We start from the raw sequence: 199,380 nt of genomic DNA, 5'->3' as shown, positions 1-199,380 counted from the left end.
ACACTTTAGCCATGGCTCCACCGATGATGCGAATGACATATTGCATAACACCCATGTGGTAAAGTACTGCAATTAGTGCCGAGAAGAACACCACCAATGGCAGAACATTCAAAGCAAATACGAATCCAATACCTTCGACAGAGAAATTAACTAAACTCCCGAATAAGAAATGTATGCCAGCTTTACCGCTATCGAGGACAGCATGAACACCATGTGACATACTTTCTAGAACAGTCCGTCCCAAAGGCACGTACAGTACCAATGCACCGATTCCTAGTTGTAGTAGGAATGCAGTACCGACTGTACGTAAATTAATTGCCTGCCTATTGACAGATGTCGCATAACCTATGCCGATTAGGGTTGCGATCCCTAAAAAACCGATTGCAAACATAACGCCCCCTCTACTTAAAAGTGCTTAGTCATAAATGACTTAATTAACTGGATAAAGTCGGCTTCTGCTAGTTTTGCACACTTCAAGGTTTGATCGTGCGAGAGCTCTACATCACCAAGGCCTTCAGCCATATTTGTAATGGCACAAACTGAAAGAACCGGCAGACCACAGTGTGCCGCAGAAATAACCTCAGGAACAACCGACATACCAACAACATCACCACCGATAATTTGCATCATTCTGATTTCAGCAGCCGTTTCGAAGTTAGGACCGGTATATGAAACAAACACACCTTGATTAATGTGAATATTATTTGTTTCCGCGACCTCTAACAGTTCACTGCGTAGTGATTTGTCATAAGCGTTTGCAAGACTAAAGAATCGTGGACCATACTCTTCATCATTGGCGCCAGTCATTGGAGACTCAGGCATAGTGTTAATGTGATCATGGAAAACAACCAACGAACCAACATCAATGCGCTCTGGGCGAAGAGACCCAGCGGCGTTTGTCACCAATAAGAACTCACATCCGAGCTTTTTAAAAGTTCTTACTGGGGTTGTCATCACTTTCATCGACTGATGCTCGTAATAGTGCCCTCTGCCTTTCATGCAGACGACATCAACGCCGTTCATTGAACCAAGAACCAACTCTCCAGAGTGACCTTCAACGGTGCTGACTGGGAATCCATCTAGTTCTTCATATGAGATAGTAACCTTGTCAGCCAACTCATCTGCGATCACACCTAGGCCAGAGCCAAGAATGAAGGCCGCTTTTGGCTTAAAACCAGGTTTTTTTTCCAGAATGGTTTGCAACGCGTTTACAACAGGATCGTATGTCATTTGTTTACCCATATTTAGTGTGTAATATAATTTGTTCGTCAGTAGATTACCGAAATGTAGCCATCGGATGATTGGGAAAAACATAGACATCATCCTTTTTTTAAGGATAATCAGGAGCATTAGCGGATGGTAAAACAAGCACATATGGTACTTTTTGTGACCACTCACTTAAAAGTAGCCATTGACAACTTATTTATTACATGTCGTAAGTAGCTTTAAAATGAGATCTCGTACAAATACGCGCTGGATTTTTAATTGCTGTTTTATTTACTTTTGTCCAAAAACCTTCGCTTCGTCACAAAAGGAGTTAATTGGTGATAAAAGATGATGCCATTTTAATGGAACGTGTCACTTTGAAAATGTTGCGCTATTTCGTCGCTGTTGCAGAAACAGGGCATTTTGCTAAGGCCGCAGAGCGTCTGAATATAACGACATCGCCATTAAGTGTGCAAATTAAAGAATTAGAATCCATCCTTGATGTTGAATTACTTATTCGAAACTCACGAAATGTACATCTAACTGCATCTGGTGTAGCACTTCATAAAGAGTGTGAACAAATATTCAAGGCGCTTGATCGCTCTCTAGCGAAGGTGAAAAGAATAGATCGCAGTCAAAATAATACACTGAGGATTGGATTGGTAAGCTCTGCATTTTGGGCAGGATTTACTGGTATGCTCTCGAGCTTTAGACACCTTTATCCTAACTATTTAGTTGAGATTATTGAATTGTGTCCAGAGTCTCAGAAAACTCAATTAATTGAAAAAAATATCGATATTGGCGTTTGTCGCTTTCCTGATGCACTGAACATACACCCAATGAGATCTCTGCGAGTGACAAGTGAAGACTTTATTGTTGCTGTCTCTGACCGTCATCCCCTTAAAGATAGGAAAGTCATATCAATCGCTGAACTTAGCGATTATTCCTTTAGCTTTCTTGCAAGGCGAAATTCAGCATCTGCTGATATAATTATTAATGCGTGTGAGCATGCTGGGTTTATACCATCCATTGATAACGAATTCATCGAACCAAACACCTTAATGGCATACGTCGCAAGCTTTCAAACGATAACCATAATTCCGTCAAGTTTTCGTAACCACCGGTGGAACAACATTCGCTTCATTAAATTAAAAGAAAGGCTACCAGCTAGCTTGTGTCTGGTTTACGACCATCGCTCAGCTTCACCTATAACCAAATCGTTTATCGATATGTGTAATGAATCAGAAAAAAATTGGCTTTGACTTCACATACTCGTGTAAAAAACGGTCGCTCTACCTTTGCAGACTCCGAGAGTTATGTATTAAAGCCAAACTGATCTGCACCTGCAAAACAAGACACTTCACTAAGCGACTTTCCCATACTAAAAGTTATTCGTATTTTCCTAATTTAAGTAATTAGTCTAAGAAGGTTTTGTCCAGCTCCGTGTCAGCTACTCATCCTGGCTCATGTGATCACCAAGCGATTCTGTCGTATCGTAACTACCAAGGAAATGTGACGGGAGTCACCCCCTTCACGCTAAACTGTACAGAGAAAGCGAAAGAAAGTTTCTTACAACAATTAAAGCCGCATAGACAGCCAATCACAAAATTATCAGCTTATGGTTGATTTTACGAAACCATACACTGAAATAAAAACAACCATACCTTGAAAAGCTGAAAAAGCGTACGATGCTTAAGTAAGTTTACTACAGGTATGGTTTTTTTATGGGTAAACGGGCTAACGTAGGGGTAAGCAGAGTAAATATGGCCTGACAGCGTCAGGCCTTTTCGGGTGCAGTGTTTACTCGCTATTTTTGCTCAGTCATTGCACGTGCGACGGCTTCTGCGACACGGATACCATCGATCCCTGCCGAGAGAATTCCCCCTGCATAACCCGCTCCCTCACCAGCCGGGTATAAACCTGAGGTATTAATGCTCTGACAATCTTTACCTCGTTTGATACAGATAGGCGAAGACGTACGAGTTTCAACCCCCGTCAACATACCATCAGGTTTCGAGAAACCTTTGATTTTCTTCTCGAACGCAGGAATTGCTTCACGGATTGCTTCAGTAACATACTCTGGCACCACTTTACTAAGGTCGGCAAGCGTCACGCCAGGTGTATAAGATGGCTGAACGTCACCAATTTCTTTAGTTGATTTTCCTGCCAAGAAGTCACCAATAAGCTGAGCGGGTGCATGGTAGTTTTCGCCACCTTCTTTAAATGCCAACGCTTCTAGTTTACGTTGCAACTCAATGCCTGCTAATGGATGACCTGGGTAGTCCTTTTCTGGAGAGATCCCAACCACAATGGCACTGTTAGCATTGCGTTCATGGCGAGAGTATTGGCTCATCCCGTTTGTTACCACGCGTCCCTCTTCAGATGTGGCCGCAACCACGGTTCCGCCTGGGCACATACAGAAACTATAAACGCTGCGTCCATTTTTACAGTGATGAACCAGCTTGTAGTCAGCCGCGCCCAGTAAAGGGTGCCCGGCGTTATCACCAAAACGAGAGCGGTCGATAGCACTCTGTTCATGCTCAATACGAAAGCCCACCGAGAACGGTTTCGCTTCCATAAAGACGCCTTGTTCATAAAGCGAACTAAACGTATCACGTGCACTATGGCCAACCGCCAAGATCACATGCTGACTTTTCAGGTACTCACCCGTTGATAGATGTAGCCCTTGAACCTGATTATCAACAAGATCGAGTTTATCCACACGCGTACTAAAGCGGATTTCACCACCCAGCTCGATAATTTTTGCGCGCATCTTCTCAATCATGCCGACCAGCTTGAAAGTGCCGATATGTGGCTTACTCACATATTGAATCTCTTCTGGCGCACCCGCTTCAACAAACTCATTAATGACTTTGCGACCATAATGGTTAGGATCTTTGATCTGAGTATAGAGTTTTCCATCTGAGAAAGTGCCTGCTCCACCTTCACCAAATTGCACATTTGACTCGGTATTTAACGGCTGTTTACGCCAAAAACCAAACGTATCTTTTGTACGCTCACGCACAGCTTTACCACGTTCAAGCACAATCGGTTTAAAGCCCATCTGCGCTAAGATAAGTGCCGAGAACAATCCGCAAGGACCAAAACCGATAACAACCGGTCGCTCCTCTAGCTCTTCTGGTGCCTGCGCGACAAACTTATAGCTCATGTCAGGCGTTTCTTTTACTCGGTGATCGTCAGAAAATTTTTCAAGCAGCTGAGCTTGATTGTCTACTTCGACATCAAGTGTGTAGATGAGCTGAATATTTTTGTTGTTACGGGCATCATAACCACGCTTAAACATAGTAAAGGACAACAGTTGCGCTTTTTTTATTTTGAGTTTTTCCAAAATGGCTTGTTCGAGCGCAAGCTCATCATGATCAAGGGGCAGTTTGATGTCAGTTAAACGTAGCATAGTTAAATTTCTCTTTGTATATGCCGGACGGCCTTTCCGTCAGGGCAGGATAAGATCGAAATACGAAATTATGGGCGGGATTTTACACGATATCACTCACAAAGAAACTTGTGTTTTGAGGGTTATTCTCTAAAATTACGCCACACTCGATGAATGAAGATATAGCGTTTAAATGACTTTTGTAGTGACCGAGAACTGCATCAAATGCAAGTACTCAGACTGTGTGGCGGTTTGCCCAGTCGATGCCTTTTTTGAAGGTCCTAACTTTTTAGTAATCGATCCAGATATTTGCATTGATTGCTCATTATGTGCACCTGAATGTGCAGCCAATGCCATTTGTCAGGATACAGAAATTCCACCTGATCAGATTGAGTTTATCGAGCTCAACGCGGAACTCTGTAAGGTTTGGCCTAATATTGTTGAAGTTATACCACCACCTGAGGATGCGGATGAGTGGAATGGCGTAGAAAACAAACGTCCACTGCTGGAAAGATAAAAGCTTTAAAATTAAAAGCATAGACAGTTAAATAAGATTTCTCCCCTCGGCACATTTATCCTAAGTACCCATTCCAAGGTACTCATTCTAAGGTAAAAAGTGCAAAAGGGGAGTTAATTTATTCGCCCTAACCTTTGAATCCTTTACCTACCACATAGACCTCTCGAGAGCGCGGGCGTGAAGCTGCAGGCTTACGGATAATCACTTTATTAAAGGAAGTTCGAACATCTTTAACATACTCTTCGTACCCAACGCCTTGGAAAACCTTAGCACAAAAGTTACCACCCGGTTTTAGGACATTACGCGCCATATCTAAAGCCAACTCGACGAGATACATTGAACTGTATTGGTCGGTTGTTTTTACGCCACTCAGGTTGGGCGCCATATCCGAGATAACCGCATCAACCCCTTTGCCATCAATGGTTTGCAAAATACGCTCATAAACAGCTTCATCAGTAAAATCGCCCTGAATAAAGGTAACGCCCACAATGCCATCCATAGGTAGAATATCAGAGGCGATCACTTTGCCGTTATCCCCAACGATTGGCGCGACAATCTGTGACCAACCGCCCGGTGCCGAACCTAGATCCAACGCGATATCACCCGGCTTGATCAACTGATCTTTGTCATTAATTTCAATCAGCTTATAGCTCGCTCGTGATCGATAACCATCGGCTTGAGCTTTTTTTACATAAGGATCGTTAACGTGTTCATCGAGCCATTTCTGACTGGTTTTTGAACGTGCCATAGGTTGTTCGCCATGTTGGTAAAATATAGAGAGCGTTATTGTAATCATGTCCCGTTGTTTTGCAAATATCTCCTGACTTGCAGTGGTGACATTTTGCCAAACAAAAGAGTACAATCGCTGGCGAAAACTTAGTGGGCACAATATATGAAACTGGACCATTTATGAAACTAGATAATGCAAAGAAGCTGCATCAAAAAAAATATCGTGAGGAGTTTGGTCACTATTTAGTTGAAGGGGAGCACTTGATCCTCGAGCTAGATAAAGCAGCACTGTCTCAGCCCTATCTAAAAAACACGATTTTGTATGTGACGGATGAGTATCAAGAATGGGCACAGCAACTCAATCACACATACACCATCACTGCTATTAGTAAAAAACAGATGGCTGGACTAAGTGATACTAAAACGCCACAAGGTATTATTGCCTGCGTCCCTCTACCGACTCAAACAGAGAGAGCGCCTCTGCAAGACGGTGAACGCTGTATCTACTTACATGAAGTACAAGATCCCGGCAATCTGGGCACTATTTTGCGCAGCCTAGCGTGGTTTGGTCAGTTTCGCTTATTATTAAGTCGTAACAGCGTCGATCCCTATAATCCCAAAGTAGTGCGCTCAAGCATGGGGGCTATTTTTCACTTGCCTATCGAACAAGGCGTTGAGCTTACTGAGTTAAATCAGCGCTTTGAGCGTTTTGCTTATCTTGATATGCAGGGTGACAAGGTTAACACGCCCCAATTTGCCGACTATGATTGTTACCTATTTGGTAACGAAGCGCGTGGCGTACCAAAGCAAGCCTTAGCTGATTGTAACGCTCAGCCTTTTACTATCACAGGTAGCGGGAAGATTGATTCATTAAACTTAGCCAGCGCCGTTAACATCTGCGTTTATCAGCTGTCCATATAAAAGCATCATTATAACTTTAAAGATGGACAGATGGTTGTAAGTTAATTTCACGCTATAAGCGCTGAGATTAAAAAAATACTGAATAGCAGAATTTACATGTTTAAAGCTATGTTGGCTTCTCCCCGCACTCACATTAAGAGCCTCCAAAAGGAGGCCAAATTGAATATTCCACCACAATCTCGAATTTGAAGTACATCAGTGATAATAAATCTCAAATATTGTATTGACCTTACCCCAAGGGGAACCTATAAACTGACATAATAAATAGAAAGGGACACCCGCAATGACGCATAGCCTAAAGACAATATGGATAGCAGTATTCAGCATTATTGCTATGCTGTCATCCGGCTACGTGTCTAGTTCTCCAGCCATGAGTGTAAAAATGATGCATCATGCTATGGAGTCAACAGGGTCATCAGCGATCGTTAATCCACAACATATCACTGTTGAAGAGAATAGTGGTCCTTTATACGCCACCACGCCTGCCCACTCTCAGCACCATACGGGTTCCCATTGCGAGCCACAGCAAGAAATAACGCAACATCAGCAAACTGAAAATGATGCGACGACACGCCTACACTGTGGCGAGACAGAAAGTGACATTCACTCCTGTTGCTTATCTGTATGCTCCAGTGTCTTTTATCCTATTCAACATACTAAACCTTTTACTGAATTAGCTTACTCTCTCGCGTTACGTCAACGTCAAACGATTGGCGACACCATCGCGCGTGTACAAAATATCCTTCGTCCTCCCTCCGCTTAGTTCTATCTCTCACACTTTTTAGCTCCAGACTTTCTGACGTTTCAGCCAGTTTGGAAATACTCTACGCGTTTTTAACGCCTATTGTGGATACACATTGTGATTATAGAACCAAAAACGTTTGTGCTAGCTGTTAGTGCTGGTTGTTCTGTCGTATCTATTCTTTCTTACGGGTCCGAGATAGTAACCATCTCCTCTGCGCAACAAGTTAGGGCAACACAGCAACTCAACCTGCTCATTGAAGCAGCTCTATCGCGAGATAGCAGCCGTAAACAATATTTTGCCCAATCCCAAGCAATGCTTGAAAACGGGATTGCGAGTGCAACTCTAATGGATCCCAAACTAAAAATTGGTGTCGGTGGACTGCCTGTCGATAGTTTTAGGTTCGACGAAGATCCCATGACCAACCTCTCTATTGGTCTTATGCAACAATTTGAGCGTGGTGATTCCCGCAAGCTTAATCAACAAAAGTCGACTCAGCAAGCTGAGGGATTAACCGCCCAAATCCAGCTTCGCGAGCGCGAAATAGCCAACCAAATGACGCAACTCTGGCTAGAGCTGGGTTACCAACAGCAGGCAGAGCGTCTGATTGAAGAAAACCAGCGTTTAATGGATGCCATGGTCAGCTATATCCAAACAGACTACTCGATTGGTAATAGTGAAGCCCAAGATCTACTTGCTGCACAATTACAGGTAAATATATTAGAAGATAAACGGTTAGCAAATCGGCAAACACAAGATCGCCTTATCGCGCAGCTATCTGAATGGTTGGGGAATGATTGGGTGCATGACGCACAGTCAATACAAGCCAGCAACCAGCTAACTTGGCATCACCTTGAGCGTGTACTTAGGGAAAGCAAAGCAGATAATCTGTTTTTTAATCATCTAAATCAACATCCTATGGCTCTAATGGCTGATATCAACATCTCGGTCAATCAGACTCAAGTTGAAATCGCACAGCAAGCTTATACGCCACAATTTGGCATAGAAGTAATGTACGGCTATCGCCAAGCCAACAATATGCGCGGAGAGCCGGCCTCCGATCTACTCAGTGCTTATCTGACGATGGACATCCCCCTGTTTACCACCAACAGGCAAGACCGATCTCTTTCCGCTGCACAATATAACGTTGGCGCGGCAAAGTATCAAAAAGATGCCTTGCTTGCGCAATTGCATGCCCAAGTCAATAAACTCATCGCAGATCGTACCGCCCTAGCAGAGCGAATTGAACGTTATCAGTCGAGTCTGCTGCCGCAAACCAACGCCCGTATTGAGGCCGTTGAGCGGGGATACCAAAATAATGAAGCACAATTCAATGATTTAATTACAGCGAGCACTGATAAATTGGCACTCCAACTTGAGTTACAACGCCTCCAAACCGATTGGAATTTGACGAATAGCCAGCTTGCCGCGCTGCTCAATGGTTTCGAATATCAAGTTATCCCTTTGCACAATAATAATTAAGGAACAGAGTCATGAGTACATTTAAAGTGGCAAGTTTTGCACTTGTTGTTGGCATAGGAGTCGGTGTTGGGGCTAACCATATATTCTCAACACCAATCAATGCCTTGTTATCCCATGGTGAGCACAGCCTACCAACAAAGACGGACACAAGCGGAGACAAGGAGCCACTTTATTGGGTCGCTCCCATGGATCCCAATTACCAACGAGATAAGCCAGGCAAATCACCCATGGGAATGGATCTTATCCCTGTTTATGCCGATGAACTTGAGGGGAGCAACAATAAGCCAGGCACCGTTAAAATTGACTCAGCGGTAGAAAACAACCTAGGTGTAAAAACTGACGTCGTCACCTTAGAGCCCCTATTACCGCGCATTGATACTGTTGGCTACATTAGCTTTGATGAGAGCCAACTTTGGCAGACCAATGTTCGCGTATCTGGCTGGGTGGAAACGTTAAATATCAATGCGATCGGCGAAAAAGTTAACAAAGGTGATATTTTATTTACACTCTATTCTCCTGAGTTAATTAAAGCTCAAGAGGAGCTGATCAATGCCTATAAAACCAATCGCACTGCGATGATAAAAGGGGCTACCGAGCGACTACTAACGCTTGGTGTCGACAAAGAACAGATCAATGCCATTACACGACGCGGAAAGGCGACGCAATCGATCGAAATAAAAGCACCAGAAAGTGGTGTTATCGCGAGTCTTAATATCCGAGAAGGTGGCTACCTATCGCCTGCTCAAACAGCAATAAGTGCAGGGTCGCTACGCAACATATGGGTCGACGCCGAAGTATTTGAACGACAAGCCCATTGGATAACACCAGAAAGTAAGGCAACGATGACCTTAGACACTCTGCCAGATCAACATTGGCAAGGAGATGTCGACTACATCTACCCCGTTCTGGATCCTAAAACACGCACGCTGCGGGTTCGCCTAAAATTTGCAAATCCAGAAGGTGTGCTTAAGCCAAATATGTTTGCCAATATAGCTCTAACACCACAAAGCATGACAGAGGTTCTGACGATTCCACGCTCTGCCGTGATTCGCTCTAACGACATGACACGCGTCGTTTTGGCAGAAGGGAATGGGAAATACCGCTCAGCTCGCATCAACGTTGGACGAGAGGCCGGAGACAAAATAGAGGTCCTTCAAGGGCTAGAACTGGGCGACCGCATCGTCACCTCTGCGCATTTCTTACTCGATTCAGAATCAAGTTTATCTGCTGACTTGTCACGTATTAACGGCGTACAGCAACCCGCGGAAACCGCATGGGCGAGTGGGGACATCATTAAGGTAATACAAGATAAGCGCGTATTAACCATTAACCATCAACCTGTTCCTGAATGGGGTTGGCCTGGCATGGTGATGGACTTCTCTGTTGCAGACAATATTGATATAGAACCGCTAACACAGGGAGTCAAACTCGAATTTGAAATGCGCAAAACTGAATCAGGACAATATGAAATAACCGATTACAACGAGAGTGAACAACCCGTCGAGATTGCTCGCTGGGTAACAGGCAATATCTCAACATTATTGGCAGATTTTGGCATGATCACGCTCAATCACCAACCTGTTGCGGAATGGGGTTGGACTAGCGGTGTCATGAACTTTTCTGTTGAAGAGACGGTTAATCTTGCCGATTTTGCAGAAGGTCAAAACGTCCGCTTTCTAATCGAGAAACAAGGCGCTGACTACCTACTCAAGGCACTAGAGCTTAATGAGGAGGCCTTATGATCGGAGCTATTATTCGCTGGTCAATTCAGAATAGATTACTGGTGTTAATTGCAGCACTTGCACTGACTTTCACCGGTCTGTTTAGTGTCAAGAACACTCCTATCGATGCGATTCCAGATCTCTCTGATGTCCAAGTTATCATAAAAACAAGTTATCCCGGCCAAGCGCCTCAGGTTGTCGAAGATCAGGTGACCTACCCTTTAACAACAGCAATGTTGGCGGTGCCCGGCGCTGAAACGGTTCGTGGGTTTTCGTTTTTTGGCGATTCTTATGTATACATAATATTTGATGACAGTACAGATATGTACTGGGCTCGTAGCCGCGTTCAAGAGTACATGAATCAAGTCTCACTACCAGCTGCTGCAAAACCCGAACTTGGCCCAGATGCCACTGGTGTGGGCTGGATACTTAGCTATGTGCTGCAAGACAAAACGGGCCAGCATGATCTGAGTGAGCTACGCAGTCTACAAGATTGGTTTTTAAAATATGAGTTGCAAACCGTAAACGGAGTGTCCGAAGTAGCCACCGTCGGTGGCATGGTGCGCCAATATCAGGTTCAAATTGATCCAAATAAACTCCGTGCCTATGACTTAACGCTGGCACAAGTTAATCAAGCTATAAAACTTGGTAATCAAGAAGTTGGCGCCTCCGTTATCGAAGTAGCTGAAGCTGAACATATGGTGCGCACCACTGGCTATTTAACCTCAGCGGAAGATATTGCAGCCTTGCCTTTAAAGCTATCAGACAATGGGGCCCCTTTAATGTTGGGAGACATCGCTGATATCTTTTTGGGCCCGCAAATGCGACGCGGCATTTCTGAGTTCAATGGTGAAGGCGAAGCCGTTGGCGGTGTGATAGTCATGCGCTTTGGCGAAAATGCCCGTGATGTCATTACAAACGTTAAAGCAAAAATAACGGAGCTTGAAAACGCATTACCTGAAGGCGTTGAGCTCGTGATTACTTACGACCGTTCGGGCTTAATTGATGCTGCGGTTGATAACCTTAATCGCACCTTGATCAAGGAGTTTGTGGTAGTCATCTTAGTTTGTGCGCTATTTCTATTTCATCTTCGCTCATCATTGGTGATATTACTCAGTCTTCCACTCGGCATACTGAGTGCCTTTATTGTGATGCAATGGCAAGGCATCAACGCCAATATTATGTCACTGGGCGGTATTGGTATCGCGATTGGTGCAATGGTTGATGGCGCCATCGTAATGATAGAAAACCTCCATAAGCACATTGAACGTGATGGCAATTCTGGCAAAGATCGCTGGGAGTTGGTGGCAACGGCTGCAGAAGAGGTCGGCACACCGCTGTTCTTCTCTCTTATGATTATCACCCTAAGCTTCGTACCTGTGTTTGCTCTCGAAGGTCAGGAAGGCAAAATGTTTGCACCACTGGCATTCACTAAATCCTATGCAATGGCCGCTTCTGCCGGACTGGCTGTCACACTGGTTCCCGTATTAATGGGGTATTTTGTCCGTGGCCGCATAGTCTCTGAACAAAAAAATCCTATTACACGCGTACTGATCAACACGTACAGACCACTATTGCAACTCAGCTTACGTTTTCCTAAAGCGATGATACTTGTCTCTCTAGTGCTGCTGGCCTCGGCATGGTATCCGTTTAGCAAAATGGGCAGCGAATTTATGCCACCGCTCGATGAAGGCGATCTGATGTATATGCCCACAACCTACCCGGGGATCTCCATCGGCAAAGCGCGTGAGCTATTGCAGCAGACCAACAAGTTGATCAAAACAGTACCGGAAGTAGACACGGTTTGGGGCAAGGTTGGGCGAGCCGAAACCGCCACTGATCCAGCGCCATTAACCATGATCGAAACCTTCATTCAATTGAAACCACAACAAGAGTGGCGCCCAGGCGTCACCACGGAGAGTTTACGCAGTGAGTTAGACAAATTAGTGAACTTTCCTGGGCTAAGCAATGCGTGGGTAATGCCGATTAAAACCCGTATCGACATGCTTTCGACAGGGATAAAAACCCCGGTCGGAATTAAAGTCTCTGGGCCAGATTTAAAAGTAATCGAAGAAATTGGACGCACATTAGAAGATGTTGTAATTCAGGTTCCTGGCGCGATATCTGTCTACGCAGAACGTGTGGCCGGGGGGCGATATATCACCATTGATATCGACCGACATCGCGCCTCACGCTATGGCCTGTCAATTCAAGATATTCAACAAGTTACCAGCGCTGCAATTGGAGGAATGAAAGTTGCTGAAACTGTAGAGGGGTTAGAACGCTATCCTATCAATGTTCGTTACCCACAGCACTATCGCGACTCGGCTTATGCTTTAGAGAACTTACCACTCGTCACACCATTAGGGGCGCACATCACTTTGGCAGACGTTGCAACTGTCCGGTATGAGGATGGTCCTCCAATGATAAAAACTGAAAATGCACGCCCCAACGGATGGATCTTTGTTGATATAGAAGGGCGCGACCTTGGCAGTTTTGTCGCTGAAGCTCGCCAGCGCGTCACCAATGAGGTCAACCTCCCGACAGGCTATGCCATCAACTGGTCTGGGCAATACGAATATATGCAACGTGCCATGGAGAAACTGAAGGTTGTCGTCCCTGTAACACTCGGCATTATCTTTATCCTACTTTATATGAGCTTTCGTCGTTTGGGTGAAGTTGCCATTATTGTAGGTACATTGCCACTTGCACTCGTTGGTGGGTTATGGTTGATGTATGCGCTTGATTATAACCTATCGATTGCAGTTGGTGTCGGGTTCATTGCGCTCGCAGGTGTGGCAGTGGAGACCGCTATCATTATGTTGGTCTATTTAAATCAGGCATGGCAACACCGTGTTGATGAGCGACAGCAACAAGGGCTGTCACTAACAGACCAAGATCTTGAACAAGCGATATTGGAAGGCGCAGGACAGCGTATTCGTCCAGTGATGATGACTGACCTTACTGTCGTTATCGGCCTCATTCCGATAATGATAAGCACTGGCACCGGTTCTGAAGTGATGCAGCGCATTGCCGCCCCTATGCTAGGAGGCTCAATCTCATCGGCCTTATTAACTCTGCTGGTTTTACCTTCAATCTATAAGATATGGAAAACCTACTCATTTCGACTACAACATACTCAAAGCACAGTAACTCAGGTGAGTTCAAACTAAAGGAATTACTCAATGAACAAGATCAATAAAGCCTTAGTAATGGCAGCACTCATTAGCACATTTAATGCCGCAGCGATGACAGCTGAAGCGTTTTCAAAACTCACACCACAGCAAGCGCTAGAGCAATCCCATCAGTGGCACCGCACGGGAGAGGCCAGCGTGAAAGTGCTTCCGCAGAGCCTAGAGGCGACGCTGCCTTCTGGTGAGCAAGTTTCAATGCCGCTGGGCGATCAATTCTTACTCTCCATTGCACCTTTTGTCCACCAGACTCATGCTTGCACTTACCATGTTCCGACTGGATGTCAGGGAGAAATGGTGGAAGAAACCATGCATCTAACCATTAAAGATGCTATTTCCGGCGAAATACTCAAAGACGAACAAGTTACTACACAAAAAGATGGCTTTCTTGATGTTTGGGTGCCACGCGGCGGCGAATATCAATTTGATATCCGTCAAGGAGGTTTAACAGCATCGGAAATTCTCAGTAGTGAGGGTAACAGCCGCACCTGCATTACAACCATGCAATTAACTGCACTGTAGTAATAGAACAGTAATTCAAAGATAGGCAGCCCCTATAAACATTAAGCATCAATTTGATTGATATAAAACGAGAGAATTAATATGAAAAAATCACTATTTGCTATCCTGCTAATCACCATTACCGCAGGCGCGTTCGCAGCGATGGATCACTCCCAAATGGATCACTCAAAAATGGACCATGGTAATATGATGAATATGGAGGGCATGTCTGACGTTGGAATGCCCGCAATGGGCGCTAAGCCAGATAAGGTCATCCATGTACTGTTAAATGATGATATGAGCATCACCTTCAAAGATGACGTAACAATCGAGCCTAATGATGTGGTCCAGTTTGTGGTAATGAATGCAGGTAAAATAGACCATGAGTTCACCATTGGCTCAACAGAAGAGCAGATAGCTCATCGAGAAATGATGAAAGAAATGCATCATCACAACCACGATTTTAATAACTCTGTTTCCGTTGCGCCAGGAAAAGCTCAGCAGTTATTGTGGCATTTCCATGGTGATAACAATGTAGAGTTTGCTTGCAATATCTTAGGTCATGCCGAAGCAGGGATGATAAAACGTATTTCGTTGTAACAAATGTGCCAAAGCCTGATTAACTCAGGCTTTGGTTTGGTTACGCCTGTCATCGCGTTTATTGCAATTCTAACCTTAACTACTGTGCAAAATATATTAACCACATTAAGCAGCAGATAAAGAAGTCCATTATTATCGTTGCTCTTTTCAGCGGCGGCTTGATATTATTGTTTGACATTGGCAGGTTTAGAGCCACCGTACACTGCAAAGTTGTAGTACTTCCAAATCACATCAATATTCACAAAACCTAAATCCTTCAACCAATCAATCTGGCTCATTAGCTTTGCAGGGCTATCCTCTTCACGATATTTAGGTAACCACTTATTATCTATCTCGTCAGAAGAAACAGACTGCAGCATGAAAGATTTCCATTTGCTGAGATAGGTCGATTGCAGTGTATCGGATGAGGCTAATACAACATCAGCATTGAGAAAAATACCGCTTGGAAGAAGAGCATCATAGATCTTTTGATAGAAGTGAATTTTATCGTTGTCGCTGACAATATGGTGCAGCGCCAGCGATGATACAACCACGTCGTAACGATCTTGAAATTGAAATGTATCGAAATTCCCAACTTCATAGCGAATACCATCAAAAGCCTGAAGCTTCAACTTAGACATTTCTATCATTTTCTCGGCTAAATCTAAGCACTTGATCTTCGCATTGGGGAAAGCCTCTTTGACCTTCAGTGAAATGGTGCCAGTACCGCACCCAAGATCAATTACGTTAATGGGTTTTGAACGGTCAAATGGGATAGAAGAAATCATGCTATCGATCATTTCTAAGTAGTGAGGGATCAGTTTTAAAATTATCTCATCGAATTCTTGGGCTTCTTCCTCAAAATGTGCCTTTACAGTATCCATACCTAATTTCCTGTGCGTATTACCTATAATCTCGAGACGTTGCCTTATTGAACGAAGCCGTTGTACGGCAGAGTAAAGTGTCAGATGAAAGTGCTGGTTGAATGCCCTGTTCGCTTACTTGCCCGTCACTAAACGAGTTAGTCTGCGAGCTATCAAAAATATAATCATCAATGTCAGTACGATAAAATAAACCATCGTTGATACACTCTTAGCTAATGTAAAGGTGCTACTGGTAGTAACTAAACTCTCTGAGAGAGTGGGATAATCTCGAATCATCAACCAGATAAAAATGTTTTCAACATAATCAAGTACACACACAAATATTGGGATAACGGTTATATACCGCCAAATGCGATGACTGAGCCTACCAACAATGATTAACCATTGGAACAAAGAAAAATAGCAAAGTGCGAACAAAATTGGATAAAAGATATCCAGAGTCAATTGTAGAGAAACATAGACTTCACGCCCTTCTTCACCAAGCGCCGTTAACAAAGCCATAGCGTCTTGATAGCTATAACCCAATGGGGACATATCAAATATCGGTATTCCGCCCGAATGCTGCATAAGCATTGGAATGCTATATATAACCATGATGAGATACACAGTATTAGCTGCAACAAACAGCGCCAATACTAACTTCCCTGTGATTCGAGGTTGAATCCCTTTAGACATTGTATATCCTTATAAAGCCCTCAATTCTTGTTGTAACACCATCACTCGAAGATTTACAAAGACATAAATAGAATTAAGCCAACGAAACCTATTCGCTACAACTTCCTGTATGAGCAAAACTTATCAGCCTAACGCTACAAGGTAAACGGCCTGCGAGTATCGATGCCTATTCTCGTGCTATCCGTCGGAGAAATCAGTTCTTTAATTGCAGTGCTGATACATATTTAACTCGTTCGATAATATCCATACGTTTCCTATTAACCTAGCAGCCTATTAGGCTGCCCACTGTTTTATGCCATGCTGCTAGTAAATTGATTTGTCACTGGCGCATCAGGCTTTTCAATACAAGCATGTCAATGTATCTCACATGACTCGACCAACGGGCGGGAGTGCAATAAAAAGCGGCATAAACGAGTTGCTATCGTTTATGCCGCTTTACGCTTCGTCTTAATCTTGGGTATTGCGCTGTACGCGAATGATTACAAGAAGTTACTATCCGTCATGCTTTTTGCAAAGCAGTCGATGTTAGCGAGCGTTACCTCAGATATATTGTGCAACGCCTCTTGGGTTAAGAAGGCCTGATGACCCGTAAACAGTACATTGTGACAGGCTGACAGGCGGCGGAACACATCATCGACAATCACATCGTTTGACTTGTCTTGGAAGAACAGCTGTTTTTCGCTTTCATACACATCCAAGCCCAATGAGCCAATCCGACCTTGTTTTAACGCTTCAATCGCTGCCGCAGAATCGAGGAGTTCACCACGGCTGGTATTGATGATCATCACACCATCCTTCATCTTGGCAAATGCCACCTGATTAAGTAGATGATAATTCTCTTTCGTCATCGGGCAATGGAGCGAGATGATGTCAGATTGGCTAATTAAGGTATCAAGTGAGCAATACTCACCGCCAAGTTCGGTTGCAACCTTGCTTGGGTATGGGTCATAACACAGCACCCTCATGCCAAGTCCTCTTAGAATGCGCAGTGTCGCGAGCCCTATCTTTCCCGTTCCAATAATACCGGCAGTCCGGCCATGGAAATTAAAACCGACTAAGCCTTCTAGGGAAAAGTTAGCATCGCGGGTACGTTGGTATGCCTTATGAAATCGGCGATTTAACGTCATCATCAGCCCAACAGCGTGCTCGGCAATGGCCTCAGGTGAATAAGCGGGGACGTGCGCTACAGCAATGCCATTTGCCTTTGCAGCGACAAGATCAACGTTATTAAATCCTGCGCATCGAAGGGCAACCATCTTCACTCCGAAAGAAGCGAGCTTTTCCAATGTTAGGCGAGAAAGATCATCATTAACAAAGGCACAGACTACCTCACATCCTTTTGCCATCTTTGCGGTTTTCTCTGTGAGCAGAAAATCATAAAAATGGTAATTAACCCTATGATCTCCTTTTGCCTGCTCAAAAGATTGTTGATCGTAAGACTTGGTACTAAAGAAGGCGATATTGATCACGATAGCGTTCTCATATAAATGAAAGACATTTACAGTCTACTCGAGAAAATTCACCTCGGCGCATTAAAACATGCGGACTTCGTTATGCTTGATCATGATAAAGAGGTATGGCGCTACATGTACACCACCTCTTCATTATTTAGTACCTGCTTAAGTGGGGATAAATATGAACTGCCCCGCAAAGTTACTAACTTCCCATAGTGTTAGAGCTTACTCCAACCCTTATAAATGATCATTCAAAACCTATATTCAGTTAGTAACAAGGGAATAATATGCAAACACGCAAACTTGGTAATTCAGCACTCAATATATCGGTATTAGGATTAGGCAGCTGGGCAATTGGTGGCGACATTGGCGATTGGGGCTGGGGTAAACAATCAACACCGCAATCTATTAAAGTCATTCACGCAGCACTGGAGCATGGGATCAATTGGATAGATACTGCACCAGCCTATGGGTTAGGGAATGCTGAACTTATCATCGCAAAGGCGCTAAAACAGACTCACCATAAACCCTACATATTTACCAAGTGTGGCTTTCGTTGGCGGGAGGGTGACTCTGAGCTTATCGCTCAACTTGATCGAAAGTCTATTCTTGAGGAAGTTGACAGTAGCCTCTCTCGACTTAGCGTTGAGTGCATTGATCTTTACCAAATTCATTCGCCGAATCCAGACAGTCAACTTGAAGAAGCCTGGCAAACCTTAAGCGAGCTGCAACAAGCAGGAAAAGTTCGCCATATTGGCGTCTCGAATTTCTCTAAGCAGCAGTTGCAACGAGTGCATACCATTGCCCCAGTGACATCCTTACAACCCCCTTACTCGCTGATTAATCGTCAAGTCGAAGAAGAGGTATTGCCATGGTGCCAACAGCAAAAGGTTGGAGTTATACACCACTCCAGCATGAGTCATGGGTTGTTAACAGGGAAATGGAGCCACCAGCGAATCAAGGAACTTGATCAACGCGATTGGCGTCACAAAAGCCATCAATTCCAAGACCCTCACTTTAGCAAGGTTCTGGCGCTAGTCGACAAATTAGCCTCGCTGGCACACGCCAAACAATGTAGCATCGCTCAGCTTTGTTTGGCATGGACGCTATCTCATCCTGCCACAACTGGCACCATCATTGGGGCGAGAGATACACTCCAGCTCGATGAGCTACTTCCAGCTGCCAACCTCTCGCTGTCCCAAGCAGATTTGGCCGTGATCAATGACTATTGCAACTGTTTATAGCTTCTAACAGCAGACCATTAGAGCAAATCAGAATAGTGGTCGATTTTCCAGTTAACGTGTTGTAGGCATTCATCAATCTCTGCACGTTTTCTTTCTAAACGCATTTTGTGTTCAGATAATATAGTTAGAAGAAACGCTGGCTGTTTATCCTCATTCTTCACCCGTTGAGCATACGCTTGGATGTCTTTTAGTGGCATGCCTGTCACCTTAAGGCATTGAATGAAATTCAACCAATGAACATCGTGCTCCCGATAATAACGATGGCCCGCATCATTTCTCGGTATGGGGTAAATCAGTCCCTGTTTCTCATAATAACGCAAAGTGTGTAGGCTTAACCCTGTCTTCTCAGATACTTGCTGAATTCTCACTAATCATCCTTTCTACATGAGCGATTGCTACAGACCTTGAACATATCAACAGATCTATAAAACAACACGTTCAAAAGCCAGAAATGCGAGGCAATAATACCTTTATTCTCACTCTCTCCATCTTTGAGTTAGTCGTGTGGCACTCAGGGAAGTTGCGGGGGTTATAGCGTGGATACACTGAAGATGACACTCATTACGTAATGAGTGTCATCTCATGGTGCCAATTACATTTGTGGGTAAAACACTTACGGCTGTTGGCGAGTCGCCGCAATCACAATTTCACGAATGCAAACGTTCTGTGGTTGCCCATAAGCAAACGCAATGCTGTTAGCGATATCGGTTGGTGCAATCACACCGCCCATGCCCTCTTTCCATTCGCCGTAACCCGCTTTAATCGAATCATCCGTGGTGTGGCTAAGCAGCTCTGTCTCAACGGCACCTGGGGCAATAGTAATTAAACGCACAGAATCATCGGCGACTTCTTCACGGATATTTTCAGTGATCGCATGCACCGCAAACTTGGTTCCACAATAGGCAGCATGATCAGGAAACGTTTTACGCCCCGCCACAGAGCTGATATTGACTACTGTGCCGCCTTTACGTTGGCGCATTTTCTGCAGTACCAAATGAATACCGTTAAGCAGACCCATAACGTTAACATCAAACATCGCTTTCCATTCAGCCGGGTTTTGCACATCAGCTTTCCCTAACAACATAACGCCCGCGTTGTTAATTAAGCAATCAACTGGGCCAAACTGCTGTTCTGCAGCATCAATGGCTTGCTTGAATGACGCTAAATCGGTCACATCAACTTTATAGCATAGTGTATTGGGTAAATTTAACGCTTCAAGACGCTCAATGCGGCGGGCTAACAACAACAATGGGTGACCTTCTGCACTCAAACGTTTTGCGGTTGCTTCACCAATGCCTGAACTTGCTCCAGTGATTACTACTAGTGGCTTCGTCATGTTCTATCTCCTCTCTTCAATTGCGGCTAAGTATAGTTGTGCTATACACTGCGATATATAAGTCTTATCGGAAATCACTGTTTAGTCACAATGAACAATATTGAATTCCTTGGCCTGCGGGCCTTGATCGCGGTCATCGAAGAAGGTAGCTTTACCGCTGCCGCTGAAAAACTGAGTGTTGGAAAATCGAATTTAAGCCAACAAGTCAGCCAGTTGGAAGAGCGCCTTGGGGTGCAGTTACTGCATCGCACCACAAGGAAATTGCGCCTTACTCAGGAAGGCGAACAATTTTTCCATCAAGCCAGGCCAGCTTGGCAACAACTGCAATTGTCATTTGAGCAAACCAAGCTGCACGCCGACGAACTGGCTGGGGTCATTCGCGTTAATACCGTTGGCGGGCTTTTAGGGGAGGAGATTATCGCCCCGCTACTCATTGCGTTTGAAGATGCTTACCCTCACGTTAAAGTAGAGTTCGACTTCAGTAGTCAAAAAGTCGACCTTCTCAATACTAATTATGACCTTGTGCTAAGAATGGGCAATTTGCCTGACTCAAGTCTCATTGCGCGAAAAGCCTTTTCATTGCGTACTGTGCTTGTTGCCTCGCCAACATACTTGAAAAGCACACCGTCGATTGTTCAGCCAAAAGATCTAGAACACCACCAGCTGATTGTCGGCTCAGTGAAAGAGTGGGAGCTAACGAACAATGAAGAGACAGTAAAAGTGCATGCACACCACGGTCGCACGATTGCCAATGGCCGAATAATGTACCAACTTGCCACCGCGCACCGTGGCATTGCACGTTTGTCCGAACTCTATGTGAAAAATGAGATCAAAAACCACACTCTGGAAGAAGTACTGCCAAACTGGAATCAAACATTGACCGACATCTACCTTGTCTGTCCTCCCGGAAAGTACCAATTAAAACGCATCAAAGCACTAATGGATTGGCTAGTTTTACACGGACAGCAAGCCATCGATGATCACTAACCACGTTAATGCTCAGACACCAAGTCGCAACCGGATAAGAACCGTGTCAGGCATTGATTCACCGTGTGAGACGACTCAAACTGTGGTGCATGCCCTGCCCCCTCGATAATACAAACACGGTTACTATCACCGAGTAGGTCAGATACATAGCTCACTTTTTCGACCGGGAATATTTGGTCATTTTCTCCCCATAACAACAAGGTGTTCACTTTTGCGTCTCCTAACGCCTTAAGATCGGCAGCAGGGTCATATTGTAAGAACGTTCTCGCGGAACGAATCAGCCCACGCGAAAAACCCTTGTAGCGCATCTGCACTTCATAGCGATGGGCAATATCAAAATGCTTATCCGGCTCAGCTAAATCATCCAGCAACTTTGATGCTAACCTTGGTATATAAAATGCCCGTGCGAGAAAAGTGCCGATAATCGGCCATTTTAAAGGCCCAATATTGATTGGAGCATGAAACGGGGCGATAAAACTGACACTGGCCACGCGGGAAGGGAAGTCATTGGCAAAAGCACTGGCAATCGCCCCTCCCATTGATAAACCAACGAGATGGATGGGTTGTTCAATTGCCAAGTAGTCGAGTAACTCTCTCAACTGCTGAATAAATGTCTCGCGGTTATAAGCGACATTAGGGCGAGCTGAAAAGCCGCGTCCGTAAATGTCATAGGTCAACACGCAATAGCCCGCCTTTGTTAACGCATCAACATTGCGCTCCCAAGCAAAAGAGGGAAACGAAAAACCATGAATTAAAACGACAACAGGCCGCTGCCTATCACCATACAATGAATAAAACACGTGCCCTGCACTGAGCAAGGCTAAATCGCCATGCTCGGTGTTAACCATTTCCGGACGTAACTCTTCTTCCTCCGAATTTAAATAACACAGTACGGCATACGCCATACCACACCCCACCATTACCACCACCGCCAATAGCACTAACATGCTCTGCGCCCCTTTCTGTTTTTTACAGAATAGTTAATATGGCGAAGGTCACGGTGAAGATCGCATCAATGCCTTATAAAGTATGCGCAACGTGTCATAAGTGTGACAACCTGAGCACCATCATCACAGTGTGCCTTTGCCCCGCAGCGCGTTATACTCGCCCTACCCTCATTAAACGTGATAATCCAATGACAGTATCTCCATTGCCCATAGAGCAACACTGCCGCCAATACCTCGTTGATAATATGCTTGAAGACGCAGCCCACGATATGGCGCATGTTGAGCGTGTTGTCTCAGCAGCCAGAAAGCTGGCACAGCAAGAAAGCGCCGATCTCTCTATCATTCTGCCTGCGGCTTGGCTTCATGACTGTATAAACTTACCCAAAAACCACCCAGATCGCGCGCGTGCGTCCACCTATTCCGCCGAACATGCCATCCATTTTCTCGATCAACATGGCTACACCGCTAAGCAATTATCTGAGATTCACCATGCCATTGCAGCCCACAGCTATAGTGCCGGTATTGCACCTCGCACCCTTGAAGCAAAAATTATCCAAGATGCTGACCGCTTAGACGCACTAGGCGCTATCGGCACTATTCGCTGCCTACAAGTTGGCCAACTGCTCGCACGCCCGCTTTATCACTCTGAGGATCCTTTTTGCCAAGGCCGTTTCCCAGATGATAACGCCTACACCCTAGACCATTTCTATACCAAACTGCTTAAATTGAGTCGCACCATGAATACTCAAGCTGGAAAGCTCGAAGCTGAACGCCGTAGTCAGTTTATGCTGCAATTTCTCACCCAATTAAGCCAAGAAATCTAATGCGCTAACTGAATGGGCATAACCGCAATAGGCACGATAGTGCCGCGGTATTATCTCTGACACGGTTCTGACCCCAGCCTTACATCGCACCCTCCCTGCCATGCTAATCTCCACGCAGATAATGAAATACACCGCTCCACGTAAGAGGCATCATGAACACAAAATCCATTCTGGCAGGGTTGTTACTCTTTTCTGCTAGCGCTACGGCATACTCGCCCTATACCGCCGGCAATCAAACCTACATCGGTTACGCACGCGGATACTATCAATTAGACGCAACACAACACAGCCATTCCACCATCCACGCCATTTCTGAGAAAGATTGGGGAAACAAATACTTTGCCGGCGTTAGGCTTGGAGATAATTTTGCAGTCGAAGGCTTTCATTACGATTTTGGCACCTTGCACGATGCGCGTCATCAAGCGGCGCGAACCAAAACATCTGGGGTAACCAGTATTATGCACATTCCTCTTGGCAATAACTTGTCAGTATTCGGTAAGTTGGGTGTTCATCAATGGGACATGCGTATCTCTTCCCGTCGTACCATTGAGAAAAGCGAGGGCGCAGATGTGCTATTTGGCGCTGGGGTTGCGATGCAATTAGGCGCGTTTGGTCTGCGTTTAGAGCATGAAAAGTTTGAATTTGATAAAAATGATATAGGGGTCACCTCTTTGGGTGCAGCGATCTATTTCTAACCCAGATCGAACCTCACCAATTTCTACCACCACAATGGGATACCCGTGCTACTGATCTGCTGCTATACTCGCAGCCAACAGATATAGAAGGTATCCCATGAAACTAAATCAAGAGCTGCAGCAACTGAACAACCGCCTAGATAAATCTCGCCGTCAACTCGCTATTGCTGAAGCAGCGCGTGATGCAGAGAAGCTATCGCAGCTAAAAAAAGAGATCGCCAATCTCACTCAACAAATCACGGCCAACAAGAAAAAGCACGTACAGGAACTTAGTACCCAAGCACAAAAAATCACAGCCATGCCTTTTCACCGTGCTGTGACCAAGCAAGAGCAAGCTGATATTGGTCAGCTTAAAAAGAAAGTAAAAGGGCTAGTGATTGTTCACCCAATGACCGCTTTAGGTAAAGAGATGGGCTGTACTGAAGTCACTGGATTTGCTTTCAAACCGTTTTAACTAAAACCTATCATAAAAAAGGCGAGATATTGTATCTACTACCTCGCCTTTTTGTATCTGCTCACGATGCTATATCTGAGGTTAACTTGCCATGTAAAAAAGATGGTTCAGGGGCTAAAAATGCAGCCTTAATGCAATTTGCTAACTCTCCCCTTAACCCTACTGACATATTAGAACCAAGCATAATGTAGCTCCACTGAATATCATTGTTGAAAAAATTAGGCTTCACCTCTTCAAATCTATCGCCGATAGGTGATGATGCTATAACATACTCAGGTAACATCGCCCAACCATCGTTCTCTACATGCGATAACAACATATCTTGGTTACTAATAACACATCTATCTGTAGAGAGACCAATCACTTTAAACATTTGAATTGCCAAATAACTTTCTAAGATATACTCTGTTTCATGCTTTAAATCTGCGAGTGTACAGCTTTTCATTTTTCCAAGTTTAGTTTCTTTACCTGCATAAATAGCCATCTTAAAAAAACCCAAATTAATAAAGTCGAGTCCTTTAGAGGGTATCGTTCCTTTTCCTGCCATCAAGGTTATTCCAAAGCTCGCTTCATCGGTGACAACAGAGCGATGCACTTCTTCTAATTCTCTATGAAACCAATTAATTTGAACATGCGGATATTTATTTTTCATCATCCGATGTGCTTTCATTAAAATAACTATCGGTATTGAACTATCGTAATAAACGTTAAATTGTCCTACTTCATCTTTATTTAAACTTGTACTGAAAAATTGCAAATGTTGAGCAGAAAAAAGAATGTGCTTGGCAAGCGCTAATATTTGTGTGCCATTCTCAGTGAGCTCAGACCCATGAGGGCCTCGCGAAAACAATGAAACATCGAGATCTATTTCTAGATTTTGAATGTGCTGATGTATTGTTGAGCGGTCTTTCTTTAATGATTTCGCAGCTTTGCTATAACTACCATGGACAGCCAAAGCATCAAATGCGATTAACTGCTCAAGACTAAATTGAGGATTATCTTTCATAAGTAAACTCAAACTACTTGCTCATCTATTTTCTATTCTATCAGTATACATCGCATGAATTTCATTGAGAATGATAAGGTGTTGGGCGTTTCCCAATGGAACTGATATTACACGCTGAAGAAGCTAATCTATAATCCGTCCCGAATCCCTACAATAGGTACATAATAAAATGTTTAAGAAAAAATTACTTTCTGCAACTGCTTTTGCAGTACTTTTCGGTGGCGTAGTGGCAGATTCTCACGCTTGCTCTCGAATTTCATGGGATACCGAGAAAGGGGTCTTTGTATCACGTACGTTTGACTGGATAGAAAGCTCTCACGCCGCACTAGAAAACTTCCCTAAAGGCTTCGAGTATACGCGCTCACTTCGTGCAGATGCTTTAGTTGAACAAGCCAAATATGCTGTAACGGCGATTACCAGCTACGGTGCGCTGGTTGGTGAAGGTGTAAACGAAGCTGGCCTGTCAGGTAATGTTCTGTTTTTCAATGAAATGGATATTAAAGATATCCAGTCGAGTGAATCTCTAGGTCATGCTAAATTGATGCAACACTTGCTATCACAATATGCAACGGTTGCCGATGCTATCAATGCCATGGAAAACATGGACATGATGACAGATGAAATTCCTGGTATGCCGACAACAATGACTGTTCATTTTAGTTTGCAAGATACAACGGGTGATGCTGCAATCATCCAATGGCAAGAAAAAGAGTTAAAGATATGGCATGGTCCTGAGCACAATATCTTAACCAACTCACCAGAGTACCAAGTACACCTTGCAAACTTAGCTGAATCTTCACAAGACTGGGGACCAATTGAAGAGCAAGACTCTGAAGTTGATCTAAAAACCAATGGTAACCTGCACTCTCAAGATCGTTTTATCAGCAACTCGTATTTCTATAACCATCTAAAAGAGCCAAGCAGCGTTGCAAACGGACTACTAAAACTAGAATCTGTTATTTATAAAGTGCCACATGACGCACCAAACCGTCCAATCAACGGTCAAATGACGGGTTATGGTACTGAATGGATGGTAACTCAGAATATTACTACCGGTGATGCTGTATTACGCTACACGTGGAACGATAGCTTCAATGTCATGACCTACAATGTGAAAGATATTCAAGCTTCAGGCGAACGTTTAAAGCTTGATGTCACTCAACCGGGTCTATTTGGTGATATCACCCATCTTATCCTGACTGAAGGCAAAATCTAATTTTATTAAATAACTGAGTTACCAGAATGCAGCGTTAAAGCGCCTTCATTCCTACCACTCATTTTAATGAACTCTTGAAGCCAAGCTAACGTTGTTAGGTTGGCTTTCTTTGCTTAAAATGAGATCGTTTACACTACTTCCATTAGCACTTTTATGGTTAAATGAGATGTGACACGAAATTGTCACGCTCATCGTTGCCAACGTTCTCGGCATCGGGTCAAATGAAGTCAATTAATAGCTAGCAAGGAACACCATGGCCACGATTAAAGATGTCGCTCGCGAAGCTAACGTATCCGTCGCGACCGTATCCCGTGTCATCAATAACTCTCCCAAAGCGAGCCAAGCGGCCGTGGCCTCTGTGAAAACCGCCATGAAAAAGCTAGGCTATCGCCCTAATGCTAATGCCAGAGCATTAGTTAGCCAATCGACAAATACCATGGGCGTGTTAGTTTCCGACGTGTCGGATCCCTTCTTTGGCTCGATGGTAAAAGCCATTGATGGTGTGGCACGTGAAAACAGTAAACACCTACTGATTGGCAATGGATATCATGACGAAAAAACAGAACGTGAGGTCATTGAGCTGCTCATCAACAATCGCTGCGAGTCACTGGTTATCCATTCAAAGGCTCTGAGTAACGAGGAGTTGGTAGCGTTTTCAAAAGAAGTCCCCGGCATGGTCTTTATCAATCGATTTATCCCTGAAATTGCCGACAGGTGTATTGCGCTCGATAATCATAAAGGAGCCTATCTCGCGACTGAATACCTGATTAAGCACGGTCATCAGCATATTGGCTTCCTTAGTTCCAATCAAGATATCGAAGACACCACGCAGCGGTTAGCAGGATATAAAGATGCTTTGCGTGCTTACAAACTGCCTGTATCAGACAGTTACATTGAAACCGGTACACCGGACGAGCAAGGAGGTGAAGCTGCGATGACTAACCTTCTCTCTAAGGGTCTTCCGCTCACCGCCGTTGCCGCATATAACGACTATATGGCAGCTGGAGCCTTAGCAGTATTAGAGGAAAATCAGTACGTTGTGCCAGAAACTATGTCATTGATTGGTTTTGATGATGGATTGATTGCCAAATACCTTCATCCAAAGCTCACTACGATCCGTTACCCTATCCAGATGATGGCAAAAAAAGCAGCACAATTATCTCTTCATCACGCAGGTTCAAGTAATACCAGCGTAGACACGCACCTATATAGCCCCACATTGGTTCGTCGTCAATCCGTTGCCGTCAGTGGCAAGGGTACATAACAATAATATCAGTCAGGCAACGCAGTCGTATTGCGTTACCTGTCTTTATCTCAGTATAAATTTAACGTCGAGCTATTCACTCACAATCAGTTGGTAAGTGGTTGTATATTGGTAGACTTGACCCGGCATTAGAATCACTCCCTCTTGCGGCCATTCAAGGTGATTGGGCGAGTCTGGCAGAAACTGCGTTTCTAGTGCAAAGCCGCTATAAGTACCGTACTTCCCACCGCACCGATTAGGGCAGCCCTTTAAATGATTGCCAGAATAGAACTGCATCGCAGGTTTGTCTGAAAAAACACGCATGGTCAATTTACTGTCCGGCGAAACAACTTCAGCAACCAGATTTTCATTGCGCGGCGCGAGATAATAGCTGTGATCATACCCGCCTAATTCCGTAAGCTCATCATTGAGGGCGATATGCTCTCCAATGCGCTTTGGCTGACGAAAATCAAAGTATGTGCCTTCTACATCACGTAAACCAGTAAAAGGGATCCCATCGGCACCAACAGGAAGATACTGATCTGCATAAATTGTTAGCCAGTGATCTAAACAGCCTTGCTTTCCATCCTGGCCCGCTAGGTCAAAATACGCGTGATTAGTTAAGTTAACCGGACATGGTTGATCAACTACAGCACAATATTGCAAATGCAGCGCATCGTCCTCATCCAAGGTAATGGTTAAATTTACCGAGAGTTGTCCCGGAAAACCCTGATCACCATGATCACTATGCAAAGAGAAACTCAGCCGGCTTTTAGTCAAAGACTCTAAATGCCAACGTCGTTTATCAAAGCCATCACACCCACCGTGCAGTGCATTTGCCCCATCATTTTGACCGATGTGATACTCGATTCCATCAATAGAAAAGCGCCCATTCGCAATACGATTTGCATAGCGACCAACGGTCGCACCAAGATATGCCGTCTGTGTTTGATAGTCTTTAAAGTTGGCGTTACCCAGCAGAACCTCACGCTCGTTACCATCGACCACCACCTTCCAACTTAACCAGGTCGCACCAATATCCATAAAGCGGGCACTGGTTCCTTTGCTATTTTCCAATCTAAACCCATTAACCGGACGACCATCAGCGGCGATTGGCTGTTCCGATTTATCTACATCTACAAGCGTAGTCACGGCGACTCCTTCATATCGAAATACGACTAAACAAATACACCACTAACAACATACCATCACCGCTCGATATGTAAACGTTACCAGTCACATAACGAACAGTTCCTACCACGATAGAGCGTGCTGAAATCTGTCGCATTTTCGAGCACACTGAAACGATCAATCATATAAAAGTCTGATTAGCGTCTACACTTTCAGCGCGAGGATTTATTACAGGAGAAGATGATGAAGAGCAACCTAATCCTAATCAGCATGTTGGCAGCCGCGCTGACTGCCTGCGATAGCAGTGAAAAATCGGCCGAAGGCATTCAGGGAGAAGAGCCCACTGTCATCGAGCAAGAACCAGTCTCTGAAACCAGTGCTGACATGATGGATGAAGTCAACGATACTGCCACTAGTGTCTCTGACACTCTCAGCGAAACAGTAGAAGGGGCAGTAAACGCAACCGGGGAGTTCGTTGATTCAGCAAAAGAAACAACCAGTAATGCGTTAGATAGCGTATCGGATACAATTGATAGTGCGACCACATCGCTCACCGATGCGTTAGATGGCACCAAAGCTGACATGGATGCATCTGCACAAGAGGCCTCTGACACCCTAGATGCGGGCGAAGAAGAGCTAAATAACACTGCTGATGAGATGGAGTCTGCTATCTCCGGACAGTAGTTCTACGTAAAACCCTCAATCAACTAACTGGCCTCGCCAAGCGTAAAACTGGCGAGGCTAGTTGGTATTATTCGACAGTGAATGATGCTTGACGTGACGTCGTCGCGTCTTCACCAATGTAAACCAGCATGTCTCCACGCCCTGCAAGCAGTTGTTTCGCATTACCAAAATATGTGCGCTTTTCTGGTGTTAGCGCAAAATCAACCTGCTGAGATTCACCTGGGGCTAAGGTAATTCGTGCAAAGTCTTTTAGTTCTCGTTCAGGACGAGAGGTCTGTGCGACACAGTGACGAAGATAGCACTGCACGACTTCCGTCGCTGTGACATTACCACTATTCGTCACTGTCACTGAGGCGACCTGTGTCTCTTGCTGCCCTAGCAGGGTCGAACTCAATGTAATATCTGAGTAGTTAAACGTACTGTAAGTTAAGCCATAACCGAACGGATAAAGGGGAGTCGCCGCTTGGTCTTTATATGGCATATATTCTTGGTAGGCGCGCATCTTACCAATCAACTTGCGACCATAGTAGATAGGCACTTGCCCAGTACTACGTGGCACTGACATAGGTAAGCGTCCACTTGGTGACACATCGCCTAACAATACACGTGCCACTGCAGTGCCTGTTTCCGTACCTGATTGCCATGCATACACGAGCGCATCGGCATACTGCTCAATCGCTGGCGAAGGCAGTGGTCGACCCGTACACTGAACAACAATTAACGGTTTACCCGTCTGTCCCAGCGCTGCAATCAACTGCTCTTGTCCTGCAGGTAGCGCCAACTCCGCGACATTTCTAGCTTCACCAGTACGGCGATGGCTTTCACCTACACACAAGATGACAACATCTGCCCGGTGCGCCTGTTCAACCATTTCATCAGCAAAAGCGGCTGATTCGGTAATCACATCAAGCTCCGGCGCCGCTGCAACAATGCCGTCATAAATGCTAGTTACATCTTTCGCTTTTCCGTCTAAACACCATGAGCCAAGATGCTGGCGTTGCGAATGAGCGTGAGGGCCCAATACAGCCACCTTTAGACCTTGTTTCGGCAATGGTAGGCACGACTGGTTATTTTTCAATAGCACCACGCACTGCTCGGCAAGCTCTGTGGCCTTGGCAACATGTTTCGGATCACGAAGAACGCGCTTATGCCACTCTTCATCAACATATGGGCGTTCAAACAGACCAGCCTTAAATTTAGCGGTCAGAACACGGCGCACTGCGTCATTTAATCGCTCTTCACTGATACGATCTTCATTCAATAAATTAGCCAGGTTGTCATCGTAAACCTCAAAGGTCATCGCCATATCAACGCCAGCATCGAGGCCTTGAGCTGCGGCATCAGCAGAATCAGCCGCCACACCAAAATAGGCCAAATCTGAAATCGATCCCCAATCACTGACGACCATACCATCAAAGCCCTGCTCTGTTTTGAGCCAGCCTTGAATCAACGCTTTGCTGCCAGTAACGGGTGTCCCCCCCAAATCATTAAAGCCCGACATTAATGTCGCAACGCCGGCATCAACAGCAGCTTTAAAAGGTGGAAGATAAACATTGTATAGGGTGTTATCGGTGATCTCTGTCGTATCGTAATCGCGTCCACCTTCAGCTGCACCATAACCAATAAAGTGCTTAGCGCAGGCCAGTAAAGAATCCGGTTGGCTCATATCATCGCCTTGAAAGCCACGCACAACAGCACCGGCAAACTGACTCGCCAAATAAGGGTCTTCACCGCTGCTTTCAATCACACGTCCCCATCGTGGGTCACGAACAATGTCGAGCATTGGTGCAAAGGTCCAGTGTATACCAAGAGAGGCTGCTTCTGTCGCAATATAACGATAGGCTTCTTCAACTAAGTCCGGGTTCCATGACGCGGCTTGAGCTAAAGGAATTGGTAACACCGTCCGTTGACCGTAAATTACATCTCTAGCAATAATTAATGGAATACCTAAACGACTCTCTTCTACCGCAACGCGCTGAATCTCATTCAACTGAACTGGACTAACGGTTTCGCCAGGCGCATTTCCCGCCCAAGCAGTATCAGCAAGAATACGAGAGCCAAAACGTCCCTGCCTGATTGCAGCATCGTGCTCATCTTTTCGATTGTCGTAGTCGCGCATTGGAGATTGACACAATTGACCGATTTTCTCGGCCAGTGTCATCTTTGACAGCAGATCATCAACGCGTGCAACAATGGGCAGATCTGGGTTTTGGTAATCAGGTAATAACATTCGGTATCCTTAATCATAAAACGCTTTGCCACCGTCTTCACGGTGGCAAAGTAAAGCAGGTTATGCGCTTGCTTTAGCAGCGCGGCGAGCTTTTAACTCTTGAGTAATCTTGTCAAAGAACTCTGGTGTAATGTAGTACCAGCGCATGGCAATAATTGAACAACCATGAGCAAAAGCTACGGTTAGGAACTTAAGCACCAAAATGGTGTTAAGCACATCATCGGGCTGAATTTCATTCGGCGTGTAATTCACGGATGCCAAAGCATAACCCGTTAACATACCCGCCATTGCACTACTGCATTTCGCCACAAAGGTCATAATAGCGGTTGTTAGTGCGTTAGCGTTGCTGCCTGTTTTATATTCACCGTATTCAACACAGTCTGGGATCAGCACCCAAGTCAGGTTACCCGCGAAAACATTACATGCCATCGAAGCGACCAATAGACTAAACATTACCCAAACTGGCAAGAAATCAGCGGTGAAATAACAGAAGACACAAATCAGCAAGCCAGCCCAGCTGCCACCAAGGAACATGCCTTTCTTCGAGAAGATACGTCCTAGTAACGGCAGTGAAGCCACCATAATGAATGGAATAAAGCTACCAACCCCTTTTAGCATCGGGAATAACGCTTCATTCATCATGTAATATTTGAAGAAATAGATCGCAATCGACGTCTCCATCGCAAAACCAAAGATATTGGTGGCGTGCGCTGTAACGAGTGCAACCAATGGTTTATTGTTTTTAACCGTTGAAACCACTTGCTTAGGCGTTATACGTTGCACTTCTACTAGGTTTGCGTTCTCTAGCGTGTCGCGCTTACGTGCACCATAAGCACAGATCCAGAAGTTCACTGTCACCAAGGCACCAAAAATAATACCCGTCACACGCCAACCTGCTAGACCACCACCAAACCAGTCAACCATCATCAATGGTAGCGCGGTGGCAACAAACGTCGCCAAAATACCTAAACCTTGCTTCATCGCAACAACGGTCGTGCGCTCATGATAGTTGGTTGTCATTACTGGCGTTAACGCGTGGTATGGTACGTTAATAACAGTTTGTGCTAGCGAATAGGTTATATAGGCGATATATGCAAAGATCACTTTCGACGTTGCCGACAACTCCGGCGCCCAGAATAGACCTGCAATCGTTAATCCCAGTACAGGAGCACCAAAAATAAGATAAGGACGATAACGGCCCATCTTAGTTCTTGTTGCGTCTGAAATCATGCCAAACAATGGGTCTGTAAAGGCATCAATAATACGCGTAACAAGGAAAATCTTACCAACCGTTAATGGTGAAATACCATATAAGTCAGTTAAGAAAAACATTAAGAACGTTCCAATGAAATGGAACATTAAGTTAGAACCCACTCCGCCCATACCATAAGCAAACAGTTCTTTTTTAGATAGTGTAGCAAGAAACTTGCTTTGTTTCTTTTCTGAATCCGGCACAGCAGGATCCGCTGCGGCATTAGCAACAGTCATCATTCACTCCATTAATTCACGTATTGTTTAACAGTCAAATATTATTCAACATACTGACACTGATTATTGTTGTTATTTAGTGCTGGCATCTACCAGCACTTTTAATTATTACTTCTTAAATAATTTCTGGATGGCGATTCTTAATTATTTCAATTTGATCACCGCGCCCAGTTTTTTCCAAGCGCTCAAAATAGGCATGTATATCCTCACATTTTGAATGGTGAGGACCTCCTTCTTGCATGACAACACGTAATGGATCTTCTGTATTTCCAAATGGTTGTGTCATCATCATCTGGTCATGCCATTTTAAATAGCGGTATGCCATGTCTTTAACCACATCTGGCAGCTCTTGTGTCAAATCATACTGCTGATGTGGGTCATTCTTCACATTAAATAGCAATTCTTCAGGGAACTGGTGCAGACCGTCATGATAAGTACGGATATAAATATAATCACCATGACGAACGCTACGCTGACAGACATGGGCACACTGACTAAGTACAAGCGACTCATGCCCCTCTTCCTGTCCATCAGTAATAGCAGATGCAAAGCTCTTGCCAGTCCATAACGGACGACGTTCCTTATTCATTAATTCAGCCAGTGTTGGGGCCCAGTCAATGTTATAGTGCAGTGCATTATTCTCGATACCGCTTTGCATACCCGGCCAACGAACAATGAATGGGATATTACAGGTAATATTATCTGCCGTTGCATGCTCACCAAAGAGGCCTAGCTCCCCTAAGTTCTCACCATGGTCAGAGCTAATAACGATAATCAAATCGTCCATTACGCCTTTTGCTTCCAAAGCCGCAAACACTTGGCCTAGATGCTGATCCATGTAACGAATACCGCAATCATAACCATCAATCATACGACGGAAGCCGTCCAGCCCTTTGATTTCGCCTGGCTGGCGTGGGTACTTATCAAAGGTTAAGTTATCCCACATATTGAAATCTTGTGCAGAGTGCGGGCCCGCTTTTTTCCAATACTCCGCCATCTTTTCTTCTGTCATCCATTGCGGTAATGGATCATCTTTAAATGGGTTACCAAACTCTTCTGGTGCACGATAAGGGGTATGTGCATCCCAATAATTGACATGCAGATACCAATTATCTTCTTCGCCATTGCGCTCAATCCAATCCAGTACCGTTGGTGTTACCTCTTCTGCTGATTCATGCCCTGAATTTTTGGTGTTATACATTTCAGTAAAACCAGCATAATAATGAAACAGTGAGTGTCTTTCTGGAAATGGGCTAACCAAGACAGTGCGCATATCATTTTCGCGGAACAGCTTAGTTAATGCGTTATGCTCGATGTAACTCTTAAACTTACGAGAGCGTCCTTGTGAACGGATATCACCCGCCGTACCACCATGACTCACTGCACCATTATGAATGCCTTGCATGCCTGTCATCATCGCCGTTCGTGACGGAGCACATGGCGCATCAGATGCATAATAATTATTAAAACGTACACCCTGAGCGGCAATTTTATCAATATTTGGCGAAGTATTTCGCTGATAACCATAACAACCTAGGTGGTCTGGACGTAGGGTATCAAGATCGAGGTAAAGTACGCGCATTAGTATTCCTTACGAATTGTTATTCAAACTTCATTCTTATATTTTGTAAATATTGAAGCTGATTGTTCTCACTCAAATTAATTGAAGGTGTCCAACATTCTGCAATCGCCAGCACACCTTTAAATAAACTTTTATCATGCACTGCAACTGCAGAGCGCCTAACACCATTCTCATTGAAATGAATATCAGCAAAACCATTGGAAACATTTAATGAATTAATTTTTTCTAATTCTACTTTCCAATCAGCGATAATACGGTTGCCGTGGTCGCCGTAGTACCAAGCCGTCTCGTTATCGATGACATCTCCATCAGCAAACGCACACCCAACGCGGTATACCGCGTCGATTTCGCCCTGCCAATTACGAATAAATCCTTCTTTCGCCCAAACTTTTCTTTCTAAAATAGGGCTGACTGTTGCTTGTAAAACCAATCCTTTTGCCGACAGCTCATACCATTCGACCGCATAACCACGCTGTTTGCTTAAGGCTGTCATTTCAACCCGTATACGCTCTTCAAATGAAGCGCCAGTACCATTAACAGGGTTTAATTGGAGCAATGACTCATAACGTTTATCACTGTGACGATAAATTATCTCCAATTGAGACAACGTTTCGAGTAAGCGTGATATGGTCGCTTTCGGAATCCCTGATAACTGGTACAACTGCTCTAGTGATAACGGTTCATCAGCAGTGCTTAGGCACTGTAATAACCAAAACCCTCTAGCACAGGCAGGTGCTGAATAATTTTCTGCGTTGTTGAATTTCATATTTAGAATATACCTTATTTGGCATTACACCGAAAGAAGCACGCATTTAATGTGTGATCGACCAAATATATTTTTTTTCACCACTCATTATTAACTACAAACAATTAACGCAACGATAACAGCATGTGATTAATTCGGATTTAAAATTAAAGTATTGAGGGTAATACCCGAACTAATAGAAATAAAAAAAGGCCAGCATTAAGCTGGCCTTTTATAAAATGTTCCATATATGGAATATTTAACTCTTAAGAATTTTCATCATTTCTGCTTTATATTGGTCAACGCCATTTTGGTCAAATGGGTTAACGCCAGCCATATAGCCACCAACAGAAACGCTCATCATAAAGAAGTACATAATTGCACCCATATGATACTCATCAAGCTTATCAATGGTGATTTCAAGGTTAGGAACACCACCTTCAGAGTGCGCAACCATACTCGCTTGCTTGATCGATGACTGAATGTGGTTAAGTGATGAGCCAACAAGGAAACCTAAGTTATCTAAATCTTCTTCTAGCGCAGGTACTGGTACATCCACTGGGTTATGCCCAATTGATAATACCGTTTCAAACATATTGCGACGTCCCTCTTGCACCCATTGACCTAAAGAGTGTAGATCTGTCGAATACAGTGCACTCGCAGGGAACAAACCTTTACCATCTTTGCCATCACTCTCACCAAATAGCTGTTTTAGCCACTCGGAGAAATACGCCATGTAAGGTTCGTAAGAGACAAACAGTTCAATCTCTTTCCCTTTTTGGGTCATGATGTTGCGTGTCATCGCGTACTTCAATGCAGGGTTAGACTCAGCGTCGTTCGATTCACAAACCGTCATCATCTCTTTAGCGCCATCAATCAGTGCATCGATATTAATGCCTGCTACTGCTAATGGAAGCAAACCTACTGGTGTGAAGACAGAGAATCGTCCTCCAACTTCATGAGGCAAGTGATACATTGGATAATCTTGCTCAGCCACGATATCTTTTAACGGGCCACGGAATTTATCTGTCGTTACAATGATACGTTCTTTGGCGCCTTCTTTGCCAAAGCGACGCTCCAATTCATTACGTAGAATACGGAACGTAACGGCAGTCTCCAGTGCCATTCCCTCTTTTGCAATCACGTTAATGCAGTAGTCTTTATCTGCAAGATGCTTTATTACTTCATCGAGGTAACGAGAACTTAAATTATGCGCAGTAAACAAGATCTCTGTTTTCTGCTCTTTTTTTAACGCAGGCTGCAGTGCTTCCATAATGGCTTTGTGACCCAAGTACGAGCCACCAATACCAATACAAACAAACGCATCAAACTTCTCTTGAATGCTCGCAGCACGCTGCTTAATGTCTTCCATTTCTTCACGGTCGATGGTTTCTGGTAGACGAACCCAACCGTGGAACTCATTCCCTACGCCTTCACCAGAAATCAACTGCTGATGCGCCAATTGGGCATAAGGAGCTAATTGTGTGAATTCGTGCTCTTTAACTGCTTTATTTAAGAAATCAGTATTAATAGTTAACATTATATTGCTCCGTAACTTGCTATATATACCGTGCATTGCGCAGAGTATAATTTCAAATGATGCTTTGCAGGTATGACGAATGTCTCACCTTTTGTATATGTTTTAGAATAATTATCTGCATTAACCTGTATCGACCCAGACATTACCAATGCGATACTTAAGTGTTGATGGTTATAGCTAGTCGCATTGACATCATCGCTCAGTGATAGACGACGTAAAGCGAAATCATGACTACCATTATGTAAATAGTTTTGGCAGGCTACCGTATCGCCTTCGGACTCAGGCACCAAAACTTTCGGTGTTACTTCTGCGTAATCAATAAGACGATGAACTTCATTAAGATCAACATGCAATTTAGTTGGGCCAATACGAACAACATTATCTGAGTTAGACATTAATTCTACGTTTTGACCCGACAAATACGCATGTGGAATACCCGCATCTTGATAAATGCCATGCCCTACAGGAACATGGACAATATTCATCATCATTAACGCAACAAGACCACGATCGTTCCCACTATCATGACCCAGTACTGACTGGCAGACCCAATATTCAGCGAGTGACTCATCAAGCTGCTTAGCTTGATAAGCCGCACGGTGCTTAGTCACCACTTCGACGATAATATCGTCTATCTCGCTCTGCGGCGCCGCCATCAAATGCTCAAAAGCAGTACGGATTCCAAAAAGTCGCAATAAATCACACGCGTCAACAAAACTGTCATAAGCCGTGAATCGCTCAATGATCTTCGCTTTAATAGCAAAGCCATGCGCAAGCCAAGATGGTGTTAAAGCCACCATCATTTCTGGTTTGTCATTACGATCTCGGTAAGTACGCTCTGGCGCATTACGTGAAATACCCAATTGATCTTGGCGTATAAACCCTTCTTCCGCCTGCAACTTAGTTGGATGCACTTGGATTGCCAGCATTTGATTCACATCCAATACCTTCATTAAAAAGGGTAGTGGATACTCACCTTGTCGCTCTGCCGGTGACTGCATCTGGGGGTGGTCTCTCAACCAATCCAACAGCGAATGGATTTCACCATCCACTTCAATCATCGACGGCTCATCTGGATGGGTGCCTAGCCACCATTCAGCAAAGCATTGCTTTTGCTGATTCTCGATGCCAATCAGAGTGGGGATATAACTCTCCCCTCCCCAAGCATAGTGACGAGGCTTACCAATAATTGGGTAAGTTCGGTTCATTCTTATAACCACATAGTTGAGATAAATGGAACGAAGGTAATTGCCAATAACGCAACCATCATCCCCAACACTAATGGGATGGCACCACGGAATACTTCTGGTACCGAGGTATCACTTAACTGGTTGGCAATAAACAGGTTGCCACCGAACGGTGGTGTAACAAAACCAATACCAAGGTTAATGATCATCATAATACCGAATTGATACACGCCCATACCGAACTGCGCCAGTAGCGGGTATAGCAATGGTGTTAAGATAATGATCGCGGCTAAAGTATCCATGAAACAACCAACGAATAACAAGAACAGGTTAATCATCAGTAGCGTCATGATCATGGTGCTAACGTTATCAGCCATCATGCCAGCAATAATGGCAGGCACATCTTGAGATGTTAGAACCTTGCCAAATGCCGTCGCAAAGGTCATTAGGAACATCGCCACTACAGTGATCATCGCAGCATTAGACAGTACTTTAAACGTATCTTTTATTTTCAGATCTTTATGGATGAACACACCCACAATGTACGAATAGAAACATGCTACAGCAGCAGATTCTGTTGGCGTGAAGATGCCTGAATAGATACCACCTAAAATAATAACCGGTGTAAGAATGGCCCAACGAGCATGTTTAAAAGCAGCAAGACGAGATTGGAGTGTGCCTTTTGCACGGTGCGCTCCCCAACCATTCAGCTTAGAAATGTACCAAGCCGGAATAGCCATACCCAATGCCAACAATAGCCCTGGAACAATACCCGCTAAGAACATATTTGATACAGACGTGGCGTACTGGGTCAATGAATAAATAATCATTGGGTTACTTGGCGGAATAATTATCGCAATAACGCCAGAACACGCAGCCACACCCGCGGCGAAGCCTGCATTGTAGCCTTGCTTTAACATCGCAGGAATCGTGATACTACCCACCGCTGCAACCGTTGCTGGTGCCGACCCTGACAAACCTCCAAAAATCACACTGGTCATAATGGTTACGATTGCTAGACCACCGTATAAATGACCAAAGAATTCATCGGCTAAATCAAGGATGCGTTGTGCAACGCCCCCTGTCGCCATAATCGTACCAGCCAACACAAACATTGGAATGGCTAAAAGCGGGAAGCTATCAATCGATTGGAATGTATCCAACGCCATTTCAAAAACTTCAAGCCCCAAAATTTTGTTATAAATGATCAAGATTAGACCAATGGCTATCGCGACAGGAACGCGAACCATTACCATTGATATAAAACCAAAGACCAATAAAAAAACCTGAAATGCCGTCATGGCTTAACCTTCCTCTTGTATCATCGAAGGAGTGTGAATCGTAGAGCGGTACTCAGCGACACAGGAAATTAACTTCTGGACGAGTCGAATGCACGTTAATCCAAATGCAAAAGGCAACATCGATAATTGAATCCAGTATTCAAAACCAAGCGCTTCTGTCTTTGAACCCAACATTTTGTGGAAGCCAGTTGCTTCTATCGCTGCATGTGTAAATAGAGCCGCAAACACCAAGAAAATAATGTTAGAAATAAGGTCTAAAACCAAAGTCTTTTTCGGCGATAAATCTTTAGGCCACAAGTCAATAATAATATGACGGTTTAGTTTAACGGCCCATGGCACACCAAGGAAGACAATAAATAGCATTAACATACGGGCAATTTCATCTGTAAATGCAGAAGGTGACATAAATACATATCGATTTAATACTTCGATATTTAATGAAATTGCAATATAACCAAGCATAATTGAACAAAAGAACTCTTCAAAATGCTGGTCAATTTTTTTAATAATGGTCAATAGCATAACTACCTCGACAAAAAGTCACCTGTGCTAAGCACAGATGACTTTATTGTGGACTTACTCCGCTGCTGCGGTTTTAATCAGCTCGATGAACGCTAGCTCATCCTTGTTAAGACCACGTGTTGCCAAAGGCTCTGCCGCCTCGATGGCTGCACGACGGAAAGAGTTTAACTCTTCTGCTGTTGGTTGAATAACTTCTGCACCGTTCTCACCAAACGCAGCAAACGCTAACTCAATCGCATCATAGTGTGCTTGTTTTGTTTGCATTACAGCGTCATCTGCTGCTTGTTGTAGGATTTCTTGTTGCTCAGCAGACAAACGATCCCAGTAACGCTTGTTAATAACAACGAACGTAGGGTGTGCTTGGAAGTTCAGGTTATTAAATACTTTCGCTACTTCATTCAAAGCAAATGCTTGTGCAGTAACTGGTGGAATCGCTAGGCCATCAACGATACCAGTCTGTAGAGAAGTATATACTTCTGAAATACCCATTGTTGTACCAGCAGCACCCCAGCTCTCTACAATGCCACGCTCAACTGGGTTAGGCGTTACACGGAATTTCATGCCCTTAACATCGTCAGCTGTGCGCACATTTTTGCCGTTAGATAGAATTCCACGGAACTCAAATGGTGTTGCGTACAGTAGACGTAGGTTTTTCTCACCTAGGAAGCCTTGTAGCTGGTCTGCGATTTCGCCTGATAGACGGCCGTCTTGATACAGCAGTTCAATACTCTGCTCTGGACCATTTAGTAGGAATGGAACATCAAACGCTTTAAATGCATCAACAACCGTACCTAAGTTTGCACCTGATGTTTGTGCCGCTTGAACTTGGCTACCAATCTGAGCTTTCTGAAGTAACTGTGTGTCGTTACCCAAAGCGCCACCAAAACTGGTCTGAACCGTAATTGCACCATCTGACAACTCTTGCGCACGCTCTTGGAATGCAATCATTGTTTGTGACATCGGCGTATCTGCCTGAGTCGTGTTTGCAATCGTTAGGTGCGTTGACTTAGCGAACGCTGATGCAGATGTCATTGCCATTGCAAATGCTGCTGCAAGTACAGGTAGAGACTTTTTCATAATATTGTTAGTCCTTTCACGTTATTCGATTTAACTGATTTTCTAATTTGAACAGGCCCTTTTTATTTTGGGCTTTTCTTTCTGGCTTCCGCTGTTATTTAAATTACCTATTTATTTAAGATATTTAAGAGATCTAGATCACAACTATATATAGTGTGATCTGTGTCACTCGAAAAGTGTGAGCCATGCCCATTTGTAAAAATACATTAACCTTTGATTTATATAGGTTTTCCATATTTATAGTGATGAAAGTCACCTTTTTGAATAATGAGGTATTGATCAAGTTATTGCTTTAAGAGGACAATATAGCCTCTGGTTTGAACACCTCTCTGGCTCCCTTAAAATATTTATGAAGGAGTTTAAATTGAAAATTCTATGCATCGGGAATGCTACGTGGGACCGTATTTTTAACGTGGCTGAAATCCCTTCTGAAGCAACAAAGTACTTTTCAACGTCCTACCATGAAATTGGTGGTGGTGTTGCTGCAACGGCTGCTGTAGCGATTGCAAAGCTAGGGTCTGATGTATCATTGCTAGCCCGTTTAGGCGACGACAATGTAGGCCGTACAATTACCGAAGACCTGAAAGATTGGGGCGTTGACACATCGCTATTGCAAGTTTTCGAAAACCGCAGCTCTAGTAATGCGGTCGTTAATGTCGACACGGCTGGTGAGCGACAAATCACCGTTCACCGCGACCCTCACCTGCCAACTAGTGCTGAGTGGATGACAGAATCTCTCTTAGACGATGTGGATTGTGTGCTTTGTGACTGCACATGGGGTGAAGGCGCTGAAAAACTGCTAAGCATGGCCAAAGCACGTGGTATTCCATCGGTAGTCGATGCTGACTTAGGCGGCGAAACGATGGTTAACTTATTAAAAGTGGGCGCACATGTCGCTTTTTCATACCCAGCTTTATGCCAACTGACCAACGAAACTGATGTAACAAAAGCACTCCAAGTTGCACAACAGCAAACTGAAGGAACGGTATACGTTACACGCGGCGAAGAAGGCTGTTACTGGCTTGAAAACAACGAGCTAAAACACGCTTCGGGTTATAGCGTTAATGTTGTCGATACAACAGGTGCTGGTGATGTATTCCATGGCGCATTGGCCTTCGCTGTTGCAAAAGGTAATTCAGGCGAAACAGCGGTGACGTTCGCGAATGCTGTTGCTGCACTGAAATGTACAAAACCGGGTGGTCGCGCAGGCATTCCATCATACGAACAAGTAATTGAATTTATTAAATCGCATTAAAACTAGGAAATAAAACTATGGCTCTTGTAACCCTAAAAGAAGTATTAGCACACGCAAAAGAAAATAATTACGCGGTTGGTAGTTTTAATGCTGTTGACTTTAACCTCCTACGTGGATTAATTGCGGCGGCAGAGCAAGAAAAGTCTCCAATTATTATTAATCTTGGCCAAGGTCAATTTCGATTAACACCACCAGAGCTACTTGCTCCTATTATGGTAAAAATGGCCAAAGAAGCATCTGTTCCTGTTGTCCTGCACCTTGACCACGGTAAAGATGTAGAGGCATGTATTCGCGCACTACGCTTGGGTTTCTCTTCAATAATGTATGATGGTTCTGCACTATCTTTCGAAGAAAACCTGAAAAACACGCAAGAAGTTATCCGTTTTGCTAAATATTACGGCGCATCTGTTGAAGCTGAAATTGGTAAAGTTGGCAATACTGAAACCGGTGATGAAGAAGTTGTACAGGCAGCCACTGAACAAACTGAAGATCAGCTAACTAAACCAGAAGAAGCAAAAGCATTTGCCGAGCAAGCAGACCTAGATGCCCTTGCTGTTGCATTCGGTACCGCTCACGGCCTATACCACGGTGAACCAAAACTTGATTTCGATCGCCTACGCGAAATCAACAACACCGTATCAACACCACTTGTTATGCATGGCGGTTCTGGCCTTGACGACAGTGTCTATCGTGATGCTATCGCTTGCGGTGTATGTAAAATCAACTACTTCACCAACATGTCTCACGATATCGGTAAGCAAGTTCAAGAAATGCTAAACAGCAAAGAAGAAGCTTACTATCACGACACTATCTTGTGTTCAATTGAAGCCACCAAAAACCACGCAGCACGTATCATGCGCGTATTTGGTAGCAGCAACCAAGCAAAGTAATCAATTACACACAAGTAAACTAATTTTTTAAGGGGCAACCATGAAAACAGTTCAATTTGAATATGGTCCAGGCTTTATGGCAGCACAGCTGCCTGAATCAGCAGATGTATTTATTCCAGGCGAAACCGTTAAAGATCCTGAAGCACTCGTCGACCCTATTGCTGCAACGCGTGAATCGATTCTTAACCCAATCGGCATGCCACCAATCAGCGAACAAGTAAAACAAGGCTCTAAAGTTGCAATTGTTTTTCCAGACCGTGTAAAAGGGGGTTGTCACGACACCGCACACCGTCGTATTTCAATTCCAATCATTTTGGAAGAGTGTCGTAAAGCTGGTGTTGAAAAGAAAGACATTACCCTAATCTGTAGTAATGGCCTACACCGTAAAAACACTGAGAAAGAGCTACGTGAAATTCTTGGTGATGAAGTATTTAACGCGTTCTTCTGGGAAGGCCAAATCGTTAACCACGACAGTGAAGACTGGGACAACCTTGTTGACCTAGGCCGCAATGAGCATGGCGACAAAGTCGTTATGAACAAAACGGTATTTGAAGCTGACCTTGCGGTTATGATCGGCCACACCTTAGGTAACCCATACGGCGGTTACTCTGGCGGCTACAAGCACTGTGCAACGGGCATCACTAACTGGGAATGTATTGCTTCACACCACATTCCACGTGTTATGCACCGTGAAGACTTCACGCCAGTATCAAGCAAGAGCTTGATGCGTCAGAAGTTCGACCAAATTGGTAAGCACATGGAAAAATGCATGGGTAAGAAATTCTTTACCTGTGACGCTGTACTGAATACCTTCTCTAAGCAACTGTCTGTTTACACTGGCGGATGTGAAGATATTCAACCGCTATGTTTCGCTGATGCCGACAAGCGTACCTATGCAAACTGGGCTGAGAAGAAGTACGACATTATGGTGTTCGGCATGCCTCAAAACTTCCACTATGGAAATGGCCATGGCACCAACCCAGTACTGATGATGCAAGCGATTGGTGCGCAAATTATTCGCCATAAGCGTGTTATGTCAGACAACTGTGTTGTTATCTGTTCTTCGCTATGTAACGGTTACTTCCACGACGAAGAGTTCCCGTCTTACCGTAAACTGTTTGAGCTATTCCAAACTGATTACTGTAACACCTTGGTTGATATTAATAAGCACATCGAATATATCGCTCGCGATGAAGAGATGATTAAACAGTATCGTTTCAACTATGGCTATCACCCATTCCACGGTTTCTCAATGACCTCGTGTGGTCACATTGCAGAAATGAACACCAAAGCCGTGTATATCGTTGGTGCTCAAGAGCCTGGACTGGCGCGTCAAATGGGCATGAAAACCCGTGCAACATTCGAAGAAGCACTGGCTGATGCTGTTCGTTACACCGGTGAAAACCCGAATATCCTTGCTTTACCGCAAGCCTTTACCCGTGCGGCAATGCACTTAGGTAGTAAAGAGTAATAAATACCTTTCCTGAGGTTTGCCACCGCTTCGGCGGTGGCCTTTTTCAACATCTGATGACAACGCGTGGGGCAAAAATGCATATTCATCTAGATCTAACTGGCGGTATTGCGGGCGACATGTTTTCTGCTGCAATGCTAGATGCACATCCGCACTTAGAACAACCCTTATTAGAGATGATCAACGCTCTAAATCTATCCAATAAAGTCGGCGTCACATTATCACATGGTGAAGACAAAGGACTGAATGGTAAACGATTTAATGTAGAGCTGCTTGACGATCATCACGGTCATCATCATGACCACGAACATCACCATGATCACGGACATCACCATGATCACGAACATCACCATGATCACGAACATCACCATGATCACGGACATCACCACCACAATAACTGGCAAGAGATTCGTCAGTTCATTACTGACAGTCCGTTAGAAGAGGCCGTTAAAGAGCATGCCATTGGTATCTTTTCTCTCTTAGCAGCAGCTGAAGCAAAAGTTCACAATATGGACATTGAAAATGTTCAATTCCATGAGGTTGGTGCTTGGGATTGTATTGTCGATATCATTTCAGCAGGTTGGCTTATCCATCATAGTCAAGCAAACTCATGGTCCGTTTCATCGCTACCTTGGGGAGGCGGTACAGTTAATTGTGCCCATGGCAATATCCCTGTTCCTGCCCCCGCGACATTAAACTTACTAGAGGGCTTCGAGTTTATCGATGATGGGGAAAAAGGCGAACGCATTACGCCAACAGGCGCTGCCATTTTAGCGTGGCTATCGCCTAGTCATTCCATCTCTATGGGTCGATTTAAATCCGTTGGCTATGGCTTTGGCACCAAAAAACTCGCCAAACGCGCTAACGTCGTTAGAGTGTGTGTACTAGAGAACTCACAGCCTTTTGTCCGCGAAAAAATTGCCATCTTACAGTGTGATATTGATGATATGAGCGGCGAAATGCTGGCATCCGCGCGTGAAAGTCTCCGCCAGCAACATGGCGTATTAGAGATCACCGAAAGCGTTGCCCACGGAAAGAAAAACCGCTTTATTAATACGTGGACCGTCCTGTGCCAACCCGCACATCTAGATAGCACTATTAACGCCATTTTGAACCAAACATCAACCTTAGGGGTTCGATTTTGGCATTCAGATCGCGTCAGCTTGCCGCGTTTACACCATCAAATCACCCTGAATAAAGACGTGTTTGATGTAAAAACCGTCACCCGACCTGACGGCAGCATTACCAGTAAGTTAGAAGCCGATCACTTACAAAGCAATGCACTGAATTACCAGCAACGTACCCAGTTAAAACGCGACATTGAACAACAAGCAGAGGTAGCTCACCATGAACATCACTAATACAATTCACGCCCTACAACATGTTCTGCGTGAACTAAAGAAGGTGACTGTGGCCGTCAGTGGTGGTGTCGACAGCATGACACTCGCGTATGTTGCACATATAACATTGGGCCAAGATGCCAAAATGGTTCATGCGACCTCCTCTGCAGTTCCGTCTGCAGATACACAGCGAATTCAAAACTACGCGCAAAAGCAAGGCTGGCAGTTAGAGCTCGTTCAAGCTGGTGAAATGGAAAAAACCGCTTACCGTGAAAATCCTGTCGATCGTTGTTATCACTGTAAATCTAGCCTTTACACGACCTTGAATTCATTGCAATTTGGTCAAGTGGTTTCTGGCACCAATTTAGATGATTTGAGCGACTATCGTCCGGGCCTTATCGCCGCCAAAGAAAATCAGATTCGTCACCCTTTTGTCGAAGCCAATATTGATAAAGAGACGATTCGAGCTATCGCAAGACACTACGGATTAGACGACATATCTGATCTGCCTGCATCACCTTGCTTGGCCAGTCGCGTTGAAACCGGAGTGTATATTCATCCACAGCAGTTAGATCTCATTAACCGAGTGGAAACCAATGTCCGCCAACAAATTTCAGCAGAAAATGTCCGTTGTCGCATACTTGCCCAACGACTCGTCCTGCAAATTGACGAAACAGAATTAAATTCTCTACACAAGTCGTTAATAGACAGTATTATCTCAGACACAAAAGCCATGGCAGAAGACGTAGGTTTGTCATTGCCAGTAGATATCGCGCCTTATCAACGAGGCAGCGCATTTGTGAGAGTAGCTTAATGACTGATATAACAATGGACTTCGAACGCCGCCAACGATGCGGCGTGGAAGAAGCGGTATTTTGTGAAGGCAAAAGTGCCACACAAATTGATACCATTATTGCAATGGCGAAAAAAGAAGATCGTCGCCTGTTGCTAACTCGATTAGATCAACAGAAGTTTGATCATTTGCTCGCCGATAATCAGCAGTGCTTAATGTACGATCCACTAGGACGTACGGCGGTATTAGGTGACATCAACATTGGCGATAGCGCACCTCTCGTGGCCATTGTTTCTGGTGGTGCATCAGATGCGGCAGTATGTCGAGAAGTTGAAACGACGCTCCACTATCATGGCATTAATTGCACTCGCTATGAAGATGTCGGTGTCGCTGCCTTATGGCGCTTAACGCAACGGTTAGATGAGATCAAACAAGCGAAAATCATCATCGCAGTTGCCGGAATGGAAGCGGCGCTTCCAACCGTACTATCTGGCATGATAGCTAACCCAATGATCGCAGTTCCGACATCAGTCGGTTACGGAGTAAGTGAAGGTGGACACCTAGCGCTTAACGCCTGTTTAGGAAGCTGTGCTGCCGGTTTAACCACGGTTAATATCGACAACGGTTTTGGTGCCGCTTGTGCCGCTATCAAATTAATTAATCAATTCTGTCCACAAGACAGAGTCACCGAGCCCCGCGCATAAGCCAGGCGCAAAGCACTTCGGTGCACTGGCTAGGGCCCCCTGTATTGGGGGCCCACCTTAAAATGATCAGTTTAATAACATTGCTGTATCCGTTACAATACAACCAACGTCACCCCACAACTTAAAAGAAGAATTTGTTTTGAATACAGTTATTTGCATTGGCAACGCTACATGGGACCAAACCTTTTCAGTCAGCGCTACGCAAATGGCAGCGACCAAATGCTATGCACAGGCTTTCAGTGTCAATGGTGGTGGCGTGGCAGCAACCGCCGCAGTGGCCATTGCAGATGCCGGTGAAAGTGTCGAATTTATTGGCCGCATTGGCCAAGATATGGTTGGCACTCAAATCACCAAAGAGCTTGAAGCTCATGGGGTTAATATTAGTCATTGTTTGTGTTATCCCCACGCACAGTCTTCTATCGCTACGATTATTCTTTCAGATGACCAATCGTTAAAAAACTACATTTATAACGATCCAAACATGCCTAAAGATACCTCGTCATTGTTTGATATCGATTTAACCCATGTCTCCGCTATCGTTGCAGATTTAACGTGGCCAGAAGGTGCTAAAGTCCTATTTGAACGCGCCAAACAACACGGTATTCCTTCATTTCTGCGCGTTAGCTTTTTTGACAATACCTTAATTGAATTATTTGAACTGGCTGACTGTTGCGTTTTCAATCACCCTTCTCTTCTGGCAATGACATCCGATATCAACCATCGCAAAGCGTTAACTAAGGCCACACGCCGTGTGGGAGGATCTGCGGTAGTGACGTTAGCGCAACGAGGCTGCGCATGGCTATATAACGATACATATGGCCAATTACCGACAGAAGAAATCAATATTGTTGATACCACTGGTGCTGGAGATATATTTATTGGCATTTTAGCCATGCTAATCGGCAAAGGTGTAGAGGTGGAAAAATCGCTAGCTACTGCAAATCACATTGCGACATTAAGCTGTGAGTTTATGGGCGCAAGACAGCTGAGCCAAAGCCCTCAAGCACAGGAAATACTTAAAGCAGCCCGTTAACAGACCTATGTATTATGAGTACTTATATTTCAATTCCAATAAATTAATATCGACAAAGCCAGTCATACCGCGCTTTAGCGCTTTCTACTCAATTTATCAATAATGGAATTGCCACGCGTCATATCAACTTTTCCTTAACATCAATTTTAGTTATGATAGTCTCATGCGAATTAAGATAATTTGATTTTAAGAGAGTTTATCATGAAGAGCTTTGTTGTCTTACTCAGTGCTATTTTATGGACAATTGGTCGCTACAAGACAATGCCAGCTCAGCAATGGAAATCACGCCACTGGTTGTATAAAGGCGCAGCATTAAGCTTTGCGATAATTCCGGCATTGCTGCTGGCACAATGGCCTGAATTTATTGCCAATATAGCGCGTCAGGGAAGAAATGCGGTTATCCTAGCCGAGATTAGTATGCACCTGTTCTTGATCGTTATCGCCATTCAAGGGTTAATTGGCATGGTGTTTATCCACATTGCACAAAAGAAGCCGTCGTAGTGGACTGAGTTGGCGCGTCACATATAGCCAATAACTATCTAGGTAGATAATTATCAAAGAAACACGTTTGGAAGCGTGCACTACCATCGGTCCATACAGATTTAAACTCTGCATAAGAGACATCTAATAGATGCCACGTTGTACCCAGATCTTTACTGTAATGAATAACGCGTTCATTCTCATCATACAGAGCAGTCTATGCGTTTTCCAAAGCGATACAGTACATATTAAGAGGGCCTTTTATCATTTCAACATCAAGCTTTGAATGACCATGATTGCAATTTAGCGCTAGAGCGAACCCATGAAGATAATCAACCAACAGGTCCAATGCACTTTTGGCAGTGACTGTGTCTAGGTTTAATGGCTCAATAACAACGTGAAACTTTTCAATAAATACTCCAGCAGGACTCTTAGCATTCATGCTGAGTAGCGTTTCCAATAAGCCGGAATGGTCGTTCAATAAAGAGACATAGCTGATACACAGTGTGTAGAGTTCTTGCCTCCAGTCTTCACGCATATTGGGTTCATAGATATCTTCAATCAGTGAGGTAACGATGGCTTCCAATAATTTATTTTTGTTCTCGAAGTAGTAGTAAATCGCCATCGCATCAGCATTTAGACAAGATGCTAACTTTCGAATACTAGGGACTTTCCCTTCCTCTTTCATCAATGCTTTAGCCGTAGCAATGATGATTTCAGCACTGAGTTGACTACCTGCCCCTTTTGGGCGGCCCCGTTTTTTCTCCTTGACAGACATTATCTCCCCTCGCTAGACTAATATTAATTTCTACAGTGTAGAATAATTATAATCGATGCTGAACTTAAAACCAAGGGAAGGACTATGGTGAGTTCGGTAAAACTCAACAAGAGATGAAAGTATGAAATGTTCTGTATATATCGCAACCAGTGTAGATGGTTTTATTGCCAGAGAAAATGGCAGCGTTGATTGGTTGGAAGCCGCAGGAAACACTGATGTCGATATGGGTGATCAGGCTGATATGGGCTTTGCAGAGTATATGGCATCTGTTGATTGCCTAATCATGGGCCGCAAATGCATGGAAATGATTTCAAGTATGAATCTAACGCCTGACCAATGGCCGTATGGTGATACACGCATCATTGTGCTAAGCAATACCGTTAAACAAGCGCCAGAAAATGTAAAAGATCACGTTGAGATGTACTCTGGCGATCTTCAAGCATTGGTGTCAAAACTCGATAGTGAAGGATATCGACATGCCTACATTGATGGCGGCGCGACGATCCAAGCGTTTATTAACCTTGAATTAATTGATGAAATAACCATTACCCGTGCACCAGTACTATTAGGTGAAGGTATTCCGCTTTTTGGTAAAACCATTAAAGACATCAAATTGGATCAAGCGCAAGCAACCGCTTTTGCTAACGACTTTGTTCAGGTGAAGTATAGCGTTAATTATCAATAGCAAACGTCGAATTCCTCCATCATAACCACTAACTGACTTAAGGAAATTTCCGATAATGAAAAACATTAATGTTATTAATGCAAGGCAAAACAACCTTTAGTCAGTAGATATTTGAATACCACGTAACCAATTATTTTTTACGGGGTGTTCCCCTGTTTCAGCAACTTTGTCAAATTAGAAAGTCATGAATAACTATTTACTCATGACGACTAAGTCACTCATGCTAATAATATCGGATTTAGACGTTCAACGTATTCATAAATGAGTGCCAATTAGACACTAAGATCCTGTTGCATTAACCCAAACACCGTGCTCTTTATGTGCCAAGAGTGTTCCAATAATATCTCTAAGCTCAATTCTACTGGTACAAAATGGAGCACAAGATGATGCTGATATTTTTGCACCTTTTAAGCCTCGCATAAAAACAGTTTCTAATCTTAATGTATTATTATTTTCGTTGATATATTTAATATTATATGTCGTCATACTTAATTTCTCGTTTATTTTAGTATTTTATAGTTAAAACCAAAAAATCCACTAAAAACAAGAGCATAATGACAGCATCTTTTTATGAGGTAAATCAGTTGATTATCTATTTTGTTGGGGGGGGTATAGAAGGCGGTAATCACCTCCTATAATATCATTTACTTAAGAAGTGGTAACATCCACAGCGTGAAGACCTTTCTTCCCTTGTTCTATATTGAAAGCGACTTTTTGACCTTCCATTAGCGTCTTGAAGCCTTCTGAAACAATAGCATTGAAGTGAACAAACACGTCAGCACCACCATTGTCTTGCGTCAAAAATCCGAAACCTTTAGCTTCGTTAAACCATTTTACAGAACCCGTTGTTTTATTAGACATAGATTGTCCCTTTTTAAAAATTTAAATTAGTTGCTAAAAATGCAACACGCTGAGACATTGAATTATTTAATGCATGATGAAGCTAAAGAAGGGAAACTCTGAGGATAACAACTAGCGAATTCTGAGGGCTTAACTTTAAGAACTTTATTTTCCATTTAATAACTCTGAACTACAGAGCGACGCCATCATCGCTCTTTATTGGTTTAATGTAAAGGATTGTTTTGTTTTTAACCAGATTAACTTTGTATTCGCGCAGAAAAATGACCGTGTAATATCGTTAAAATCGCTTTAAATGAGCACATTAGCGTACACTTTTGGCGAATGTGCTTTGCAGAATAGTTTGTTGATAATTCACTTCATGATGAATATACACTGGCCAAATGCATTGAATTGTCAGCAATTGACCTCGCTTTTCATCCAACGGCGTATGTGCATCTTAAAAATGGTTCTTCCCGCCTGTCCAAATAACCCAACACAATTTGACTACGTGGAATAGCAAAAGTATTTTTTATCTGCTCACGAACCGACTGGTGGCAAAGAGTAGACTTGCTAAGAGCGACCTTGTGAGGGAGCCTCATTAACATACAACCACGGCTTATAGTCAGAAAGCCTTCCCCCACCACGGCCTTCTTTAATCCGTTGAGTAATTTGCTTTTCAGTTAAAACGTACTTTTATTTTGCCATAACAAAAATCCGGTTAACTTTTAATCAGTTTAACCGATTTTAGAAAGCTTGGGGCGGAAAATACGATTTAGTATTGAGCAAGAGTTTGATCATCCAGTGACACCTGCCAAACCATCAAAGTCTTAGCTAATAATTGGACATTTCTTGTTACCGATTTCTAGAGATTAGGTAGTGAGGTATTACGAAAATGAACCTCTAAGGTTTCCCTTGAGGCTCATTGGTTGGTAACTTCAGTTGCGCTGAGTAGCGTAAGAGAAGGAAGCGCACGATAATGTCATGCGACAGTATAAATCACATAGCACTCAGTGAAAGGACCATTGAAGTGAATAACTGTTTTCATCGACGGAATATAATAATGTGTCGCAGATTAGAAGTTGTAAATCAAAGCCAACTCTACACGCGCAATATCTTTACTATTAGAACCGACAACATCATCCGTGAAGTCACTAGATAGCGCATAGTAAGTGTTCACTTCTGTTTTTAGGTTGCCAGTAATGTAATTATGGAACTGTAGGTAGAGCTGGGTGTACGCGTATTTTTCATCGGAATCTTCACCAAACAACACATCCTGGTTAAGGGTATAGATCGCATCATCCGTATTCGCACGCCACGTCGACATGAAACCAGTAATAATCGTCTGCTTAGGTGCGTATTCAATAACTGAGTAACCACCAACTTGCATTGCGTTACCGTAAGCGCCATCATGCGCAAAGCCTAGCGGATCACCTGTCCATAACGGGTTGAAGGTGTTAACTTTATCGCTGTCCGCATCTGAGCCAGACGCATAGTGTAGGTTCATGCCAACACGGTAGTTCCAATCCGATTTCCAGTTATAGTTCAAATCTGCGTACGCCATATAAGCGGAGATGTCTTTACCTGCATGGTCACCAAACTGGTACACACCATCAAGCATGTAACCGAATCCTTCACTAACAAAGTCGTGAGCGTGCAAACCTAATACTTGAATATCAACGTCACCGTCTGGCGCGTTAACAAAGCTTTCGTTAGTGAGTTGATTACTCATCACATAAGCCTGCATTGCTCCAAAATCAGTTCTCCAGTTGGCGAACACACCCGTTGATTTCTTACCGTTTGTTTTATCGTCCCAGTTACCACTAAAGCTGCCATCAGAATACAATGGGAACACTTCTTCACCGTAGTAAACATCAAAATTGATGCCAGACACACTGTATTTAGCAGTTGCAGCATTCCAACTTGATTGCACTGGGGTTGGTTCGCGGTTCATCATCTGCCATTCATTTAAGTAGATTTCTTGACGACCTAGACGTGTACTTAAATACTGATCACCATTATCAATCAATTTGAACTCAGTGAACAGTTGATGAAAGTCGGTCCCTGCGTCATCCACTGGGCCAGGTCTATCAAGGTTTGTGTAATTGGTGCGAATCTCACCAAACACGCGCATCCAGTCTTGGTAAGTGACATCGGCAGAAAAATGCATACGAGTACGTAACTCGTTCTTTTTACGGTTATCACCGTCGTACATATGATTCCAACGGTTATCTAGTGAGGCTTTAAGATTACCGCTCAATGAGACTTTCCAATCACCGCTTTCGTTGATGTCTAAACGCTTCAGTTTTTCAGAGAAACTTTTTTGGCTTTCATCTAGGTTATCCACATAGCTCCAATCTTCATTGGCTCGATCTCCCCAAAATACCATCGGACTACGATCTGGCCAGCCGGCAATCGTCTCAGTGTTGGTTGAGTTTTCATTAGCGTGTAGGGCACCAGAAACACACAAGGCAAGTAAGGTTACAGCATGCTTTTTCATCATTTTCATTTTTATAATTTCCATATTTCAGATACACGGCTCCCTTCCTGTGACGTGATGTCACAGGAGAAACCATGAGTTATTGGGATACTATAAAGCTCGTAACAATCGTGTTACGAAGAAAGTGTCGCGGCTAGGAATCAACACCTAAGGCTTCTTTGATACCGCAAGCTATCGTAATAACATTCGCTCCGTATATCACCTGAATACCTTTGTTCATCCTAACTACACCAATTGCGTTCAAGTCTTCTTTCCAAACTTTATCGCTGGCGGTAAGTGATTCATCATGCAATGAGACTCGCAGCCGAGTAGCACAGTTTGATACGTTCTCGATATTATCTGTACCGCCTAATGCTTCAATGATTTCAGCCGGCAGGCCTTTCGACGTTTGCTGTTTCTTCTTTTTGAAATCATCCTTAGAGTAAAGTGCAATATCACCATCCTCTTCTTCTCGACCCGGTGTTTTTGAGTCGAACTTAAGGATAAAGAACTTAAAGGTGTAGAAGTAAATCACGAAGTACAGAGGCACAATCCAAAGCAATGCCCATGCATGTACTTTTTCAGGTTGAAGCAGATTCGGCACCATGAATAACAGCTGATTACCGTGTATCGAGACACCCATCATTTCTGTAATAACGTACGCTAAGCCATTTAGAGGCACGTGCACAGCAAAGAACAAGAATGGCTGAACAAACAAGAAAGTGTATTCTAGAGGTTCAGTGATACCAATGACGGCTGCCGTAAATACAGCAGGTACCATAATGGCTGCAACTTTCTTACGGTTGGCTGTTTTAGCAGTAACGTACATTGCGTACGCCGCACCTGTTAAGCCACCAATTTGAATTGGGATTCGACCACTAGTGAAGTTATGGGTAATGTAGCCAGTTGCATCTGGTGAACTCATTTGACCATTCATGATGTTACGTACGCCTTCATAAACCACGCCATCAATCTCCATCACACCACCAACACGGGTGTATTCGATAGGGAAAGCGATAAGGTGGTGCAGACCGAACGGCAACAGACCTTTATCAAACACGCCAAACAAGAATGAACCAAAGATGCCTGAGCTTGTGATCAATGTCGTAATTGACTGAAGAGCGCCAGCAATTGGAGGCCAAGCGTAATAAACGAACAGCGCCAAAGGCATAACAGCAAAATAGGCAAAGATAACAACAGCACGTGGGCCAGAGAAGAAGCTCAGCAGTGCTGGCATTTCAAACTTGTAGTAACGGTTGTGGATCCAAGCGGTAATACAACCAACAAGAATACCGCTGAAGATGCCCATGTTGTAGGCGAAAACACCCAGTGACTCGCCCCAAAGTGAGTTAAAGTTTTGAGCCGCGACTTTCTCAAAACCGGCATCATTCACTAATGAAGCCACGCTTGTGGTATCAGGGGTCCATCCGTGAAATGCAGCAATCGATCCGATCGCGACATTGAAACACATGAACATAGTGAAACCCGTAAAGGCCGCCCAGCCTTTTTCCGACTTAGCCAGCGCGAATGCTAAGCCAATGGCGAAGAAAGGAGGTAAATTGCGCATCACCATCAAACCAAGATCTAACATCAGTTTAAAGAATGCCCAAATAACAGAATCAGTAGCCGACATTTGATTTACAACGCCAGCTCCAACACCAATAAATATCCCTGCGATAACCAGTACGATGATAGATACCATCATACCCCCAGCAAGTGCTTGAACCTTATCCCTCATAATTTACTCCTAAAGTGATATGAGAACTTTCACGTATATTGTTATTGCTCTTTTTAATGACTTAAGGCTAAGCCGTTCGTTGGGCTCATGAACATAAGTCAAATCACCGGGAAAAGTAGGTCCGAATGCCACACCATTGTTTAGCGCACGCGCATAGGAAGCCGCGCCTTTGCTAAAGCATTGAGCGTCCATTCTCGTAACTTCGGAATACGCTTTTCCCATTGCTTGGATAAGATCACTTTCGGGTGAGAGGTAAGATAGAGGTAAGTACTGCTGTTCAATCAATCTCACTCCATATTTTTGGGATAAATATTGGAGTTGGGTACGAGTCTGATCGATAGACAGGCCTTTAGGAAACCGAAAATCAAAATCCAAATTGTAGCCATGTTGATCTAAGTTGATAGAAGAGACACAACACGTAGTCGTGCCCATTTCATCGTCTTGGTGAGCAAGACCTAGTTTCATGCCATCAGTTGAATCTGCAAACCATGCATCTAATAACATTATCAGGCTTTGAGAATTAGCATCTAACCCTTCAACATGCCGCATGTGGCGAACAAACTGATCCATACAGTTATCAACCTTATGCGGGTTGCGGGATTTCTCCCACGGCGTTGATAACTCAACGCAATACACCCCCTTATATTGGTTGTCATCACTCTTTGCTGCAGAGGCTAGAGTAACTCTCGCTGAAGTTTCAAATATTGCTGCAACTTCACGTGCTTTTTCACCCGCCAGATAAGCAGATAATTGATAGCAGGTGGATGTTCTGTCACGCTCACTTTCAATACTGACTATCTGACACGTTCCTAGGTCACTAAGAGTTGCGAACTCTTTTTGCAATGACGCATATAGGATTCCTTTTTCTCCATTGACGATTGGGAAGTCGCCATCAGGAGAGAAACCATAATCCGGCTGAGGATTATGCTTAAAATAATGCTCTACACATTCCCAAGTTGTCTCTTCTGCGCCGCCGATGATCACTCGTATTTTTTTATCGAGCTTTACGTCTAGCGCTTTAAACATCTTGAGGATATATAGACTGGCCATCAATGGCCCTTTGTTATCTGTGACACCTCGGCCAAAGAGATCATCACCTTGCTGTGTCATTTCAAACGCTGGCGTTCTCCAGGCATTTAAGTCACCAGACTCTACAACGTCAACATGATGCAAGATTCCAATTTCTTGCTCGCCTGCACCAAAGCTAATATCCAATGCATAACCTTGATGATCGCGAACTTCAAACCCTTCTCTCTTCGCCCAATCAATTAAGTAATCAAACGCATTTCTGATGGGTAAACCGAACGGCGCATTCACTTTTTTGGTGGCGATATCGCGAACGGACGGGATAGCAACCAATTCTGATAGATCACTCAATAGCGCCTCAAGGTGCCCATCAAGATAGCTCAGTGATTGGTTGAAAAAGTTGCTACCCGTCATGCTTTTTTCCTAATTCATTGCTGTTTGTATGGTTATAATTGAGTTTGTAAGATAGGTCTCATTTTTGCCATAAGCCCGATTTATAGTACTTACCCTTTCGATAACCAGCACGTTCCTTTCGTATCAGAAAACGCCATAAAATCCGCACTTCTTTGTGCAAAGATGCCATTTTCCACGACACCAGCAATGGCATTTAATCGTTGCTCTAATGCTTTGGGTTCTGAACAATCTAGATTCGCTACATCCAAGATGATATTACCGTTATCCGTCACGCAGCCTTCTCGTAATACAGGTTGACCACCAAGACTTTGCAATGCATTGAATACTGCCTTTTGTGCTGCAGGTAATACCTCGACTGGCAATGGGAACTTACCCAGCTGTGTCACCAGACGGCCACTATCGGCGATAGTGATAAAGGTTATGGCCATCGTCGCCAGCACCTTTTCACGCGCTAGTGCCGCACCACCACCTTTAACGGTAATTCCGTTACTCAACCCCTCATCAATGCCATCCACATAAACATCGACACGATCGCATTCAGAAATAGTTATCTCTGGTAAGCCTGCCGCTAACAGCGCCTTACTCGAACGTTCAGAGCTTGAAACACAATGCGAAAACTCCGCACCACTTTTCTTTAGCAACTGAATGAAAACCTCAACAGTTGCGCCAGTACCGATGCCAATCACGCTAGATGGTGTCAGCGTTTTCAGCACTTGCTCTAAGGCTACTTTCGCAGCCTTAGTACGCAGGCAGTCTTGGCTTTTGTTTTCAATAAAACGTTGCGCCATGCCCATATTATTTCTCCAATACTGCTTTTGACTTCGCGACAATGTTGTCGACGGTGAAACCAAACATTTCGAACAGCTGCTCCGCAGGTGCTGACTCACCAAAGCTTGTCATGCCCACGATGTCACCTTGCAAGCCAACGTATTTGAACCAGTAGTCACGAATTCCAGCCTCAATCGCAACGCGAGCTGTCACTTGACTAGGCAACACAGAGTTTTGATACTCAGGGCTTTGAGCGTCGAAGACATCTGTTGCTGGCATGGATACCACACGGCATCGCACATTGGTCAGTTGTGCTTTTGCTTCCATCGCAAGGGCGACTTCAGAGCCCGTTGCAATCAGAATCAGTTCCGGCTCACCGTCGCAATCAGACAGGATGTAACCGCCCTTAGCAACGTTCGCTAGCGTGGCTTCATCACGCTCAAATTGAACGAGATTCTGACGAGAGAAAATCAGTGATGTCGGTCCATCAAAGCGTTCTACCGCCGATTTCCAGGCTACCGCTGTTTCTACTTGGTCACACGGGCGCCATGTACTCATGTTTGGTGTCAAACGCAGTGATGCAATTTGCTCTACCGGTTGGTGCGTTGGCCCGTCTTCGCCAAGCCCAATCGAGTCATGTGTGTAAACAAAAATACTGCGCTGTTTCATCAGTGCGGCCATACGCAGCGCATTGCGTGCATATTCCATAAACATTAGGAAGGTGCCACCGTAAGGAATAAAGCCGCCGTGTAAGGCAATGCCATTCATCATGGCTGACATAGCAAACTCACGTACGCCGTAGCTTAGGTAGTTACCCGATGCATCCGCAGCACTGATGGCTTTTGAGCCAGACCAATTGGTTAGGTTCGATGGCGTTAAGTCCGCAGAGCCTCCCAAAAACTCAGGCAGCAGCGGGCCAAATGCTTCAATGGTATTTTGTGAGGCTTTACGCGTCGCGATTGTTTGTGGGTTTGCTTGCAGTGTTTGAATTAGATCGTTGCTGTAATCTTCCCAGTTTTCTGGTAATTCGTTGTGGTTGCGACGACTAAACTCCTTGGCAAGCTCTGGGTGGGCTTGTTGGTATGCCGCAAAACGCTCATTCCAGCTGTCTTCGACTGCTTGCCCTTGCTCTTTAGCATCCCACGCTTGGTAGATATCTTGCGGAATTTCAAACTCAGGATGCTCCCAATCCAAATTAGCGCGAACCAACGCCACTTCATCTGTGCCTAACGGAGCACCATGGCAATCATGGCTGGCTGATTTGTTTGGCGAGCCATAACCAATCACTGTTTTGCAACAAATTAATGTCGGTTTATCTGTTACCGCTTTCGCTTCTGCAATCGCCTTATGGATATCATCGGCGCAGTGTCCGTCCACATCAGCAATGACATGCCAACCGTACGCTTCAAAACGCTTCGGCGTGTCATCAGAGAACCAGCCGTCCACTTCCCCATCAATCGAGATACCATTGTCATCCCAAAATGCCACCAGCTTGCCTAAACCAAGCGTACCCGCCAGTGAGCACGCTTCATGAGAAATGCCTTCCATCATGCAGCCATCACCCATGAACACATAGGTGTGGTGGTCGACAATATCGTGACCTTCGCGGTTGAATTGCTCAGCCAGCACTTTTTCAGCCAATGCCATACCAACGCCATTGGTAATACCTTGTCCTAATGGCCCAGTTGTAGTCTCTATGCCAGGTGCATAACCGTACTCTGGGTGACCCGCAGTTTTGCTGTGCAGTTGTCGGAATGATTTAATGTCTTCCATTGACAGCTCATACCCAGAAAGGTGCAATAAGCTGTAAATCAGCATCGAACCGTGACCGTTTGACAAGATAAAACGATCGCGATCGGCCCAATTTGGATTCGATGGATTATGTTTTAGAAAATCGCGCCAAAGCACTTCTGCAATGTCCGCCATGCCCATGGGTGCGCCTGGGTGTCCAGACCCGGCTTTTTGCACCGCATCCATACTGATAACGCGAATCGCATCCGCGAGTTTAGAACGTGAAATCATCATTTTTCTCCTACAGACGCGCTTCGATCATGGTTTCCAATTTGCCTTGGTCGACAGCAAAATTGCGAATACCTTCCGCTAGTTTCTCAGTCGCCATAGGGTCTTGGTTCATCTCCCAACGGAACTCAGCTTCTGTCATCGTTTCTGGTGCCTCTTGAGTTGCATCACGAGCAGAGAAAAGCTGACATTCAACCTCACCTTCTTGTGCGGCAAGTTGGTCTAGAATCGCAGGGCCAATGGTTAATCGATCACAACCCGCGAGTGCCAGAACTTCATCGGCATTACGGAAACTGGCACCCATGACAACGGTGTTGTAGCCATGATCTTTGTAGTAGTTGTAGATTTCAGAAACAGACACCACACCAGGGTCTTCAGAAGGCAGGTATTCTTTCTTGTCTGTATTGGCTTTAAACCAATCAAGAATGCGACCTACAAATGGCGAGATAAGGTAAACACCCGCTTCCGCACACGCTTTTGCCTGAGCAAAGTTAAATAGAAGAGTGAGGTTGCAATTGATGCCCTCTTTTTCTAGTTCCTTCGCTGCACAAACGCCTTCCCAAGTAGACGCAAGTTTAATCAAGATACGGTCATTGCTGATGCCCGCCTCGTTATACATTGCCATTAATTTACGCGCTTTAGCCAAGCTAGCTTCTTTGTCAAAAGACATGCGCGCATCGACTTCTGTCGAAATTCTACCCGGGACTGTTTTTAAGATTTCAAGACCAATATTCACAGCCAACTTGTCACCCGCATCGATGATCTGTTGCGCTTTATTTGAACTCTGAGCCTTCGCCCAAGTGATAGCATCTTCAATCAACCGATCATACTGAGGCATCTCAGCCGCTTTCAAAACCAGTGATGGGTTGGTGGTTGCATCTTGTGGTTGGAATGCAGCAATCGCATCAATGTCGCCTGTATCCGCGACGACGGTTGTGTATTTTTTCAGTTGTTCTAATTTGTTCATCATTTCATCTCGGTAAGTTGATTAATCAGCTGCGGCAAAGTCTGTTCACCCATCGAATTCAGTACCACGTTAGCTAGCGAAACATCGAGGTGACTGGTGAGTAAATTGGTTACGGCAACCGTTGGTATTCCTGCCGTTCGAGCCGCCTTAACTCCAGGAGGGGAGTCTTCAAAAGCGATGGCTTGATGGGCAGAAACACCTAACTGTTTGAGCGCAGTGAAATACACGTCTGGCTGAGGTTTACGTCTATCTAGAGCAATGTCTTCAGCACCGACAAAGCAGTCAAAATAGTGTGTGAGGTTTAATCGGTTCAATATCGGTAGGTAGTGATCCCGCTCTGAGCTGGTCGCGAGTGCGATTTTAAGTGACCGTGATCGAGCAAAATCTAGGTACTGACGAACACTATCGCGCTCGGTGATGTTTTCAATGAGACGGTAAGCCTTGGCAATAACTTGGTTCCGTATCTCTGAATCAGACAAGGTTTGATTTGAAGCTTCATTATATAAACGATAGAGATCGGTTGCTGGCACTGAGCTCCCAACTAGGCCAGCAACCTGGAGTGGCGATACCTCAACACCGTATGGTTTCAACAAAGCTTCCCAGGCGTTGTACATACAGGTCTCGGTATCGACAAGAAGGCCATCAAAGTCGAAAATCAATGCTCTAAGGTTACTGGCAGTAAATTCCTCTCGTTCCAATTTCACCGCTGTATGACCCAGAGTATTCATCTCGATTTCCATGGTTCAGTCTCCATTTTCTTTATTTATTATTCATCTTCGATTTCGGCAGCCCACTAAGCTAAGCTAGCGTTCAACACTTTTTTCATTTCTTCGCCGCTCGTCAGTGGCAAATCAAAACAAAAAGCTGGCTCTAGTTTCTGCACGTCTTCTTGTGTGACACCGACTTGAGTTAAGTTCGATTCCAAACCGATTCGCTCAAGGAAAGTCACAAGCAATGCAGCAAGTGATTGCGCTTTTTCTTCAGTACTTCCCACGGCACCAAAAAGCTCCGCCACTTGTGCAAATCGCTCTGGCTGCTTTCGCCATTGCAGTTGTACGTAAGCTGGATAAACCACTGCCAACGTTAAGCCGTGCGGTAGGTCTGTTTTTACACTGCCTAAGATTTCACCGAGTGGATGCGGTGCCCCCGCTCCACCATTAGCAAGCGAGATTCCCCCTAGGGTATCGGCTTTTGCTAACTGGCAGCGACCCTCGAGATCACTGCCGTTATCGACCACATTTGGCAGGTTTTCGACGACAAGTTTCATCGCTTCTAACGCCATGCTATCGACAAACGGAGATAGGCGAGTGCCCGTAAACGATTCAAACGCATGTGAAAAGGCATCAAATCCTGTCATTGCAGTCATATGCGGTGGCAGAGTCAGCATAAGCTCAGGATCGATCAGCGCTTCACAAGGGAAGAATTCTGAATGAAATAAGGTTAATTTAGCGTGCTGTTCCAAGTCGGTGATCACGGCAGCTTGCGTTACCTGTGATCCCGTTCCCGATGTTGTCGGAACAGCAATTAGAGGCAGTACAGGCGCTGGAAGTGCTTTCACCTCTCCAAATGGAGAATCGTAAGTGGCAAACCATTGGGACCAATCTAATGATTCGGCTCTGATTGTTGCAGAAATAATTTTTGCAGTATCAATAGATGAACCACCACCTATCGCTAACACCACATCACAATTCGCCTCTATCGCGACCTGACGGCCGAGCTCTACTACCGTTGTTGGTGGGTTTGGCACTACACCATCAAAATGTGTAATCTCAATACCCTGCTCTCCTAACAAAGAGAAAATACGGTCGTATGCTGGTTTAACGGCATCAAAGATTGGTTCAGATACGATCAGGCAGCGCTTGCCGTACTGGGCAACAAGCTGACCAATTTTCTGAATCTCACCTGCGCCAAAAGTCAGTTTGGTCGGTTGATAATGTTGAAACTGTGTCATGGTTTAATCCTTGGTAAAGGTGCCAAGCCCGAGCACAAATAAGGGGAAGGCCCGGCACCGATATTTCTAAACACGGCTGAAATCGATGAATTCAATCAGCGAATAGTGATTACGCTTCTGCTTCTTCTGCTTCAACGGCTGTTTTGTCTTCTAATTGGTCGATCGCTGCACGGAAGTCTCGAACGCCTGCTGTGATACCATCTTTGTGACCGAAGATATTGGTTGATGCCACCATCACGTCAATGTCTTCATTAAGCAGCTCTTCGATGTTGTGGTTACGGATACCACCATCAACACATAGTTCACAATTAGGGTTACGCTCGTTGATGAGTTCGCGTGCTTCACGGATCATTGCGATAGCCGATTTACGCCATAGCCACTCGTCATCGCCATCAGTAATACCGTGGATAACAATGTGTAAGCGATCTAGGTAGTAGATAGATTCTTTAACAAATGACACCGGGGTTAATGCGCCAACCGTCAAACCAAACTTCATTCCATGGTTTTGACAGTACTTGATGATGTAACACAGAGGCGCACCAATGAAATGCTCAGCAGGAAGAATTAACATATCGGCGCCAGCGGCTGCGATTTTGTCAATAAAGAGCTTGTCACAATCTTTAAAGTAGGCGTGAACCTCAATTGGCTTTTCAGTGTAAGGACGAATCCCTTCAACGATTTGGTGCCCCCCCATAAGCTGTAGGTTTTTAAGGTCATGCATATCTGCCGCATCACAGTGAATGTAATCCGCGCCAGCATCCGAAACTTCTTTTACTACATCTGCGATGTGGCCGTAATCTACGTGTGCTAGACCTGCTGCAATTTTTACTTTTTTCATGAGATTTCCTTAGTAGCTATATGAGTGTTGCCATGCATGTTGACCTTCACGAATAATGAGTCGTAAATATTGGCCAATGCCACAACTGTTGTTATCTGTGATAATAAGATTGGCTAGGCCACGGAGAGCCGGGCTAGCGTTTGCCATAGCGACAGGCTCGCCAACGGCTTTGAACAACGAAATATCGTTGTCGCCGTCACCAAATGCGATAGTGAGATTTGGACTAAGGTTGTGTTGAGACAACCAAGTTAAAGCTGACAGTCCTTTGTTGACACCAAGGCAAGTAATATCCAGCTTGTTCGGTATTGACAGATCCGCTTGCAGTACATTATTTATAGAATCACGGAGCTGGCACAAAGCCTGTTTATCGCTGCTCGATACCAACACTTTATATACTTCACCGCATACATCTTGCAGCTCAGCCAGCGATGGCATGATGGCCATCTGAACATCAATATCGAATTGCGACATCTGGCATTTTAAACCTGCGAAGTGTTGCGATGTTTTCAGTGCATAAATGCCATTATGGGCATAAAGAGTGAAGTCAAACTGTCCTAAAATGAGTGTATCTAGTAACTGGGCAAGCTGAGTAGAACTAAGCGACTGAACATTTTGGTAGCTGTTGCTGCTAACATCGTATTGGTAGGCACCATTGCAACAGATCATTGGAGCGGTTATACCAAGCTGTTTAGCAAAAGGGAGCATCAATTGATGAGGTCGTCCACTAGCTAACGTTACTTGATAACCTTCATATAAAGCTTGTTGAACCGCTTCAATATTGTTAACACAAATTTGGTTGTTATCGTTTAGTAAGGTTCCATCTAAATCGATAATGATTGCTTGGTATTTCACCTTGGCCTCCGTTGACTCCTTGTGATGCAATATGACTATATGCGTCAAATTCGGTCATGTAAAGTCACTGATGATTTATTTTGACGCGTTATGTTGCCCAGATCACGAAAATACGTCACAAAACCCCAAATTACGCCATAAAAAATCAAAATTGCTCGAAAGGTCAAATTAGGTCATAATATTCCAATGATAAATTCAGGATGTAATTAGAGATGAATGAAGCTCAACGTCACCGACACTTGCTCGACTATGTAAACAGTCATACCTTTATCACTACCAACGACTATGTAGCGATGCTGAACATCTCTTTATCTACTGCTCGTCGTGATATCAATAAGTTAGCGGAAAATGGAAAGCTGAAAAAAATTAGAAATGGCGCTGAAGCGATTAACAGTGACAGTAACCACCATCACCATACGCCAGCAACCTTTATTCCTACTGAGTACGATATTGAGAATCTAGAAGCCAAGAAACGTATTGCTCAGGCAGCTGTTGAGCTATGCGATGAACATGACAGTGTGATAGTCAGTGGCAGTAATACCACTTTCTTGATGGGACAGTATTTAGTAGATCGCGATATCCAAGTAGTAACTAACTTTATGCCTCTCGCGCACAACCTGATTACACAAGATCACCAGAGCATCATTATTCTAGGAGGTCAGTACTTGCCAGAGCGCCAGATCACCATTTCTCCAGACGAAGAAGCGGTTAATGATCATAAAAGCCGCTTTGTCTTCTTCACTGGTACAGGTGCCACATCTTCAGGTATCCATACCTCTGACTTATTAGTCTATATGGCAGAGAAAAAGTTGCTTGAATATGGCGCGAGGCTGATAGCGTTAGTCGATAGCAGTAAAGTAGGTAAGCATGGTGGTAAGCTTTTAGCAACTAGCGCAGAACTAGATACCTTAATTACGAATCACGGTGCTGACGAAAAAGTACTGGAATCTTTGCGTTCAAGTGGAGTAAACGTAATTATCACTTAACTTGTTCGCCCCTTTATTTAACGTATTGGGCACTTTGCGCACCGATATCCATGTGATCCGTCCCAGCAGTTTTGGACACTGCGTTAAGTGAGTACAATCACTAACGAGGTGAACTATGACAAACAAGAAAAAAAGAACAATGCATACTCCTGAATTCAAAGCTTAAGCCCTCAAGCTAGCTGAAAATGTTGGTGTGGCAACTGCAGCTAAACAGTTATCTCTTCACGAGTCTCAACTCTACAATTGGCGCAAGGCGGTTCAACAGACAAGCAGCGTCAGTAATCGGGAAAAAGAACTGGCCGCTGAAAATGTAAAATTAAAGCGGCTTCTAGCCGAACAGGCTGAGGAGCTAGAAATCGTAAAAAAGCCGCCACCTACTTCGCCAAGAATCTAAAATAGAACGGGACAACGCCCGCGTTGAGAGCTTCTTCCACCCACTGAAAGTTGAGGCGATCCAATACGAGCCGATCATGACTCGAGATACAATGCGTCAGACTGTTTTTGAGTATATTGAGGTTGATTATAATCGAACAAGAAGGCACAGTGCTCTTGGGTATTTAAGCCCAGCTAACTTTGAACTGAAAAATATCGCTTAGCCGAGTGTCCAGCCTTGCTGGTGCAGATCACTTCTGAAGGGATCTCATTAACATACAACCACGGCTTATAGTCAGAAAGCTTTCCTGAACCTCGACCTTCTTTAATCCGTTGAGTAATTTGCTTTTCAGTTAAAACGTACTTTTATTTTGCCATAACAAAAATCCGGTTAACTTTTAACTAGCTTAACCGGATTCAAAAAGTTCTTAACTTTAGTGTTACAGTTTCAAACTTTAATGTCATACTTTCAGGCTTTAATGTCTTCCGACAATAACTGACTAACAGCGGTAAAAATTACTCGACTGTTACCGCTTTTGCTAGGTTACGAGGCTGATCGACATCTGTCCCTTTAATTAAGGCCACATGGTAAGACAACAACTGCATCGGTACTGTGTAGTAGATAGGCGCAATAATGTCATCGACATGAGGCATCTGGATGATCTTCATGGTGTCATCGCCTTCAAAGCCCGCCTTCTCGTCAGCAAATACATATAATTGGCCGCCACGTGCACGCACTTCTTCAACGTTCGATTTCAACTTCTCAAGCAAGTCATTGGTTGGGGCAACAACCACAACAGGCATATCGGCATCAATCAGAGCAAGAGGACCATGCTTAAGCTCACCAGCCGCATACGCTTCTGCGTGAATGTATGAAATCTCTTTTAGCTTAAGCGAGGCTTCCATCGCAATTGGGTAGTACTCACCACGACCTAAGAACAAGGTATGGTGCTTATCTGCAAAATCGACAGCTAGCGCTTCAATTTGCTTATCGAATGCCAGCGCTCTTTCAATATTGGCTGGAAGCTCATGCAGTGATTGAACGATTTCAGCTTCACGCTCTTCACTCATGCGCCCCTGTAAACGCGCGAGAGAGACAACCATCATCAACATCGCCGCTAGTTGCGTTGTAAATGCCTTGGTTGAAGCAACACCAATCTCTGTACCGGCGCGTGTCATAAAGGCGAAATCAGATTCACGCACCAGTGAAGAACCCGCAACGTTACAAATGGTCATCGCTGCCATGTAACCTTTTTCTTTGGCAAGACGCAATGCTGCCAATGTATCTGCGGTTTCGCCCGATTGTGATAGTGTCACGAGCAAGCTGTTTGGGCGTACGACGAAATCGCGATAACGGAATTCTGATGCAATCTCTACATCACAGCTAACGCCCGCAATGGATTCAAACCAATAACGCGCAACCATGCCAGAGTTATAAGAAGTGCCACATGCAATGATCTGTATGTGTTCGACTTTGTTGAGAATCTCAACCGCATTCACACCAATGCTTTCTGTTACAACAGATTGACTGTTAATTCGGCCTTCCATCGTATTGATGAGTGCGCGAGGCTGTTCGAAAATCTCTTTTTGCATAAAGTGACGGTATTGGCCTTTGTCGCCAGCATCATGTTCAGCGTTTGACTCAATAATCTCACGCTCAACAGGGTTACCGTCAACATCAACAACCTTCACTTCACGGCGTGTAATCTCTGCTACATCCCCTTCTTCAAGGTACATAAAGCGGCGAGTCACACTAAGTAGTGCCAACTGATCAGACGCAAGGAAGTTTTCACCGATACCGAAACCAATAACAATTGGGCTACCAGAACGTGCAGCTACGATACGGGTTGGATCTTTACGATCGACAACAACGGTACCATAGGCGCCATCTAACTGTGCGGCGGTTTTTTGTAGCGCTTCAACCAATGTTTCAGAAGTACGTAGCTCCCACTCAACTAGATGAGCAATAACTTCGGTATCCGTTTGAGAGCAAAATACATAACCACGCTCTTGAAGCAGCGCTCTTAACTCTTCATGGTTTTCGATGATACCATTGTGAACCACTGCGATATCGCCTGATACATGAGGGTGTGCATTCGCTTTCGATGGTTCGCCATGCGTCGCCCAGCGAGTATGGGCGATACCGGTACCACCACTCACATCTTGAGAAGAAACCGCATCGGCAAGTTCTTGTACTTTACCAAGCCGACGGACACGCTTGAGCGCTAACTTTTCATCAACAACAGCAACACCGGCTGAATCATATCCTCGGTATTCCAAACGGCGCAGGCCTTCAACCAGAATTTCTACTACGTCACGTTGTGCTACCGCACCTACGATTCCACACATATTATTACTCCATTAACTTATTCATCCCTCACATTATTAGCAATAAAGCGCGTAATGAGAGAGCAATTTTAAAACGTCTATTAAGCGCAAATAACCTTCACGCCATTTGATTCGATTTGAGCTCTTTGCTCGGCCGTTAAGTTAGTATCGCTTATCAATACATCAATCGCGTCCCATCCCAACTCTAAGTTCGGAATTTTCCGGCCAATTTTTTCTGATTCAACCATTACGATAACTTCACGTGCGACTTCAGCCATAACCTGACTAAGACCAAGAAGCTCATTAAATGTTGTTGTTCCCCGCGACAGGTCCACGCCATCCGCACCAATAAAGAGCTGATCAAAGTCGTACGAACGTAGTACTGATTCTGCCACTTTTCCTTGGAAAGACTCAGAATGGCTATCCCAAGTACCACCTGTCATCAGCAATGTTGGTTCGCTTTCCAGCTCATTAATGACATTAGCAAGCATCAGAGAATTCGTCATAACAACTAATCCCTTTTTACTGCCTAGCTTAGAAACCAACGCGCCAGTTGTACTACCGCAATCAATGACAATTCGGTAATGATCCTTAATCAAACCAGCAGCTGCATCTGCAATATTCGTCTTTGCTGAAGATGTAGAATCTGACTCATTTAGCACCTCCTCAACGGCCTCTTTTGGCAATGCGACAGCCCCGCCATAGCGACGGAGTAGTTGTCCATTCAGCTCTAGAGAAGAAAGATCTTTTCGAATAGTCACTTCAGACGTATCAAACAGTACTGATAGCTCTTCCACGCTCACTTCACCACGCTGTTTGACTAATTCAGCGATGGAGTGCCTTCTAACTTGCGTATTTCTCTTCTGCATAGCTTTCGATTCAAAGGGAAAGGTTTCGTTAATTGTTTCATAACGAAACTTAATGCGCAATAAAATGTGGCCTAAATCTCATTGATTTAATACAAATGATACAGTGGAGGGGTTATCCAGAAATTGAGACGAAGGCAATGAAGCCGCATAAAACGAGGGCTAAATCGCTATATTTGAACATGGAAACGATATGCATAAAGACTTGCTAGATAAAGCGTAATCAGCACCTTATCTAGCAGTGTTTCCCCCAAAGGAAGGCTTGGAACAGATAGGTTATAGTGACGTTGAATGCTCTGATTTTACTGACTATGTGACGAGCTGCCCAGTAACCGACTTGTTGATTACTGGTCAGCTGGAAATACTACCCCAGTTTGTTGACGAATTTCCGTTAGCATTTCAGCGGTCAATAACGAGCGCTCTATAGCTTTCGCATCCATTTGTTGCTGTTGGATCTGCTGGTAAAAGTGCTCAGCTTCGTATTCCATCGAATTATCTCGCTGCGGTAGGGTAATATCTTCTACTTGCCCATCTCGAGGCTGATAAAGCACTTTCTCACCCTCAGAAATTTTGCTGATTAACAACGCGCCGTCTTCGCCTTGTATCTCGGTAGGAATAGACGAATGCGATACTTTTGAATGCAGAATAACCACGTCAAAGTCGGCATAATGCAACTGCACTGTTCCATGCCCATCCACCCCTGAGTCAAGTAACCTCGCCGTGGCCTGAATCTGCTCCGGACGCCCAAACAAGGCCGCCGCTGATGCAACGCAGTAATAACCGATATCCATGATTGAGCCGTTGGAAAAAGCCGGGTTGAAGGTGTTTGGATTCTCGCCGTCGAGGTAGCGCTGATAACGGGAAGAGTACTGACAATAACTAAAAAACACCTGTCGTAACTGCCCTAGCTTCGGCAACATTTCACGAATCAGCTTAAAATTAGGTAAGTAGTCAGTTTTAAACGCTTCAAACAAGATAACTTGGTTTTCTCGTGCAACCTCATACATGCGCTGCGCTTCAGTGATGTTAGACGCCAAAGGTTTCTCACAAATCACATGCTTACCACTTTGCATCATTTGTATCGCTTGCTCACAATGCAGTGAGTTAGGGCTAGCAATATATACCGCATCAACCTCATCGCACTGCGCTAACGTCTTCAAGTCTGTTACGACTTGCGTCACAGAGAATTTGCTTGCAAAGTCTTGTGCCGATGCCATGTTACGTGAGTAAACCATGACAAGTTGAAATTTAGCGCTGTTTTGTGCCGCTTCCACAAATTTTTCAGTGATCCAATTTGTGCCTATAATCGCCAGCTTTAACATTGTCATTCCCTAACTGTAAATTGTTAAAATATAACCGTTTAATCGTTTTGGTCCTATCACAGCAACAGGGTATAGATAACGGGTGCCAACAACGATGTAATCACACCGCATAACACCAACGCCATTGAACTCATTGCTGCATCTTGGTGATGCTCCTCTGCAGCGCGAGCGGTTCCCAATGCATGAGAAACCGTTCCCATCGCCAAACCACGCGCGATAGGGTGCGATACTCCTAATTTACGTAAAATCGGGTATCCGGCCAGCGCACCAAAAAAGCCGGCCACCATGACCATTAACGCAGAAATTGATGCTTCACCACCGAGTGACTCTGTCACCGACATCGCTATTGGTGTCGTCACCGATTTAGGTAAGATAGCGGCAACCAGCGCAGCGTCTGATCCCAATAAAATCGCAACACTCGCGCCACTCAACATGGCCAAGAGGCTACCCAAAACACACGCCGACAATAGCAATTTCCATTGCGCCTTAAGCGCCGGTAGTTGCACATAAAGAGGGTAGGCAAAAGCAACAACTGCAGGCTCTAACAATAGATGCAGTGGTTGATTGCCTTGAAAATAGGTTTCATAAGGAATATTCAAACCCAAAAGCAGGGGGATCAATATCAATATACTTAATAACAACGGATTACAGAGGGGATGACGGACACGTAATGACACCGCCCTAGCCGAATAAAAAACCCCTAAGGTCAGCAGTAGCCAGATCATTTAAGCCCCCGTTGGCAAATCACCCCAATCAACACAAAGACCAGTAATGAACTACTTAAGTTGCTCAGCAGTAAGCTCACACCATGATTACGAATCAATTCACCATGTTCGATCAAGCCAACACAAACGGGGACAAATAGCACTGTCATATGTCTCATCATCAACTCGCAACCAGGTCTAACCCAGTCAGCCGGAACCCATTTTAGTACCAGAGCGGTAAACAACAATAACATACCAATAATTGAGCCCGGAATAACCGTCGAGAAATAGTCCGAGATAAAATTACCCGTAATGGTAAACAAAAAAATAAGAGAAAAAGCACGCAGTAAAATCATGAAAATAGGGAAATAATGGATGACGTATTCAGTGTACTAAAGACAATGGGGGGATTCTAGTCTGGCATGAGTAAGGAATTGCATAATACTGATACTTTACAGTGTATGCTCGCTAACTTATCCGAATTGGAATGCGTTTTCGTCCAAACGGCTTATCGCATCGTGTCAAGTGTCCCGCGATTTGATAATTACAGAATTTACACGCACCATCTGCTGTAAGATGACACTCACCAAGTTGATACCAATTTCTCGATAACACATTTTGACCACAATTAGGGCAATAGGTGCTATCGCCCGCTTCATCAACAATATTTCCCACATAAACATAATTTAAGCCGTTATTAAGGGCGATGGCACGTGCTCGTTTAATTGTCTCTGGCGGAGTTGGTGGCGTATCCATCATCTTAAAATCCGGATGAAATGCGCTAAAGTGTAACGGGACATCGGGACCCAAATGCTCCGCTAACCACTGTGTCATCGCATCAATCTCTTGTGAGCTATCGTTTTCTCCTGGGATCAACAAGGTGGTAATCTCTAACCACACCGTGGTTTCATGATAAAGATACTGCAATGTTTCCAACACTGGCGCTAAATGCCCGGCACAAACCTTGTGGTAAAACCGCTCCGTGAATGCCTTTAAGTCAATATTTACCGCATCCATGTGTTGGAAAAAACGCTCACGCGGTTTATCGCAGATATACCCTGCGCTAACAGCCACTGACTTGACATCCTGCGCATGACAGGCAAGCGCTGTATCGACAGCGTATTCCAAAAATATCACCGGGTCATTGTAAGTAAACGCCACGCTTTTGCAGCCATAACGGCGTGCCGCGTTGGCCAATTGCTCAGGGCTTGCCATTGAGCCTAAGGTATCAATTTGGCGTGATTTACTGATATGCCAATTCTGGCAGAACTTACAGCCCAAATTACAGCCTGCAGTACCAAATGACAGCACGGCACTTCCAGGATAGAAATGATTTAATGGTTTTTTCTCTATGGGATCAATGCAAAAACCACTAGAGCGACCATAGCTAGTTAATACGATTTCGCCATCTTGGGCCTGCCGAACAAAACACGCACCGCGCTTACCATCACGTAACGTACAATAGCGCGGACAAACTTCGCACCTCACCCGCCCATCACTCAGTCGCTGCCAATATTCCGTAGCGTGAATATTTGAAAATGACGACATCTGCCCCTCACGGAATCGAATAATACCTATACTGAAAGTATAGGTATTATTCATCTTGCTGGTATTGGATGGATCCAAACAACACCACAACTAGGCAAAAACCATGAATATTCGCCCACCGGCGGTAGCCGGACGTTTTTACCCACACTCTGCCGTCGACCTTAAGCAACAAGTATTGGAATGCTTGGCATCTGACGGCACCTCACCCGACGATATCTGTGCGCTGATCGTACCGCATGCTGGGTATGTTTTTTCAGGAAAAGTGGCAGGAAAAGCATTTCAACAAATAAAACAACAGGCATCACGGATTAAACGGGTTATCTTAGTCGGCCCTAGCCATAGAGTTGCCATTGACGGTTGCGCTGTTCCGTCTCACACCCATTTCGCCACCCCGCTTGGTAACGTAGAAATCGACCAACAGAATATTCAAACACTGTTAGAGTGCTCAACAACCTTTGTCGATGATGACGCCCATAAATATGAGCATAGCTTGGAAGTGCAGCTTCCTTTTCTGCAGGTCTGCCTAAAGGATGTTAAAGTAACACCAATATTAACCGGCAGAATCTCCTCTCAAAGCCTCGCCGCCATGATCAAAACCATTTGGTCACCAAACGAGACACTACTAATTATCAGCAGCGACTTAAGTCACTTTCATTCTTATCAAGAAAGCATCAAGCTCGATGAAGAAACCTGTCAGGAAATCGAAGCGTACCGTCCAAGCCTAACCCCACATCAGGCGTGTGGCTCTACCGGTATAAATAGTTTACTTATTATCGCTAAACAACGCGGTTATCAACTACATCGCTTAGCGCTAATTAACTCTGGTGACACCACCGCTGGCGATAAACAAAGGGTGGTCGGGTATGTCAGCTACCTCTTCCATGAATAGTTCAGCTCCACTAACCCAGCAAGATCTCGCCACCTTATTAGATGTGGTTGAACAAACACTCAACTGCTATCTGGCTGGTAAACCGCGACCAAGTTTGACACTCAGTGATTACGCATTATCACTACAACAAAATGGCGCGTGCTTTGTTACCCTTACCGTCAATCATCAATTGCAAGGGTGTATCGGCACAACCCAGGCCCAGCGCCCCTTAGTTGAAGAAGCACAACACAAAGCATGGGCAAGTGCCTGCCAAGATAGTCGCTTTAAGCCGTTAACAGCACAACAAGCCAAACACCTCGATATCGAAGTGTCGGTGCTGACATCACCACACCGTTTGCCATTCAACCAAGAGCTGGCTGTTCGCGACTATCTTGAGCAACACCGCTGCGGGGTAATATTGTCGGATAAACACTCTGGCGCACTATTCTTACCGCAGGTATGGGAACAGCTGCCAGACCCCAAACAGTTTCTTTCCCATCTAAAACGTAAAGCGGGCTGGCCCAATAACTACTGGAGCGAGTCGATAACAGTACACGTCTTCGACGTTCAGAACGCCAAGCGGCAATACCAGCAAAATAAAGCGCACTAATATTGTTCGTGTTACGCGGGCATCTCAATAACTCGGTCACATAACGCATCTAGCAACGGCAAACTATGGGAGATGACCAAGGCGCCGAGATTGCGTTGCACAATATCTGCCTTTAATACCTGCCATATTTGCTGCTGAGTGACAGTATCCAGTTGTGCAGTAATTTCATCACATAGTAAGAACTCGGTACTTGGCGCTAATGCCCGAACAATATTTAAGCGTTGTAACTCTCCACCTGACAACTGGTTGGGCTTGCGAGTTAGCCATGCTGGCTGAATCTGGTAACGCTGCAAAACATCATCTGGCACTGCATAACTTTCTGCCAACGAGCGCTGGATTTTCCAACGGGGATTAAACGCAAACTCAGGGGATTGGCTTATCCACTGCACTTTTGCATTGCAACCGCGCTCTCGTAGTGGCGAAGATAAGACACCACGCTGAGGCACTTTCAACCCCGCAAAAATCTGTGCTACCGTCGATTTTCCGCACCCACTAGGGCCATATAAGCCAACCAATTCACCACGCGCAATGGTAATATCAGGAAAGGCAATACACTGTTCATCGTACTGATAAGCACCATTAAGCAGTTTTAGCATAGCGCGGCTCCTCTAACGCACGGCTTAACCAATTCTCCGGGGCAGCTTGCCATAGCGACTGCGTATAAGGGTGGCATTGCTCCAACAGTATTTGACTGAGGTTAGTTTCATCAACCAACTCGCCTTGGCGAAAGACCAGTAAGCGATCGACGATTGGTGCCAGTGCCGCGATATCATGGCTAATCACCATCACCCCTTTGCCCTCTTGCGCAAACCCCGCCAGTCCTCTTAACATCTCAGCACTACGCCGACTATCGACACCCGCCGTTGGTTCGTCTGCAATCACTAATTGGCTATCTTGTACCATGGCGATAGCGCATAACACGCGTTTAGTCATGCCGCCTGAGAGTTGCCCTGGATACAAAGGCAACAAGGCGTCAAGTTGATAGTGGTCAATAACACTGGCTAATAGCGATTCACTCACTGCCAATGCCATCAACTGCTGGCCTACTTTTGCCGTAGGATTCAAATAAGAACCTGATTGGGGGATCAATGCAATGCGGCAATCGGTCTTAATGTTGCCACGCCGTGTAAAACCAAGCGGTACGCTATCTAACAATGCATGAGCAAGAATACTTTTGCCACTGCCACTCGCCCCGACCATTCCGACACACTCGCCTGCCGAAACCTGAAAGCTCACTTCTTTAACCAACTGTTGTTGAACACTAAAGACAGATAAATTGTTAACACTCAGCATTAATAACCTCTACGCTGTAAATGAGCGACCACTTGTTGGCCTATCACCGCGAGCAGCAAAAGCACCACCAACAGAGTTAGCCCAGGGAAAAGTGCTAACCACCAATGTCCACTCAACATATAACGGCTCGCTTCAGCAAGCAGAACACCAATTGATGGGCTGGTGGGCTCCAAGCCAAAACCGAGAAACGTCAGCCCCGCCACATGAATCAAGGCATGTGGAATCATCAATAACACGCCAATGAAACAGTGCGGTAAAACAAAAGGGACAATATGCGAACAGAGAATTTTGAGCCTTGGTTGGCCAAATTGCGCTGATAGCTGAACAAATTGACACTGCATCAGTGAGCGCACTTCTTCACACAGTAAACGGGTTAATTTGGGCCAGTGACTCAATGCCACCGCCATAATGACCCCCAAAGCCCCTCCACCAAACGCCAACGTCATGATGATTAGCAGCAACAAGTGAGGGATCGCCATAAACATATCCACCAGCAGAGCTACCATCCACTGCGTATATCGATTTAGTGATGAAAACAAGGTAAATATGATAGCCAAGGCACCACTAAACAAAGAAGCGAGACCACCAATTTTTAAGCTCAGTAATAACCCAGCCATGGTTCTGGAAAATACATCTCGACCTAAGTTGTCAGTGCCAAACCAGTTTTGCCACGTCGGCGATTGAAACTGACGATCAAAGGCGATCCCCATTCCATGGTCAGGATAAAATATCGCAAAGAGTACAATCGCCATAAAGGCACTGCTCGCGAGTGGTAATGCCAACGCCGGACGCGCGACTGGCACCGTAATGGTTTCACACATGATTACGCCCTTCAGGTAGGAGACTTAAGCTCGTCAAACGGCCCAATCCATTGCCAATAAACACCAGCATTAAAGACAACAAGGTGATCGCCATTAACAATGCCAAATCACCGTTTAAGCCCGCCATCACCAAGCTTTGACCTATCCCAGGAAAATTAAACACACTCTCCACCAGCACGGATCCGCCAAGTAGCTCCGCAACACCGGCAAAATGCAACACCAGCGCCGGGGTCAGGGTATTACGTAATATGTGATGGCGATAAATATACCAACCCTGCTTACCATGCATCCTCGCATAAGCGACATGGTCACTACCAAGCACTTGCAGCGCCCTTTCTCGCGTGTGTATCGCGATATGGCTCATATTGGTTATCGCCAGTACGCCAGCGGGCAAAATGAGATACGGCAACTGTTGAAACCAACTTAATGATGCAGGAGAAACCCCCAGTGGCGCAGCACAGCACACTGGCGTTATCTGCCATGACACAGAAAAAAGACTAAGCGCTAAAATGGCGATCCAGAACGCGGGGGCCGAAGCTGACACCCAACACAGCATTTGGATCATACGATCAAAAAATCGGCTCTGATAAAAAGCAGCAACAATGCCCAAGCCATACCCCAAGATCACGGCACCAAGCCAGCCCATCACCATTAAACGTAACGAGAGCGGCACTCGCTGAGCAAATACGTCCACCACCGGTTGTTGCTGCGAAATAGAGTAACCTGCATCTCCCTGCATGAGTCGCGTAAACCAATGCAAAAAGCGTCGCCACATTGATTCATCCAAACCCAGTTGGGTTGCCATCTCAGCAGCATGCGCACTACTCACTGACAACAAGCTATCGCCCATGTAATAAAGCAATGGATCAATCGGCGAAATAGATAACAGCATGAAGGTCATGAGCAACACGCCTATTACCAGCATCAATAGCCTAGCTAACTCTAGCGCACTGTTTTTTAGAAGCTTACTTAGTCGCATAGCCACTTCCACTGCGCAATATTGCTCGTGATCGGCCAACCATGTTGGTGTGGCTCTGGTATCGGCTGACCGATATCCAAACAGGTATTAACCGCATACAGGTGATCAATATTCACCAACCAAGTCCAAGGCAGATCTTGTTGCAATTGTTGGTGTAACTGCTGAAAGTAAGGGGCAGCGTCATGATAATTTGCCGCTCGTTTTGCCGTGGTTAGTACCGTATCAACCGCGGCATTTTGATAATAGCCAGAATTGTACCAACCTTGTCCTGCATTTGTTCCCATGTACACGTTGTAAAGCTCTGCAAGCCCGTGGCTACCAAATCCCATCATCACCGGATCATTATGCATTCTTTGTGCAATTTGGCTCCAACTGGCGCCTTCCACAATGATTTCAATTCCAAGCGGTTGCAACATCGCGGCGACCGCAAGGGACAACTGTTCACGCACACTGTCACCCGCTAAATACACGAGATAAATACGTGCATCTACCCCGTGTTTGTGACGCAAACCTGAACGTGGATTCACGATCCAGCCCGCTGTATCCAGTTGCATCTTGAGCGCGTCTTGTTCTTCTTGTTCGCGCACTTTCGGGGTTGGGCCCCATGGCAAACCATCCGCCAATGAAAAGGCTTCTCGACCATAACCACGCAATATTCCATCAACCAATAATTGACGGTCTATTGCTTGATCAATGACCTGACGTATCACTGGATCTGCTGTGACTGTATTTCCTGGGGCGTTATCACTCGGTTGGTTCATTGGCCAAACAATGCCACGGTTGTCATTGGTTGCAACCTGCACCAAATGATAGTTATCTGGCAGCAAATCAACATAGCGATGTGGCAATGCGGCTAAGTGTAACTGCCTGCTACGCACCAAAGAGGTCAAGCTATCCTCTCCCGCAAACACAATCACTAACGAATCAAGTTCCGGCTGTTCACCATGATAGTGCGGGTTCAAGGTCAATATCACTTGCTGCCCTTTATCCCAGCGTTGAAGCATAAATGGCCCACTTCCAAGCGGAGATTGTGCATACTCTTTAGAGTAGGCATGTTGGGGAACGATTCCTACTGAGACAAAATGATCCTGAAAACCTAAATCTGGTTCGTGCAATGTAAACGACACCTGATACTCATCATCAGCCACAACGGACGACAATCCTGCAAGATCGTGCATCGACAAATCGCGCTGTATCTGCTGATAAGTGAAAACAACATCATGTGCCGTCAGGTTTGTTCCATCGCTAAAGTACGCATCTTTCCTGAGCGTGACTTGCCACACTAAGCGATCCTCAGATAACTGCACATTCTGAGCTAAGTCATTGACAAGATTTAAACTATGGTCCCGTTTAAGCAGAGTTGATTGAATTAAAGGGTCACCGTAACGTCCCCAGCCACGTATCGGGTCAAAGCCCATTTCAGGTTCATCAGTCATACCGATAATCCACTGGCGTTCAGCAGCAGTGGCTGTTGATACAACAAATATCGAGCTCAAGACAAACAAAAATAAGGCGCGCAATTTTTTAGATATAAGCATCACAGTTTTAAACTTTGATAGGAAACTGCTAATAACACTATCATCAATTTCGTGTTAACGTGAGTGACAGACATCACACATTAAATAAGAGTGACATAGATCACATGAAAAAAAGTAACCAAGATATTATGCGTTTCTCGCTCTCATTTCCGCTAGAGCTTTACAATGAAATGGAAAGTGATTTGACAGAACGTCAATACAGCTCTCGCTCCGAATATATTAGAGATCTATTTCGAGAAAGAACGATTGATAAGAATTGGAATAAGCCAGAACAAGACGTCATGGCCGTCTTATGTATTGTTTATGACCACCACTATAAGGGCATTACTGAACGCCTCAATGTCATACAGCATCAAAGCAAGATCCACATTCAGTGCACCACACATGTACACTTAGAGTCTCATAACTGCTTGGAAAATATAATAATAAAAGGAAGATCAAAAGATATCCAAGCATTTGCAAATCAAATATCTGCGCTAAAAGGCGTACAGCAATCCCAGCTGGTAAAGCTACAACAGTAATAATGTGATCAAGATCTCTTATTTTAATTTAGTGACTCAGGTCACTTAATTTTAAATACAACACTGTTACTATTTTGGCATCTACCCTACTTAGCCAAGAAATATATAAAATGAAAAAGAATATTCTAATTAACTTAAAACGCTTTGATGTTCCTCGTGCAAAAGGTGGGGTATGTCAAAATGAAAATCCGATCACCTGGATCAAAGAAACCATCCAGCAAATTATTGATTTAGGCTGGGGCTGTCACCCACAAATTTCTTTATCGGTATTCGTTCCAGATATTCTATTGCACGCAGCAGTAGAACAACTAAATCAAAACACACCGAGCAAGATTACTGACATGGTTATTGGCACACAAAGTTGTCACCGTGAAGACGTTAGCGTTGGCGGTAATTTCGGTGCATTTACATCACACCCGATTGCAATCACACAGGCTACGCTAGGAAGTCGTGCCAGCATCATTGGTCACTGTGAAGAACGTCGTCATTTGAATCACGTTATCACCCAATACGCAGATGCAGAAGACTATTGCGCTTACAATGCCACTCGTGTTGTTAGCCACATTATTAGCGAAAAAGCGAGCTGTGCACTAGAGCAGCAAATGAAATCCACTATCTGTATTGGTGAAACAGCGGAAGAGCGTGGCCAAGGTGATGAAGAGAGTCAACTGGCTAAAGCGAAAGAAGCGCTAGAAAATCAGATCGTTGCTAGCCTTTCTCAACTGGATCAAAAACAAATTGCTAACGAAGTGATTATTGCCTACGAACCAGTCTGGGCGATTGGCCCAGGAAAAACCCCACCAGAGTCTGACTACATTGCACTTATCTCTGAATTTATTAAAGAGACAGTGAATAAGCACTTCAATGTCACCACGCCTGTCGTATACGGCGGTGGATTGAAAGCAGAAAACGCCGCCATGCTTGCAGATATCAGTTCACTCGACGGTGGCCTTATTGCCCTAACTAACTTTACCCAGCCAATTGGCTTCTATCCAAAAGAACTTGATCGTATCTTGACTATCTATACGGGTCAAAACAGCTAATTACTGGATACACTCTGCCATTCTGCACTGCCTTTGTTCCCCAATTTAGGCAGTGCCGATTACCTTGCCAATACGCTTATCTGATTTCCTAATCCATCGCTACATTTGCCAATATTCAACAACGTTGCCCTAAACCAGTTCCACCTCGACATCCGCATCAATCACGGTTGAACACGCGAGAACATACCCGTTCTCAATCTCTTGCTCCGTTAGCGTCTCTTGACTCGTTGTTACCGCTTCTCCTTTGACGATCTTACATTTGCATGATCCGCAAACCCCACTTCGGCATGCTGCAATAACCGGCAGCTGCATCTCTTCAAGCGCATCAATCAATGGGGATTGGTGATCAACATGCACGCTCGCATTAAAAGCCGGTACGCTCACGGTCGCAGTAGCGGGCATAGATAATGCCGACAACGAATCATTCTCAGTATTGGCAGTGGTAGCAAAGGCTTCTTGGTAAATGTTATCTTCATCGACACCCACTGCCTGTAGCCAACGAGATGCATCTTGCATTAAACCGTCTGGACCACACATCAATACCGTTCGCTCAGTAACATCTTCGCATAACGCCAATAACGCAGATTGCGTTAATCGTGCTGGGGAGTCCGTTCGAGTAAAAAACAGCGATAGCTTTATTTGTGAAGCCGCCGCTAAGGCTGACAGTTCTGCATGAAAAAGGGTATCTGATGGGCGGCGCGCAACATGGACAAGATGAATGTCAGGTTGGTTATCCCTCGTCTGCCAATAACGCAACATCGCCATTAACGGCGTTACTCCACTCCCTGCACTCAATAGCAGAACTTTTTCTTTGTGCTGTATATCAATACAATTAAATTGCCCTGCTGGTAGCGAAACTTGCAATGGATCTCCCACCTGCAAGTTATCAACAATGTGGCTCGAGACGACGCCGCCAGAGATCTTTTTCACGGTTAGCTGCATGGCTGTCTGCGAGGACATACCGCTAATGGAATAGGCCCGATAATGCACCCTTCCTTCAATCTCGACACCTAAGGTAACAAACTGACCAGGCTTTGCCTGCGGCAAGTCAGTTACATCAAATTCGATGGTGACAGCATCCGTTGCTTCTCGCCATTTATGCTTACAATTTACTGAAATAAAAGACATTAATAACTCTCTCATTCTCCCCCTCAGCGAGCAGAGGGGGAGTGGCTCAAACCTATACTGCTAGAAACCTATGCTACTAGAATTGTTTTTAAATCCGCTTCGACAGTGGTGATACTGCGCATATCAAACTGCTCTTCGAGCGTTTTAATTAGGTTCTCAGTTAAAAATGGCGGGGCTGTTGGGCCGGTATAAATTCCTCGAACGCCGAGAGCCAACAGTGTCAGTAGAATAACAATGGCTTTTTGTTCAAACCATGATAAGACAAGTGTTAATGGCAGCTCATTAATCCCGCAATCAAACTCATCAGCCAATGCCAACGCCAATTGAATCGCGGAGTACGCATCATTACATTGACCCACATCTAAAAGACGAGGAATGCCATTAATGTCACCAAACTCCTGCTTATTGAAACGATATTTGCCACAAGCCAACGTCAGAATCACGCTGTCTTGCGGTACTTGCTGAGTAAACTCGGTATAGTAACTACGCTCTTGCTTATCACCATCACATCCACCCACAAGGAAGAAATGGGAGATATTCCCTTGCTTCACTTGATCGATTACCGCAGGCGCTGCTTCCATTAACGCATTACGTCCAAAGCCAACCGTAATCCAATGCTCCAACTCAGTATGGGCAAAACCAGGCTGTGCTAATGCACAATCGATCACCGCGCTAAAATCATCCCCCTCTAGGTGCGAGACGCCTGGCCAGCCAACAATACTGCGCGTAAACAAGCGATCGGCATACTGACCCACGTTCGGGTTAAGCAAGCAGTTCGAAGTCATGACAATGGCACCAGGAAAGTTAGCAAACTCTTTTTGTTGATTCTGCCATGCGCTGCCATAGTTACCGACCAAGTGAGGGTATTTATTCAGTGCAGGGTAAGCATGGGCAGGAAGCATTTCACCATTGGTGTAAACATTTATTCCTTTGCCTTCCGTTTGCTGCAAGATTTTTTCTAAATCATGCAAATCATGGCCAGAGACAAGGATCGCTTTACCTTTAACAGGCTTAACATTGACTTGTGTTGGTGCCGGGTGTCCAAACGTATCAGTTTCTCCCTTATCCAACATTGCCATAATGGTGTAGTTGAGCATTCCAATGCGCATAGATGTATCAAGTAATGCAGATGCCTCTTCCGGATCATCCCCCAACCACGCCATAATCTCGTGATATTCAGCATAAACCGCAGCATCTGTTTGGTTTAAGACCCGTGCATGTTCCATATAGGCCGCTGCGCCCTTCAGACCATACAAGCACAGTAGACGCAAGCCGATAATATCTTCATGCAGCGCATCATGGCCGCGATTAACAGCCACCAAAGATGACACCGCTAACATCGCAGACGCATCTAGTGGTATCTCAAATTTTGCCGCTTGCGTTAAAGGAGGTAACGGGATATCAGAAAGTAAAGCGGCGGCCTTAACGGCTGTAGATAATTTCTCAATGTAGTGTCGTGCTTGGTTGGAAAATTCCGTAATTCGCACAGGATCAAAATTAACATTGGTGAGCGTGGCAAAGAACGCCTTCGGGGCCCACTGGTCTATCTCGTCATCAACGAGTCCATACTGACGCCCAGCGTTTGCCCAATATGATAAGCCCTGCAAGGCATAGACCAATACATCTTGTAGATCTGATACCTCTGCGGTTTTGCCGCACATTCCCTGTGCAAATGAGCAGCCTTTAGATACGGGAGTTTGAATTGTTTGCTCACATTGAATACAGAACATTGGTTAGCTCCTAGCTAGTGTAATGGGGGCCCGACTGATCTTTTCTATCAGACCCAAGAAAACTAACCTTCGCTTTGCACTTACCATGCCAATATCTATATTACTGTTTTATAAGCCTTTAATAGTAAACGCGTCACGCTTTTGTTGTCATTGTGACAACATTGCGATGTGTTTATGACATCATGAAACGGCTTTCTATTGATTTATACCGAGTTTTTTACCTAATCGATATAAATTACCTCGGTCTACACCTAATTGTTTCGCTGCTTGTGCCCAAACACCATTACAGTCTTGCAAAGTATCAATGATGAGTTGTTTTTGAAACTGCTCAACCCGTGCACGAAAGGGTAAATCAACATTCTCATCCGACACTGCAGGATCTTCTGGCTTCAATACCCCAAGGTGAGACACGGCTATAACAGCCTCGCCTTGCTGTATCGCCTGCAACCCTGCCCGCATCAAAGTATGCTCAAGCTCCCGCACATTTCCGGGCCACGCTTGCTGCTCAAGATAGGCCAGCGCACGAGGGTGAAGATGCAGATGCGGCACATGAAATTGCCCTTGCAATTTCTCGAGTAGATACCCCGCGAGCACCGCTATATCACCCACACGTTGACGTAGCGCAGGCACAGCAATAGGGAAAACATTCAAGCGATGATACAGATCAGCCCGAAAACGTCCCGCCTCCACCTCTTGTGGCAGATCGCGGTTAGTCGCCGCAATAATCCGTACATCGACATAACTATTTTTGTCCGACCCAACGCGCTGGACTTCGCCCTGCTGAATCACCCGTAACAACTTCGCTTGCAACAATAAGGGCAATTCTCCCACTTCATCTAAAAATATTGTTCCACCGTCAGCCAGTTCAAACTTGCCAGCACGGTTGGAGGTTGCTCCTGTAAATGCGCCCTTTAAATGACCAAACAGTTCGCTCTCAGCGATTGATTCAGGTAACGCGGCGCAGTTCACATACACCATGGCTTTATCGCTACGTGATGACTGAGCATGTATCGCATGCGCCACCAGCTCCTTACCTGTGCCAGTTTCACCACTGATCAAAACCGCGAAGTTCGATTGGGCGACCATGTTGATGTTGCGACGCAGCAATTTAATTTGTGGGCTGATCCCCACCAACTCGCCCTCTTTGGCCCTTGCCTGTTGAATCAGTAGTTGGTTGACGCTCTGCTGTTGTTGATTGGCTTTTTTTAAGGCTTCAAACATCGTCACGTTACGGATGGTAGCCGCAGCCAATGCAGCGAATGTCTCAATAATAAGCGGATCTATACGGCTAAATGCACCAGTATCAAGTGCATCAAGGGTTAATGCGCCGACCAACTCATCGTTAACGTATAAACTACACCCCATACAGTCATGCACATCAATGGCATGTTCCGGCGTGTTCATCACCAGCCCGTCGAAAGGATCAGGTAGCGAACTATCGGTATCGAACCTGACAGGTTGGCGACTATTTAGAATAGCGGCTAAACGTGGGTGATTGGAGGGGGTGAAACGGCGTCCTAATACCGTGGAAGAGAGGCCACTCACCGCAACAGGAACCAGGCAAGCATCTTCATCAAATATAAACAGTGCACTGGCATCACACGGCATAACCTGATTTACCGCACTAATTAAGCGTTGATAATGGTGCCCTTCTGGCAAATTAGTGGTCAAATCCAAGGCGATTTGCAATAGCACCTGTTCTACTCTTGGGTCTGGCATACATGTTCCACCTTATAACAAAGACGACCGTCACTGTCGCACCATTTGCGTACAGAGCGCATACCATACCATACGATGTTAAAATGACATCATATAGAACACGTAGTTTTGAAACGGGACATTTAACCAACTGAAAATAGGCTGATTTTATTTTTGGCATGGCATCTGCTTAATTGCTCACAATCGATGTAACTAACTACTGTTATTCTCTGGAGACTTATCGTGCTGAATATCGTTGACCGGCAATATGAAGAATCAATCCCCCCCATACTGCGCTTGGGGTTTCGACCTTTTTTTACCCTTGCTGGTCTCTACGCCATTGTTGCGATTGCCATTTGGTTGTGGCTTTGGCCTTATGGGTATTCTGAGCAGTTGCAAGTTCCCGCTCTTTGGTGGCACGTACATGAAATGATCTTCGGCTTTTCAATGGCCGTCGTTGTTGGCTTTGTTCTCACCGCGGTGCAGAATTGGACGGGAATGGCAGGTACAAAGTCGACACGTTTAGCTGTCCTGATTTCCCTCTGGTTGTTGCCTCGAATTTTACTCTGGTTACCCGTCCCACTCTGGCTTACCGCATCAATTGAAGCCCTGTTTCTTACGCTGGTTGCATGGGAGGTGGGTCATCGGGTTATCAAAGCGAAAGGGTGGCGGAATCTGTTTTTCGTGCCACTTTTTGCGCTGGCTATTTTCGCCAACTTCGCCGCCTATGCTGCCATAAAAGGGGGGATGCCATTTACAACAGAGGCCGTATGGCACGCCATGTTATGGTGGTTTGCGATTCTATTATCGGTAATGGGTGGGCGAGTCATCCCTTTTTTCACCGCTCGGCGTTTTCAAATGAATAAGCCACAGGCGGTGTCTTGGTTAGAGTGGGCGGCAACATTGCCTCTGATCCTCCTTTTTATCCTGAGCTTTTTTCCTCTCGCTGCAACACTGCTCGCGACAAAACTCATGTTAATCGCTGGCCTATTCCAGCTAATCAGAGCCTTGCGCTGGAAACCATGGCAAACCTTACGTGAACCGTTAGTCTGGTCATTGCACCTTGCTTATCTCTGTCTACCGCTCAGTCTGCTAATTCGTGGCGCTAGCAGCAGTGCTTTTATCAACCACACTTTCTTGCACCTTTTTGCTATCGGTGCGTTAGGTGGCGTCATTTTGTCGATGTTAGCCCGCGTTACGATGGGGCATACTGGCCGCGAGATCTACCATGGTCCCGTTATGTGGCCAGCCTATTTAGCCCTTGTCGCGGCCGCGATCATTCGCACATTCGCTGTCTCACTCTGGCCTGCTGAGATCATTCTATTCGTTCGGGTTACCGGGGGGTTGTGGATATTCGCGTTTGCTTTTTTCTGTTGGCACTTTGTTCCCATGCTCATGCGCCCTCGTGTAGATGGTCACCCCGGCTAACACAGCCGAAGTGTCATTTATTGATAGCGCAGCTTTCGCTGAGTGACACTAAGATCATCGACTTTAAGTCTATTTAACAGCAACATATAGGTTATGTCTCCAGCATGAGAAGATTTTTTGTCGATTGAGCCACAAATTCTCTTTACATAAAGAACAAAAGGTATACTATGTATCTCGCTCTGACGTACAGAGTTATTTTTGAAACATTTAGTAAAGTAAAGCCCTAAGATTCATCTGCGTTACCCGTTTTTGGCCTAGTGTTTTTCCCTGCTTCATCGTAACATGAATAATTCAACGTAGTGCATATCGCTTATGGCGAATCTTTTAATCTATTTATTAAGGGACACACTATGTCTGCAAAATCAACTGGTAGCGTAAAATGGTTTAACGAAGAGAAAGGCTTCGGTTTCATTTCTCAAGACAACGGCGGTGCTGACGTATTCGTTCACTTCCGTGCAATCGCTTCTGAAGGCTTCAAAACTCTGGCTGAAGGCCAAAAAGTTTCTTTCGAAGTTGAACAAGGTCAAAAAGGCCTGCAAGCAGCTAACGTTGTTAAGCTGTAATTGCTCGACTTTGTAATGAAAAGGCTGCCTAGTGCAGCCTTTTTTGTTTCTACTTTCAAATACCTGTCGCACTCATAAGACAAACCACGCCTCCCCTTCATCAACTCTCAATAATCAACTACATTCATACTAAGTTCCCCTCTAATCAACGGGAGATGTAGATGAAAACAGCACTCTTGCACTTATTTACCAGCGTTATGCTGTTTAGCATTCTGTCTATTTCTGGTACCAGCATTGGGGTTGGGCTTGGCTTCTGGCTTGCTGGCGAGATGACGCACATTTAGCCTCGCCTTAACAATCGTCATTCGATACAACAAAGACACCCATTGGGTGCCCTTGTTTACAACGGATGATCACTAACAGACCGTTACTAACGGATGCGAGTAATAAATTCGTCTATTTGTGCCCGTCCCGTGGCTGGATTCATGAAGACTGCCTTTTCGCCCGGAATATATGAGTATTTGCCATGCGGGTTGTAGACTGAGCGCGAGATAAACTCCACCCAGTTGGTGTACAATCCCACTTTCCCTCGGGCTTTAAACCTATCACGATGCCACTGGCTATTACGTGCCAACTTCGTCATGTAAGCCTCATTACTCATACATAACTGCTCTTGAGCAAACTCGGCATCAACGTCTCTTACCCAATCTGGATTGTAGATTCGAAAGCCGACACTAGGCCCTTGGTTCTCGGGAGCCATCAGCTTTACATTGCCTAAATTAAGCAATTCATGGCGGAAGTAATTAGCATTTTGCAAGCAGTGTGCCAGAACGATTTGATAACCTTCAATCCCCATATACTTCATCGCTGCATAAGCACCAAAGACACCCACCGCACCGCGAGAGCACTCAATCGTCGACTGTAAATGCGTTTGTCCTTGAAGGTCGTGCTCAAAATATGAAAAATTTTCTGGTTCATTTTCCAGCGCCTTCATATCTTGCTTGTTTTTAATCATCACCAAACTAGAGGTATAAGGTACATACCCCCATTTGTGAAAATCAACAGTGAATGAGTCGGCATAATGCAACTCTTTCACTCGCTCAACTGTTCGCTCGATACCGCGCAGAGTCACTTCATTAATCGCTAAGGGATTACGTTTAAAATCGTAGTCCAAGAAGAAAATCATTGACCAACCTACCGCTGCGTCGACATGCAAGTGAGGTTTAACAGGCACTTGATACTCTTCGCATAAGCGCTCTCGCAGGTCATGAACTAGCTTGATTCTATCCACAGCAAATGTGTCGGTGGTTCCCATGGTGATCATAATGGTCGGAACACGGCAGTTCACCGCAAAACAAGCACGCAACTGACGCTCAAGATCATCAAAATCTATATCATGACTATCCGTGACTTTGATTCGGATCGTTTTATCTTTGATATCGATCCCCAACAAAGACAAGTTAGTCATATTAGAGTAATGCCCTCCCTGCGAATTGAGGATGCGGTAATCTGGAACGGACTGCATACCGTGCTGAAGCGCAGACGGTAGCGATTTTCGTATACCAAGTAAGTAACCGTATAAGTTGCAGAACGTTCCCCCTTGGGTAAATACCCCCGTCGCTTGTTCTGTATCATAACCGACCTGTTTGGCGATTTGACGAATGACATGCTTTTCCAGTTGATCCGCCATGCCAGCATATTCGCTATACGCCAAATTTGGGTTTGCCATTGCACCCATCATTGAGCCATAAATGGCAGGATCAGACGGCATGGTCACTACATTCTCGACTGATGATGGGTTTTCCCAGTCTTTTGATAATGCAGCAGCAAAAGCCAGCATTTCATCGGGCTGACCATTGGGTCTTTTGCGCCCAGTTGGCAATTCCGCTGAACCAATTAATTGACGGTATAACGTCTCCCCTTCTGGGTAGGCACCGAGGCGGTCTTGAGGCGTCATCGTTTGACGGCGAAAGGCGGAAAGAGCTTCGAAGCCTGGCTCTGCAAAAATGGGCCACTTATTTGGATCCCGCGAGAAAAAGTCTGCAAAAACTTCATGATAATATTGTTGAAATGTACCGCTTAACGCATTCGCTTCCATATTATGGATAAGAGAGAGGCAGGTTTGAGACATGTTTTAACCTATTAACACTAACTAACAAAAACGGCCACCAAGAAGAGATATCTGAAAGCTGGTGGCCGTGGGGATTTTCGGCGATAAGGTTGCCGAAACTTACTAATCTACTGGTTATACCTTTCGAATAACCAAAAATAACATTAGGTAATTTTGAACTTACCTACCATTGCGCATAGTGCTTGGTTGGCTTGAGTAAGGTCATTGGTCGCGGTGACGGTTTGCTGTCCTCCTTTTACCAATGTGTCGACAATATCTCTAATTGCCAACATGTTATTGTTGACTTCATGTGATACTGCATTCTGCTCTTCCGTTGCTGTGGAGATCTGTGAGCCGATACTCTCAATCCCTTCAATAGCCTGATAGAGTTTTTCCAAGCTGACTGAAACATCAGAAGTATTTTCAGCAGCATCTTTACAGCGCTCACGCGTTGCTTCCATCGCTGAAACCACATTGCCAGTTCCTTGTAACAACTTAGAGAGCATATCGCCAATTTCAGACGTGCTTTGCTGCGTTCGCCCAGCCAGCGCTCGAACTTCATCGGCCACAACCGCAAAACCGCGACCTTGTTCGCCCGCACGTGCCGCTTCAATGGCAGCATTCAGAGCCAATAGGTTGGTTTGTTCTGCTATATCACCAATCACTGATAACACCGCACTGATCTGGTTAGCATCCCTGTTCATCTGCTCAATGCTGCCAGCCATCACATCAAACTCATTCATTAATGAGCGCACACTGTCTACCGAACTATTTACGACCTGCTGGGAATTGCGCGCTTCATCTCCAGCCCCTTGAGATATTTCAGTAGATTGACAAACATTCTCTGCCACTGAACTTGCAGCTTCACTCATCTGTGATATTGCTGTAACGATCTGTTCAGTCTCAACAGCATGAGATTGCAACATTTGCTCGCTCTGCGCCATTGAATAACCCAGTTGCTCGATGCTCGATGAAATCTCTGCCGATGAGTCAGTGACTTTTTGCATCATATATTGCAAGTTCGCCATGAATTGGTTCAGACCTTCGCTGATCTGCCCTAAATCGTCATCACTCTGCACATCGAGACGCTGGGTAAGATCGCCGTTTCCTTGACTAAGCTCGAGTACCGCCGCCTTCAACTTCAGCAAGGGAACATAGGTTTTTCCTAACAGGAAAACCGTTAATCCAGTGCTAATCACAATCAAAGCGATAATTGTCAACACCGCATTTCTAATTAATCCGCTGGCACTAGCCAACACGCTTTGTTCATCAATAAAGACCATCAGCGTCCAGTGAGTATTATCATCCAGAGGAATACGCTTAAAATAACCTTTAAAATCGATATCGAGATAGTGAATATCCAAAATGCCGGTTGACGCCTGAGCAAATGCTTGTTCGATAAACAACCAGTCTGGGTTAACTTGTGATGGCGTTAAGCCCAAATCGGTTGAGTCATCACTGGCAATGAATATATTACGTTGATCGGTCAATGTTGCAGCACCACCAGCAAAGCGCATCTCATCCACTGCACTGATAATTTGGTTTAACATGATGTCACCCACCATCACGCCAACAAATTGGTCATCATCATATACTGGCGCTGAAATGCTGATCACCATCTCGCCCGTCACGGTATCAGTATATGGCAAGCTAATTACTGTTTGGCGTTGGCGTTTGGCTTCTTGGTACCAGTCGCGCTGAATGAAGTACATCGACTCATCAAAAACACCGTTATCGCCACCGTGAGCAGCATAGGTACGGCCATCTTCATAGGCAACAGCAATATTCGACATTCCCGTCGCTTCGCTTAATGCCCTCACTAACTGGAGATTTCCACCCGACGTTAGTGCCATTGAGAACCGAGAAGAGCCACGGCTAATCACATGGTATTGGCTATCCATCCAAGCTTCTATTTCGCTAGCGTGTGTATTTAGCTTCTCTTGAGTTTCATTGGTTAGCGCATTAATCATCATTGTTCGCAAGTTATGCACATTCACGGCCCCCAATATGATCAATGAACATGCCACCAATACGACAACCGTCATATTAATTCGTGCTTTAAAACCGAGTTTCATAACTATTCCTTTCGTAACTAATTGGCTTAAACAACTAAATCGCGATGTTATTATTACTTATCAATATGTCATCGCCACATTTAGCCAATTCTGTTTGCCTATTCAAAATTAAATGAACAGATGACTTGCACCTAGCGCCCAATTTGGCGCCGAATTATATCCTTGCCTTTAAGCTTTAAAAAGCATACAGCTGGTGAATATTAACCAGTCGTAAAAATGAAACCGATTAGCTACGTAAGGTGATCATGATTCAGAAAGACAATGCGCCATTTGTCACTTACGCCAATTATGCATATTTATAATGGCAATATCGCTATTAGGCTTCAACCACAATCATTCGCTGGACAAATGAATGTGAGTATCTTTGTTTATTGATAAGCATAAATTAGAAAGCATATTTTCACTCTGTGATATAGACCATTTTGATTAATTGACCGAGAAAAAGAGTGACAAGAAAGGCATTAGCTTTAATTCTATTAGAAACAGAAACTAGAGAGGGTTGCAACAATTACATTACGCTACGTCATTTTTTAAACGAATAAAATTCATACAACTTAGAGTAAAAAATCCAAATAGTATTTGTGAATGATTACACGCTCTGACTTTGGCTATTTGATATGCAATGCATGTAGCCTATCACGTGATTAATAAATAATACCTCCCACGTTATCTCGGTGAATTTTGTTTTAAGTTTAATCGTTGGTTTGATTTGACAGGTTGTTAGGTCAGTTGCTGTACTCTAGCGTTCAAACAGCCTCAATGCCAAAGAGGCTGCTGACGTTAACTGAGGTACGGTGCTAATCAGGAAGCACTATGAGATTTTAAACTTGCCAACCATAGACCCTAACACTTGATTGGCTTGAGTAAGATCATCGGTCGCGGTAACCGTTTGCTGCCCACCTTGAACCAAGGTATCAACAATATCCCGGATCGCTAGCATATTACTATTCACTTCATGCGATACCGCATTTTGCTCTTCCGTTGCAGTAGAGATTTGAGAACCAATATTCTCAATTCCTTCAATCGCTTGATATAACTTGTCTAGGCTCAACGAGACTTCAGAAGTATTTTCAGCGGCATCTTTACAACGTTCGCGGGTGGCTTCCATCGCTGAAACCACATTGCCAGTTCCTTGTAACAACTTAGAGAGCATGTCGCCAATTTCAGACGTGCTCTGTTGTGTTCGTCCTGCCAACGCTCGAACTTCATCAGCCACAACCGCAAAACCGCGCCCTTGCTCTCCCGCTCGCGCAGCCTCAATGGCCGCATTTAGTGCTAACAAATTAGTTTGTTCTGCAATATCACCAATAACGGATAATACCGCGCTAATCTGATTAGCATCGCGGTTCATTTTTTCGATGCTGCCCGCCATCACATCAAACTCATTCATCAGTGAACGCACGCTTTCTACCGAGCCATTAACCACGTTTTGAGAATTACGTGCCTCGTCACTTGCACTTTGAGAAATTTCAGATGATTGACATACATTTTCAGCAACCGAATTCGCCGCTTCACTCATCTGTGAAATCGCGGTGACAATTTGCTCCGTTTCAACAGCATGTGACTGTAGCATTTGTTCACTTTGCTTTGCTGAAAGACTCAGTTGTTCAATACTTGCGGATATCTCACCAGACGAGTCGGTGACTTTTTGCATCATAAATTGCAAATTAGCCATGAATTGATTCAAGCCTTCACTGATCTGTCCTAAATCATCATCACTTCGCACATCTAAACGCTGAGTTAAATCACCATTTCCTTGGCTAAGCTCAAGCACTGCCTCTTTTAATTTAAGCAGTGGTGTATAGATCTTTCCTAACAAGAAAACAGTCAACGCTGAACTTGCCACAATTAACGCTACAATCGTCAACACAGCATTTCGGATTAAACCGGCTGCACTAGCCAACACGCTCGATTCGTCGATAAGAACCATCAAGGTCCAGTGTGTGTTGTCATCTAAGCCGATACGCTTATGGTACCCTTTGAACTCAATATTTGCGTAATCAATCTCTATCACTCCGCTAGAGTTCTGCTCAAATGTCTGCTCGATAAAGCGCAACTCTGAGTTCACTTGAGAAGGACTAAGCCCGATAAGGGTTGGGTCATCGCTGGCAATAAACACATTTCGCTGATCCATCAATGTCGCCATACCACCAGTAAAGCGCATACCGGCAATGGTAGCGACAATTTCAGATAGCATAATGTCGCCAACCATCACACCGACAAACTCAGTATCATCATAGACAGGGGCAGAGATACTGATCACCATTTCCTCGGTTACAGAATCAGTATAAGGCAAACTGATCACCGTTTGGCGTTGACGCTTAGCTTCTTGATACCAGTTACGCTGAGTAAAGTACATCGATTCATCAAAAACGCCGTTATCCCCCCCATTGGCGGCATAGGTACGGCCATCTTCATAGGCAACAGCAATGTTAGCCATTCCTGTTGCTTCAGCCAGCGCCCTTACCAACTGAAGATTGCCACCCGACGTTAGTGCCATAGAGAACCGAGAAGAGCCACGGCTAATAACATGGTATTGCGTATCCATCCAAGCTTCTATTTCGCTGGCATGTGCATTAAGTTTTTCTTGTGTTTCACTGGTTAACGCACTAACCATCATTGCGCGCAAATTATACACATTAACCGAGCCTAGAATGATCAATGAACATGCGACCAATACGACAACTGTCATATTAATTCGCGCTTTAAAACCGAATCTCATAACTATTCCTTCTGTAACTACTGGCGTTTAACACTGAATAACAACGCTACTAGCTAATAATTAAATTCCACCACGTCTATTTCTCAAATTCGCTAATCCCTATACCGCATGAATTTAAGATAGAAGATTATTTTTAACGATACATTTGACCTATAATTATATCCTTGCCATTAAACGAACAAAAGTATAGCGCTCATGAATAGGAGCAACTCCGAGTCGGCATTAATAATCTAAGAACAAAGACCAGCATTATCCCTTAACAATATATACTGTCAGTAATTATCGAAATAGACGAGAAAGATAGGCTTAAGGCATAGGGGAGCACCAGTTACCATGCTAGATAAAAGGATTCATTGAACAAATATCACTATAAATTTCAAACTTTACAAAACTGTGAACCAAGTGACTTATTTTCACTCTGTGACATTGAACATACTTTTGTTACTAATGCGTGTACGTAAAAAGAATAAGTTATTTCACTGACATTCCAATAATAGAAATGCGAAAGCTATAACCTTAATATTGGAATAAAATAATATGCAGCAAGGTGAGAGGTCGCATAAAAAGCCTAAGATTCACTACTTCATATTTATTCTCTTAGGCTTATATCATTAGGCATCACTACCGTGGTGAAGATCGTTCAAAGGAAGCCAGTCAACTTTCACACCCGCTTGCAAGAACATGTCCTGACTAACTCTAATCTTATCTCCCCAGCGAGATAAGAAATCATCCGTTTGCTCAGGGCAGTGAACATGAGAAATACCCGTCTGAATGATTTTGGCTGCACAATTAGGGCAAGGGAAATGCGTTACCCATATTTCGCACCCATCGAGATCGCGCTTAGCAAATAAAATCGCATTCTCTTCGGCATGCAATGTCTTCAAATACTTCATATCACGGTCATCTTTGTCGGCGCTATCAGAGATGCCATGCGGATAACCATTAAAGCCAACCGAAACAATCCGATTACTCTTCGTTATTACAGCGCCAACTTGAGTCGAGGGATCTTTACTCCAAGATCCAACTAACTCTGCCATCTGGAAAAAGCGTAGAGCCCATTTTGAAATCATCTCTTTTCCTTGTCAGTCTTACTTATTTCATTGCAAAACCACATAGTAACGCAAAATATAACCAAACAGGAACACCTTTAGCAAGCTAGACTAAACGGGCGCAAAGCTTTCATCAATCTAAGGAAGAGAAAATTGAAACACCGTATTCGTGCCGCAGGCATATTGGAAGAGGCAGGTAAGCTGTTGCTATTAAGGGTAGAAGATCACACTGGCCAGTACTGGACTCCTCCTGGGGGAGGAATGGAGGCACACGATCAAGGCACGCGAGACACAGTAAAGCGCGAGTTTTTTGAGGAAACCGGACTTACCGTTGAGGTCGGTGCTTTTCTCTTTGCCAGAGAGTTATTAGAAACCAGCAAAAGTAGATATCATGCGGAGTTCTTCTATCGAATCGCCAGTTGGCAAGGTGAGATCACCCAACAATACTTAAAAGGACTCAATGACGAATCTTATATTAAAGAAGCGGCTTGGTTAAGTCAGCATGAATTACAAGCCTTGCGCGTTTACCCCAAAGAAATTAAGCATGAAATATGGGATATATTACGCGAGAACCGATACAGCCTTCATCTTGGTCGCTTTATTGAAGAATCGCCGTTGTAACTTCAGTAAAGACAAAACACCAACCACCTGATTAAAAACAATTTCACCCCAACATAATGTGACCAAGATCTCGACTTCATAAATCATGATCGAGGTCTCATTTATTCATGGGGCCATTGTGTATGGTGATACCTAAGCTTGTCTTTGCACGAGTCTAGTCAACGCTTCATTCAAGAGTATAAATCAAAAGTAAGATGCCTATTACCCCTTTACATATTTCATAGGAGTACAAGTAATGCTATATGCTAAAAGCTTGGTAAATGAACATTGGTGGGATTTCACCTGTCTCGATGAAGAACTATTAGCACGTGCCGCTAAGCTGACTGAAAAGGACGTTCTTCAATTAGCCAATAAGCGCCTAAACATCAATATTTATGACAACTTAGACGATATGTTTTTATCTCAGGCAATGGAATATATCACGACTTGGCAGCAAGCCTCTGTGGATAGTCCTGCCGGCATATGTGGTCCTGTTGGCCCTACTCGCCAAATGCCTTTAGTTGCCAAGATCGTCAACGAATTAAGCCTGGATTTGCGCCACTGCCACTTCTGGGGAATGGATGAATGGTGTGTTGATGGTGAGACCATCAATCCTAACAACGGTTTGAGCTTCACTGGCACTAACCATCGCCTGTGGATCGATAAAATTCGTCCTGAGCTCAGAATGCCCGTCGAGCAACTGCATTTTCCAACGCTTGATAACTTAAAAGAATTTAGTGATTCATTCTCTACATTCGATTGTAAAATCATGCAGGGCGGTTTAGGCCATACGTTACACTGGGCATTCAATGAACCATTGATACGTGATTCCGAAACACCGATGAGCGCAGAAGCCTATCGTCAACTGAAAGCTCGATACGTAGATTTACATCCAATCTCCACCATTCAAAATGCAGCAGGTATCGCGGGGCGTTATTTGAACGGCATGCCGACAACGGCAGTAACCGTCGGCCCTGCCGAAACTTTTCAATGTGATCAAGTTTCCATTTGGTATCCGGGCAATAACCAAAATCCGTTTGGACTAAAGCTCGCGTTACTCATGCTATCTGAAGGCATTCAATCTAGCTTAGCACCAATTTCAGTGTTAGCTGAGCACCCTAATGTTACGTTTCACATATACCGACCAAGCCTGATAACTTGTGAGCTTGTAATTATGTGATGGTATTGAGTGAGACTATCTAATACATCGCTCTTTGATGCCCTATCGAGATCACCCCTCTAGTGGCGAAAACCCAAGCTCAACATACATCGCTTCAATGTCCTCATCCGATGGAACACTACCATGTTCTATCGGCTTGATAACTCGGCAAGGACGTCCAAAAGCAATAACGCTATCAGGGATATCTTTGAGCACTAAGCTCCCGGCACCAATAACACTGTTATCTCCAATCGTAACGCCAGGCATAACAATGCTGCCAGCACCAATCCAAACATTATTACCAATAGTAATGGGATCGCCCATTGCATACGGTAATACACGCTCCGATAATGCAACAGGATGAGACGCCGCCAACAATTGAACATTCGGGCCAATCATTACAAAATCACCAATGGTGATGGGCGCAATATCAAGGGCGACTAAGCCATAATTAATAAACCCGCCACGCCCTAAAAAGATGTTTTTGCCCACATCACAATGAAATGGCGGTACGATAAGCGTTCCTTGATAACGCCCCAAAATCTCTTTTGCAAGGCTTTGCCGCAACGCTTCTTCTCGAGGGCGTGAATGATTAAAATCGTACAGTATTTCCCGCATCGCTTCTTGCTGAGCAATAAATTCCTGCGTTAACTTGTAGCTTACCGAAAAATCATCAAGGGATTTATGCATACCGAACTCCAACAGTCTATTTATCTATATTAAATAAACTGTTAGGTTCTTTACTAGAAATCGATTCCCGTTATGCGACACAAAATAACAAATGGCATAACCTGCCCTGATTAGATTAATGCCTGCTCCTGCAGCCAGGCCATTACGACCCACGCTGCAATAGACGTTATTGCACGATCTTCAGTAGACAAATACTTTAACTCTTCAATTTCCATATCAGGTGTCAATTCACCTTGATAGCCTGCAAAATAACACGTGAGCTGCACCGTAACACCTGCAGCTTTCCCATCGGCAGGGCCAGAAAACGTTCCCGCATAACGGAGTGTCGATGGCTCTAACGTGACTGAAAGCTCTTCTGAGATTTCTCTCAACAATGCTTGTTGGTCAGACTCTCCAGCTTCACGCTTTCCACCGGGCAAATAAAACAATGACTTGCCTTTAGAACGTACAGCCAATAGTTTGCCATCTTTAATGTGCAACCAAGCCAGCTTATCGATAATCACAGCAATTTAACTCCAAGAAATAAACCAAATAGTATTGTAACAACGGTCAAGTGCATCTTCTATCACTGACCAAGTAGCAAAATAATCTATACATCACAAGTAAAATACAAAGACATTTAGCGGCTCACTTACTGAAAAACAAGCCATAATAAAACTGTGGTTATAGATAAGGCTGAATAGAACAAGACCACTCAGAGAAATTTAGTCACAACGGAGAACGGCAATGAACATTCAAGAAACATTCAATGATAGCTACGACAGATGCCTTCAACATAAAGACTTTTTTTCCGTCTTTCTCCACACTTTTCAACAACAAGAGGGAGATATCGCCCAAAAATTTGCTCATCTCGACGCTAAACGACTTCAAGGAATGTTAAAAGGTGCAATATACATGATCATGCTATCTATCAACTCGGTAGATGCCCGAACAAAATTACATCAATACGGTAAAAAGCATGGTCCCAACGGTGTGAATGTGACGCCCGAAGACTATGACACCTGGCTTGACTGCCTGCTCTTTAGCGTTAAAGTGTGTGACCCGCTCTATGATGAGCAGATAGAACAGGCTTGGAGGACGTGCTTCCAGTTCGGAATCGACATAATGAAAGAAGAGAGCCATCCTCAAGCCAGCTAATACTCACACACTACCGTGCTAACGTTGATCACTACCAACGAGAAAAGAGACCCATTTGCACAGGTCTCTACGTCCTTTAAGCAACACAAGCGTTAGTGTTTACACTACTGGCTGTTTGACGGTGCTGGCGTAAGACACACCGTAAACGTAGCACCATAAATATGGCCCCAAGGGTTAAGCCAGTAACGATACCAAACCAAAAGCCGCGATTGCCTAGTGGCGCTCCCCAAAGATCGGTCATCGCAAAGGTATAACCAATTGGCAAAGCCACTGCCCAATAACAAAAGCAAGAGAGCCACATTGGAACTCGGGTATCTTTATACCCTCGCAACGCCCCATTCGCTGACGTTTGGATCGCATCACTAATTTGATAAATGGCAGTATAGAGCAACAAAGCTGATGCGCCTGCAACAATCTCCGGATCAGAGGTATATAACGCAATGATCTGCTGAGGGAAGAATATCAACGTACTAACCGACAACGTCGCTAATAATGTCGCTAAAACAATACCGTGATAAGAGCGATATTCAGCAATCTGGTACTGCCCTTGGCCTAACGCATGCCCAACACGTATCGTGATACCAAATGACAGGCTCATCGGTATCATATAGGTCAAGCTAGAGAAGTTCAGTGCTACCTGGGCAGACGCAATATGGCTTGCACCAAGCTTACCAATAAGCAGAGCAATAACAGCAAAGATACTGCCGCAAACAAAAATACTGATGCCAATCGGTAAACCCAGCTTTACCAATGCAACGATGCGCTTAACGTTCGGTACCATCAAAGGATAATCTAACAACGTTTTGTAATGATGATGTCGCTGGATATACGCCCACATCAGTAATGACATAATCCAATACACTAGGCTGGTAGCCCAGCCGCTGCCTATCGCGCCCATCGCAGGAAAACCCACTTTACCGTAAATCAGTACATAGTTAACGGGAATGTTAATCATCAAACCTATCAGCGCAATCACCATTGGCGCTCTGGTATTTCCCATCCCTTCACTAAAACTATTTAGCGTATAAAATAGCGCAATGCCTGGAACACCGAATGCCAGTGCTGTCAAGTAGCCACTCCCAACGGGGACAACGAGACTGTCCACATTCATAAACGTCAAAATGGCTGAGCTTTGTAGTAAATAGATAATGAGTAGTACAGAACATGTTAGGGCGACCCACACCGTTTGACCTAAGTCTCGGCTAATACCGCCATTAAAGTTAGATCCTCGGTGATGAGCCGTCACTGGTGCCAAGCTCATTAAAATGCCGCGCAGTAATAAACTGGCAGGAACCCACAAACTGGCTCCAACGGCAATCGCAGCCAGATCGATCGCACTGGCTTGTCCGGCCATGCTGGTATCGACAAAGCCCATACCTTGTGTCGCTAGCTGAGTAATAATAATCGGTAAAGAGAGGTGCAGCAGTGAACGGGATTCAGTAAGAAAACGTGATATTCGGGTCGTGCTTTTTTTCATAGTGGTTACTAGCACCTGTACAGCATGCTCAAATGGATGCAGGATAGCGAGGGTAAGCAAGTGTAGGGTGCGCCTGTGTCAGGCCCGCGCATTATAGCGATAAACGCGATCAACTCAACCGGTTATTGAATAAACAAACGATAACTCAGCCGTATCGAGTAGAAACAAACATACCACCTTCTCGCAAGTTTTTGATGACAGCATGTTTAACAACATTTAGTACTTAGCTATGTTACGCAAATTCCGTAAAAATTGCTCAAAAAAAGCAGTACGCCGTTTAACATCGCTGCTAATTACGTAAAAAGCGATAAAGTAAGGAGTATTGAAGTGTTAGGGAAATTGAAAAATAAGCTAGGTGAAAGCGATAACGGCTCGAAGTTCGAAGAAATCATTAAAGCACAATGGCCAAAAATTGAAACCATGTTGCTTGAGCGCCTAGGGCCTGTAGCTGCGGATAAACTCAATAACGAAGAGTTTATTACCAAAACCTTCGAAACCACCTACGAGTGCTTACCCATGCCTGTGCGTATGATTCTTAAAAAAGAAAAATTCATGGCATACTGTATGGAACATAAAGATCCAATTATCGCCAAATTGAGCACTGCTGCTCAACCGGCATAATCATTGATGTACTGATGGCCTTGAATTAGATCCCACGATTTGATTTCAAAAAAATGCAGAGAAAATGCGACTCGCATTTTCTCTGCATTATACTCACCTATTATGGTACAAATCTGCTCAGCGATGATTTAACAATTCAGTAAAATATTTACATTGTAAATTGGCGCATTGAGGCAAATGAGACATTTTCCAACTATGAGAACGCTGGACGTGCCCCTATCTGAGCATACCAGCGTTGGATATGCGGATAACTATCCAAACTGATCTCAAGTGCAGCAAGAAAGCCACAGGTTACATATGCCGTAATGTCAGCCACACTAAACTTACCGCCCGCCACATATTCCACTTGCGCCAACCTCCGCTCAAGCAAAGGAACAAATGCTTCGAGTCGCTGCTTGGATTCATACCCCCATTCAGCAATGCAATTTTCTCGGTCTTTATAAATACCCGTAATATTTCTAAACGCTTGAAATGCAACCATTAACCCCTGAAGTTCAATAATTCTATTCCACATCTCGACCTGCGCTACAGCCAGTGCAGAATCACCAAATAGGTGTTTATCATCAGGGTATTGAGCATCAAAATATCGGCAAATTGCCATTGATTCACAAATCGTTGTTCCGTCATCCAGTTCTAATACCGGAATTCGACCATTCACGCTTTTTGCTGCAAAAGCTTCGGTTAAATTCTCCCCCCCACGGACATCAACAGACACCCTTTCGACTTCGAGTCCTTTTTCAGCCAGAAATAATCCAACACGTTTGGCACTGGGTGTTGTACTTGCTTCATATATTCTCATTGCTGCCTCCCTTCTGTCATTTGTTATGACTAAACAGTAGAGTGTAAACAAATAAAACGTCAATAAATCGACCACAAAGCTAGATCATGCATTCTGCTTGTACCGAAGTTCTCTCCTGTTTTGCAATCAGGCCGTGAAAATAGGATTCAAATGCCAAAAACTCTGCATCCATATAGCTAACACCACACCGCTTTAATCTCACGCCAACAATTTGTTGTGATGGTCTGAATAACAACCGCCACTGCGTGGTATCCGCTAACAACGAAAACTCTTCACACCAATAATCAGCACTATTCGCTGCAAATGCAGACTCATAAAATTGCAACAACTCGTAAGCGGTAGCGGCGTGAAACGTTTTTTGTGCCAACGTGACGCCACTAGTGTGCGAAATGAAAATTTGAAAAGGAGATTGGCTGTATTTAATGATTTGAAACAAACGTTGACGCTGAGCTGGGGTTGGCATAGTCGCGAGATGTGCTCGACCACGAGGTTCATAACGAATAATCCCCGTTTCCGCCATCAAGCGAATAATCGACACTTCTGCAGCAGCGCTACGCATATTGGTGGGCAATAACGAAATCACCACATGATGGAAAAGCTTCTTATCTTGATCTGATCGCTTCAGATCAAGTAGGCGTCCGTCAGGAAGTATATATCCCCCCCGACTGACCCAATTAGTTGTACCAAAAAATGCCTCTACTGTATCAATGAGCTCTGGAAAGCCGGACTCTGACATTCACTTATCCTTGTATCAAAAACCCAGCTTTAATTATGAGTAACTCTATAGCGTAAATCTCTGATATAACGCTAAAATTTATAAAATAATTATAAAAATAGTACTACTTGTGAGGTTCATGGCATTAAGAATCCAATAAAGCCTTGCAGAACAATCAAGTTAGTAATATCAATAAAAAACGCGCCGACAATCGGCACAACCATAAATGCTTGTGGTGATGGCCCATTTCGAGAAACTAGCGCCCCCATATTCATTACTGCGGTTGGTGTGGCTCCCATACCAAAACCACAATGCCCTCCTGCAATGACAGCAGCATCGTAGTTGGCCCCCATAACTCTAAACGTCACAAAGTACGCAAACACCGCTAAGACCAGTGTTTGTACCGTCAATATCACGAGCAGAGGCAGTGCTAGACTGAATATTTCCCATAATCGAAGACTCATTAGTGCCATGGCTAAGAATAGCGATAGGGCCACGGTACCCAAAATATCGACACACTCGCTATTAATTTTATAGCCTCGCGTTATCTCCGTAAGGTTGGTTAAAAACACACCAATAAACAGTGCATAAACAAAATCCGGCATTTTCAGCCATTTTATTTGGTAATACCCGACCGAGTAATCAATCAGTTTGGCGCCAACAACACAAAGAAGAAGAATAAACAGGGTCTCTATGATCCGTTTTGCCGTAACCCGATCCTCTTCGAGGTTATCGTAGGTAACAAGGTCTGGATGTTCTAAGTGTTGATGGTGAGAATTTCCATATTCAGATTTCAATTGGTGTTTGTCAATTAATCGCTGTGCGACGGGTCCGCCAATCACTCCTCCCATCACCAAACCAAAGGTTGCCGAGGCCATTGCGACCTCTAAAGTGCTAATTCCATACTGTTCACTAAAAATAGAGGCCCATGCCGCCCCAGTTCCATGACCTCCTGACAACGATATCGATCCTGCAACTAAACCCAATAGTGCATCAAAGCCCATTAAGGCTGCTAATCCGACGCCGACCGTATTTTGCAATATGATATAGATCGACGCGAGCAGCAAAAAAATGATCACGCGACGACCGCCCTTGAGCAATAAACGATAATTCGCCGCTAACCCGACCGTAGCGAAAAACATCAGCATGAGTGGCTTTTGCATTGATAATGAAAATTCGAACACAATACCTTGTGTAAATAGAAGCGTGATAATCGCAGCGATTAACAACCCGCCAACGATCGGCTCTGGAATATTGAAATGACGGAAAATGGCCACTTTACGATTTACAAGATGACCAAGAATAAGCACTGACAATGCAATGAGAAGCGACTCTAATTCACCAATGGTATAAACCTGCATAGCTGTCACCCATGATGTAGATACAACATAGTTACAAGCATATACAAGATACGTAAAACTGTAGGGATAATTATCCCTAATCATTGCCTGCGTTATGAATACAGTGCGGTATGGGGGAGTTAGATCTAGCGCGTATTAGCTTGGTGCAATAGGCTTCGCTTGAATGACTTTGAGGTACGAATGCAGTTCGCGGTTTTTATATTCAATCGCACAATGAATCGCACTATCTTTCTTAGCAACGACCTCTATCGTATAGTGATTTTTGCCTTTATCGATAGACAGAAAAAGATGCCCATCACGCACAAGCCAATCTCCTTTGCACCGAATAGGCTTAAATAAATGCTGTTCCTCCAATCGTCCATCTGGATATAACACCATCTCTGTAATATAACCAGCAGGACACACCTTAAGCCACTGCTGGAAAGGCACTTCATCAGAACTCATTGCTCTACGTTGCGTTACCCATAATTGATAATCAGCTTGCTGGGCCGCGGTTAGCGCTGGCAATTGTTCAATATCGAATAGTTTTCCTAACGTTTCAAAGCAGTACATCTGCAAGAGCACATTTCTCACTGATTTCACCTATAATCCATTCCTCTGGCTAACAACCATTATTGCAATAAATTACAAATAAAAACAGTAAGGTATCTAATCCCTTTGCCATATAAGGGCATTATCACGACCAATCAATACTTGAGATATGTCATTCGGGACAGAAACCAATAACGAAAAACTTGGCCGTTTATCCTTATCTGCACCCGCCACATCAATGTTTATCATTAAACGTTCATCTTCCAGCGTAATCTGATGATCAACCATCGCCTGTCCACTATCCATGATCAATCCAGATACCCGCAATGACAATCCCCCGTCAACATTCTGTTCGATGACCTGAAGCCCGCCAATGGCATTACTGGTAATGGTATATTGCTCATCAACACAACCGAACATTGACAACAAACAAATTAGCCAGAGTAAGTTACGTTTCATGATTTTCTCCTTGTTAGCGTCGTATTAATAATGACGTGTCACTCAACAAAGGTACATGAACGGCGACACTAACTGCGAAGCATTTCTCAACTCATTATGTATCGGCATGCCATCGCATTGTCCTCAGCTCTTTCTGATCACAATGTTGTATCGCGATTCGGTGAATGCGGTTGAAATACCCATAATAGATTCAAGCAAAAATTAACCACTAACCCCGCAATAACCCCCGCACACAATGCAAAAAACGGTTGCAATCCAGCGCTACCAAAAAAGTACAACCAACTTTGAAAAACGATCAGATTTGGCAATAGGGATAACGTCGCAACTAACATAAACTTTGCCCATTGTCGCAACTCCGGCGCTCTTGAATGAAATGTAAAGCGACGATTCCCATACCACGTTACTGTTGCTGCTATCGCAAATGCCACCAACCGAGAAAATAGCGCGGTTGCATCTGCCAAATAGAAGAGGCAAAGAAAAACGCTACTATCAACAATAAAGCCACTGCCTCCCACCAACAAAAAGCGGCGAAGTTGGCGTAATATCCGTCGTCGTTTATTCATTATCCCCTGCTAATTCATCCCATAATTTGATAATGACTGAGATATCCAACCGATTATGCCAAAGATCATATATTGCATGTATCTCGGCTCTTTGGGATGATTGTAGTCAATATTGCCCCTGACCACTCATCATTCACGGATCGATCTGATGCTAAGACTGGACATTTCACCCCGCACCAATTGGAAAAGCCTCGCTGCAGAGTTTGGTTTTGGTTTTCACTCTATGTATGACGAACCCTACTGGGATGAAAGTGCCTATTATCAATTTACCTTGGCACAAATTGAAAAAGATATTGAATTACCAACCCAAGAAATCCATCAAATGTGCCTCGATATAGTGGATAGCGTGGTAAGAGATGAGGTGCTGCTCAACAAATTTAAAATCCCCTCTGCGATGTGGGATCCGATATTACAATCTTGGCAACGCAAAGAACCGTCTCTCTATTCGCGCCTCGATTTTGCTTACGATGGAAGCGGACCCGCGAAACTGTATGAGAATAACGCCGACACCCCCACCTCTCTCTATGAAACGGGTTTTTGGCAATGGTTATGGTTGGAAGATTGTGTCAACAATGGGCGCTTACGCCGTGATAGCGATCAATTCAATCTATTACAAGAGTTAATGATCAGCCGTTTTGCAACGCTCAGTCAACAACAGCCCGGACAGCTGTTGCACTTTTCTTGCTGTAAAGATACTGAAGAAGATTTAGGTACCGTTCAATATATGCGCGATTGTGCCATTGAAGCCGGACTGGATACCGCCTTTATTTTTATTGAAGACATCGGTATTAATCAACAAGGCGAATTTACCGATCTTAAACATCGACCTATCCGCTGGATGTTTAAGCTTTATCCGTGGGAATTTATGTTTGAGGAAGACTTTTCTCCCTACATTACCAGCAGTAAAGTTAACTGGCTTGAACCATTATGGAAATCGGTATTATCGAATAAAGCACTCTTACCGCTACTGTGGCAAAGATTTCGTGGTCATCCCAACTTACTCCCTGCCTACTTTAATGGCGATAGCGAAGCCGGATCGCTACAAGACTATGTTATAAAGCCTCTATTTGCTCGGGAAGGCGCGAATATCGAAATCATCAAACAGGGAAAATCAGTGCTTAAATCAGATGGACCGTACGGGTCCGAAGGCCACATTATTCAGCAATACCATCCCTTACCCCGCTTTGGCGATAATTACACCTTAATTGGTAGTTGGTTAATTAATGATGAACCAGCAGGAATGTCAATTCGGGAAGATTCAACACTGATCACACAAGATCATTCTCGCTATGTTCCTCACATCATTCTTGAATAAGCATGAATTTACAGCGTAACCGTGTTTACACTGTAAATTCTGCCCTAAGAAAGTGTAACATTTTGTAAGGCCACTTAAGTGGCCTTAACAAGTAAGTACCTGATACACAATAAAACATCGTTCAATAAAAAATTATTTCACTACTTTTTATCTACCGCACCACAAAAGTGACTATTGAACTAATTATTAATAGCCTATACATTACTTCCATCTCAACAATACCGGATTAATGCACTATGTTAAAAAACACTGTTTTATTGTCAGCAGTACTGCTTGCTGGCTGTGCTTATAATCAAGCGCCTGTCATTGGCCCACATGACAAGTCAGCAGAAGAATTCCAGCACGATATGCAGGAATGTGAATTCTATGCGCAACACGTTGACAAAGGCGAAGCCGCCAAAACCAGCGCTATTAATGCCGGTGTTGCTGGCGCTGCATTAGGTGCGGTAGAAGGTTTACTCATTGGTGAATCTGGCGGTGCAGCCGCAGTAGGTGCGGTAGCAGGAGGCACGATTGGAGCCGCAGCTGGCGCTGGTGCAGGTGCAATGAAAGCGACCAATGATCAAGCTTATGTACTACGTAATTGCTTACAAAGTAAAGGCTATGACGTTTACGACTTGCGCAAATAGCGCAGTCTTTTTTTAAACTTAATTGAACACTGTTTTAAATTGGAATTATCATGAAAAAATTACTGCTGACGGCATTCATTGCTTTTACATCAATACCAACCATTGCCAGCGAACTATTTGTGGGCGGACAACTGGCTCGAACAGCGGGCGAATACACGGGGAGCTTGGCAGGCTACCCTGTTAGTTTTGAAGACGATTCGATACTAACCCAATTACGTCTTGGTCGTTACTTAACCCCACAACATCGCATTATGGCCACAATGGAATGGAACGGTGATGAATCTGAAGAGTTTGGTCTGCTTGGCCATTACGACTATATGATCCCACTCTCCACCGAATGGACAGCCAATATTGGTGGTCACTTCGGTACACGCTTCATTGACTGGGAGCCGGACGACTTTTCGACCTTGCAGTACGGTGTTCAGTTCGGGGCTACCTATCATATTGCTCCGCAATTAGATTTCGGAGTAAATATGCGTGTTAGTGCGTACAATGGCAAAAACACCATTGGCCCATGGCAGTTTGAGAAAAACCATGATGCGACATTTGGTTTCTCGATTGATTACCGTTTGTAATTTGGCCTAAGACTGAAACAGCACAAGCGTATTAATGCATGCTTGTGCTGTGCAAATTGACGATGCTTTTCTTTACTCTCGATTAATTTACACTGTAAAACAGATTTTTAGGCAAAAAAAAGCGAGCTCAAAACTTGAACTCGCAAAATTGCTGCTATCTCTCAGAACAAAGTCGCACTATAACGAATACTGATATTGGCTTTGTTTGCTAAGCGTCAAAATTGAGAGCCCAAATAAAAATAGAGTGACGAACGGCCATCTTCAGCCATACCATAGCCTAAATACGTTGGGCCCAGAATAGAATCAGCACCAATAAATATACTGCCAGCATTTACCGTGTTATCCCAGCGAATCGCTTCTTTCTGATTCCAAACATTGCCCCTTTCCAAAGATCCACCCACATACAAGGCTGACTGCACGAAGCCTAAATTCACATCAAACAAGCGATAGCGGTATTTAATGACTCCCAACGCGCTATAACGTCCGTTCAATTCATAACGGTTATAGCCAGAAAGATTAAATAAGCCCCCTAAATCTCGCGCATAAACAGGTATCAACTCATCAGATTCCGAACCGCCTAACTGTAGCGCTGCAGCAACAGTATGTCGCCCCCAATTAAGCGGCTTTACGACTTCGAAATCATAATAATGAGCAATGTCTTTGGTATTTTGTTCCTCAAGCTTTGCGCGTATATGGCTTCGACCGACTCTTACAGCAAAGTAGTGCCCATATTCAGGAAAAAAGCGATTATTTAACGTATCAATCACCACATCACTATATACGCCAACGCTTCTTACGCGCTCAGAAATGCTAATATCTTCAAGTTGATACTCGCCTTGTGACGCATCTAACCCAAGGCTATAGCGAATACTCGGAGAATAGTTCCATCCAGTTTCAATAAAGCCATACAGTTGACTGTACTCGGTATCATAATACTCCCTATCGGTTGGTATTTCAGGCGGGAGCTCTTCAAAATCAACATTACCAAAACGGCGGAATTCATTAACCCATGAAATACCCGTTCGGCTATATATTTGCTGTTGGTAATCCCAAGGAAGGTAAAGGCTGGTCGAAAAGCGGTTCCAACTGCCAAGATCTAACTCAGTTAACCACTCCCCTCCATAATCCGTTATGTTGGTATATAAGTATTGTGCGCCAAATGAATACTCTGAGCGCCGTGCATAATCATCTTCTATCGCTAACTTAAAGTTTAGATAACCCGGTCCCCACACTTTTTCGTTAACATCTAAAAGCAGGACATTTTCTGCCTCTAAGTGCTGAACAGAGTATGTAATGCGGTCAAAAAGATCATGTGCGTATAAACGTTCAACGCCCTGCTCAATCTGTGCCGAGGTTAAGACTTCTCCCGTCGGCAGATTAAGAACCGCCTGTAATGCTTGATCAGATCGCCGTGTCTGGTTAACGATCTCAATCCGATCAATATAATAATCCCCCGTCGCTAAAAGCTGACTTCGGCGGTCCAGCTTAGCTAAACGATATTGTGAATACTCTTGTTCTGAAACTTGAAAAGCCAATAACTCGGAAAGATGATCAAGCGCAATCGATCGACCAGCTAAGTAAGCGTCTTGCATTGACGAGAAGCTTGTTGCGGTTAGACCATCCAAATCCGGCTGTAGGTAGACATCGTTAGGGGTCAATAGTGCTTTTTGCTGATCTGAGCCCAGGTTGGTCATATGGGTAATTAACTGGTTGGCAATATTGATACCGGAATTAAGGTCATCTCGTGCATAAAGCGCATCGCGAAGATCCACTGCTATCACATGGGTAGCACCTAATTCGATAGCCTGATCCACGGGCATGTTATTAACAATACCACCATCGACCAATAGCTGCCCATCTATCTCTACAGGTTTCAAAGCGCCAGGTACGGTCATCGACGCCTGCATCACCAAAGGCAAACTGCCGGAAGAGAGAACAACAGGCGCAACGGATTCAATATCAGTCGCGACCGCTCGATATGGAATCGCCAGCAGGTCAAAGTTAGCCAGTTGTGGTGGATTATCCGTGACATTCCGTAAAATTTTAGCCATAGCGTGACCTTGAAATAGGCTCGGCTTAGCAAGAAAATTTCCTTTTAAATCAATGCCAAATTCAGTCCGTAATTGGTATTCATCTGTTTGCGCCTTACGTTGAAGAGACAACGCTTCTCGGCCTACCCTATCATGATAGCCTTCAGACCAATTCGTCCCCAAGGTACGTTGTTTAACTTCTTCAGCACTAAAGCCCATGGCATACATACCAGCTACATATGCCCCCATGCTGGTCCCAGTAATAACATCGACAGGAATGCGCTGCTCTTCCAATACCTCCAATACACCAATATGGGCCGCACCTTTTGCTCCCCCGCCACTCAATACCAGACCAATCGTTTCCCTAGCGATCCCTGGCGGCGTTATTATTGAGAGCGAAAGCATGATCAAGGAAAGACGTAATCTAGATCGTCTTAATCCTTGATCATAGCTCCTATATTCATGTCGCAAGTTCATCCAATGCATTCAATACCTGCTGGTTATAGTGTCCTTCTAACACTAGCTTACTCACTTTACGTCTTACAGCTAACCCCGAAATCAGGCGTTCAATTGAAAGGTGCTTTTCATCGTTCTGCGCGTTATACATTTCAACCGTTTTACTCAAAATCTCATAACTGATGACGCTCTCACCCACACGTAGCCAGTCTAGCTTCTCTAAATAACCCTGACACTCTTCCGTAATTGCAGCAATGCCATGACCTGTCATTGCCGCTAACGCCGTTATAGAACGTTTTAGAGCCTCTTCTGACGTATACTTAGAAAGTACGATCGTTAATTCATCAGCATTGATCTCTACCAAGTGTTTGCGCTGTTTAACACGGCGACCAAGTCGTCCTTTAGGCTTTTTCTCTTTCTTTTGAATGGGTTCAAATTCGCCATCAATAATTTCGGAAAGCTGATCAAGTTCGCGCTTAGGTAATATTTCATTTCGCAGCGGGTTTGGCATTGTCGGCGCTAGCGATCGTTTACCTTGATTAGTCGTTTTAGCACGACAATAGCGGATCACTTCATCAGGATCGCATTTAATCTCAATACGGAAATCGGGAAACTTTTGTTTATCTTGATCAGGTATTACGGTCAAATGGTAACCCCATAGATTCACCGTAAATACCCCATCAATTACACTATTTTCCGCCAGTTTGCGTAACTCCCTCACCATATCTGCGCTAAAGCGACGCCATTCGATATTACGTGCCAGTTTCTGGTTTAAATCGCTTAACATCATTGAATCGTTCAAACGCCGCGACATTCGGCTACGGAAGAACGTATACAACTGAAAAATCATAGTATGTTGGCGCAGTATTTCTGGCGGAAATAGGAAAAAGTAATCACGCGTTAACAACTCTTCGAAAAAAGACGGCTCCCACACCAAAATGTACAAGTTAGGTTTGATCCTTATTTCACCATCATCCCCTTCGCGTGGTGCTTCGTCAGAAGCGGTGATCGTTCGGGCAACAAAGCGAAAACGATCCGATTTAAACCCTTCAGGCATGTTTTCACTTAACCATCGTCCAGTTAACTCATGCAATTGAAAGTCTGTAAATTCAATTCGATCAATACTATCACGAATTGAATCACGGGCTGGGCCACTGTCTTTTTTGCCCCGAAGTGCTAAAACATCCGTTATATAAACTGGCGTCTTATTATCTAACCGCTTGTTTTGTAGCTCATAATCGGATATGTGATAATCGTGATATTGTACGGTTAGGGTAAATAATGCAAATAACGTCATTAGGTCATCTACCGTCATGATCGACTTAGATGATCGCGTTTCAATGATGGCTTTCGTACCTGAAATAGCCACCATTGATTTTTGATAACTCTTACGTGTTCTTGGTGGCGCTAATGCTTGATCAATGATCCCTGCCCAACTTGTCGGTGATACGACGAGTTGATCCGCTTCATCAGGCATTGAAGGTGGTGTACCGAGTCCATGTTCCGTTAACAATCGACGGTTAACTTGATTTTGTGCCAGTGCCTTTGAACGTTTTTGCTTTTGTGTTTTTTGATGTTGTTCTGAATTTAGCGCATGTGAGCCTAATTGAGATATCAATTGGGCTGGGTTGACGAAGTGATGCAGCATTGTTTTACCAGCCAGACCTTCTTCAAAGCGAACCCGTTGTTGTTTAAATAAACCGATGTTTACCGCTGCGCGTAACCGTTGCTGTATGGCAGCACGAGTTAATTGCCCTTCGGTTGCATCAATTAATTCTGTTGTTGATACCATGCCATCTAAGGAAGAAAGTCCACGTAAAGAGATTAAGTTTAGTAGCTCAATGATACTCTTTGTGACACCTTTGAAATGTTGATATTGGGGTAACCAATCCACCAATCCCGCCGGGATCTTAAAAAGGTGCCCGTCTTTGTGCGTACGGGGTAAAAGGATTAAAACCTTATCGTTTGAACTATTTTCCATTTGCAGAGTATCGTAATTTCGCCATATTTCCGAAGATTAATGGATCATAAGGAAAAAAGAAAGATCTTTTTTATTGTTTTTTTTTAACTGATCTATTTGATTAAAACTGATCTTATTGATTATATGATCTTATGATCTGGACGATTTTACTTCCGTAATGGCATGATTTTTATGGGTTTATTTTTTCTCGGCATAGAAGCATGATCATGAACGGTTCGGAACGGTGATCATCCTTGCCTTGAAAGCGTGATCACCATCGCCGCGAAACGATGATCAATGTAAGCCTGTAAAGATGATCAACACAGAGACTGAACAATGATCATGTTGTGTGCGCAGCTTACCCACACACTTATCCACAGGCCGCTGTGAGATCAGTGATAAAATGATGAAATTTGCCTTTGAAACGATGATCAAGAAGCGTCGTCGTCACACTTCGTCATTTATTGCGAGCCGGTTGTTGTAAATCTCGGAATAGTGATCATGGTTGGTTGAGGAAAGATGATCAAGGCATATTTTCGAGGGATATCATGCTGTTTGCAAGGAAATCGTATCATTTACGTTGGATTTAGACGTTGTTGTTCATAATCAAATGTACAGTTACCGTACATTCTCGCTTTATTTATATGCTTCCGAGTCTTTGGTTTTTCCTTGATCATTGTTTCGTCACCTATTTATCAAAATTATGCTGTTGAGTGTTTTGCTTGATCATCGTTTCGGCCGTTTGTGATCCAAGATAGCTTAATTGAAGAAAAAGAATTGAACGAATGGCTCGATTAACCTAGATTTTGGTCAGTTTGATGTTGTGGATTTTCATTTGACACCCCCCGTAATTTTGTGGCTCCTTTTCATGCTTCCGGTAAAAGCCAGTTTACATTGTAAAAACGTGACGCGGTAACAGTTTAAATCTGGCACGATGTGTAAAGTAGATTATCGTCAATATACACCTCTTTTTGTGATGCTTGTTGCTATTTTGTGCGAAAAAACGTTTTTGTACAGCTATCTATTGAACTTGACATTTCATGCTGTACAATTGGTATATCTTTGTATTGGGCGGAAAAATCATGAATAGGGAACAAACAATCGATCATCTGTTTAGCATTGCTGAGCAGACAAAACAGGTTCAGGCCGACCGTGTCGAAATCGTCTTAGAAGAGCGAAAGGATGTCCTCTTTCCTCCTATGTCGAAGGCATTAATGGAAACTCGTTCAGGATTAACTCGACGCAAGCTAGATGATGCCATTGGACGAATGGAAAGTAATGGTCATCAATTTACTAAAAACAACGCGAATCATTACTCGATTACTTTAGACGAAGCACATCAATTGATGTCGGCAGCTAATATTCCCGCTTTTCATGAAAAGATGCCGAAAGATCATAAACCGTGGGTTATTAACGTACAGAACCAAAAAGGTGGTACGGGCAAGTCAATGACCGCGGTTCATATGGCTGCCTGTTTGGCGTTGAACTTAGAAAAGCGTTATAGGATTTGTCTTATCGATTTGGATCCACAAGGGTCTTTGCGTCTGTTTTTAAATCCGCAAATTTCTTTTGCTGATCAAGATACTATTTATTCTGCTGTCGACGTGATGTTGGACAATGTCCCGGAAGGTACAGAGATAGATAAGCAATTTTTGATGGAAAAGGTGATACTTCCAACCCAGTATCCAAACTTAAAAACGATCGCGTCTTTTCCTGAAGATGCGATGTTTAACGCGGATGCGTGGCAGGATTTAGCAAACAATCAGTCGTTGGATATTGTTCAACTTTTGAAAGAAAAAGTGATCGAACCTATCGAAGATGAGTTCGATATTATTTTGATTGATACCGGGCCGCATATTGACCCTTTGGTGTGGAATGCGATGTACGCCTCAAATGCGCTGATTATCCCTTGTGCGGCGAAGCGACTCGATTGGGCGTCGACGGTTAACTTTTTCCAGCATCTGCCGACGGTATATGAGATGTTCAATGATGATTGGCCAGGGCTTAAATTTATTCGCTTGATGCCAACCATGTTTGAAGACGACAATAAAAAACAGATGTCGGTATTAACCGAAATGAATTATTTGTTAGGTGAGTTGGTGACGATGGCCACGATTCCACGTAGCCGTGCATTTGAAACGTGTTCAGATACTTATAGCACAGTCTTCGATCTTACCACGCAAGAGTTTGAAGGGGGCAAGAAGACCCTGATCAATGCACAAGAAGCAATTCAGCGCGCAGGACTTGAATTGGAACGCGTACTTCATGGGCATTGGCAACTGATTAATGGAGGAGAATAATGGCCATTAAAACTTCAGATTTAAACGCACGTCTATTTGGGAAAGCTGATAAACGTCGCGCGACAACACCACAAGAAGCACAAACAGCGGTTAAAGAAAAAGCAGCTGTGATTGAGCTAGCTGTTGCAGGAGAACAAACGGTTTCGTTTGAATTGTTACGCATAGATTCAGGCGACGTCGAGCATAAAACCAGTGTGTTTGCAGAGAATGCCCGTGAACAAGCTTTTCTAACAAAACACGCACTGGCTGATATTTTGGTGACGTTGCAAGAGCGTGGGCAGCAGTTTCCAGCGGTAGGACGCTGGAAAGATGACGGCGGCATCGAAGTACTTGATGGTAGCCGTCGTCGTATGGCATGTATTTTAGCGGACCAACCATTTTTAGTTTACGTTGCGCATGGTATTACGACCAAACACGCTAAGTTTTTGTCTGATGTTGCTAACGCACATAAGCCATTGTCTTTGTATGAGCGTGGTAAAGAGATGCAAGCGATGTTGGCTCGCGGTGAAGTGAGCGATCAAAAAGAGTTGGCACGTGTATGTCAATGTAGCGAAGCGTTGGTAAGCGGTGCTTTAAAAGCCGCAGATTTGCCAATGGAACTGTTAATGGCTTACCCGAGTGTGAGTGAACTGGGTCGACCAACGATTGTTAAGCTACACCGCCTGTTCTTTAATATGCCTCGTGAAGAGCAACAATCACTGCTCAGTAATATCGTCAAAGACGAGCAGCCGTTATGGCAAACAAAGAAGACTCAAGGTCTATCTCGCTTAACACGAGAAGTGACACTGGATTTAGAGAAAATAGCAGAAAAGAGTCAACCTAAAGCCCTGGAAAAGCCATCTTCTCAGGAGCTAGTCAAGGGACGAGCGAGCTACTTGCGACAAAATGACAAGTTAACCCTAAAGTTGAAAAAGCTGAGCGAGCAACAAGCCGATCAGTTATTGGCATTAGTTAAAGAGTTCATGCAGGATTAGAGTCCCAATTTTATTCAATTGGACGTATTATAGAAGCCGCTTATTGCGGCTTTTTTATTGGAAAAAAATCAAGAATGAATACGAACATGCCCCCTTCTACTTGGTCGAAGTTGTCACTAACAGCACGCCATAGCTTTACCCGATTTTTGGTTTTTGGTCATGCAGAGGCGATTGGCGATCTATTTTCCACCTATTCAACTCAGTATGATAAATGCCTTATCGTGAGTGAGGCTAACTGGCAAGGTCGCGATGCAGTGAAAAAAAAGAAATTGCGCCACCATTTGGGACAGAGTATCGATTTGTTGGTGCTCGATTTTAGAGATGGTTTTGATGCCAATGTTTTAGGGATTGGGGTTGGGTTGGTTAATGGTGGGGGCGCGATTTTTCTTATTGTTGCAGAGGGTTTTCCTTGTAGCCCATTTGAACAACATATTGCGACGGCGTTACGCACCAATTCCAACTGTTATGACCTACACAATGCGTCTATTAACCGACTAACATTACCTTCGTTTGTCGCCTATTCAGATCAGCGAGGATGCCGCAGTCGTGAGCAAACTCAGGCCGTAGACGCTATTAAACGTGTTGTTACTGGGCATACAAAGCGGCCACTTGTATTGAGCGCCGACCGTGGTCGAGGTAAATCGGCGGCGACCGGCATTGCTTTGGCTGAGTTGTTGTTGGAAAGAGATCTGGATGTGATTATCACAGCGCCGCAACGTTCTTCAGTTGATGCGATGATAATGATGTTTGAGCAGCGTCTTGTCGTTCAAGGGAAGCAAAATAGATGGGTGTTTCGAAATAGCACTATAAGCTATGTTGCGCCTGATGCCCTGTTGGATAGCTTGCCGATGGCTGATGTTGTTATCGTTGATGAGGCAGCGGCCATTCCTATCAGCATCTTGCTCGCCCTATCCAAACACTATCGACGTATGGTATTTGCTACGACAACGCACGGCTATGAAGGTTCTGGGCAAGGTTTCTTACTCAAATTTATTCCCGCGTTAAAACGCCTCTATTCGGGATCTAAGCAATTCGTTATCGAAAACCCCATACGCTGGGCTAAAGATTGTCCTGTTGAGCGGTTTCTTTTTGACGCTTTGTTGCTGGACGCAGCGGTCGATAACGACATTAGTTCCTCTAATACGATACGCTATCGGCAATTAGATAAAGCGTTATTGAATAATGATCTTCAGCTTAAGCGTCAACTGTTTGGATTGCTGATACAGGCGCACTATCAAACAGCACCATCAGATTTGCAACAATTGCTGGATGATCCCTTAATGCAGGTGTTTGTCTCCGAAATCGATGGTCGAGTCGTTGGTTGCTGTTTAACGGTCACAGAAGGCGGTTTCCCTGCCAATTTAGCTGAACTCGTTACCGCAGGTAAACGCCGTCTTAAAGGTAATTTATTGCCGCAAAGCCTGGCCTTGCATTGCGGTCATCCAGAAGCCCTTCAGCAGACGTCATTGAGAATTATGCGTATAGCCGTTGCTGACACGCAGCGTCGCAAAGGTATTGCCTCAGCGCTGTTAGAGTTTGTAATAGCACAGAGCCAACAAGACTATATTGGGACTAGTTTTGGCTGTACTGCAGCGCTTCTTCAATTCTGGACCCGCGTTGGGTTTGTACCTTTGCGTCTGGGCGTCTCTCGTGATGCGGCGAGTGGAACCCACTCCATGCTAATGGCAAGAGAAACGGAAATACGGACGATAGGGCTCTGGTTTGAAGCGATACGTCGTCAATTTGCTGACGCTTTTCCTCGTCAATGCTTGGAGCAATTCTCATTGTTAGATGTTGATTTGGTTAAGGCCATTTTTTCTCAATTGCCACTTAAGCAAGTTAGCCCAGATCGAGATGTCTACTTGCTAAAGCGTTATGCAAACGGCGGAATGGGTTACGACGTGATGGTGGGTGTTTTAACTCACTGGTTGATACAACAGTGTCACCTTGATAGTGAACAGCAGGACTGGGAGTTCAACAGTATGCTGCAGAAATGTTTACTTAATCAATCATGGAATAAGCTGTGCAACGATTACAGTGTTGTGAGTCACAAGCAGTTGGAACAGTGTTGGCGTAGTTGGCTTTTAGATAAGCTAACGATGATCTAATTTACACTGTAAATTCTTCGCTACCTCACTCAATTCACATCAAATTTACCAATAGTTCCCTGCCGTTGGTAGATTCAACACATGAAGTATGTTTGCTATATCACGTCTACGCTTTGTAGTAATTATGAGAGATTAGTCATGCTTCGTTTTAGAATGCTTTGCATGACTGTCTGTAATTCGTAACTATAGTTGAATCAATAATGGACTAAAGATCACACTTAGGTGAAAGGGAAGTAATGTGGTGCAGCAACTACTGGTTTTGTCTCAAGATCGTTCCAAAGTCTACTTGAATCCCATTGGCTATCGGCCTGCTGATCATGCTCAACTCAAAGTTGATGATATTTTGGCGATATTACGCCTCTATAAAGTGGGTCAATATTATATTAGTCGCACCTTTGTAAGTGATGTGCTCGAGGGACTACACCAACAGCGCTTTACCCATGACTCAGCGCCGATGATGATTGCGGAGCGTCGTGATGCGCTGCTCTCTATACAAATAGATGATGAAGGTATGACAGCTTACGCATCCATTACCGGTGCATTTGGTGGTCGCCAGTTGGTAGAGCGGCAAATAAGACAAGCGTTGATTGATGCAGGGGTCGAGTTTGGTATTAGCGATACCCAGTTAAATGCTTTGGTTGCCCGTGGCGAGGTGTTGAAGCCTGGCGAAACTATTTCTGATATTGTCGCTATTGGCAATACGGTTAAGCAAGGCAAGGATGCGCAGTTTGTTGCTTTGGTGCAAGATGCGACGGAAAGGATATTGCGCCCCCGTGAACGTGATGACGGATCGGTCGATATGCGTGACCTAGGCGACTTCATTATGGTTAAAGAAGGTCAGCCCCTCATGCGTCGGCATCCACCAACAAAGGGCCTACATGGTAAAAATCTATTCGGGAAAATAATTAACGCTCGGGATGGGAAAGACAAACCACTTAAAAGCAGCCTCGGTAGTGTAATTAGTCTTAACGACAGTAATGTACTGGTGGCTGAGTTTTCAGGTGTGCCGCATATAAAAAGAGATACAGTAGAAGTTGATAAAGCGCTTGTTATTCCTGCGGTGGACGTTAGTTGTGGTCATGTCGTTTATGATGGTAGCGTGATTGTTAGTGGTGACGTATGTCAAGGTATGCAGGTGAAAGCGACGGGTTCTGTGACTGTAGGAGGTGTCGTTGAGTTAGCGAATATAGACGCAGGGCGCGATGTGGTTATAACGAATGGAATCATTGGTAGAAGTAGCGATATCTCAGCGTGTTGTATTACAGCACAGGGGAAAATTGTTGCCAAGTTTGCTCAGTATGCACAACTTACAGCTTATCATGATATTGAACTGCAACTTCATGCCTCCCACTGTCATATCGTTACCCACGCGAACTTGACCGTACGTGATGCAATGAAGCGTAAAGGCATGATTAATGGTGGCATCATTGAAACTGGGTATGCAGTTAGCGCTGTTGTATTAGGCTCAGAAGCCAGTACAACGACGCAACTTTCAGCATTCTCACGTTACATGCATTTGAAGCGTCAATCCACTAAGTTAAATGCAGAGAAGAAAGAGCAAATTGCCGTGATGGAGCGTATCAATAACGCCATCCTTAAAATAGAGAAAGTTGCGTCTGCCGATAAAGACCATGAACGATTAAATAAATTGGCGAATGCAAAGCACTCGACCTTACAGCGGCTAGAGAAGCTTAACCTTGCTATTGAACAATTAGAGAGAAGTATTCATACTCACTCAGGTCAGAGTCAGATTACTGCGTTGAAATGTGTCTTTGCTGGCGTTACTTGCTCAATTGCTGATGAAACGATAACAATACGCGAACAGCGTGGGCCTACTCGACTTGAGTACGATGGTTCTGCAATTATCGCTAATGCGCTTTAATCGTTAGTTAAGTGAGGATAAAACAATAACCTGACTGGTCAGAGTTCGCTTATCAGTCTCATTTTGAAATACTTAATTGCAGAACCTTGTATATAGGTTCGTCACGCTTATGCTAGTATTTACACTGTAAATTTTGATTTGAACGGTTTGAGATGTCTGATTCGTTACTCTTTCATAAAACGTATACCCATTCGACTAGCCAGGAGTGGGTTGTGTTTGTCCACGGAGCCGGTGGCAGTTCCTCTATATGGTTTAAACAGCTTCGTGCGTACAGAGAGCATTTTAATATTCTTTTGTTAGATTTGCGTGGCCACGGAAAGTCTAACAATATGCTCAAGGAGATGATTGCTAACCCTTATACCTTTAAGGAAGTGACATCTGATATTGTTAAGCTTCTCAACCATCTGTGTATCCGCCAAGCCCACTTTGTTGGTATTTCTCTAGGTACGATAATTATTCGTAACTTAGCCGAACTGGCACCCCATAAAGTGAAATCTATGGTTCTTGGTGGAGCCGTCACGCGGTTTAACACGCGTTCACAAATTTTGGTTAAGCTCGGCAATATGTGCAAGAGCTTTGTTCCTTATATGTGGTTATACCGCCTTTTTGCTTACATTATAATGCCGCAAAAAAACCAAAAAGAATCCCGCCATTTGTTTGTCCGCGAAGCAAAGAAATTGTGCCAGAAAGAATTTACCCGTTGGTTTCGTCTTGCGTCGGAAGTGAACCCGCTCATGCGCTATTTTAAAGAGAAGGAATTACCAATTCCTACATTGTACTTAATGGGCGCAAATGACTATATGTTCATTAAACCAGTTAGAGAAATGGTTGAAGTTCATGAGCACAGTTATTTGACGGAGTTTAAAGATTGTGGTCACGTTTGCAACGTAGAGAAGCCTGACGAATTTAACTTGCACTCCATCGCATTCATTCAAAAATTTGCAGCTTGATAGATAACAAAGCACGCCACTCATTTGTTTGCGTGCTTTTTTGTTTTTAGTGAGGATGTTTTTTTCTGATTAGCCAAACGTTTTAACTGTCTAAGTTATTCCTACCCTATTTTACTTCTTTTAGCGATATATGGGCACAATGTTAGATTGTGTTTAACAAAGAATTGTCGCTATTATATAGACTTGCAGTTATTGGCTGCAGCAAGCAGAATCAGCCAGTAGAGAGCAAATTTATCTGGCAAAGTGACATTGAGGAGAAAAGAATGGATTTGGCTGATATTCGTCGTGAATATACGAAAGGCGGGCTGCATCGAAAAGATCTGCCAGAGCAGCCATTGGCGCTGTTTGAAAAGTGGTTACAGCAAGCGGTAGATGCACAATTGCCAGACCCAACCGCAATGACGGTAGCAACAGTTTCACCAGATGGCATGCCTTATCAACGTATTGTGTTACTAAAGCATGTTGATCAACAAGGGTTTGTGTTTTATACAAATCTAGCTAGCCGTAAAGCGCAGCACTTAGAGGGTAATCCAAAGATCAGCTTGCATTTTCCTTGGCATCCATTAGAGCGCCAAGTGCATATTACTGGCCGGGTTGAAAAACTATCAACGTTAGAAGTACTTAAATATTTTTCGTCACGTCCCAAAGAGAGTCAAATTGCAGCCTGGGCAAGCCAACAGAGTCACCGTTTAAGTGCGCGTTCAGTACTTGAAGGTAAGTTCTTTGAATTGAAAAAGAAGTTTGAGAACGGCCAAGTACCTGTGCCCAGTTTTTGGGGGGGATACCGCGTTGTTCCAGACAGTTTTGAATTTTGGCAGGGCGGACAGCATCGTTTGCATGATCGTTTTATCTATACTCCAGAGCATAATGATTGGAATATTGAACGTTTAGCGCCTTAGTTACGAGTTTCAATCTTGGCTCTAATTGGCGTATTATGATTTCATATTTGGAGCGAAGTGCTAAAAAAAATAAATTAATCAGTAAAATACGCTGTTAGAGCTCCTTCGATTGAAAAATTATTTCTATTTTCATTATTTTGCGTTGATAGATAGATGTTACTCCCAAAAATGCGTTTCGAATTGATAAGATCAATAACTTAAAGGGGGTGTTGTTGCACTGTTTGATTTAGATCAAGCGTAGAGTAACCAACCTTTTTTAGGGTATTTATCAGTTTTGACTAACAGGGATATGATAAAAATGACCAGTTATTACCAAAGTGTACTAACCCATGCTGTAGCAAAGGGATGTCAAACACGTCGAACGTCACGTAAAGTAAAAGCTAGCTCCCTTCCTCGCTCTGCTTCTTTTAGCTTTGGGTTTCGGGCTGCCAGAGCACGTTAAATTGAAGAGGGCCGTTATGGCCCTTTGTTACCCCAAGCCATAACTTTTTAGTATTGCCAGTCCTGCACTGGTGGTAAATACAAAACCTAATGTTGTCATGGCGATAATATTTGCTGCTAAGCGATCATCGCCTTTCATTGCTTTCGCCATAACATAACTTGCTGCCGCTGTTGGGCTGGCACTCATAAAGAACAATAGTGCTAATGCACTATCTCTAAAGCCGAGCAGTATCGCTGCAATAACAATGATGCTTGGAACAATGATCAAGCGTGCTGTGGTGGAGATCAAACCTGGCCATGGATTTAACTTCATCTGCTTAAAATCGAGACTGGCGCCAGTGCATAACAGAGCAAGGGGAAGGGTCATGTCAGCAAAATAGCTACTGCTTATTAATATCACGTCGGGTAATTCAATATTAGTCAGTTTAAAGGTCGAAGCGATGAGAATGGATAAGATCAACGGGTTGCGGCTTAAAAGCTTGATCATCTTTCCGGGATTACTGTGAGATCCTGATGGGGTTAAACAGATAACAGCAAGGACATTGTAGAGCAGGGTGATAACCGCAACGTAATAGGCGCTAGCTGCGACACCTTGCTCTCCGTACGCGTTACTCATTAGTGCGACACCAATAATACCAGTATTGGCACGAAATGCCCCTTGTACCATCACGCGAGTAACGGCAAATGGGTAAGGCGACCAGTGCGTTGCAAGCATTAAGATTCCCCATATTAGCGCATTAGAGATAAGTGCAAAGCTAAGAAGGTGAAGATCTGCAGCTTGCCCTATAGGGGTTTTTACGATGCTCAGAAACAACATAGCTGGTAGCGTTAGGTTAAAGACTAACTTTGAGCCGGTATCAATAAATGCTGGCGTAATGATTTGCCTTTTTTTTAATACAATCCCCAGTATTAGCATTAAGAAAATGGGCGAGGTGATGTTAAAGGCTTCATAGAGGTTGGAAATAAAAATAGTCACTGTGATCTCTTCAGGACAAATGATCAAGGCACTACTAGGAACGATGATCATTGACTTGATGAAAGGATGATCAAGCGACTGATTTTAAACACCCAGCTAAAGTAATGCAGTTAGAAAGGTAGGTTATTAGTAATTTCATGAAAGATAAAGGTAATTTTGTACAAAACTCAATTACTAGATAAGAAAGTTGAAATGACAATGGACGTAAGTTAGGCCATCTTGATCATCGTTCCGTTGCTGCTATCTGGTTAGATCCTTGTCGAGAAAGAAAAGAAATGGGCGAAAGTGCAACTATCATCATTAAACTCGCCTAAATATAATGACAACCCGTTAACTTATACCTAACATTGTGAAGTCATTTGCTTTTCTATAGGGTAATAGATGATAAAAGCAGCGGATTATTTTAAAGGGAAGTGGCAAAACCAGTCTGTTAATAGCTTATGGGCCAATATATCACCGCTTTATATGGTTGATGAGACAGAATGGATCTTACAGTTGATCCCTTATGCCCGGAAAGATGATCAAGAAGTCATATTGATCGAAGAGCAGTCAACGACTTTAATCCGTCGTATTCGCACGGATAAACGAGCGATAGGTATGATTGATGCGCTGCTAATGGAATATAGCTTAGATAGTGATGAAGGCGTATTACTCATGTGTATCGCTGAAGCACTAATGCGGATACCAGATAAACGCACAGCGGCTTCATTTCTTCGCGATAAGTTCTCAGTCGCCGATTGGCAGGCCCATTTACAAGGGGGGGATTCTGTTTTTGTTAATCTATCAACTTGGGGTTTACTGTTAACTGGCAAGGTGATTGAGTTATCAGGTCAACCGTCGCCAGATGGGTTCTTGGCGCGGTTGATGGCCAGGTATACCGAGCCAGTCGTTTGCCAATTGATGCAAAAAGTAATGCGGGTGATGGCTTATCAGTTTGTGCTAGGGCAGAGCATAGAAGAAGCGATGACTAAAGGGGCTAAAGAGTATAAACATGCCTACCGATTATCTTTCGATATGCTGGGTGAAGCCGCATTAACGCAACACGATGCCCTAACTTACTTTCGCCGTTACTCACATGCCATTAGTGAAGTCAGTCGACAATACCCCCATGGCGATGAACGTCCTTCGGTTTCAATTAAACTGTCAGCACTCTATCCTCGCTACGAGGCCAGCAATTATCACAATGTCATGCAAAACATGTATACACAATTGCTGACTTTGCTGCAGCAAGCGCGAGCTTGTGATGTGATGATTACGATTGATGCCGAGGAGTCAGATAGGTTAGAGATCTCGTTGCAATTGTTTGAAAAGCTGCGTCGTAGTGATGAGCTTTTAGGCTGGTCGGGGTTAGGCATCGTCGTTCAAGCCTATGCCAAACGCGCTTTAGCGGTGTTAGGATGGTTAGCCAAATTGGCTCAAGATACACAAACTAGGATCCCTATACGGTTAGTTAAAGGTGCATATTGGGACAGTGAAATAAAGCACTGTCAGCAACTCGGACTGACAGGCTATCCGGTTTATACCCGAAAAGAAGCGACCGATGTGGCTTACTTAGCCTGTGCGAGATTCTTACTATGTTCAACAGTGAATGCGTGGCTCTACCCACAATTCGCCAGTCACAATGCCCACACCATTACCGCAGTGGCTGCTTTTGCAAAGAAAAGCGCTGATTTTGAATTTCAACGCCTATATGGGATGGGTGAAGCACTGTATCGCCATGCCATACAGTCTTTTCAGCGTCCTGTACGCATCTATGCGCCAGTGGGAAACCACCAAGATCTTTTACCTTATTTGGTCAGACGGTTACTAGAAAATGGCGCAAACAGTTCGTTTGTGCATCGCTTAGTTGATATTCGCTATGCGATTGATAGTTTGGTAACACACCCTGTTGATGCTCTGTTGACACATCACACCTTACCGCATCCTGCGATACCGTTGCCACAAGACATCTTTCAGCCAGAGCGAATAAACAGCCGCGGTATTAATTTGCAGGTACATAGTGAATATGTGCAATTGCAGCTGCAGGTGGAAAAATATACGCCACCCTATTGGCAAGCCTCAAATTTGATCAATGGCGACTCACGTCAAGGAGATAAACAAATTGTGCAGACAGCACCGTTTTGCCGTTCAGTTGTTGTCGGACAGGCAACGTTGGCTGATCCTGAGATTGTTCAAGAAGCATTTAACGTGGCAAAAAGCGGCGTTGAACATTGGTCAATAACCAGTGTGGCGCAGCGAGCGGAGTGGTTAGAGGCGTTTGCGCTATCACTGGAGGAGCATCGTGCAGAGTTAATCGCATTATGTCAGTGGGAGGCAGGAAAGACATGGCAAGATTGTGTCGATGAGATACGAGAAGCCGTAGATTTTTGCCGCTATTATGCTCAGCAAGCACGAGCGTTGTTTGAGCAGCAGGCATGGATAGGCAGTGATGGTTTGCCGATAAACGCTCGGCATCAGGCGAAGGGCGTCATACTCTGCATCAGCCCTTGGAACTTTCCGCTGGCTATCTTTGTTGGCCAAGTTTGTGCGGCTCTTGTCGTAGGGAATAGTGTGGTAGCAAAGCCTGCACCACAAACATCCCTGATTGCTCATCGCTGCGTAGAGTTGATGTTCGCGGCTGGATTACCTGTCGATACACTACAACTTGTTTTAGGTGGCGGTGATATCTTTGGTAATGCTTTAATCCAATCCCCTCATTTGAGCGGTGTGGTGTTTACGGGCTCGGTGCCAACGGCGAAATTGATTCAGAAACAGTTAGCACAGCGAGCGTTCCCGGTCATGTTTATTGCTGAAACTGGTGGTCTAAATGCCATGCTGGTTGACAGTACAGCGCTCCCTGAACAAGTTGTACGTGATGTCATTCGTAGTGCATTTGCATCAGCAGGGCAGCGCTGTTCTGCGTTACGGGTTCTATATGTTCAACAAGAGATAGCGCCGCAGATCATCGCATTGATCAAGGGAGCTATATCAGAGTTACAGGTAGGGGATCCTTGCCAATTAGCGACAGATGTTGGGCCAGTTATTGATGCGGCAGCCAAACAGCGTCTTCTTGATCATCTTTCCGAGTTTTCTGAGCAGATCTTGTTTCAATATGATCTTCACTCTAATTGTGCTGAAGGAAGCTTTGTCGCGCCAACATTAGTGCAGTTACAACACATGGCCCAGTTGAAGCATGAACCGTTTGGTCCGGTCTTACATATTATTACCTATGACGCGGCGGAGATCGACACGGTGATCTCGGCAATAAACCAAAGCGGTTATGGGCTAACCTTGGGGCTACATAGTCGTAATACGCAAACGTATGAGGACTTAGAGCAGAAGATAAAGGTAGGAAATAGTTATATCAATCGAGATCAGGTGGGGGCTGTTGTTGGGGTACAACCCTTTGGTGGGCTTGGCTTATCGGGCACTGGTCCCAAGGCAGGAGGGCCGTACTATTTAACCTCGTTTGTTAACTTTGTATTGGAGGAAGATAATGCAGGATGAAGCATGGACAAGTCGCTCAGTAAAAGCACGTTTGGCTCTATTATCTGCTCGAGATGCATTTCCTGACATCTACCCTCTTCTTGAGCAAGATTGCCGTCATGTATTGTGCTCCATGGATGAGGCAATCCCATTATCTGGGCCAACGGGAGAGAGTAATGAACTTTATGTGGAGCCGCGTGGCGCATTTGTGGTGTTTGTTGAACCAAATTTTCCATGGCAAACCGTGTTGCCGATTGTCGTGACACGGCTCTTACTGGCTGGAAATAGCGTTGAAATTGGTAGTGTGGATAACGTCTCGATATTACGTTTTTTTTCAGGCTTGTTAGCGTTACTGCCTGATGGTGTATTGTCTATCAATGAGCGAAATCGTATCAACTTAGACGATGCCGGAGTCGTTTGTTTGGGCGATATTGCCTTTACTGATTGTTTTCGGCAGCAAATTACGCAACGACAAGGGGCAATTATTCCATTGATATGGGTGAACTCAATGGAATCATCCATCATTTCACCCTATGCAGCAATTCAGTGGGTTCATGAGCGAACGAGAACAGTGAATTGTACCGCAATTGGTGGTAATGCGAGTTTATTGGCGTTAAATGAATGAATATTTGATAATATTTCTATTATCAAAGCAATGCTATTTTTTTGCTGTTGTTTGCTTTTGCGACATTATTTACAGTTTGTTGAAGAACAATGGAACTAACAGTTAGGGATAATCATGATTGAAAATAGTTTAGCGATCTCTGCGACCTTTATTGCTTATCTAGTAATGATGCTGTCGATTGGACTTGTTGCCTATCGAAAGACGCACAATAGCAGTGATTACTTTTTAGGGGGAAGAACATTAGGGCCGTGGCCAGCAGCATTGTCGGCAGGCGCATCAGATATGTCCGGTTGGCTGTTGTTGGGGCTTCCCGGTTATGCCTATGCTGCAGGGTATGAAGCGAGCTGGTTAGCCGGGGGGCTTTTGGCGGGTACATGGCTCAATTGGCTGATAAATGCGAAGCGACTGCGCACTTACAGTATTGTGGCAGATGACGCTATTACACTACCAGAATTTTTGTCTCGCCGCTTTAATGATCGCGGTAAGTTGATTCAGGTGATTTCTGCACTGTTTATTCTGTTGTTCTTCTTGTTTTACACCAGCTCAGGTTTGGTTGCGGGCGGAAAGTTGTTTGAAACTGTCTTTGGCTTAGATTATAAAATTGCCGTTATAGTCGGGACCGTCTGCGTGGTCTCATATACCTTGTTTGGTGGTTTCCTTGCCGTTGCTTGGACGGATTTGGTACAAGGTTTACTGATGGCTGCCGCGTTGATGATCGTACCGCTCGTCACGATGGATGGCAGTTTTTCTCAACTAGAAAGTGATCTTTCAGCCATGAACCCAGAGCTGTTGACGGTATTTCGTGATGTGAAAGGGCAACCATTGAGCTGGATTGCGATTGTTTCGTTGGTTGCGTGGGGGCTAGGTTATTTTGGGCAGCCACATATTTTAGCGCGCTTTAAGGCATCGAGAACGAATCGAGAACTGACCACAGCTCGTCGTATTGCAGTGATATGGACAGGGTTATCCATGTTCGGTGCAATGTTGGTTGGCGTGGTGGGGCTACTTTATGTTACCGAGCAAGGCATTGCACTGGATGATGGCGAGCGGATCTTTATGATTTTGGTTAACGCACTTTTCCACCCTGTGATTGCCGGGATATTATTAGCCGCGATTTTGGCGGCAATAATGAGTACGGCTGACTCACAACTTTTAGTGTCATCATCTGCGCTGGCGGAAGACCTTTATAAGCCGTTACTGCGTCCGAATGCATCGACTAGTGAGATTGTCGTTGTTGGTCGTCTTGGGGTGGTTGGGGTCTCGTTGATTGCTTTGCTTTTAGCATTTGACCCAGATAGCAGCGTACTCGGATTAGTTTCTTATGCATGGGCAGGTTTTGGTGCAGCCTTTGGGCCTGTTATTATCTTGAGCCTTTACTGGCGTGGGATGAGTAAACTTGGTGCAGCTGCCGCTATAATTGTCGGTGGTGTTACAGTGGTGTGGTGGAAACAGCAATCCGGTGGCTTGTTTGATTTATATGAGATTGTTCCTGGCTTTATTCTGGCCACACTGACCGCCGTTATTCTTAGTTTAATGGTTCGTCCGGATGAAGAGACCACTTACTTGTTTGATAAATTTGAGACCAAATTAGAAACACTCGAATAACACGATTGTTTGCCATCATTTTATTGCCCCGAGTAGCATAGTTACTCGGGGCATTTTTCTGGTTATCTAACCTGCCAGACGCGGAATTTGCGTCCTTTGATATTGCCGCTTTCTAATTTTCTCAATGCAGCGTTGACGACCTGTTTATCAACAGCAACATAAGCGCAAAAATCAAACAGGTTTATCTTGCCGACTTGTTTACCCGTAATGCCATTAGCACCAGTTAGTGCGCCAAGAATATCACCTGCTCTCACTTTTTGTTTCTTTCCGCCATCAATGCGCAGTGTGGTCATCTGTGGTTTCACTGGGCGTGCATCTACAGGGCTAGCAGGCAGAGGCTTTGGTTCGAATTGTTGCTGGGTGTAGTCTTCTAATGCAATAAGCTTTTGTACATCTCTGTCGGTAATTAGGCTGCAAGCAATCCCTTGTTGCCCGCCTCGACCCGTACGCCCTACGCGGTGAACATGTACCTCTGGATCGAACGATAATTGGTAGTTAATCACCATATCGAGTTCATCAATATCCAGACCACGAGCTGCAACGTCGGTCGCAATCAATATCGAGACACTCTTATTCGAAAATCTCACTAAGGTTTGGTCACGCTCACGCTGCTCAAGATCACCATTAATTTCAATCGCGCTAAAGCCATCGAGCAGCAACTCATCGGCAATCTCGACGGTTTCAGCTTTGGTATTACAAAATACCACGCATGAACGAGGCTGGTGTTGCAGTAGAAGGGTTTTTAACGCATTAATGCGCTCGGCATGGTCGCGCACTTGGTAAAAGTGTTGTGAAATTGTACTGTCATCATGTTGCTCAGCGACTTCCACTTTAATCGGCGAGTGCATAACTTGACGAGCAATACTTTCAATCTCACGCGGGAATGTCGCACTAAAAAGTAATGTCTGACGTTGCTTTGGTGCATAGTCGAGAACCGCATCAATGGCAGACTGAAAGCCCATTTCGAGCATACGGTCAGCTTCATCAAGCACTAGCGTATTTAGCTCAGAGAGATCAATACGACCTTTAGTTAGATGGTCTTCAATCCGCCCTGGCGTGCCGACAATAATGTGCGCACCATGTTCTAATGACCCAATTTGAGGGCCAAATGGAACGCCGCCACAGAGGGTGAGGACTTTAATGTTGTGAATTTGTCTGGCGAGTTTTCGGATTTCTTTCGCAACTTGATCAGCCAGCTCTCTTGTTGGGCACAGCACCATTGCTTGTATTCTGAAACGTTCAACATTCAGATTGTGCAACATCCCCAAACCGAAGGCCGCAGTTTTACCTGAGCCTGTTTTTGCCTGAGCGATAACATCCTTTTTATCTAAAATCAGTGGCAAAGACTTTGCCTGAATGGGGGTCATCGTCGTGTAGTTTAAAGAGGTTAGGTTATCAACCAATTCACCACGCAGCGGTAAGGAAGAAAATGGGGTACTCAATGGAATTTCCTGTCTAGAAAGCGAACTTGTGGATCAAGTTCTAATAATGACGCTATTGTAGCATTGTCACCGTCTAGAGGCAGAGATATTCGTGAAAGATTGTTTCGCGGCGAATCATGGACACAGTGATTCGCCGCAATCGTAGGCATTGTTATGCCATAGGAAGATTATTGAGTGGCAGTCTTGCTAGCATTTAGCTGCTTGCGTTTACTTGCTGCTGCGGTAAAGACAACATCTGTCGAGCTATTCAGCGCTGTTTCAGCGGAGTCTTGTATCACACCAATGATAAAGCCAACAGCAACCACTTGCATCGCGACATCGTTGGAAATGCCAAATAAGCTACAAGCGAGTGGAATAAGAAGGAGTGATCCGCCTGCCACGCCAGATGCACCACAGGCAGAAATTGCCGCAACCACACTTAACAAGACCGCGGTGGGTAGATCGACTGCAATACCCAAGGTGTGTACGGCGGCCAATGTCAGTACGGTAATCGTAATTGCCGCACCTGCCATATTAATGGTCGCACCGAGAGGAATAGAAACAGAGTAGGTATCTTCATCTAGCTCAAGCTTTTTACACAACGCCATATTCACCGGAATGTTAGCAGCACTGCTACGCGTGAAGAAAGCCGTAACACCACTTTCACGTAGGCAAGTGAGTACCAATGGATAGGGGTTCTCTTTGGTAAGAATATAAACAATCAGTGGGTTAACGACCAAAGCAATAAATAGCATCGCGCTAAGAAGAACGATAACCAGTTGCGAATAACCAGCTAGTGCACTAAAGCCTGTTTCAGCGATAGTGTTGGCAACTAAGCCAAAAATACCAATCGGGGCTAAGCGAATAACATAGCGAACAACAACGGTAACACCATTAGAGATGTCGGTTAATACGTTCTTAGTCGCATCACTGGCTTTATGTAGTGCTAGACCCAAGGCAATAGCCCAGACCAGAATGCCAACAAAGTTCGCGCTCATTAGTGCATTAACCGGATTATCTACCATCTTGAAAAGTAGTGTATTTAAAACTTCGCCAATGCCTTCTGGTGGATTGGCGCTGGCACTACTGGTCACCAAGGTTAATTCGGTTGGAAAGATAAAGCTGAGTGAAACAGCGGTAAACGCGGCCGCTAACGTCCCAAATAGATAAAGGCCGATAATGGGTTTCATGTTTCCATGTTGGCCTTTCTTTTGATTCGCAATCGATGCTGCGACCAAGACAAAAACAAGAATAGGCGCGATCGCTTTCAGTGCGCTAACGAACAAACCACCTAAAAGCCCAGCAGAGTGTGCAGCAGAAGGAGAAATAAGGGCGAGTATAATACCGGCAATGATACCGAGAGCAATCTGTTTAACTAAACTGCCTCCAAGTATCTGTTTCATTAGAGAGTTATTTCCATTCATAATTTATCCTGTTGTTTGTTTGCATTATGGTTAGTAGTAAATGTTGTTCTTATGCTCTCTTTTTAACAGAATATGTCGAATGGATCCACTATTGTGACCGTATGTGTCGTGACCGCACAGGTAATGTTGTCTTTTTGTGTTTTGCTGGTGGTGGGCATCGATTTCTTGATATTTTACAGAGATATACCTTCAGTAGTGTTACTATTCCATTTAAGCTATAGGTTACGAAGGTCGATGAAATGTATAACTTGGGGTCTGGGTTTTAGGTTAGGCGATGATAAATATAATGATAGGCATAGCGTTTATTCTGGTTCCCTTGGCTATTTTTATTTGGATGGTTAGCCACTTATCTTATGCTCATCGCGCGAAAGCCAAACAGAAAAGAGAGCAAGACGTACAATATCGCTTAGTATTAGAGCGAGCTAAGTTGTCTGAGCGAAAAGAGCGATTAGCGAAAGCGAATGAAGGCCATGTTCCTACCTTGTTATCATTGGCGAAAGAGTGTGAATTGGTCAATATAAGGGATGCCATTCATTGGTACTCGATTGCCGCAGATAAACATAATGAGATTGCCCAGCGGGCGTTAATTCGTCTTCACCGCGAAGATATTGACGACCCCTGCGGAACGGAAAAATCAGAATACTGGACAGCTGTGGTCGGGGCACGTCAAGGTGAACCTGATCAACTTTATGCGCTTGGTGAGTGCTATTTGCACGGTAAAGGGGTAGAGAGCGACCCCGAAAAAGCGCTCGACAATATCACTCAAGCGGCTGAGAAAGGAAGTACAGTAGCGCAAACTTACTTGGGAAGTCACTTTACCGAGTTTGATCCGACACGGGCATTTATGTGGTGGAGTCGAGCTGCCATTAATAACCACCTTCAGGCGCAAAAGCAAACCGCGCTTTGCTATCAGACAGGCCAAGGAACAGAGGTTAACCGACAAAAAGCGATCTATTGGATTGAACGTGCAGCGGAGCAAGGGGATTGTGAAGCGCAATATTTGGCGGCAAAGCTTCATAATAGCGGAAAGGCCAACGATGCAGCGGTCGCATATACCTGGTTTTCGATTGCTGTTGCTAATGGGTATGCAGACGCGAGGCAAGAGCGAGATGAAATGGTACCGCTGATAGGGCTTGAAACCTTGCTCAGTGTACAAGCCATTGCCAAAACCATCTTTACAAAATTAAAGCAGACACCTTATACACCCCATTGCGCGATTGATTTGCTGAATCGCGTCTATCGTAGGGAGACATATTCACCAAGCGAGGAAGAGCTAGAAATGTTATATCTCGACGACATAGACTATCTTCAAGAGCCAACCTCTGCACCAAAAGGTGATAATTTAGAAAGGCTATTGAGTGAATTTGTTGAGCCTAATCTGACACCTAGTTTTGAAGAAAAAATTTACTAGTTTAAAAAGGCAGAGTTATTACTCGAGTGATCCTGCTTGTTTATACTTGCAGCCATTGAGCCAGTTGCGGCATTGATTCAACCGTGGTGACTAAAGGGTGCTTAATGGGCTTATTATTCACTCGCTGCGGACGAAAATAGATGCTGCGCATATTTGCATTAATGCCTGCTGAAATACCTGGAATAGTATCGTCTACAAAAAGACATTCATTGACACTGTATCCCATCTGCATTGCAGCATAATGTAAAAGATCGGGTTCTGGTTTCCACACTTGAATTTCAAACGCGCTAAACAGGCGGTCTTGAAAAAAGGGCAGTAATTTTGTCAGACCGAGCGTATGGGTCATTTTTTTAACTGGGCCATTAGATGCGACACAAACATCAATGCCTTGTTGTTGCAGCGCAGAAAGAAGCTGTGGGGTGCCGGGAATAGGCTGTAATTCGGCGTTGAATGCTGTTTCACACGCTTTACGGTACATCGGTTCAAGAATTTCCAAACTCACATCAAGGCCACATTTTTCGCGTGTTTCGAGCAGAATGTCACTGAGTTTTCCACCTTGAAACCTATTCATACACTCATCTAAATCAAGCTGGCAACCGAAATGAGCGAACACATCGACGAGAGCACGTTGGCATAGACGCTCGCTATCAACGAGCGTGCCATCACAATCAAAAATAATGCATTTAATAGATGAGTTGGTCATGTGTATGCCTTGCTGTGTCACGATTTCACTTACTTGCTATTTAGCATGGTGGCTAAACGGTTATACGCGCAAGTAACAGTTTTTCCTTTTGCAACGTCGACGATGTTTTTAATGTAAGGATACACGGAGAACGCGAGAGGGATCACAGCGCGTATTATGCATCAAAATTATTAAAAAATAGTTGAATGATTGAATAAAACTATACGCACATAGTGGAATATTATCGGCGGCGAAAATTGATCTAAACCATTTAACATTCAAATTTGTGTCACGTTTTTTTATTTCTAGTTTAATTTTTCAAAAAAAATTGAGTAGAATGTACGGCAGATAGTATGCACTACGATTGACGTTGCTCCACATCTCATCATTTTACACGCTATCCTTTTTTGAGGTGTTTATACCTCATTAGTATTCTACACAACGCTTGGATGTATCATGAACAACTCATTGGTTCTTGTTTTAAACTCGGGAAGCTCTTCGCTTAAATTTGCTTTGATTGATGCCGCTAGCGGTGACGCATTGCTGACAGGTTTAGGTGAATGTTTTGGTCTGCCAGAAGCTTCTATTGGCTGGAAATATGACGGTCAGAAGTCAGAGGAAATGATCAATGCGTCTGACAATCATCACCAGCATGCGATTAACCGTATTGTAAAGCTAGTTGATGAACTTGGCTTTACTGAGCAGTTGGTTGCTGTAGGACACCGTGTTGTGCATGGCGGTGAGAAATTTACATCGACAGTACAAATCGATGATTCTGTCTTGGAAGAAATTGAAAGCCTTGCCGACCTTGCGCCGCTACATAACCCTGCGGGTGCGAAAGGTATTCGTGCAGCAATGAGTGCTTTCCCTGCATTGCCTCAGTTTGCTGTGTTTGACACTGCATTCCACCAAACAATGCCACCAAAGGCTTATACCGGTGGCGTCGCGAGTGAACTGTATACCGAATACGGTATTCGCCGTTATGGCTTCCATGGCACAAGCCATTATTTTGTAAGCCGTGAAGCTGCAAAAATGATCAATAAGCCAATTGAAGAAGGCAATTTTATTTCAGTCCACTTAGGTAATGGTGCATCGGTATGTGCTGTTCGTAATGGCGAAAGTGTTGACACTTCAATGGGCTTTACTCCTCTTGCTGGCCTAATGATGGGAACGCGTAGTGGTGACCTTGACCCAGGCGTGATTGAGTTCTTGCTGAAAAAAGGCTGGAGCCAAGATAAGATTTTCGACACCTTAAACAAAAAATCTGGTTTCCTTGGCGTTTCAGGCCTAACGAGTGATGCTCGTGGCATTTTAGAAGCGATGGAACAAGGGCATGAAGGTGCGAAACTGGCATTTGAAGTCTTCACTTACCGTGTGGCGAAGTACATTGGTTCTTACATGGTGGCATTAGGCGATATCGATGGCGTTATCTTCACTGGTGGTATTGGCGAAAACTCACTGCCAATTCGTCGCGAAATTTTGAGCTATTTGAAAGTGTTTGGTTTTGTTGAAGATCAACAAGGTAATGAAGCAGCACGTTTTGGTGCTGCTGGTGTGATTGCGAAGTCGGAAATGCTTGATGCTCAAGTCATGGTGATCCCAACCAATGAAGAATTCGTTATTGCTCAACAGTCGGTTGCTTTGCTGTAATCAGTCTATATAGAACAATGAAAAGTGAGCCCAAGTGGCTCACTTTTTTTGTCTGGAATAAAGGCGTTCAAAATTTGGAATGTTCTGCTCCCAAACGGGTGAGTCCTCCCCAATAATCGACATTAAAACATCAATAAATAACTTGGTTTTTATTGGCGCATCTCGGTGCGGGTACACCGCATAAAAGGTACCAAAATCCTCAATATTCAAATGCGTCATGATGGGTATTAACTTACCTTCAATAATTTCATTTTCGATCATCTGAGCGGTAACCACGGCAAGTGTATTTCCTGCCATCGCGCTTTTCACCACCATTTCAACATCATTTATTTCTTAGAGCGTGCGAAAGAGCAAAAAACAGCAAGTATTATCTCGGCATTTCTAAAGCATGGAGGACAAACAGAGCGCGAAGCAAAAGAGGTAGACGTAAGCCAAGCATTAGCGTAATCACCCACAACACGGCAGCAGCAATGCCCACGCGTAGAGTCACTATGGTTAATGGCGGAAGATCATTGACCGCAATGCCGACGAAAAAGAACGAGCAGAATAATTTAAATTATTCAGCCAGAATCGGATAGCGAGAACACACTAAGTGTGGTGAGATAGTGGAGTAACTATTTAAGTGTGAGTGCTGCCATGTTGACGCTATCTGAAAGTGAGATGAAAAATGCCATCGCGCAACGAGATCCTGCCTTCGACGGTCGGTTCTATTATGGCGTTATCACCACAGGGATTTTTTGTATACCCTCTTGTTCGACGAAGGCAGCCCGTCCGGAAAACTTACGGCTTTTCGCTGATATTGAATCGGCGATGCAAGCGGGCTTTCGGCCTTGTAAACGTTGTTGCCCTGCGGGAAGGGATACGCGAACACAAGCATTGGTAGGCGTGGTTCGTTATATCGAGCAGCACGCGGACGAAAAAATGACCCTTGCTCTGCTTGCCGAGATAGCTGATTTATCGCCATCTCGACTACAAAAAGTGTTTAAACAGGTCTTTGGTGTCTCCCCTAAGCATTATCAGGATGCGGTGCGAATGCGAACCTTTAAGCGTGCGCTAAAAGCTGGCGAGGGGGTGACTGAGGCGATTTACTCTTCTGGTTTTGGCTCAATAAGCCGGGTTTATGGTGAAGCGACACGAAATATAGGCATGACACCAAAAGCGTATCGGGCGGGCGGAGAGGGTGAAGTCATCTATTATGCTTGCCGAGAAACGGCATTAGGACACATGATCATGGCTGCGACGGAAAAAGGGGTCTGTTCGGTTCAGTTTGATGATGATGAAAGCGTACTGGTGCCTATGTTGTCGCATGAATTTCCCAATGCTGAGTTGGTGCTCTCTGCGTCGCAGGATTCGCCAGATCTAGACAATTGGATGGAGGCTCTAGATCAACATGTTAGTCAGGGCGCACCGCGGCCTGATATCCCGCTTGATATCAGGGGAACTGTGTTCCAAATGAAAGTGTGGCGCTTCTTACTCAGCATTAAAGAGGGGGATGTCATGACATATGGTGAGGTCGCCGCGCACATAGATAGCCCCAAAGCGGTGCGAGCCGTTGGCACTGCATGTGGAAAGAACCGTATTGGGGTGCTCGTGCCCTGTCACCGAGTATTAAGGAGTGATGGCACGTTGGGAGGCTATCGCTGGGGGCTAGAGCGTAAACGCACATTGCTGGATAAAGAAAGGATAAGAAAAGGCAAAGAATAGGCTATTGCTGGTTATCTAATCTAACAATCGCGGGATTCAGCCTGTCAGTATTCAAGTTACGCTGCAATCAGATTCGGCAAGTTGCTCTAACTTACTTTTGCCCCATTCGGTGTTAAAGCAATTACTCAGTGGTAGGTTGTGCTATTGAAATCACGGTACTTTTCCTTATATTAAGTAGCAGAAAAGCCATGACAGAAAACTTCCACTACTTACCCACTACAGATCCCTCGGCACGTCAGTTTGTGCTTGAGGAGAAGAAGGGTGGGAGTTGTGCATGTAAAGTTCGAAACCCATCAGGAAAGTGCTGCTTGGCAGACTTCCCCATAGGTCACAACACATAGGCTTTCGTTGTGGTAGTAAAAATAATCGGACGTCCCCAAGAACATGTTGCACATTTTACTTGTTTTCGAAAAGTTAAATAATCGCATAAGCTATTTTTGTAAGGTAAGATATGAATATCATTAATAACACTCCCCCTCCTAGGCGATGTATGCTGTAAGCCGATTGCTCCTTATTCGATAATTGCGACTTAAGTAAGGGAGCAGCAAACATGCCACCTAACACTGCTGTTAAAAGAATCATGTAAGGAATATCTCGGCTAAAAACTAGCTCTGGAATGATTAGCTCTTTACCTACTATCGAAGGTATAGCGATTACACCCAATAAATTGAAAATATTCGAGCCTATTACAGTTGCAAATACAATGTCATACATTCCTTTGCGTGCACCTGCAATCGCCGCTGCTAACTCTGGCAAGCTAGTTCCAAATGCTATGATAGTTAACCCAATCGTGAGTTCGCTTAAACCCGCAAGTTGCGCTAAATGAACGGCTCCCCATACCATCATTCTCGATGAGGTTAATAACAGTATTAGCATTACTAGGCTTTCCCTAGCTGCTCGACTTTTAGTTAATGGCAAAAGGTCTAGCTCATCTTGAGATATCTCGCCTTGCCTTACGGATTTTGCCAAGTAGAAGCAGTATATGGTCAGCAGAGTCACCAATAAAAGACCGTCTAACATACTTAACTTACCTGTAGACATCAGTGCGATGCAGATTAGCATTGAGCCAGCTAGTATTGGATACTCTTTTTTTATAAAGCGTTTATTAGCGTGGATGGGAGCTATTAACACAGCTGCAGAAAGAACAAGGCCAACATTAATAATATTTGAACCAATACCATTACCGATGGCCAATTCCCCAGCATTATTGAAAGCCGCAACGGCAGATACAAGTAATTCAGGGGCTGAAGTGCCAAAAGCAACAACAGTCATACCTATAAAAATCAGAGATATATTACAGTGTTTGGCAAAGGTTGCCGATGCTGAGATAAGCCTATCTGCGCTGAATGACAGAATGACGAAGCCAAATGATAATACTAAAGATGGTAGTAAAAAAGTGGTCATAAACTTGTTTATGGGAGGGCTTATAAAACACGAACAACCCCACACTTAGCCCTCGCATTAAAGTGTGTAAGTTGCTCGAGTCTCGCTGGGTAGATACAAAAGTATCACTGGTTACACCATGACGTGTGGTCAAATGTGTTGATGCAACCTTTTGCAATGCAGGCAAAGCAAAATAGCTACTCCCTCAAACTGGCGCTGAATATAACATATAGGGTTGAAAAAGCAATTTTGGATATGAGGGTGATCTGTACCATCCATACTAGCCACTACACCAACCAACTTTTCTATACTTGTAATTATTCATGAAATGCTAATTTAGCAAATCCACTGAAACAGAATTGTCCAAAGGTGAGCCACAATGGCTCACCAGCGAATTGTGATCACCAGCGAAGCTTCTCTTAGCCAAGAATGCGTTTTACTGCCGCAATAAAAGTATCAATATCGCTGTCGCTGATATCGAGGTGAGTAACCAATCGCATTGGTGTGCCTGGGGTGACAATAATCTTTTCTTTACTTAATTCCGTCGCGAGTTTTAGTTGATCAACAGCGTCGTCCCAACGCACAAAGACCATATTGGTACTGACATTATCCGGGTTAACTTGGCAATAAGGCAGTTCAGCAAGGTGTATTGCGAGCTTTCTTGCATTGGCATGATCTTGCGCCAATCGCTCTATATTGTTGGTGAGTGCATACTTACCCGCAGCAGCCAAAATACCGGCTTGTCGCATTCCGCCGCCTAGCACTTTTCGCCAGCGCCGCGCTTGTTTAATCAGCGATGGTGAGCCTAAGAGTAGTGACCCAACGGGTGCGCCAAGGCCTTTTGACAGGCAGATGGTCATGGAATCGAAGTGTTGGCTGATTTCGACAATATCGACATTTGCAGCGACAGAGGCGTTATAGACGCGCGCGCCATCAAGATGAAGTGACAGCTTGTGGCTGGTGGCAAACTGGCGGGCTTGCTTCAGATATTCCAGTGGAAGCACTTTGCCATTGATGGTGTTTTCTAGGCTTAGCAGGCGAGTCTGGGCAAAATGGATGTCGTCGGGTTTGATGGCGGCAGCGAGCTTTTTAAAGCAGAGCGTGCCGTCTTTTTCATTCTCGATCGGTTGCGGCTGAATTGAGCCTAAAATGGCGGCGCCGCCCCCTTCATAGCGATAATTGTGTGCTTGCTGCCCGCACAGGTACTCGTCGCCACGTTGGCAGTGAGCCATCAGTGCCAATAGGTTGGCTTGTGTCCCAGAAGAGCAAAAAATCGCACTTTCGAATCCGTGACGCTGTGCAGCCCATTGCTCAAGCTCATTTACGCAGGGATCATCGCCATACACATCATCTCCTACACTGGCGTTTGCCATGTGTTCGCGCATCGTTGCGCAGGGCTGGGTAACAGTGTCAGAGCGAAAATCGATAGTCATTTCATCATTCCTTATAGAGATGCGTTGCTAACGCATCATGGCATTTTGTCCGTTAGGTCACAATTCTCTTTCACTAACTTCGAAAAAAAAGAGTGGGTTTAGGCTGCTTTTCTCTTACTTTGTTGTACTGAATTGCTCAATGAGAAAATCAATCAACATTCTTACCTTGGGTGAAAGGTGGCGGTTGGCCGGATAGAGTGCCCATATTCCTTCTTTGTCATCACGGTATTGCGGCATGACTTCGATTAGGGTGCCGGCATTGAGGTGCGGATTAACGTAGTAACCAGGTAGCTGGACTAAACCGATGCCTCGGATGGCTGCGTCAAGCAGGGCGGGTCCGCTGTTGCAGCGCATTTTTCCCTGTACGCGTACAGAGCGACTTCGGCCTTGTTCTTTAAAGCGCCAATGATCTTGCGAACCAATTAAACACTGATGCTGGGTGAGTTCACTGAGAGAGTAGGGCTCGCCGTGCTGTGCGATATAGCCTGGGCTTGCACAGACATATAATTGCCTTTCACTTAGTCGGCGCGCCATTAGCCCTGAGTCTTCTAGCTTGCCGAGGCGGATCGCAAGATCCAGCCCTTGCTCTATTAAGTCGAGTTTTTGGTTGGTGAGTACCAAATCGAGTTCGAGTTGTGGATGGAGAAGCATAAAGCTGGTGATCAGCGGAGCCAGTTGCTGTTCACCGTATGTCACCGGTGCAGTAATGCGCAGTAGCCCTTTAGGACTAGATTGCATCTGGTGGATGGCAAACTCGGCATTCTCAAGCCCTTCGACCAAAGGGCGGCAGTGCTCATAATAGAGCTGACCAGCTTCAGTGAGCGAGACTTTTCGTGTTGTGCGATGCAGTAATTTAACCGCGAGACGGTTTTCTAAACTTGATACGCGACGACTAATTTGCGCGACAGAGGTTGCTAGCTTTGTTGCGGCACGGGTAAAGCTGTTGGTTTCTGCAACGGCAACAAATTCACTGATCCCTTCCCAATGTGACATAGGTACTTTGGTTCCTGTTAATACTTATTATTACATTATAGTAAAAATGATTTTCATTTTCTGGGGATTATCACAACTGAGTAATTCTCTATACTGCACGCCATACAATGACAGCCCGCAAGACGCCTTAGCGAGAGTGTTGGCATCGGCGGGAACTTTGAGCCTTAAAGAGGAAAGAATAATGACTGATAAATTCATTAAATCACGTGCGGCGGTGGCTTGGGGTCCAAACCAACCACTAAAAATGGAAGAAGTGGACGTCATGTTGCCACGTAAAGGCGAAGTGCTGGTACGTATTGTTGCAACGGGCGTTTGTCATACTGATGCATTTACTCTTTCTGGCGACGATCCAGAAGGCATTTTCCCATCTATCTTAGGCCATGAAGGTGGCGGTATTGTTGAAATGGTGGGTGAAGGCGTAACCAGCGTAGAAGTCGGTGACCACGTTATTCCACTGTATACCGCTGAATGTGGGAAATGTAAGTTCTGTTTGTCAGGTAAAACCAACCTTTGCCAAGCCGTTCGAGAAACACAAGGCAAAGGCTTAATGCCTGACGGAACGACCCGCTTTTATAAAGATGGTCAGCCGATCTACCACTATATGGGGTGTTCGACGTTTTCTGAGTACACTGTACTGCCAGAAATCTCCTTAGCCAAAGTTAATAAAGAAGCGCCACTTGAAGAAGTTTGTCTGCTTGGTTGTGGTGTTACAACAGGCATGGGTGCGGTATTAAATACGGCGAAAGTACAGCAAGGCGATACTGTGGCCATCTTCGGCTTAGGCGGTATTGGCTTATCAGCCATTATTGGTGCACGCATGGCTGGTGCTAGCCGTATTATTGGTATTGATATCAATGAAAGTAAGTTCGAGTTAGCTCGTCAATTAGGTGCGACCGATTGCATTAATCCGCAGAGCTTTGACAAGCCGATTCAAGAAGTGATTGTTGAGATGACCGATGGTGGCGTTGACTTCTCATTTGAGTGTATTGGCAACGTAAACGTGATGCGCCAAGCATTGGAGTGCTGCCATAAAGGTTGGGGCGAATCGGTCATCATTGGTGTGGCTGGCGCAGGGCAAGAGATCTCAACACGTCCATTCCAGTTAGTGACTGGCCGAGTATGGCGTGGAAGTGCTTTCGGTGGTGTTAAAGGCCGCTCTGAGCTGCCTGAGATCGTTGATCGCTACATGGCGGGTGAATTTGGTTTGCAGGAGTTTATTACTCACACCATGTCACTTGAAGAGATCAACGACGCATTTGAGTTAATGCATAAAGGCGAGAGCATCCGTACTGTTATCCATATGGACAAGTAGTCGCTCACTAGCTAAACCTAAATGACGTACATCCCTCGTTGACAAGGGGCCCATTAGGGCCTCTTTTTTAAACGGTGATCATCACCATGTCGGAGAGTTATATGATTGAGTCTATCAGCAAATCTAAAGTGTTTGGCGGTTGGCATAAACAGTATCAACACATGTCGGCGACGCTAAATAGCTCGATGCGATTTGCTATTTATTTACCCCCTGAGGCCAGCTTCGATAACCCGGTGCCAGTCATGTATTGGTTATCGGGTTTGACCTGTACGGATGAAAATTTCATGCAAAAAGCGGGAGCTTTTCGTGTTGCCGCTGAGTTGGGAATCGCCATTGTCGCGCCAGATACTAGCCCTCGCGGCGACGCTGTGGCTAACGATGAGGCCTATGATCTCGGCCAAGGCGCTGGCTTTTATGTTAATGCGACACAGGCTCCTTGGAAAGCCCATTATCAAATGTATGATTATGTGGTCTCGGAATTGCCGGCATTGATTGAAGAGCACTTTCCTGTTACGGCCATAAAGTCAATTGCAGGGCACAGTATGGGCGGACATGGCGCATTGGTGATCGGCTTAAGAAACCCAGCGAATTACCAGTCTATATCTGCATTTAGTCCTATTAGCCACCCAAGTGTGGTGCCATGGGGACAGAAAGCGCTGACCCATTATTTAGGGGCAAATACCGATGCATGGCAGCAATACGATGCCACCTTATTGCTAAACAGTGGTAAGGCTACACGCCCAATGCTGGTGGATGTGGGTGAAGCTGATCCGTTCTTAGATGAGCAGCTAAAACCAGAACTACTTGCACAGGCGGCTGCGAGTCATGATTCGCCGCTGCAACTAAGAATGCATGCAGGTTATGATCATAGCTACTTCTTTATCTCGAGCTTTATCGATGATCACCTTCGCTTTCATGCTCGCTATCTATTACAGAGCTAAAGCTCTTGCAGGATTCTATCGTATAAAAATGGCGTCAGTTCTTTACTGGCGCTTTTTTTTGGGTTGTCGATTAAGAGCAAAGTCGATTCTTGCCCAGTAATATCGGCTGTAGCCAATAAAAACCCAAATCACCAAGCCCGTTGCTAGCAACACTTCTACCTGCCCCATGTAACTGAGCCAATCCCAGTGAGCATAGTGCTGAGATAACCACACCGAGGTTCTCTCTGTGGCCACTGCGCCAATAACGGAAGGAAAGGTAATCGCAGCAATCGACGGGTGAAAGGGTTGACGGAGCAAGTACGGATAACACAGATAGATAAATACCGTCATGGTGTAGCTTATCCCTGCTAAAGCCCCTGTCAATATCGGGTCTGGATCGGAAAAATTTTGCATGTAAGCCGCAAGCGCTAAGTTTACAGGGGCCGCCATAATCGCCAATGTTGGGCGAGCGGCTTTAGGTAAGCGGCTCGCAAAACAAAGTCGGTAAAGGATAATCGGTAAAATAATGAAATAGAGGGCGATACAGATATGTGCCATCGTTAATGCAAATTCTGTATAGCCCAATTGTGGCCCAGCCAGTGTGCCGCTAATCGCGCCCACCGGATATAAAAACCAGCTAGGGACAATGTTGGTGAGCTTAAATCGTCTGAATTGATGATAGAAAAAAATCAGCATAAAACTATAGTGCATTGTCATGGAGGGATACCATAACCAACGCGCTTGCGTGCCATACACGCCAGATAAATAATCGGATAAGACCAGTAACGACATGGTAATGGGCGCCATTAAGCTGCCATAAAGTGGATGCTTCAGGTCGCGCCATAGCTGGTTCGGCATCACCAAGTATTTGAGGAGTACAGGTGCCAGTAGGCAAGCCCCAAGTGATGTGAATAACGGACGTAAAAGGGCACCATATTCGGGTAAGAATAGCGACCATGCCAATCCAACGCCCATGGTGCCAAGGGCTAAAGCTGCCTGAGCGGTAGGGACGCGACGGACTAAATGTAGAAAATGAGAGAGAATAGCGCTTTTCATTTATACTTATCTGAAATGTAAAGGAAAATATTACCGCGTCGTTAAGTGATGGTCAAAAATTTGTGATGAATGCTGAAAAACAGCAGAAATAAATTTGCCAAAAAGGTAATTCGCGACCATGATTATATTGTAACTTAAATGAGCCATAAAGTTCATCTAGGCTTACGGAGGTTAAGCGTTTCATTGCGTTAATCGTGAGGCTCAGGGTAGGTTACCTTAACAATTTGGTGATACACAGAAAAATAGTGAATGAAGCTATCCCTTATACACGTGCAGCCTGAATGCTAGGCTAGACAACGGCATACTCAACGTAATGAGTGGGATAGCACCCTAGAGAAAGTTCGTTTAACTCAAGCCGCACTTCAACGTGCGGCTTTTCTGTTTTTGGCGAATAAGTAATTGAATTGAACGTCTGTTAATCAACTTGTTTGCATTTGCAGCAGTCGCGCGCTAAATGCTAAAAAAATAGTTTACACCGCTCAGAAGCCCTATTATTATGCGCACCACACGGAGAGATGGCTGAGTGGTTGAAAGCACCGGTCTTGAAAACCGGCATACGTTAATAGCGTATCTAGGGTTCAAATCCCTATCTCTCCGCCACATTCTAAAACGCATTAAGCCCTTGAGTTTCAAGGGCTTTTTCGTATCTGAATATTGCAAACCCTCTATCTTCTCCGATGAGGTGGATCAATGTACCTTTTAAAATCTACAAACGGCTTATATTTTTCTCACGTTTGCACTCCTAAACCCCTTCTAAAGCAGGGCTATCCGTTCGATATAAAAGTCTCGCTCATGACTAAAGACCGTCATGTTGCTATGTCAGCGTAACTTCGATATCGCAGCTTGTATCAAGCAAGCGTTCTTTGCTTGCCAAACTCTGCACCCTATTACTTACAAAGATTTCAAATCCGCGTTTAACCAGCGTATTCAGGCTATCAGAGAGCAGTCTTTCTACATTATCCCGTCTACGCCACTGAGACCAATTCAAAAACCTGTTAGTGCAGAGCCAACTGTTTTCGACGCTGATGTCAATTTTGTGGATGAATTTGAATCTGACCTTCCAGAAGGCATTACTAGCCAAGATGTGCACAGCACTTTTCCGTATCGAGGCAATCTGAAGCTCTCCATTGATAGCAAAAAAGCTTGACGGGTTTATTATTTAACCTGCCATCAACTAGAGTGAGATCCGCCCCAGCAGTTTGGACACGGCGTTAAGTGAGTACAATCACTAACGAGGTGAACTATGACAAACAAGAAAAAAGAACTGCCGCTGAAAATGTAAAATTGAAGCGGCTTCTAGCCGAACAGGCTGAGGAGCTAGAAATCGTAAAAAAAGCCACCTACTTCACCAAGAATCTAAAATAGAACGGTACGAATTTATCCTTGAGCACTTCCTGTATTTCAGCGTTACACGCTTGGCTTCGGTGCTCCAGGTGTCGCGAAGTGGGTTTTATTATTGGTTGAAACATCGCCACAAGACGCCGCCACGTAGAGTTGCCCAGCAAGCACTTGACTCGAAGGTTCATAACGCTTTCAGCGAGAGTAAAGCGCATGATGGTTCGAGGCGCATTCAAAAAGAGTTGGCAGATAATGGTGATGCACACAATATTAAGACGATTTCAGCCAGCATGACCTTAGAGACGTTATGTTCCTTGTAGTTAGCACCATCTCATCTGGATGCGAAGGGTGGTAAGATATTGAATTGTAAGTAAAGATAAACTAGATTGGTTGAGGAAACACAGACCATTTGAACATGGCATTCCACGTCGACATACAATAGCCCATATTTTGCGTTCAGTTGTCGCAGAGTCTTTGCTAGAGGCATAGGCCCTCTGGATTAACGAGCAACGCACGAGTCAACACAAGCCGATCATCGCATTCGATGGAAAAGTGTTGCGTGGCTCATACCGAAATGACAAAAACACAGCGTTACAATTGGTCACTGCCTACGATACTGAACGTGACCTCGTTCTGAGTCAACAGCCTACTGAGAGCAAGAATAGCGAGATCAGCGTTGTATGCCAACTGCTTGATGTTATTAACGTAAAAGGCAGCGTAGACACCTCCTGTTACATAAGCTTTATGTCGCCGATTCACAAATTGTTAGGCCACTATATTCGTCAACATTGGCGTGTTGAAAATAGCCAGCATTACGTTTAGATGTTGTTTAGAGGGTAACTCACGGATCTCGTTAGATGGTACCGTAGAAAATATAGCGTCGTTTAGACGCTTTGTGATGAACATGCTGAAGCAATGTGATTGTGCTGCGCCAAGCCAAAAAGTAAAATTGAAGAAAGCTGGTTGGAACGACGATTATCGTGCTCGAGTCTTCTTTGGGGTATAAATTGATCGAAGTGTGCTTGCCACCTGGCCTTGAGTGCAGACCTTAATGTAGAGAGCAATAATTAAACACTTATGCGGTCACCCTGTTATATTTACTGTGTTGTCAGCCAATATATTGGATAATATGGCAATAGTACATTATTGAAGGAAATATGCGATGAGTAAAAAAATGACCATGGCAGAGATTTCAAGACGGCTTGGGATTTCAACAATGACCGTGTCTCGTTACTTTAATGACGGTTATGTCTCGGCCGAAAATCGCCAAAAAATTGATGCGATCGTCAAAGAAAGTCATTACACCCCTAATATTTTTGCTCGTTCCATTCGTAGCCAATCTAATATTATCGGTTTCGTGGCTCCTCGCATTGAGTCCTATACAACGAGTTTAGTTATTAAAGGGGCGCTGGCTGCTGCCAATGAATCACAAGTACGCATGCTGTTTCACGCCTCAGGGTTTGACCATGAGTCAGAATGCCAAGCTGTGAGAGAGTTTAATGGCTTAAATGCATTGGGCACGATTATTATTGCTTCAAAGCACAGCGTCGAAGAGACTTTTTATCAAACCTTAGACAATGTGTTATTTATTGGCAAAAACACACCCCATCACTGCTGCTTATATTACCCAGATCATGCCGCGATTAAAGCATTAGTATCACAAACCATCACTCAGTTAAAACAGCAGCAGGCACCGCTTGCAGCCGTACATTATATTTATGATGAGCGTATGCTTTCAAGCCGTACTAAATTGATGCAGACAACCATTACTGACACCGTACCTGAGTTGAATTTTTCGTTACAAGCACTGGCCAACTCGGAGCAAAAAAACGGCTACCAAGCCATTCAATTACAGCCCAATAATGTCTATTTTTGTGCCACCGATAATATTGCCATACGTTTATATCGTCGGGCCAAAGAACAGCAATTAAAAATTGGTCATAACTTGTGGATTGTAGGCATGGGAGACTATGACTACAGCGATTTGTTAGTCCCTAGCCTTACTACTGTCGGTTTTAATTATTATCAAGTGGGCTACCAAGCTGTTAAAAAATTGATAAAGCGCGATTTCAGTTCGGTTGAAGGCACATTCGATTTAAAAATGAGAGAGAGCTCACAGTTCCTTTGAAATTACATTGAGTCTAAATAAATTCCATTTAATCTCCTGTGTTAACGATAACACAAGAAGTAGAATTGATGACACGCGCCAATAATATGCACTCAAAACCACTTGCGTGGTGGAAGAAAGCGACCGCCTACCAAATTTATCCCCGTAGTTTTTATGATACAAACCAAGACGGTATTGGTGATATTAAGGGAATCATTGCCAAGCTGGATTATCTAGCTGATTTGGGCGTTGATTTAGTATGGATATGTCCATTTTATGCATCACCGAATGATGATAACGGTTACGATATTAGTGACTATCAAGCCATTCATCCAGACTTTGGAACCCTTGAGGATGTGGATAAATTAATCAATGCTGCTCATGAACGTGGCATTCGCATTATTATGGATTTAGTGATCAACCACACCAGCGATGAGCATCCATGGTTCATCGAGTCTCGAGATAACAAAGATAGCCCTAAGCGTGATTGGTATATTTGGCGTGATGGTTGTGAGCCTACAGCTGAAAAACCGACTTGCGAACCAAATAACTGGGAAAGTATTTTTCATGGAAGTGCATGGGAATATGATAACAAAACTGCACAATATTATTTGCACTTATTTTCTAAAAAACAGCCTGATCTTAACTGGGAAAATCCTGAAGTTAAACAAGCATTATTTAAAATGATTCATTGGTGGTTGGAACGTGGTATTGATGGTTTCCGTGTGGATGCGATTAGCCATATTCAGAAACAAGCTGGTTTACCTTCTTTACCCAATCCAAAGGGTGAAAATTATGTCTCTTCATTTGATTATCACATGAATGTTAAAGGTATTGAGAAGCATCTGTATGAGTTAAAAGAACAGGCGTTTGCGCCCTTTGATATTGTGACAGTTGGTGAGGCAAATGGGGTTACTGCTGACAACGCATTACCTTGGGTTGCCGAAGCTACCGAGCATGATCAAGGTGGTGTTTTTAACATGATTTTTCAGTTTGAACATATGAAACTATGGTCAGAAGAGCAAAGCAACGGGCATTTTGATCTAGTGGAGTTCAAACGCATTTTATCGCGTTGGCAAGATGCATTAGAAGGCAAAGGCTGGAATGCGCTTTATTTAGAGAACCACGATCAAGCTCGTAGTATTGATACCTTTGCTGATCCTGATTATTGGTATGGCAGTGCTACCGCGTTAGCAACGTGTTATTTTTTGATGAAAGGTACTCCGTTTATTTATCAGGGCCAAGAGATCGGCATGGTAAATCATCAGTTTACTTCTCTTAACGACTTTAATGATGTGTCTGCTAGAAATTTAATTCAAAAGTTAACGCAACAAGGGCACAGCGACGAAAATATCTTAGCGTTGTTAAATCAAGTATCCCGTGACCATAGTCGTTTACCAATGCAATGGAGTGGCCAGGACTTTGCCGGTTTTTCCGAGGTGCAACCTTGGTTTTCTGCTAATCAACAGTACGCAGATATCAATGTTGAGCAACAACAGAAAGATCCAAATTCGATTTTGAATTTTTATAAGCAGTTGATTGCTCTACGTAAATCAAATGAAAGCTTAGTGGTTGGCCGCTATCAATTACTGCTACCTAACGATCCTAATATCTATGCTTATCAACGTGTTGCTCAAGATATGACATGGACCATTATTACCAATTTAAGTGCACAAGAGAGCTTCGTTAATATCGACAGTACACTATTAGGGGAGTTAATGCTTGATAACCAAAATATTAATAATGAACACATTCGTTCTGATTTTATAACGACGCAAATAGCCCCCGCTTATGCAGCGTATATATTTGTAAGAAAGCATTAAATTATATTTATGGCAAGGCGTTGATAACGTTTGCCTGTACTTGAATCAAGGAGTTATTTGTGAGTAAGTTACTATCGTTTGATTTTTGGCAACGATTTGGGAAGTCCCTTATCGTTGTTATCGCGGTGATGCCTGCAGCTGGTATCATGATATCACTAGGTAAAGTTGTCGCAATGTATGCGGGTGGTATCGGTGCCATTGAAACACTAGGCGCTATTATGGAAAACATAGGTTGGGGGATCATAGTTAATCTTCACCTATTATTTGCTGTCGCTATTGGTGGCTCATGGGCTAAAGAACGTGCAGGAGGTGCATTTGCCGCTCTGATTGCCTTTATCTTAATCAATCGTATCACTGGGGTTATATTGGGCGTAGATAACGCTATGCTCAGTGATCCAGGGGCGGTTGTGATGAGCTTATTTGGTTCTGAGTTACCTGTCTCTCAATTTTTTACTAATATTTTAGGCGCACCGGCGCTAAATATGGGTGTGTTTATCGGTATTATGTCTGGCTATTTAGGTGCCAACTTATATAACCGTTACTATGATTTCTCTCGGTTACCTGAGGCATTAGCATTTTTCAACGGTAAGCGTTTTGTGCCTTTTATGGTGATTTTCTATTCGGTGTTCATCGCACTTGTTTTATCGATAGTATGGCCTTTAATTCAAGGTGCACTTAATGATTTTGGTCAGTGGATTGCAACCTCTAAAGATACTGCGCCCATCGCGGCTCCTTTCTTGTACGGTACGTTAGAGCGTTTATTATTGCCGTTTGGTTTACATCACACCTTAACCATTCCAATGAATTACACCGAGTTGGGTGGTTCTTACGAGCTTTTGACAGGGGCAAGTGCGGGCTCAAGTGTTTATGGTCAAGATCCATTGTGGCTTGCTTGGGTAAGTGATTTGAATAACCTTAAATTAAGCGATCCGGCAACTTATCAGCATTTATTGGATACTGTGCACCCTGCACGTTTTAAAGCGGGTCAGGTCATTATCGCTGCGTCATCATTGATTGGTATTGGCCTTGCGATGTATCACTGTGTTGATAATGATAAGCGTAAGCAATATAAACCGATGTTTTTATCTGCGTGTCTTGCGGTGTTATTAACCGGCGTGACTGAACCGATTGAATTCATGTTCATGTTTATTGCTCCTGTTTTGTATGTTGCACATGCGCTGTTAACAGGTGTTGCATTTGCATTGGTGGATGTGATGGATCTGCGTGTACATGCCTTTGGTTTGATTGAATTATTCACTCGTATACCGATGATGGTTTCAGCAGGCATCGGTGGTGATTTAATCCGTTTCGCATTGGTTTCTATTGTTTTCTTTGTTGTTAACTACAGCTTATTCCGCTTGCTGATTGTGAAGTTTAAGTTACCAACACCGGGCCGTATGGGTAACTACCTAGATGAAAGTGCAGAAGCCGTATCGGAAGATGAGAAGCTCGACATTATCATTCAGAATTTAGGAGGGCGTGGCAATATTGCTGAGATTGATGCTTGTATGACTCGCTTACGTATTACAGTTAATGATCCGCTATTGGTTGCCGAATATTCGTTATGGAAGCCGACGGGTGCACTTGGAGCTGTGGTTAAAGAACAGGGCGTACAAGTTATTTATGGTCCAGGGGTGGATGTGATTAAATCTAGGTTAATTGAAAAGTTTTCAGCACAACCAGTGTAATCCGTTCTCTATCTTAGATCGAGCAACCTCGAGAAACGCAGCCTTGAAGCTGCGTTTTATCTCAGCAAATTAAATAAGCGAATAATAAATGAAGTTAATGACGCTAAATACCCACAGTTGGCAAGAAGATAAACAGCTAGAAAAGTTGGATATGGTCGCGCAAGCCATTATCGAACAAGGGTGCGATGTGATTGCATTACAAGAAGTTAATCAACATCAAGATAGCCCGGTCGTTGATGACAATATATTAACTAATCACACTGTATTAGCTGATAACTATGGTTATTTATTACAGCAAAAACTTATAGAATACGGTTATCACTACCAACTTACGTGGGATTTCGTTCACCAAAGTTATGAAGTATACCAAGAGGGGCTTGCATTTTTGACGCGACTGCCCATTTTGGAACATGAGGTCATTGACCTAAATGATAACTACGATGTGAGCTTTTGGAAGCATAGGCGATCAGTGCGTATTAAAGTCGCTACTCAACAAGGTGAATTCGATTTTTATAACTGTCATTGTGGGTGGTGGAATGACTCAGATAACCCATTTGAGGATCAGTTCAACCGAATCACGGCAACATTATCAACAGGATTGAGCTTTCTATTAGGTGATTTCAACAACCCAAGCCATATACGCAATGAAGGTTATGATTATGTATTGCAGCGCGGTTTAATTGATTGTTATGAAATGGCAGAAAAAAAAGATGCCGGAATCACTGTGATTAAAAATATTGATGGTTGGGAACAAAATAGCCAGGCGCTACGAATTGATTTGATCCTTAGTAATCAATCGGCGGTGGTAAAGCAGCATCAGGTGATTTTTAATAACGAGTTTTATCCGGTTGTATCGGATCACTTTGGGGTGTTGGTGGAAGTAGAAATTTCTTAATATTTATTAGCTTATCGCAGTTTATATAAATTCTAATACTGACGCTAATCCGGCTAAGTATCTTGTCACTCTTGCTTGTTAAAATAGCGATAGTATACGACTTGACCTTAACGAATATTACTACGCAAAGTCTGACCACCTTATTAAGTTGAATGCGATATATCACATTTGGCATTACTATAAACTATTAAGTATCAGCCCCATGATCCCACGGGGCGAGTATTAATAAGCGAAGTTCTAGGGTAGTAGGAGTCGAGGTCAGCCACTGGTGAATCTTAGCGCAGACCAATCACATACTCAGAGCTTGTATTCTTATCGCCTTCCCCAAAGCGATATCAAGCAAGACGCTGCGTTTTTATCAATATTTAGATTGATTAACTCGCCATAAAAAATGAAAGTTGCTGCATTGAGTTATGAAGGTACGGTACCGATGGATCGTGGCGTATCGGTGAGAGTGATCAAACTTTGTCCTGCGCATTGCGCCAAACTTACCTATCTAACTAGATTATTCGCGCTGGAAAAGGTACAAACGAGAAACATAACAAAATATAAGAGGCGAAAGATCCATGAAGATTGTCGCTGTTACCGCTTGTCCAACAGGGATTGCCCATACCTATATGGCGGCATCTAAATTGCTCAATGCTGCTCAGCAATTGGGTATACAGATGCTGGTAGAGACTCAAGGCGCGATGGGAATTGAAAATCCGCTTAGCAACCAGGATATAGGCAACGCAGATGCCGTTTTGATTGCGTCTGATATTGAGGTTGAACACCGTGCCCGCTTCACTGGCAGCAAGATCCACTGCGTGACTATTGAAGAAGTTTTAATCGATCCCGTTAGTGTGATTAATCGATGTAAATTGCAGCAAGTTTCTGTAGCGTAAGCATAAATGCTTTACCACAGTAATGTCGCACTTAAGTGATAGTCGATAAAGCCGTAGAGAAATAAACCGGTGATCATTGAGTCCTCGAACCATGATCGATTGTGTTCCTGAAGCTCCCTCTTCCCAGAGGGAGCTTTTTTTCTGCGATGATTGGGTTGGTTGCGTTGATGAAGTCACACGAGTCGTGCGTAAGTGGTATAAAATAAATACGCACATGGCGGCATTATTACTATATAATTCGCCACCATATTTTCGTTCGGCATGAGATTACACGTGCAGGTTTTTGCCCTTAACCATCTCGTGTGACTGCGTTGCCGTTTGCTGCAGGAACAAAGAATGTCATTTTCATCACAAAGTTTTTCACCAGAATTAGTGCAGGCACTAACCGAGTGCGGTTATGAAAAACTCACGCCCATTCAGAAGCAAGCCATTCCTCACGCGCGACGTGGTAATGACATTCTGGCTAATGCCCAAACGGGAACAGGTAAAACTGCGGCCTTTTCACTGCCGATTATCCAACAGATACTCGACCAACCAAAGCCGAGAAATCGCTTCAACGTTCGTGCACTTATTTTGGCACCAACTCGCGAGCTGGCTGCGCAGATTGCGAGCAATATTTCTGATTATTGTAAATATACCAATATTCAATCTGCTGCCATTTATGGCGGCACAAAAATGTCGTCGCAAGAGCGTGTGCTTGAAAAAGGCCTTGATATCCTTGTTGCCACGCCGGGCCGGTTGCTTGAGCACATGAGCCTGAATAATGTTTCGTTGGCTAACCTTGAATTCTTAGTGTTTGATGAAGCGGATCGCATGCTCGATATGGGATTCATTTCTGAAATCCGTTCAATCATGGGTGAAGTCCGGACCACGCCGCAAACCATGCTATTTTCAGCAACGTCATCTAGTCAGATGAATACGCTAGCGAATGAGTTATTAAAGAAACCTAAGCGTATTTCGGTGACTCGCGAAAATACGACGGCTGATACGGTGGCACATGTTGTTTATCCAGTTGATGAAGAGCGTAAGCGTGAAATGTTGTCTGAGCTTATTGGTAAGAAAAATTGGCAGCAAGTGCTGGTGTTTGTTAACTATAAGGAAACAGCAAATCAGCTGGTGAATGAGCTAAAGCTTGACGGGATTAAAGCGGTTCTATGCCACGGCGATAAAGCACAAAGTGCACGCCGCCGAGCTCTGGATGAGTTTAAATCTGGTAAGGCACGTGTCATGGTAGCAACCGAAGTGGCTGCGCGAGGCCTAGATATCCAAGGACTTCCTCATGTAGTGAACTACGACATGCCATTCCTTGCTGAAGATTACGTTCACCGCATTGGTCGAACCGGTCGAGCTGGGCAACGCGGTCACGCAGTCTCGTTTGTTAGTCGTGAAGAAGAGCTAACATTAGTACAAATTGAGAACTTAATTGGTCAGCGAATTCATCGTGTTCAATTGGCTGGCTATGAGCCGAAAAGTCGCGATGCGCTTGTGGAGAAGATGAACAGCAAGCCAGAATTTAAAAATCGCAAAGGCCGAACGAATAACCCGAACGACAGTGATCAAGCGTCGGCAGAGCGACGTGCCCGCCTTCGTCGCGCTATTAAAAACAAAGCGACCATTACGTCACTTAAAAAGTAACGTTAAGCACGCACTCTAAGCCGCTGTTTTATAGACAGCGGCTTTTTATTGCCTTTAACTTGGTGAATTCTTCGTAGCACGTCGACTGGTTATACTGTTTGGCGACAACAATGAGAGGATGTATGCAAAAGACCAACAAACTGGCGGAGCGTGTCGCTGCCCTTTTGGGGTTAGACGGGGGTTATACAGTTACGTCGATTCAATCATTGTGGGGTGGCTATGGTGACCTGTGCCGAATTCACTTTGATAACGCTAAACCCGCTTCTGTTATCGTCAAACATATTCAATTGCCTCAACCAAGCCGCCATCCGCGAGGGTGGAATTCGTCGTTGTCTCATCAAAGAAAGCTACGCTCTTATGATGTCGAGCTTACTTGGTATCGAGAGTATGCGCAGCAGTGTCAATCGGCGTTGCCGAGATGCCTGTATGCAGAACACCGCGGGCAAGAGGTGCTATTGATCTTAGAAGATCTGAGCACTAAAGGGTTCCCTCAAACTAATCCGCCAGTCAGCGCAACAGTGATACATACTGTTTTAACATGGTTGGCACATTTTCATGCGCAGTATATGCATCATCTTATATCAGAGCTCTGGTCAACCGGAACCTATTGGCATTTGGCAACGCGCCCGGATGAACTTGCAGCGCTCGCAGACAGCCCACTGAAAAGCGCCGCGAAACAGATTGATACCGTGTTGAGCGAGGCGCCTTTTCAAACCTTGGTGCACGGCGACGCTAAATTGGCCAATTTTTGTTTTACTGAGGATTTATGCTCGGTTGCAGCCGTCGACTTTCAGTACGTTGGGACAGGGTGTGGAATGAAGGACGTTTGCCTCTTCTTCAGCAGTGTTTTTACTTTTACCGAAACGGAGTTGGAGATTGAGGGTTACTTGAATCACTATTTTTCTGCACTAAGGTTGGCATTGGCACACTATCACCCTGACATCAATGGCGCAGCGGTTGAAGAAGCATGGCGCCCATTGTACTTTATTGCCTGGGCGGACTTTCAGCGTTTTGTGAAAGGGTGGTGCCCAGACCACTGGAAGATCAATGCTTACACTGAAAGCGTGACGCGGCGGGCACTGGATATGTTAGCGATTGATGGAAAATGTGGGTAAGATTGCTCGAGTTAAGCCTTGTTTGTTTGAGAAGTAACCACTTGAACTGTTTTATTGCATTCAGGGCTTTACAGTTTTACCAAGCCGCTATATTATGCGTCCCACAACGGAGAGATGGCTGAGTGGTTGAAAGCACCGGTCTTGAAAACCGGCATACGTTAATAGCGTATCTAGGGTTCAAATCCCTATCTCTCCGCCACATTAAGAAAAAAGCCGCTGATAATTCAGCGGCTTTTTTCATATCTAGACCAAGCTAAGTTCCCAATTTGGATTGACTTAGACTATCTATTGAAGGCCTCCTCAAGCATCTACTACACACGCCTATGCTTACCTTAAGTGATACACATGGATGGAAATCCTATTGCTTGCCGGCACAATAAGCTAAGCTTATCGTGGAACTGTTAAGCGCACACTACGCGCTTAATGGTGAGAATAATCGACAAAATAAGAGTAGAGTAACATCACTTGGCTAAAGACTTTTTTTTAAGTATAGATTTAAACTTGTTAAGGACGTTCTCGATATTATTTCAAGAGCTTAATACCAGAAAAGCGGCTGAGCGTCTCTATGTATCACAGCCCGCGATTAGCCAATCTTTACAAAAATTGCGCGCTCAAATTGATGATGAGTTATTTGTAAAAGTACCTAGTGGACTAAAGCCGACCCCATTTGCCATTGAGCTCGCTAAAGATATTGCTCCTTACCTAGATGGCTTATCTAACGTCCTCAATAAAGATCGAACTTTTGATCCGCTTGCGCTTAATTCAACGCTAAGAATTGCGGTGGCTCCAGCTGTGTTGGTCTGCTTATCTGGTTCACTATACAATCACTTTTCCAAAGTAGCACCACACGCGACGCTTGAATTGCTGTCTTGGACAGAAAGCTCAATGAGCAGATTACAAAACGACGAAATTACTTTGGGGGTCACTCTCAAACAAAAGCCAGTGCAGGGCGTTCATATAGAACAAGTGGCCGAACTGGAAGCGAAGGTTATTGTAAATCGTCAACATCCAATTCAAACGGAAACCGTTACACCAAAAGATATGGAGCCCTATCCCATCGCATCAGTGATAACCCCTGGATATAACGACCACTTTATTGAGGCCGCTCTGTTAATGGAAGAGCAAGGCTTGAGCCCTAAAATAGGTTTTCGTTCAGAGTTGGTAATGGCATTGGTTGATGTTGTTGAACAGACTGATTTTTTTATGCCTCATTCAGACCTCTTTCCGATTCATCGTTTTCCATCACTCAAATCAATTACGCCTTTAATTAAAGGCGTTCCATATAAAAATCATATATACGCATACTTTCATATTAAATACCGAGACACGGAGCTGATTAAGTGGTTGGTCGGCGAAGTTCAACACGTTATCGAGCAGGAAAAAAGTAAATAAACGCTTCTCTAATTAATTGGATTTGTGAGGCAATAAGATTTGATTATTAAGGTGTTAAGGTATTTGTATTAGATAAAGCAATATGCATTTAATAAGATGCGTTCATTTCAAGCGGACAATTCACGACAAGGATGTTCGAATCTATACTGAGGTATTAATGAAAACAGCACCGAGCACGCTTATTTTCCTGTCACTTTTTTCTACATCAATATTCGCAAATGGTTTTGAAAGTCAGCATCGTGTAGGCATTGGCTATGCTAGTACGGAAAACCCCAATTGGTTGCAGTATGCAGGGTCAGACTGGGGGGATGGGCTTCGAATTGAATATGGCTATGAGTTTAACCACGTTTTTGGTATCAACTTATCTTATTCTACTAACACGGATAGTCAAAAGCCTAGAGACATAAGCTCTGAGATAGACGGATATAATTTAAAATTTGATACTGATATTGGCCAAAAATTCGACCTTAACGGCTATGCAATAAAACCATATGGAATACTAGGCCTAGCGCGACAGAGAGAAAAAAATATACTAGCCAGTGATAATAATAAACGTAGAGAGTCTTTTAATGATATTAGTTTTATTGTCGGCGCAGGTATTCGGGCTGATATTGGAAACCATATCTACTCAGACTTTAGATTTGATTTCTCGAACTATGATAATACGGATTACAGTACCGTTTCTTGGTCGTTTGGGTATCGCTTCTAGTCTTACGAAAAATTATCGATAAGATGAAAAATGCCACGCACATTTATGTGAGCGGCATTTGGGGATCAGCACTGTTTTGCATTACAGTTAGTAAATTAATACAGTACAGATTGTGCTTTCTCTGAGTCGATGTTGTCTTTAGTCACGTAGACAACACCGGTATCAATGTAAGAAGATACTTTTTCGCCACTGATAATTTGCGAAACCGCTTCAACACCCATGTTACCCATGCCATAAGAAGACTGAACAATCGCACCGTTTAGGACGCCATCACGGATGAACTGTTGGATATCTGCGTTACCGTCAAACGCAACGGCTGCAATTTTGCCAGTGTAACCACGTTGCTGAATTGCGCGAGCCATACCAACTGCGGTGGGCTCGTTAGAGCCAAAAATTCCCACGATATCACTGTTTGACGCTAACACATCAACGGTTTGGTTTAGGGCTGTTACCATATCTGCATTTGAGTAGTATGGGCCGATAACTTCATAACCTGCCGCTTCAATTGTTTCTTGGAAGCCGCCATCACGTTCCATCGCTGAACCAGAGCCTGCGGTGAAACTCATCATGGCCACTTTGCCTTTTTTTCCGTCTAGCAATTTGATCATCTCTTCAGCAGCTAACTTGCCAGCGGCGCGATTATCGGTTGATAGGAATGCTTGGTGATATTTGCCATCATCATTCAAGCCAGAATCAATCAACGCAACTGGAACGCCTTTTTCCCACGCTTTTTTAAGTGCGGGAACCAGAGCGTTTGGGTCTGTTGGTGCAACAACAAGCCCTGCTACACCACGGTTTAGCGCGTTTTGAATCATGTTTACCTGCTCATCCACGGCGGTTTCCGCCGCTGGGCCTTGGAAAGTCACGTTATAGGCAGGAAGCGTTTTAGATGCATCAATCGCCCCCCCTTTTACATTTTGCCAGAAGTTTGAGTTTTCTGTTTTCACCACGACAGCGATTTCTTTTTGTGCAGCGATGGCATCACCTGAGTGCCCAGCAAACATGAACGCGAGACCCAGAGTAGCGATAGTAGCAATTTTATTAACTTTCATATCTTTCACATCCTTCTTGGATTTTGCAGTAGGTTTTTTTACTTTTTTGGTTTGGTGCATACGGTATTGGTCATAGGCGACAGTCGCGATGATGACGCCACCAATGACAACTTGTTGAACAAAGTAGCTTACGCCATTCATATTGAGGCCGTTTCTCAACACACCAATAATGAATGAGCCAATAACGGCGCCGGATACGGTTCCGACTCCGCCCATTAACGAGGTACCCCCCACGACCGCTGACGCGATGGCGTCGAGCTCAGCAGCGACAGAGCCATTCGGCTGTGCTGTGACTAGGCGGCTGGCGATAATCACACCCGCTAAACCAGCAAGGAAGCCAGAGGCGACATAAGCAGCGGTTTTAACTTTGTCGGTGTCGATACCGGATAGGCGAGCCGCCTCTTCATTAGAGCCAATGGCATAGAGGTAACGCCCAAGGCGCATCTTGGTGAGTAGGAAGGCAAAGACGGCAACCACCAGTAGCATCACAATGACGGGGTAAGGGATACCCGCGAATTTCACGATTGGGAATCCATTGTCGCCGATCTCAACCATGCGGAATAACGCACCGTTACCAAGGTAAGAGAAGGATTCTGGCATGCCAGAAACAGGGGCTGCATTGGTAATATATAGCGCCGCACCTCGAGCTATCATCATCATGCCTAAGGTGGCGATGAAAGGGGGGAGGCGAAGTTTAGACACGCATAAGCCACTGAACAAACCGCACAATGCCCCAGTAAGAACGCCGATGGCCATACCAATAGGAACAGGCATGCCAGCGTTGACTGACATCGCAGCGGTAACCCCAGATAATGCCATGACCGAGCCAAGAGAGAGGTCTATTCCTCCGGTTAGGATTGTCAGCATGACACCGATACCAATGATGGTGATCGTTGATGTCTGTAGACCTACCGTCATGAGGTTATCTACGCTAAGAAAGTGTGGGCTAGTAATAGAGAATGCGACGATCAAAGCAAAGAGTCCGCCCAACGATGCTAGTTTCTGAAGCATTTCTTTTTGTTTATCGCTCATCACATTGCCTCCTCATACTGTGGGAACATATTTTTTACTCCTGTTGCATAATGCATTATTTCTTCCTGAGTCGTGGCAGCGGTATCGAGCATGGCTGTCATTACCCCTTCTTTCATAACGATGATCCTGTCGGACATACCTAACACCTCTGGTAGCTCAGACGAAATCATAATGACGCCAATACCTTGCGATGCTAGTTCATCAAGCAATTCGTAGATGGCGTATTTTGCACCAACATCAATACCGCGAGTCGGTTCGTCAAAAATCATGACTTTGGCGTCTCTAAACAGCCATTTACCAATAACAACCTTTTGTTGGTTACCGCCAGACAGGTTGCTGACAAGTTGTTCAACGGTTGGTGTTTTGATATCCATTTTTTTTATGTACTGATTTGCGGCATCGACTTCGGCTTGTTTGGAGATGACACCTAAACTTGAACAGACTTTATCCATGGATGCCATCGTGGTGTTTTCGCGAATGGACATACTGACGGCGACGCCATTGAGTTTTCTGTCTTCAGAAAGGTAAGCAACACCAGCTTTAATGGCATCGGAGGGGGAACGGATGACCTGTTTTTCGCCATGAACAAATAATTCGCCACCTGTCAGTTTGTCGGCACCAAACAGTGCACGAGCGAGCTCGGTGCGCTTGGCGCCAACCAGACCCGTGATAGCAAGCACCTCTCCTTTACGAAGGTCAAAATTTAGTGGTTCGAAAACACCTTCTCGCGTCACATTCATTACAGAGAAGACAAGCTCGTTTTGTATAACGGCTTGTCTCGGAGGGAAATGGTTATCCAGTGTTCTTCCAACCATTTTTGCGATGATCTCATCCATTGAAATTTCGTTGAAACGGTGGTTTGAGACATACTGTCCGTCACGGAAGATGGTGATGTGATCACAAATACGCTTGAGCTCATTCATGCGATGAGAGATATAGACAATGGCGACCCCTTTTTCTTTTAGCTTGTCGACTAATTCAAAAAGCGCATCGATCTCTCTGTCAGTTAACGCTGAAGTTGGCTCATCCATGATAAGTATTTCGACATCGAAGCTCAGAGACTTGGCAATTTCAACCATTTGTTGCTTTGCAACCGATAAGGTATGGACCATGTCGGTGGGCTCTACGTCAATATCGAACATATTGAGTAATTTTTTCGCTTCAGAGCACATGGTTTTGTAATCGATCAACCCGTTCTTTAGCGGCTCTCTAGCAAAAAAGATATTTTCAGCGACAGATAGGTGGGGGATTAAGTTTAACTCCTGGAAGATCATTGAGATCCCAGCATTTTGTGCATCTAAAACCGAGTCAAATGCAACAGGTTCCCCTTTATATTGAATGTGCCCTTCATCTGCTTGGTGCACGCCAATCAACACTTTCATCAGTGTTGATTTTCCAGCGCCGTTTTCACCCATCAAGGCGTGGACTTCTCCTGGCCTAAGTTGGATCTTGACGTCTTGTAAGGCTTGTACGCCAGTGAAAGCTTTGGAGATTCCACTCATTGTGAGTATTGGACGGCTCATAATGGTTCCTTGGCAATTGAATGATAGTTACGTCAGCATGTAGATTGTTAGCGGTGTGTCGAAGACCAATTTCGTGTGACCGCTGGTTAAATATTATACGTCACTCCTTTCGGATGGTAACGAAAGCTTACGAATATCAGGGGTTGATCACATATTAAAGGGTATTTTTAATTTCAGTGAAATTGCTGTATAGCGATATCTATTGAGTGATGTGTTTGTTTATGCCTTTGTATTTGATGGCTTTTTGTATTTGTATAGCAGGGTTTATGCTGTCACGTATTATGTGTGTGCCGATGGTATGACTGAACTCAGTTATTCGCGTTCTTTCAAATGATTACGATTAGGCGAGTGGACGCCTAATCGTGAGTTTGGGTTTAACGGAATTGGGCCATATAGTTATCAACGGTATCGTGATATTGAGCGCTGAGCTCTTTGTATGAGGCGACATTTGACGGGTTGGGTGATACTGTTTTGCTCGCGTCAACAGTGATGGACTCACGACAAATCGTGGAGATGTCGGTTTCTTGATATTGATTTTCATATGCCCAACAAGCTTGAAGTGCTGCACCGATTGCGGCTGCCTCAGAGGATTGTGGTGTCCAAAGAGGTAGATTGAGCATATCTGCTATCATTTGTCGCCAAGCGGCACTCTTCGCCCCGCCACCAATTACACAGGCGTTTTCACAAGCGATTCCAGCGTCTTGGAGCACATTAGCCGCGCGTTGCAATTTAAAGGTTACACCTTCGACAGTGGCTTTGAAGAGATTTGTTGGCGATAAGTTGTTGGCAGTGATACCCAGTATCGCTCCGTTGGCATTGGGTACATTCGGTAGGCGGGCTCCATTAAAGAAGGGTAAGCAAAGCATTCCGTCAGCGCCGATTGGACTGGCGTTTAACATTTGGTCGAATTCACCAATGTCTTTATTGATCAAGTTTAATACTTGGTTGTTGGCAGTCGTAAGATTCATGGTACTGGCTAAGGGAAGGTAGCCATTACTAGATGAACAAAAGGCATTGAGGTCTGGGTGTATTTTACTGTCGATTTGCTGATGACAATGAGAAAATACGGTGCCAGACGTGCCCAAACTCAAAGTGAGTTGCCCAGTATCGATATTGCCAGTGCCTATCGCGGCCATCATGTTATCACCGCCACCACTTGATACGATAACGTCGTTATTCAAACCAAGTTGCTGTGCAATATTGGGGGTTATTTTGGCAACGACGTCTTTTGAATCGATAACCTCGGGGAGATCTAGTTGGTTGTGGATGCCGATGAGTTTTAGTAAATCTTGATTGATTGACTTAGATCGTGTGTCGAACCAGCCAGAGCCTGACGCGTCGCCCGGTTCAATGGTAAACCTTCCAGTAAGACGCCAATTTAGATAATCATGTGGCAGCATGATCTTACGAATCTTTTGATAACTCGCTTGATCGTTTTTTTTCACCCAAAGCAGCTTACCAATCGTATACGCGACAGGAACCTGAATACCGATACTATCGACAAAATTTAGCTCATTCGATGTTTGAAAATCAGAGAATACGTCATGAGGACGGTTGTCGCACCACAACAGCGCATCACGGATCACATTATCATTTTCATCAAGTAACACTAGGCCATGTTGTTGGCCCGAAACGCCAATGCCTTTTATGGCAGCTTTGTGATGTTCAATTCCGTTGAAGGCGAGTTGGATAGAGGTAACTAATGCTTCGAACCATGCATTAGGGCTTTGTTCTCTTTGTCCAACCAGTTTCATTATCGTGGTATGCGGGGTGTAACCTTGACCAATAATCTGGTCATCTTGCCATACAATGGCTTTCGTTCCTTGAGTGCCACAATCGATACCAATATACATTTGCTGTCCTTTCTAATTTATTCAATTTGTGATCTAAGACAAAAAAATAAGCATAACTCGTCAAAACTCGAAACTTTCGATTGATATTATAGGTGTATGATACATAAAATCATAAGTATTCGAAAGGTTGTTCGTAAGTTTAAGCAACTAAATTAATCCAAAGGTAATGAGATGCTTAGTATTGCTGTTAAATCGAATAATAAACTTGAGGTTGTACAAACTTCCAAACCGGCTTTGAAGGAAAGTTCGGTAATTGTGAAGGTGCACGTCTCGGGGTTATGCGGTTCTGACTTACCAAGAATTTTTGCTTCTGGAGCGCACTTTTATCCTATTGTCTTAGGCCATGAATTTGCGGGTGAAGTGGTTGAAGTCGGTGAAAACGTAACATCACTAAACGTTGGTGATCGCATTGCTTGCGCCCCACTGGTTCCTTGTGGAGAGTGCCCTCAATGCGAACGAGGACGTTATAGTCTTTGTAAGGACTACGACTTTATTGGTTCTCGAGTTCAGGGTGGAAATGCTGAATTCGTCGAGGTGCCAGAAAAGTGCTGCTTTGTGCTTGATGATACTGTCTCTTCCCTTCAAGGCGCTTTCTTTGAGCCTTTAACTGTCAGCCTGCATCCGATTCTGATGGCGGGAGGCGTCGAAGGTAAGGATGTGGTGATTATTGGTGTTGGAACGATAGGCTTACTCGCTGTTCAAGCAGTGAAAGCGATGGGGGCTGCGACTGTCACAGCGATTGATATCAGTAAAGAAAAGCTTTTGAAGGCTAAACAGTTAGGGGCTGACTACTGCTTTAACTCTCTGGATGAAGATATTGCAGAGCAAATGGCATTAGTGAGGTTTGCTGGAGAGCAACAGTTTATTTTGGAGACGGCAGGCAGCGTTGCATCGGTGAAGCAGTGCCTGAACGTAGCTAGTCCTCGCGCTAATATTGCCTTAATTGGTACGTTACATAATGACTTCACTCTAACTCACCAAGAGTTTGGTCAGATCCTACGTAAAGAATTGCACCTATTTGGTAGTTGGATGAATTACTCGGCACCTTACCCTGGAAAGGAGTGGCAACTGGCGCGGGATCTCTTCTCGAAAGACCTTATTGACATAGAAGCACTCGTGGATGGCATGTATGAACCAGACGAGTTCATCAAGCGCGTTGAATCGCTGAAGGGTAACAGCCCTGATGGCAAAATATTGTTAAAGTGGAGCTAAGAGAATGACCCTTATTCATACCAAATATTTATTGGAACGCGCCCAAAAGCACGGTTATGCGGTTCCTGCTTTTAATATTCATAATCTTGAATCTGTTCATTGTGTGCTCGATACTGCAAAAGAGATGGGCTCGCCAGTCATTTTAGCCGGGACTCCCTCAACTTATCAATATGCGGGCACGCCGGAGTTGGTGGCGCTGGTGGAGGCCGCAGCGAGAGATCGTTCAATGCAAGTTGCCCTTCATCTTGATCACCACACCTCGTTTGATGATATTGAATATAAAGTACAAGCTGGTATTCGTTCTGCAATGTTTGATGGATCCCATTTTCCGCTAGAAGAGAACATTTTGATGACGAGACGGGTGGTTGAAATGTGTCACCGCTATGGCGTCACTGTGGAAGCTGAATTGGGTCAGCTCGTAGGTCAAGAAGATGACCTTATTATTGACACCGTAGATGAACCTTATACCGACCCAACCCAAGCCGCAGAGTTTGTTGAGCGTACAGGGGTTGACTCGTTAGCGATAGCAATTGGTACGGCGCATGGTCTTTATAAAGAAACTCCCAAATTAGATTTTGAGCGACTGGCGACCATTGCTAGTCGGGTGTCTATTCCGTTGGTGTTGCACGGCGCTTCAGGTGTTCCTGGGCTTGATGTATCTCGCTGTGTCTCTATGGGGATATGTAAAGTGAACGTTGCTACAGAGCTTAAAATTGCCTATGCAGATACATTGAAGCAGGTGTTTACGCAAGATCCAAGTGTTAATGACCCAAGGATTTATAACATCGAAGCCAAAAAAGCGATGGCGCAAGTGATAATGAAGAAGATCGATATTTGCGGAAGTGCAGGACAGATTTAAGGAGTTCGTTATGTTAAAAAACGTAAACCCGATTATTGAACCGGAATTGCTCTATACCCTGGCTAAGATGGGCCATGGGGATGAGATCGTGTTCTCGGATATCCACTTTCCTGCTTATTCTTGTGGTGAGTTTGTGCTGCAAGCGCGTGGGTGTGAAGTCTCTGAATTAGTCGAGGCGGTGATGCCACTGATTGAGCTTGATCAGTACGTTCCGGATAAGGTTGTTATGATGGCGACGGTTGGAAGTGATGAGCATCCTCCTGGTTTAATTGAAGAATATTCATCGAAGCTGCCAGCAAATACCGAGATCTCATTTATTGATAAACTTGCTTTTTATGAGCGAGCGAAGAGTGCAAAGTGTATTGTCGTTACGGGCACAACCAGGAAGTATGGCAATATCATTTTAAAAAAAGGCGTGACCCCTACGTTGTAAACATTGACGATGGTCGTCGGAATGCATTGCATATGTTTGAGCGTGCCCGCGACGTCCGAATGAAGTGGATATTGAGCTCATGAATTGAGCATGGAGAAAACAATAATGACGGTAGCATACTCATATAAGCCCACTGTAGATATTACTAAAGTCCCAACTAAAACGTTACACACTGGGCAGAAAATGCCTGCGGTGGGATTGGGAACTTTTGGCTCGGATAGATTCAGTCCGGAAGAGGTTTCGCAAGCTGTTTATGGTGCAGTAAAAGCGGGGTATCGTTTTCTTGATTGTGCATCTATTTATGGTAATGAAGATCAAATTGGCGACGTATTACAACGTGCCATGGCGGAGTTTGGTCTTTCACGTGAAGCGTTCTTTATTAACTCTAAGGTTTGGAACGATCAGCATGATGATGTCATCAATGCGTGTAAAAAAACGCTACAAGATTTACAAGTTGATTACCTCGATCTTTATTTGATTCATTGGCCATTCCCTAATTTCCATCCGATTGGTTGTGATGGTGATTCGCGTAGCCCTGATGCGCAACCGTACCTTCACGAGTGCTTTATGAATACTTGGCGTCAGATGGAACAGCTAGTGGATATGGGGCTAGTGAAAGCGATAGGCACTTCAAATATGACGGTGCCGAAAATGAAACTGCTACTTAGAGACGCAAAGATTAAGCCTGCGGTTAATGAAATGGAGTGCCATCCTCTATTCCAACAACAAGCACTGTTTGATTACCTCGTTGAAAATGACATCGTGCCTGTGGGTTTTTGTCCTATCGGTTCTCCAACTCGCCCAGATCGTGATAAAACGGAAGACGATTTAGTCGATATTGAAAATCCTGTTATTGTCTCGGTAGCAAAGCGTCTCGGTGTACATCCCGCGATTGTTTGTATTAAGTGGGCGGTTCAAAGAGGACATGTGCCCATTCCATTTTCCGTGCAAGAAGATCAATATATCTCTAACTTGCAATGTGTAACAGAAAACCCTCTGACAGACGAAGAACTGGAAGAACTGTCTAAGATAGATGCCAATAACCGTCTGATTAAAGGACAGGTCTTTTTATGGGAAGGGGCGCAGGGTTGGGAAGATTTATGGGATCTAGGAGGGGTTATTACCGAGTAGCTCCTCTTTTTTGAGCGTTTACATTGCGGAAACTTTCAAATACCATTGTTGCTTTTCGCAGTGTGAGTCACCGTGCTGTTTGAAATCTGTTATATGAGGAATACATGAACCCGCTAAATCGTCGAGAAAAGATACTCGAGCTATTGAAAAAGGATGGTCAAGTTGCGGTCAAAGAGTTGTCTATCATGTTTGATACCTCTGAGGTTACCCTTAGATCAGATTTAAAGAGTTTGGAACAGCAAGGTAAGCTCAAGCGCTTCTTTGGTGGAGCGCAGTCCATTGAATCTCTTCCTCTATCACAACAAGTCGTGGTGCAAGAGGATGAAATTCAAATCGACAATCGATACAAGATAAACTCCGACTCCAAAGATCATATCGCTAGTGTGGCAGCTGGCTTGGTAAGGAAAGGCGACTCTATCATCATTGATAGTGGTAGTACTACACATCTAGTGGCAAAGTGTTTGGCCAAGGAGGGTGGGTATACCATTATCACCAATAATCTGGCCGCATCATCGGAGTTATTAGAGGCGCCTGACACAACGTTGGTAATTGTTGGTGGCACTTACCGCAGTAAGACTAAGTCATTGCATGGTTATCAAGCTGAACAGTGTTTAAGAGGGGTTCAAGCTGACGTTCTTATCGTGGGGGCTGATGGTATCGACCCAGAGAAAGGAATAACAACGTTTAACGAAGGCTACGCGATTACCGGAGTGATGGCATCTTGCGCTCAAAAAGTAATTGCTGTGGTTGATTCATCTAAGCTTGGTCGAATTGGCTTTAATAAAGTCTTAGATGCATCGCAAATTGATGTTTTGGTTATCGATGGCGGTATTCCACCTGAGACGAAGCGTCAATTTGAAAACATTGGTTTAGAAGTCCTAGTTGTTGACTAAAAGATGACTGTTTAACAACGAGATTCAAAAAGGCCAGCGAATGCTGGCCTTTCTTTTATTTCATGAAAATGACCAAGCCGTCTATTCGCAAGCGTTTGAGTACATTTCTACCACTTCTTGTATTTTATCTAGAACAAGTGCTTTAGGGGTAGGTGGAATCAGGCCTTCACTGACTTTGTGATATTGTTTAGGCATATACTGGCTTAGCATCGACAATGGGATCTGTTTGCTCTCTAAGTTAGCAAATAGTTGTTCTGTAGCGGTTTTTATTCGCGGCTCAGACCAATAGTAACGAATACGGTCGGAAAAGCTGTAATGGAGATTATTAATAATAGTGGCATACTTATCCCCATAGTAGGACGCCCAATATTTCGGCTCGGCCAATAAGACGTCATCGACGACTTTCTTAAATTGACTTGCCTTCTCAGCAGGAACTATTTCTGACTCCATTTCGGCGAGTGAAAAGAGCGCTTCTCTTAGTGCAAATGTAAGTGCTGGGCCGACTTTTAAGATAGCGAAATGGTTTTCGACCAAGTCATTGAGGTGTTCATAGGTTTGATAGTCCGTTGAGTGAGCTTCATATACCCAAGGTGTGCTTTCAATATAGTTGGCAATTTCAGCAGCCTTCTCTTTTTCAAATCGGATCACCTTGCTGTGATCGAATTCGACACCGGGCTGAACAACGATGCCAACAACCTTGTTTAGTGCCTCTTTGATACCAACAACGTCAAATGCGGTGATATGGGTATCTATGGTATTTTGAATGTCGTCTAGTTTACTGACATGCACGGTTTCAATTTCACACGACTCTCCACCAGGAACTGGCACTTCGGTACCGATAACATACGTTAGCTTATCTTTCGTTTCTTCGGGAGCCGAATCTTCAGCAACTTTACACATTTCTGCTGAGCGTTTGGCTATTGTCATTGATGATAATGGGACTTCATCATCAGCGCATGACATAGAGGCATCTAGGTGGATCTTGGTAAACCCTGCTTCAACGTAGGCCTTAATAAGATCGAGAGACTTTTTCATCGCTGTTGCTGCAGGCTCTTTTTGCCAACAGTTTGGACCGAGATGATCCCCTCCTAAAATCAACTTATCTTTTGGGAAACCAACCTGATCCGCAATCTTTTTAACGTAGGCGACGAAGTCTTTCGGCGTCATTCCTGTATAGCCACCAAATTGATTAACTTGGTTTGACGTCGCTTCAATTAGAACAGGCTTTCCTGTCTTTAGTTCGTATCTCAGCGTTGCTTCAATGACTAATGGGTGCGCAGAGCAGACAGAATAGATGCCGAGTTTGTTGTTTTGATTCTTGTGAGCACTAACGATATTTTTCACTTTTCATCTCCAATATTAATCCAAGAAATCCATGTTCAGCATTGCCGTAGATGACTCATTAATGATATATCACAATTTATCGTTTGTCTTCATTTGATTTCGAAGTCGAAAGTTGAATTGTTGTGGGGTTACGTTTGACCTCGCTTAGTTAAGTGTTATGTTATGTTTGTTTTCGTTGTGGCTTAGCCTGTTTTTGGTTGTTTTCAAACTCGTAGTGATTTATTGTGGCGGAAGGTTGTGAACACACGCTTATGGCCATCATATTTCAGCGAGGGTAAAGGATGATTCAGCAATTGCTGACAACGCTAGGATTCATTGGCGGGTGTTTTGTGACAGGGATGTTAGTGCAACGTCATTTGCCCAGTTATAGTCAACGCTTACGCCTGATATCGACTCAAACGTCTCTGCTGTTGGTTATTCCGTTTGCGATTATGAACTCATTGTGGCAATTGGGGCGGATTGATGCAGATCTTTTCGTTGTTCCAATGTTAGGGGTCACCGTCATTATCTCAGGAGCGATAACCTGTGTTGCGACCTCACGGTTGTATTCGTTGAGCCGCCCCGACTTTGCATCATTACTTCCCGTGATGAGCTTTTATAATTTAGGTGCGCTGGGCGCTCTTTTTGCTTTTATCTTCTTTGGTGAAGATGGGGTAGCGCTACTGGCATTATTTAAGTTATTTGAAGAAGCGATTAATTTTGGGATCATTTTTCCATATTGTCGTTCGAGAGGGATAAGTCGTGGTGATCACGCTGAAAAGTTTTGGAAAAATCCGGTATTTGTGGTTTCAATGAGTGCATTGATTATTGGAATGGTACTGGGTACTACTGGCGTTAATCGTCCTGATATTCTGTCGATGGTAAGCCAAACGTTAATCCCGATAGGAAGTCTATTGTTAGTTTTTGCCGCTGGCTTGACCTTCCATGTTAGTGGCTCGCAACAGTGGTTAAAATTGTCGGCATTCGCCGCGATGGTGAGAATTATATTGGGGTGTAGTGTTGTAACGACGCTATTTTGGGGATTTGACCTTTGGTCCTTGGGAGACGGTATCTTGTACCCTGTGTGTATTATGCTAGCGTGTATGCCCTGTGGTTTTATCGGTGTTCTTCCTGCTAGGCTATACGGGTTAAATACCGCATTATCAAATACGTCATGGATCGCGACCTATGTGATGTCTTTAATTTCTGGCGTTATATACCTCTTCTTATTTTAAGGCACAGTCAGCGTAGTTGCACCGCAGAGTATCCTTTGATTTGTACTGAACTTAGCACAAAGAAATATAGCGAGCAGTGGATGAAATCAACGCCACCTTGCTTGAGCTGCGAAATGGTCGAAAGTTTTGAGAGAAAATTACATCTTTGACGGTTTGAAAATCAAACATATTGTTTGCATTATATTCGCTTGAATGGATTGTTGTTGCAAAACTAGGCAAACAATCAGACTGGGGCTTGATTCGTGGCACGTTAGGCATTATTCTTCGTTGCACTTACGGAGAGATGGCTGAGTGGTTGAAAGCACCGGTCTTGAAAACCGGCATACGTTAATAGCGTATCTAGGGTTCAAATCCCTATCTCTCCGCCACATTTAAAAAAGCCGCTGATTTATCAGCGGCTTTTTTGTATCTACAGTCTTTAGGATCATCTTGCACAGACCTGTGGGACGTACTTATTGAGACTTATAAATAGCGTAGACGATACGCGTACCGCAATCCTCTTCCACTATATAAAATTAGCTATCCCAAAGAGTTAAACTTTCCTTCTGGCATACCGTTGTCGATGGCGCTGATACTCAATTCCCCCACAATGGAGCGCAAATGTGAAAACGCTAGCAAAACCACGAGTATTCACATCTTAACCTTGCGATGTAGACCATACTAAATCTTCAATTAGAGCGCTGTATGAATTATTGATAGGACAGAATTATGATCATCTCTGCTTCGACTGACTACCGTGCAGCGGCGAAGGCTAAACTACCGCCATTCTTATTTCACTATATTGATGGCGGCTCATATGGCGAACATACATTAAGAAAGAATACTGAAGACCTAGCCAATATAGCGCTTAAGCAACGGGTTCTTAAGAACATGGAAAACTTGAGCCTAGAGACCGAAATCTTCGGTGAAAAGCTCTCTATGCCCATCGCGCTTGCTCCGGTTGGCCTTACAGGGATGTATGCAAGACGAGGTGAAGTGCAGGCGGCTAAAGCCGCAGAAAATAAGGGGTTACCATTTACTATGTCAACGGTTTCCGTCTGTCCGATTGAAGAGGTCACGCCGGCGATACAGCGACCAATGTGGTTTCAGCTTTATGTGTTGAAAGATCGTGGCTTTATGAAGAATGCGCTGGAACGAGCAAAAGCCGCGGGCGTCACTACCTTAGTGTTTACCGTTGATATGCCAGTGCCTGGTGCACGTTATCGCGATATGCACTCGGGAATGAGTGGCCCTAATGCTGCCGCACGTCGAGTCTTTCAAGCGATGCGTCACCCTCGCTGGGCGTTGGATGTAGGCCTGTTTGGCAAGCCACATGACTTAGGTAACATCTCGACCTACCGCGGCGAACCAACCAAACTAGAGGATTACATTGGTTGGCTTGGTGATAATTTCGATCCATCTATCTCATGGAAAGACTTAGAGTGGATCCGTGAATTCTGGGATGGCCCGATGGTGATTAAGGGTATTCTCGATGAGCAGGATGCCAAAGATGCGGTCGCATTTGGTGCTGATGGCATTGTTGTCTCTAATCACGGTGGCCGCCAACTTGATGGCGTACTCTCTACCGCAAGAGCGCTACCAAACATTGCAGATGCCGTAAAAGGCGACTTGAAAATCCTCGTTGATTCGGGCATCCGAACTGGATTAGACGTCGTTCGCATGCTAGCACTCGGCGCAGACTGCACGTTACTGGGACGTTCCTTCATCTATGCATTAGCAGCACAAGGCCAAGCAGGGGTTGAGAATCTTCTCGATCTGTATGAAAAAGAGATGCGTGTGGCGATGACCCTCACTGGTGCTAAGAGCATCAAAGAATTAAATCACAGTTCTCTCGTCGACATTGATTAATTGGAAAGGTGTTACAGCTAATAATGTGGTTCTGTAACACCGCTTTTGTCGACAGACCTATTCTTTATTAGCCATGTAAACGTTTACCTGCGTAGGTGATTATACAGCGCGAACCCTATATTCTCACCTTCCTTACTTGGATGTAAGGTCATGAGTTAGCCACTTTAGGTGGTGTATTGTCCACATCTATCATTGCAACTTGTTTGAATCGCCGTGAAACATTCGTGGAAACGTTTACATAATGAGAGTTAGATCACGGTAGAATCCCCCTTTTGATTGGTACACTATTTGTAGTGAAGAGCGATGACGCTTATGAATGACTGGAGGCAAATGTGAAGGTACTGGTTACTGGTGGAATGGGATATATCGGCAGTCATACTTGTGTGCAAATGATTGAGGCCGGAATAGAGCCGATCATTGTTGACAATCTATGTAATGCCAAAGTTGAAGTTCTCAATCGAATTGAGTCACTAACCGGTAAAAAGCCCACTTTTTATCAGGGTGATATACGTGATGAAGCATTCTTAGACTCGGTATTTTCCCAGCACGCTATTACCGCGGTGATTCATTTTGCCGGCCTTAAAGCTGTGGGCGAGTCAGTCGCTAAGCCACTTGAGTATTATGACAATAATGTAAACGGTTCACTGGTACTTGCTCGCTCAATGCGTAAAGCAGGGGTAAAGAGTATTGTCTTTAGTTCATCAGCAACAGTGTATGGCGATCCAGATATTGTCCCTATCACAGAAAATTCTCCAACAGGTTCAACAACAAACCCTTACGGGCGCAGCAAATACATGGTTGAAGGTTGCTTAACGGATCTATTTAACGCAGAGAATGATTGGAGTATTACTTTATTGCGTTATTTCAACCCTGTCGGCGCACATGCTTCAGGCACTATGGGGGAAGACCCTCAAGGTATTCCAAATAATTTGATGCCGTTTATTGCTCAGGTTGCGGTCGGTCGTCGAGACAAGTTAGCCGTGTTTGGCAACGACTATGCGACTCCAGATGGAACCGGTGTACGTGATTACATTCATGTTATGGACCTAGCGGACGGCCACGTTGCTGCGCTAAAGGTACTCGGTGCGAAAGCCGGTTTGCATATCTATAACTTAGGCACAGGTAAAGGGTCGAGCGTATTGGATATGGTGCAGGCGTTTGGTGAAGCGTGTGGAAATCCTATCCCTTATGAACTTTGTCCTCGCCGTCCAGGTGACATTGCCGAGTGCTGGGCGAGTACGGAAAAAGCAGAGCGCGATCTGGGTTGGAAAGCGACGCGTACCGTTGCACAAATGACACGAGATACGTGGAACTGGCAGTCAAAGAATCCGCAAGGTTACTAATTTATTTCCAGTGCTCATCTGAGCACTGTCACACCTGATTTCGAGTTGAGAAAGTAAGATGTCAAACGTAGAGTTTAACCCAGTTGATCACCCACACCGTCGTTATAACCCGTTAACGGGGCAGTGGATTTTGGTATCACCGCATCGCGCTAAGCGCCCTTGGAGCGGTCAGGATGAGAAACCGTCTACCGAGGAACTACCTAGCTATGAAGAAAGCTGCTTTCTTTGTCCAACCAATGCCCGTATCTCTGGTGATGTTAATCCAGACTATGAAGGGACATACGTTTTTACGAATGATTTTGCGGCATTAATGACAGATTCGCCAGATGCGCCAGCCTCAAATAACCCATTATTTAAAAGCGAAGGTGCGCGTGGTTTAAGCCGCGTTATTTGCTTTTCGCCAGATCACAGCAAAACACTGCCTGAGTTATCTGTGACAAAAATTCGTGGTGTAGTGGATACATGGAATGAGCAGATTGAAGAGTTAGGTAAAGAGTATGTCTGGGTTCAGGCGTTTGAAAATAAAGGTGAAACCATGGGGTGTTCGCAGCCTCATCCGCATGGTCAAATTTGGGCAAATAGCTTTTTACCGAATGAAATTGAACGCAAAGAGCTGAATTTAAAAGCTTACTATGCAGAGAACGGAACGAACCTGTTGGTGGATTATATCACCGCTGAACTGGAAGATGGGTCTCGAATTGTTGTAGAGACCGAGCATTGGGTTGCGCTGGTTCCTTATTGGGCGGCGTGGCCATTTGAAACCATGTTATTGCCTAAAGCCCACATCCGCCGCATGAATGAGCTGAATGATGAGATGCGAGATGATCTTGCTTTGGCAATCAAAAAGCTGACGAGTCGTTATGACAACTTGTTCCAATGCTCATTCCCATATTCTATGGGGTGGCATTACGCACCATTTTTTGAAGAAGGAACAGATATCGAACATTGGCAATTGCATGCTCTGTTTTATCCGCCGCTGCTTCGTAGCGCTTCTGTGCGCAAGTTTATGGTTGGTTATGAAATGCTTGCCGAAAGCCAACGTGACCTCACTGCAGAACAAGCGGCGCAGCGCTTACGTGACTTAAGCGACGTACACTATAAAGAGCAGCAATAACGATATCTGACTTAGAGCACCTTTGCTTATAAAGCCCCTTGAAATAATGCTTAAAGGTGCCCTGACATAACGATTAGAAATTTAAAAGAGAAGCCCCTATGTCTGAATTGATTCAAAATGTCAAAACGTCGTTCGAGAAAGTATTAGGTTATGTGCCTAGTCATTTTATCCAAGCACCTGGCCGAGTGAACTTAATTGGTGAGCATACCGACTATAATGATGGTTTTGTTCTACCTTGTGCGATTAATTATCAAGCTGTGGTAGCAGCGGCAAAGCGTGATGATAACGTCGTGCGCGTTGTTTCTGTGGATTATGATAATGCTGTCGATGAGTTTGATCTGACAGAAGAAATCACGTTCCAGCAAGATAAGATGTGGGCCAATTACATCCGTGGTGTGGTCAAATTTTTGCAAGCTCGTGGACACCAATTTACGGGTGCAGATATCTCTGTTAGTGGAAATGTTCCTCAAGGCGCAGGCTTAAGCTCATCTGCAGCGTTAGAAGTGGTCATTGGGCAAACATTTAAGGTGTTATATAACCTAGAGATAAGCCAAGCTGAGATCGCTTTAAATGGCCAGCAAGCAGAAAATGAGTTCGTGGGTTGTAATTGCGGCATTATGGATCAAATGATTTCAGCGGAAGGGCGTGAAAACCATGCGATGCTGCTTGATTGTCGCAGCTTAGAGACACAGGCAGTTTCAATGCCTGAAGATATGGCCGTTGTGATTATCAACTCCAACAAAAAACGTGGCTTGGTCGACAGTGAATACAATACCCGCCGTGAGCAGTGCGAAGAAGCGGCGCGAATTTTTGGTGTGAAAGCGCTGCGAGATGTCACTATCGAGCAGTTTAAAGCGAAAGAAGATCAGCTTGACCCTATGGTCGCAAAACGTGCTCGCCATGTTATTACTGAGAATGATCGCACAGTCGAAGCGGCAGAGGCATTACGTTCTCACAATATGATAAGAATGAGTGAGTTGATGGCTGAATCTCATGCATCTATGCGTGATGATTTTGAAATCACAGTAAAAGAAGTCGATACCTTGGTGGATATTGTAAAAGCTGTGATTGGAACCGAAGGCGGTGTGCGCATGACCGGTGGTGGCTTTGGCGGTTGTATTGTGGCACTAGTGTTACCCGCGCAAGTGGATGCAATCAAAGCTGCAGTGGCTGCGCAATATGAAGCGGCGACAGGCTTGAAAGCGTCTATTTATGTGTGCCAAGCCAAAGATGGTGCAGGTCTGGTTGACGTTCAATAGATGGGATGAATATGGAGACGCACTTAGAGCTGTTACAACAAACGATGACCTCAACACCATCTTTTGATGGCGAGCCAGCGAAACTAATCCACTTGAGAAACCAGCATGGTATGACGGTTTCATTTATGGACATTGGAGCCACTTGGCTCAGTTGTACGGTGCCAGTTAACGGAGTGGGTCGTGAGGTGTTGTTGTGCTCGCCTGATATGCAGGCACATATGGCACAGAGCGCTTACCTTGGGTCGATTGTCGGACGTTATGCCAACCGCATTGCAAAAGGGCAATTTACGCTCGGTGAGCAACTGTATCAGTTGGGTATCAATAATGGTGAAAACTCTCTGCATGGGGGACAAAACGGATTTGATAAGCGTCGCTGGAGAATTGAAACGCTCAGTGAAACTGAAGTGATGTTTGTGTTAAGTTCTCCTGATGGCGATGAGGGCTATCCGGGGCACCTTGATGTTAGCGTTACCTACACACTAACGGCAGATAATGCGTTACAGATTCGCTATGACGGACAATGCGACAAAACGTGCCCAGTTAACCTGACTAACCACGCCTATTTTAATTTGGCGGGCGAAGGTGCAAAAGCCAATGCTCTTCAACATACCTTGCAAATGGAGGCAACTCATTACCTACCTACTGACCATCATCAGATCCCGACAGGAGAGTTGAAAGAGGTGGTGCAAAGTAGCTTTGATTTTATCCAGCCAAAACAGATTGGTGCTGAGTTTTTGGCGGATGACGATCAGCGAATCGCGGGAGGGTATGATCACGCCTTCGTTTTTTCTTCTAACGTAACTAACGGTAAAAGCGATGCAGTGACCCTTACGTCACCAGCAGGCGATCTGGTCATGAAGATAAAAACCACTAAGCCGGCGATTCAACTCTACACGGGTAACTTCTTAATGGGCGTTGCTGGCGTAAGTAAAGAGTATCAAGCGTATGATGGCGTCGCATTAGAAACGCAGTATTTTCCAGACGGTCCCAATCATTCAGAATGGGTCAATAATGGTGGGCTACTGCCAGCTGGTGAACGCTACCAACATCAAACGACCTATCAGTTTATTGCGTAGCGATACATTCGCTGTGTTACTGTCAGTTTATACTTTAACTAAAGGGGCGAATTATCGCCCCTTTTCGTCCAATCGCTATCAGCTTCGTTATTGTTTCCTCGCTGAAAGTCACGCCAGTATCAATTCAGGCCCCTTACCGCTTTCAATGTCAGAAAAGCGAACAGCGGAGTAGCGTTCGTAAGCATCAATTTGCTTAAGCAAGAGTGTTACCGTGCCTTGTTGTCCAATAAGAAGGTTACTTACATCGAATTCGACCCAGTGGCCCGTTTGTTCCGGAGTGATAACTTGACTGTTTCCCTGCCGTACCATTTTAGGTGCGGTGTTCCACGTCACACTGCCTTGTGACCATGCTGTATCGTCTGTTAAGCATGCAGCGATTTCTCTAGTGGGGGTCGCGCCACACCATGATATGTACAAGCGTAAGGTCGCCTGAGAAGAAGGGGGGATCGACAGATCAAATTTCAATAAGGTGTAACGAATTGAGTTATCTCTGCCACCTCTAACTTCAAGATCTTGGTTATTAAGATTGGTATCGGCATATGTACCACCACGTATCCAACTATCTTCAGATGCAAGCACTGTGTAGCTATTTGGGCCTAGGAATGCTAGCGTGCGATGATTGAAAGGGGCATCTCGAGTGGGGTCTAGAATGGGGAATAGATGATCTAAACTGCTATTCGTTAGACCCAACCACTGCATCAGTGTTGCTGCCATCTGCGCTTGTGGAGTAGAAGGAATAAACTTATTTTTCCAATCGTCTACCCCTCCAGGTTTAAAGCTAGGATATGTGCCATAGGCTCGGCCACCATTAACAGGGCCAAGTACGAGCTGGTTACTTCCCCATCCATGATCGGTTCCGTGTTTCGAGTTGTTACGTATTGTCCGTCCAAATTCAGACATCGTGAAAGTTACAACACTATCGCTTAGTCCAGCACTGTCCAAAGCCGTTTGGAACGTACCCAATAACTGATCCAGTGTCGCTAGTTTGTTGTCATTTGTTGTTGCGTGATTATCCCAACCACCAACCTGAATGTAGAAGATTTGTCGCTGGTGTCCGAGATCGTGCGCCGCTTGAAGCATCCGTTTAACCATGCGGAAATTGTTAGCTGCCCGAGACCCGGTAATAGTGAGATCCTCTGGATAACGGTTAAGTACATCAGTAAGTTTATCTGGGGTCTCGATGGCCTGTTGATAGCGTGCCGATAGCTCCAACATACTGGCTGAGCTTGGAACTGATTTAAGGTATTGCTCGTAAATCGTTCGAAATTGTGCTGAGCCATCTAGTGCCTTAAATCCTTTTAGTTCATCTGATTTGAGGCTGAGATCTTGAACCTGATCTCCCGCAGTCCAAATTGAACCGCCTGTGGTCATTGCCTGCGGTAGTATTGCGAAAGGATCTTGTAAGATATCGATAGCCATCCCTCCCCAACCAGACTGTGCAAGTTCGCCTTTTTCCGGTTGGAAAGAACGATGCCAGTAGCGATATTGATTCGAGTGGGAACCGATATGACTGGGTTTAATTGCGGAATCGATATTGGCTTGAGTAATTGGCTCGATAAGTGCGCCGACATTGATGATTGGCACAGCACGCCCATTCTGGATTTGCTGAGCCATTCTTGGCATATTTGGATTGAGCGCCAATGGCACTCCATTATCGGAAGTCAGGGCAATATCGAGCATTACACTGCTGTCATGTGCAATGTCTGGGCGTGCGAGTTGGTATTCATCATAATGGGTACCCGACATTGGTAGTACCATGTTGAAGGAGTCGCATCCACCGCCTAAATAGACACAGACTAAAGCTTTATGGCTGGTATCTCCAGCTGCGAAGGCGGCTTTAGGTAAACCGATATATAGTGGTAATGCACTGCTACTCCATACCGCAGCACCAGATTGCAAAAAACGTCGACGTGACAATTTCATAGGTTCACTCCTGTACGCGAAATTCAGGTGAGGTGGCGGCAAGGTAAAGCATTTGACGCACAGTATCTTTCAGATTTCCCCCAGTTTGTTGGGTGTAAATATGATTGAGTGCTGTTTCCATAGGTGTAGACAAGCGGTTTTTAAAAAAGCGTAGGCTGATTGCGGTGATCAAGGCATTCACGCCTTCATTGTCTGCTAAGTTGACCAGTTCAGATAGATGAATATAGAGCTTAGTTTTATCGGTAGGGTTGCTAGCGTAATCATTCCACTCCCACAAATAATCATGAACCAAGTTGCCAGCACTAATCAACTGTAGCCAAGTCATACCATCGAGCTCAGGGGCTACCAACCCTGCTTCCGCGAGTGGACCTACTGGGCTGTAATCTGGTGCAAAATAATTAAACACTGATGGTGCAGAGAGTATGTCCTGCCCATGCCCATCTCTAAAAACACTCTGTGGATAAAAGCCATGTTGCGGATCCCCAGAGAAAGCTTTCATCGCTCGTAAAAAAGAGACAATGTGTGTTATCGGATCTTTAGGGCGGCTTACTGGCGGAAAGCCATTGTCACGCCAGATCTCTTGATCACTGATAATAGTGCGAATCACTGCAGCCAAATCCCCCCGAGTGTTTTGGAAAACCTCGGCGACACGTCTAATATATGCAGGCGTTGGATTGGAAGTTACTAATTTAGTGATTAGGAACTTCGAAACGAAAGGTGCGGTACAAGGGTGAGCAACTAAGATGTCGAGAGCTTGGTTGAGATCTGTTTCAGTATCTTGCCCCGCAGGCAGAGTTTCGCCGAGCAGTGTTTTTTCGTCAGTATCATGCCAAGACTCATTTGCTACCATTGGGTCGAGTAGACTGCCACCATCTTTAGTCCACCCAGTGAAGACACGCGCCATTGCTGTAACATCATCATCTGAGTACGTTTCCACCTCACGCCCTTCTGCATCGAGGATTGGTGCGCCATCAAGGTCTGTCTCAATTAGGCCAATAGTAAATAGCTGCATCAACTCTCGTGCATAATTTTCATCTGGAGAACTACCAGATGCGGTATAGGAGAGGTTGTCTACAGAAGTTAGGAATATTCCCATTACTGGTGAGCGGCTCACCTCGTAAAGCAACTCGCGATAACTGCCTAAGGCATGCTTTACCAGAATGTCGTAGTAAGCCGTTAATGCCAAGTGTTCATCACTAAGGCCAGTATCCTTGCTTGACACTACAAGCAGCTGACTCAGAGCAAAAGCTACGCGTTGACGCAACTGATCTTCCGCTCCAAGTGCTTGGTCAATCCAAGCGCCTTGGCGATATTCAGACCAATAGCTGGTATTTGTAGTTTTCTGTAAAAATTGAGGAACATGATAAGAGGGGGCCAAGCTTAACTGATGCTCTATCCAATTATTACTACCACCTTGTTGTAACTCCTCGATTTCAGGTTGAATGGCCCCAAAAGTGCTGCAATCTAGAAAACGAGCTGCCTGCCAGTAGGTCATTACAGTCATACTGGTTACTCCTTTAGCGAATGAGAAGGATTTATTTTCCTGAGTTGAGTCGATTATTTAAAGGTAGTATTAAAAACCATACAATAATCATGGTTTTTAACAAAAGTAGATATAGGTAGGAATTTTCTACAATAGGAATGAAATCAAGAAGGTTAGAGAGCAATCTGCTTTTATGAATTGATTGCTTAATCTTAAATATGTTGATGTGTGATAATTTTTTCGTTCGGTAATAGCAACGTCTTAGGCCAATTTCTTATAACAAGCTGTAAATAGATTAAAAAGAGCATTAGTTGTCGCGACTGCTCTTTTTGGCAGGTAGTGAACCGTTATGATACCGCATTATCACAGCAGTGATATTCTGAGCTATGAATGTCACTGCTATGTTTCCCGCTATAGCGATGTTCTTATTTATAATCGTAAAAGTGGCTTAACCACTCAGCAGCAATAAAGCGCTCACTTAACTCATCGATATGATGTAATCCGACACTATAACGTTCCGGCTCATAGGCCAATTGTATCCCTGCCAACATATGTGCAGCTTCGAAAAGGTAAACCGTCGGATCTCCCATCCCTGTTTTAAACAGTGTATTGACAGAATCGCCACCTGCCAATAGATAGAAAGTGCGGCCATTTTGTGTTTGAAATTGAGTAAGCCAGTCTGTTTCGCCATCTTTAACGATGACTTTTTCGCGCTCAAGTTGTGGCAGGTGCAACTCGTCATCCGCTGAGGTAACAGTCGCGATAATGGTATCTGGTTGCAGGTCTTGATAAAGCGAAGGCGGGATAGCGCCATTACCTGTTGCACAAAACAGTAAGTTGCAATCGTTAACCAGTTGCTTAATGGAGCGAACTTTCAGCCCCTCACGCGTCAGCATGGTGAGTTTGCGCGGGTCGTAGTCAGCAACCGAGAGATCAGCAATGCCTTTACCTTGCAGATACTTTATTAAACCAAGCCCAAGGTTGCCCGCCCCGATAATGCCGATGTTAAAAAAACCGGCATTATTCAGTTTGGCACCAAATTGTTCGCGAATGACATGATCACAATAGTGAACAATACATTCAGCCGCTTCATAGTCAGCCGGTTTTTTAATCGACAAATGTGAGACCGAGACAACTGGCGTTGTGACATTGCTTTGTTGGTATTTGTAGTAGCCGTTGGCAGTCAGCTCCGCAATGCCATGGCATCGCTGTTTAAACTGTGCTTGGAAGTGCTGGCTGGCGTTGGCAAAGTACCCACCATGATCAAGGATCAAAAAGGGGCCGTCACAATGTTTATCAATAAACGTTTGAGTAAATTCACTGTGTTGCAAGCTCAGTTTGTTGACAAGGTGCGATGCAATATCACAATTTGGCAGTGACTTTAAGTGCTCAAGAACATGCTGGTTACGTTTAATTGTCGACTGCTTTGGGATAATAACCAGCCTCTTTACCATGTTTGATAATGCATAGATATAGGGTAATGAGCCATCATAACAATGCATTACTGCAAATACAGTGGTGCTATGTAAAGCAGCCTGATAGGGCGAGCTGATCTGTTTTAAAAATTCATAGCCATGTGAAGAGAAGCGATCATCATGATATGACGGTGTATTGAACGCGGGGTGCATATTGTCCTCATTGAACAGTGCCTGAGCTTGGCTTAGGGTAGATAGTGACATTGAAATTCTGAAAGGGTCATAGGCTTGGCTAAAAAATAGCCTTGGCAATAAGGAATATTGAGTTTGCGAACATATTCAAATTGCTGTTTAGTTTCTATTCCCTCTGCAACCATGGTTAAGTTGCACTCGTTACAAATCATGAGCGTGGCTTTAAGTACAGCATTAGCGCATTTGGTGTTTGAGCTAATAAAGCTGCGATCCAGTTTAACAGTATTAACGGGGAGGCGATCCAACATAGATAGTGCAGAGTGACCAGTGCCAAAATCATCTAACTGAAGGCTAAACCCAGCTTGACTGAGCATTATTAAGCATTGATTTGCCTGTGCCTGCTGTTGAGATACGGCTGATTCCGTAATTTCGAACGCAAGATAATCACGGTTAATGCTGTAAAAATCGACAAGATGTAAGATCTGCTCTGCGAGTTTTGGATTTAGTTGAGTTTGGCTAAGATTGATATGCAGTGGAATGATTGTGCGATTATTGTTCTGCCAATGGGCGATCAGTTTACAGGTTGTTTCTATCACCCATAACCCGAGTGCCTGCATTTGCCCTGTCTCTTCCGCAATAGGGATAAACTCGGCTGGCGAAACCCACCCTAATGCCGGGTCTTGCCAGCGTAACAGTACCTCTGCACTATGGATTTGCGCTGTTTCGGTGCAGAAAATCGGCTGAAGGTTAAGATGAAAGTTATTTTCCTCTAAGGCCTTACACAGTTGTTGGCGTAATAGCGACTTGCGGCGAATTTCTTCAAGCATCGAAGGGCTAAAGACCATGGTGCGATTTCGTCCAGCTTTTTTAGCTTTTAACATCGCAATGTCGGCGTTTTTTACCAATTGATCGAGGCTTTTGGTCTCTGATGTTGATTTGGCAATGCCAATTGAACAACCAATAGAAAGCCGACCGACTTGTGCTAGATCAAATGGGGTATTACATTGATTAATAATGCGATCTGAAATAGATTCAGCATCATTATTCGGTAAGTAGACAATAAACTCATCGCCACCAAAGCGCGCAAGTTTGGCATTATCTGGCAAAAGGCCTTGCAAGCGAACAGCGATTGCAAATAAGAGCTGGTCCCCAACCAAATGCCCATAGGTGTCATTCACCAGCTTAAAACCATCGATGTCGATAAAGAGAATACATGGCTGAGGGTCGTTACTATTTAGCAGGTGACCCTCCAACCCCTTCCGATTAAGTAGTTTGGTTAGAAAATCATGATCTGATTCATACTGCGCTTGAAATTGGGACTGTTTTTCTGCATCGATGTTGATGAGGTGGATCAATAACTGCTGCTCGGTTTTTAACCAGCGCATTTCCAGATTAAACCAAAAACGCTTGCCGCCAGAATGGCAGTGATGCACGGTACGAAGAACGGAGGTGGATTTAACTTTTTTAAGCCAAGACATCGCTAATGCTTGGCTACCAGTGAACTCTGCTAGTGTGGCAAAGGTCGGTGCATAGTATTTTTTGAAAGAGGTATTAGCACTGATGAGCTTTCCGGCGTGATCAAATAACAGGGCATTATTAGAGTGCTCGCTAAAAGCTAGGGCACGTTGAATACCTTCCTCTTCGGCAATCACTTCTACCAACATGGCATGCTCATCATTATCTAAACGAAGACCAGAAAAATGACAGAGAACCTTTTTTGACTGCTGCTTGGGTGTGATGTGCCACCAAGTTTTAATAGACTCACCTTGTTGGAACTTTTGATTGAAGAAGTCAAGTGTCGCTGAAACCGCAAGTGACATATCAGTGCCAAGGTTTCGGTTGGTTAACTCAGTTAGGGTTTCCGCTTCCCATAACTTTAATGCAGCATTGTTGGCCCAAGCGATTGAACGTTGCTGCAAGTTAAATATCCATATCGGGGTATGAAGTCGGGATGAGAGTGAGGTAATCAGGGACAAACTAAGATCCTAAAGCGTAGAGTCAATATCAGTGAAGAACGGTCAAAATAGCTGTGAAAGAATAATAATCTAGTTAACTCAACTGCAAAATAGTGATTTTCCTCGCATATTACCTTATTGACTAGATTTTTATGGCGTGATGTGTGATTTTTGAGACATTGCTCGCATACCGAGCGTGGGAATTATGCTCCTTGCTTATAAAGTGCACTATTTATTTGACAGGACAAGGAAGACCGCCATTCCGACGACTTCCTTTTACGCATATTATGTGAATGAGGTATGTGACGGGGCTTTAGAATCTTGCGTTGATGATTGGAAAAACGGGTAAATTTTCGCTGACAAAGGTACCGGATGCATCGTAATTAATAAAACCTAACTGCACCCCTTTTTCTATACGGTTTGTTGCGTTAAATAGACCGAACTGCAAGCCTTTTAGGCTACCTGCATAGTTTACGGCACCCCATTGTAAGCCGTGGAACATGCCGCCAGTGTAGTTGAGAAAACCAATATCAACTCCCTTGGCGACATTATCATTCCAGTTTGCTAAGCCGAGTTTTAGGCCTGTTGATGATTGAGTAACCCGGTTCGCACCAAAAAAATCGATATTAAGACCACTAAATTGTTGCGTTTCTGATAAGCCAATTAGGGTTAAATTTAATCCAGTGACTTGAGGAGTTTGTCCATATAGAAGCGTTGCTCGCACACCTTTTACATTGCCATCAGGTAAATTCATGCCCGGTAATGACAGTTGAGCAGGTTGATTGGCAAATGTGTGCGCAGACACAGCGCTTAAGAGTATGAGTGCTGGGAGGTGCTTTTTCATTGTATGTCCTTTTATAATTTATTGACTCGCCACATTATTCCATGGGGTAACATTAGAGAGGAGCGCTAGACGCTTATACTCTCGGTATTTATCTTAGGTCACGTTGGAAAAAAGGTGTAATTGTCATTATTTAAAGGGCAGTGAAACTGTGCTTAGCATGGTGGATATAACATGTAAATAAACATATATGTATATGCACTGTGGTGAATTCTTTCGCAAGAAATACTAGGCAGATTAGACTGAGTTATTTTGCAATCGAGTACATGTTCGTGCACAATGATGTTAAGCAAAGTAGTGGCTAGGCAGGCAGTGTATTGTTTCTAATACAAATTTGATGTAACAACTTAATTGTTATGACAAAAGCTGCTTTGCTGTCAGTTGTTTTGTCAAAAGTGTGACAAGGCCGTTTTTCTTTCTGTGTTCTTAGGAGATTATACGGTAGACTGGCTTATTATTAAATTTAGAAGCTATCCCGTTATGGGGTGCAGAACCAACATAGTTTGGAGATACAGTTTGATCAACGTATTCCTTGTAGATGATCATGAGCTGGTTCGCACAGGGATTCGACGTCTTCTTGAAGATGTCCGTGGTATAAAAGTGGTAGGGGAAGCCGACAGTGGTGAGGAAGCGGTAAAATGGTGCCGTAGTCAGCACACCGACATTATTCTAATGGATATGAATATGCCGGGGATTGGTGGTTTAGAAGCCACCAGGAAAATTTTACGCTTTAATCCTGATGTAAAGATTATTGTTTTAACGATTCATACTGAGAACCCGTTCCCGACGAAGGTGATGCAAGCGGGCGCTGCGGGTTATTTAACCAAGGGTGCAGGTCCTGATGAAATGATTAACGCGATTCGCTCTGTTCATTCTGGGCAGCGGTATATTTCGCCGGAAATTGCGCAGCAGATGGCCCTGAGTCAGTTTGCATCTGATGCTGAAAACCCGTTTAAAGAGTTATCTGAGCGTGAGTTACAAATCATGATGATGATTACTAAAGGGCAGAAAGTAACCGATATCTCAGAGCAATTAAATCTCAGTCCTAAAACGGTTAACAGTTATCGTTATCGCTTATTTAATAAGTTAGATATTGGCGGTGACGTAGAGTTAACGCATTTGGCGATTCGTTACGGTATGTTAGATACCGAAACACTGTAATGACCTGACACGAGAAGTGATAGTAGTGTGTCGACAATGTTTGATGCGAAGAGCTTTTTAAGCAGTGTAACTAGTCAGCCCGGCGTATACCGAATGTATAGCCAGGCTGGTGAGGTTATCTATGTCGGAAAAGCGAAAGATCTCAAGAAGCGACTCAGCAGCTACTTTCGTAGTTCTGTAGACAGTCAAAAAACGCGGGCGTTAGTGAACAACATCGCTCGGATTGAAGTGACGGTGACACATACCGAAACTGAGGCGCTGATCCTCGAACACAACTTAATCAAGCAGCATCTGCCTCGATACAATGTGTTGCTGCGTGATGATAAATCTTATCCCTATATTTTCCTCAGCGCTCATCGTCATCCTCGTCTTTCTATGCACCGAGGTGCTAAAAAGAGAAAAGGTGAATACTACGGCCCTTATCCAGACTCTGGTGCTGTACGAGAAAGCCTGCATTTAATCCAAAAGATATTTCCTATCCGCCAATGTGAAGACTCGGTTTACGCGAATCGAAGTCGACCATGCCTGATGTATCAAATTGGGCGTTGTAATGGACCGTGTGTTACCGATCTTGTTTCAGAGCAGATTTACCAAGAGCAGGTTGAGCTGGTGCGATTGTTCCTAACCGGAAAGGATCGCCAAGTTATTGCCATGCTGGTGGACAAAATGGAACAGGCGAGTCAGCAGTTGGCGTTTGAGGATGCGGCCCGGTATCGGGATCAGATCCAAGCCTTACGCCGAGTGCAAGAACAGCAGTTTGTCGCAACGAGCAGTGATGACGATATTGATGTTATTGGTGTCGCCTATGAACACGGTGTGGCGTGTATTCATGTCTTACTGGTTCGTCAAGGTAAAGTGCTTGGTAGCCGTAGTCATTTTCCTCGTCTACCTGCAGGAACGGGCTTGAATGAGCTATTGCATAGCTTCATGAGCCAATACTATTTAAATCAAGCGGAAGGTCGGATTATTCCAGCCTTGATTTTGCTCGAACCACAATTTGCCACTGAGGTGGTCGAGTTTTCAGCGTTGTTGTCTGAGTTGGCAGGAAGGCAGGTAAAGTTGCAGACACGGCCTCGTAGCGATAGAGCTCGCTTCTTGAAACTGGCTCAAACCAATGCGCAGACAGCGTTGGTTAGTAAAATAAATCATAAAATGACAATTCAACAACGCGTCAGCGAGTTGGAGAAGGTGTTAAACGTCGAAAATATCCAACGTATGGAGTGTTTTGATATTAGCCATACGATGGGGGAAAAAACGGTGGCATCTTGTGTCGTATTTAATCGTGAAGGCCCTAATCGTGCTGAGTACAGACGTTTTAACATTACCGGTATCACTGGAGGTGACGATTACGCCGCGATGGGGCAGGTACTAAGTCGTCGCTATGGTAAGCAGCTCGAAGTGGACAAGATTCCTGATGTTATTGTTATTGATGGTGGTAAGGGGCAGTTGAATCGTGCCCAAGAGATTGTATCGCCATTTATGGCGGAATGGCCAAAGCGACCTGTTCTGCTTGGCGTGGCCAAAGGGGTTACACGCAAACCTGGGTTAGAAACCTTGTTACTGACCAGTGGGGAAGAGTTTATGTTGGATGATGATGCACCGGCATTACATTTGATCCAACATATCCGAGACGAAAGCCACAACCATGCGATATCTGGACACCGAGCACAACGCGGAAAAGCCCGTCAGCGCAGTGTATTAGAGGATATTGAGGGGATGGGGCCTAAGCGCCGCCAGGCGGTATTAAAGCACCTTGGTGGTATGCAAGAGCTGAAACGTGCCAGTGTTGATGAAATTGCCAAAGTTCCCGGGATCAGCATCGCAATGGCAGAGAAAATATATCATTCATTGCAACAGCAATGAGATTACGGCAAGATAGTCGTTCAAGTAAAAAAAGAAGCAATATCATGCGCCTGACGATTCCTAATATTTTGAGCTTTATACGACTGCTGCTAATCCCAGTGTTCGTGGTTATATTTTACCTTCCTTATCAGTGGGCTGAGTTTGTTGCCGCACTGGTATTTGTAGTGGCAGCGTTGACTGACTGGTTAGATGGCTTTTTGGCGCGAAAATTGAATCAAACAACGCGCTTTGGGGCATTTATTGATCCCGTTGCCGATAAGGTCATGGTTGCCACGGCTTTAGTTCTGGTGGTCGAGGACTATGCAACGTTCTGGGTGACCATTCCGGCCATTACAATGATCGGGCGAGAAATTATTATTTCTGCGCTGCGGGAGTGGATGGCTGAAATCGGTAAGCGTAGCAGTGTTGCCGTTTCGTGGGTTGGTAAAGTGAAAACGACCGCTCAGATGATCGCGTTAATATTGCTTATTTGGCAACCACATGCATATATTATCTGGTTAGGGTATGTCGCACTGTATGTGGCGATGGGCCTGACGTATTGGTCAATGTATCAGTACATTCATGCTGCACGGCATGATTTACTGGATGCCGACAATCATTAATAAAAAAGCCAGCGTTTAAGCTGGCTTTTTTCTATGTGTATTCCACCTATTTTGAACCAAATCGATGATTTTAAAAACGAATTGATTGAAAAAAGCGCAGTCAGACGCGTGAGTGGAAATTTCTTGTTGACTCAGAATCATGATTCCGTAAAATGCCACCCCGTAGCCGAGAGGAATTCCTCTTAGTTAATGGCGCGTTGGCAGAGTGGCTATGCAGCGGATTGCAAATCCGTGGACCTCGGTTCGACTCCGGGACGCGCCTCCATTTGCGACACTAGCTCAGCTGGTAGAGCGCAACCTTGCCAAGGTTGAGGTCACGAGTTCGAACCTCGTGTGTCGCTCCAAATTAAAATCTCATGGCGAAAGCGGTGAGACACAGATGGTGTTTAACTTTTCAGTTAGCGCATCGCAATTATTGCGTGCCCTGGTGGTGGAATTGGTAGACACAAGGGATTTAAAATCCCTCGACGTTCGCGTTGTGCCGGTTCAAGTCCGGCCCGGGGCACCATCTATTTACACTGTAAATACAGTCTGCGACACTAGCTCAGCTGGTAGAGCGCAACCTTGCCAAGGTTGAGGTCACGAGTTCGAACCTCGTGTGTCGCTCCAAATTAAAGCCTCAGCAGAAATGCTGGGGCTTTTTCGTATATGAATTTTGGGACGAGCAATGAACATTCATGCAGCTATTTTCGATATGGATGGATTACTCTTAGATACTGAACGTGTCTGTATGAGAATATTTAAAGAAGCGTGTAATGCATGCAATGTTGAGTTTCTTGAAGACGTCTATCTCTCTATCATCGGGTGTAACTCAGCCGGAGTTGAAGCGAAAATTAGGGCGGGATACGGACCAGAGTTAGACTACAGTGCGTTAAATAGTGAATGGCGTCAGCGATATAATGCGGTAGTCATGCATCAAGCTATTCCGGTTAAAGATGGGGTTGTTGAGCTACTACAATGGCTAAAACAACAGGGCATTGCACTGGCTGTTGCCACATCAACCCAAAATGATGTCGCGTTAAGAAAACTGGAGTTGGCTGGCTTGAAGCACTATTTCGATAGCGTTACGACGGGCTGTGAAGTCACTAAAGGTAAACCAGACCCAGAAATTTATTTACTGGCGGCACAGCGCCTCAACGCGGACCCTGCAAAATGTTTAGCGTTTGAAGACTCGAATAATGGGGTACGCTCTGCTGTGGCGGCGGGAATGCAAACCTATCAGATCCCAGATCTGGTGCAACCTTGTGAGCAGGTGTTAGCACTAGGACATAATGTATCACCTTCATTGGTAACGGTGCTATCAACACTGCGTTAGTGTGTTGTTCAGATAAACGAACATGTCAGATGGTTTAGCCGTCATGCATAAAATTAAAGCCTTGGCACCCTTGTGAGTGCTAAGGCTTTTTCATTTTCTATTCTGTTAACTGTGTTACTACGAGCAAATATTCCACTCGCAAATACGATATTTACTCAATTTTAATGTTGTGTACGTCGGTATTACTTCGACGTGACTTTGCGATATGTGGGCGCTAGAACGCGAAAGCAACACCAGTAAACAAACCTTTGGCAATCCGTGTTTCACCAAAAGCGCCTAACCCTGTAATAGGAAGGTTACCTTCTACGCGGGCAAAGGCATGAACAGCAAACTCTGAAAACTCGTAGTACCTTTCATCGATATCCCACACCACCGCCCCTGCACCCAGATCGGCTTTAATCAGGCGGTTGTCGAGAATATTGTAATAAAAGGTTAGGTCTAACGGCTCTTCAATAAATGCTGCATTGTCTACTTGGACAAAACCTACGCGGAAATTAGGTAGGATTGGAACAGGGTGTTCAAAATAAGTAGAGGTGTCGTCACGGAAGGCTGAATCCAATGTTTTTTTCTTACCACAAAATGTTCATTTGTTTGACATAAACGCAACACGGAATTGCAATAAATCAAGCGCAAACTTACCTAAAACGAAACAAGCGAACTCTCGTTAGAAACCTCTTTTTAAAAATAAAATAAAGGAAAGAATAATGAATAAGCTAATGCTGGCAGGATTGCTATCAGCGTCTGTTTCAGGTGTAGCTGCAGCGCAAACCGAAATTACTTTTTGGCATGCGATGGGGGGGCAATTGGGTGACACTGTAAATCAGATCGCTAGTGAGTTTAATGCCTCACAGGATGATTACAGAATCACACCAATCTATAAAGGTGAGTACACAGAAACCCTAACCGCGGGTATTGCCGCGTTCCGTGCCGGTGAGGCGCCAAATATTCTACAAGTTTTTGATGCTGGCGCCGCGACAATCATGAATGCGCCGGGTGTTGCCAAACCTGTACAAGATATTCTTGTTGAGTCTGGCTACCCATTTAGTACAGAGCATTATCTAGCGGGTGTTCGTAATTTTTACGCTGACAATGAAGGCAAAATGATCGGTATGCCTTTCAACAGCTCTACTCCTGTACTTTATTACAACAAAGACATTCTAGACGAAGCAGGTGTTGAAGTTCCTACGACTTACGAAGAACTCGAAAGCGCAGCGACAGTTTTAAAAGAAGCAGGTCATGCGACGTTCTCGCAATCTCTTTCTGCTTGGATATTTTTCGAAAACTTTAAGTCACGTCATAATCTACCTTTAGCCGACAAGCAAAACGGTTATGAAGGCCTTCCAACAAAAATCATGTTCAATACTGATGACATGAAAATGCATGTTGCTAAGCTAAAAGAGTGGAATGATAAAGGCTACTACAAGTATTACGGTAGTGATTGGGACGCGAACCAGACACCATTTGAGCGCCAAGAGGTAGCAATGTGGATGGGGTCATCCGGTTCTTTTGGTGGTTTACGTAATCGTGTCGATTTTGAAATGGGGACGACTTACCTTCCTTACTGGGAGTCAGTAGCAAAAGAAGGAAGCCACACATTTATTGGTGGCGCCGCTCTGTTTGCTCTAAATGGGCATGATAAGAAACAAGATGATGCCGTCGCAGCGTTTTTCTCTTACCTGACCCAGCCGGAAACTCAAATGTACTGGCACAAAACAACGGGTTATGTACCGGTAACCAACGCAGCGTATGAGATGACGAAAGAGTCTGGTTTCTACAAAGAGGCGCCAGATGCAGAAGTGGGTGTTCTACAACTAAGCCTTCCTGAGGGAGAGTGGACGAAAGGATACCGTCTAGGATTTTATCCACAGATTCGAGAAGTGGTGCACCGCGAGTTCGATAATATCTTTGCTGGTCGTTCAACGGTTGAAGATAGTTTAGAGAAGGTAGACGTTGAGTCTTCTCGCCTACTTCAGCGTTTCGCTAGAACCGTTAAGTAATTCAATTATTTAATCTAGCCCTCACTTTTGTGGGGGCTTTAGTCTTTTGAATTTCACGTTTGGATCATATTGTGAATCGTCGACAACAATTTAGTCATTGTCCATTGGCTTACCTGCTTCTGGCCCCTCAAATAGTCATTATTGCAGTATTTTTTATTTATCCAGCTGCACAAGCCGTCTATTTATCATTTATGTTAGAAGACCCGTGGGGTATGTCCTCTACATTTGTAGGGCTTGAGAACTATCAAATGCTGTTTGAATCCAGTGATTATCACAATTCAGTCGTTTTTACTGTCTTGTTCGCTTTCACTGTATCCTTTCTATCGCTCAGTCTCGCCTTACTTTTAGCGGTAAAAGCTGACAGCGTATTGCATGGGCAAGGGGCATATAAAGTTACGCTCACATGGGTATATGCAGTCGCACCTGCTGTAGCAGGTATTATGGGCGCGTTTTTATTTAACCCTCATTTTGGAACGCTTACCGAACTGTTTTCGTCCATCGGTTGGAAGTTCAGTTTTCAAACTGACCCAATTGATGCCACTATCGCCTTAATTTTAGTGTCGGTTTGGAAACAAGTCTCGGTTAATTTCATCTACTTCTTAGCGGGTTTACAGTCTATCTCTTATGCAGTGAGGGAAGCCGCGATGCTAGATTGCGTTTCTGATCGTAAGCGCTTTTGGACCATTACATTTCCTCTGTTAGCACCGACAGGCTTCTTCCTATTGGTTATTAACCTTACTTATGCTTTCTTCGATACTTTTGGTGTTATTGACACAATGACTGCTGGTGGTCCCGGCGGCAATACCACCTCTTTGGTTTACAAGGTCTACCGAGATGGGTTTGTGGGGGCGGATCTTGGTGGTAGCTCTGCACAATCCGTTGTGCTTTTGCTTCTTGTGCTTTCCCTTACTTATCTTCAGTTCCGCTTCATTGAAAAGCGTGTTCACTACTGATGTTTTGCCCAAGACCGGAGTTATCATGAAAACAAATAAAATATCTGATCACATCATCCTGATTTTAGGCGCGCTTTTTATGTTGATGCCGATTTGGTTGATTTTTGCCAGTTCAACGCATCATCCAAATACCATCATGTCTGAAGGCTTACAGTTCGGCATGGGTGACAACCTTGTGGGTATTTACTCTGAAGCATGGAATAAGAGTCTCGGCTTTTCAGATGCTGTTACAGCTAAATCTATGATCATGAACTCAATGATTATGGGGCTAGGTTTTGCTGTAGGCAAAATCGTTATCGCCATTTTTGCCGCTTATGCCTTGGTCTATTTTCGATTACCTTACGCGACAGCTTGGTTTTGGCTTATTTTTGTCACGTTATTGCTTCCTTTGGAAGTTCGTATTATTCCGTCGTATGAAATTGTTGCCAAAATGGGGCTGCTAAACAGCTATTCAGGGCTTATTTTCCCGTTGATCGCCTCGGCAACTGCGACATTCTTCTTTCGGCAGTTTTTCAAAACGATTCCCGATGAACTCATGGAGGCTGCCCAACTCGACAATGCTGGGCCAATGCGATTTTTAATCGATATCGTACTGCCACTATCTAAAACTATGATGGCGGCGATCTTTATTATTATGTTTGTCGATGGTTGGAACCAATATTTATGGCCAATAATGATGACAACTGATGAGAGCTATAACACGATTGTTATGGGTATCAAACAGATCCTCAATAACATCAGTGAATCGAGTTTACCTCGCTATGACTATGCCTTTGCGATGGTCATTCTTGCCATGCTACCACCGATTTTAGTCGTGGTAATTTTCCAACGTTGGTTTGTTAAAGGACTCGTAGAAAGTGAAAAATAATCAACTAGAACTGTGTTCATCTCAAGTAAATACTGTGGCAAATAATCCATCGGAGGCCAGCATGCTAACTCTTAAGAATCTTGTTAAGACCTATGAGAATGGTCATCAAGCTGTTAAGGGGGTTAACCTAAACATCGATAAAGGTGAGTTTCTCGTCCTCGTTGGTCCTTCAGGTTGTGGAAAGTCGTCAATTCTTCGCTCCATTGCGGGGCTTGAAAGTATAACAAGTGGTGAAATACACCTTGGTGGACGTCGAGTCGATACAGAAAAGCCGGCCCTTCGTGATATCGCAATGGTGTTTCAAAACTACGCCCTGTACCCACATATGACCGTCTATGACAATCTTGCGTATGGGCTAAAAAACCGTGGTGTAGACAAAAGTTCAATAAAAGACAAAATCGAACAGGTAGCCAAGACACTCAAGATAGAAGATTACCTAGATCGCAAACCGTCTAAGTTATCTGGAGGTCAACGGCAACGTGTTGCTATGGGCCGTGCTATCGTGCGCTCTCCTCAGCTATTTCTATTCGATGAGCCATTATCAAACCTTGATGCGGCGCTTCGAGCCCATATGCGCTTAGAAATAAAAGATCTCCAACGAAAATTTGGCGTTACTAGTGTTTATGTTACTCATGATCAAGTGGAAGCGATGACGTTAGCTGATCGCATTGTGGTGTTAAATGGTGGTGAAATCGAGCAAATAGGGACGCCTTCAGAGGTTTACCATAAGCCTGCCAGTCGCTTCGTAGCAAGTTTTATTGGTAGCCCCGCCATGAACTTCTTACCTGCAACGTTAGACAAAGGCACGCTCAAAATGGGGAGTCATGCGCTATTTATCCCTGAATACTCCCACGTTAGTGCCAGCAATGTAACGGTTGGTATCCGACCAGAAAATGCCCAGTTGGAGAGAGAGGATTGCACGCAATTGGCGTTAACGATGGATATTTCGGTTGTAGAACCTCTTGGTCCTAATCAACTGGTGCACGGTAATATTTACGGTGAGTCGTTTATTTCAGTCACACCTGAAATGGAAATCAACTGCGAGAAAGCGATTCCGTTTTATATCAGTGTCGATAAATTGCACTTATTTGATGAACAAGGTCAGCGTTTGACTAAACAGTCTAGAGTTGAGCATATCAACAGTGACAAAGCTATCGCTTAAAAGGACTTCTTGTGGCGTTATCAGCAAGACAACGAGAGATCCTCACTTTTCTCGGTGAGGCTCACGGAGTACTATCAAGTACCCTTCTTTCTGAAAGATTTGCGGTATCTGTACAAACAATCCGTAAAGATATGAACGATTTGAGTGACAAGGGTATGGTTAGGCGTGTTCATGGTGGCATTATGCTTCCAACGGCCAACGATAACGTCTCTTTTTCGAATCGAGAGGTGGTTAATTTACCGGCTAAGCAGTCAATAGCACGACGGATTGCGCAAGAACTCCCTGAAGGTACTAGCATTTTCCTTGGGATTGGCACAACGCCGAAGCAAGTTGCTCATGCGCTACTCGATCACCCAGGATTAACGGTGGTGACAAACAATATTAATGCGGCGTCAATATTAAGCCGTAATTCGAATCTGACTGTGCACCTTGCGGGTGGTCAAGTTCGCTCATCCGATGAAGATACGGTTGGCGAAACAACCACAAATTTTTATCGCCGTTTTTACATTAAAGTTGGTATTTTTGGGGTTGGCGGGCTAACAGACGATGGGTTGCTACTTGACTTTACACCAGAAGAAGCCGATTTATCGCGAGCAATCATTGCGCAAAGTAATCAGTGTTGGCTCGTGGCAGATAAGACTAAACTAGGTCGTTATGCACCGATCATCAGTGGGCGCCTTGCTGAAATGGATAGGTTATTTATCGATGAAAAAACAGACGCGATAGAGAAACTGTGCGAAATAAACCAAGTGGAACTATTGGCAGCCGATCATGGCTGAACTGGCGCATAACTAATGTGCATTTAAGAGGAAGTGATAATGTCCCCAATGATTGTCGGTCACCGAGGTGTGGCAGGACTTTACCCTGAAAATACCAAGGCCAGCATTCAAGCCGCCATTGAACTTGGCTTACAATGGGTGGAAATTGATGTCCAACCAACTAAGGACAATATTCTCGTTGTTTGCCACGACCACACGATTAATCGCTGCAGTGATGGCAAAGGTCGACTCGATAGTTATACCTTAGAGGAGCTACGTCAGTTTGATTTCGGTGGCTGGTTTTCTCCCGAGTTTAAAGGTGAGCCTATCTTTACCTTGCAAGAGCTGATCGAGTTAGCCGTGGCGCATGGTGTTGGCTTAAATATTGAGGTTAAGGTCGATAAGCACGACGTAGCAAAGGTTGCGACCCAATTGAAAGCACAGCTTGATAATTGCCCGTTGCCTCAAGATAAGATCATTCTATCGAGCTTTAGTCACGGTATTATGCGACAACTACACCAGAACTGCCCGGGATATAAGCTTGGTGTATTAAGTGAGCGTCTGCGTAAAAGAGACTGGCAATTGCTCAAAGAGATAGGGGCGTTTAGTTGTCATTTGAATTTTCGCCGGCTGGCGAAGCGTGATGTCGAGCAGCTAAAGCAAGCTGGTTATCAAGTTTGGAGTTATACCGTTAATAACCCTCGTCGACTTAAGCATCTTAATAACTTAGATGCGGTGTTCAGTGATTTCCCCAATCGTTTTATTGGATAATTTTTTCAGGTAAAGAGGCGCAGTTGAAGTAATTACTTCAACTGCGTTTTAATCGCGAAGCTTACGGCACTAGCGGCGCTAGGGCTTCCTCTTGGGGGACGTTATTTGGTGTTGTTTGATAGGCCGTCTGCAGCGCAGTAAGCGTATCAGTACTGTTGTTGCTTTGTTTGCCATAGATACTCGCAAGGTAGGCCTGCATCGCGGGTTGGCAATGCTGGCGAATGTGCGCTGGGCAAGTAGACCATGCACGCTGAATTTTCATGCTGTCGCCTGATTTCAATGCAGCGGCGAAGGTAGTATCTAGCGCTGTGTTAGCAAGTTGTGGATGTTGCGAGACGGCGCGATGGAGGCGATGAGTCTTCCACCATATGCCTAAGGTCAGTAACCACAATGTGGCGAATAACGATGTGAGTAGTGGCCAGATGCCGGGGTCATTGACCTCAACAATGGTGTTGTTGGCAATAGGGAGGTCGACCTCTGCTATATCGGATTCATCTTTCGCAATGAGGGATGGAGTAACCGTCAGGGTGAAGGGAGCAAGTGACGCCGTTTCTTGTTGGTGCGTATCACTGTTCCACCAATTAACGCTCAGCCCTGGTAGAGTTAACTCGCCCGATTGACGTGGAATGATGACCTGTTTTAACGACATCGTTGTCACGCCGTTATCAGTGGTATAACTCGGGCGTTCATCATAAACACTGACGCTATTAGGGTAGTTGATAACAATCGCGGGGAAGTCTGCCGGAGAGACACCAGCAATCGAGAGTTGGATCTCGCGGGTTAGCGCATCACCAGAAGCAAGTGTTTGTGTTTCTGGTAACCAGTCTTGAGCCAGTGTTAGCGAAGGCGTGGGTAGCCAAACACCTTCATAACTTTCTGGAATGGGGTGCACGGTAAGCTCGACTGTTTCGCCTTGTCGCTCGACAGGGAAAGCCACACTGCTGCCAAAGCCCCTTCTTGCGGTGCGAATAATATCCCCTTTAAGCTGTGCGCCTTGTAGGTGCGTGATACCCGTTTGGCTCGGGGTAAGGCGGTATTGACGTTCAAAGATAACCACGTTACGACCATTTACAGTTGTGGTGTACTGCTTATCTTCGCCGTATTGCTCGACAGAGACCCCTTCGCCGTGTGGTGGGATGATAGTGTAGTTCTCAATCGGCACCGCTATCAGTAGTTGGACGGTATACAGTGTACTCTGTTGGGGATACAGCGAGGTTGCTTCAATGTGGGTATTGAGTTGGACATCATGCTGGTCACGATTGGCATCTTCAATATTGGCTCTGACATCCAAGGCGATAGCTTGTGTGGTTAATCCCGCGATGGTGAGAGGAGGGATCTCTGTCACGGTTTCATCGATTACCGCGACAGGTAAACTAACCGTCGTTTGACGGGTAACATGACCATTATTGTTATAGCTGCGAGAGCCTTGCTGCAGCGCACCGGTGGCAAACCCGTCCGCCAAAGGGCTCAAGTCGAGGCTGCGAGGGTTAACACTATCATTGACTGTAATCGTTAGCTGAAATGGCTCGTTCAGTGCCACTAAATTGGTTGAAACGGTAGCAATGGCGCTTTTTTCTTCACTGAAGGCCGCGCTGGGTACCAGTAAACAAAGGATTAAAAGTAAAGTTCTCTTCATTATCGAGTTACCATTCTGTTGTTGCTTGACGCGGCAATTCACGCTCACGTGCTTGGATTAACATCTGATTTTTAAGCAGTCGAGTGCGGTCATCTGGAATTTGATTCAGTTTATTGAGGACGGGATTTGCTTGCTCGACTCTGCCCGATTCGACCATTGATTGCGGCGTATCATCTCCCTGCTCATCGTCGGCTTGTTCAGTATCTTGTTGTTCCATCCCCGCAGCCTCTGAATCGGTTTCTACCTCACTATCTTCTTCCTGCGCAGAAGAAGGTGCAGATTCCATATCATTCGGCGCTGGTGGTTCTGGTTGAGATGCCGGCGCGTTATCTGGATTGTTGGCTTCATCGGTTGACGGATCAAGCGTATCTTCAGGCGTGCCATTGGACTCATTAGATTCATTGGAGGGTTGGTTGCTTGGCTCGCCATTCTCGTTCGATGAATGACTGTCCGAGGGATCGCCCTCTTGCTCGTTTGAAGAGCGATTGTCATCCTGTTGCTGTTGCTGTTGCTGTTGCTGTTGCTTGAGCTGTTCAAGTAGGGCCAAATTGTTGGCGGCCGAGGTATGGTTTGGGTCACGCTCTAACACGTCCCGATAAAGGCGCTCTGCTTGTTCAAGCTCGCCGAGCTGTGCGTAGGCATTGGCAAGGTTATAGTCTGCGCTGTGATCGCCGACTTGCGAGTAAGCATCGACAGCCGCTGTGTAGTCGCCAGCTTGATAGTAGGCACTTCCGCGCCAATGAGGATCGTTAAAGCGAGAGGCAGCTTCATCATATTGTTGCTGCTGGTAGAGCTCGTGAGCCTGCACATCATTGTTTTTCCAAACACCATCTAAAACAGAGGCCGTGGCACTTTCGGGTTGTAGGAGTAAGCAAACGGGCACTATCCATATTACCCCTTTGCGAAACGCCATTAACAAGATGAGCATAATTGGCCAGATAAGCCAGTAGCCGTCATTGATCACTTGTGTTGCTTTTCGCTCGGTGCTTAACTCTGTATTGGTGCGGTCATGTTGCTGCATTAAACGGGTGCTTAAGCGTTGAATGTCTGTGTTGTCCGAGCGATAGGCTTGATAAAGCCCGCCAGTCTCTCTGCTGAGTTGTTGTAATCGTGAAGGAGTAACGCGAGACACCACCGTGTTGCCTTGATTGTCGCTCAGTAACCGACCTTCAAGGTCGTATATCGGCGTACCTTGTTCAGTCGCAATGGCCAAAGAGGAGAAGCGCCAGCCATTTCCAGATAATTGCGTTGCGATTGCCGTTTGTTCCTTTTCGCTGATCCCTGATGTCACTAGGATGATATCCCCTTCTCGATAGCCGGCTTGAGATAGCAGGGTAATTGCTTGCTTAACACCATTGGCGGCATTTTTACCCTGTAGCGGCATAATTTGCGGTGACAGGTTTGGCAGGTGAGTGCGAATCGTTGCACTATCGTGAGTGAGGGGGCTCACCGTGTAACCGTCCGCTGCATAGCTAACGAGACCGGTATAGCCGTCAGCAAGTAAAGGCAGTAAGTCCATCACTTTGAATATCGCTTGTGTGTAACGATTAGGCGCAATGTCTTGGCCTAACATTGCCAGCGACATGTCCATCACAATTACTCTGGCGGCCGCTGACTGCGTGACGGGAATCTCTGTCTGCCGCCAGTTGGGACCAGCAAGGGCGATCATGCTCAGCGCCCAACCCAGTGCTAACCAAGGTACGCTATTGTGTCGACGTTGCTGCGGGCCACGTTGTAAGTGTGCTGCGATTAACGGCGCAGTGTGACGCTGTTTATGCTGTCGCCACCATAACAGTGGGCTGATAATCAGGCCAAGTAGCCAAAGTGGATAAAGAAAATTAACCATAACGTCTCCTCGCGATCAGTAAAATCATGAAGGCTGCCAAGGCGGCGCTAAGTGGATACATAAACAGATCACGGCGTGGGCGCCAAACCTGACTGGTTTCAGAGATGGGTTCTAGCTGATCAATGAGTTGATAGATTTGACTTAATTCATCTTTGTTGCGAGCGCGAAAATATTGCCCGTT

General features: G+C 44.4%; 170 protein-coding genes, 7 tRNA genes and 6 pseudogenes (1 of these 183 cut by a window edge). 98 read left to right on the top strand and 85 right to left on the bottom strand.

Annotation, left to right across the window (positions count from 1 at the left end; translation table 11 throughout):
* Both ACKLNH_RS12455 and xapA read right to left on the bottom strand, forming a co-directional pair.
* Positions 1–391: Na+ dependent nucleoside transporter N-terminal domain-containing protein (locus ACKLNH_RS12455; protein WP_413112579.1), on the bottom strand; the 391-nt coding region annotated here is incomplete at its 3' end.
* 14 nt (positions 392–405) lie between these two features.
* On the bottom strand, positions 406–1,230 hold the full coding sequence (gene xapA / locus ACKLNH_RS12450; RefSeq protein WP_413112578.1) for a xanthosine phosphorylase: 825 nt from the start codon (positions 1,228–1,230) through the stop codon (positions 406–408).
* A 314-nt stretch (positions 1,231–1,544) separates the two neighbouring features.
* Between xapA and ACKLNH_RS12445 the strand changes: the two genes are divergently transcribed.
* The gene (locus tag ACKLNH_RS12445; RefSeq protein WP_413112577.1) at positions 1,545–2,468 is read left to right on the top strand and encodes a LysR family transcriptional regulator; all 924 of its coding nucleotides are present in this window, start codon (positions 1,545–1,547) and stop codon (positions 2,466–2,468) included.
* 545 nt (positions 2,469–3,013) lie between these two features.
* Here ACKLNH_RS12445 and ACKLNH_RS12440 read toward each other — a convergent pair.
* Entirely contained in the window at positions 3,014–4,621 is a 1,608-nt protein-coding gene (locus ACKLNH_RS12440) for an NAD(P)/FAD-dependent oxidoreductase (RefSeq protein WP_413112576.1), read from the bottom strand.
* A 172-nt stretch (positions 4,622–4,793) separates the two neighbouring features.
* Here ACKLNH_RS12440 and fdxA point away from each other — a divergent pair, with 172 nt between their 5' ends.
* Positions 4,794–5,117 carry a ferredoxin FdxA gene (gene fdxA / locus ACKLNH_RS12435; protein WP_413112575.1) on the top strand — a complete coding sequence of 108 codons (324 nt, stop codon included), beginning with the start codon at positions 4,794–4,796 and terminating at the stop codon, positions 5,115–5,117.
* Between the two features lie 127 nt (positions 5,118–5,244).
* Here fdxA and rlmE read toward each other — a convergent pair whose 3' ends face one another.
* Positions 5,245–5,865, bottom strand: coding sequence for a 23S rRNA (uridine(2552)-2'-O)-methyltransferase RlmE (rlmE, locus tag ACKLNH_RS12430; RefSeq protein ID WP_413112574.1), 621 nt, complete (start codon positions 5,863–5,865; stop codon positions 5,245–5,247).
* Between the two features lie 161 nt (positions 5,866–6,026).
* Between rlmE and ACKLNH_RS12425 the strand changes: the two genes are divergently transcribed.
* The 7 genes from ACKLNH_RS12425 (at position 6,027) to copI (ending at position 15,004) form a co-directional block, all read left to right on the top strand.
* Entirely contained in the window at positions 6,027–6,767 is a 741-nt protein-coding gene (locus ACKLNH_RS12425; RefSeq protein WP_413112573.1) for a TrmH family RNA methyltransferase, read from the top strand.
* Positions 6,768–7,050: 283 nt separating this feature from the next.
* A complete protein-coding gene (locus ACKLNH_RS12420; RefSeq protein WP_413112572.1) occupies positions 7,051–7,530 on the top strand; it encodes a hypothetical protein in 480 nt (159 codons plus the stop codon).
* Positions 7,531–7,626: 96 nt separating this feature from the next.
* Positions 7,627–8,991, top strand: coding sequence for a TolC family protein (locus ACKLNH_RS12415; protein WP_413112571.1), 1,365 nt, complete (start codon positions 7,627–7,629; stop codon positions 8,989–8,991).
* 11 nt (positions 8,992–9,002) lie between these two features.
* The gene (locus tag ACKLNH_RS12410) at positions 9,003–10,733 is read left to right on the top strand and encodes an efflux RND transporter periplasmic adaptor subunit (RefSeq protein ID WP_413112570.1); all 1,731 of its coding nucleotides are present in this window, start codon (positions 9,003–9,005) and stop codon (positions 10,731–10,733) included.
* On the top strand, positions 10,730–13,885 hold the full coding sequence (locus ACKLNH_RS12405) for an efflux RND transporter permease subunit (RefSeq protein WP_413112569.1): 3,156 nt from the start codon (positions 10,730–10,732) through the stop codon (positions 13,883–13,885). Before ACKLNH_RS12410 ends, ACKLNH_RS12405 begins: the two co-directional genes overlap by 4 nt.
* A gap of 12 nt (positions 13,886–13,897) precedes the next feature.
* Positions 13,898–14,425 carry a CueP family metal-binding protein gene (locus tag ACKLNH_RS12400; RefSeq protein ID WP_413112568.1) on the top strand — a complete coding sequence of 176 codons (528 nt, stop codon included), beginning with the start codon at positions 13,898–13,900 and terminating at the stop codon, positions 14,423–14,425.
* An 81-nt stretch (positions 14,426–14,506) separates the two neighbouring features.
* A complete protein-coding gene (gene copI / locus ACKLNH_RS12395) occupies positions 14,507–15,004 on the top strand; it encodes a copper-resistant cuproprotein CopI (RefSeq protein ID WP_413112567.1) in 498 nt (165 codons plus the stop codon).
* 164 nt (positions 15,005–15,168) lie between these two features.
* Here copI and ACKLNH_RS12390 read toward each other — a convergent pair whose 3' ends face one another.
* The 3 genes from ACKLNH_RS12390 to ACKLNH_RS12380 form a co-directional block, all read right to left on the bottom strand.
* Positions 15,169–15,867 (bottom strand): class I SAM-dependent methyltransferase, encoded by a 699-nt coding sequence (locus tag ACKLNH_RS12390; RefSeq protein ID WP_413112566.1) that lies wholly within the window; start codon positions 15,865–15,867, stop codon positions 15,169–15,171.
* Between the two features lie 114 nt (positions 15,868–15,981).
* Complete coding sequence (locus tag ACKLNH_RS12385; protein WP_413112565.1) at positions 15,982–16,542, bottom strand: hypothetical protein; 561 nt, start codon at positions 16,540–16,542, stop codon at positions 15,982–15,984.
* A gap of 479 nt (positions 16,543–17,021) precedes the next feature.
* Positions 17,022–18,011: a 2-hydroxyacid dehydrogenase gene (locus tag ACKLNH_RS12380; RefSeq protein ID WP_413112564.1), complete on the bottom strand. Its 990-nt coding sequence runs from the start codon at positions 18,009–18,011 to the stop codon at positions 17,022–17,024.
* Between the two features lie 272 nt (positions 18,012–18,283).
* Between ACKLNH_RS12380 and ACKLNH_RS12375 the strand changes: the two genes are divergently transcribed.
* Positions 18,284–19,240, top strand: a complete 957-nt coding sequence (locus ACKLNH_RS12375; protein ID WP_413112563.1) for an aldo/keto reductase — start codon at positions 18,284–18,286, stop codon at positions 19,238–19,240.
* Between the two features lie 17 nt (positions 19,241–19,257).
* On the opposite strand, the gene ACKLNH_RS12370 is transcribed toward ACKLNH_RS12375, so the two are convergent.
* Entirely contained in the window at positions 19,258–19,608 is a 351-nt protein-coding gene (locus tag ACKLNH_RS12370; RefSeq protein ID WP_413112562.1) for a MerR family transcriptional regulator, read from the bottom strand.
* Between the two features lie 245 nt (positions 19,609–19,853).
* Positions 19,854–20,576, bottom strand: coding sequence for an SDR family oxidoreductase (locus ACKLNH_RS12365; protein ID WP_413112561.1), 723 nt, complete (start codon positions 20,574–20,576; stop codon positions 19,854–19,856).
* 90 nt (positions 20,577–20,666) lie between these two features.
* Here ACKLNH_RS12365 and ACKLNH_RS12360 point away from each other — a divergent pair, with 90 nt between their 5' ends.
* Entirely contained in the window at positions 20,667–21,563 is an 897-nt protein-coding gene (locus tag ACKLNH_RS12360; protein WP_413112560.1) for a LysR family transcriptional regulator, read from the top strand.
* A 5-nt stretch (positions 21,564–21,568) separates the two neighbouring features.
* On the opposite strand, the gene ACKLNH_RS12355 is transcribed toward ACKLNH_RS12360, so the two are convergent.
* Positions 21,569–22,510: an alpha/beta fold hydrolase gene (locus ACKLNH_RS12355; protein ID WP_413112559.1), complete on the bottom strand. Its 942-nt coding sequence runs from the start codon at positions 22,508–22,510 to the stop codon at positions 21,569–21,571.
* A gap of 188 nt (positions 22,511–22,698) precedes the next feature.
* Here ACKLNH_RS12355 and ACKLNH_RS12350 point away from each other — a divergent pair, with 188 nt between their 5' ends.
* The 3 genes from ACKLNH_RS12350 (at position 22,699) to ACKLNH_RS12340 (ending at position 24,483) form a co-directional block, all read left to right on the top strand.
* Complete coding sequence (locus ACKLNH_RS12350; RefSeq protein ID WP_413112558.1) at positions 22,699–23,334, top strand: HD domain-containing protein; 636 nt, start codon at positions 22,699–22,701, stop codon at positions 23,332–23,334.
* A gap of 152 nt (positions 23,335–23,486) precedes the next feature.
* Positions 23,487–24,029, top strand: coding sequence for an outer membrane beta-barrel protein (locus ACKLNH_RS12345; RefSeq protein WP_413112557.1), 543 nt, complete (start codon positions 23,487–23,489; stop codon positions 24,027–24,029).
* A gap of 97 nt (positions 24,030–24,126) precedes the next feature.
* Positions 24,127–24,483 (top strand): YibL family ribosome-associated protein, encoded by a 357-nt coding sequence (locus ACKLNH_RS12340; protein WP_413112556.1) that lies wholly within the window; start codon positions 24,127–24,129, stop codon positions 24,481–24,483.
* Positions 24,484–24,544: 61 nt separating this feature from the next.
* Here the strand turns inward: ACKLNH_RS12340 and ACKLNH_RS12335 are convergent, their stop codons facing one another.
* Complete coding sequence (locus tag ACKLNH_RS12335) at positions 24,545–25,489, bottom strand: LysR family transcriptional regulator (RefSeq protein WP_413112555.1); 945 nt, start codon at positions 25,487–25,489, stop codon at positions 24,545–24,547.
* A gap of 169 nt (positions 25,490–25,658) precedes the next feature.
* Here ACKLNH_RS12335 and ACKLNH_RS12330 point away from each other — a divergent pair, with 169 nt between their 5' ends.
* Positions 25,659–26,705, top strand: coding sequence for a linear amide C-N hydrolase (locus ACKLNH_RS12330; RefSeq protein ID WP_413112554.1), 1,047 nt, complete (start codon positions 25,659–25,661; stop codon positions 26,703–26,705).
* A 253-nt stretch (positions 26,706–26,958) separates the two neighbouring features.
* The gene (locus tag ACKLNH_RS12325) at positions 26,959–27,969 is read left to right on the top strand and encodes a substrate-binding domain-containing protein (protein ID WP_413112553.1); all 1,011 of its coding nucleotides are present in this window, start codon (positions 26,959–26,961) and stop codon (positions 27,967–27,969) included.
* 72 nt (positions 27,970–28,041) lie between these two features.
* Here ACKLNH_RS12325 and galM (ACKLNH_RS12320) read toward each other — a convergent pair whose 3' ends face one another.
* Entirely contained in the window at positions 28,042–29,100 is a 1,059-nt protein-coding gene (gene galM, locus ACKLNH_RS12320) for a galactose-1-epimerase (RefSeq protein ID WP_413112552.1), read from the bottom strand.
* A 219-nt stretch (positions 29,101–29,319) separates the two neighbouring features.
* On the opposite strand from galM (ACKLNH_RS12320), the gene ACKLNH_RS12315 reads away from it, so the two are divergent.
* On the top strand, positions 29,320–29,763 hold the full coding sequence (locus ACKLNH_RS12315; RefSeq protein ID WP_413112551.1) for a hypothetical protein: 444 nt from the start codon (positions 29,320–29,322) through the stop codon (positions 29,761–29,763).
* 67 nt (positions 29,764–29,830) lie between these two features.
* Here ACKLNH_RS12315 and ACKLNH_RS12310 read toward each other — a convergent pair whose 3' ends face one another.
* The 9 genes from ACKLNH_RS12310 to ACKLNH_RS12270 all read right to left on the bottom strand — a co-directional run bounded on the left by ACKLNH_RS12310 (position 29,831) and on the right by ACKLNH_RS12270 (position 41,435).
* The gene (locus ACKLNH_RS12310; protein WP_413112550.1) at positions 29,831–31,993 is read right to left on the bottom strand and encodes a glycoside hydrolase family 3 N-terminal domain-containing protein; all 2,163 of its coding nucleotides are present in this window, start codon (positions 31,991–31,993) and stop codon (positions 29,831–29,833) included.
* Between the two features lie 60 nt (positions 31,994–32,053).
* A complete protein-coding gene (locus ACKLNH_RS12305; RefSeq protein WP_413112549.1) occupies positions 32,054–33,484 on the bottom strand; it encodes an MFS transporter in 1,431 nt (476 codons plus the stop codon).
* 112 nt (positions 33,485–33,596) lie between these two features.
* Positions 33,597–35,063: a sulfatase family protein gene (locus ACKLNH_RS12300; RefSeq protein WP_413112548.1), complete on the bottom strand. Its 1,467-nt coding sequence runs from the start codon at positions 35,061–35,063 to the stop codon at positions 33,597–33,599.
* Positions 35,064–35,082: 19 nt separating this feature from the next.
* Positions 35,083–35,829 carry a helix-turn-helix domain-containing protein gene (locus tag ACKLNH_RS12295; protein WP_413112547.1) on the bottom strand — a complete coding sequence of 249 codons (747 nt, stop codon included), beginning with the start codon at positions 35,827–35,829 and terminating at the stop codon, positions 35,083–35,085.
* A 238-nt stretch (positions 35,830–36,067) separates the two neighbouring features.
* On the bottom strand, positions 36,068–37,348 hold the full coding sequence (locus ACKLNH_RS12290; protein WP_413112546.1) for a glucose-6-phosphate isomerase: 1,281 nt from the start codon (positions 37,346–37,348) through the stop codon (positions 36,068–36,070).
* The gene (gene manA / locus ACKLNH_RS12285) at positions 37,348–38,556 is read right to left on the bottom strand and encodes a mannose-6-phosphate isomerase, class I (RefSeq protein ID WP_413112545.1); all 1,209 of its coding nucleotides are present in this window, start codon (positions 38,554–38,556) and stop codon (positions 37,348–37,350) included. Before manA ends, ACKLNH_RS12290 begins: the two co-directional genes overlap by 1 nt.
* A 2-nt stretch (positions 38,557–38,558) precedes the next feature.
* Positions 38,559–39,836: a TRAP transporter large permease gene (locus ACKLNH_RS12280; protein WP_413112544.1), complete on the bottom strand. Its 1,278-nt coding sequence runs from the start codon at positions 39,834–39,836 to the stop codon at positions 38,559–38,561.
* A 3-nt stretch (positions 39,837–39,839) separates the two neighbouring features.
* Positions 39,840–40,358, bottom strand: coding sequence for a TRAP transporter small permease (locus ACKLNH_RS12275; RefSeq protein ID WP_413112543.1), 519 nt, complete (start codon positions 40,356–40,358; stop codon positions 39,840–39,842).
* A 54-nt stretch (positions 40,359–40,412) separates the two neighbouring features.
* Positions 40,413–41,435, bottom strand: a complete 1,023-nt coding sequence (locus ACKLNH_RS12270; protein ID WP_413112542.1) for a TRAP transporter substrate-binding protein — start codon at positions 41,433–41,435, stop codon at positions 40,413–40,415.
* A 364-nt stretch (positions 41,436–41,799) separates the two neighbouring features.
* On the opposite strand from ACKLNH_RS12270, the gene ACKLNH_RS12265 reads away from it, so the two are divergent.
* The 8 genes from ACKLNH_RS12265 to ACKLNH_RS12230 all read left to right on the top strand — a co-directional run bounded on the left by ACKLNH_RS12265 (position 41,800) and on the right by ACKLNH_RS12230 (position 49,422).
* Complete coding sequence (locus tag ACKLNH_RS12265) at positions 41,800–42,690, top strand: PfkB family carbohydrate kinase (RefSeq protein WP_413112541.1); 891 nt, start codon at positions 41,800–41,802, stop codon at positions 42,688–42,690.
* Positions 42,691–42,707: 17 nt separating this feature from the next.
* A complete protein-coding gene (locus tag ACKLNH_RS12260) occupies positions 42,708–43,580 on the top strand; it encodes a class II fructose-bisphosphate aldolase (protein ID WP_413112540.1) in 873 nt (290 codons plus the stop codon).
* 40 nt (positions 43,581–43,620) lie between these two features.
* Entirely contained in the window at positions 43,621–45,051 is a 1,431-nt protein-coding gene (locus tag ACKLNH_RS12255) for a lactate racemase domain-containing protein (RefSeq protein WP_413112539.1), read from the top strand.
* Between the two features lie 77 nt (positions 45,052–45,128).
* Positions 45,129–46,412 (top strand): nickel pincer cofactor biosynthesis protein LarC, encoded by a 1,284-nt coding sequence (gene larC, locus ACKLNH_RS12250; RefSeq protein ID WP_413112538.1) that lies wholly within the window; start codon positions 45,129–45,131, stop codon positions 46,410–46,412.
* On the top strand, positions 46,399–47,205 hold the full coding sequence (gene larE / locus ACKLNH_RS12245; protein WP_413112537.1) for an ATP-dependent sacrificial sulfur transferase LarE: 807 nt from the start codon (positions 46,399–46,401) through the stop codon (positions 47,203–47,205). Before larC ends, larE begins: the two co-directional genes overlap by 14 nt.
* Positions 47,205–47,888 carry a nickel pincer cofactor biosynthesis protein LarB gene (gene larB, locus ACKLNH_RS12240; RefSeq protein ID WP_413112536.1) on the top strand — a complete coding sequence of 228 codons (684 nt, stop codon included), beginning with the start codon at positions 47,205–47,207 and terminating at the stop codon, positions 47,886–47,888. Before larE ends, larB begins: the two co-directional genes overlap by 1 nt.
* A 139-nt stretch (positions 47,889–48,027) precedes the next feature.
* Positions 48,028–48,921, top strand: a complete 894-nt coding sequence (locus ACKLNH_RS12235) for a PfkB family carbohydrate kinase (RefSeq protein ID WP_413112535.1) — start codon at positions 48,028–48,030, stop codon at positions 48,919–48,921.
* 201 nt (positions 48,922–49,122) lie between these two features.
* The gene (locus ACKLNH_RS12230; protein WP_413112534.1) at positions 49,123–49,422 is read left to right on the top strand and encodes a hypothetical protein; all 300 of its coding nucleotides are present in this window, start codon (positions 49,123–49,125) and stop codon (positions 49,420–49,422) included.
* 196 nt (positions 49,423–49,618) lie between these two features.
* Here ACKLNH_RS12230 and ACKLNH_RS12225 read toward each other — a convergent pair whose 3' ends face one another.
* Entirely contained in the window at positions 49,619–50,179 is a 561-nt protein-coding gene (locus ACKLNH_RS12225) for a TetR/AcrR family transcriptional regulator (protein ID WP_413112533.1), read from the bottom strand.
* Between the two features lie 121 nt (positions 50,180–50,300).
* Between ACKLNH_RS12225 and ACKLNH_RS12220 the strand changes: the two genes are divergently transcribed.
* A complete protein-coding gene (locus tag ACKLNH_RS12220; protein ID WP_413112532.1) occupies positions 50,301–50,864 on the top strand; it encodes a dihydrofolate reductase family protein in 564 nt (187 codons plus the stop codon).
* Between the two features lie 279 nt (positions 50,865–51,143).
* Here the strand turns inward: ACKLNH_RS12220 and ACKLNH_RS12215 are convergent, their stop codons facing one another.
* The 12 genes from ACKLNH_RS12215 to ACKLNH_RS12160 form a co-directional block, all read right to left on the bottom strand.
* A complete protein-coding gene (locus tag ACKLNH_RS12215; RefSeq protein WP_413112531.1) occupies positions 51,144–51,350 on the bottom strand; it encodes a hypothetical protein in 207 nt (68 codons plus the stop codon).
* 162 nt (positions 51,351–51,512) lie between these two features.
* On the bottom strand, positions 51,513–51,725 hold the full coding sequence (locus ACKLNH_RS12210) for a cold-shock protein (protein WP_413112530.1): 213 nt from the start codon (positions 51,723–51,725) through the stop codon (positions 51,513–51,515).
* Between the two features lie 1,051 nt (positions 51,726–52,776).
* Positions 52,777–54,225 carry an alginate export family protein gene (locus ACKLNH_RS12205; protein ID WP_413112529.1) on the bottom strand — a complete coding sequence of 483 codons (1,449 nt, stop codon included), beginning with the start codon at positions 54,223–54,225 and terminating at the stop codon, positions 52,777–52,779.
* A 109-nt stretch (positions 54,226–54,334) separates the two neighbouring features.
* Positions 54,335–55,918: a PTS transporter subunit EIIC gene (locus ACKLNH_RS12200; protein WP_413112528.1), complete on the bottom strand. Its 1,584-nt coding sequence runs from the start codon at positions 55,916–55,918 to the stop codon at positions 54,335–54,337.
* Between the two features lie 9 nt (positions 55,919–55,927).
* A complete protein-coding gene (locus ACKLNH_RS12195; protein WP_413112527.1) occupies positions 55,928–57,358 on the bottom strand; it encodes a Sapep family Mn(2+)-dependent dipeptidase in 1,431 nt (476 codons plus the stop codon).
* Positions 57,359–57,447: 89 nt separating this feature from the next.
* A complete protein-coding gene (gene rpiA, locus ACKLNH_RS12190) occupies positions 57,448–58,152 on the bottom strand; it encodes a ribose-5-phosphate isomerase RpiA (RefSeq protein WP_413112526.1) in 705 nt (234 codons plus the stop codon).
* A 1-nt stretch (position 58,153) separates the two neighbouring features.
* Positions 58,154–60,148, bottom strand: a complete 1,995-nt coding sequence (tkt, locus tag ACKLNH_RS12185; RefSeq protein WP_413112586.1) for a transketolase — start codon at positions 60,146–60,148, stop codon at positions 58,154–58,156.
* A 10-nt stretch (positions 60,149–60,158) separates the two neighbouring features.
* Entirely contained in the window at positions 60,159–61,115 is a 957-nt protein-coding gene (gene tal / locus ACKLNH_RS12180) for a transaldolase (RefSeq protein ID WP_413112525.1), read from the bottom strand.
* Positions 61,112–61,852, bottom strand: a complete 741-nt coding sequence (locus ACKLNH_RS12175) for an HAD family hydrolase (protein WP_413112524.1) — start codon at positions 61,850–61,852, stop codon at positions 61,112–61,114. Before ACKLNH_RS12175 ends, tal begins: the two co-directional genes overlap by 4 nt.
* Before the next feature lie 53 nt (positions 61,853–61,905).
* Positions 61,906–63,063, bottom strand: a complete 1,158-nt coding sequence (locus ACKLNH_RS12170) for an iron-containing alcohol dehydrogenase (protein ID WP_413112523.1) — start codon at positions 63,061–63,063, stop codon at positions 61,906–61,908.
* A 109-nt stretch (positions 63,064–63,172) separates the two neighbouring features.
* Entirely contained in the window at positions 63,173–63,901 is a 729-nt protein-coding gene (locus tag ACKLNH_RS12165) for a ribulose-phosphate 3-epimerase (RefSeq protein WP_413112522.1), read from the bottom strand.
* A 9-nt stretch (positions 63,902–63,910) separates the two neighbouring features.
* Positions 63,911–64,753 carry an HAD family hydrolase gene (locus tag ACKLNH_RS12160; protein ID WP_413112521.1) on the bottom strand — a complete coding sequence of 281 codons (843 nt, stop codon included), beginning with the start codon at positions 64,751–64,753 and terminating at the stop codon, positions 63,911–63,913.
* 212 nt (positions 64,754–64,965) lie between these two features.
* Here ACKLNH_RS12160 and ulaR point away from each other — a divergent pair, with 212 nt between their 5' ends.
* From ulaR to ACKLNH_RS20650, 3 genes and pseudogenes are all read left to right on the top strand, one after another.
* A complete protein-coding gene (gene ulaR / locus ACKLNH_RS12155; protein WP_413112520.1) occupies positions 64,966–65,739 on the top strand; it encodes an HTH-type transcriptional regulator UlaR in 774 nt (257 codons plus the stop codon).
* Positions 65,740–65,854: 115 nt separating this feature from the next.
* Positions 65,855–66,106: pseudogene (locus ACKLNH_RS20655) on the top strand (transposase); the annotation flags it as partial.
* Positions 66,107–66,143: 37 nt separating this feature from the next.
* A pseudogene (locus tag ACKLNH_RS20650) lies at positions 66,144–66,335 on the top strand (IS3 family transposase); the annotation flags it as partial.
* A 292-nt stretch (positions 66,336–66,627) separates the two neighbouring features.
* On the opposite strand, the gene glmS reads toward ACKLNH_RS20650, so the two are convergent.
* From glmS to amrS, 6 genes are all read right to left on the bottom strand, one after another.
* Complete coding sequence (glmS, locus tag ACKLNH_RS12145) at positions 66,628–68,460, bottom strand: glutamine--fructose-6-phosphate transaminase (isomerizing) (RefSeq protein ID WP_413112519.1); 1,833 nt, start codon at positions 68,458–68,460, stop codon at positions 66,628–66,630.
* A gap of 80 nt (positions 68,461–68,540) precedes the next feature.
* On the bottom strand, positions 68,541–69,308 hold the full coding sequence (locus tag ACKLNH_RS12140) for a DeoR/GlpR family DNA-binding transcription regulator (protein WP_413112518.1): 768 nt from the start codon (positions 69,306–69,308) through the stop codon (positions 68,541–68,543).
* 341 nt (positions 69,309–69,649) lie between these two features.
* The gene (locus tag ACKLNH_RS12135; RefSeq protein ID WP_413112517.1) at positions 69,650–70,627 is read right to left on the bottom strand and encodes a Gfo/Idh/MocA family protein; all 978 of its coding nucleotides are present in this window, start codon (positions 70,625–70,627) and stop codon (positions 69,650–69,652) included.
* Between the two features lie 56 nt (positions 70,628–70,683).
* Positions 70,684–71,349, bottom strand: coding sequence for a CidB/LrgB family autolysis modulator (locus tag ACKLNH_RS12130; RefSeq protein ID WP_413112585.1), 666 nt, complete (start codon positions 71,347–71,349; stop codon positions 70,684–70,686).
* Positions 71,349–71,687 carry a CidA/LrgA family protein gene (locus tag ACKLNH_RS12125; RefSeq protein ID WP_413112516.1) on the bottom strand — a complete coding sequence of 113 codons (339 nt, stop codon included), beginning with the start codon at positions 71,685–71,687 and terminating at the stop codon, positions 71,349–71,351. Before ACKLNH_RS12125 ends, ACKLNH_RS12130 begins: the two co-directional genes overlap by 1 nt.
* 112 nt (positions 71,688–71,799) lie before the next feature.
* Positions 71,800–72,879: an AmmeMemoRadiSam system radical SAM enzyme gene (gene amrS / locus ACKLNH_RS12120; RefSeq protein ID WP_413112515.1), complete on the bottom strand. Its 1,080-nt coding sequence runs from the start codon at positions 72,877–72,879 to the stop codon at positions 71,800–71,802.
* Between the two features lie 103 nt (positions 72,880–72,982).
* Here amrS and amrB point away from each other — a divergent pair, with 103 nt between their 5' ends.
* Positions 72,983–73,768 (top strand): AmmeMemoRadiSam system protein B, encoded by a 786-nt coding sequence (gene amrB, locus ACKLNH_RS12115; RefSeq protein WP_413112514.1) that lies wholly within the window; start codon positions 72,983–72,985, stop codon positions 73,766–73,768.
* The gene (amrA, locus tag ACKLNH_RS12110; protein WP_413112513.1) at positions 73,743–74,357 is read left to right on the top strand and encodes an AmmeMemoRadiSam system protein A; all 615 of its coding nucleotides are present in this window, start codon (positions 73,743–73,745) and stop codon (positions 74,355–74,357) included. The genes amrB and amrA overlap by 26 nt, the downstream gene beginning before the upstream one ends.
* A gap of 11 nt (positions 74,358–74,368) precedes the next feature.
* Here amrA and ACKLNH_RS12105 read toward each other — a convergent pair whose 3' ends face one another.
* The 5 genes from ACKLNH_RS12105 to ACKLNH_RS12085 are packed head-to-tail and all read right to left on the bottom strand — an operon-like array spanning position 74,369 to position 78,886.
* The gene (locus ACKLNH_RS12105) at positions 74,369–74,953 is read right to left on the bottom strand and encodes an ATP-binding cassette domain-containing protein (RefSeq protein ID WP_413112512.1); all 585 of its coding nucleotides are present in this window, start codon (positions 74,951–74,953) and stop codon (positions 74,369–74,371) included.
* Positions 74,937–75,650, bottom strand: coding sequence for an ATP-binding cassette domain-containing protein (locus ACKLNH_RS12100; protein ID WP_413112511.1), 714 nt, complete (start codon positions 75,648–75,650; stop codon positions 74,937–74,939). Before ACKLNH_RS12100 ends, ACKLNH_RS12105 begins: the two co-directional genes overlap by 17 nt.
* Positions 75,650–76,471, bottom strand: a complete 822-nt coding sequence (locus tag ACKLNH_RS12095) for an ABC transporter permease (protein WP_413112510.1) — start codon at positions 76,469–76,471, stop codon at positions 75,650–75,652. The genes ACKLNH_RS12100 and ACKLNH_RS12095 overlap by 1 nt, the downstream gene beginning before the upstream one ends.
* On the bottom strand, positions 76,464–77,450 hold the full coding sequence (locus ACKLNH_RS12090; protein WP_413112509.1) for an ABC transporter permease: 987 nt from the start codon (positions 77,448–77,450) through the stop codon (positions 76,464–76,466). The genes ACKLNH_RS12095 and ACKLNH_RS12090 overlap by 8 nt, the downstream gene beginning before the upstream one ends.
* Positions 77,441–78,886, bottom strand: a complete 1,446-nt coding sequence (locus tag ACKLNH_RS12085; RefSeq protein WP_413112508.1) for an ABC transporter substrate-binding protein — start codon at positions 78,884–78,886, stop codon at positions 77,441–77,443. Before ACKLNH_RS12085 ends, ACKLNH_RS12090 begins: the two co-directional genes overlap by 10 nt.
* A 206-nt stretch (positions 78,887–79,092) precedes the next feature.
* Here ACKLNH_RS12085 and nikR point away from each other — a divergent pair, with 206 nt between their 5' ends.
* Together nikR and ACKLNH_RS12075 are read left to right on the top strand one after the other, a co-directional pair.
* Entirely contained in the window at positions 79,093–79,509 is a 417-nt protein-coding gene (nikR, locus tag ACKLNH_RS12080) for a nickel-responsive transcriptional regulator NikR (protein WP_413112507.1), read from the top strand.
* 110 nt (positions 79,510–79,619) lie between these two features.
* Positions 79,620–80,552 (top strand): triose-phosphate isomerase, encoded by a 933-nt coding sequence (locus tag ACKLNH_RS12075; protein ID WP_413112506.1) that lies wholly within the window; start codon positions 79,620–79,622, stop codon positions 80,550–80,552.
* Between the two features lie 129 nt (positions 80,553–80,681).
* Here the strand turns inward: ACKLNH_RS12075 and ACKLNH_RS12070 are convergent, their stop codons facing one another.
* The 3 genes from ACKLNH_RS12070 to norR form a co-directional block, all read right to left on the bottom strand.
* Positions 80,682–81,680 (bottom strand): flavin reductase family protein, encoded by a 999-nt coding sequence (locus tag ACKLNH_RS12070; protein ID WP_413112505.1) that lies wholly within the window; start codon positions 81,678–81,680, stop codon positions 80,682–80,684.
* A gap of 68 nt (positions 81,681–81,748) precedes the next feature.
* On the bottom strand, positions 81,749–83,410 hold the full coding sequence (hcp, locus tag ACKLNH_RS12065) for a hydroxylamine reductase (RefSeq protein ID WP_413112504.1): 1,662 nt from the start codon (positions 83,408–83,410) through the stop codon (positions 81,749–81,751).
* Between the two features lie 195 nt (positions 83,411–83,605).
* Positions 83,606–85,129 (bottom strand): nitric oxide reductase transcriptional regulator NorR, encoded by a 1,524-nt coding sequence (norR, locus tag ACKLNH_RS12060; RefSeq protein WP_413112503.1) that lies wholly within the window; start codon positions 85,127–85,129, stop codon positions 83,606–83,608.
* Between the two features lie 222 nt (positions 85,130–85,351).
* Between norR and ACKLNH_RS12055 the strand changes: the two genes are divergently transcribed.
* The 3 genes from ACKLNH_RS12055 (at position 85,352) to ACKLNH_RS12045 (ending at position 87,383) form a co-directional block, all read left to right on the top strand.
* Positions 85,352–86,536, top strand: coding sequence for an NnrS family protein (locus ACKLNH_RS12055; RefSeq protein WP_413112502.1), 1,185 nt, complete (start codon positions 85,352–85,354; stop codon positions 86,534–86,536).
* 350 nt (positions 86,537–86,886) lie between these two features.
* The gene (gene cspE / locus ACKLNH_RS12050; protein ID WP_413112501.1) at positions 86,887–87,099 is read left to right on the top strand and encodes a transcription antiterminator/RNA stability regulator CspE; all 213 of its coding nucleotides are present in this window, start codon (positions 86,887–86,889) and stop codon (positions 87,097–87,099) included.
* Between the two features lie 161 nt (positions 87,100–87,260).
* Entirely contained in the window at positions 87,261–87,383 is a 123-nt protein-coding gene (locus ACKLNH_RS12045) for a hypothetical protein (protein WP_413112500.1), read from the top strand.
* Positions 87,384–87,469: 86 nt separating this feature from the next.
* Here the strand turns inward: ACKLNH_RS12045 and ACKLNH_RS12040 are convergent, their stop codons facing one another.
* Complete coding sequence (locus ACKLNH_RS12040; RefSeq protein WP_413112499.1) at positions 87,470–89,170, bottom strand: pyridoxal phosphate-dependent decarboxylase family protein; 1,701 nt, start codon at positions 89,168–89,170, stop codon at positions 87,470–87,472.
* A 143-nt stretch (positions 89,171–89,313) separates the two neighbouring features.
* Positions 89,314–91,224 carry a methyl-accepting chemotaxis protein gene (locus tag ACKLNH_RS12035; protein ID WP_413112498.1) on the bottom strand — a complete coding sequence of 637 codons (1,911 nt, stop codon included), beginning with the start codon at positions 91,222–91,224 and terminating at the stop codon, positions 89,314–89,316.
* 619 nt (positions 91,225–91,843) lie between these two features.
* On the opposite strand from ACKLNH_RS12035, the pseudogene ACKLNH_RS12030 reads away from it, so the two are divergent.
* Positions 91,844–92,025 (top strand): annotated as a pseudogene (locus tag ACKLNH_RS12030) (IS1595 family transposase); the annotation flags it as partial.
* 10 nt (positions 92,026–92,035) lie between these two features.
* Here the strand turns inward: ACKLNH_RS12030 and ACKLNH_RS12025 are convergent.
* Both ACKLNH_RS12025 and ACKLNH_RS12020 read right to left on the bottom strand, forming a co-directional pair.
* A complete protein-coding gene (locus ACKLNH_RS12025) occupies positions 92,036–93,946 on the bottom strand; it encodes a methyl-accepting chemotaxis protein (RefSeq protein WP_413112497.1) in 1,911 nt (636 codons plus the stop codon).
* A 611-nt stretch (positions 93,947–94,557) separates the two neighbouring features.
* The gene (locus ACKLNH_RS12020) at positions 94,558–95,016 is read right to left on the bottom strand and encodes a dCMP deaminase family protein (RefSeq protein WP_413112496.1); all 459 of its coding nucleotides are present in this window, start codon (positions 95,014–95,016) and stop codon (positions 94,558–94,560) included.
* Between the two features lie 132 nt (positions 95,017–95,148).
* Between ACKLNH_RS12020 and ACKLNH_RS12015 the strand changes: the two genes are divergently transcribed.
* On the top strand, positions 95,149–95,616 hold the full coding sequence (locus tag ACKLNH_RS12015; protein ID WP_413112495.1) for an NUDIX domain-containing protein: 468 nt from the start codon (positions 95,149–95,151) through the stop codon (positions 95,614–95,616).
* 235 nt (positions 95,617–95,851) lie between these two features.
* Positions 95,852–96,775 carry a sugar phosphate isomerase family gene (locus ACKLNH_RS12010; RefSeq protein ID WP_413112494.1) on the top strand — a complete coding sequence of 308 codons (924 nt, stop codon included), beginning with the start codon at positions 95,852–95,854 and terminating at the stop codon, positions 96,773–96,775.
* 51 nt (positions 96,776–96,826) lie between these two features.
* On the opposite strand, the gene ACKLNH_RS12005 is transcribed toward ACKLNH_RS12010, so the two are convergent.
* Together ACKLNH_RS12005 and ACKLNH_RS12000 are read right to left on the bottom strand one after the other, a co-directional pair.
* A complete protein-coding gene (locus tag ACKLNH_RS12005) occupies positions 96,827–97,444 on the bottom strand; it encodes a sugar O-acetyltransferase (RefSeq protein ID WP_413112493.1) in 618 nt (205 codons plus the stop codon).
* 110 nt (positions 97,445–97,554) lie between these two features.
* On the bottom strand, positions 97,555–97,953 hold the full coding sequence (locus ACKLNH_RS12000; RefSeq protein WP_413112584.1) for an NUDIX hydrolase: 399 nt from the start codon (positions 97,951–97,953) through the stop codon (positions 97,555–97,557).
* Positions 97,954–98,170: 217 nt separating this feature from the next.
* On the opposite strand from ACKLNH_RS12000, the gene ACKLNH_RS11995 reads away from it, so the two are divergent.
* Complete coding sequence (locus tag ACKLNH_RS11995) at positions 98,171–98,581, top strand: globin (protein ID WP_413112492.1); 411 nt, start codon at positions 98,171–98,173, stop codon at positions 98,579–98,581.
* 76 nt (positions 98,582–98,657) lie between these two features.
* On the opposite strand, the gene ACKLNH_RS11990 is transcribed toward ACKLNH_RS11995, so the two are convergent.
* Positions 98,658–100,058, bottom strand: a complete 1,401-nt coding sequence (locus tag ACKLNH_RS11990) for an MATE family efflux transporter (protein ID WP_413112491.1) — start codon at positions 100,056–100,058, stop codon at positions 98,658–98,660.
* Positions 100,059–100,385: 327 nt separating this feature from the next.
* Between ACKLNH_RS11990 and ACKLNH_RS11985 the strand changes: the two genes are divergently transcribed.
* Positions 100,386–100,679: a hypothetical protein gene (locus ACKLNH_RS11985; RefSeq protein WP_413112490.1), complete on the top strand. Its 294-nt coding sequence runs from the start codon at positions 100,386–100,388 to the stop codon at positions 100,677–100,679.
* A 193-nt stretch (positions 100,680–100,872) separates the two neighbouring features.
* Here ACKLNH_RS11985 and ACKLNH_RS11980 read toward each other — a convergent pair whose 3' ends face one another.
* The 6 genes from ACKLNH_RS11980 to ACKLNH_RS11955 form a co-directional block, all read right to left on the bottom strand.
* Positions 100,873–101,478 carry a glutathione S-transferase family protein gene (locus ACKLNH_RS11980; protein ID WP_413112489.1) on the bottom strand — a complete coding sequence of 202 codons (606 nt, stop codon included), beginning with the start codon at positions 101,476–101,478 and terminating at the stop codon, positions 100,873–100,875.
* A gap of 79 nt (positions 101,479–101,557) precedes the next feature.
* Positions 101,558–102,214 carry a hypothetical protein gene (locus tag ACKLNH_RS11975; protein WP_413112488.1) on the bottom strand — a complete coding sequence of 219 codons (657 nt, stop codon included), beginning with the start codon at positions 102,212–102,214 and terminating at the stop codon, positions 101,558–101,560.
* 116 nt (positions 102,215–102,330) lie between these two features.
* Positions 102,331–103,554 (bottom strand): sodium/glutamate symporter, encoded by a 1,224-nt coding sequence (gene gltS, locus ACKLNH_RS11970; protein ID WP_413112487.1) that lies wholly within the window; start codon positions 103,552–103,554, stop codon positions 102,331–102,333.
* Between the two features lie 135 nt (positions 103,555–103,689).
* Complete coding sequence (locus ACKLNH_RS11965) at positions 103,690–104,127, bottom strand: hypothetical protein (protein ID WP_413112486.1); 438 nt, start codon at positions 104,125–104,127, stop codon at positions 103,690–103,692.
* 75 nt (positions 104,128–104,202) lie between these two features.
* Positions 104,203–104,544 carry a hypothetical protein gene (locus ACKLNH_RS11960; protein ID WP_413112485.1) on the bottom strand — a complete coding sequence of 114 codons (342 nt, stop codon included), beginning with the start codon at positions 104,542–104,544 and terminating at the stop codon, positions 104,203–104,205.
* A 137-nt stretch (positions 104,545–104,681) separates the two neighbouring features.
* On the bottom strand, positions 104,682–105,107 hold the full coding sequence (locus tag ACKLNH_RS11955; RefSeq protein ID WP_413112484.1) for a GtrA family protein: 426 nt from the start codon (positions 105,105–105,107) through the stop codon (positions 104,682–104,684).
* Positions 105,108–105,255: 148 nt separating this feature from the next.
* Between ACKLNH_RS11955 and ACKLNH_RS11950 the strand changes: the two genes are divergently transcribed.
* From ACKLNH_RS11950 to ACKLNH_RS11940, 3 genes are all read left to right on the top strand, one after another.
* Positions 105,256–106,422 carry a glutathionylspermidine synthase family protein gene (locus ACKLNH_RS11950; RefSeq protein WP_413112483.1) on the top strand — a complete coding sequence of 389 codons (1,167 nt, stop codon included), beginning with the start codon at positions 105,256–105,258 and terminating at the stop codon, positions 106,420–106,422.
* Positions 106,423–106,658: 236 nt separating this feature from the next.
* Entirely contained in the window at positions 106,659–107,051 is a 393-nt protein-coding gene (locus ACKLNH_RS11945; RefSeq protein ID WP_413112482.1) for a glycine zipper family protein, read from the top strand.
* Between the two features lie 50 nt (positions 107,052–107,101).
* Positions 107,102–107,626 (top strand): hypothetical protein, encoded by a 525-nt coding sequence (locus ACKLNH_RS11940; RefSeq protein ID WP_413112481.1) that lies wholly within the window; start codon positions 107,102–107,104, stop codon positions 107,624–107,626.
* Positions 107,627–107,841: 215 nt separating this feature from the next.
* On the opposite strand, the gene ACKLNH_RS11935 is transcribed toward ACKLNH_RS11940, so the two are convergent.
* Both ACKLNH_RS11935 and ACKLNH_RS11930 read right to left on the bottom strand, forming a co-directional pair.
* Positions 107,842–110,061 (bottom strand): patatin-like phospholipase family protein, encoded by a 2,220-nt coding sequence (locus tag ACKLNH_RS11935; protein WP_413112480.1) that lies wholly within the window; start codon positions 110,059–110,061, stop codon positions 107,842–107,844.
* Between the two features lie 55 nt (positions 110,062–110,116).
* The gene (locus ACKLNH_RS11930; RefSeq protein ID WP_413112479.1) at positions 110,117–112,093 is read right to left on the bottom strand and encodes a replication initiator protein RctB domain-containing protein; all 1,977 of its coding nucleotides are present in this window, start codon (positions 112,091–112,093) and stop codon (positions 110,117–110,119) included.
* 1,061 nt (positions 112,094–113,154) lie between these two features.
* Here ACKLNH_RS11930 and ACKLNH_RS11925 point away from each other — a divergent pair.
* The 6 genes from ACKLNH_RS11925 (at position 113,155) to pdxH (ending at position 121,185) form a co-directional block, all read left to right on the top strand.
* Complete coding sequence (locus ACKLNH_RS11925; protein ID WP_413112478.1) at positions 113,155–114,372, top strand: ParA family protein; 1,218 nt, start codon at positions 113,155–113,157, stop codon at positions 114,370–114,372.
* Positions 114,372–115,346: a ParB/RepB/Spo0J family partition protein gene (locus ACKLNH_RS11920; protein ID WP_413112477.1), complete on the top strand. Its 975-nt coding sequence runs from the start codon at positions 114,372–114,374 to the stop codon at positions 115,344–115,346. Before ACKLNH_RS11925 ends, ACKLNH_RS11920 begins: the two co-directional genes overlap by 1 nt.
* An 86-nt stretch (positions 115,347–115,432) precedes the next feature.
* Positions 115,433–117,454 carry a GNAT family N-acetyltransferase gene (locus ACKLNH_RS11915; RefSeq protein WP_413112476.1) on the top strand — a complete coding sequence of 674 codons (2,022 nt, stop codon included), beginning with the start codon at positions 115,433–115,435 and terminating at the stop codon, positions 117,452–117,454.
* 238 nt (positions 117,455–117,692) lie between these two features.
* Positions 117,693–119,336: a flagellar assembly protein A gene (locus tag ACKLNH_RS11910; RefSeq protein WP_413112475.1), complete on the top strand. Its 1,644-nt coding sequence runs from the start codon at positions 117,693–117,695 to the stop codon at positions 119,334–119,336.
* 152 nt (positions 119,337–119,488) lie between these two features.
* Positions 119,489–120,286, top strand: coding sequence for an alpha/beta fold hydrolase (locus ACKLNH_RS11905; protein WP_413112474.1), 798 nt, complete (start codon positions 119,489–119,491; stop codon positions 120,284–120,286).
* A gap of 263 nt (positions 120,287–120,549) precedes the next feature.
* Complete coding sequence (gene pdxH, locus ACKLNH_RS11900) at positions 120,550–121,185, top strand: pyridoxamine 5'-phosphate oxidase (RefSeq protein WP_413112473.1); 636 nt, start codon at positions 120,550–120,552, stop codon at positions 121,183–121,185.
* Between the two features lie 469 nt (positions 121,186–121,654).
* Here the strand turns inward: pdxH and ACKLNH_RS11895 are convergent, their stop codons facing one another.
* The gene (locus ACKLNH_RS11895; protein WP_413112472.1) at positions 121,655–122,602 is read right to left on the bottom strand and encodes an AEC family transporter; all 948 of its coding nucleotides are present in this window, start codon (positions 122,600–122,602) and stop codon (positions 121,655–121,657) included.
* A gap of 381 nt (positions 122,603–122,983) precedes the next feature.
* On the opposite strand from ACKLNH_RS11895, the gene putA reads away from it, so the two are divergent.
* The 3 genes from putA (at position 122,984) to putP (ending at position 128,297) form a co-directional block, all read left to right on the top strand.
* A complete protein-coding gene (putA, locus tag ACKLNH_RS11890) occupies positions 122,984–126,088 on the top strand; it encodes a bifunctional proline dehydrogenase/L-glutamate gamma-semialdehyde dehydrogenase PutA (RefSeq protein ID WP_413112471.1) in 3,105 nt (1,034 codons plus the stop codon).
* Positions 126,078–126,692: a hypothetical protein gene (locus ACKLNH_RS11885; RefSeq protein WP_413112470.1), complete on the top strand. Its 615-nt coding sequence runs from the start codon at positions 126,078–126,080 to the stop codon at positions 126,690–126,692. Before putA ends, ACKLNH_RS11885 begins: the two co-directional genes overlap by 11 nt.
* Before the next feature lie 114 nt (positions 126,693–126,806).
* Positions 126,807–128,297 (top strand): sodium/proline symporter PutP, encoded by a 1,491-nt coding sequence (gene putP, locus ACKLNH_RS11880; protein WP_413112469.1) that lies wholly within the window; start codon positions 126,807–126,809, stop codon positions 128,295–128,297.
* A gap of 62 nt (positions 128,298–128,359) precedes the next feature.
* On the opposite strand, the gene dbpA is transcribed toward putP, so the two are convergent.
* Both dbpA and sstT read right to left on the bottom strand, forming a co-directional pair.
* Entirely contained in the window at positions 128,360–129,739 is a 1,380-nt protein-coding gene (dbpA, locus tag ACKLNH_RS11875; protein ID WP_413112468.1) for an ATP-dependent RNA helicase DbpA, read from the bottom strand.
* A 167-nt stretch (positions 129,740–129,906) separates the two neighbouring features.
* On the bottom strand, positions 129,907–131,121 hold the full coding sequence (gene sstT, locus ACKLNH_RS11870) for a serine/threonine transporter SstT (RefSeq protein ID WP_413112467.1): 1,215 nt from the start codon (positions 131,119–131,121) through the stop codon (positions 129,907–129,909).
* Positions 131,122–131,416: 295 nt separating this feature from the next.
* Between sstT and ACKLNH_RS11865 the strand changes: the two genes are divergently transcribed.
* Positions 131,417–132,553 carry a tetratricopeptide repeat protein gene (locus ACKLNH_RS11865; protein ID WP_413112466.1) on the top strand — a complete coding sequence of 379 codons (1,137 nt, stop codon included), beginning with the start codon at positions 131,417–131,419 and terminating at the stop codon, positions 132,551–132,553.
* Positions 132,554–132,593: 40 nt separating this feature from the next.
* Here ACKLNH_RS11865 and yieH read toward each other — a convergent pair whose 3' ends face one another.
* A complete protein-coding gene (gene yieH, locus ACKLNH_RS11860) occupies positions 132,594–133,256 on the bottom strand; it encodes a 6-phosphogluconate phosphatase (RefSeq protein WP_413112465.1) in 663 nt (220 codons plus the stop codon).
* Positions 133,257–133,691: 435 nt separating this feature from the next.
* Between yieH and ACKLNH_RS11855 the strand changes: the two genes are divergently transcribed.
* Positions 133,692–134,885: an acetate/propionate family kinase gene (locus ACKLNH_RS11855; RefSeq protein ID WP_413112464.1), complete on the top strand. Its 1,194-nt coding sequence runs from the start codon at positions 133,692–133,694 to the stop codon at positions 134,883–134,885.
* Between the two features lie 39 nt (positions 134,886–134,924).
* Here the strand turns inward: ACKLNH_RS11855 and ACKLNH_RS11850 are convergent.
* Positions 134,925–135,218 (bottom strand): annotated as a pseudogene (locus ACKLNH_RS11850) (LysR family transcriptional regulator); the annotation flags it as partial.
* 303 nt (positions 135,219–135,521) lie between these two features.
* Between ACKLNH_RS11850 and ACKLNH_RS11845 the strand changes: the two are divergent.
* On the top strand, positions 135,522–136,589 hold the full coding sequence (locus tag ACKLNH_RS11845) for a bifunctional transcriptional activator/DNA repair enzyme AdaA (RefSeq protein WP_413112463.1): 1,068 nt from the start codon (positions 135,522–135,524) through the stop codon (positions 136,587–136,589).
* 414 nt (positions 136,590–137,003) lie between these two features.
* Here the strand turns inward: ACKLNH_RS11845 and ACKLNH_RS11840 are convergent, their stop codons facing one another.
* The 3 genes from ACKLNH_RS11840 to ACKLNH_RS11830 form a co-directional block, all read right to left on the bottom strand.
* Positions 137,004–137,993 (bottom strand): calcium/sodium antiporter, encoded by a 990-nt coding sequence (locus tag ACKLNH_RS11840; protein ID WP_413112462.1) that lies wholly within the window; start codon positions 137,991–137,993, stop codon positions 137,004–137,006.
* A 398-nt stretch (positions 137,994–138,391) separates the two neighbouring features.
* A complete protein-coding gene (ltaE, locus tag ACKLNH_RS11835; RefSeq protein WP_413112583.1) occupies positions 138,392–139,399 on the bottom strand; it encodes a low-specificity L-threonine aldolase in 1,008 nt (335 codons plus the stop codon).
* A 120-nt stretch (positions 139,400–139,519) separates the two neighbouring features.
* Complete coding sequence (locus ACKLNH_RS11830) at positions 139,520–140,398, bottom strand: LysR substrate-binding domain-containing protein (RefSeq protein ID WP_413112461.1); 879 nt, start codon at positions 140,396–140,398, stop codon at positions 139,520–139,522.
* Between the two features lie 181 nt (positions 140,399–140,579).
* Between ACKLNH_RS11830 and ACKLNH_RS11825 the strand changes: the two genes are divergently transcribed.
* Together ACKLNH_RS11825 and fghA are read left to right on the top strand one after the other, a co-directional pair.
* Entirely contained in the window at positions 140,580–141,710 is a 1,131-nt protein-coding gene (locus ACKLNH_RS11825; RefSeq protein ID WP_413112460.1) for an S-(hydroxymethyl)glutathione dehydrogenase/class III alcohol dehydrogenase, read from the top strand.
* Positions 141,711–141,811: 101 nt separating this feature from the next.
* Positions 141,812–142,651 (top strand): S-formylglutathione hydrolase, encoded by an 840-nt coding sequence (gene fghA, locus ACKLNH_RS11820; protein ID WP_413112459.1) that lies wholly within the window; start codon positions 141,812–141,814, stop codon positions 142,649–142,651.
* A 42-nt stretch (positions 142,652–142,693) separates the two neighbouring features.
* Here fghA and ACKLNH_RS11815 read toward each other — a convergent pair whose 3' ends face one another.
* The gene (locus ACKLNH_RS11815) at positions 142,694–143,686 is read right to left on the bottom strand and encodes a TDT family transporter (protein WP_413112458.1); all 993 of its coding nucleotides are present in this window, start codon (positions 143,684–143,686) and stop codon (positions 142,694–142,696) included.
* A 509-nt stretch (positions 143,687–144,195) separates the two neighbouring features.
* On the opposite strand from ACKLNH_RS11815, the gene ACKLNH_RS11810 reads away from it, so the two are divergent.
* From ACKLNH_RS11810 to ACKLNH_RS11745, 14 genes and pseudogenes are all read left to right on the top strand, one after another.
* Positions 144,196–144,286: transfer RNA gene (locus ACKLNH_RS11810), tRNA-Ser, on the top strand.
* A gap of 208 nt (positions 144,287–144,494) precedes the next feature.
* On the top strand, positions 144,495–144,833 hold the full coding sequence (locus ACKLNH_RS11805) for a hypothetical protein (protein ID WP_413112457.1): 339 nt from the start codon (positions 144,495–144,497) through the stop codon (positions 144,831–144,833).
* 113 nt (positions 144,834–144,946) lie between these two features.
* Positions 144,947–145,332: pseudogene (locus ACKLNH_RS11800) on the top strand (IS3 family transposase); the annotation flags it as partial.
* Positions 145,311–146,030, top strand: a pseudogene (locus ACKLNH_RS11795) (ISAs1 family transposase); the annotation flags it as partial. The pseudogenes ACKLNH_RS11800 and ACKLNH_RS11795, both read left to right, overlap by 22 nt.
* A gap of 156 nt (positions 146,031–146,186) precedes the next feature.
* On the top strand, positions 146,187–147,152 hold the full coding sequence (locus tag ACKLNH_RS11790) for a LacI family DNA-binding transcriptional regulator (RefSeq protein ID WP_413112456.1): 966 nt from the start codon (positions 146,187–146,189) through the stop codon (positions 147,150–147,152).
* Between the two features lie 68 nt (positions 147,153–147,220).
* A complete protein-coding gene (locus ACKLNH_RS11785) occupies positions 147,221–148,954 on the top strand; it encodes a glycoside hydrolase family 13 protein (RefSeq protein ID WP_413112582.1) in 1,734 nt (577 codons plus the stop codon).
* A 59-nt stretch (positions 148,955–149,013) separates the two neighbouring features.
* Positions 149,014–150,642 carry a PTS transporter subunit IIBC gene (locus ACKLNH_RS11780; RefSeq protein ID WP_413112455.1) on the top strand — a complete coding sequence of 543 codons (1,629 nt, stop codon included), beginning with the start codon at positions 149,014–149,016 and terminating at the stop codon, positions 150,640–150,642.
* Between the two features lie 88 nt (positions 150,643–150,730).
* Positions 150,731–151,537, top strand: a complete 807-nt coding sequence (locus ACKLNH_RS11775; protein WP_413112454.1) for an endonuclease/exonuclease/phosphatase family protein — start codon at positions 150,731–150,733, stop codon at positions 151,535–151,537.
* 566 nt (positions 151,538–152,103) lie between these two features.
* Entirely contained in the window at positions 152,104–152,421 is a 318-nt protein-coding gene (locus ACKLNH_RS11770) for a PTS fructose transporter subunit IIB (RefSeq protein WP_413112453.1), read from the top strand.
* A gap of 336 nt (positions 152,422–152,757) precedes the next feature.
* Complete coding sequence (locus ACKLNH_RS11765) at positions 152,758–154,056, top strand: DEAD/DEAH box helicase (RefSeq protein WP_413112452.1); 1,299 nt, start codon at positions 152,758–152,760, stop codon at positions 154,054–154,056.
* A gap of 122 nt (positions 154,057–154,178) precedes the next feature.
* Positions 154,179–155,171 (top strand): phosphotransferase, encoded by a 993-nt coding sequence (locus ACKLNH_RS11760; RefSeq protein WP_413112451.1) that lies wholly within the window; start codon positions 154,179–154,181, stop codon positions 155,169–155,171.
* 108 nt (positions 155,172–155,279) lie between these two features.
* Positions 155,280–155,370, top strand: a tRNA-Ser gene (locus ACKLNH_RS11755).
* 302 nt (positions 155,371–155,672) lie between these two features.
* Positions 155,673–156,563 (top strand): LysR family transcriptional regulator, encoded by an 891-nt coding sequence (locus ACKLNH_RS11750; protein ID WP_413112450.1) that lies wholly within the window; start codon positions 155,673–155,675, stop codon positions 156,561–156,563.
* Between the two features lie 157 nt (positions 156,564–156,720).
* Positions 156,721–157,272: a porin family protein gene (locus ACKLNH_RS11745; RefSeq protein ID WP_413112449.1), complete on the top strand. Its 552-nt coding sequence runs from the start codon at positions 156,721–156,723 to the stop codon at positions 157,270–157,272.
* A 95-nt stretch (positions 157,273–157,367) separates the two neighbouring features.
* On the opposite strand, the gene ACKLNH_RS11740 is transcribed toward ACKLNH_RS11745, so the two are convergent.
* From ACKLNH_RS11740 to xylB, 3 genes are all read right to left on the bottom strand, one after another.
* On the bottom strand, positions 157,368–159,356 hold the full coding sequence (locus ACKLNH_RS11740; RefSeq protein ID WP_413112448.1) for a substrate-binding domain-containing protein: 1,989 nt from the start codon (positions 159,354–159,356) through the stop codon (positions 157,368–157,370).
* Entirely contained in the window at positions 159,356–160,879 is a 1,524-nt protein-coding gene (locus ACKLNH_RS11735; protein ID WP_413112447.1) for a sugar ABC transporter ATP-binding protein, read from the bottom strand. Before ACKLNH_RS11735 ends, ACKLNH_RS11740 begins: the two co-directional genes overlap by 1 nt.
* 374 nt (positions 160,880–161,253) lie before the next feature.
* Positions 161,254–162,732, bottom strand: a complete 1,479-nt coding sequence (gene xylB, locus ACKLNH_RS11730; RefSeq protein WP_413112446.1) for a xylulokinase — start codon at positions 162,730–162,732, stop codon at positions 161,254–161,256.
* 171 nt (positions 162,733–162,903) lie between these two features.
* Here xylB and ACKLNH_RS11725 point away from each other — a divergent pair, with 171 nt between their 5' ends.
* The 5 genes from ACKLNH_RS11725 to ACKLNH_RS11705 all read left to right on the top strand — a co-directional run bounded on the left by ACKLNH_RS11725 (position 162,904) and on the right by ACKLNH_RS11705 (position 167,260).
* Positions 162,904–163,944, top strand: coding sequence for an alcohol dehydrogenase catalytic domain-containing protein (locus tag ACKLNH_RS11725; RefSeq protein ID WP_413112445.1), 1,041 nt, complete (start codon positions 162,904–162,906; stop codon positions 163,942–163,944).
* 4 nt (positions 163,945–163,948) lie between these two features.
* Positions 163,949–164,803 carry a tagatose-bisphosphate aldolase subunit GatY gene (gatY, locus tag ACKLNH_RS11720; protein ID WP_413112444.1) on the top strand — a complete coding sequence of 285 codons (855 nt, stop codon included), beginning with the start codon at positions 163,949–163,951 and terminating at the stop codon, positions 164,801–164,803.
* A 10-nt stretch (positions 164,804–164,813) separates the two neighbouring features.
* The gene (gene fucU / locus ACKLNH_RS11715) at positions 164,814–165,236 is read left to right on the top strand and encodes an L-fucose mutarotase (RefSeq protein WP_413112443.1); all 423 of its coding nucleotides are present in this window, start codon (positions 164,814–164,816) and stop codon (positions 165,234–165,236) included.
* 105 nt (positions 165,237–165,341) lie between these two features.
* Positions 165,342–166,367 (top strand): aldo/keto reductase, encoded by a 1,026-nt coding sequence (locus ACKLNH_RS11710; RefSeq protein ID WP_413112442.1) that lies wholly within the window; start codon positions 165,342–165,344, stop codon positions 166,365–166,367.
* 104 nt (positions 166,368–166,471) lie between these two features.
* On the top strand, positions 166,472–167,260 hold the full coding sequence (locus ACKLNH_RS11705) for a DeoR/GlpR family DNA-binding transcription regulator (RefSeq protein ID WP_413112441.1): 789 nt from the start codon (positions 166,472–166,474) through the stop codon (positions 167,258–167,260).
* Between the two features lie 81 nt (positions 167,261–167,341).
* Here ACKLNH_RS11705 and gatZ read toward each other — a convergent pair whose 3' ends face one another.
* Positions 167,342–168,604 carry a tagatose-bisphosphate aldolase subunit GatZ gene (gene gatZ / locus ACKLNH_RS11700; RefSeq protein ID WP_413112440.1) on the bottom strand — a complete coding sequence of 421 codons (1,263 nt, stop codon included), beginning with the start codon at positions 168,602–168,604 and terminating at the stop codon, positions 167,342–167,344.
* A 281-nt stretch (positions 168,605–168,885) separates the two neighbouring features.
* Here gatZ and ACKLNH_RS11695 point away from each other — a divergent pair, with 281 nt between their 5' ends.
* The 7 genes from ACKLNH_RS11695 to galM (ACKLNH_RS11665) all read left to right on the top strand — a co-directional run bounded on the left by ACKLNH_RS11695 (position 168,886) and on the right by galM (ACKLNH_RS11665) (position 176,458).
* Positions 168,886–169,818: an AEC family transporter gene (locus tag ACKLNH_RS11695; protein WP_413112439.1), complete on the top strand. Its 933-nt coding sequence runs from the start codon at positions 168,886–168,888 to the stop codon at positions 169,816–169,818.
* 277 nt (positions 169,819–170,095) lie between these two features.
* Positions 170,096–170,186, top strand: a tRNA-Ser gene (locus ACKLNH_RS11690).
* Positions 170,187–170,526: 340 nt separating this feature from the next.
* Positions 170,527–171,666 carry an FMN-dependent L-lactate dehydrogenase LldD gene (gene lldD / locus ACKLNH_RS11685; RefSeq protein WP_413112438.1) on the top strand — a complete coding sequence of 380 codons (1,140 nt, stop codon included), beginning with the start codon at positions 170,527–170,529 and terminating at the stop codon, positions 171,664–171,666.
* A 332-nt stretch (positions 171,667–171,998) separates the two neighbouring features.
* Complete coding sequence (gene galE / locus ACKLNH_RS11680) at positions 171,999–173,009, top strand: UDP-glucose 4-epimerase GalE (RefSeq protein ID WP_413112437.1); 1,011 nt, start codon at positions 171,999–172,001, stop codon at positions 173,007–173,009.
* A 58-nt stretch (positions 173,010–173,067) separates the two neighbouring features.
* Positions 173,068–174,123, top strand: coding sequence for a UDP-glucose--hexose-1-phosphate uridylyltransferase (locus tag ACKLNH_RS11675; protein WP_413112436.1), 1,056 nt, complete (start codon positions 173,068–173,070; stop codon positions 174,121–174,123).
* Between the two features lie 98 nt (positions 174,124–174,221).
* Entirely contained in the window at positions 174,222–175,382 is a 1,161-nt protein-coding gene (galK, locus tag ACKLNH_RS11670) for a galactokinase (RefSeq protein WP_413112435.1), read from the top strand.
* A gap of 11 nt (positions 175,383–175,393) precedes the next feature.
* A complete protein-coding gene (gene galM, locus ACKLNH_RS11665; RefSeq protein ID WP_413112434.1) occupies positions 175,394–176,458 on the top strand; it encodes a galactose-1-epimerase in 1,065 nt (354 codons plus the stop codon).
* Positions 176,459–176,566: 108 nt separating this feature from the next.
* On the opposite strand, the gene ACKLNH_RS11660 is transcribed toward galM (ACKLNH_RS11665), so the two are convergent.
* From ACKLNH_RS11660 to ACKLNH_RS11640, 5 genes are all read right to left on the bottom strand, one after another.
* Positions 176,567–178,381: a DUF1501 domain-containing protein gene (locus tag ACKLNH_RS11660; protein WP_413112433.1), complete on the bottom strand. Its 1,815-nt coding sequence runs from the start codon at positions 178,379–178,381 to the stop codon at positions 176,567–176,569.
* Between the two features lie 4 nt (positions 178,382–178,385).
* A complete protein-coding gene (locus tag ACKLNH_RS11655) occupies positions 178,386–179,885 on the bottom strand; it encodes a DUF1800 domain-containing protein (protein WP_413112432.1) in 1,500 nt (499 codons plus the stop codon).
* Between the two features lie 404 nt (positions 179,886–180,289).
* On the bottom strand, positions 180,290–181,543 hold the full coding sequence (locus tag ACKLNH_RS11650) for a Rossmann-fold NAD(P)-binding domain-containing protein (RefSeq protein ID WP_413112431.1): 1,254 nt from the start codon (positions 181,541–181,543) through the stop codon (positions 180,290–180,292).
* Complete coding sequence (locus tag ACKLNH_RS11645) at positions 181,525–183,447, bottom strand: putative bifunctional diguanylate cyclase/phosphodiesterase (RefSeq protein ID WP_413112430.1); 1,923 nt, start codon at positions 183,445–183,447, stop codon at positions 181,525–181,527. The genes ACKLNH_RS11650 and ACKLNH_RS11645 overlap by 19 nt, the downstream gene beginning before the upstream one ends.
* 292 nt (positions 183,448–183,739) lie before the next feature.
* Entirely contained in the window at positions 183,740–184,270 is a 531-nt protein-coding gene (locus ACKLNH_RS11640) for an LA_2272 family surface repeat-containing protein (RefSeq protein WP_413112429.1), read from the bottom strand.
* A gap of 513 nt (positions 184,271–184,783) precedes the next feature.
* On the opposite strand from ACKLNH_RS11640, the gene uvrY reads away from it, so the two are divergent.
* The 8 genes from uvrY to ACKLNH_RS11600 all read left to right on the top strand — a co-directional run bounded on the left by uvrY (position 184,784) and on the right by ACKLNH_RS11600 (position 189,208).
* Positions 184,784–185,428: a UvrY/SirA/GacA family response regulator transcription factor gene (gene uvrY / locus ACKLNH_RS11635; protein ID WP_413112428.1), complete on the top strand. Its 645-nt coding sequence runs from the start codon at positions 184,784–184,786 to the stop codon at positions 185,426–185,428.
* 36 nt (positions 185,429–185,464) lie between these two features.
* A complete protein-coding gene (gene uvrC / locus ACKLNH_RS11630) occupies positions 185,465–187,291 on the top strand; it encodes an excinuclease ABC subunit UvrC (protein ID WP_413112581.1) in 1,827 nt (608 codons plus the stop codon).
* A 44-nt stretch (positions 187,292–187,335) separates the two neighbouring features.
* The gene (gene pgsA / locus ACKLNH_RS11625) at positions 187,336–187,893 is read left to right on the top strand and encodes a CDP-diacylglycerol--glycerol-3-phosphate 3-phosphatidyltransferase (protein ID WP_413112427.1); all 558 of its coding nucleotides are present in this window, start codon (positions 187,336–187,338) and stop codon (positions 187,891–187,893) included.
* Positions 187,894–188,084: 191 nt separating this feature from the next.
* Positions 188,085–188,158, top strand: a tRNA-Cys gene (locus ACKLNH_RS11620).
* Positions 188,159–188,161: 3 nt separating this feature from the next.
* Positions 188,162–188,237: transfer RNA gene (locus tag ACKLNH_RS11615), tRNA-Gly, on the top strand.
* 77 nt (positions 188,238–188,314) lie between these two features.
* Positions 188,315–188,401: transfer RNA gene (locus ACKLNH_RS11610), tRNA-Leu, on the top strand.
* A 25-nt stretch (positions 188,402–188,426) separates the two neighbouring features.
* Positions 188,427–188,502 (top strand) — tRNA-Gly (locus ACKLNH_RS11605).
* Between the two features lie 58 nt (positions 188,503–188,560).
* Complete coding sequence (locus tag ACKLNH_RS11600) at positions 188,561–189,208, top strand: HAD family hydrolase (RefSeq protein WP_413112426.1); 648 nt, start codon at positions 188,561–188,563, stop codon at positions 189,206–189,208.
* A 214-nt stretch (positions 189,209–189,422) separates the two neighbouring features.
* Here ACKLNH_RS11600 and ACKLNH_RS11595 read toward each other — a convergent pair whose 3' ends face one another.
* Positions 189,423–189,767, bottom strand: coding sequence for a porin family protein (locus ACKLNH_RS11595; RefSeq protein ID WP_413112425.1), 345 nt, complete (start codon positions 189,765–189,767; stop codon positions 189,423–189,425).
* A 145-nt stretch (positions 189,768–189,912) separates the two neighbouring features.
* Here ACKLNH_RS11595 and ACKLNH_RS11590 point away from each other — a divergent pair, with 145 nt between their 5' ends.
* The 6 genes from ACKLNH_RS11590 (at position 189,913) to ACKLNH_RS11565 (ending at position 195,717) form a co-directional block, all read left to right on the top strand.
* The gene (locus ACKLNH_RS11590) at positions 189,913–191,205 is read left to right on the top strand and encodes an extracellular solute-binding protein (protein ID WP_413112424.1); all 1,293 of its coding nucleotides are present in this window, start codon (positions 189,913–189,915) and stop codon (positions 191,203–191,205) included.
* 71 nt (positions 191,206–191,276) lie between these two features.
* Positions 191,277–192,158, top strand: a complete 882-nt coding sequence (locus ACKLNH_RS11585; RefSeq protein WP_413112423.1) for an ABC transporter permease subunit — start codon at positions 191,277–191,279, stop codon at positions 192,156–192,158.
* 25 nt (positions 192,159–192,183) lie between these two features.
* Positions 192,184–193,026, top strand: a complete 843-nt coding sequence (gene ugpE, locus ACKLNH_RS11580) for a sn-glycerol-3-phosphate ABC transporter permease UgpE (RefSeq protein WP_413112422.1) — start codon at positions 192,184–192,186, stop codon at positions 193,024–193,026.
* On the top strand, positions 193,016–194,188 hold the full coding sequence (gene ugpC, locus ACKLNH_RS11575; RefSeq protein WP_413112421.1) for a sn-glycerol-3-phosphate ABC transporter ATP-binding protein UgpC: 1,173 nt from the start codon (positions 193,016–193,018) through the stop codon (positions 194,186–194,188). The genes ugpE and ugpC overlap by 11 nt, the downstream gene beginning before the upstream one ends.
* A gap of 11 nt (positions 194,189–194,199) precedes the next feature.
* Entirely contained in the window at positions 194,200–194,967 is a 768-nt protein-coding gene (locus tag ACKLNH_RS11570) for a DeoR/GlpR family DNA-binding transcription regulator (protein ID WP_413112420.1), read from the top strand.
* A gap of 39 nt (positions 194,968–195,006) precedes the next feature.
* Positions 195,007–195,717 (top strand): glycerophosphoryl diester phosphodiesterase, encoded by a 711-nt coding sequence (locus ACKLNH_RS11565; protein ID WP_413112419.1) that lies wholly within the window; start codon positions 195,007–195,009, stop codon positions 195,715–195,717.
* A gap of 61 nt (positions 195,718–195,778) precedes the next feature.
* On the opposite strand, the gene ACKLNH_RS11560 is transcribed toward ACKLNH_RS11565, so the two are convergent.
* The 3 genes in view from ACKLNH_RS11560 to ACKLNH_RS11550 are tightly spaced (at most 7 nt apart) and all read right to left on the bottom strand, a layout consistent with a single transcriptional unit that may run on beyond the window.
* Entirely contained in the window at positions 195,779–197,353 is a 1,575-nt protein-coding gene (locus ACKLNH_RS11560; protein ID WP_413112418.1) for a BatD family protein, read from the bottom strand.
* 7 nt (positions 197,354–197,360) lie between these two features.
* Positions 197,361–199,199, bottom strand: coding sequence for a vWA domain-containing protein (locus tag ACKLNH_RS11555; RefSeq protein ID WP_413112417.1), 1,839 nt, complete (start codon positions 199,197–199,199; stop codon positions 197,361–197,363).
* Positions 199,192–199,380: the end of a VWA domain-containing protein gene (locus tag ACKLNH_RS11550; protein WP_413112416.1), read on the bottom strand. The gene runs 777 nt beyond the window's last position; only the last 189 of its 966 coding nucleotides appear in the window; the start codon falls outside the window, past its right edge; the stop codon is at positions 199,192–199,194. The genes ACKLNH_RS11555 and ACKLNH_RS11550 overlap by 8 nt, the downstream gene beginning before the upstream one ends.

This window comes from Thaumasiovibrio clandestinus (assembly GCF_047250365.1).
Taxonomy (GTDB): domain Bacteria; phylum Pseudomonadota; class Gammaproteobacteria; order Enterobacterales; family Vibrionaceae; genus Thaumasiovibrio.
This window is presented reverse-complemented; position numbering and strand designations above follow the sequence as displayed.

Excerpts from the sequence above, each read along its gene's own strand:
- pgsA (WP_413112427.1), top strand. The coding sequence starts at position 187,336 with ATGCGCCTGACGATTCCTAATATTTTGAGCTTTATACGACTGCTGCTA.
- ACKLNH_RS11915 (WP_413112476.1), top strand. The coding sequence starts at position 115,433 with ATGCCCCCTTCTACTTGGTCGAAGTTGTCACTAACAGCACGCCATAGC.
- ACKLNH_RS11760 (WP_413112451.1), top strand. The coding sequence starts at position 154,179 with ATGCAAAAGACCAACAAACTGGCGGAGCGTGTCGCTGCCCTTTTGGGG.
- ACKLNH_RS11710 (WP_413112442.1), top strand. The coding sequence starts at position 165,342 with ATGACGGTAGCATACTCATATAAGCCCACTGTAGATATTACTAAAGTC.
- tkt (WP_413112586.1), bottom strand. The coding sequence starts at position 60,148 with ATGATTTCACGTTCTAAACTCGCGGATGCGATTCGCGTTATCAGTATG.
- ACKLNH_RS11740 (WP_413112448.1), bottom strand. The coding sequence starts at position 159,356 with ATGAGCGATAAACAAAAAGAAATGCTTCAGAAACTAGCATCGTTGGGC.
- tal (WP_413112525.1), bottom strand. The coding sequence starts at position 61,115 with ATGATGAACAAATTAGAACAACTGAAAAAATACACAACCGTCGTCGCG.
- xylB (WP_413112446.1), bottom strand. The coding sequence starts at position 162,732 with ATGTATATTGGTATCGATTGTGGCACTCAAGGAACGAAAGCCATTGTA.
- ACKLNH_RS11705 (WP_413112441.1), top strand. The coding sequence starts at position 166,472 with ATGAACCCGCTAAATCGTCGAGAAAAGATACTCGAGCTATTGAAAAAG.
- ACKLNH_RS11725 (WP_413112445.1), top strand. The coding sequence starts at position 162,904 with ATGCTTAGTATTGCTGTTAAATCGAATAATAAACTTGAGGTTGTACAA.
- ACKLNH_RS12095 (WP_413112510.1), bottom strand. The coding sequence starts at position 76,471 with ATGTGTGAAACCATTACGGTGCCAGTCGCGCGTCCGGCGTTGGCATTA.
- ACKLNH_RS12355 (WP_413112559.1), bottom strand. The coding sequence starts at position 22,510 with ATGTTAGTGCTATTGGCGGTGGTGGTAATGGTGGGGTGTGGTATGGCG.
- amrS (WP_413112515.1), bottom strand. The coding sequence starts at position 72,879 with ATGTCGTCATTTTCAAATATTCACGCTACGGAATATTGGCAGCGACTG.
- ACKLNH_RS11640 (WP_413112429.1), bottom strand. The coding sequence starts at position 184,270 with ATGAAAAAGCACCTCCCAGCACTCATACTCTTAAGCGCTGTGTCTGCG.
- ACKLNH_RS12100 (WP_413112511.1), bottom strand. The coding sequence starts at position 75,650 with ATGCTGAGTGTTAACAATTTATCTGTCTTTAGTGTTCAACAACAGTTG.
- ACKLNH_RS12385 (WP_413112565.1), bottom strand. The coding sequence starts at position 16,542 with ATGTCTAAAGGGATTCAACCTCGAATCACAGGGAAGTTAGTATTGGCG.
- ACKLNH_RS12215 (WP_413112531.1), bottom strand. The coding sequence starts at position 51,350 with ATGACGACATATAATATTAAATATATCAACGAAAATAATAATACATTA.
- ACKLNH_RS12295 (WP_413112547.1), bottom strand. The coding sequence starts at position 35,829 with ATGAAATTCAACAACGCAGAAAATTATTCAGCACCTGCCTGTGCTAGA.
- hcp (WP_413112504.1), bottom strand. The coding sequence starts at position 83,410 with ATGTTCTGTATTCAATGTGAGCAAACAATTCAAACTCCCGTATCTAAA.
- ACKLNH_RS11765 (WP_413112452.1), top strand. The coding sequence starts at position 152,758 with ATGTCATTTTCATCACAAAGTTTTTCACCAGAATTAGTGCAGGCACTA.
- ACKLNH_RS12340 (WP_413112556.1), top strand. The coding sequence starts at position 24,127 with ATGAAACTAAATCAAGAGCTGCAGCAACTGAACAACCGCCTAGATAAA.
- larB (WP_413112536.1), top strand. The coding sequence starts at position 47,205 with ATGACTGATATAACAATGGACTTCGAACGCCGCCAACGATGCGGCGTG.
- ACKLNH_RS12125 (WP_413112516.1), bottom strand. The coding sequence starts at position 71,687 with ATGATTTTACTGCGTGCTTTTTCTCTTATTTTTTTGTTTACCATTACG.
- nikR (WP_413112507.1), top strand. The coding sequence starts at position 79,093 with ATGAAAAAAAGTAACCAAGATATTATGCGTTTCTCGCTCTCATTTCCG.
- ACKLNH_RS11805 (WP_413112457.1), top strand. The coding sequence starts at position 144,495 with ATGTTGCTATGTCAGCGTAACTTCGATATCGCAGCTTGTATCAAGCAA.
- ACKLNH_RS12260 (WP_413112540.1), top strand. The coding sequence starts at position 42,708 with ATGGCTCTTGTAACCCTAAAAGAAGTATTAGCACACGCAAAAGAAAAT.
- sstT (WP_413112467.1), bottom strand. The coding sequence starts at position 131,121 with ATGAAACAGATACTTGGAGGCAGTTTAGTTAAACAGATTGCTCTCGGT.
- galK (WP_413112435.1), top strand. The coding sequence starts at position 174,222 with ATGTCTGAATTGATTCAAAATGTCAAAACGTCGTTCGAGAAAGTATTA.
- ACKLNH_RS12280 (WP_413112544.1), bottom strand. The coding sequence starts at position 39,836 with ATGACGGCATTTCAGGTTTTTTTATTGGTCTTTGGTTTTATATCAATG.
- gatY (WP_413112444.1), top strand. The coding sequence starts at position 163,949 with ATGACCCTTATTCATACCAAATATTTATTGGAACGCGCCCAAAAGCAC.
- ACKLNH_RS12140 (WP_413112518.1), bottom strand. The coding sequence starts at position 69,308 with ATGCAGAAGAGAAATACGCAAGTTAGAAGGCACTCCATCGCTGAATTA.
- ACKLNH_RS11845 (WP_413112463.1), top strand. The coding sequence starts at position 135,522 with ATGTTGACGCTATCTGAAAGTGAGATGAAAAATGCCATCGCGCAACGA.
- norR (WP_413112503.1), bottom strand. The coding sequence starts at position 85,129 with ATGCCAGACCCAAGAGTAGAACAGGTGCTATTGCAAATCGCCTTGGAT.
- putP (WP_413112469.1), top strand. The coding sequence starts at position 126,807 with ATGATTGAAAATAGTTTAGCGATCTCTGCGACCTTTATTGCTTATCTA.
- amrA (WP_413112513.1), top strand. The coding sequence starts at position 73,743 with ATGTCAGCTACCTCTTCCATGAATAGTTCAGCTCCACTAACCCAGCAA.
- ACKLNH_RS12300 (WP_413112548.1), bottom strand. The coding sequence starts at position 35,063 with ATGCGCGTACTTTACCTCGATCTTGATACCCTACGTCCAGACCACCTA.
- ACKLNH_RS11825 (WP_413112460.1), top strand. The coding sequence starts at position 140,580 with ATGACTGATAAATTCATTAAATCACGTGCGGCGGTGGCTTGGGGTCCA.
- ACKLNH_RS12275 (WP_413112543.1), bottom strand. The coding sequence starts at position 40,358 with ATGCTATTGACCATTATTAAAAAAATTGACCAGCATTTTGAAGAGTTC.
- xapA (WP_413112578.1), bottom strand. The coding sequence starts at position 1,230 with ATGACATACGATCCTGTTGTAAACGCGTTGCAAACCATTCTGGAAAAA.
- ACKLNH_RS11770 (WP_413112453.1), top strand. The coding sequence starts at position 152,104 with ATGAAGATTGTCGCTGTTACCGCTTGTCCAACAGGGATTGCCCATACC.
- ACKLNH_RS12075 (WP_413112506.1), top strand. The coding sequence starts at position 79,620 with ATGAAAAAGAATATTCTAATTAACTTAAAACGCTTTGATGTTCCTCGT.
- ulaR (WP_413112520.1), top strand. The coding sequence starts at position 64,966 with ATGAATGAAGCTCAACGTCACCGACACTTGCTCGACTATGTAAACAGT.
- ACKLNH_RS11935 (WP_413112480.1), bottom strand. The coding sequence starts at position 110,061 with ATGCTTTCGCTCTCAATAATAACGCCGCCAGGGATCGCTAGGGAAACG.
- ACKLNH_RS12365 (WP_413112561.1), bottom strand. The coding sequence starts at position 20,576 with ATGACGAAGCCACTAGTAGTAATCACTGGAGCAAGTTCAGGCATTGGT.
- ACKLNH_RS11980 (WP_413112489.1), bottom strand. The coding sequence starts at position 101,478 with ATGAGAATATATGAAGCAAGTACAACACCCAGTGCCAAACGTGTTGGA.
- ACKLNH_RS11735 (WP_413112447.1), bottom strand. The coding sequence starts at position 160,879 with ATGAGCCGTCCAATACTCACAATGAGTGGAATCTCCAAAGCTTTCACT.
- ACKLNH_RS12410 (WP_413112570.1), top strand. The coding sequence starts at position 9,003 with ATGAGTACATTTAAAGTGGCAAGTTTTGCACTTGTTGTTGGCATAGGA.
- ACKLNH_RS12170 (WP_413112523.1), bottom strand. The coding sequence starts at position 63,063 with ATGACACAGTTTCAACATTATCAACCGACCAAACTGACTTTTGGCGCA.
- ACKLNH_RS11565 (WP_413112419.1), top strand. The coding sequence starts at position 195,007 with ATGTCCCCAATGATTGTCGGTCACCGAGGTGTGGCAGGACTTTACCCT.
- ACKLNH_RS12290 (WP_413112546.1), bottom strand. The coding sequence starts at position 37,348 with ATGTTAACTATTAATACTGATTTCTTAAATAAAGCAGTTAAAGAGCAC.
- ACKLNH_RS11925 (WP_413112478.1), top strand. The coding sequence starts at position 113,155 with ATGAATAGGGAACAAACAATCGATCATCTGTTTAGCATTGCTGAGCAG.
- ACKLNH_RS12400 (WP_413112568.1), top strand. The coding sequence starts at position 13,898 with ATGAACAAGATCAATAAAGCCTTAGTAATGGCAGCACTCATTAGCACA.
- ACKLNH_RS11990 (WP_413112491.1), bottom strand. The coding sequence starts at position 100,058 with ATGAAAAAAAGCACGACCCGAATATCACGTTTTCTTACTGAATCCCGT.
- ACKLNH_RS12335 (WP_413112555.1), bottom strand. The coding sequence starts at position 25,489 with ATGAAAGATAATCCTCAATTTAGTCTTGAGCAGTTAATCGCATTTGAT.
- ACKLNH_RS12310 (WP_413112550.1), bottom strand. The coding sequence starts at position 31,993 with ATGTTATTACCTGATTACCAAAACCCAGATCTGCCCATTGTTGCACGC.
- ACKLNH_RS11995 (WP_413112492.1), top strand. The coding sequence starts at position 98,171 with ATGAACATTCAAGAAACATTCAATGATAGCTACGACAGATGCCTTCAA.
- ACKLNH_RS11655 (WP_413112432.1), bottom strand. The coding sequence starts at position 179,885 with ATGACTGTAATGACCTACTGGCAGGCAGCTCGTTTTCTAGATTGCAGC.
- ACKLNH_RS11560 (WP_413112418.1), bottom strand. The coding sequence starts at position 197,353 with ATGAAGAGAACTTTACTTTTAATCCTTTGTTTACTGGTACCCAGCGCG.
- glmS (WP_413112519.1), bottom strand. The coding sequence starts at position 68,460 with ATGTGTGGAATCGTAGGTGCGGTAGCACAACGTGACGTAGTAGAAATT.
- ACKLNH_RS11840 (WP_413112462.1), bottom strand. The coding sequence starts at position 137,993 with ATGACCACTTTTTTACTACCATCTTTAGTATTATCATTTGGCTTCGTC.
- larC (WP_413112538.1), top strand. The coding sequence starts at position 45,129 with ATGCATATTCATCTAGATCTAACTGGCGGTATTGCGGGCGACATGTTT.
- ACKLNH_RS11855 (WP_413112464.1), top strand. The coding sequence starts at position 133,692 with ATGAACAACTCATTGGTTCTTGTTTTAAACTCGGGAAGCTCTTCGCTT.
- ACKLNH_RS12025 (WP_413112497.1), bottom strand. The coding sequence starts at position 93,946 with ATGAGATTCGGTTTTAAAGCGCGAATTAATATGACAGTTGTCGTATTG.
- ACKLNH_RS11885 (WP_413112470.1), top strand. The coding sequence starts at position 126,078 with ATGCAGGATGAAGCATGGACAAGTCGCTCAGTAAAAGCACGTTTGGCT.
- ACKLNH_RS12205 (WP_413112529.1), bottom strand. The coding sequence starts at position 54,225 with ATGGAAATTATAAAAATGAAAATGATGAAAAAGCATGCTGTAACCTTA.
- ACKLNH_RS11815 (WP_413112458.1), bottom strand. The coding sequence starts at position 143,686 with ATGAAAAGCGCTATTCTCTCTCATTTTCTACATTTAGTCCGTCGCGTC.
- fdxA (WP_413112575.1), top strand. The coding sequence starts at position 4,794 with ATGACTTTTGTAGTGACCGAGAACTGCATCAAATGCAAGTACTCAGAC.
- ACKLNH_RS12425 (WP_413112573.1), top strand. The coding sequence starts at position 6,027 with ATGAAACTAGATAATGCAAAGAAGCTGCATCAAAAAAAATATCGTGAG.
- galM (WP_413112434.1), top strand. The coding sequence starts at position 175,394 with ATGGAGACGCACTTAGAGCTGTTACAACAAACGATGACCTCAACACCA.
- ACKLNH_RS11920 (WP_413112477.1), top strand. The coding sequence starts at position 114,372 with ATGGCCATTAAAACTTCAGATTTAAACGCACGTCTATTTGGGAAAGCT.
- ACKLNH_RS12230 (WP_413112534.1), top strand. The coding sequence starts at position 49,123 with ATGAAGAGCTTTGTTGTCTTACTCAGTGCTATTTTATGGACAATTGGT.
- rpiA (WP_413112526.1), bottom strand. The coding sequence starts at position 58,152 with ATGGGCATGGCGCAACGTTTTATTGAAAACAAAAGCCAAGACTGCCTG.
- ACKLNH_RS11905 (WP_413112474.1), top strand. The coding sequence starts at position 119,489 with ATGTCTGATTCGTTACTCTTTCATAAAACGTATACCCATTCGACTAGC.
- ACKLNH_RS11695 (WP_413112439.1), top strand. The coding sequence starts at position 168,886 with ATGATTCAGCAATTGCTGACAACGCTAGGATTCATTGGCGGGTGTTTT.
- gltS (WP_413112487.1), bottom strand. The coding sequence starts at position 103,554 with ATGCAGGTTTATACCATTGGTGAATTAGAGTCGCTTCTCATTGCATTG.
- ACKLNH_RS11555 (WP_413112417.1), bottom strand. The coding sequence starts at position 199,199 with ATGGTTAATTTTCTTTATCCACTTTGGCTACTTGGCCTGATTATCAGC.
- amrB (WP_413112514.1), top strand. The coding sequence starts at position 72,983 with ATGAATATTCGCCCACCGGCGGTAGCCGGACGTTTTTACCCACACTCT.
- ACKLNH_RS11675 (WP_413112436.1), top strand. The coding sequence starts at position 173,068 with ATGTCAAACGTAGAGTTTAACCCAGTTGATCACCCACACCGTCGTTAT.
- ACKLNH_RS12325 (WP_413112553.1), top strand. The coding sequence starts at position 26,959 with ATGGCCACGATTAAAGATGTCGCTCGCGAAGCTAACGTATCCGTCGCG.
- ACKLNH_RS11830 (WP_413112461.1), bottom strand. The coding sequence starts at position 140,398 with ATGTCACATTGGGAAGGGATCAGTGAATTTGTTGCCGTTGCAGAAACC.
- ACKLNH_RS12225 (WP_413112533.1), bottom strand. The coding sequence starts at position 50,179 with ATGTCTGTCAAGGAGAAAAAACGGGGCCGCCCAAAAGGGGCAGGTAGT.
- fucU (WP_413112443.1), top strand. The coding sequence starts at position 164,814 with ATGTTAAAAAACGTAAACCCGATTATTGAACCGGAATTGCTCTATACC.
- ACKLNH_RS12200 (WP_413112528.1), bottom strand. The coding sequence starts at position 55,918 with ATGAGGGATAAGGTTCAAGCACTTGCTGGGGGTATGATGGTATCTATC.
- ACKLNH_RS12345 (WP_413112557.1), top strand. The coding sequence starts at position 23,487 with ATGAACACAAAATCCATTCTGGCAGGGTTGTTACTCTTTTCTGCTAGC.
- copI (WP_413112567.1), top strand. The coding sequence starts at position 14,507 with ATGAAAAAATCACTATTTGCTATCCTGCTAATCACCATTACCGCAGGC.
- ACKLNH_RS12350 (WP_413112558.1), top strand. The coding sequence starts at position 22,699 with ATGACAGTATCTCCATTGCCCATAGAGCAACACTGCCGCCAATACCTC.
- ACKLNH_RS11960 (WP_413112485.1), bottom strand. The coding sequence starts at position 104,544 with ATGAAACGTAACTTACTCTGGCTAATTTGTTTGTTGTCAATGTTCGGT.
- yieH (WP_413112465.1), bottom strand. The coding sequence starts at position 133,256 with ATGACCAACTCATCTATTAAATGCATTATTTTTGATTGTGATGGCACG.
- lldD (WP_413112438.1), top strand. The coding sequence starts at position 170,527 with ATGATCATCTCTGCTTCGACTGACTACCGTGCAGCGGCGAAGGCTAAA.
- ACKLNH_RS11790 (WP_413112456.1), top strand. The coding sequence starts at position 146,187 with ATGAGTAAAAAAATGACCATGGCAGAGATTTCAAGACGGCTTGGGATT.
- ACKLNH_RS11950 (WP_413112483.1), top strand. The coding sequence starts at position 105,256 with ATGCTAAGACTGGACATTTCACCCCGCACCAATTGGAAAAGCCTCGCT.
- ACKLNH_RS11785 (WP_413112582.1), top strand. The coding sequence starts at position 147,221 with ATGACACGCGCCAATAATATGCACTCAAAACCACTTGCGTGGTGGAAG.
- ACKLNH_RS12010 (WP_413112494.1), top strand. The coding sequence starts at position 95,852 with ATGCTATATGCTAAAAGCTTGGTAAATGAACATTGGTGGGATTTCACC.
- ACKLNH_RS12070 (WP_413112505.1), bottom strand. The coding sequence starts at position 81,680 with ATGTCTTTTATTTCAGTAAATTGTAAGCATAAATGGCGAGAAGCAACG.
- ACKLNH_RS11600 (WP_413112426.1), top strand. The coding sequence starts at position 188,561 with ATGAACATTCATGCAGCTATTTTCGATATGGATGGATTACTCTTAGAT.
- ACKLNH_RS12420 (WP_413112572.1), top strand. The coding sequence starts at position 7,051 with ATGACGCATAGCCTAAAGACAATATGGATAGCAGTATTCAGCATTATT.
- fghA (WP_413112459.1), top strand. The coding sequence starts at position 141,812 with ATGATTGAGTCTATCAGCAAATCTAAAGTGTTTGGCGGTTGGCATAAA.
- putA (WP_413112471.1), top strand. The coding sequence starts at position 122,984 with ATGATAAAAGCAGCGGATTATTTTAAAGGGAAGTGGCAAAACCAGTCT.
- pdxH (WP_413112473.1), top strand. The coding sequence starts at position 120,550 with ATGGATTTGGCTGATATTCGTCGTGAATATACGAAAGGCGGGCTGCAT.
- ACKLNH_RS12020 (WP_413112496.1), bottom strand. The coding sequence starts at position 95,016 with ATGATTTCAAAATGGGCTCTACGCTTTTTCCAGATGGCAGAGTTAGTT.
- ACKLNH_RS12315 (WP_413112551.1), top strand. The coding sequence starts at position 29,320 with ATGATGAAGAGCAACCTAATCCTAATCAGCATGTTGGCAGCCGCGCTG.
- ACKLNH_RS11865 (WP_413112466.1), top strand. The coding sequence starts at position 131,417 with ATGATAAATATAATGATAGGCATAGCGTTTATTCTGGTTCCCTTGGCT.
- ACKLNH_RS12135 (WP_413112517.1), bottom strand. The coding sequence starts at position 70,627 with ATGTTAAAGCTGGCGATTATAGGCACAAATTGGATCACTGAAAAATTT.
- ACKLNH_RS12375 (WP_413112563.1), top strand. The coding sequence starts at position 18,284 with ATGCAAACACGCAAACTTGGTAATTCAGCACTCAATATATCGGTATTA.
- ACKLNH_RS12105 (WP_413112512.1), bottom strand. The coding sequence starts at position 74,953 with ATGCTAAAACTGCTTAATGGTGCTTATCAGTACGATGAACAGTGTATT.
- ACKLNH_RS11930 (WP_413112479.1), bottom strand. The coding sequence starts at position 112,093 with ATGGAAAATAGTTCAAACGATAAGGTTTTAATCCTTTTACCCCGTACG.
- ACKLNH_RS12175 (WP_413112524.1), bottom strand. The coding sequence starts at position 61,852 with ATGGAAATCGAGATGAATACTCTGGGTCATACAGCGGTGAAATTGGAA.
- ACKLNH_RS11650 (WP_413112431.1), bottom strand. The coding sequence starts at position 181,543 with ATGTCACTATCTACCCTAAGCCAAGCTCAGGCACTGTTCAATGAGGAC.
- ACKLNH_RS12005 (WP_413112493.1), bottom strand. The coding sequence starts at position 97,444 with ATGCATAAATCCCTTGATGATTTTTCGGTAAGCTACAAGTTAACGCAG.
- ACKLNH_RS12035 (WP_413112498.1), bottom strand. The coding sequence starts at position 91,224 with ATGAAACTCGGTTTTAAAGCACGAATTAATATGACGGTTGTCGTATTG.
- ACKLNH_RS11955 (WP_413112484.1), bottom strand. The coding sequence starts at position 105,107 with ATGAATAAACGACGACGGATATTACGCCAACTTCGCCGCTTTTTGTTG.
- ACKLNH_RS12220 (WP_413112532.1), top strand. The coding sequence starts at position 50,301 with ATGAAATGTTCTGTATATATCGCAACCAGTGTAGATGGTTTTATTGCC.
- ACKLNH_RS11940 (WP_413112481.1), top strand. The coding sequence starts at position 107,102 with ATGAAAAAATTACTGCTGACGGCATTCATTGCTTTTACATCAATACCA.
- ACKLNH_RS12440 (WP_413112576.1), bottom strand. The coding sequence starts at position 4,621 with ATGCTACGTTTAACTGACATCAAACTGCCCCTTGATCATGATGAGCTT.
- cspE (WP_413112501.1), top strand. The coding sequence starts at position 86,887 with ATGTCTGCAAAATCAACTGGTAGCGTAAAATGGTTTAACGAAGAGAAA.
- ACKLNH_RS12195 (WP_413112527.1), bottom strand. The coding sequence starts at position 57,358 with ATGACGGGTAGCAACTTTTTCAACCAATCACTGAGCTATCTTGATGGG.
- larE (WP_413112537.1), top strand. The coding sequence starts at position 46,399 with ATGAACATCACTAATACAATTCACGCCCTACAACATGTTCTGCGTGAA.
- ACKLNH_RS11975 (WP_413112488.1), bottom strand. The coding sequence starts at position 102,214 with ATGTCAGAGTCCGGCTTTCCAGAGCTCATTGATACAGTAGAGGCATTT.
- ACKLNH_RS12165 (WP_413112522.1), bottom strand. The coding sequence starts at position 63,901 with ATGAAAAAAGTAAAAATTGCAGCAGGTCTAGCACACGTAGATTACGGC.
- ACKLNH_RS12255 (WP_413112539.1), top strand. The coding sequence starts at position 43,621 with ATGAAAACAGTTCAATTTGAATATGGTCCAGGCTTTATGGCAGCACAG.
- rlmE (WP_413112574.1), bottom strand. The coding sequence starts at position 5,865 with ATGGCACGTTCAAAAACCAGTCAGAAATGGCTCGATGAACACGTTAAC.
- ACKLNH_RS12390 (WP_413112566.1), bottom strand. The coding sequence starts at position 15,867 with ATGGATACTGTAAAGGCACATTTTGAGGAAGAAGCCCAAGAATTCGAT.
- ACKLNH_RS12330 (WP_413112554.1), top strand. The coding sequence starts at position 25,659 with ATGTTTAAGAAAAAATTACTTTCTGCAACTGCTTTTGCAGTACTTTTC.
- ACKLNH_RS12360 (WP_413112560.1), top strand. The coding sequence starts at position 20,667 with ATGAACAATATTGAATTCCTTGGCCTGCGGGCCTTGATCGCGGTCATC.
- ACKLNH_RS12405 (WP_413112569.1), top strand. The coding sequence starts at position 10,730 with ATGATCGGAGCTATTATTCGCTGGTCAATTCAGAATAGATTACTGGTG.
- ugpE (WP_413112422.1), top strand. The coding sequence starts at position 192,184 with ATGAAAACAAATAAAATATCTGATCACATCATCCTGATTTTAGGCGCG.
- uvrC (WP_413112581.1), top strand. The coding sequence starts at position 185,465 with ATGTTTGATGCGAAGAGCTTTTTAAGCAGTGTAACTAGTCAGCCCGGC.
- ACKLNH_RS12045 (WP_413112500.1), top strand. The coding sequence starts at position 87,261 with ATGAAAACAGCACTCTTGCACTTATTTACCAGCGTTATGCTGTTTAGC.
- ACKLNH_RS11775 (WP_413112454.1), top strand. The coding sequence starts at position 150,731 with ATGAAGTTAATGACGCTAAATACCCACAGTTGGCAAGAAGATAAACAG.
- ACKLNH_RS12305 (WP_413112549.1), bottom strand. The coding sequence starts at position 33,484 with ATGATGACTGTTGCTAATGCCGCAGCGGATCCTGCTGTGCCGGATTCA.
- ACKLNH_RS12270 (WP_413112542.1), bottom strand. The coding sequence starts at position 41,435 with ATGAAAAAGTCTCTACCTGTACTTGCAGCAGCATTTGCAATGGCAATG.
- manA (WP_413112545.1), bottom strand. The coding sequence starts at position 38,556 with ATGAACCGAACTTACCCAATTATTGGTAAGCCTCGTCACTATGCTTGG.
- ACKLNH_RS12040 (WP_413112499.1), bottom strand. The coding sequence starts at position 89,170 with ATGTCTCAAACCTGCCTCTCTCTTATCCATAATATGGAAGCGAATGCG.
- ACKLNH_RS12210 (WP_413112530.1), bottom strand. The coding sequence starts at position 51,725 with ATGTCTAATAAAACAACGGGTTCTGTAAAATGGTTTAACGAAGCTAAA.
- ACKLNH_RS11660 (WP_413112433.1), bottom strand. The coding sequence starts at position 178,381 with ATGAAATTGTCACGTCGACGTTTTTTGCAATCTGGTGCTGCGGTATGG.
- ACKLNH_RS11945 (WP_413112482.1), top strand. The coding sequence starts at position 106,659 with ATGTTAAAAAACACTGTTTTATTGTCAGCAGTACTGCTTGCTGGCTGT.
- ACKLNH_RS11590 (WP_413112424.1), top strand. The coding sequence starts at position 189,913 with ATGAATAAGCTAATGCTGGCAGGATTGCTATCAGCGTCTGTTTCAGGT.
- ACKLNH_RS11745 (WP_413112449.1), top strand. The coding sequence starts at position 156,721 with ATGAAAACAGCACCGAGCACGCTTATTTTCCTGTCACTTTTTTCTACA.
- ACKLNH_RS12085 (WP_413112508.1), bottom strand. The coding sequence starts at position 78,886 with ATGACTGATGAACCTGAAATGGGCTTTGACCCGATACGTGGCTGGGGA.
- ACKLNH_RS12090 (WP_413112509.1), bottom strand. The coding sequence starts at position 77,450 with ATGCGACTAAGTAAGCTTCTAAAAAACAGTGCGCTAGAGTTAGCTAGG.